The sequence below is a fragment of the Acinetobacter sp. CY81 genome, assembly GCF_059515925.1.
Genome location: NZ_JCAKNC010000002.1, coordinates 1 through 230,686 on the forward strand (window position 1 = coordinate 1; position 230,686 = coordinate 230,686).

Annotated in this window: 201 protein-coding genes, 9 tRNA genes and 5 pseudogenes; 132 read left to right on the plus strand and 83 right to left on the minus strand. The window is 37.8% G+C overall.

Annotated elements, in window-relative coordinates; translation table 11 throughout:
• From AC5YDM_RS02390 to AC5YDM_RS02400, 3 genes and pseudogenes are all read left to right on the plus strand, one after another.
• Positions 1-1,002, plus strand: a pseudogene (locus AC5YDM_RS02390) (DUF2345 domain-containing protein); the annotation flags it as partial.
• 257 nt (positions 1,003-1,259) lie between these two features.
• On the plus strand, positions 1,260-2,183 hold the full coding sequence (locus AC5YDM_RS02395) for a LysM peptidoglycan-binding domain-containing protein (RefSeq protein ID WP_496150903.1): 924 nt from the start codon (positions 1,260-1,262) through the stop codon (positions 2,181-2,183).
• A 6-nt stretch (positions 2,184-2,189) separates the two neighbouring features.
• Entirely contained in the window at positions 2,190-3,125 is a 936-nt protein-coding gene (locus tag AC5YDM_RS02400) for a hypothetical protein (RefSeq protein ID WP_496150555.1), read from the plus strand.
• Between the two features lie 124 nt (positions 3,126-3,249).
• On the opposite strand, the gene AC5YDM_RS02405 is transcribed toward AC5YDM_RS02400, so the two are convergent.
• Both AC5YDM_RS02405 and AC5YDM_RS02410 read right to left on the minus strand, forming a co-directional pair.
• Entirely contained in the window at positions 3,250-4,173 is a 924-nt protein-coding gene (locus tag AC5YDM_RS02405; protein WP_496150556.1) for a tRNA dihydrouridine synthase, read from the minus strand.
• 96 nt (positions 4,174-4,269) lie between these two features.
• Positions 4,270-5,082, minus strand: coding sequence for a cytochrome C assembly family protein (locus tag AC5YDM_RS02410; RefSeq protein WP_496150557.1), 813 nt, complete (start codon positions 5,080-5,082; stop codon positions 4,270-4,272).
• Between the two features lie 143 nt (positions 5,083-5,225).
• Here AC5YDM_RS02410 and ffh point away from each other — a divergent pair, with 143 nt between their 5' ends.
• Positions 5,226-6,632 carry a signal recognition particle protein gene (gene ffh, locus AC5YDM_RS02415; protein ID WP_496150558.1) on the plus strand — a complete coding sequence of 469 codons (1,407 nt, stop codon included), beginning with the start codon at positions 5,226-5,228 and terminating at the stop codon, positions 6,630-6,632.
• Positions 6,633-6,740: 108 nt separating this feature from the next.
• Positions 6,741-7,304 carry an RBBP9/YdeN family alpha/beta hydrolase gene (locus AC5YDM_RS02420; protein WP_496150559.1) on the plus strand — a complete coding sequence of 188 codons (564 nt, stop codon included), beginning with the start codon at positions 6,741-6,743 and terminating at the stop codon, positions 7,302-7,304.
• Between the two features lie 125 nt (positions 7,305-7,429).
• Here the strand turns inward: AC5YDM_RS02420 and AC5YDM_RS02425 are convergent, their stop codons facing one another.
• The 3 genes from AC5YDM_RS02425 to AC5YDM_RS02435 form a co-directional block, all read right to left on the minus strand.
• The gene (locus AC5YDM_RS02425) at positions 7,430-8,128 is read right to left on the minus strand and encodes a toxin-antitoxin system YwqK family antitoxin (RefSeq protein WP_496150560.1); all 699 of its coding nucleotides are present in this window, start codon (positions 8,126-8,128) and stop codon (positions 7,430-7,432) included.
• Positions 8,129-8,408: 280 nt separating this feature from the next.
• A complete protein-coding gene (locus AC5YDM_RS02430; protein ID WP_496150561.1) occupies positions 8,409-9,140 on the minus strand; it encodes a type III pantothenate kinase in 732 nt (243 codons plus the stop codon).
• 36 nt (positions 9,141-9,176) lie between these two features.
• On the minus strand, positions 9,177-9,929 hold the full coding sequence (locus AC5YDM_RS02435) for a biotin--[acetyl-CoA-carboxylase] ligase (RefSeq protein WP_496150562.1): 753 nt from the start codon (positions 9,927-9,929) through the stop codon (positions 9,177-9,179).
• A gap of 27 nt (positions 9,930-9,956) precedes the next feature.
• Here AC5YDM_RS02435 and AC5YDM_RS02440 point away from each other — a divergent pair, with 27 nt between their 5' ends.
• The 7 genes from AC5YDM_RS02440 to AC5YDM_RS02470 all read left to right on the plus strand — a co-directional run bounded on the left by AC5YDM_RS02440 (position 9,957) and on the right by AC5YDM_RS02470 (position 21,233).
• Positions 9,957-10,757: a sulfite exporter TauE/SafE family protein gene (locus AC5YDM_RS02440; RefSeq protein ID WP_496150563.1), complete on the plus strand. Its 801-nt coding sequence runs from the start codon at positions 9,957-9,959 to the stop codon at positions 10,755-10,757.
• Positions 10,758-10,918: 161 nt separating this feature from the next.
• Positions 10,919-11,614 (plus strand): GntR family transcriptional regulator, encoded by a 696-nt coding sequence (locus tag AC5YDM_RS02445; protein ID WP_496150564.1) that lies wholly within the window; start codon positions 10,919-10,921, stop codon positions 11,612-11,614.
• A gap of 10 nt (positions 11,615-11,624) precedes the next feature.
• Entirely contained in the window at positions 11,625-15,089 is a 3,465-nt protein-coding gene (gene smc, locus AC5YDM_RS02450) for a chromosome segregation protein SMC (protein WP_496150565.1), read from the plus strand.
• A gap of 1 nt (position 15,090) precedes the next feature.
• Entirely contained in the window at positions 15,091-16,182 is a 1,092-nt protein-coding gene (locus AC5YDM_RS02455; protein ID WP_496150566.1) for a cell division protein ZipA C-terminal FtsZ-binding domain-containing protein, read from the plus strand.
• Between the two features lie 93 nt (positions 16,183-16,275).
• The gene (gene ligA / locus AC5YDM_RS02460; RefSeq protein ID WP_496150567.1) at positions 16,276-18,315 is read left to right on the plus strand and encodes an NAD-dependent DNA ligase LigA; all 2,040 of its coding nucleotides are present in this window, start codon (positions 16,276-16,278) and stop codon (positions 18,313-18,315) included.
• Positions 18,316-18,519: 204 nt separating this feature from the next.
• The gene (locus AC5YDM_RS02465; RefSeq protein ID WP_496150568.1) at positions 18,520-18,993 is read left to right on the plus strand and encodes a YybH family protein; all 474 of its coding nucleotides are present in this window, start codon (positions 18,520-18,522) and stop codon (positions 18,991-18,993) included.
• Between the two features lie 260 nt (positions 18,994-19,253).
• Entirely contained in the window at positions 19,254-21,233 is a 1,980-nt protein-coding gene (locus AC5YDM_RS02470; protein ID WP_496150569.1) for a glycine betaine transporter, read from the plus strand.
• 101 nt (positions 21,234-21,334) lie between these two features.
• On the opposite strand, the gene AC5YDM_RS02475 is transcribed toward AC5YDM_RS02470, so the two are convergent.
• Complete coding sequence (locus tag AC5YDM_RS02475) at positions 21,335-22,399, minus strand: SDR family oxidoreductase (protein WP_496150570.1); 1,065 nt, start codon at positions 22,397-22,399, stop codon at positions 21,335-21,337.
• Positions 22,400-22,689: 290 nt separating this feature from the next.
• Between AC5YDM_RS02475 and rlmF the strand changes: the two genes are divergently transcribed.
• The 8 genes from rlmF (at position 22,690) to bioD (ending at position 29,991) form a co-directional block, all read left to right on the plus strand.
• Entirely contained in the window at positions 22,690-23,658 is a 969-nt protein-coding gene (gene rlmF, locus AC5YDM_RS02480) for a 23S rRNA (adenine(1618)-N(6))-methyltransferase RlmF (protein WP_496150571.1), read from the plus strand.
• 402 nt (positions 23,659-24,060) lie between these two features.
• Positions 24,061-24,525 (plus strand): heteropolymeric bacterioferritin subunit Ftn, encoded by a 465-nt coding sequence (gene ftn, locus AC5YDM_RS02485; protein WP_496150572.1) that lies wholly within the window; start codon positions 24,061-24,063, stop codon positions 24,523-24,525.
• A 228-nt stretch (positions 24,526-24,753) separates the two neighbouring features.
• A complete protein-coding gene (locus AC5YDM_RS02490) occupies positions 24,754-25,077 on the plus strand; it encodes a DUF6176 family protein (RefSeq protein WP_496150573.1) in 324 nt (107 codons plus the stop codon).
• Positions 25,078-25,243: 166 nt separating this feature from the next.
• On the plus strand, positions 25,244-25,957 hold the full coding sequence (locus AC5YDM_RS02495; protein ID WP_496150574.1) for an alpha/beta hydrolase family protein: 714 nt from the start codon (positions 25,244-25,246) through the stop codon (positions 25,955-25,957).
• A 93-nt stretch (positions 25,958-26,050) separates the two neighbouring features.
• On the plus strand, positions 26,051-27,355 hold the full coding sequence (gene bioA, locus AC5YDM_RS02500; RefSeq protein WP_496150575.1) for an adenosylmethionine--8-amino-7-oxononanoate transaminase: 1,305 nt from the start codon (positions 26,051-26,053) through the stop codon (positions 27,353-27,355).
• Positions 27,352-28,509, plus strand: coding sequence for an 8-amino-7-oxononanoate synthase (locus tag AC5YDM_RS02505; protein ID WP_496150576.1), 1,158 nt, complete (start codon positions 27,352-27,354; stop codon positions 28,507-28,509). The genes bioA and AC5YDM_RS02505 overlap by 4 nt, the downstream gene beginning before the upstream one ends.
• A gap of 7 nt (positions 28,510-28,516) precedes the next feature.
• Positions 28,517-29,353, plus strand: a complete 837-nt coding sequence (gene bioC, locus AC5YDM_RS02510) for a malonyl-ACP O-methyltransferase BioC (protein ID WP_496150577.1) — start codon at positions 28,517-28,519, stop codon at positions 29,351-29,353.
• Positions 29,350-29,991 carry a dethiobiotin synthase gene (bioD, locus tag AC5YDM_RS02515; protein ID WP_496150578.1) on the plus strand — a complete coding sequence of 214 codons (642 nt, stop codon included), beginning with the start codon at positions 29,350-29,352 and terminating at the stop codon, positions 29,989-29,991. Before bioC ends, bioD begins: the two co-directional genes overlap by 4 nt.
• A 415-nt stretch (positions 29,992-30,406) precedes the next feature.
• On the opposite strand, the pseudogene rluB reads toward bioD, so the two are convergent.
• The 3 genes and pseudogenes from rluB to AC5YDM_RS02530 all read right to left on the minus strand — a co-directional run.
• Positions 30,407-31,270 (minus strand): annotated as a pseudogene (rluB, locus tag AC5YDM_RS02520) (23S rRNA pseudouridine(2605) synthase RluB); the annotation flags it as partial.
• A gap of 41 nt (positions 31,271-31,311) precedes the next feature.
• Entirely contained in the window at positions 31,312-31,902 is a 591-nt protein-coding gene (scpB, locus tag AC5YDM_RS02525; protein ID WP_496150579.1) for an SMC-Scp complex subunit ScpB, read from the minus strand.
• Entirely contained in the window at positions 31,899-32,690 is a 792-nt protein-coding gene (locus tag AC5YDM_RS02530; RefSeq protein ID WP_496150580.1) for a segregation and condensation protein A, read from the minus strand. Before AC5YDM_RS02530 ends, scpB begins: the two co-directional genes overlap by 4 nt.
• Positions 32,691-33,004: 314 nt before the next feature.
• Here AC5YDM_RS02530 and AC5YDM_RS02535 point away from each other — a divergent pair, with 314 nt between their 5' ends.
• From AC5YDM_RS02535 to AC5YDM_RS02545, 3 genes are all read left to right on the plus strand, one after another.
• Complete coding sequence (locus AC5YDM_RS02535) at positions 33,005-33,775, plus strand: GNAT family N-acetyltransferase (RefSeq protein WP_496150581.1); 771 nt, start codon at positions 33,005-33,007, stop codon at positions 33,773-33,775.
• Positions 33,776-33,874: 99 nt separating this feature from the next.
• The gene (locus AC5YDM_RS02540; RefSeq protein ID WP_496150582.1) at positions 33,875-34,318 is read left to right on the plus strand and encodes a hypothetical protein; all 444 of its coding nucleotides are present in this window, start codon (positions 33,875-33,877) and stop codon (positions 34,316-34,318) included.
• A gap of 3 nt (positions 34,319-34,321) precedes the next feature.
• A complete protein-coding gene (locus AC5YDM_RS02545; protein ID WP_496150583.1) occupies positions 34,322-34,456 on the plus strand; it encodes a hypothetical protein in 135 nt (44 codons plus the stop codon).
• 6 nt (positions 34,457-34,462) lie between these two features.
• Here the strand turns inward: AC5YDM_RS02545 and AC5YDM_RS02550 are convergent, their stop codons facing one another.
• Together AC5YDM_RS02550 and AC5YDM_RS02555 are read right to left on the minus strand one after the other, a co-directional pair.
• Complete coding sequence (locus AC5YDM_RS02550) at positions 34,463-35,080, minus strand: L-threonylcarbamoyladenylate synthase (RefSeq protein ID WP_496150584.1); 618 nt, start codon at positions 35,078-35,080, stop codon at positions 34,463-34,465.
• Between the two features lie 285 nt (positions 35,081-35,365).
• A complete protein-coding gene (locus AC5YDM_RS02555; protein WP_496150585.1) occupies positions 35,366-36,028 on the minus strand; it encodes an elongation factor P hydroxylase in 663 nt (220 codons plus the stop codon).
• A gap of 97 nt (positions 36,029-36,125) precedes the next feature.
• On the opposite strand from AC5YDM_RS02555, the gene AC5YDM_RS02560 reads away from it, so the two are divergent.
• The 10 genes and pseudogenes from AC5YDM_RS02560 to AC5YDM_RS02605 all read left to right on the plus strand — a co-directional run bounded on the left by AC5YDM_RS02560 (position 36,126) and on the right by AC5YDM_RS02605 (position 48,881).
• Positions 36,126-36,683, plus strand: a complete 558-nt coding sequence (locus AC5YDM_RS02560; RefSeq protein ID WP_496150586.1) for a YceD family protein — start codon at positions 36,126-36,128, stop codon at positions 36,681-36,683.
• Positions 36,684-36,760: 77 nt separating this feature from the next.
• Positions 36,761-36,946 carry a 50S ribosomal protein L32 gene (rpmF, locus tag AC5YDM_RS02565; RefSeq protein ID WP_035269206.1) on the plus strand — a complete coding sequence of 62 codons (186 nt, stop codon included), beginning with the start codon at positions 36,761-36,763 and terminating at the stop codon, positions 36,944-36,946.
• Positions 36,947-37,122: 176 nt separating this feature from the next.
• On the plus strand, positions 37,123-37,713 hold the full coding sequence (locus tag AC5YDM_RS02570; protein ID WP_496150587.1) for a hypothetical protein: 591 nt from the start codon (positions 37,123-37,125) through the stop codon (positions 37,711-37,713).
• Positions 37,714-37,876: 163 nt separating this feature from the next.
• Positions 37,877-38,863 (plus strand): ACP S-malonyltransferase, encoded by a 987-nt coding sequence (gene fabD, locus AC5YDM_RS02575; protein ID WP_496150588.1) that lies wholly within the window; start codon positions 37,877-37,879, stop codon positions 38,861-38,863.
• Positions 38,860-39,594, plus strand: a complete 735-nt coding sequence (fabG, locus tag AC5YDM_RS02580; RefSeq protein ID WP_496150589.1) for a 3-oxoacyl-ACP reductase FabG — start codon at positions 38,860-38,862, stop codon at positions 39,592-39,594. Before fabD ends, fabG begins: the two co-directional genes overlap by 4 nt.
• Positions 39,595-39,678: 84 nt before the next feature.
• The gene (gene acpP, locus AC5YDM_RS02585) at positions 39,679-39,915 is read left to right on the plus strand and encodes an acyl carrier protein (RefSeq protein ID WP_166322567.1); all 237 of its coding nucleotides are present in this window, start codon (positions 39,679-39,681) and stop codon (positions 39,913-39,915) included.
• A gap of 240 nt (positions 39,916-40,155) precedes the next feature.
• Positions 40,156-40,629: a peptidoglycan-binding protein LysM gene (gene lysM, locus AC5YDM_RS02590; protein WP_496150590.1), complete on the plus strand. Its 474-nt coding sequence runs from the start codon at positions 40,156-40,158 to the stop codon at positions 40,627-40,629.
• A 657-nt stretch (positions 40,630-41,286) separates the two neighbouring features.
• A pseudogene (locus AC5YDM_RS02595) lies at positions 41,287-42,462 on the plus strand (Ig-like domain-containing protein); the annotation flags it as partial.
• 1,542 nt (positions 42,463-44,004) lie between these two features.
• Positions 44,005-47,238 (plus strand): BapA/Bap/LapF family large adhesin, encoded by a 3,234-nt coding sequence (locus tag AC5YDM_RS02600; RefSeq protein WP_496150904.1) that lies wholly within the window; start codon positions 44,005-44,007, stop codon positions 47,236-47,238.
• A gap of 116 nt (positions 47,239-47,354) precedes the next feature.
• The gene (locus AC5YDM_RS02605) at positions 47,355-48,881 is read left to right on the plus strand and encodes a glycosyltransferase (protein ID WP_496150591.1); all 1,527 of its coding nucleotides are present in this window, start codon (positions 47,355-47,357) and stop codon (positions 48,879-48,881) included.
• A 1,120-nt stretch (positions 48,882-50,001) separates the two neighbouring features.
• Here AC5YDM_RS02605 and AC5YDM_RS02610 read toward each other — a convergent pair.
• Genes AC5YDM_RS02610 through AC5YDM_RS02625 form a run of 4 tightly spaced genes read right to left on the minus strand, consistent with a single transcriptional unit; the run spans position 50,002 to position 53,193 of the window.
• The gene (locus AC5YDM_RS02610; protein WP_496150592.1) at positions 50,002-50,676 is read right to left on the minus strand and encodes a hypothetical protein; all 675 of its coding nucleotides are present in this window, start codon (positions 50,674-50,676) and stop codon (positions 50,002-50,004) included.
• Entirely contained in the window at positions 50,676-51,758 is a 1,083-nt protein-coding gene (locus AC5YDM_RS02615; RefSeq protein WP_496150593.1) for a type VI immunity family protein, read from the minus strand. The genes AC5YDM_RS02610 and AC5YDM_RS02615 overlap by 1 nt, the downstream gene beginning before the upstream one ends.
• Positions 51,759-51,771: 13 nt before the next feature.
• The gene (locus tag AC5YDM_RS02620; protein ID WP_496150594.1) at positions 51,772-52,731 is read right to left on the minus strand and encodes a hypothetical protein; all 960 of its coding nucleotides are present in this window, start codon (positions 52,729-52,731) and stop codon (positions 51,772-51,774) included.
• A gap of 12 nt (positions 52,732-52,743) precedes the next feature.
• Positions 52,744-53,193 carry a hypothetical protein gene (locus tag AC5YDM_RS02625; RefSeq protein WP_496150595.1) on the minus strand — a complete coding sequence of 150 codons (450 nt, stop codon included), beginning with the start codon at positions 53,191-53,193 and terminating at the stop codon, positions 52,744-52,746.
• Between the two features lie 90 nt (positions 53,194-53,283).
• On the opposite strand from AC5YDM_RS02625, the gene AC5YDM_RS02630 reads away from it, so the two are divergent.
• A complete protein-coding gene (locus AC5YDM_RS02630) occupies positions 53,284-53,982 on the plus strand; it encodes a hypothetical protein (protein ID WP_496150596.1) in 699 nt (232 codons plus the stop codon).
• Between the two features lie 335 nt (positions 53,983-54,317).
• Here the strand turns inward: AC5YDM_RS02630 and eruA are convergent, their stop codons facing one another.
• The gene (gene eruA, locus AC5YDM_RS02635) at positions 54,318-58,259 is read right to left on the minus strand and encodes an NACHT domain-containing antiphage protein EruA (RefSeq protein ID WP_496150597.1); all 3,942 of its coding nucleotides are present in this window, start codon (positions 58,257-58,259) and stop codon (positions 54,318-54,320) included.
• A 113-nt stretch (positions 58,260-58,372) separates the two neighbouring features.
• On the opposite strand from eruA, the gene AC5YDM_RS02640 reads away from it, so the two are divergent.
• Positions 58,373-59,308 carry a hypothetical protein gene (locus AC5YDM_RS02640; RefSeq protein ID WP_496150598.1) on the plus strand — a complete coding sequence of 312 codons (936 nt, stop codon included), beginning with the start codon at positions 58,373-58,375 and terminating at the stop codon, positions 59,306-59,308.
• Positions 59,309-59,559: 251 nt separating this feature from the next.
• Here the strand turns inward: AC5YDM_RS02640 and AC5YDM_RS02645 are convergent, their stop codons facing one another.
• The 6 genes from AC5YDM_RS02645 to AC5YDM_RS02670 form a co-directional block, all read right to left on the minus strand.
• Positions 59,560-60,189 (minus strand): LysE family translocator, encoded by a 630-nt coding sequence (locus AC5YDM_RS02645; RefSeq protein ID WP_496150599.1) that lies wholly within the window; start codon positions 60,187-60,189, stop codon positions 59,560-59,562.
• Positions 60,190-60,192: 3 nt separating this feature from the next.
• The gene (locus AC5YDM_RS02650) at positions 60,193-61,266 is read right to left on the minus strand and encodes an aminotransferase class I/II-fold pyridoxal phosphate-dependent enzyme (RefSeq protein WP_496150600.1); all 1,074 of its coding nucleotides are present in this window, start codon (positions 61,264-61,266) and stop codon (positions 60,193-60,195) included.
• 14 nt (positions 61,267-61,280) lie between these two features.
• Positions 61,281-61,937 carry a 2OG-Fe dioxygenase family protein gene (locus tag AC5YDM_RS02655; protein ID WP_496150601.1) on the minus strand — a complete coding sequence of 219 codons (657 nt, stop codon included), beginning with the start codon at positions 61,935-61,937 and terminating at the stop codon, positions 61,281-61,283.
• 93 nt (positions 61,938-62,030) lie between these two features.
• Positions 62,031-63,728, minus strand: coding sequence for a 2-isopropylmalate synthase (leuA, locus tag AC5YDM_RS02660; protein ID WP_496150602.1), 1,698 nt, complete (start codon positions 63,726-63,728; stop codon positions 62,031-62,033).
• A gap of 101 nt (positions 63,729-63,829) precedes the next feature.
• On the minus strand, positions 63,830-64,594 hold the full coding sequence (locus AC5YDM_RS02665; protein WP_496150603.1) for an AraC family transcriptional regulator: 765 nt from the start codon (positions 64,592-64,594) through the stop codon (positions 63,830-63,832).
• Between the two features lie 137 nt (positions 64,595-64,731).
• Positions 64,732-65,322, minus strand: coding sequence for a 4'-phosphopantetheinyl transferase family protein (locus tag AC5YDM_RS02670; RefSeq protein ID WP_496150604.1), 591 nt, complete (start codon positions 65,320-65,322; stop codon positions 64,732-64,734).
• A 205-nt stretch (positions 65,323-65,527) separates the two neighbouring features.
• Between AC5YDM_RS02670 and AC5YDM_RS02675 the strand changes: the two genes are divergently transcribed.
• Positions 65,528-66,289, plus strand: a complete 762-nt coding sequence (locus tag AC5YDM_RS02675) for an AraC family transcriptional regulator (RefSeq protein ID WP_496150605.1) — start codon at positions 65,528-65,530, stop codon at positions 66,287-66,289.
• A gap of 72 nt (positions 66,290-66,361) precedes the next feature.
• On the opposite strand, the gene AC5YDM_RS02680 is transcribed toward AC5YDM_RS02675, so the two are convergent.
• The 6 genes from AC5YDM_RS02680 to AC5YDM_RS02705 all read right to left on the minus strand — a co-directional run bounded on the left by AC5YDM_RS02680 (position 66,362) and on the right by AC5YDM_RS02705 (position 73,903).
• Entirely contained in the window at positions 66,362-67,222 is an 861-nt protein-coding gene (locus tag AC5YDM_RS02680; protein ID WP_496150606.1) for a DMT family transporter, read from the minus strand.
• Positions 67,223-67,235: 13 nt separating this feature from the next.
• Positions 67,236-67,721, minus strand: coding sequence for an SRPBCC family protein (locus AC5YDM_RS02685; protein WP_496150607.1), 486 nt, complete (start codon positions 67,719-67,721; stop codon positions 67,236-67,238).
• Positions 67,722-67,769: 48 nt separating this feature from the next.
• Positions 67,770-71,687 carry an amino acid adenylation domain-containing protein gene (locus AC5YDM_RS02690; protein WP_496150608.1) on the minus strand — a complete coding sequence of 1,306 codons (3,918 nt, stop codon included), beginning with the start codon at positions 71,685-71,687 and terminating at the stop codon, positions 67,770-67,772.
• Positions 71,688-71,700: 13 nt separating this feature from the next.
• The gene (locus AC5YDM_RS02695) at positions 71,701-72,618 is read right to left on the minus strand and encodes a diiron oxygenase (RefSeq protein WP_496150609.1); all 918 of its coding nucleotides are present in this window, start codon (positions 72,616-72,618) and stop codon (positions 71,701-71,703) included.
• 35 nt (positions 72,619-72,653) lie between these two features.
• Entirely contained in the window at positions 72,654-73,004 is a 351-nt protein-coding gene (locus AC5YDM_RS02700) for a cupin domain-containing protein (protein ID WP_496150610.1), read from the minus strand.
• Positions 73,005-73,651: 647 nt separating this feature from the next.
• Positions 73,652-73,903, minus strand: a complete 252-nt coding sequence (locus AC5YDM_RS02705; protein ID WP_496150611.1) for a helix-turn-helix domain-containing protein — start codon at positions 73,901-73,903, stop codon at positions 73,652-73,654.
• 59 nt (positions 73,904-73,962) lie between these two features.
• Here AC5YDM_RS02705 and AC5YDM_RS02710 point away from each other — a divergent pair, with 59 nt between their 5' ends.
• The 3 genes from AC5YDM_RS02710 to AC5YDM_RS02720 all read left to right on the plus strand — a co-directional run bounded on the left by AC5YDM_RS02710 (position 73,963) and on the right by AC5YDM_RS02720 (position 75,205).
• Entirely contained in the window at positions 73,963-74,190 is a 228-nt protein-coding gene (locus AC5YDM_RS02710; protein WP_496150612.1) for a hypothetical protein, read from the plus strand.
• 21 nt (positions 74,191-74,211) lie between these two features.
• Positions 74,212-74,730: a hypothetical protein gene (locus tag AC5YDM_RS02715; RefSeq protein WP_496150613.1), complete on the plus strand. Its 519-nt coding sequence runs from the start codon at positions 74,212-74,214 to the stop codon at positions 74,728-74,730.
• Positions 74,731-74,824: 94 nt separating this feature from the next.
• A complete protein-coding gene (locus AC5YDM_RS02720) occupies positions 74,825-75,205 on the plus strand; it encodes a hypothetical protein (protein ID WP_496150614.1) in 381 nt (126 codons plus the stop codon).
• 52 nt (positions 75,206-75,257) lie between these two features.
• Here the strand turns inward: AC5YDM_RS02720 and AC5YDM_RS02725 are convergent, their stop codons facing one another.
• The 5 genes from AC5YDM_RS02725 to AC5YDM_RS02745 form a co-directional block, all read right to left on the minus strand.
• A complete protein-coding gene (locus tag AC5YDM_RS02725) occupies positions 75,258-77,285 on the minus strand; it encodes a TniQ family protein (protein WP_496150615.1) in 2,028 nt (675 codons plus the stop codon).
• Positions 77,286-78,236 carry a TniB family NTP-binding protein gene (locus tag AC5YDM_RS02730; protein WP_496150616.1) on the minus strand — a complete coding sequence of 317 codons (951 nt, stop codon included), beginning with the start codon at positions 78,234-78,236 and terminating at the stop codon, positions 77,286-77,288.
• A 1-nt stretch (position 78,237) separates the two neighbouring features.
• Entirely contained in the window at positions 78,238-80,142 is a 1,905-nt protein-coding gene (locus tag AC5YDM_RS02735) for a TnsB C-terminal domain-containing protein (protein WP_496150617.1), read from the minus strand.
• On the minus strand, positions 80,139-80,840 hold the full coding sequence (locus AC5YDM_RS02740) for a TnsA endonuclease N-terminal domain-containing protein (RefSeq protein WP_496150618.1): 702 nt from the start codon (positions 80,838-80,840) through the stop codon (positions 80,139-80,141). The genes AC5YDM_RS02735 and AC5YDM_RS02740 overlap by 4 nt, the downstream gene beginning before the upstream one ends.
• Before the next feature lie 213 nt (positions 80,841-81,053).
• On the minus strand, positions 81,054-81,338 hold the full coding sequence (locus AC5YDM_RS02745; protein ID WP_496150619.1) for a hypothetical protein: 285 nt from the start codon (positions 81,336-81,338) through the stop codon (positions 81,054-81,056).
• 132 nt (positions 81,339-81,470) lie between these two features.
• On the opposite strand from AC5YDM_RS02745, the gene AC5YDM_RS02750 reads away from it, so the two are divergent.
• The gene (locus AC5YDM_RS02750; protein WP_496150620.1) at positions 81,471-82,592 is read left to right on the plus strand and encodes a hypothetical protein; all 1,122 of its coding nucleotides are present in this window, start codon (positions 81,471-81,473) and stop codon (positions 82,590-82,592) included.
• A gap of 125 nt (positions 82,593-82,717) precedes the next feature.
• On the opposite strand, the gene AC5YDM_RS02755 is transcribed toward AC5YDM_RS02750, so the two are convergent.
• The 3 genes from AC5YDM_RS02755 to AC5YDM_RS02765 all read right to left on the minus strand — a co-directional run bounded on the left by AC5YDM_RS02755 (position 82,718) and on the right by AC5YDM_RS02765 (position 87,263).
• The gene (locus AC5YDM_RS02755) at positions 82,718-84,001 is read right to left on the minus strand and encodes a ribonucleotide-diphosphate reductase subunit beta (protein ID WP_496150621.1); all 1,284 of its coding nucleotides are present in this window, start codon (positions 83,999-84,001) and stop codon (positions 82,718-82,720) included.
• 137 nt (positions 84,002-84,138) lie between these two features.
• Complete coding sequence (locus AC5YDM_RS02760) at positions 84,139-84,270, minus strand: hypothetical protein (protein WP_496150622.1); 132 nt, start codon at positions 84,268-84,270, stop codon at positions 84,139-84,141.
• A gap of 122 nt (positions 84,271-84,392) precedes the next feature.
• Positions 84,393-87,263 carry a ribonucleoside-diphosphate reductase subunit alpha gene (locus tag AC5YDM_RS02765; protein ID WP_496150623.1) on the minus strand — a complete coding sequence of 957 codons (2,871 nt, stop codon included), beginning with the start codon at positions 87,261-87,263 and terminating at the stop codon, positions 84,393-84,395.
• Between the two features lie 561 nt (positions 87,264-87,824).
• Here AC5YDM_RS02765 and bfmR point away from each other — a divergent pair.
• Both bfmR and bfmS read left to right on the plus strand, forming a co-directional pair.
• Positions 87,825-88,541, plus strand: coding sequence for a response regulator transcription factor BfmR (gene bfmR, locus AC5YDM_RS02770; protein ID WP_035267251.1), 717 nt, complete (start codon positions 87,825-87,827; stop codon positions 88,539-88,541).
• Positions 88,542-88,623: 82 nt separating this feature from the next.
• Complete coding sequence (bfmS, locus tag AC5YDM_RS02775; RefSeq protein WP_496150624.1) at positions 88,624-90,264, plus strand: sensor histidine kinase BfmS; 1,641 nt, start codon at positions 88,624-88,626, stop codon at positions 90,262-90,264.
• 91 nt (positions 90,265-90,355) lie between these two features.
• Here bfmS and AC5YDM_RS02780 read toward each other — a convergent pair whose 3' ends face one another.
• On the minus strand, positions 90,356-90,712 hold the full coding sequence (locus AC5YDM_RS02780) for a hypothetical protein (RefSeq protein WP_496150625.1): 357 nt from the start codon (positions 90,710-90,712) through the stop codon (positions 90,356-90,358).
• Between the two features lie 702 nt (positions 90,713-91,414).
• Between AC5YDM_RS02780 and ndhC the strand changes: the two genes are divergently transcribed.
• The 16 genes from ndhC to AC5YDM_RS02860 all read left to right on the plus strand — a co-directional run bounded on the left by ndhC (position 91,415) and on the right by AC5YDM_RS02860 (position 109,652).
• Positions 91,415-91,963 carry an NADH-quinone oxidoreductase subunit A gene (gene ndhC / locus AC5YDM_RS02785; protein ID WP_496150626.1) on the plus strand — a complete coding sequence of 183 codons (549 nt, stop codon included), beginning with the start codon at positions 91,415-91,417 and terminating at the stop codon, positions 91,961-91,963.
• A 6-nt stretch (positions 91,964-91,969) separates the two neighbouring features.
• Complete coding sequence (locus AC5YDM_RS02790) at positions 91,970-92,647, plus strand: NuoB/complex I 20 kDa subunit family protein (protein WP_004695382.1); 678 nt, start codon at positions 91,970-91,972, stop codon at positions 92,645-92,647.
• A gap of 86 nt (positions 92,648-92,733) precedes the next feature.
• A complete protein-coding gene (nuoC, locus tag AC5YDM_RS02795; protein ID WP_496150627.1) occupies positions 92,734-94,521 on the plus strand; it encodes an NADH-quinone oxidoreductase subunit C/D in 1,788 nt (595 codons plus the stop codon).
• Positions 94,522-94,535: 14 nt separating this feature from the next.
• A complete protein-coding gene (gene nuoE / locus AC5YDM_RS02800) occupies positions 94,536-95,045 on the plus strand; it encodes an NADH-quinone oxidoreductase subunit NuoE (RefSeq protein ID WP_496150628.1) in 510 nt (169 codons plus the stop codon).
• Positions 95,042-96,373 carry an NADH-quinone oxidoreductase subunit NuoF gene (nuoF, locus tag AC5YDM_RS02805; RefSeq protein WP_496150629.1) on the plus strand — a complete coding sequence of 444 codons (1,332 nt, stop codon included), beginning with the start codon at positions 95,042-95,044 and terminating at the stop codon, positions 96,371-96,373. Before nuoE ends, nuoF begins: the two co-directional genes overlap by 4 nt.
• Before the next feature lie 11 nt (positions 96,374-96,384).
• Positions 96,385-99,069 (plus strand): NADH-quinone oxidoreductase subunit NuoG, encoded by a 2,685-nt coding sequence (gene nuoG / locus AC5YDM_RS02810; RefSeq protein WP_496150630.1) that lies wholly within the window; start codon positions 96,385-96,387, stop codon positions 99,067-99,069.
• Between the two features lie 3 nt (positions 99,070-99,072).
• Entirely contained in the window at positions 99,073-100,089 is a 1,017-nt protein-coding gene (gene nuoH, locus AC5YDM_RS02815; protein WP_496124472.1) for an NADH-quinone oxidoreductase subunit NuoH, read from the plus strand.
• Between the two features lie 18 nt (positions 100,090-100,107).
• Positions 100,108-100,650 (plus strand): NADH-quinone oxidoreductase subunit NuoI, encoded by a 543-nt coding sequence (nuoI, locus tag AC5YDM_RS02820; RefSeq protein ID WP_496124473.1) that lies wholly within the window; start codon positions 100,108-100,110, stop codon positions 100,648-100,650.
• A complete protein-coding gene (gene nuoJ, locus AC5YDM_RS02825) occupies positions 100,650-101,177 on the plus strand; it encodes an NADH-quinone oxidoreductase subunit J (RefSeq protein WP_496150905.1) in 528 nt (175 codons plus the stop codon). The genes nuoI and nuoJ overlap by 1 nt, the downstream gene beginning before the upstream one ends.
• The gene (gene nuoK, locus AC5YDM_RS02830; protein ID WP_496124474.1) at positions 101,170-101,478 is read left to right on the plus strand and encodes an NADH-quinone oxidoreductase subunit NuoK; all 309 of its coding nucleotides are present in this window, start codon (positions 101,170-101,172) and stop codon (positions 101,476-101,478) included. The genes nuoJ and nuoK overlap by 8 nt, the downstream gene beginning before the upstream one ends.
• Positions 101,475-103,370: an NADH-quinone oxidoreductase subunit L gene (gene nuoL / locus AC5YDM_RS02835; RefSeq protein ID WP_496150631.1), complete on the plus strand. Its 1,896-nt coding sequence runs from the start codon at positions 101,475-101,477 to the stop codon at positions 103,368-103,370. Before nuoK ends, nuoL begins: the two co-directional genes overlap by 4 nt.
• Positions 103,371-103,377: 7 nt before the next feature.
• A complete protein-coding gene (gene nuoM / locus AC5YDM_RS02840) occupies positions 103,378-104,985 on the plus strand; it encodes an NADH-quinone oxidoreductase subunit M (protein ID WP_496150906.1) in 1,608 nt (535 codons plus the stop codon).
• A gap of 3 nt (positions 104,986-104,988) precedes the next feature.
• The gene (gene nuoN, locus AC5YDM_RS02845) at positions 104,989-106,545 is read left to right on the plus strand and encodes an NADH-quinone oxidoreductase subunit NuoN (protein WP_496150632.1); all 1,557 of its coding nucleotides are present in this window, start codon (positions 104,989-104,991) and stop codon (positions 106,543-106,545) included.
• 133 nt (positions 106,546-106,678) lie between these two features.
• On the plus strand, positions 106,679-107,314 hold the full coding sequence (gene upp, locus AC5YDM_RS02850; protein ID WP_496150633.1) for a uracil phosphoribosyltransferase: 636 nt from the start codon (positions 106,679-106,681) through the stop codon (positions 107,312-107,314).
• Positions 107,315-107,396: 82 nt separating this feature from the next.
• The gene (locus tag AC5YDM_RS02855; RefSeq protein WP_496150634.1) at positions 107,397-107,693 is read left to right on the plus strand and encodes a cold shock domain-containing protein; all 297 of its coding nucleotides are present in this window, start codon (positions 107,397-107,399) and stop codon (positions 107,691-107,693) included.
• Positions 107,694-108,086: 393 nt separating this feature from the next.
• Positions 108,087-109,652, plus strand: a complete 1,566-nt coding sequence (locus tag AC5YDM_RS02860) for a hypothetical protein (protein WP_496150635.1) — start codon at positions 108,087-108,089, stop codon at positions 109,650-109,652.
• 84 nt (positions 109,653-109,736) lie between these two features.
• Here AC5YDM_RS02860 and gigC read toward each other — a convergent pair whose 3' ends face one another.
• On the minus strand, positions 109,737-110,615 hold the full coding sequence (gene gigC, locus AC5YDM_RS02865) for a LysR family transcriptional regulator GigC (protein WP_496150636.1): 879 nt from the start codon (positions 110,613-110,615) through the stop codon (positions 109,737-109,739).
• Positions 110,616-110,965: 350 nt separating this feature from the next.
• Between gigC and AC5YDM_RS02870 the strand changes: the two genes are divergently transcribed.
• A complete protein-coding gene (locus AC5YDM_RS02870; protein WP_496150637.1) occupies positions 110,966-111,727 on the plus strand; it encodes a ferredoxin--NADP reductase in 762 nt (253 codons plus the stop codon).
• Positions 111,728-111,880: 153 nt separating this feature from the next.
• Here AC5YDM_RS02870 and AC5YDM_RS02875 read toward each other — a convergent pair whose 3' ends face one another.
• On the minus strand, positions 111,881-112,303 hold the full coding sequence (locus AC5YDM_RS02875; protein WP_496150638.1) for a hypothetical protein: 423 nt from the start codon (positions 112,301-112,303) through the stop codon (positions 111,881-111,883).
• Positions 112,304-112,470: 167 nt separating this feature from the next.
• On the opposite strand from AC5YDM_RS02875, the gene AC5YDM_RS02880 reads away from it, so the two are divergent.
• From AC5YDM_RS02880 to AC5YDM_RS02895, 4 genes are all read left to right on the plus strand, one after another.
• On the plus strand, positions 112,471-112,755 hold the full coding sequence (locus AC5YDM_RS02880) for a hypothetical protein (protein ID WP_496150639.1): 285 nt from the start codon (positions 112,471-112,473) through the stop codon (positions 112,753-112,755).
• A 316-nt stretch (positions 112,756-113,071) separates the two neighbouring features.
• The gene (locus AC5YDM_RS02885) at positions 113,072-114,835 is read left to right on the plus strand and encodes a mechanosensitive ion channel (RefSeq protein WP_496150640.1); all 1,764 of its coding nucleotides are present in this window, start codon (positions 113,072-113,074) and stop codon (positions 114,833-114,835) included.
• A 186-nt stretch (positions 114,836-115,021) separates the two neighbouring features.
• Positions 115,022-115,195, plus strand: a complete 174-nt coding sequence (locus tag AC5YDM_RS02890) for a hypothetical protein (RefSeq protein ID WP_496150641.1) — start codon at positions 115,022-115,024, stop codon at positions 115,193-115,195.
• Positions 115,196-115,339: 144 nt separating this feature from the next.
• Positions 115,340-115,489, plus strand: a complete 150-nt coding sequence (locus tag AC5YDM_RS02895) for a hypothetical protein (RefSeq protein ID WP_496150642.1) — start codon at positions 115,340-115,342, stop codon at positions 115,487-115,489.
• Positions 115,490-115,543: 54 nt separating this feature from the next.
• Here the strand turns inward: AC5YDM_RS02895 and AC5YDM_RS02900 are convergent, their stop codons facing one another.
• Positions 115,544-116,743 (minus strand): BaiN/RdsA family NAD(P)/FAD-dependent oxidoreductase, encoded by a 1,200-nt coding sequence (locus tag AC5YDM_RS02900; protein WP_496150643.1) that lies wholly within the window; start codon positions 116,741-116,743, stop codon positions 115,544-115,546.
• Positions 116,744-116,843: 100 nt separating this feature from the next.
• Here AC5YDM_RS02900 and AC5YDM_RS02905 point away from each other — a divergent pair, with 100 nt between their 5' ends.
• Positions 116,844-117,182, plus strand: coding sequence for a DUF4870 family protein (locus tag AC5YDM_RS02905; protein ID WP_496150644.1), 339 nt, complete (start codon positions 116,844-116,846; stop codon positions 117,180-117,182).
• Between the two features lie 103 nt (positions 117,183-117,285).
• On the opposite strand, the gene AC5YDM_RS02910 is transcribed toward AC5YDM_RS02905, so the two are convergent.
• Positions 117,286-118,152, minus strand: a complete 867-nt coding sequence (locus AC5YDM_RS02910; RefSeq protein WP_496150645.1) for a 1-aminocyclopropane-1-carboxylate deaminase/D-cysteine desulfhydrase — start codon at positions 118,150-118,152, stop codon at positions 117,286-117,288.
• Positions 118,153-118,354: 202 nt separating this feature from the next.
• Between AC5YDM_RS02910 and AC5YDM_RS02915 the strand changes: the two genes are divergently transcribed.
• Together AC5YDM_RS02915 and AC5YDM_RS02920 are read left to right on the plus strand one after the other, a co-directional pair.
• A complete protein-coding gene (locus AC5YDM_RS02915) occupies positions 118,355-119,053 on the plus strand; it encodes a D-Ala-D-Ala carboxypeptidase family metallohydrolase (protein ID WP_496150646.1) in 699 nt (232 codons plus the stop codon).
• Positions 119,054-119,178: 125 nt separating this feature from the next.
• The gene (locus tag AC5YDM_RS02920; protein WP_496150647.1) at positions 119,179-119,391 is read left to right on the plus strand and encodes an NF038215 family lipoprotein; all 213 of its coding nucleotides are present in this window, start codon (positions 119,179-119,181) and stop codon (positions 119,389-119,391) included.
• A gap of 281 nt (positions 119,392-119,672) precedes the next feature.
• On the opposite strand, the gene AC5YDM_RS02925 is transcribed toward AC5YDM_RS02920, so the two are convergent.
• A complete protein-coding gene (locus AC5YDM_RS02925) occupies positions 119,673-120,128 on the minus strand; it encodes a DIP1984 family protein (protein WP_496150648.1) in 456 nt (151 codons plus the stop codon).
• A gap of 205 nt (positions 120,129-120,333) precedes the next feature.
• Here AC5YDM_RS02925 and AC5YDM_RS02930 point away from each other — a divergent pair, with 205 nt between their 5' ends.
• Together AC5YDM_RS02930 and AC5YDM_RS02935 are read left to right on the plus strand one after the other, a co-directional pair.
• A complete protein-coding gene (locus tag AC5YDM_RS02930; RefSeq protein ID WP_496150649.1) occupies positions 120,334-120,957 on the plus strand; it encodes a LysE family translocator in 624 nt (207 codons plus the stop codon).
• Between the two features lie 293 nt (positions 120,958-121,250).
• The gene (locus tag AC5YDM_RS02935; protein ID WP_496150650.1) at positions 121,251-122,345 is read left to right on the plus strand and encodes a DUF6670 family protein; all 1,095 of its coding nucleotides are present in this window, start codon (positions 121,251-121,253) and stop codon (positions 122,343-122,345) included.
• 1,028 nt (positions 122,346-123,373) lie between these two features.
• On the opposite strand, the gene AC5YDM_RS02940 is transcribed toward AC5YDM_RS02935, so the two are convergent.
• Positions 123,374-123,853 (minus strand): hypothetical protein, encoded by a 480-nt coding sequence (locus AC5YDM_RS02940; RefSeq protein ID WP_496150651.1) that lies wholly within the window; start codon positions 123,851-123,853, stop codon positions 123,374-123,376.
• Positions 123,854-123,942: 89 nt separating this feature from the next.
• Positions 123,943-126,009, minus strand: a complete 2,067-nt coding sequence (gene metG / locus AC5YDM_RS02945) for a methionine--tRNA ligase (RefSeq protein WP_496150652.1) — start codon at positions 126,007-126,009, stop codon at positions 123,943-123,945.
• 179 nt (positions 126,010-126,188) lie between these two features.
• Here metG and AC5YDM_RS02950 point away from each other — a divergent pair, with 179 nt between their 5' ends.
• The gene (locus AC5YDM_RS02950; RefSeq protein ID WP_496150653.1) at positions 126,189-127,028 is read left to right on the plus strand and encodes a hypothetical protein; all 840 of its coding nucleotides are present in this window, start codon (positions 126,189-126,191) and stop codon (positions 127,026-127,028) included.
• Positions 127,029-127,058: 30 nt separating this feature from the next.
• On the opposite strand, the gene AC5YDM_RS02955 is transcribed toward AC5YDM_RS02950, so the two are convergent.
• Positions 127,059-127,301, minus strand: a complete 243-nt coding sequence (locus AC5YDM_RS02955) for a DUF6500 family protein (RefSeq protein WP_496150654.1) — start codon at positions 127,299-127,301, stop codon at positions 127,059-127,061.
• A gap of 195 nt (positions 127,302-127,496) precedes the next feature.
• Between AC5YDM_RS02955 and AC5YDM_RS02960 the strand changes: the two genes are divergently transcribed.
• Positions 127,497-128,042 (plus strand): hypothetical protein, encoded by a 546-nt coding sequence (locus tag AC5YDM_RS02960; protein WP_496150655.1) that lies wholly within the window; start codon positions 127,497-127,499, stop codon positions 128,040-128,042.
• 152 nt (positions 128,043-128,194) lie between these two features.
• Here AC5YDM_RS02960 and AC5YDM_RS02965 read toward each other — a convergent pair whose 3' ends face one another.
• Complete coding sequence (locus AC5YDM_RS02965) at positions 128,195-128,494, minus strand: hypothetical protein (protein ID WP_496150656.1); 300 nt, start codon at positions 128,492-128,494, stop codon at positions 128,195-128,197.
• Between the two features lie 299 nt (positions 128,495-128,793).
• On the opposite strand from AC5YDM_RS02965, the gene apbC reads away from it, so the two are divergent.
• From apbC to AC5YDM_RS03005, 8 genes and pseudogenes are all read left to right on the plus strand, one after another.
• On the plus strand, positions 128,794-130,116 hold the full coding sequence (gene apbC, locus AC5YDM_RS02970; RefSeq protein ID WP_496150657.1) for an iron-sulfur cluster carrier protein ApbC: 1,323 nt from the start codon (positions 128,794-128,796) through the stop codon (positions 130,114-130,116).
• 213 nt (positions 130,117-130,329) lie between these two features.
• Complete coding sequence (locus AC5YDM_RS02975; RefSeq protein ID WP_496150658.1) at positions 130,330-130,497, plus strand: hypothetical protein; 168 nt, start codon at positions 130,330-130,332, stop codon at positions 130,495-130,497.
• 328 nt (positions 130,498-130,825) lie between these two features.
• Positions 130,826-131,419, plus strand: coding sequence for a LysE family translocator (locus AC5YDM_RS02980; protein ID WP_496150659.1), 594 nt, complete (start codon positions 130,826-130,828; stop codon positions 131,417-131,419).
• A gap of 178 nt (positions 131,420-131,597) precedes the next feature.
• A complete protein-coding gene (dcd, locus tag AC5YDM_RS02985; protein WP_496150660.1) occupies positions 131,598-132,167 on the plus strand; it encodes a dCTP deaminase in 570 nt (189 codons plus the stop codon).
• Between the two features lie 374 nt (positions 132,168-132,541).
• A pseudogene (locus AC5YDM_RS02990) lies at positions 132,542-133,897 on the plus strand (hypothetical protein); the annotation flags it as partial.
• A 130-nt stretch (positions 133,898-134,027) separates the two neighbouring features.
• A complete protein-coding gene (locus AC5YDM_RS02995; RefSeq protein ID WP_496150661.1) occupies positions 134,028-134,717 on the plus strand; it encodes a hypothetical protein in 690 nt (229 codons plus the stop codon).
• A 27-nt stretch (positions 134,718-134,744) separates the two neighbouring features.
• Complete coding sequence (locus tag AC5YDM_RS03000) at positions 134,745-137,207, plus strand: DUF6160 family protein (RefSeq protein ID WP_496150662.1); 2,463 nt, start codon at positions 134,745-134,747, stop codon at positions 137,205-137,207.
• Between the two features lie 18 nt (positions 137,208-137,225).
• Positions 137,226-138,170 carry a DUF6160 family protein gene (locus AC5YDM_RS03005; RefSeq protein WP_496150663.1) on the plus strand — a complete coding sequence of 315 codons (945 nt, stop codon included), beginning with the start codon at positions 137,226-137,228 and terminating at the stop codon, positions 138,168-138,170.
• Positions 138,171-138,266: 96 nt separating this feature from the next.
• Here AC5YDM_RS03005 and AC5YDM_RS03010 read toward each other — a convergent pair whose 3' ends face one another.
• The 4 genes from AC5YDM_RS03010 to AC5YDM_RS03025 all read right to left on the minus strand — a co-directional run bounded on the left by AC5YDM_RS03010 (position 138,267) and on the right by AC5YDM_RS03025 (position 144,990).
• Complete coding sequence (locus tag AC5YDM_RS03010; protein WP_496150664.1) at positions 138,267-139,985, minus strand: proline--tRNA ligase; 1,719 nt, start codon at positions 139,983-139,985, stop codon at positions 138,267-138,269.
• Positions 139,986-140,079: 94 nt separating this feature from the next.
• Positions 140,080-143,184: an efflux RND transporter permease subunit gene (locus AC5YDM_RS03015; RefSeq protein WP_496150665.1), complete on the minus strand. Its 3,105-nt coding sequence runs from the start codon at positions 143,182-143,184 to the stop codon at positions 140,080-140,082.
• 15 nt (positions 143,185-143,199) lie between these two features.
• Positions 143,200-144,321, minus strand: a complete 1,122-nt coding sequence (locus AC5YDM_RS03020; RefSeq protein ID WP_496150666.1) for an efflux RND transporter periplasmic adaptor subunit — start codon at positions 144,319-144,321, stop codon at positions 143,200-143,202.
• Between the two features lie 33 nt (positions 144,322-144,354).
• Entirely contained in the window at positions 144,355-144,990 is a 636-nt protein-coding gene (locus tag AC5YDM_RS03025) for a hypothetical protein (protein ID WP_496150667.1), read from the minus strand.
• 272 nt (positions 144,991-145,262) lie between these two features.
• On the opposite strand from AC5YDM_RS03025, the gene pilG reads away from it, so the two are divergent.
• From pilG to AC5YDM_RS03055, 6 genes are all read left to right on the plus strand, one after another.
• A complete protein-coding gene (pilG, locus tag AC5YDM_RS03030; RefSeq protein WP_496124512.1) occupies positions 145,263-145,646 on the plus strand; it encodes a twitching motility response regulator PilG in 384 nt (127 codons plus the stop codon).
• 29 nt (positions 145,647-145,675) lie between these two features.
• Positions 145,676-146,044: a response regulator gene (locus AC5YDM_RS03035; protein WP_496124513.1), complete on the plus strand. Its 369-nt coding sequence runs from the start codon at positions 145,676-145,678 to the stop codon at positions 146,042-146,044.
• Between the two features lie 3 nt (positions 146,045-146,047).
• Positions 146,048-146,584: a chemotaxis protein CheW gene (locus AC5YDM_RS03040; RefSeq protein WP_496150668.1), complete on the plus strand. Its 537-nt coding sequence runs from the start codon at positions 146,048-146,050 to the stop codon at positions 146,582-146,584.
• A 43-nt stretch (positions 146,585-146,627) separates the two neighbouring features.
• Entirely contained in the window at positions 146,628-148,697 is a 2,070-nt protein-coding gene (locus tag AC5YDM_RS03045; RefSeq protein ID WP_496150669.1) for a methyl-accepting chemotaxis protein, read from the plus strand.
• A gap of 149 nt (positions 148,698-148,846) precedes the next feature.
• A complete protein-coding gene (locus tag AC5YDM_RS03050; RefSeq protein WP_496150670.1) occupies positions 148,847-153,367 on the plus strand; it encodes a hybrid sensor histidine kinase/response regulator in 4,521 nt (1,506 codons plus the stop codon).
• Positions 153,367-153,819: a hypothetical protein gene (locus AC5YDM_RS03055; protein ID WP_496150671.1), complete on the plus strand. Its 453-nt coding sequence runs from the start codon at positions 153,367-153,369 to the stop codon at positions 153,817-153,819. The genes AC5YDM_RS03050 and AC5YDM_RS03055 overlap by 1 nt, the downstream gene beginning before the upstream one ends.
• 70 nt (positions 153,820-153,889) lie before the next feature.
• On the opposite strand, the gene dapE is transcribed toward AC5YDM_RS03055, so the two are convergent.
• The 3 genes from dapE to AC5YDM_RS03070 form a co-directional block, all read right to left on the minus strand.
• A complete protein-coding gene (gene dapE, locus AC5YDM_RS03060) occupies positions 153,890-155,023 on the minus strand; it encodes a succinyl-diaminopimelate desuccinylase (RefSeq protein WP_496150672.1) in 1,134 nt (377 codons plus the stop codon).
• Between the two features lie 194 nt (positions 155,024-155,217).
• Entirely contained in the window at positions 155,218-155,367 is a 150-nt protein-coding gene (locus AC5YDM_RS03065; protein ID WP_496150673.1) for an entericidin A/B family lipoprotein, read from the minus strand.
• Between the two features lie 118 nt (positions 155,368-155,485).
• On the minus strand, positions 155,486-156,400 hold the full coding sequence (locus AC5YDM_RS03070; protein ID WP_496150674.1) for a DUF1853 family protein: 915 nt from the start codon (positions 156,398-156,400) through the stop codon (positions 155,486-155,488).
• A gap of 103 nt (positions 156,401-156,503) precedes the next feature.
• Here AC5YDM_RS03070 and AC5YDM_RS03075 point away from each other — a divergent pair, with 103 nt between their 5' ends.
• The 11 genes from AC5YDM_RS03075 (at position 156,504) to AC5YDM_RS03125 (ending at position 159,319) form a co-directional block, all read left to right on the plus strand.
• On the plus strand, positions 156,504-156,899 hold the full coding sequence (locus AC5YDM_RS03075; protein WP_496150675.1) for a YbaN family protein: 396 nt from the start codon (positions 156,504-156,506) through the stop codon (positions 156,897-156,899).
• A gap of 223 nt (positions 156,900-157,122) precedes the next feature.
• Entirely contained in the window at positions 157,123-157,623 is a 501-nt protein-coding gene (gene elsL, locus AC5YDM_RS03080; protein WP_496150676.1) for a cell wall-recycling L,D-carboxypeptidase ElsL, read from the plus strand.
• Positions 157,624-157,851: 228 nt separating this feature from the next.
• Positions 157,852-157,927 (plus strand) — tRNA-Val (locus AC5YDM_RS03085).
• A 25-nt stretch (positions 157,928-157,952) separates the two neighbouring features.
• Positions 157,953-158,029 (plus strand) — tRNA-Asp (locus AC5YDM_RS03090).
• 51 nt (positions 158,030-158,080) lie between these two features.
• Positions 158,081-158,157: transfer RNA gene (locus AC5YDM_RS03095), tRNA-Asp, on the plus strand.
• A 21-nt stretch (positions 158,158-158,178) separates the two neighbouring features.
• Positions 158,179-158,254, plus strand: a tRNA-Val gene (locus AC5YDM_RS03100).
• 12 nt (positions 158,255-158,266) lie between these two features.
• Positions 158,267-158,343 (plus strand) — tRNA-Asp (locus AC5YDM_RS03105).
• A gap of 31 nt (positions 158,344-158,374) precedes the next feature.
• Positions 158,375-158,450: transfer RNA gene (locus AC5YDM_RS03110), tRNA-Val, on the plus strand.
• Between the two features lie 51 nt (positions 158,451-158,501).
• Positions 158,502-158,578: transfer RNA gene (locus tag AC5YDM_RS03115), tRNA-Asp, on the plus strand.
• Between the two features lie 87 nt (positions 158,579-158,665).
• A tRNA-Val gene (locus tag AC5YDM_RS03120) sits at positions 158,666-158,741 on the plus strand.
• Positions 158,742-158,851: 110 nt separating this feature from the next.
• Complete coding sequence (locus tag AC5YDM_RS03125) at positions 158,852-159,319, plus strand: DUF2750 domain-containing protein (protein ID WP_496150677.1); 468 nt, start codon at positions 158,852-158,854, stop codon at positions 159,317-159,319.
• A gap of 71 nt (positions 159,320-159,390) precedes the next feature.
• Here the strand turns inward: AC5YDM_RS03125 and AC5YDM_RS03130 are convergent, their stop codons facing one another.
• The 4 genes from AC5YDM_RS03130 to yccS form a co-directional block, all read right to left on the minus strand.
• Entirely contained in the window at positions 159,391-160,170 is a 780-nt protein-coding gene (locus AC5YDM_RS03130) for a YdcF family protein (protein ID WP_496150678.1), read from the minus strand.
• Positions 160,171-160,337: 167 nt separating this feature from the next.
• Positions 160,338-162,905: a PepSY domain-containing protein gene (locus AC5YDM_RS03135; RefSeq protein WP_496150679.1), complete on the minus strand. Its 2,568-nt coding sequence runs from the start codon at positions 162,903-162,905 to the stop codon at positions 160,338-160,340.
• A 183-nt stretch (positions 162,906-163,088) separates the two neighbouring features.
• Complete coding sequence (locus AC5YDM_RS03140; RefSeq protein WP_496150680.1) at positions 163,089-163,649, minus strand: YcxB family protein; 561 nt, start codon at positions 163,647-163,649, stop codon at positions 163,089-163,091.
• Positions 163,650-163,749: 100 nt separating this feature from the next.
• Positions 163,750-165,909: a YccS family putative transporter gene (gene yccS, locus AC5YDM_RS03145; protein ID WP_496150907.1), complete on the minus strand. Its 2,160-nt coding sequence runs from the start codon at positions 165,907-165,909 to the stop codon at positions 163,750-163,752.
• A gap of 163 nt (positions 165,910-166,072) precedes the next feature.
• Here yccS and AC5YDM_RS03150 point away from each other — a divergent pair, with 163 nt between their 5' ends.
• Entirely contained in the window at positions 166,073-167,284 is a 1,212-nt protein-coding gene (locus AC5YDM_RS03150) for a multidrug effflux MFS transporter (protein WP_496150681.1), read from the plus strand.
• A gap of 234 nt (positions 167,285-167,518) precedes the next feature.
• Here AC5YDM_RS03150 and AC5YDM_RS03155 read toward each other — a convergent pair whose 3' ends face one another.
• Positions 167,519-168,223, minus strand: a complete 705-nt coding sequence (locus AC5YDM_RS03155) for a nitroreductase (RefSeq protein WP_496150682.1) — start codon at positions 168,221-168,223, stop codon at positions 167,519-167,521.
• Positions 168,224-168,596: 373 nt separating this feature from the next.
• Between AC5YDM_RS03155 and AC5YDM_RS03160 the strand changes: the two genes are divergently transcribed.
• The 5 genes from AC5YDM_RS03160 to AC5YDM_RS03180 all read left to right on the plus strand — a co-directional run bounded on the left by AC5YDM_RS03160 (position 168,597) and on the right by AC5YDM_RS03180 (position 173,974).
• The gene (locus tag AC5YDM_RS03160; RefSeq protein ID WP_496150908.1) at positions 168,597-169,844 is read left to right on the plus strand and encodes a DcaP family trimeric outer membrane transporter; all 1,248 of its coding nucleotides are present in this window, start codon (positions 168,597-168,599) and stop codon (positions 169,842-169,844) included.
• A 539-nt stretch (positions 169,845-170,383) separates the two neighbouring features.
• Positions 170,384-171,625: a sodium/glutamate symporter gene (gltS, locus tag AC5YDM_RS03165; RefSeq protein WP_496150909.1), complete on the plus strand. Its 1,242-nt coding sequence runs from the start codon at positions 170,384-170,386 to the stop codon at positions 171,623-171,625.
• 238 nt (positions 171,626-171,863) lie between these two features.
• Positions 171,864-172,841 (plus strand): patatin-like phospholipase family protein, encoded by a 978-nt coding sequence (locus tag AC5YDM_RS03170; RefSeq protein ID WP_496150683.1) that lies wholly within the window; start codon positions 171,864-171,866, stop codon positions 172,839-172,841.
• A 213-nt stretch (positions 172,842-173,054) separates the two neighbouring features.
• Positions 173,055-173,237, plus strand: coding sequence for a hypothetical protein (locus AC5YDM_RS03175; RefSeq protein WP_496150684.1), 183 nt, complete (start codon positions 173,055-173,057; stop codon positions 173,235-173,237).
• A 221-nt stretch (positions 173,238-173,458) separates the two neighbouring features.
• The gene (locus tag AC5YDM_RS03180) at positions 173,459-173,974 is read left to right on the plus strand and encodes an acyl-CoA thioesterase (RefSeq protein ID WP_496150685.1); all 516 of its coding nucleotides are present in this window, start codon (positions 173,459-173,461) and stop codon (positions 173,972-173,974) included.
• 197 nt (positions 173,975-174,171) lie between these two features.
• On the opposite strand, the gene AC5YDM_RS03185 is transcribed toward AC5YDM_RS03180, so the two are convergent.
• Together AC5YDM_RS03185 and AC5YDM_RS03190 are read right to left on the minus strand one after the other, a co-directional pair.
• The gene (locus AC5YDM_RS03185) at positions 174,172-174,516 is read right to left on the minus strand and encodes a hypothetical protein (RefSeq protein WP_496150686.1); all 345 of its coding nucleotides are present in this window, start codon (positions 174,514-174,516) and stop codon (positions 174,172-174,174) included.
• 479 nt (positions 174,517-174,995) lie between these two features.
• On the minus strand, positions 174,996-175,232 hold the full coding sequence (locus AC5YDM_RS03190) for a hypothetical protein (RefSeq protein ID WP_496150687.1): 237 nt from the start codon (positions 175,230-175,232) through the stop codon (positions 174,996-174,998).
• A 618-nt stretch (positions 175,233-175,850) separates the two neighbouring features.
• Between AC5YDM_RS03190 and AC5YDM_RS03195 the strand changes: the two genes are divergently transcribed.
• The 8 genes from AC5YDM_RS03195 (at position 175,851) to sbmA (ending at position 184,811) form a co-directional block, all read left to right on the plus strand.
• A complete protein-coding gene (locus AC5YDM_RS03195) occupies positions 175,851-176,858 on the plus strand; it encodes a CobW family GTP-binding protein (RefSeq protein ID WP_496150688.1) in 1,008 nt (335 codons plus the stop codon).
• A 54-nt stretch (positions 176,859-176,912) separates the two neighbouring features.
• Positions 176,913-177,443 (plus strand): YaeQ family protein, encoded by a 531-nt coding sequence (locus AC5YDM_RS03200; RefSeq protein WP_496150689.1) that lies wholly within the window; start codon positions 176,913-176,915, stop codon positions 177,441-177,443.
• Between the two features lie 164 nt (positions 177,444-177,607).
• Entirely contained in the window at positions 177,608-177,946 is a 339-nt protein-coding gene (locus AC5YDM_RS03205) for an FKBP-type peptidyl-prolyl cis-trans isomerase (protein WP_496150690.1), read from the plus strand.
• 556 nt (positions 177,947-178,502) lie between these two features.
• Positions 178,503-180,440: a poly-beta-1,6-N-acetyl-D-glucosamine N-deacetylase PgaB gene (pgaB, locus tag AC5YDM_RS03210; RefSeq protein ID WP_496150910.1), complete on the plus strand. Its 1,938-nt coding sequence runs from the start codon at positions 178,503-178,505 to the stop codon at positions 180,438-180,440.
• Positions 180,441-180,454: 14 nt separating this feature from the next.
• Positions 180,455-181,720 carry a poly-beta-1,6-N-acetyl-D-glucosamine synthase gene (gene pgaC, locus AC5YDM_RS03215; protein WP_496150691.1) on the plus strand — a complete coding sequence of 422 codons (1,266 nt, stop codon included), beginning with the start codon at positions 180,455-180,457 and terminating at the stop codon, positions 181,718-181,720.
• A 15-nt stretch (positions 181,721-181,735) separates the two neighbouring features.
• On the plus strand, positions 181,736-182,149 hold the full coding sequence (pgaD, locus tag AC5YDM_RS03220; RefSeq protein ID WP_496150692.1) for a poly-beta-1,6-N-acetyl-D-glucosamine biosynthesis protein PgaD: 414 nt from the start codon (positions 181,736-181,738) through the stop codon (positions 182,147-182,149).
• Between the two features lie 70 nt (positions 182,150-182,219).
• The gene (locus AC5YDM_RS03225) at positions 182,220-183,344 is read left to right on the plus strand and encodes an acyltransferase family protein (protein ID WP_496150693.1); all 1,125 of its coding nucleotides are present in this window, start codon (positions 182,220-182,222) and stop codon (positions 183,342-183,344) included.
• Between the two features lie 267 nt (positions 183,345-183,611).
• Positions 183,612-184,811: a peptide antibiotic transporter SbmA gene (gene sbmA / locus AC5YDM_RS03230; RefSeq protein WP_496150694.1), complete on the plus strand. Its 1,200-nt coding sequence runs from the start codon at positions 183,612-183,614 to the stop codon at positions 184,809-184,811.
• Between the two features lie 57 nt (positions 184,812-184,868).
• Here sbmA and AC5YDM_RS03235 read toward each other — a convergent pair whose 3' ends face one another.
• On the minus strand, positions 184,869-185,384 hold the full coding sequence (locus AC5YDM_RS03235) for a chromate transporter (protein WP_496150695.1): 516 nt from the start codon (positions 185,382-185,384) through the stop codon (positions 184,869-184,871).
• Complete coding sequence (locus AC5YDM_RS03240) at positions 185,381-185,953, minus strand: chromate transporter (RefSeq protein WP_496150696.1); 573 nt, start codon at positions 185,951-185,953, stop codon at positions 185,381-185,383. Before AC5YDM_RS03240 ends, AC5YDM_RS03235 begins: the two co-directional genes overlap by 4 nt.
• Before the next feature lie 158 nt (positions 185,954-186,111).
• On the opposite strand from AC5YDM_RS03240, the gene AC5YDM_RS03245 reads away from it, so the two are divergent.
• Positions 186,112-186,996, plus strand: a complete 885-nt coding sequence (locus AC5YDM_RS03245) for a LysR family transcriptional regulator (RefSeq protein WP_496150697.1) — start codon at positions 186,112-186,114, stop codon at positions 186,994-186,996.
• Between the two features lie 414 nt (positions 186,997-187,410).
• On the opposite strand, the gene AC5YDM_RS03250 is transcribed toward AC5YDM_RS03245, so the two are convergent.
• Positions 187,411-187,926, minus strand: coding sequence for a hypothetical protein (locus AC5YDM_RS03250; RefSeq protein ID WP_496150698.1), 516 nt, complete (start codon positions 187,924-187,926; stop codon positions 187,411-187,413).
• Between the two features lie 86 nt (positions 187,927-188,012).
• Positions 188,013-188,957 carry an aromatic amino acid DMT transporter YddG gene (yddG, locus tag AC5YDM_RS03255; RefSeq protein WP_496150911.1) on the minus strand — a complete coding sequence of 315 codons (945 nt, stop codon included), beginning with the start codon at positions 188,955-188,957 and terminating at the stop codon, positions 188,013-188,015.
• A gap of 358 nt (positions 188,958-189,315) precedes the next feature.
• On the opposite strand from yddG, the gene AC5YDM_RS03260 reads away from it, so the two are divergent.
• Both AC5YDM_RS03260 and AC5YDM_RS03265 read left to right on the plus strand, forming a co-directional pair.
• Positions 189,316-189,759, plus strand: coding sequence for a hypothetical protein (locus AC5YDM_RS03260; RefSeq protein ID WP_496150912.1), 444 nt, complete (start codon positions 189,316-189,318; stop codon positions 189,757-189,759).
• 57 nt (positions 189,760-189,816) lie between these two features.
• Positions 189,817-190,215 (plus strand): lysozyme inhibitor LprI family protein, encoded by a 399-nt coding sequence (locus tag AC5YDM_RS03265; protein ID WP_496150699.1) that lies wholly within the window; start codon positions 189,817-189,819, stop codon positions 190,213-190,215.
• Between the two features lie 136 nt (positions 190,216-190,351).
• Here the strand turns inward: AC5YDM_RS03265 and AC5YDM_RS03270 are convergent, their stop codons facing one another.
• Positions 190,352-191,254, minus strand: coding sequence for an NADP-dependent oxidoreductase (locus AC5YDM_RS03270; protein WP_496150700.1), 903 nt, complete (start codon positions 191,252-191,254; stop codon positions 190,352-190,354).
• A 228-nt stretch (positions 191,255-191,482) separates the two neighbouring features.
• Between AC5YDM_RS03270 and AC5YDM_RS03275 the strand changes: the two genes are divergently transcribed.
• Together AC5YDM_RS03275 and AC5YDM_RS03280 are read left to right on the plus strand one after the other, a co-directional pair.
• The gene (locus AC5YDM_RS03275) at positions 191,483-192,004 is read left to right on the plus strand and encodes a hypothetical protein (protein WP_496150701.1); all 522 of its coding nucleotides are present in this window, start codon (positions 191,483-191,485) and stop codon (positions 192,002-192,004) included.
• 187 nt (positions 192,005-192,191) lie between these two features.
• On the plus strand, positions 192,192-192,899 hold the full coding sequence (locus AC5YDM_RS03280) for a DUF4145 domain-containing protein (protein WP_496150702.1): 708 nt from the start codon (positions 192,192-192,194) through the stop codon (positions 192,897-192,899).
• 50 nt (positions 192,900-192,949) lie between these two features.
• On the opposite strand, the gene gatB is transcribed toward AC5YDM_RS03280, so the two are convergent.
• From gatB to gatC, 3 genes are read right to left on the minus strand one after another with little or no spacing between them, the layout of a single operon-like run.
• On the minus strand, positions 192,950-194,425 hold the full coding sequence (gatB, locus tag AC5YDM_RS03285) for an Asp-tRNA(Asn)/Glu-tRNA(Gln) amidotransferase subunit GatB (RefSeq protein ID WP_496150703.1): 1,476 nt from the start codon (positions 194,423-194,425) through the stop codon (positions 192,950-192,952).
• Entirely contained in the window at positions 194,425-195,903 is a 1,479-nt protein-coding gene (gatA, locus tag AC5YDM_RS03290; protein WP_496150704.1) for an Asp-tRNA(Asn)/Glu-tRNA(Gln) amidotransferase subunit GatA, read from the minus strand. The genes gatB and gatA overlap by 1 nt, the downstream gene beginning before the upstream one ends.
• Before the next feature lie 46 nt (positions 195,904-195,949).
• Positions 195,950-196,264, minus strand: coding sequence for an Asp-tRNA(Asn)/Glu-tRNA(Gln) amidotransferase subunit GatC (gene gatC, locus AC5YDM_RS03295; RefSeq protein WP_496150705.1), 315 nt, complete (start codon positions 196,262-196,264; stop codon positions 195,950-195,952).
• Between the two features lie 133 nt (positions 196,265-196,397).
• On the opposite strand from gatC, the gene AC5YDM_RS03300 reads away from it, so the two are divergent.
• From AC5YDM_RS03300 to AC5YDM_RS03325, 6 genes are all read left to right on the plus strand, one after another.
• Positions 196,398-197,444, plus strand: coding sequence for a rod shape-determining protein (locus tag AC5YDM_RS03300; RefSeq protein ID WP_496150706.1), 1,047 nt, complete (start codon positions 196,398-196,400; stop codon positions 197,442-197,444).
• Positions 197,445-197,459: 15 nt separating this feature from the next.
• Positions 197,460-198,317, plus strand: coding sequence for a rod shape-determining protein MreC (gene mreC, locus AC5YDM_RS03305; protein WP_496150707.1), 858 nt, complete (start codon positions 197,460-197,462; stop codon positions 198,315-198,317).
• Positions 198,304-198,798, plus strand: coding sequence for a rod shape-determining protein MreD (gene mreD, locus AC5YDM_RS03310; protein ID WP_496150708.1), 495 nt, complete (start codon positions 198,304-198,306; stop codon positions 198,796-198,798). The genes mreC and mreD overlap by 14 nt, the downstream gene beginning before the upstream one ends.
• Positions 198,786-199,364, plus strand: a complete 579-nt coding sequence (locus tag AC5YDM_RS03315) for a Maf family nucleotide pyrophosphatase (protein WP_496150709.1) — start codon at positions 198,786-198,788, stop codon at positions 199,362-199,364. The genes mreD and AC5YDM_RS03315 overlap by 13 nt, the downstream gene beginning before the upstream one ends.
• A 137-nt stretch (positions 199,365-199,501) precedes the next feature.
• Positions 199,502-200,956, plus strand: a complete 1,455-nt coding sequence (gene rng, locus AC5YDM_RS03320) for a ribonuclease G (RefSeq protein WP_496150710.1) — start codon at positions 199,502-199,504, stop codon at positions 200,954-200,956.
• Between the two features lie 138 nt (positions 200,957-201,094).
• Positions 201,095-201,262, plus strand: a complete 168-nt coding sequence (locus AC5YDM_RS03325; RefSeq protein WP_496150711.1) for a PA1571 family protein — start codon at positions 201,095-201,097, stop codon at positions 201,260-201,262.
• 73 nt (positions 201,263-201,335) lie between these two features.
• On the opposite strand, the gene AC5YDM_RS03330 is transcribed toward AC5YDM_RS03325, so the two are convergent.
• Both AC5YDM_RS03330 and AC5YDM_RS03335 read right to left on the minus strand, forming a co-directional pair.
• Positions 201,336-202,727: a WS/DGAT/MGAT family O-acyltransferase gene (locus AC5YDM_RS03330; protein WP_496150712.1), complete on the minus strand. Its 1,392-nt coding sequence runs from the start codon at positions 202,725-202,727 to the stop codon at positions 201,336-201,338.
• A gap of 149 nt (positions 202,728-202,876) precedes the next feature.
• Positions 202,877-203,611, minus strand: coding sequence for a phosphoadenylyl-sulfate reductase (locus tag AC5YDM_RS03335; RefSeq protein ID WP_496150713.1), 735 nt, complete (start codon positions 203,609-203,611; stop codon positions 202,877-202,879).
• A gap of 202 nt (positions 203,612-203,813) precedes the next feature.
• Between AC5YDM_RS03335 and thrH the strand changes: the two genes are divergently transcribed.
• Positions 203,814-204,431 carry a bifunctional phosphoserine phosphatase/homoserine phosphotransferase ThrH gene (gene thrH / locus AC5YDM_RS03340; protein WP_496150714.1) on the plus strand — a complete coding sequence of 206 codons (618 nt, stop codon included), beginning with the start codon at positions 203,814-203,816 and terminating at the stop codon, positions 204,429-204,431.
• 80 nt (positions 204,432-204,511) lie between these two features.
• Here the strand turns inward: thrH and AC5YDM_RS03345 are convergent, their stop codons facing one another.
• The 6 genes from AC5YDM_RS03345 to AC5YDM_RS03370 form a co-directional block, all read right to left on the minus strand.
• Positions 204,512-205,885, minus strand: a complete 1,374-nt coding sequence (locus tag AC5YDM_RS03345; protein WP_496150715.1) for an outer membrane protein transport protein — start codon at positions 205,883-205,885, stop codon at positions 204,512-204,514.
• Positions 205,886-206,567: 682 nt separating this feature from the next.
• Entirely contained in the window at positions 206,568-207,746 is a 1,179-nt protein-coding gene (locus AC5YDM_RS03350; protein ID WP_496150716.1) for an OmpP1/FadL family transporter, read from the minus strand.
• Between the two features lie 287 nt (positions 207,747-208,033).
• Complete coding sequence (locus AC5YDM_RS03355) at positions 208,034-209,251, minus strand: OmpP1/FadL family transporter (protein WP_496150717.1); 1,218 nt, start codon at positions 209,249-209,251, stop codon at positions 208,034-208,036.
• Positions 209,252-209,624: 373 nt separating this feature from the next.
• Complete coding sequence (locus AC5YDM_RS03360; protein WP_496150718.1) at positions 209,625-210,773, minus strand: OmpP1/FadL family transporter; 1,149 nt, start codon at positions 210,771-210,773, stop codon at positions 209,625-209,627.
• Between the two features lie 236 nt (positions 210,774-211,009).
• Positions 211,010-211,082 (minus strand) — tRNA-Arg (locus AC5YDM_RS03365).
• Between the two features lie 110 nt (positions 211,083-211,192).
• Entirely contained in the window at positions 211,193-212,545 is a 1,353-nt protein-coding gene (locus tag AC5YDM_RS03370) for an amino acid permease (RefSeq protein WP_496150719.1), read from the minus strand.
• A gap of 301 nt (positions 212,546-212,846) precedes the next feature.
• Between AC5YDM_RS03370 and prpF the strand changes: the two genes are divergently transcribed.
• From prpF to AC5YDM_RS03385, 3 genes are all read left to right on the plus strand, one after another.
• Positions 212,847-214,034 (plus strand): 2-methylaconitate cis-trans isomerase PrpF, encoded by a 1,188-nt coding sequence (gene prpF, locus AC5YDM_RS03375; protein WP_496150720.1) that lies wholly within the window; start codon positions 212,847-212,849, stop codon positions 214,032-214,034.
• 331 nt (positions 214,035-214,365) lie between these two features.
• The gene (locus AC5YDM_RS03380) at positions 214,366-215,313 is read left to right on the plus strand and encodes a sensor domain-containing diguanylate cyclase (RefSeq protein WP_496150721.1); all 948 of its coding nucleotides are present in this window, start codon (positions 214,366-214,368) and stop codon (positions 215,311-215,313) included.
• A gap of 253 nt (positions 215,314-215,566) precedes the next feature.
• Positions 215,567-216,478, plus strand: coding sequence for a polyprenyl synthetase family protein (locus AC5YDM_RS03385; RefSeq protein WP_496150722.1), 912 nt, complete (start codon positions 215,567-215,569; stop codon positions 216,476-216,478).
• A gap of 129 nt (positions 216,479-216,607) precedes the next feature.
• Here AC5YDM_RS03385 and putP read toward each other — a convergent pair whose 3' ends face one another.
• From putP to AC5YDM_RS03410, 5 genes are all read right to left on the minus strand, one after another.
• Entirely contained in the window at positions 216,608-218,101 is a 1,494-nt protein-coding gene (gene putP / locus AC5YDM_RS03390) for a sodium/proline symporter PutP (RefSeq protein ID WP_496150723.1), read from the minus strand.
• Positions 218,102-218,290: 189 nt separating this feature from the next.
• On the minus strand, positions 218,291-219,142 hold the full coding sequence (locus tag AC5YDM_RS03395) for an SPFH domain-containing protein (protein ID WP_496150724.1): 852 nt from the start codon (positions 219,140-219,142) through the stop codon (positions 218,291-218,293).
• Positions 219,143-219,173: 31 nt separating this feature from the next.
• Positions 219,174-219,644, minus strand: a complete 471-nt coding sequence (locus tag AC5YDM_RS03400) for an NfeD family protein (RefSeq protein WP_496150725.1) — start codon at positions 219,642-219,644, stop codon at positions 219,174-219,176.
• 169 nt (positions 219,645-219,813) lie between these two features.
• Entirely contained in the window at positions 219,814-220,740 is a 927-nt protein-coding gene (locus AC5YDM_RS03405; RefSeq protein WP_496150726.1) for a patatin-like phospholipase family protein, read from the minus strand.
• Between the two features lie 352 nt (positions 220,741-221,092).
• Positions 221,093-221,722 carry a lysophospholipid acyltransferase family protein gene (locus tag AC5YDM_RS03410; protein WP_496150727.1) on the minus strand — a complete coding sequence of 210 codons (630 nt, stop codon included), beginning with the start codon at positions 221,720-221,722 and terminating at the stop codon, positions 221,093-221,095.
• A gap of 147 nt (positions 221,723-221,869) precedes the next feature.
• Between AC5YDM_RS03410 and AC5YDM_RS03415 the strand changes: the two genes are divergently transcribed.
• Positions 221,870-223,192, plus strand: coding sequence for an MFS transporter (locus AC5YDM_RS03415; protein ID WP_496150728.1), 1,323 nt, complete (start codon positions 221,870-221,872; stop codon positions 223,190-223,192).
• Between the two features lie 245 nt (positions 223,193-223,437).
• Positions 223,438-224,199, plus strand: coding sequence for an HAD family hydrolase (locus AC5YDM_RS03420; RefSeq protein WP_496150729.1), 762 nt, complete (start codon positions 223,438-223,440; stop codon positions 224,197-224,199).
• A gap of 218 nt (positions 224,200-224,417) precedes the next feature.
• Here the strand turns inward: AC5YDM_RS03420 and AC5YDM_RS03425 are convergent, their stop codons facing one another.
• Both AC5YDM_RS03425 and AC5YDM_RS03430 read right to left on the minus strand, forming a co-directional pair.
• A complete protein-coding gene (locus AC5YDM_RS03425) occupies positions 224,418-225,605 on the minus strand; it encodes an ammonium transporter (protein WP_496150730.1) in 1,188 nt (395 codons plus the stop codon).
• A gap of 491 nt (positions 225,606-226,096) precedes the next feature.
• Complete coding sequence (locus AC5YDM_RS03430; protein WP_496150731.1) at positions 226,097-226,627, minus strand: hypothetical protein; 531 nt, start codon at positions 226,625-226,627, stop codon at positions 226,097-226,099.
• A 317-nt stretch (positions 226,628-226,944) separates the two neighbouring features.
• Here AC5YDM_RS03430 and AC5YDM_RS03435 point away from each other — a divergent pair, with 317 nt between their 5' ends.
• From AC5YDM_RS03435 to AC5YDM_RS03460, 6 genes and pseudogenes are all read left to right on the plus strand, one after another.
• Positions 226,945-227,850 carry an AEC family transporter gene (locus AC5YDM_RS03435; RefSeq protein WP_496150913.1) on the plus strand — a complete coding sequence of 302 codons (906 nt, stop codon included), beginning with the start codon at positions 226,945-226,947 and terminating at the stop codon, positions 227,848-227,850.
• A 119-nt stretch (positions 227,851-227,969) separates the two neighbouring features.
• Complete coding sequence (locus AC5YDM_RS03440; protein ID WP_496150732.1) at positions 227,970-228,482, plus strand: hypothetical protein; 513 nt, start codon at positions 227,970-227,972, stop codon at positions 228,480-228,482.
• 267 nt (positions 228,483-228,749) lie between these two features.
• A pseudogene (tatA, locus tag AC5YDM_RS03445) lies at positions 228,750-228,890 on the plus strand (twin-arginine translocase TatA/TatE family subunit); the annotation flags it as partial.
• A gap of 57 nt (positions 228,891-228,947) precedes the next feature.
• Complete coding sequence (gene tatB, locus AC5YDM_RS03450; RefSeq protein ID WP_496150733.1) at positions 228,948-229,382, plus strand: Sec-independent protein translocase protein TatB; 435 nt, start codon at positions 228,948-228,950, stop codon at positions 229,380-229,382.
• The gene (tatC, locus tag AC5YDM_RS03455) at positions 229,375-230,142 is read left to right on the plus strand and encodes a twin-arginine translocase subunit TatC (RefSeq protein ID WP_496150734.1); all 768 of its coding nucleotides are present in this window, start codon (positions 229,375-229,377) and stop codon (positions 230,140-230,142) included. Before tatB ends, tatC begins: the two co-directional genes overlap by 8 nt.
• Before the next feature lie 138 nt (positions 230,143-230,280).
• Positions 230,281-230,619, plus strand: coding sequence for a hypothetical protein (locus tag AC5YDM_RS03460; RefSeq protein WP_496150735.1), 339 nt, complete (start codon positions 230,281-230,283; stop codon positions 230,617-230,619).
• Positions 230,620-230,686 lie beyond the last annotated feature (67 nt).

Genomic DNA, 230,686 nt, shown 5'->3' on the forward strand with positions numbered 1-230,686 from the left:
GCTTCCTACCCCGCATCGATGAAATTGTGGTGATCGACTTCTTCGACGGCAACATCGACCGCCCATTCGTGGTGGGACGCATCCACGAAGCACAACGCAGTCCAACCAAATTCGATATCAAAGGACAGTTGCCAGACACCAAAAAGCTGGCAGGCATCCGCTCCAAAGAGGTGCAAGGCGAAGGCTATGGACAACTACGCTTTGATGACACCACAGGACAGATCAGCACCCAACTGCAAAACAGCCATGGGGCCAGTCAGCTTAACCTCGGTAACCTAAGTCATCCGAAAGAAACAGAACAAAGTAATGGACGAGGCGAAGGCTTTGAGCTGAGAACCGATCAGTGGGGCGGAATCCGAGCAGGGCAAGGCCTACTCCTTTCAACCTACAAACAAGACCAAGCGAATGGTACACACCTTGATGCCAACGAGGCGAAGTCACAACTCGAAGGCAGTCTGAACAACGCCAAAGCTTTAAGTGAAGTGGCAAAGAATCAGCAGACCGATCCGCTTGAGGTGCTTGAAGAGCTGCAAAACTTTATGGAGCAAATTGAAAAAGGCAGTAAACAAAAGTCAGATGCATTTAAGCAAGCATTGATGATTTTAGCTGCACCAAATTCAATTGCACTTGCAACAAATGAAGACATCCATATATCTGCAGATGGTCAGATCAGTCATAGTGCAGGGGATAGCATTAACATCTCTACGCAAAAATCTTTGATTGGGCATGCATCTAAAAAGATTAGTTTATTTGCAGCACAAGAAGGCGCACGACTTTATGCGGGTAAAGGTAAGATTGAGATTCAGGCTCAAGGCGATGCACTTGATTTGATCGCACGTAGAGGTGTTCAGATCATTTCTACAGAAGATATTATTGAGTTTAAGAGTCCAAAAGAAATTATTTTGACCGCAGGTGGATCGCAACTAAAAATCAATGGCTCGGGCATATTCTCAACTACAGGTGCCAAATTTGAGGTTAAGGCGGGACAGCATAATTTTATAGGTGGTGGAAATATAAATACAAGATTGCCAGCATTACCTCAAATTATGGAAGAACAAAAAAATAAGGGTTACTTATTATTTGATAATTTAACTCAAAAAGTTTTACCTAATAGGTCGTATAGATTAATTAAAGAGAATGGTGAAGAGATACTTGGGGTTTCAAACAATGATGGTTTCGTTGCTGAATACGGAAATGCAATATTAGAAATATTACCAGAAGTTGAAGAAGCCTATTTAGACACTTCAGTTTCCCAATCTATGGTTGCATATGATTGGATTGAAGAAGATGGTCAAAAGTATATAGCTTCCACAGATTTTGATGTTCCATCGAATCGAGTAGGTAGTACAGCATTTCTTGCACTAGCTATAAAAAAAGATTCTACACTTCAAAAAAGAATAAATGATTATGCAAAGATTAATTATCATCCAGATGCCTATCCAAATGTACCGAAGGGTGCAAAATTAATTCTGCATACTGAGTTATTAAGTAACACTGGAAAGAGTGGTTCAATTCAGTATTCTGAATGGTTTAGCCCAACAAAAGTTGGGGATCGAGGGTTGAGACAATGTGTGCAATCAATAGTACAACAAGGAATTTTGCCTACTAAGTATTATTATATTTTCACTCATGCAAATCCTTCATTATTGACATATCTCGATAGTGCAAATCTAGATACCCCAGCTAGTATTATAAGAAAATTAAAAAAGGATGGTTGTCGTTTTGATAAGCCAATTGTAATTATGGCTTGCCAAGCAGGGAATGGGACAAACAGTATTGCAGAAAGATTGTCTAAGCAAAAGGGAGTGGGCACAGTATATGCAATGACAGCATTAGGATGGTTTACAACAGCAGCACCTTATCGCTTTTTAGGACCTTATGGCAGGTTTTTAAGAAGAAGCCCTCGAGATAGTAAATTAGAAAGGCAATTTCAAGGTGAATTCCGTATTTTCAACAGTGGAAGTATTAAGCCCGCACAAGATAAAGGTACGGGTGCAAGTGGTAATCAGCCTAATAGAGGAAATGCAGGAGCTAATCCGTCTATTCATACTGTGAAAAGAGGCGAAAATTTATCGCAAATTGCTAAAAAATATAGTGTTAGTGTAAGTAGTTTGTGTAAGGAAAATGGTATAACTGACCCGAATAAGATAAATGTTGGTAAACGTTTGAGGATTCCTGGATAGATTTTTATGAAAACTATAATTGGTATCTTAATAATAGCTTTGATTTCATTTGGTTGTACGCAGTCACAGAACGCTATATTGGATAAAAAAGAAAACAAGGTGAAAGAAATGAATTGGCTGATGAATGATCATTGGACTCCAGGACAAACTGAAACTGCAGCTGGATTCTATCAAATTACACAGTATGACGAATCTCCTGAAAAACAAATAAAGATTATTGAGGAAAGAGCTGCAAAGAATGATTTAAATGCTCGATATGCAATTTTAGCGGGAAAAGAAATGAATGAGTTGAATGAGCCTCTTTCATTTGATAAAAAATTTGAGATTTATAAGGCTTATAGTCAACTTGCTCAATCGGGTCAAATTAATGCAAAAGTTAAACTACTCAATTTGTATAATGATGATGAGTTTAAAGATGGGAAACAAAATTACGAAATATTGATGAAAATTACTGAATTAGATGGTCAGCGTTTAAGAGAGATGATAAATAATTTTTTTAATCAAACAATATCGGCAGGTCGTCAAGGGGAAATTAAGGATTATATTGCATTTATTCTTAATGAGCAGGCTTATGAAACAGAAGAGAATACTTTTAGTTTTGATTTCTATTTTAAAGATCTAAGAACTGTAAAGGTTCTAAGAAATTCAAAATATAAAGAAGAGTTTACCCATCAAATTGAAAATGTTTTTAATCAAAATCATGATGGTAATTTAATATTATTTATCATGCAATTTTATACATTTGATTTTAAACATAATGATTTGAATAAAGTTTGTCAGTATTCTAATCTGTTGAAAAATACTGAATATCAGAATGAGCTTGTTTATAAAGAAATTATAAAGGTATTACATGAAAATAATATTTCGTGTCAATCGAAAAATAATGAAATTGAGTTTGATAAAATGAAATTAAATGATTGGTATAGAGGTTGGAGTTTATGAATATATTAACATTATGTGTTTTTGTAATAGATGAATAAAAATATAGATTTTTTCTGAAATGGATGTTGTATTAAAAGAGTGACTTTTAATGTTGTAAAATATATTTGGAGTATTAGGTGATAATTTATTTTACGCTGAATAATATATCATCTAATGATTTTATTTTTTTTACGATATCCCAAAGTTCTTTCGCCTCAGGATAATGCTTCGACATCATCCCCAACCATTGTTTATAACGACCGACCATATTCATTTCTTTTTTATATGAACCATTTAAGAACCGAATTTGAAGTGCAAGTAAATCATTCCAACTTAATAACGGCTGCTCCGTATTTTGACGAATACATTGTGTAATATCAGGTGTTGTGACAGCACCACGACCAATCATCAAGTCTTCACAGCCTGATTCAATCTGGCATTGTTTCGCATCTGCATTGTTCCAGATTTCACCATTGGCGATCACATTGATCTTTAAAGCTTCACGAATTGGTTTGAGTTGATCCCAGTATGCAGGCGGTGTGTAGCCTTCAGCTTTGGTACGGGCATGAACAGTGAGCCAAGATGCACCTGCATCTTCAATAGCATGCGCATTTTCTAAAGTATAGTTACGATCCATATAACCTAAGCGCATTTTTGCTGAAACAGGTATATGACTTGGAACGGCATCACGAACCGCTTTAACGAGTTCATGCACGACTTCAGGTTCATCTAATAAAACAGAACCACCCCGATGACGATTCACTGTTTTAGCAGGGCAACCAAAATTCATATCAATAGCTGGTGCACCTAATTGAACAGCTTTGATTGCATTGGCTGCAAGCATTTCAGGATCATTACCTAAAAATTGCACATGTACAGGTGTGCCAGCAGCAGTTTTACCGCCATTTAAAAGTTCAGGACAATATGAATGATAGACATGATCAGGCAAGACAGAATTGGTCACTCGAATAAACTCAGTCACGCACCAGTCAAAACTGCCTACGGATGTAAGTACATCACGCATAATTGGATCAGTTAAGCCTTCCATCGGTGCAAGGATGAGTTTCAAAGCAATCCGCCTGTTGAATCAAAAAACAGGGTTATACGCATTTTACTTTTGGATGTCTAGTTTTATTGATTTATATGATCTTTGGTGCGCTAAATTTTAGCGTCCTAAAATCATTTCCAAAACGAACTTAGTACCAATAAAACCAATTGCTAATAAAACGAAACCTACAATGGTAAAACGAATCGCTTTTTGCCCACGCCAACCAAAGCGATAATGCCCAAAAAGTAGAGCACCGTAGACAATCCAAGAGACTATACTAAAAGCAGTCTTATGCGCTAAATGCTGTGCAAAGAAATCATCAATGGTAAAGAAACCAAAGAGCAGAGCAACTGAAAGTAATCCAAAACCTGTGATCAACATATCAAAAAGCAATGATTCCATAGCTTGATATGAAGGCAGTAAACTGACCCAAACACGATTCTTTTTTTTATTTTTAAGTTCGCGATTTTGTAGCCAAAGTAGTACGGCATGGATGGTTGCCATCAGTAAGACTGCATATGCCGACAACGATAAAATAATATGAATGTCTAAGCCTAAAGTATTCTGAGCAATCACAAATTCTTTCGGTTGACTTAAAGTAAAACCTAAGATGAGTCCGAGTGCTGCAACAGGTATGCCTATCAGATTCAGCGCGATTACAGGGCGGTAGGAACTATAAAGTAGACTGAGTAGTAGCATCAGGGCAGAGGTAAATGACATTAGGTTAAAAACGTCATAATTTATGCCCATTGGCGTGGTCATATCGTGATATAACACTGTGGCATGCAGAATAAGACCTAAAGCTGAAACAATGCCAATAAACCAATGGTTTGGAGCACGTTTTGACATTAAGTGTAAAAACAAATACCAAAAAGACGTGGTATAAGCAATTAATGCTAAAATTGTGTAAACCAAAGGGAGGCTAATCATGTCAAACCTTTTTCTGGATGCTGAATATTCATGTTATGAGATATAAATTCCATGCGAACTACAGTATCCTATAGCATCTTATGCATAAATTTTCTATTTTAAGAAAGATTTTTTTGCAACAACCATTTTAAGCGGATTTTGCAATGTTTGATACCTTAACAGAACGACTCACGCAGAGTTTAAGAAATGTTACTGGCTCAGGGCAACTGACCGAAGACAATATTAAAGATACGTTACGTGAAGTACGTATGGCCCTACTTGAGGCGGATGTTGCCTTACCTGTGACTCGTGAGTTTATCGCGAAAGTTAAGGAAGAGGCATTGGGTCAAGAAGTCATGACCCAACTATCACCGGGTCAAGCTTTCGTTAAAATCGTCCATGACGAATTAACAAAAATGATGGGTGATGCGAATGAAACCCTTGATTTAGCAGCTAAACCACCCGTTGTAATCTTACTTGCAGGCTTACAAGGTGCAGGTAAAACGACAACTGCAGCGAAACTTGCACGTTTCTTACAAGAACGTCAAAAGAAAAAAGTAGCCATGGTTTCTGCCGACGTTTACCGTCCAGCAGCGATCAAACAGCTTCAAACTGTGGCTGGTGAAGTTGGTGCGATATTCTTTGAATCAAGTGCTGATGAAAAGCCAATCACGATTGCCAATCGTGCGATTGAGCAAGCGAAGATTCAATTTGCTGATGTCTTGATTGTCGATACTGCAGGTCGTTTACATATCGATGACGATATGATGGACGAAATTAAAGAGCTTCATGCTGCAATTAAGCCGACTGAAACTTTGTTTGTTGTTGATGCAATGACTGGTCAGGATGCTGCCAATACTGCAAAAGCCTTTAATGATGCATTGCCGTTAACAGGTGTGATCTTAACCAAGACAGATGGTGATGCACGTGGTGGTGCTGCACTTTCTGTTCGTGCGATCACAGGCAAGCCAATCAAATTCTTAGGTATGGGTGAAAAACTTGATGCCTTAGAACCTTTCCATCCTGAGCGTGTTGCACAACGTATCTTGGGTATGGGTGATGTACTTTCTTTAGTCGAAGAGCTTGAACGCAAAGTCGATAAAGAAAAAGCCGAAAAAATGGCGAAAAAATTGCAAAAAGGCGGAAGCTTCAACTTTGAAGACATGCTGATGCAATTTGAACAGATGAATAATATGGGCGGTATGATGGGCTTCTTGGATAAGTTGCCTGGCATGAGCAATTCAGGTATTCAAGATGCGATTGCGCAAGCGAACCCTGAAAAGCAAGTGAAGAAAATGGAAGCGATTATCCAATCGATGACCATTAAAGAGCGTCGTAATCCAGACCTTATGAATCCAAGCCGTAAGAAGCGTATTGCTGCGGGTTGTGGTATGGATGTTGTTGAAGTGAATAAACTGATTAAACAACATGCTCAAATGGCTAAAATGATGAAGAAGTTTGCCAATCCGACAGGTATGGCGAAAATGATGAAATCATTGACCGGCATGCAGAAGAAATTCGGTGGCGGTGGTGGCATGGGTCCTCTATTTGGTGAATCACCGAAAAAGTAATGTGACACTTGTGACAAGAAAAAAGGCGCGTAATGCGCCTTTTTTCATGCTTAAGATTTGGTTATTATTTAGTTTTTAAAATTAAACTCTTTATTAGAACTAAAAATAATGAAAAAAGTCTTTATCATTCATGGTTTCCAAGCCTCGGGGAAAAGTCACTGGTTTCCTTGGTTAAAACAACAACTTGAAGATATTCGAGTTGAGTGTCATGTATTGAATATGACGGATTCGATGCATCCAGATTATTTGATCTGGAAGCAGAATTTAACTCAACAGCTTCAATATTTGGATTCAGATACCATTGTGATCGCCCATAGTTTAGGCTGTATCAGTGTGCTTGATTATTTGTCATCTGTACTTGAACATCAGAAAATTAAAGCTTTTATTGGCGTATCAGGCTTTAAAGAGAAGCTTAAATCGTTGCCAGAGTTAAATCACTTTATTGAGCAAACGCACTTAAGTGATGGCATTTTGCGTTTGAATATCCAACAGCGTTATGTGATTTTTTCAAATAATGATCTGTATGTACCTGCTCCTTTAACGATTTGTTTAGGGCAGCGAATCAATGCACAAATGTTAGAAATTAAAGGCGCAGGGCATTTTCTAGAAGAAGATCGTTATCGAGAGTTCCCGCAATTGTGGGAGTTGCTTCAGAGCATCTTGTCTGCTTAATTGAGCTAGACCCTTTTTCAATCGCATAGCATGTCTAAGCAATTGTTGAGAAATAAAAAGCCACCTTAGACGGTGGCTTTTTAATGTATTCACTTCAAGTGTGAATCATATATTGATGACAAAATTTATTCGCGATCAGCATTTAACTCATTGTAAATAGATTCTACAATTTCGCTTTGTTGAGCTTCATCTTCAACCAATTGACCTTCTTTATTCCAGACTTTGTTGTCTGTTACTTGAATCGAGGCATCATCAGAAACACTGAAATCAGCGGCTTTAGCACCCGTGGAGTACCATAGTTTTTGTTTTACAGTTTCGCCTTCAACGATTTCACTTTCGAGACCAAGTTTGCCATTTTTATAATAGGATTGTGATTTTCCGACTTCTTCGCCTTGTTCTAAAGTCCCTTGAAATGAAACATTACCATTTTCAAAATACAGTGTTACAGGGCCACTCACGTACTTATTTTCAAAGCTAAACAGTCCCATTGGATCTTGAATCCAAATTGGAGAAGACTGAGGTTTTTGTGTTTTTTGGAAAAAGTCTTGAACTAAGAAACGTCCTTCTTTATCACGACCCAGTAAGGTACGGTAATAACCATCTTCAATCGGTTTAAGAGAATAGGTTTGATCAACCGTTGATGCACAACCGCAATCTTGCTCATTCGGTGTTTTACTGAAATACGAAATAATCGGTTGTTTGGTATTGAGTTGTTGTTGAATGTTCTGAGGAATATGAGTCGATTGAGACTGCATACTGGTACAACCTGTAAGGATTGCTGTCAGTCCAAGCATTGTGCCGCAGAGTAGGTGCGTTAATTTCATTGTATTAATCCGTCTTAGTGTCGTTGTTATCAATCATTGAAGTTATAGATGATTTAAAATATTAGTGTGCAAACGATAATTTTTTATAACGTGATGATGTTGCACTGAATTTAATTAGAAGTATTTAAGTATAAGTGAATTGTTTAAACTGAATGTTGAATCCTGTTTAAAAATCACAAAAAATCAACATTCATTTTTTAATATGAGTATAAGCAATGTATAGCTGAAAAGGGATGAAATCGTTTTATTTTGAAGGATGAAAAAACGACTTCAAATCGACTCATTTATCCAGTTGAGATAAATAAAGTTGAAGCCCTTTAAGTAATAAATCATGCTCAATGATCGGTTGATACTCTTCCAGATAACGTGCGAATAGGGGCGCATCTCCACCTGTGAGAATCAGTTGTCGAGGAGATTGCTTCATTACGTTTTGAATGGTGCTGAGTAGTCCTAAGAATATGCCGTGATGCACTGCATCAATGGTATTACGACCAGGACAGAGTTCATTGAAAGCGATATCTGGAATTTTAATCCCTTTGGTATTTTGAATCAGTGAATTACGCTGTAGATGCAAGTTCGGTAAAATATATCCGCCCAAATGCTGTAATCCTTCAGTCAGGTCAATGGTGAGTGCAGTACCACAGCTCACAACACATAAATTTTGCTCTGCATTTGCCACAGCCAAAACCTGTAACCACCGATCAATTCCGAGCTGTCCTATATCATCATAGCCACATTTTAAGCCTGCATATTCGGCATGGACTTTGGCAAAACGCACAGGAATATCGAGCATTTTTAAAATCTTGATAATCCGGTCGTTGTTCTTTTTATCTTGAACAGATGAAATACCGACTTTACTTAAGTTTTGATTTTTAAAATGCTGAATCAAGCCCAGCATCAAGTCCGCAGGGGATTGCAAATGCAATTCAGCAGCATGCTCGATGACTTGATTGTTTTCAGTAATCCAATATTTAAGACGGGTATTTCCAACATCGAGCCACAGTTGTTTCATGACATTTTCCACAATATTTTAAGCATTTATTTGGTTTTAATTTTTTGCGCGTAAACGACCTTGATAGAATCCTTGTAATCCTTGCTCTGTCAATATATTAATCCGACCATCGTCAGAAATGCCTTTAAATGTGCCTGAAACGGTCTCGTGGATCTGTTCAAATTCGACAGGCTGACCCATAAACGCAGCATAGTTGTTAAAACGACCCGAGAGGTTGTAACTGCCATGATCAAACCATTGACCTGCTTGCTGAATAGCGAGATACAGCTCAGCAATAATTTGAATACGATTAGGATGTTCTAAGCCCAATTGAAACAATGACGTTGCTTGTTGATCAATTCCTTCTTGCGATACAGGTAGCAGATTTACCCCAACACCGACAATCGCTTGATTTGCGTTAATCGGTTCAACTAAGATTCCGCCCCATTTTCCTTGTGCACTGAACAAGTCATTCGGCCATTTAATCTGTAGGTTATTCAATCTCTTTAATGCAGGAATTTGAAGAATATTCAAACCAATTTCAAGAGAGAGGCGTCCATCTAAGGGTATGCGTGTTTCCAGCAATGTGCTTAAATAAATATTACCAATCGGTGATACCCACTGTCTTTGGTGCTGACCTCGTCCCTGCGTTTGCTGTTCACTACAAACTAAAATACCCTGTACATCTTGTTTGGCCAATGCACGCACTTCGTCATTGGTCGATGTTGTGGTCTGTTTGAGTAAAAGTACCTCAGGAAGTTGTTGAGCGTTACTGAGAAGTTGTCGAAGATGACGAGTCTCTAAATCCATGTTGAATCTGAGAAGAGTAAAAGATTTATGGAGTTAATCATATATTTAGCTATTGGTGCAATTGCTGGATTCACCGCAGGTTTGTTTGGAGTGGGTGGTGGCCTGATCATTGTACCGATTTTATTTGTGGTGTTTAGCCAGATGGGCTATGACCCGAATGTGATTATGCACATGGCATTGGGGACATCTTTAGCAACGATTATGGTGACTTCAATCAGTTCAGTCATGGCACATCATAAAAAGGGTGCCGTGTTGTGGGGCGTCTTTAAAAACCTAGCGCCTGGGCTGGTCTTAGGCTCATTTTTTGGTGCAGCAATTGCAGGCATGATGTCTGGCGGTAATCTGCAATTGGTGATTGGTGTATTTGCCATTTGGGTGGCTTATCGCATGTTTAGTACTGCAAAAGCTGTGGTTGATGAATCAAAGCATTTACCACCACCATTTGCACAAACACTTGCAGGTGGTGGGATTGGCATTGCATCTGCAATCTTTGGCATTGGCGGCGGAAGCTTAACCGTACCTTACTTGAATAAAAATGGTGTAATGATGCAAAAAGCCGTCGCAACATCTGCTGCTTGTGGCTTGCCCATTGCTGTTGCAGGCGCATTAGGCTTTATGTTCTTTGGTGCGAAAGCACATGGCAATATCGAAAATGCCATTGGTTATGTACATATTTATGCTTTTATTGGCATCAGTGTGATGAGCTTTATTACAGCGAAAATTGGTGCAAAAGTTGCGCATGCATTATCGCCAGCCATGTTGAAAAAATGCTTTGCCGTATTACTCAGCTCAGTCGGAATTTATTTTATTTATCAAGGGCTTTTCTAAACAAGGCGGCATCTTAAAATGTGTTAAATCTTATTCCAATTGACTTTAAATTCCTAAAATTGTCCGACAAGGACATAGTCAACCCATAGCTTATTCATATAAAAACGATATGTCAGCTCAGCTATGGGTCGACTAAATATATAAAAATAAGTAGGAATTTTATGCAATTGGAAGAAAAGGACAGCCTTTCGGAGCAAATTGCCAAACATATTAGTGAACAAATTATTAGTGGCGAATTGGTCGAAGGTGAGCGAATACAAGAACTACGTATTGCGAAAGAGCTCGATGTCAGTCGTGGTTCAGTACGTGAAGCATTGCTTTTACTTGAAAGAACGCATTTGATTGAGATTTATCCACGTCGTGGCGCGATTGTCTCTGAAATGTCTGCACAACAAGTCCGCGCTTTATTTGATACCTGTGCGCTAATGTTGGGGCAAATTGTTCAACGTATGAGTGAGACATGGCGGACTCATGAAGCTGAAGCGATACAGCAGTTATTGACCCATTTGATTGAGCAAGTGAAACAAAGCAATACTGAAAAATTTTATGATGGGGTATTTCAGTTTTTAGCTCAACAAGATGCGATGGTCACCAATCCTTATCTGATGAAATTTTTTAAAGAATTGTTACCTTCTTTACGCCGTAGTTATTTTTTAACGTTGAATACCTCTAGACGTGAACTTCAAGATGCTTTAGAACTGATTAAGTTAGTGATTGATGCAATTTTGATCAGAAAATCACAACAAGCCACTTTATTTATGGAAGATTTTTGCCGACACTTGCGCAACCTAGTGTTAGAGTCATTAACACGGATGAAACAAATCGAATTAGCTTGGGCGCGGAGATCGCGCAGATAATCAGGACACTATGCGTTTAAGCAGCTTAAAACTATCAGGCTTTAAATCTTTTGCCGACAGTAGCACATTACAATTTAAAGACAATCGTACTGCGGTTGTGGGGCCAAATGGATGTGGTAAATCCAATGTGATCGATGCGATACGTTGGGTTATGGGGGAGTCTAGCGCGCGCCAATTGCGTGGTGGAAGCATGCAAGATGTCATTTTTACAGGTACGGCAAAACGTAAACCTGTAGGTATGGCAAGTGTAGAACTACGCTTCGAAAATACCTATGGCAAGTTAGGTGGGGCTTATAATGCCTACACTGAGCTTGCAGTACGTCGCCAAGTGAATCGCGATGGCAAGTCTGAGTATTTTTTGAATGGTACTAAATGTCGCCGTCGTGATATTACCGATATTTTTCTGGGCACAGGTTTAGGACCTCGTTCATACGCGATTATTGAACAGGGTATGATCAACCGTTTGGTCGATGCTAAACCAGATGAAATGCGCGTATATATCGAAGAGGCTGCAGGGGTTTCTCGATATCAAGCACGCCGTCGTGAGACGATGCAACATTTGGAACATACGACACAAAATTTGAGTCGTTTAGATGATATTGCTTCAGAATTAAAATCACAGTTAAAAACCCTAAAGCGCCAAGCTGAAACTGCAATTCAATACAAAGCTTTAGAAACTGAAATTCGTACTTTAAAAATCGAAATTTTATCTTTTCAATGCCAACAAAGTCAGCGAATTCAACAAGAATACAGTACGCAAATGACCGATTTGGGCGAGCAATTCAAATTGGTTCGTTCAGAGCTCACCACGGTTGAACATGACTTGGCTTCGACCAGTGAATTGTTTCAACGCCTCATTCAGCAATCGACACCTTTACAAAATGAATGGCAACACGCTGAGAAAAAACTGGCTGAGTTGAAGATGAACTTGGAGCAAAAACAAAGTTTGTTTCAACAAAATACTGAAACTCTAGCGCAACTCGAACAACAGAAAATACAAACCAAAGAACGAATACAGTTAATTGAGTTGCAACTTGAAGGTTTGTATAACCAACAAGAATTGCAAACTGAAAATTTGCAAAGCAGTGAAAGTGATGGGCAGCAGTCGCATCAACAGTTTGCCGATCTCAAAGCGCAACATGTTAAAGCACAGCAAAGCTTTACTCAAATTAAAGAGCAGGTCGAAAAACAGCAACAACAAAAAGCACAAATGTTAGCGCAGAGCGAACAACTGGCTAAAAATATTTTGCGAATAGAACAGCAAAAAGAAACGTTGATATCTCAGTCGATTCAGATTCAACAGCAGTTCCAAGATCAAGATTTAGAGCAATTAAATTTAGATAAAGCCAAATATCAGATGCAATCTGAACAATCTGAACAGTTGATTGCTGAGCAAAAGGACAAACTTGAAGTTATTCAAGCTCAGATCCAAACCCAAAAATCTCAAATTTCAGCTTTAAAGTCTGAAATACAAGTTTTATTGTCTGAACAAAAAAACTTAAATCAGTTGGTGGTCAAAGTCTCAAAACAAAGTGATCAAAATGTCACTCAATTGATGCAAGTACTGAAATTAAAAGATGCTGCAAAACCCTATGCTCATTTGATTGAAAAGTTTTTGGCAAAGTGGCTCTCTGCACAAGTACTAGATCAAGATGGTGCATTTCAAGAAAATATTGCGCGTCAGATCAAAGCTCAACAGATCAATCCAAGTCATGAAAAAAATATTCAACTCGGTGATTTGAGTTGTTTAGCCGATTGGATTGAATCACCTGTACATAGTCTGTGGAATCAAGTGGCGATTTGTGAAGATCTTCAATCAGCTTTAGCACATCAATCAAAGCTAAAGTTAGGTCAGTCTATTCTCAGTTTAGATGGTTACCATGTAGGTACAGATTGGGTCATCGGTTTGTTCTTTGATGAAGCCAGTCAATCTGCCCAAGGTGCACTGAGTCATCGCATACGCTTAGATGAAATTGATCAAGCTTTAGCGGAACTTGAGCCAAAGTTGCTAAAGGCTGAAGCTGAATTACCTCAACTCACGACGCAAGCTTCGGAATTACAAACTGAATTACAACAGTTGCAAAGCAATTTGAAAATTCAGCAGGCAGAAACGCAGAAGTTAGATGTGTTGATTGCCAAACAGCAAACCGCAGTTCAGGCATTCGATGTTCAAAAGCAACAATTACAATCGCAATTGACTCAGTTGGATACACAGCTTGAAGAAGATGCGATGCAAAAAGATGATTTAGAAATTGATTTGCATGCACTCAATCTTAAGCTTGAACAAAATTTACCTGCATATAAGACACAGCAGTTCCAATTGGAAGAGTTAACGGATCAAGTTGAAGCATTACAACAACAGATTCAGCTGAAACAACAAGACTTGGAAGCATCTCGCCGTTTAGCCGTTCAAAATCAACAACAGATTGAATTGTTAGAGAAAGATGTATCTTTCTTAAAATCACAGTATCAACAGATCTTAAGTCAAATTGAACAGGCAAAAAAGTTTGTCGATCCGATACAGCTTGAGTTACCAAGCTTACAAAGTCAGTTTGATGAACAGCTTCAGATCACTGAAAAATTGCAAAAAACATGGTCAGAGTGGCAAGTTGAACTGAATAATGTTCAATCTAAACAACAGAATTTGACTGAGTTACGTCATCAACATCAACAGAGTGATGAGACGTTTCGAAGTCAGTTGGAAGAAAAAAGACTGGCATGGCAAGTCGCAAAATCTGACTTACAGCACTATTCTGAACAGTTGAAAGAGCTGAATAGTGATGTACTTGAAAATCTGAGTATTGATCTGAGTGCACATCAGATTAAACTGGAAAAATCACTGCAAAGCTTTGAGAAAATTGGTGCGGTGAATTTGGCTGCTTCGGAAGAGTATGAAGAAGTTTCTAAACGCTTTGAAGAGTTAAGTCATCAAATTGAAGACTTGGAAAAGACCGTCGAACAGTTGAAAGATGCAATGAAAAGCATTGATCAGGAAACCAAAAAACTGTTTATGACCACTTTTGATCAGGTCAATAAAGAGTTGGCTGAGCTCTTTCCAAAAGTGTTTAATGGTGGTGAGGCAAGTTTAAGTTTAGAAGATGATTGGCAGTCAGGGGTTAAACTGATGGCTCGACCACCAGGTAAACGAAACAGTTCATTGGCACTGTTGTCGGGTGGTGAAAAGGCGTTAACAGCCTTGGCTTTGGTGTTTGCTATTTTTAGATTAAATCCTGCGCCATTCTGTGTACTTGATGAAGTTGATGCACCTCTTGATGATGCAAATGTAGGAAGATTCTGTAATTTGGTAAAAGAGCTTTCTGATCAGGTGCAATTCATTTACATTACCCATAATAAAGTTGCGATGACTATGGCAACTGATTTATTAGGTGTGACGATGCCTGAACCAGGTACATCGAAGCTCGTCACTGTGAATTTGGAAGATGCGAAAGAATACGGTTTAGTTGCGGAGTCATAATATGGAAATCAGTACAATTATTGGAATTGTGGTTGCGATCATCATTTGTGTTGTTGGTTTGCGAATGATGTTGCGTTCACCAAATGAAGCTGCACCGTCTTTGGAAACTGAATTACATATTAATGAAGACAGCAACACACCTGTTATTCCACGTCATGTACGCAATCAACTTCAGACAGAAAATGCTGAAGCTCAAACAGCTGAACGTATTGAGCCGAGTATTCATACAACTGAAAAAACTGAGTCAGCAGATGATAAGCAAGCTGTCGAATCATCAAGTGATCAAGTGACTGAGTCAGTAGTTAAAGAAAATTTAGCTCTGAATAATCAAGAAAAAATAGATTCTTCTGATTTGAATGCCGAAGTGCGTGTTGAAGATCAGAGTGAAGATCGTATTGCAGTTCAAAAAGAAGCAGATCAGGCGAAGGTTGATCAAGAGTTACAGATTCAACCCACAACACAAGATAAAGCAACGCTTGTTGCTGAAACTCAAGTTCTATCTGGAAAAGATGAAAGTGATGTCACTAAAATCTTGAAAGAACCTGAATTTTCTTTAAACCCGAATGTGCAAACGGCTGAAATTAAAGACTATGAAGAGGAAAGTAGTATTTTGGATGTGCATTTGCACGAACAACAGCGCTTTGATGACGAAAGTGAATTGGCGCGCGCGGAACACATTATTAGTTTGAATGTTTATCCAAATCCACGTAAGGCTCTATCAGGCGATAAAACACTGAAAGTCTTGCTGAAATATGGTCTACGTTTTGGTGAAATGAACTGTTTCCACCGCTATGAAGATCCTGAAAAAGTCAGTCCTTTAATGTTCTCTGTCCTTCGTATCACTGAAGAAGGGCCGGCTGGTTTTGATTTAGAAGCGTTGTCTGTTGAACAAGTCAAAGGTTTGGCTTTCTTCTTGGCTTTACCGCATCAAAATGTTCAAAAGGGTTATGACAGTATGGTCAGTATCGCAGGCTTAATTGCTCGTGAAACGGACGGTACGGTATACGATGAAAATAATCTTGAATTTACACCTCAGCTTAAAGAACATTGGCGTCATAAGGCGATAGATTATCGTCCTGGACAAGAAGTTTAAGCGAATTCATTTCAAACGAATTCTTGAAAATTGTTATACTGATGTTAGACAAATTTAGGCGGAATTTTCCGCCTTTTTATATGGTGAAATTTCATGGATCAAACTGCTGTATTGGCGCAAATGCGTCAACTCATTCAACTGCTTGCACAACATAATCATGCTTATTATGTAATGGATCAGCCAACGATTGAAGACAGCGAATATGATCAGTTGTTTCATCAACTTAAAGCCTTAGAACAACAATATCCTGCATTAACTCAGGCGGATACACCAACCAATAAAGTCGGTGGAAAGGCATTATCTAAGTTTGAAAATATCACCCATGCCGTACCGATGTTGTCTTTAGGGAATGTTTTTAATCAAGACGAATTATTTGCATTTTCACGCCGTATTGAAGAGCGTTTGCCCAATCAAAAAATTCAATATGACGTTGAACTCAAATTTGACGGTTTAGCCATTTCACTGTGGTATGAACATGGTGTGTTGGTTCGCGGTGTGACTCGTGGCGATGGTGAGTCAGGTGAAGTAATCACTGAAAATGTCAAAACGATTCGTAACTTACCGAAAGTACTCAATTCGGTTAAAACACCTGTTCCAGCACTGCTGGAAGTCCGTGGTGAAGTGTTGATGCCGAAAGCTGGCTTTGAAAAATTAAATGCAGAAAATGAATCGAAAGGTGAAAAAACCTTTGCCAATCCACGCAATGCTGCTGCAGGGAGTTTACGTCAATTGGATCCAAGCATTGCTGCATCACGTCCACTGGCATTTTATGCTTATGGAATAGCACAGTGCGAACCGCATCATGGGCAAACGACGATGTCGGCAAGTTTAGAATGGTTGACGCAGTTCGGTTTTGCTGTGGGCGAACAGCATTTTGTCTGTGATTCTATTCAAGAAGTACAAATTGCCTATGAAAAAATTAATTCTGAACGAGCAAATCTTAGTGTTGAAATTGATGGCATGGTCATCAAAGTTGATGATCTAAAACAGCAAAAGCAATTGGGTTTTCTCAGTCGTGAACCACGTTGGGCAACCGCTTATAAATTTCCTGCAGTTGCTGCTCTAACCACGGTAGATAATATTGATTGGCAAGTGGGACGAACGGGAACATTAACCCCTGTAGCACGTTTGAACCCAGTATCGGTTGGTGGTGTGACGGTTTCAAATGTGACTTTACATAATATTGGGGAAATTCATCGTTTAGATGTACGCATTGGCGATACAGTGAGTGTTTATCGTAGCGGTGATGTGATTCCTAAGGTTGAAAAAGTTTGGCCTGAATTCCGTCCTGTTAATGCGGTTGAAGTTCATTTGCCATCGAACTGTCCTGTTTGTGAATCACCTGTGGTGATGCCTGAAGGTGAAGCATTAGCGCGCTGTTCAGGTGGTTTGTATTGTGCAGCACAACGTATCGAAGCGATTCGTCACTTTGTTTCGCGTAAAGCGATGGATATTGAAGGTTTGGGTGACCGTTGGGCGGAGTCTTTGCTGCATTTAGATTTACTCAAAGATGTCGCAGATATTTATCACTTACATGCGCATCGTGAAAAATTACTTACCATTGAAAAAATGGGTGAGAAATCGGTTCAGAACTTAATAGATTCGATTGAAAACAGTAAGAAAACTACTTTTGCCAGTTTTATCTTTGCTTTAGGTATTCGTGGCGTAGGGGAAACCACAGCACGTATGCTTGCAAATACTTTCCAAACTTTAGATGCACTGAAATCTGCAGATTTAGAAGCGTTAAAGAAAACGCCTGATGTCGGTGATATTACTGCTGAATGGATTATCGACTTTTTCCAAGCTGAACATAATGTGGAAGTGGTCAACCGTTTGATCGAAGCTGGGATTCATTGGGATGCGCCTATTGCTCCGACAAGACAGCCCTTAAATGGTGAGAGTTGGGTTGTTACTGGAACGCTAAGCTCAATGGGGCGTGATGAAGCAACTCAAATGTTGCAAGCTTTAGGTGCACGTGTGAGTGGCAGTGTATCAAGCAAAACCAAATGTGTTGTTGCAGGTGAAAAAGCAGGTTCAAAACTTGAAAAAGCAGAGAAGTTGGGTGTGCCTGTTTTAGATGAGCAAGCCTTTTTAGCTTTAATGGCTGAATATGGTCAAAGTTTAGAAGCATAATCTTTACGTTAAAACTAAACTGAGTCTCAAGCCTTTTCTATTGGGTTTGGACTCAGTTTTTTTATGGACAAAATGATCTTGTTTAAAAATGAATTTTCTATCTTTCTAAAAACGTAACGCAGAGTTGCTGTATGCTCTGATTCCAATTGGGTTTTTATTGCGTAATATTTTTTGAGAACATTTTAAATATTAAAGGCAATACCAATGACAAAAAAGACGTCTATTCAACGTGAACATTTAACAGCGGATGCTATCGAAAAAAAATTATTAGCATCTGAATCTACCCAAAGTATTTTGACCCCTGAGCAAGTTGTACTTCGATACGGTGAGTTATTGAATCAAAAAAAGATTGACGAAATCATAGATCTTTATCATCAAGAAGCTGAAATCATCCCAGACCAATTGCAGAGCCTTTCGGGGAAAGAAGCTATTATCGAATTTTATAAAAATACATTTAATACCATCGAACTTCATGGTGAGTTAAAGATTCAGTCCATTGATCTCGATCATAATTTAGCGATTGTTCGCTGTGAAGAACCGGCTGAAATTAAAGATTTAGATTCAGGATTAATGATAAAGTCTTATTTTCGTGAAATATTTTTGCTGAAGAGAATAGAGCAACAATGGCGTATTTATCGTTATATGTTTTCTCAAAATCCTGCCCAAGCTATGGCTTAATACTTAAATATTTAATTAAAGCCCACATGAGTGGGCTTTTAACCATGTACGTTTTGAAATTCTTAGAATCATGACCTAATCAATCACTTTCATGTCATTGATCAGTTACATTAAGGTAACTGCTTTATTTTTAATCATAAATTATTATATGTCCTCAGTTCGAATGTTTGTCTTCAGAACCTGTCCTTGATTCGCCTCGTGCGAATGCTTTTAAGACCATTGTGGTCAATCACCTAAATTAAAAATTAAATGGGGGATGTATGCCTTCCAAAAATACATCTTGGTATTCAAATGTGAATCCAAATGTTTTTTTAAGTACAGTCATTATTATTGCGTTATTTCTCACTTTAGTGGTTTTAGCACCCAACGCTTTTGATCTTCTCACCAAGCAATTGAATCAATGGATTACAGATTCTTTTAGCTGGTTCTATGTTCTATCTGTCGCTATTTTCCTGATTTTACTCATTTACATTGCATTTTCAGATATGGGTAAAATCAAACTCGGTCCTGATCACAGCCAACCGACCTATAGCAATGGTTCATGGTTCGCCATGCTGTTTACTGCGGGTATGGGTATTGGCTTAATGTTCTTTGGTGTCGCTGAACCTGTGATGCATTATGTCTCTCCACCCGTTGGTGAAGGTGAGACGATTTCTGCTGCACAGCAAGCCATGCGGGTCACCTTTTTCCATTGGGGCTTTCATGCATGGGCGATCTATACCATTGTTGGTTTGGCTTTAGCATACTTCGCATATCGACATAATTTACCTTTAAAAATTCGATCAGCACTTTATCCAATGATTGGTAAGCGTATTTATGGTCCAATCGGGGATGCTGTAGATACCTTCGCCACCATAGGTACCGTATTTGGTGTGGCGACGACACTCGGTTTTGGTGTGACTCAGATTAACTCTGGATTGAATTATCTGTTTGGCATTGAGCAATCTTCGACCACGCAAATTTTTCTGGTCATCATCGTAAGTGCAATGGCATCTCTGTCCGTATTTTTTGGATTAGATAAGGGGATTAAGCGCTTATCAGAATTGAATCTGATTTTAGCGCTTGCCTTATTACTCTTTGTTTTCTTTGCCAGTTCAAGTATTTATTTATTACAGACAACGATTCAAAATGCGGGTCAATACGTTTCTAATTTATTTAGTATGACGTTTAATCTCTATGCCTATCAACCGAATGGTTGGATTGGTGGTTGGACAATTATGTACTGGGCATGGTGGATTTCATGGTCACCATTTGTAGGGATGTTTATTGCTCGGGTCTCAGAAGGACGGAGTATCCGTGAGTTTATTGTGGGAGTATTACTTATTCCGTCAGGATTTACCCTGATTTGGATGGGTTTTATGGGCAATGCTGCGTTATATAGTATTTTGCATGAAGCAAACCATGGACTCGTGACTGCGGTTCAAACGGACTCCTCTGTAGCACTGTTTGAGTTTTTACAAACGCTTCCATTCTCTTCTGTCATGAGTTTAGTCGCAACATTATTGATCATGTTGTTCTTTGTCACCTCAGCGGACTCAGGTGCTTTAGTCACAGATTATCTCACTGCAAAATCTGATCAATCTCCAACTTGGCAACGTCTATTCTGGACATTCTTGATGGCGTTTCTTGCGATCGTTTTGCTTTTGGTTGGTGGCTTAAGTGCCTTGCAATCTGCAACGATGATGAGTGCCTTGCCTTTTACATTGATCATGCTGTTTATCAGTTGGGGCTTGCTCAAAGCCTTAAAACTAGATGTCACCAAAATGTATGCACTTCAAGATGCGAGAATCACACCGCGAGCGATTCAAACACCTCGCAGTTGGCAACAGCGTTTAGGCTTGATTATGCATTATCCGCATAGTGAAGCTGAAGTGCATCATTATATTGATACTGATGTTAAGGCTGCTTTTGAAAGTGTGCAGGTTGAATTTAAGCGGCGTTATTTAAAAGTGATGATCGAACAAATTGAAAATGGTTTGGCATTGAAAGTGGATCATCACAATGAAGTGAATTTTATCTATCAAGTGGTGGCTCGTGAGACTTTACCCCCAAGCTTCATGCCTGAATCGAGTGAAGAAAATATTCGATATTTTCAAGCAGAAGTGTTCTTGCGAGAGGGTGGTCAGGCCTATGACGTGATGGACTGGACTCGTGAAGATTTACTTCAAGACATCATTGATCAATATGAACGTCATTTACACTTTTTGAGTTTGGTGCGTATGCCTGAACCTTCTAAATAAGATGGAATATCCTTTTATCTTGTCTACTTCAAATGTGTTGAATATCGTATTAAAAAAGGACGCTGAGGCGTCCTTTTTATGTATTTACATACTTAGAATGTTTAACCGCGTTTTTTCACAATTCCGTCTTCAATGAGTTGTTGGAAATGCTCAACCAAACTGTTTTCAACTTCACGATATTCAATGCCTAATTCATCTTTACTCTTTTGAGCATTGAAGTAAATTGGGTAACCAACATTCAGCTCGACATATTTACGTGAATGCCCAAGAAAAGGTCCAACTGCTTTGACTAAAAACTTTGGTGTTTCCATACGTGGAAATGGATATTTTGAACCAAAATATTGAGCTAGGGTTTGCCCCATTTCCAACAAAGTCAAAGATTTGGCACTAATGATATAACGACCTTTTGCATCTGCTTTAAATGCAGCAGTTAAATGTGCTTCAGCGACATCACGGACATCGACCAAGGCACTCCAGAGTTTAGGCACACCAAAACGAGTCACACCACTGCCGAATTGTTGTAGTACTTCAACACTACCAGATTTTGTCATTGGAGTAAGAGATGGACCAATGACCAATGCGGGGTTTACGCAGACCAAATCCCAACGAGATTGCGCTTTTTGCATTTGCCATGCTTTACGTTCAGCAGCCACTTTAGAGTAATAATAGGGTTGGTGATCGGGGCTACTTGTCGTATTCCAATGACTTTCGTCAAAGGCACTGTTTCCAGTTTTGAGAATATCAATCGCATCGCCATAAGTTGAGGCAATACTTGAAGTGACTACAACACGTTTTACAGATTCAGTGCGATTTACACTGTTCAGAACATTAATCGTGCCTTTAACAGCTGGATCAACTAAGTCTGCAATTGGGTCTTTAAAATTGGTGACCAAAAAAGGGGAAGCCATGTGAATCACGACTTCGCAGCCTTGCATGGCTTCGTCAAATGAGCCTTCATCAAGTAGATTAGCTTTGAAAAATTTTAGATTGGCATTCAGTTCTTGTGCAATTTTTTCAAGATGAGCAAAACTTGCAGTTTTATTTAAATCACGAACAGTAGCGTGAACAGCGTACCCTTGCTCAAGAAGTTTTTGAATCACCCAACTGGCAATATAGCCTGTTGCACCAGTGACTAGAACGGGTGTTGTTATTGTCTTGCTATCCATATTGTTTCAACTTTGATTGATCAATTTTGCTTTTATCATATTGAGAATCTAAAGATTTGTCTTTGATTAATTTGATCAGGTTTTAATTATTGATTTAGATCATGTGATGCTTTACGCGCTTTGCTTTCATCTAGGGCATTCTGCTGATCTATATGTAACTTGATGGGATAGCCAGATAAGACATTTGATCGTCATCTTGAATTGAATTGACGTACAATGTCAGTTCCCACGCAGGAATCAAACCTGTGTCATCAAATTATTCTCGTCCTTAGTAGATTATTGGCAAAAAAATGGCGCAAGCAAAGAAATCACTCCCTAAACAGAAATCGGAATTACATGCAAGAAACCTACATCGCAGTCGTTACGACTTTCCCCAGCTGATTGCGAGTTGTCCAGAACTTTCGCCTTATGTATCACTGAATCAATATGATGATCTTTCCGTTGATTTTTCCCATCCTGACGCTGTAAAAATGCTGAATAAAGCATTGCTCAAACACTTTTATCAGGTTCAGTATTGGGACATTCCTAAAGATTTCCTTTGCCCGCCGATCCCTGGGAGAGCGGACTATATCCATTATTTGGCTGATCTACTCAGTGCGAGTAATGGTGGTCAAATCCCAGCAGGACATGCAGTTCAGGTGCTCGATATTGGTGTTGGTGCAAATTGTATCTATCCTATTATTGGTCACCGCAGCTATGGTTGGAAATTTGTAGGAACAGATATTCATCCTGCATCGGTCGCTAGTGCTCAGTTGATTACACAAGCAAATCGTAATTTGACCAAAGGGATTCATATTCGTCAGCAAAAAACACCGAAAAATATCTTTAAAGGTATTATTAAGCCCACAGATCGTTTTGATCTCACCTTGTGCAATCCGCCGTTTCATGCGTCTCAAGAGGAAGCGAATGCAACAGCAACGAAGAAATTACGTAATCTTGGAAAGCAGGAGAAAGGGGCTAAGTTGGTCTTGAACTTCGGTGGTCAAAAAAATGAATTGTGGTGTGATGGTGGAGAAGAACGTTTCGTTTGCCAAATGGTCGCAGAAAGTGTGGTTTTTGCTCAGCAATGTTTTTGGTTTACTACGCTCGTATCGAAGAAGACCACTTTACCCGTATTGTTAAAAGCGTTAAAAAATATGGGGGCATTGCAAGTCAAAACTATCGATATGGCTCAGGGGCAGAAAGAGAGCCGTTTTGTGGCCTGGACTTTCCTTGATTCAAAGCAACAGCAAGACTGGATGAGCGCTCGCTGGAAATAGTTTTGAGTTAATGATGTTTTAAGGTGAAAGTTGAGGTGGCTTTAGCGGAGTTTTAGACATTATTCTGCTTAGCGAAGCAAAAGTTTATGAGAGTATTGCTGTGCTTTGATGCATTAAGTTAATCTGAATTGAGTGGCTTAGGGACGATCAACAGATACGGCAATGATTTTGAATTTGGTTACAAAAAACCAATACGACATAAAAGTGGTTTTGTTGGGGGTGCTTCAGTCTTGTGCTGAATGCAAGATGTTCTTTTATATATGTTAATTCGCTTAATAGGCATTGTAAATGCGTATGTTTCTCATTTTTATTTTATATAAATCATAAACTTAGAAATATTTTACTTTGCAAATTAGAGATATATTTAGCATAATCATCCTCAATAGAAATGGAGTTATTGAAATGCGTGGCAATCCAGAAGTAGTAGATTATCTGAATATGTTGATCGGTGGTGAGCTGGCTGCACGTGATCAATACCTAATCCATTCACGTATGTATGAAGATTGGGGACTGAGCAAAATTTTCGAACGTATCGATCATGAGATGCAAGAAGAAGCTCAGCATGCTGATGCGATCATTCGCCGTGTACTTTTCCTTGAAGGGACACCAAATATGAATCGTGAAGATATTGATGTTGGTGAAGACGTTGTTAGTTGTTTAAAAGCAGATTTAAAACTTGAGTATGAAGTTCGTGAAAAACTTGCTCAAGGGGTCAAGTTGTGTGAAGAGAAAGGTGATTACATTACTCGTGACATGCTACGTCAACAAATGTCAGATACTGAAGAAGACCATACTTATTGGTTAGAAAAACAATTACGTTTAATTGAATTGATTGGTTTACAAAACTATATTCAATCACAAATGTAATTTTTGCTGAGCATTTAGCAAAGCTTAAATCATGTTTTGATATGAGAGCTCAACGAAAGTTGGGCTTTTTTAATGTTGATACTTTTTATTTCAGACTATTTTATTTTAATTTTTCAACATGATAGGACTACGTGAACGATATTTAGGGATAATCACAAATTTTGACTATTAATCTCAAAGTGTTCGCTATATTTTAAGTTTTCATTCAGCACACAAAAAGAGAATAAAATGGATGTGGGTGCAGTACTCATTGAGCTAAAACAAGATCGTTTGAAACAAATAAATGATTGGCAAAAAGAATTAGAAAATAGAAAAATAGAAGCGATTGAAACACTTAAAGCAGAAGGTGTCTTGATTGAATCTTGGTTTTATTTAAATTTAGAGGCTAAGGATTATCTTATTGCTTATATGCGCGCCCACGATATTGCAAAGGCACAACAGATTGGTCGTAGCAGCACCTTCGAGATCGATCAGGTTCATAAACAGTTTAAGACAAATTGGTTCAAGGTTTATCCAGCTGAACTATTACTCGACTTAGAAAATAAGGAATAAGAATAAGTATTTAATCTGTGAAAATTTTTAAAGGAACTAATTTTATTGGAAAGGATTTTTCTTCGCCACTATCATTTAATATCCTGTATTTTGTCGTTATTTCACAATGTAGTTATGAATGAGACTTTATATAGTATTCCTAGCATAGGACGCAGAGATTGAAAGGATGCAGAAAATATTACTCATCACAGGTTGGGCTGTAGGGACACAGCCACTAAAAGCATTTAAAGATGCACTGACTCAAAAAGGTTTTGAGGTTGAATTGGTCAACATTTTTAATGGCTTTGATACCCATGATTTTATTAAACATGTCAAGTTAGCTGAACAATTTGATGTGATTATGGGATGGTCTTTAGGCGGACAACTTGCCGCAAAACTTGTGCAACACATTTATGAACAAACCGGACAATTGAAAGCCTTGATCACTTTGGCCAGTAATCCTTGTTTCATCGCCAATGAAACATGGGAGATTGGGATGGAAAATTCAACCTTTTTAAGCTTTAAAGACTCATTTGAGAAAGACCCACTGACCACTTTGAAGCGTTTTTGCTATCTCGTTACCCAAGGACGAAGTAATGCAAAACAAGATTGGCAAAAGTTGCAAAGTTCGGTGAATGACGAGGAACTTGCACTGAAAAGTAGCGGTTTAGATATGTTGGAGCGGTTCAATACTGTTGATATTATTCAACAGTATCCCGGAAATCAATTTCATGTCTTTGCTGAAGGTGATGGGTTAGTTAGTTACAAAATTATCGATAATTTTCGAAAATTAGGCGCAAAGTTTTTAAAAGTTGATTCTATAAATGGTTCGCATGGATTTCCAGTTTTCCAAAGTGATAGCTTAAGTGACAAAATCACTCAATATTTAAAACGACTCTAGAAAAGTTAATTAAGATTGTCTGATCAGGCAATACCTTAATCTTTATTCTCAAGTTATGATCAAAAAAGAATAGGGAAATGAGTCAAATTAGGAATGACGGATAGTTTCGATCAAGCACATCTTTGGCATCCATATACATCGATGCTTAATCCCTTGCCGACGTTTAAAGTGAAGCAGGCATATGGAGCCACGATTGAATTAGAAGATGGTCGCCAATTGATTGATGGGATGTCTTCGTGGTGGTGTGCAATTCATGGGTATAACCATGCGGATTTAAATCAGGCTGCAATTGATCAACTGCAAAAGATGTCGCACATCATGTTTGGAGGACTCACCCATGATCCTGCGATTGAATTAGGTAAATTATTATTAGAAATTACACCTCATAATCTCGATAAAATTTTCTATGCAGATTCTGGTTCGGTAGCAGTAGAAGTTGCCCTTAAAATGGCAGTTCAATATTGGACTGCCCAAGGTTTATCAAAAAAAACCAATTTTTTAACACCGCGCTCGGGTTATCACGGTGATACGTGGAATGCCATGTCGGTCTGTGATCCTGTAACTGGAATGCATCAAGTTTTCGGTTCAAGTTTACCGAATCGTATTTTTGTCGATGCACCATCTATTGGTTTTGATCAAACGTGGCATTCTTCAGAAATAGAATCTTTAGAAAAGGCGATTCAACAGCACCATGAAAGCATTGCCGCTTTCATCATTGAGCCGATTGTTCAAGGTGCGGGGGGGATGCGTTTTTATCACACTGAGTATCTCAAACAAGCAAAACGACTGTGCGAACAATATAATATCTTGATGATTTTTGATGAAATTGCGACAGGTTTTGGTCGTACAGGGAAAATGTTCGCATGGGAACATGCACAAGTTGAGCCTGATATTATGTGTATGGGTAAAGCCTTAACCGGCGGCTATATGACCTTGTCTGCGACCTTAACCACTCAACATGTTGCTGAAACCATTAGTCATGGTGAGGCAGGAGTGTTTATGCATGGACCGACCTTCATGGCAAATCCACTGGCTTGTGCTGTGGCTTTAAAAAGTACGCAATTGCTGTTGTCGCAAGATTGGCAAGCCAATATTCAGCGTATCGAAAGCCATTTAAAAACAAAGCTGAATGTTTTGAACAATATCGAGTACGTCCACGATGTACGTGTATTGGGTGCGATCGGTGTGGTGGAATTAACATTCGATGTGGATATGCGCTCATTACAACAACAGTTTGTAGAACGAGGGGTGTGGGTTCGACCTTTTGGAAAACTGGTTTACGTGATGCCTCCTTATATCATTACTGAGCAGGAACTTGAGTTTCTACTTACGAAGCTGGTAGAGGTCGTTCAATGTATGCAGGCTGATGCTCATCCGATGCAGGAAGTGATGTCATGAATGTATTAGAGCATTATGCATCGCAACTGGATGACTTGAGAAAACAAGGAAATCTTCGCCAATTCACTGCAAATATTCAAATGGGGCGTGATATTCAAATTAATGATCGAAGTATGCTGAATCTCTCATCGAATGATTATTTGGGGTTAGCGGTTGATGAGCGACTTCGAGAAGAATTCTTTGATCTGACTCCTATTTCAGAGCAACGAATGAGTTCATCTTCTTCACGCTTATTAACAGGGAATTTCCCTGAATATGAACAACTGGAGCAGGCTTTAAGTCAGTTATTTGGACATCGTGCGGCATTGTTATTTAACAGTGGTTATCACATGAATATTGGGATTCTGCCTGCATTATGTGACAGTAAAACATTGATCTTGGCGGATAAGTTGGTTCATGCAAGCTTGATTGATGGGATGCGACTTTCAACGGCTCAGTATGTGCGTTATCGCCATAATGATCTCAATCATTTGGATGCACTATTAAAAAAATATCAAGCAGATCAAACTTTTGAACGCATCATAATCGTGACTGAATCTATTTTTAGTATGGATGGTGACGAAGCGGATTTGGCAGCGTTGGTGGCATTAAAAAAACAATATTCAAATGTGATGCTTTATGTGGATGAGGCACATGCGATTGGTGTTCGAGGGAAGCAGGGTTTAGGTATTGTTGAGCAAGCAGCTGTAATTCAAGATGTTGATTTTATTGTTGGAACATTTGGTAAAGCGTTAGCATCGGTGGGTGCTTATTTGATTTGTGATCCGATCATTCGAGATTTCTTGATCAATAAAATGCGTCCATTAATTTTTAGTACCGCACAGCCTCCAATGTGTATGGCATGGACAAATTTTATCTTACAGAAAGTGGTGAAGATGAATGATCAGCGAGAATATTTAAAAGCTTTAAGTCATTCATTGAATACCCAAATTCTTGCAAAAAATTATGATTGTCCATCGAGTAGTCAGATTGTACCTGTGATTGTCGGAGACTCGATTCAAACAGTAGCATTGGCGCACGAGATGCAAAAGGCAGGTTTTTATATCATGCCAGTGCGCCCACCGACAGTTCCACAAGGTGCATCTCGATTAAGGATTTGCTTGAATACGCGAATTGATCAGCATGATCTTGATAGACTTGTTTCATTGCTCTGAGGTTTGAATGGAATTACTTCATCTTGATCCTTTACAGATCGCCAAACGTTTTTCACAAGCTCGGCAGAGCTATGATGAGCATGCCATCATTCAAAAAAAGATCGCGATAAGATTGATGCAATTGATGACAGAGTACAATTGCTTTGATCGTGAACCCGTCGATCATAAACGTATTTTTGAAATTGGTTGTGGGTCTGGGAATTTAACCAAACTCTATACAGACCATTATTCATTTCAGCAAATTTATCTCAATGATTTATATCCTGAAGTAAAACAACACTTTGAAAATATTGGTTTAGAAAAAAACGAGTTAGAGCAAAATGGCTTTAAAACACAGCAGTTACTAACGTGGTGTATTGGTGATGCTGAGAAAATAAGTTTTCCAAAAGAACTCAATCTGATTGTTTCAAGTTCAGCGATACAGTGGATGCAAGATCTAAATGGGCTTTTGAATAAAGTGAATCAAGCTTTAGTAAAACAAGGTTTATTTTGCTTTTCAACTTTTGGAACGCATAATTTAAAAGAAGTAAAAGCCTTAACCCAACAGGGATTAAGCTATCTCGACATGAATGAGATTCAACAGAAACTTGAAGATCAAGGTTTTGAAATTCTACATATTTCAGAGCACGTTGATACCTTAAGTTTTAAGCATCCAAAGCATGTTTTACAGCATTTAAAAGCAACTGGTGTAACTGCCACAGCGAGTAAATTTCGTTGGACGAAGCAATCTTTAGAAGATTTTTACCAAGGTTATCGTCAATTTATCACGACCGATGAACATGAAAATCTAGTTTACCCATTGAGCTATCACCCAATTTATGTGATTGCGCGGAGCGTAGTATGAGTGGTCAAATTTACTTTGTGAGCGGAATTGATACGGGTATTGGTAAAACCTATACCACAGGTTATCTAGCAAAGTTATGGTTTGAGCAAGGTCAAAATGTGATTACGCAAAAGCTCATACAAACTGGAAATGACGATGTTTCAGAGGATATTGAGAAGCATCGTGAAATCATGGGAAGAGGGTGGTTTGCTGAAGATGAATCAAAACTAACCATGCCCGAGATTTTTAGTTATCCTGCTTCACCACATTTAGCGACACAGATTGATGGTCGTGACATTGATTTTGAAAAAATTGAAAATGCGACTCAGCAACTTGCAGATAAATTTGATGTGGTCTTATTGGAAGGGGCTGGTGGTTTGATGGTACCACTTACGACTGAATTGTTGACGATCGACTATTTGGTTAAAAAGAACTATCCGATTATTTTGGTTTCTTCAGGTCGATTGGGCAGTATTAATCATACTTTGTTGAGTTTAGAAGTAATTCAGCAACGTGGTTTGAATTTATTTGCTATGGCTTATAATTTAAAAGATGAATCTCCAGATCCAAAAATTTCACAAGATACTGCTGGTTATCTAAAACGATATTTAAATTTACATTTTCCTCAAACGCAGTGGATTGATATTCCTGCGCTATGAATTTTATTGAAGAATGAACATATAAAAAGCCACTCTATGGAGTGGCTTTTTTATTACGTCTTTTCATGTTCTAACATAAGTTTAGTGATTAGAACTTTTTAAAACCTTTATTCACTGTAAATGGTTTACGCTGTGCAAAGCGACTTTCTTCACGTTGCTGAGTTTCAGCATTGTTACCATTGACTTCTTTACGCTCAAAACGATTACCACTGTTGTAGTTCGTACTTTCATGGCGACGAGGTGCACCTGTTGGGCGATCTTGACGGAAATTACGATTGTCACTACGACCTTGTTCACCTGATTGACGGTTGTCACGGCGTTGATCAAAATTCGGCTGACGAGAATCGCGACGGTTATCCGTGTTCATCGGGCGTGAGTCACGACGTTGGTCAGGACGAGATTCGCGGTTAAACTCAGGTTGAGCTTCACCTTCGTCACGACGTTGTTGACGTAAGTATCCACCACGACGTGCGGCAAGTGGTTTGTCCTGCATACGTTCGTTACGACGTTTCGCCATACCGAATAAGCCAGTACCTTGACGTGGTTTAAGCTCAACAGCTTTAGTCAAGTTGTCGATATCATTTTTATCTAATTCAACCCAACGACCTGTACGAAGTTCACGTGGTAAAATCACTGTACCGTAACGCGTACGCAATAAACGACTTACTTTTAGACCTTGTGATTCAAAGATACGACGTACTTCACGGTTACGACCTTCTTTTACAACCACTTGGTACCAACGGTTGATCCCTTCACCACCAATTTCAGAGAAAGATTCAAACTTTGCAGGGCCGTCATCTAAAACCACGCCTGTCGTCATATTCTTTTTCAATGCAGGGGTTACTTCACCCATGACACGAACAGCATATTCACGCTCAATTTCGCTAGAAGGGTGCATCAAGCGGTTTGCAAGTTCACCGTCGTTTGTAAATAACAATAGACCTGTTGAGTTAATGTCTAGACGCCCCACCATTACCCAACGATCACCTGGAATTGAAGGTAATTGATCAAATACCGTTGGACGGTTTTCAGGGTCATTACGTGAACAGATTTCGCCTTCTGGTTTGTAGTAAATCAGAACGCGACGACGAATTTCATCTTCAATTTGGAACGCTACTTTACGACCATCGATGCGAAGCTCATCGGTAGGTTCAATACGTTCACCAACTTGAGCAATTTGACCGTTGACACTAACACGACCAGCAGCAATGACTTCTTCCATATAACGGCGAGAGCCTAAGCCAACACGTGCTAATACCTTTTGCAATTTTTCACTCATAACAGCATAACCTTAGAAATAATCATCAACAGTTCACCTATTTAAGACTTGGGTGCATTTGCATCCAAAGTCAAAAAAGCTTCCTTGGCATCCTGTAGGGGAGGCAATTGATCCAAAGAATTTAGACCAAAAGCATTCAAAAATTGTGGCGTTGTAACTAACAACGCGGGTCTTCCTGGAAGTTCACGGAACCCAGATTCTTTAATCCAGTTCCATTCGAATAACGTTCTCAGTAATTGACTGTTATTCGTCACTCCACGTATTTGCTCAATATCAGCGCGGGTCACGGGCTGATGGTAAGCGACCACTGCTAATGTTTCTAACAGTGATGGTGATAATTTGGTTGGGCGCTCAGGCCATGTTTGTGCAATTGTACTACGGTACTTGGCACGTACTTGAAAACGAAAACCTTGAGCAGTTTCAATCAGCTCAATCGAACGACCGTGTTGCAATACGACAAGCTGTTGTAAATAAGCTCGAAGTTGTTGCTTTGAATATTGGTTTTGAAAGGCTTCTTTTAAACGAGCTATAGATACAGGTGCATCACTCGCAAAAATAATGGCTTCCATTTGCATCAGAACTTCGTGATGCAACTCTTCGGTATTAAATATCGTGCTTTGATCGATGGTCATGCATGTGATCCCTGAATGGTTAATGGGGTCTCAATGCCTGAACTGACAATCTGCACCTTCTGCTGACGGGTCAATTCTAAAATGGCCATAAACGTCACCACCATACCCATACGACCTTGGCTTGGTTTAAGCAATTTTTCAAAACTTAGTACTTCACCGCTTTGAACCATATATTCAATATAGGCAATTCGTTCCTCGAGTAAAACTGGCTCTTGAACAATCTGGTGAACCACAGGCTCAGGACGGTTAAAGATACAAAATAAAGCATCACGGAGCATGTGAACTTCGTAACCTTCATTGACGGTTTCTATATGACCAATAGAAACATTGGCTAAATAGGTATCACGATGCAAAATTGGCATCTGACCCAAACGTTCAGCCGCTTGTTTTACTCTTAAATATGTTTCTAAACGATCGATCAGCTCTTGTTTTGGATCTTTTTCAATATGAATTGCTTTGGGTTTTGGCAGTAATAAGCGAGACTTTAAGTCCGCTAAAAGTGCTGCCATCACCATATAGTCCGCGGTCAGTTCAATATTTAACGATTTCATACTGTCAATATATGATAAATATTGGCTGGCGATCGGAGCGATATCGAGCTGAAGGAGATCAAAACCATTTTTTTGAATCAGGTAAATCAGAAAATCGAGTGGTCCTTCGAAATGTTCTAAAAGAATTTCGAATGCTGCAGGCGGAATGTATAAATCTTCAGGAATATCTTCTTGCCACTCATCCATGACACGGATGTGTGAAGAGGGCTCCATCGAATTATGGATTGCTTGAGTCATTACAGTTATTAGCCACGCGAATTTTCAAAAGCATGTCGAGCGATTCAGGAGATCACTTATCGAAATCAGTAAAAAGACAGTGATTCGAATTGCATAAAAAAGAATACAGCTATTCTAAATGAAAAAGCCCGATGAATAAATTGAAAATCGCGGTTTTTACGATAAAAAGTATTAAATAAAGTACTGGAGCTTTAAAGCAGATCAAACTTGGAGTTTAAAAACTGTGTTTAAATTAATATTTTATTGAAGATACTGGATAATTGTTTATAAAAAATGCAAAATTGTGACTTTGTTCATACTTATAAAGAATAACAATGTTTGAATATCTAAAAACAGAATTAAACGAATATCACCAAGTTGTTGGGGCACCTGTTGAAACAGATGAAATTGATAAATTTCATGCAGAACAACTGAACGGACGTTGGTGCAAGGTCATTCCAGTCAATACGATTGCAGAGGAAGATGAAGATAGCGCCTTTAGAAATATTTGGCGAACTTTAGATCGTGATACAGAATTGGAGAACGCGAAAGCCATTTGGACCTATATGCGCTATGACGGTTTTAGCTCTCAGGATGATCTTAAGGCAAGTTTAAAAACTGAGTTTGGTCTGAAACAGGCACAGCATTATTTGGTGCAAGTGGGGCATCAGTATTGGGGTTGGATGGGTTTGATCAATATTGATGAGCTGAATCGTAAAGCTGAAATTGGCAATATCTTTTTTTCTGATCAGTTAAGACATACTACGGCAGCAACTGAAGCGATTTATTTATTATTGAATCAATGTTTTGATTACGGTTTCCGTAAAGTCGAATGGCGCTGCGATGAGTCTAATGAGGCATCTGTAAATGCTGCGGTGCGTTTTGGTTTCTTATATGAAGGAACGCTGAGACAAGATCGAATTGTGAAAGGGCGCAATCGTAATACCGCATGTTTTTCAATTTTGGATGAAGAATGGCAAAAGCTTAAATTGGCTTTTGAAGATTGGTTGAAACAAGATAATTTCAATCTAGAGCGTGAGCAGAAAATACGATTGGAAGATTTTATGAAGTTATATCCAATCACAGGTCGTAAAGATAAGAAGTAATATTGAAATAATTAAGGCCATCTTTATGATGGCTTTTTTATTGAGTTGAATTAAATTAAACTGTAAAAGTTAAGTGATTAAAAAATATAAAGATTAATTGTGAATTATAAGATTGTTGCATTGGTTGCATTGGTTGCATTGGTTGCAATTCTTGTTGCCATTTATGTCGGATTTCCAAAGTATAAACAGAATCAGCGTGAAAATAATGTCCGAGAGTTTCTTAAAGGTCCATTTGTTGGAGCTGTTAAAGAGGAAGCGTCAGGGGCAGCTCATCTAAGAGGATTTCAAATGGATATTCTGAATCATTATCGAGACTTCAGAATTTATGAAACTTTTCCTTTTTCGAAATCAGAAGCGCCAAATTTAATTCAAAATGTTGATTTAATTTTAAGACAACAAATGTGCAAAACAATCAATCAAATTTCAAATTCAGATATGCCTCAAAACGATATTGAAGCTCTTTTTACGGTCTTCAAAGAGGATAAAGTTACGTTTCATCTGATCGTAAAAGATAAATATGGCGTGGAAATGTTTAAGACATGACAGATGGTTGATGATTGTAAAAATCTAGGAGAACCATCATCAGACTTACCAGCAAATATATGGAAATCAAAAGAGTCGTTGATTGCTCCAGCTGCTGGGGCATCTCATGTGGAAGCGGCAGCAGCTGTTGCACATTAATTCTATTTATTCAAAAGCACTCACATCACCGACACCACGACGAACAATCACAGGTTGATCACCAGATAAGTCGACAATACTGGTCGTGGTTAAAGTCCCAAGTCCACTATCAATAAACACATCAATACGCTTTTCTAATTGCTGTTCGATGTCATAAGGATCATCTAAAGGTTCATTGTGATCAGGTAAAATTAAAGTACTGGTGAGTAGTGGTTCACCGAGTTCTATGAGTAGCATCTGACAGACTGTACTACTTGGTACACGTAAACCAATAGTTTTTTTCTTGGGGTGCATTAGCCGTTTCGGTACTTCACTGGTTGCAGGCAAAATATAAGTGGTAACAGCAGGGGTGTTGTGTTTAAGCAGTCGATACATTGCATTGTCGACTTTGGCATAGGTAGCAATATCTGAAAGATCAGCACAGATAATCGCGTATTGATGTTTTTCACCTAAACCACGAATTTGAGCGATACGTGCCATCGCACTTTTATTTCCGATCTGACAGCCTATCGCATAGGCAGCATCAGTTGGATAGACCACGACATCACCTGCACGAATGCGTTCAACAGCTTGGCTAATTAGTCGTGGTTGAGGATTGTCAGGATGGACTCTTAAATGCAACATAATGATTCTCCTGATGTGATTATTATATGAAGTGTCTTAAAATATTTTCGCATCTTAAAGTTTATAATTTTCTAACACCTTAGTCAGTGTCATAAATCAGTGCAGCATGAGGCTGAATCATCGTAATGATGTTGAGTTGGCAAAGCTACACGATTTCATTATTACCTGAGTCGGGTGTGGGTTCAATTGATCCATGTGAATATTTGGTTAAATAAATTATCTTTAATCAGTATCTTCATGTACTGATGAAGCCAATTTAAAGAATTTAAAAAGTCTTGGTTCAAATTAGTCCAGCATTTCACGCTTAAACTCATCGATCTGTAGCGGTTGACCTGCTCGACAGCAGATACAAATACAATGAATAAAACGTTCAGCGTCGCGGGGAAGTTTGGCTTCACCATTAAAATATTTTTGTAACTGTTCAAAAACGTTGTCTTTGAATGTCGATCCATTTCCACCATCACCAGTTAAATTATCCAGTGATACACGGAACTTACGACCAAAGGCTTGGGCAAATAACCATTCAATAGCTTGCGGTTTAATTTCAACCTGCTCAAATAAGGCTTGTTGCTCAGCCGTACGTCCATCTGGCGCATACCAATAGCCTAAATCGGCAAGTTTTCGACGTTCATCACCTGCAATTGTCCAATGGCTAATTTCATGCAAAGCACTATTAAAAAAACCATGAGCGAATTGAATGCGAGCGGAAGTGTCTGATGTTGCAGGAAAATATTCAGGTTCAAAATCACCTTTGATCAAAGTGACATTTAAGTGGGAAAACCAATGATTAAAGTGTAAGATAAGCCACTCTACCTGTAGCGCTTCTGTTTGCAGATTTACCCAAGGGGCGAGTTGCACGCGGTCTAAGTAATCGGCTAAATCTGAAGGCGTAGGATAGTTTAACTGTAATGAAGTGGTGACTTCAGGTTGCGGCTGCAACTGATGCATGACTTGTATTACCCAAATGATCTGTCTGAATAAGTACAAAATTGTATCTTAATCTTTGACAGAGTACTTATGAATTTGTAGAATTGCCGCCTTAATTATGTCAGCAAATACCTTTCCGGCACAGATTGAGCCGTTTAAATGGGCTGAACAAGGTTTTACATGGTCAGGTACCCTGCCATTGTCACGCCTTGCTCGAATTTCCCGTGAAGCTGTTGGATCAATTGATGATCAATTGATTAACGTAGACTGTAAGCTATCAATGGATGCGTATCATCGTATTGTATGGCTAGATGGTAGCGTCGAAGCAAAAGTTCCAATGGAATGCCAACGTTGTTTGGATACTGTTGAAATCCCTCTTGCATTAGATTTTCATCTGGCTTTGGTCGATAATGAGTCACTGATAGAGCGCTTGGATGAGGATGCTGATTTCATCGTTTTAGGTGAAAGTGAAGCAACGACGAAAGGTTCATATGATGCACCTGCCACCGCTGATTTACTCGCACTGATAGAAGATGAGTTGTTATTGTTGATGCCTTTGTCACCTAAGCATGAGTCTTGTGTGCATAAGCATCAACCTGCCGTTGAAGAGATAGTTGAAGAGAAGCGGGATAATCCGTTTGAAGCTTTGGCTGCTCTAAAGGGTAAACTTAACTAATTTTTGTGTTATACTGTGAAGTATAAGACAACTGAATTTGTTCTGATCCATTTTTTCGATCTTTGTAAGGAGCCATCATGGCCGTTCAGCAAAACCGTAAAAGTCGCTCTCGCCGTGACATGCGCCGTTCACATGACGCTTTAACCGAGAATGCATTAACTGTAGACCAAACTACAGGTGAAACTCATCGTCGTCACCACGTGACTAAAGATGGCGTTTACCGTGGTCGTCAATTATTCGCTAAAGCAGCTGATGCTGAATAAGTGATAATGTATTAAGCGTCAAGCTTAGTAGAAAAAATGGGAGCGAAAGCTCCCTTTTTTTATGTCTGTTTTTATATTTTGGTTAAAATTACAACATTTGATTTAAAATGTTTATAAGTAAAAATATATAGAAAGAATGATGTTTAGATAAAATCGAAGAAATAAGAAGATTAAAAATGATGACAATAAAATTGAAGTATAAAATTGTGATGATATGGATTTTGGGTGGATTAATGTCCATATTCAGTCAAACATATGCAAATCAGTCTATGCAAAATACTTCGACGCCAGTCTCTGTAGGAGTGGTTAGTATTCCTTTGGGTGAAAATTTAACAGAGAAGCAGTTCAAGGTGATCTCAAGACCTTTTGTAAAGCTTGGGAAGAAGCCTCAAGTTTATGAAAATGATTTCTGTGTAGGAATGATTGAGGATGAAGAGCAGGCGAAGGGGTATGGTGTATTGAACTTTCGTCAGTACAAAGCTCAATACGCTATAGATTTGGTCATTTTTGATGGTGCAATGAAAAAACAGAACGTCATGGTGGGAAATAAGCGTTTTAACTTGCTGAGTTACATTGCTGATGTCAAAAAAATGGACGCAGACCTGAGTGAAAATGATGATAATGGTGTAGTGCAAGATCGTGTCACGTCTAAAAAATATCCGTATACACGAAGCTTGATTTTAAGAAATAAAAACCAAGATGATTTAAATATATTTTATTTTGATGGTATAAAACTTATTGCAATACAGTATGTTGTGCAATGTTAAGAGCTGGGGTTTATCTTGCTTTTGTTTAAGGGGTTTAGGGCGTAAACGGATAATAGTGCTTCTAAATAATAACCAAGAAAAACGGTATTTTTTGCGATGGTGGCACCGAATCAAGCTTGTTAAGATACAATCAACTCAAATTTAGACTACAAGATGTATTGATATGTCCATGATAGACAGCTCAAAATTTGTAAAAGCAACGAAAACTGCCTTTGTATTTCCAGGTCAAGGTTCACAAAAAGTGGGAATGTTGGCAGAACTTGCTGAACAGTTTAGTGGTGTGAAAGAAACATTTGCTGAAGCCTCTGAAGCGATTGGTTTTGATTTATGGCACATTGCACAAAGTGGTGAAGGGTTAAACCAAACAGAATTTACACAACCTGTCTTGCTGACGGCGAGTATTGCATTATGGCGTGTATGGTTGGAGCTTGGTGGTGTAGCACCTAAATATTTAGCTGGACATTCACTGGGTGAATACAGTGCATTGGTTGCAGCTGGAAGCTTGAGCTTAGGTGATGCGGTTAAACTTGTGAACTTACGTGGTAAGTTGATGCAAGATGCTGTGCCACAGGGTGCAGGTGCAATGGCTGCAATCCTAGGTTTGGATGATGCAAAAGTTGTTGAACTTTGCCAGCAAGTGACTGCACAAGAAAATGGTTCTGTTGAAGCAGCAAACTACAATGCTCAAGGGCAGGTCGTGATTGCAGGTGCAACTGCCGCTGTAGAAGCTGTAATGAGTTTGGCGAAAGAAAATGGTGGTAAAGCGATTGCACTGCCTGTATCTGTACCATCTCATTGTTCAATGATGAAGCCTGCGGCTGAAAAATTTGCAGAAGCATTAGCGCAAACTGATATTCAATTACCTAAAATTCCTGTGATCCAAAATGTCAGTGCACAAGCTGCAACTGATGTGGATACACTTCGTCAAGCATTGACCGCTCAATTGTATGAGTCAGTGCAATGGACGAAAACGATGCAATTATTGCAAGACCAAGGCATTAGCTATATCGCTGAATGTGGTCCGGGTAATGTATTGGCAAACTTGGCTAAACGCCTACCAAATATCGAGAAAGCATTTCCACTTGATACCCAATCACGTATGGAAGACGCATTAAATGCCATTTTAGTGGCTGAAGGGAAAATTGCATGACACAAGAACGTAAAGTTGCTTTGGTAACTGGTGCAAGCCGTGGTATTGGTGCATCAATCGCTCAGCAGTTAATTCAAGACGGATTTTTTGTTGTAGGTACAGCGACATCTGAAGCTGGTGCAGAAAAACTATCTGCACAATTTGCTGAGAATGGCGCAGGTAAAGTTTTAGATGTACGTGATGGTGCTGCTATTGATGCTTTAGTGTCTGATATTGAGCAAAATTACGGCCCTGTTTTGGTTCTTGTAAATAATGCAGGAATCACGAAAGACAATCTGTTGCTTCGTATGTCGGAAGATGATTGGGATGACATTTTAAATATCCATTTAAAAGCGGTATTCCGTTTGTCTAAACGTGTCCTTAAGGGCATGACAAAAGCACGTTATGGTCGAATTATTAATATCAGTTCCGTTGTTGCGCATTTTGCTAACCCAGGTCAAGCAAACTATTCTGCTGCAAAAGCGGGTATCGAGGCATTTAGCCGTAGTCTTGCTAAAGAGATGGGTAGCCGTCAAATTACGGTAAATAGCATCGCACCGGGCTTTATTGCGACTGAAATGACAGAGCAATTGAGTGAAGAAATTCGTAAGAAAATGAGTGACCAAGTGGGTTTAAATCGCTTTGGTGAGCCTCAGGACATTGCTGATGCAGTAAGTTTCTTAGCTTCAGACAAAGCAAGTTACATTACTGGTACTGTTTTACACGTGAATGGTGGTTTATACATGGCTTAATGCGATGTATAAACTTTTAAAAAATTCAATATTCAATTAAACTATAGGCATTAAAAGCCGCCACAAGCAATGAGGAGAATTCCTGTGAGCGATATCGAACAACGTATCAAACAAGCAGTAGCTGAACAACTTGGTCTTAAGGCTGAAGAGATTAAAAACGAAGCGTCTTTCATGGATGACTTAGGTGCTGACTCTTTAGACTTAGTTGAGCTTGTTATGTCTTTCGAAAACGATTTCGACATTACAATCCCAGACGAAGACTCTAACGAGATTACGACTGTTCAATCAGCAATTGACTATGTTTCTAAGAAACTTGCTTAATTGTTGAAATTTCAGCATCGCTGAAATAAAAGCCACCTTTATGGGTGGCTTTTTATTGTTTATATAAAAGACAAATAGTTGTGCGAAATCAAAAAATTATAATTACATATCGTTACGTTTAATTCACCAAAGCCACACTTAAATGGTCTAAATTTTAGGTATAAAAAATAGAGCTAAATTTAATCATAAAATTTACGATTTTTTAGAACAATACAATTTAGAATTAAACGGAGAATACACATGGGTCTTTTTGATTTTGTTAAAGGCATTGGTAAAAAAAATACAGCACCAGCAGAACCACAAGCTGCTCCAGCAACACCATCTGAACCATCTGCACAAGAAATCGCAAATAAATTACTAGGTCATATCAAAGCACTAGGTTTACCTGTGACAGGTTTATCTGTGGGTTATAATGGTGACTCTGATTTGGCAACAGTCAAAGGGCAAGTAGCAACTCAAGCGGATCGTGAAAAGATCATCCTCGCTGTGGGTAATATTGATCATGTTGCAAAAGTGGATGACCAATTAACCGTTGCTTCACCAGAGCCAGAAAGCAAATTCTACACAGTGAAATCAGGTGATAACCTTTCTAAAATTTCGAAAGAATTTTATGGTGATGCGAATCAGTACAATAAAATTTTTGAAGCAAACCGTCCATTGTTGAAAAATGCAGATGACATTTTCCCAGGACAGGTTTTACGTATTCCTGCTTAATCACTATTAATTGAAAAAAAACCGAGTTTATTAACTCGGTTTTTTTATATCTCATGGTCGCTTATTATTCGAATTATGTGGTGAATATAATTTTATGTGTTCTGGTAATGTAATATTAAGCCAATCATTGCATATTAATTCTTCTCTTTTTTATTTTTAAACTATTTCAATTTCTTCGTTATTTCTAAGTTGTAAATTTACTAAATAAATATATTAAAAATAATTATTATTTAATATTTCTTAAGCCTATGAAAATTAATAAAAATTAAAATGTTTGTTTCATTTGGTAAATATATTGTAATTTTAACTTACATTGTGTGAATAGTGTAGTATTTGTAACTTATGGAAATTAGTTGTTATTTTTTTGTAAAAAGATAATTGAGGGTTAAAATAAAAAAAATATATGACATGGTTATTTAAAAATAAGAAAAATACATATGTATATTTATTAAATAATAAAAATGAGAGTAAAGTCTCACTTATATGTGTTAATTAAAACAATAACTTATAATAATTGCGATTAAAAATTCTAATTTCTAACATCTGTATTAATGATATTTAAATAATGCTGAATTTTTACGATATTTACATATAAAAAACTTCTGCTACAAAAGAATGGCAACTTTGACATTAAACAATAAATGACGAGGAAATATTATGCCAACGGTCAATATAATTTCTAAGGGGTCGGGTACCCTTATAGAAAATACAACTTCAAACACTCTTATTTTAAAGGAAAACTCTGTAGTAGTAGTTAATATTTCAATTGAAGAGATGGCAAATTTTAAAAGGGAGGGGGATACCGCAGTAATTACATTGAAAAATGGTGAAAAAATAATTATTGAAAGCTATTTTGATGATCCTGTGAATTCACATCAAATTATTTTTGATGACGGTTCTCAATTATATTGGGCGGAATTTACGGATGCTACAAATAATATTGCAGCGACTATTAAGTACCATCCAATTGAGTCAGTCGAAGTGCTATTTGCTTTAGGTGGTTCATCTGTGAGTGGAAGTATTTTACCCTGGGCATTGGGAGTTGCAGGCATAGGTGGTATAGGTGCTGCAATTTCAAGTGATGATTCTGATTCAAACTTAGGATCAACGTCTGAGTCTAATTCCGACTCGACATCGGAATCAAACTCAGACTCTACCTCTGAATCAAATTCTGACTCGACATCAGAATCAAATTCCACTTCCGAATCTAACTCTGACTCGACATCAGAATCAAATTCCACTTCCGAATCTAACTCTGACTCGACATCAGAATCAAACTCTACTTCCGAATCTAACTCCGACTCGACATCAGAATCAAACTCTAGTTCTGATTCTACTTCTGACTCGACATCAGAATCAAATTCTACTTCTGACTCGACATCCGAAAATATTACACCTAATGCGCCAAGTGAGCTTGTCGTATCAGCTGCAGGTGACTCAGTTACAGGTAAAGCAGATCCAAATTCAACTGTAGAAATTAAAGATGCTAGAGGTACGGTGATTGCAACAGGTACAGCAGATGCTTCAGGTAATTTTACAATTCCACTGCTTCCTGCCTTAACCAATGGTGAAACGATAACAGCAGTTGCAACAGACCCTGCAGGGAACACATCTGCAGGTACAACAGCAACAGCACCAGATGTTACGAGTCCAGATGTACCCACACAAGTTGTAATATCTGCTTTAGGCGATCTAATTACGGGTAAGGCTGAACCAAATTCTGTTGTCAAAATTTTTGATGAGCAGGGTGGTTTGATAGCTGAAGGAGTGGCAAGCTCAGAAGGTGATTTTGTAATTCCACTTGTACCTGCTTTAACAAATGGCGAAAAGGTATTTGTTACAGCAACTGATTCTAAAAATAATGAATCACTTTCAGCTGATGTTGTTGCGCCTGTTTTAGGCGGATCTGAATCGGATTCAACATCGACATCTGACTCTGGTTCTGATTCAACATCGACATCTGATTCTGATTCTGATTCAACATCGACGTCTACCTCTGATTCAGTATCGGATTCAACGTCTACCTCTGATTCAGTATCGGATTCAACGTCTACATCTGAATCTGTTTCTGATTCAACCTCTACATCTGAATCTGTTTCTGATTCAACGTCTACATCTGACTCTGTTTCTGATTCAACATCGTCGTCTGACTCTGTTTCTGATTCAACATCTACCTCTGACTCTGTGTCTGACTCAACATCGACGTCTGATTCATTATCGGATTCAACGTCTACATCTGAATCAGAATCAACTTCTGCATCTGAATCTGAGTCAGCTTCTACATCTGAGTCTGCATCAGAATCAGCTTCTGTATCGGATTCAACGTCTATATCTGACTCTGTGTCTGACTCAACGTCTACCTCTGATTCTGTTTCTGATTCAACATCGACATCTGATTCAGTATCGGATTCAACGTCTACCTCTGATTCTGTTTCTGACTCAACGTCTACATCTGATTCAGTATCAGATTCAACCTCTACATCTGATTCAGTATCGGATTCAACGTCTACATCTGATTCTGTTTCTGACTCAACCTCTACATCTGATTCTGTTTCTGATTCAACGTCTACATCTGATTCTGTTTCTGATTCAACGTCTACATCTGATTCTGTTTCTGACTCAACGTCTACCTCTGATTCAGTATCGGATTCAACGTCTACCTCTGATTCTGTTTCTGACTCAACATCGACATCTGATTCAGTATCAGATTCAACATCGACATCTGATTCTGTTTCTGACTCAACGTCTACATCTGATTCAGTATCGGATTCAACGTCTACCTCTGATTCTGTTTCTGACTCAACGTCTACATCTGATTCAGTATCGGATTCAACGTCTACATCTGATTCAGTATCGGATTCAACGTCTACCTCTGATTCTGTTTCTGATTCAACGTCTACATCTGATTCTGTTTCTGACTCAACGTCTACATCTGATTCAGTATCGGATTCAACGTCCACATCTGCCTCTGTGTCTGACTCAACATCGACGTCTGACTCTGTTTCTGATTCAACGTCTACATCTGACTCTGCTTCTGATTCAACGTCTACATCTGATTCTGTTTCTGACTCAACGTCTACATCTGATTCAGTATCGGATTCAACGTCTACCTCTGACTCTGTGTCTGACTCAACATCGACATCTGATTCTGTTTCTGATTCAACGTCTACCTCTGACTCTGTGTCTGATTCAACATCTACATCTGATTCAGTATCGGATTCAACGTCTGCATCTGAATCTGAATCGACTTCTGCATCGGAATCAGCTTCTACATCTGAATCTGAATCGGCTTCTACATCGGAATCTGAATCAACTTCTGCATCTGAGTCGGCTTCTGCATCTGAGTCTGTTTCTGAGTCTGAATCGATTTCTGAATTGGAGCTAGAGATTCCAACAGCCAATGATGATTTTGAGGCAGTTACGGGCATTATTGTTGAGGGTTCAACGACTAATGATGCAACGCCTACTTTAAGTGGTGCAAATGCATTAGCTAATGCAGTAGTGACGATTTACAACGGAGATGTTGTTCTTGGAACTACAACAGCAGATGGCAATGGGGTTTGGTCTTGGACGCCAACAGAGTCATTAGTGGATGCTTCTTATGTACTTACAGTCACTCAAACAGATCCAATATCTGGTATTGAGGGGCCACAGTCACAACCACTTTCATTTGAAATTGATACAGTTATTCCTGTCATCGAATCAGTTGTAGTTAGTGAAGATAATTCTTCAGTAACTGTAACGGCAGAACCAAATGCAATCGTGACGCTCACTGATGATGAGGGTAATGTTTTAGCTACGAGTTCTACAGATGAAAACGGGATGTTTACATATACACCTGATACACCATTTAACAGTGGTGCTGTGATCAATGTAGAAGTTACTGATAATGCAGGTAATGCTGTTATAGAACAGGTGCGGGCAGGTATCGAAGAGGTAGTTGCAGCAGCAGATAACGACGTTCAGCTTGTATTGGATATCACGCCGACTGTGACAGTAAATCAGACGCCAACGGACTTGAATTCAACGGGTTTCACTGTGGGTTCATTAGGTTTAGGACCAGTTTTAAATGCAAGTGTGCTTGAAAGTGTATTTGGTTCTTCTGTTCAGTTGAGCGTAGATTCAGGCACGACTCGTGATGTAGATTTCTATGCGGATGCTGGTGGTATAGCTGCTGGAACAATGAATCTTTACATGTATAAGCTGAATGCATCTACCAATGAGTGGGAGCTACAAGAGAACATTGAAAATTGGTACGTCGTTGTTCTGGGTGGTGTTTCAGATAATGTTCAGCGCACTTTGGCTGAAGGTGAGTGGTTATTCGTTTTAGGAAATGGAGAGGGGTTATCACTTGCTACAGGATATACACTCCGTTTTGATGGTGATGTGGTCAATGACTACAATAATGCACTCACAGTAGAGGGCACAATTGCAGGAAATGTAATTGAAGATCTTGATAATCAAAATGGTCAAGATGATTTGCCAGTTGGTACTACTGTTACCTCAATAACCAATGCGGATGGTATTGTTACAAACCTCATTGCAGGAGAACCTAATACTCTTGTGGGTAAATACGGCACACTTACAGTATATAGTGATGGTAGTTTCTCGTATGTTGTGAACAGTACATTCCGTGACTATGGTGAAGTTGATCGCTTTATTTATGAAGTCACAGCGCCTAGTGGTAAAACAACAACTGCAAACTTAAACATTGAGTTAGCAAGTGTAGCTTCTACTGATGAAGTCATTATTGATAACACTGTTGTTCTTGCGGTTCAGCCTACAGAGACAACTTTAATTGAAGATCAAATTACCATTGGTGATGCAACTGCAGTCAATATCTTGAGCTTAGGAATTGCTGGAGATGTTCTATCTGCTGGTGTTGTGGGTACTGAGGGTGTGATGGACTTCACTGTCGCAGAAGGTACAACGCGTGAGTTAACCTTCCAAGGTAGTGGTGGTGGATTATCATTGGCTGTGACCTATGAATTTACCTTGTATCGTCAAGATGAACAGACGAAACAATTTGTTCAAGTTCATAAAGATCCAGACTTCCTATTTGTACCGATTCTTGCAAGTGGAACGAGTGATCCATTGAAGTTGACCTTTGGTGAAGGTGTTTATGTGGCGATTATCAATGCGACTGGTGGTATCGATGTAGCAGGTGGAGCAACTGTTGAAGTTATTGAAGATAAGACTTATGACTACAACACACCATTAACCTTAACTGGTACGACTACGGGTGATGCAACGACAGAAGCGACCGATGCCGTAGTTGAAGTGAATGATATTGCGGTGGTTGATGGACAGCCTGCAACAATCATTGGTGAATTTGGTACTTTGGTAATTAATTATGACGGTACCTATACTTATAGTGTAAACAAACCTGCAGATACTACAGGTTGGGTACCGCCATACGGAGAAGTTGATCGCTTTGAGGTGGTTCGTCAAACAGCCGAAGGTAACTCTGTTATTGATATCTTGAATATCAAAATTGAGACCAACGAAGCGGTTGATGACCAAGATCAAGTAACAATTGATCTCTTAAACTCAACACCATTTAGTGCATCTGCTGATGTAGGTACTATTGATATTTCAGCAAGCCGGACCATCAGCTTTGATGTTGAAGGGAATAATTACCTTAACTCATTAACCTTAGAGGGTGTGGTAACACGTACATTGATCACTAATAGTCCAACAATGAACGTTTCTATTACTAAGGATGGTGGAGCTACGCCAATTTATAACGGTCCAGTGACGTTAACTTGGACGACTCTAGGTACTAGTAGTAATTATTCATTGAATATGACTTTACCTGATGGCCAGGTATTCGATGCAGGTGCCTATGTTGTAAATATCACTACAGCGAGTGGTTTTGGGAATGTTGTTGATGTGGATTCAGCAACCTTAACAGGAAGCTTAATCAATGATATATCTAATGTTACATCACCTGTCATTGAGGGGAATGTGCTTACAAATGATTCGGTCATTGGTCAGATCGACATCTTGAAAATCGGTCATAAAGAAGTTTATGTGAACGATGCGAACAAGGGTGCAGACTCAATCACTGTTGAGGGTGAGCATGGCGTGTTAACGCTCTTCCGTGACGGTAAGTACAGTTACCAACCAAATGGACTCACAGGTGGTGTGGATACATTTACATATAACACTGTGACCAAAGTAGGTACTGAGCAAACAGCGACACTTGAAATCAATGTTGGTCTGAACATCACAGGAACGGGTACTGCAGACGAAGTGAATACGAGTGCTTCGATTGATTTACTCACCTTGGGTGCAGGCGCTGATACTGCAATATTTGATGTGTTGAACCAAGCTCAACATATTGGTCAAGCAGATATTTGGACGGATTACAGTCGAGTTCAGGGTGATGTGATTGATATCTCAGCATTGTTGGCAGGTCAAACTGTCAATTCAGGCAATATCGGTACATTTGTGACATTGGCACAAGATGGTACGGATACTGTGGTATCGATTGATTTGGATGGTACAGGTACGCAATATAACCCAACAGAATTGGTGACGTTGCAAAATACCGATAGTACGACGTTGTTGTTAGAAGAGTTGTTGAAATACAACAACCCAATTTAACAATGCAGTGAAATAGAGGCTCCTTGGAGCCTCTATTTTTCGTTTTAGTACTTGGCGTATTTTTCATTTAGTTAAATGTATGAATTTGCGACACATTAATAAGGTTGGAAAGGCAAATGGAATTTAAAAACTTTTATTTCTGCAATTTAGATTTTGGTAAACAATTGACTGGTGTGGAGCGTGCAGCGTTAAAACGAGCAAGATTATTTAAAAACTATTTTGGAATATCTCCAATTTTCTTGACAACACGCTTTAATGAATCCATTCATGAAAATGTACAACGCTTAAAAGATAATGGATGGATGCCAAAATCATGTGAGGTATACAATATTTATGAATATCTTCGGGGTGCTTATGTAGATAAAAGACGTTTAAAAAATCAATATGTACTTGATGCATCTATTTATAATGTTATTGATATTGATGCGAATCCAGCGCATCAAAAATGGACTTCAAAGGTCAATGAAAGTTATTATAAATATGTGGTCTGGGTAGATAAAAACAAAGATAAACTGCTTTTTATTAACAACTTATATAATGCAAAAATTATTAAACGAGAAAAGTTTGATAAAAATGGAAACTTACTTGCGATTCAAGAGTTAAATGAAGCAGGCAAGGTTGAGAGTGAAGATTTAATTCATTTAGATGGTCATATTGTTTTACGACGTTACTTTGGTGAGCAGAATAAACTGACTAAAATCGTAATTTTCTCACCCTTGGGGATGGTAGAAGAAGTTCTGCAAAATGAAGAGCAACTGGCAGATTATTGGTTAAGACAATTTGTAGATTTTAATGATTCTGCTTGCTTTGTAATTGACCGGAATCCTGCATGGAATACAGCACTGAAAAATTATCATGTTGAAAATGGACATAAAACCATTTCAATTTTCCATAGTAGCCATTTGGTTGAAATGGAAGATAATATTATGACAGGTCGCTTAAACTCTAATTTTAAAGCGATTTTGGAAGGGAAATACAAAGTTGATCATGTTGTTACGCTAACGGAGCATCAAAAAGAAGACATCCTCAAAAGATTTACTCAGAAAAATAATATCGTGACCATACCGCATAGCATTGATGAATTACCTGAGAAAACACCATTTGAACGACGTAATCCGAAAAAGTTGGTTGCACTTTGTCGTTTAGCACCTGAAAAGCAAGTGGTTGATATGGTGATGATGATGGGGGAGTTATTAAAAACCCATCCAGAAACAGAGCTTTGTATTTATGGTGATGGTTCTGAGAAAAATAAAATTATAGAAAAAATTAAAGAGTTGGATATTGGAAGTAATGTTCATTTGATGGGCTACAACGAAAATATTGCTGATGCTTATGCCGATGCAGCATTCTCTTTATTGACCAGTAAGTGTGAAGGTTTTTCATTGGCAATATTGGAAAGTTTAAGTTTTGGTGTGCCTGCGGCTTCTTATAATATTCCCTATGGGCCATCAACCATGATTCAACATGGTCAAAATGGAGTATTGGTTAATCATGCTGACTATAAGGCAATGGCACATGAGTTAAGTCAAATTCTTTCTCAGCCTGATCGATTAAAGCAAATGTCGGAAAATGCTTATGCATCGATTGAGCGGTTTAAAGAAGAAAATGTGGCTGAAATTTGGCGTGAGTTAATTGTGAGTTAATAAAAAGGCGCTTAATGCGCCTTTTTGCTTTTGTATAGTTTGAAAAAGTCATAGAAGAACAAAAATCTTTTTAGGGTGTATTCCCAGAATAGAAATGCAAAAAACAGACCGATCGGAGCAAAAAGAAAGAAATTATTAGATAGCCGACCAAGAAATGCCAAAGGAATGGTGACTATAAGAATTAAATACATTAAAGGGATGTGGTATTTTAACTGCCATATTCGACCATGCTGAACTTCATAATCGAGAACGAATTGATCTCTATTAGTAATTAAGGGTGTAGAGTCATCTGTGGTTAGATATTGTTCTAATGTTCGATTCCATTTCTTTTTAAGAATAAAGTAGTCTATGAGACAGTAGATTAGAAATCCATAGGTGATCATTTTATCGAAAAGGTAAAGTGGATAAAGACAAATCAGGAATGAAATACAAATATTAAATATGACACCTTTCAAATAGACAGTGTGACTTTGGGTTGTAGCTATAATCAGTGTTGATGGAAGCGAGATTAAAATTAAAATAGCGAGAATATAAAATTTTTCTAAGACAAGATAATAAAGACTAAATAGAAAACTCATGATTAAAATGAGACCCCAAGATCTATAAATGAGTGAGTTTTGTTTTGCTGTTGTATTTATTATTACTTCCATAATTATGCTCAAAGAAAAACCCTCCGAAGAGGGTTTTATCATCGTCATGCGACACATAAGTTGTCATTTTGTTAATCGGAAAATCAATAAGTTAATGATCATCGTGACAATCAATGTCACTATACCGCGACACAACCTGTGTCATTTTGTAATAAAAACGACACAACCAGTGTCATTTTGATAAATGTAGAGTTTTGATAGATGCTTTTTAGATAATCGATATACTTAAATTCAGAAGTAAGGTAAGGGTGTAAAGCGTCTTAGGTAGTCTACAAAATAAATAACTATTTAAGCCAAAGTAGATGTTTAGTTATTCTGAAATTAAGATAGATTTCATAAAATAGTGGCTATTCAAAAACGACTTATATAGAGGTCACAACAAGCCCTCAATTAACTTCAAAGAATTTTTTGCTCTTCTTAATTAATCTTTAATACGGTTTTAAATTTGTAAAATATTGATTTTAATACAGTTAGTCCGAGAGCTTATCTGTCAAAAATGGAAAATTATAATTTTTAGGATACTGCTCAGATCGGTATACATTTACTTCACTTTCAGGGAAAGTTAGTTGCAGCATTTTGGCCAAATTAGTTAATTCTGGATTATTTTTTTTCGCTATGATGAATTCTGCTCCTTCTCCGTTGTCTAAACCAATGACATCAAAATCTTGTTTCAAAATTTCATTTAGAACATTTTCATAATAGGCTTGATAAACTCCTTCTAGTTCTAAAGAAGTATCTTCATTTGCTTCGAGTTTTTCAATTTTTGCATACATTTTATTTAATGTCGGTTCTAGCAATATTTTTTGCCCCTGAATAACTTCAAGCTCATTTATCGAATTCTCTATTCGTGACCACCAATCCTTATAGTCTGATCTAGCAATATATTTCCTTGCACCATCATAATCAGATTGCCAAGTCATAAACCACCCAAAAGCATTACTCTCAGAATCCAATGGAGGGAAGTCTAAAGGTTTTAATTCAGGAAAAGTTTTAATAAATTGTTCCCTCATTTCTTGAGGAGTTGGTAATGCCTCCTTATCTGATATTGAGAGGGCATTATTTTCTACCAAATTATTAGTTTTGTTATTTGCTGAACAAGCTGATAATAAAGCTAATGATAAGAAAGCTAAAAGTAACTTAGACATTATTTATTTTCTCTATCCAAAATGTGCTCAGGTATAGGATATTTTTCTAATAATTTAGCTTCATCTTCCCGATCCCAACGCTCAAGCCACCAATCACACTGTTCAGGCTGAAAAAATACAGGTTCCCAATCAGCCAATGAATCAGCATATTGAGTAAGTGGTAACATTTTTTCTCGAATAGGTTTAAGTATATTATTTAATGCTTGATAGCCTTGTGGGCGTGGTAAGCCTATTCTTGCTAATTGTGGTGCTTCATCTGCTTTAAAAAATACCCCACCATTAATCGGCTCTAAGCGTAATGGAGTATTCGGGTCTTGTTTCTGAATCGTTTGGACTTCATTTAGTTTTTCAAGCCACGGTTGACCGAGATATACCAACCAAGCGGTTGAACGTACACCTTTTTCTAAAGACGGTTCATCATTGGTCACAGCACTCGTTTGCGTCATATCTTTTTCAATATCTAAACCTAAAAAGCGGTAATTAGCTGCCGTTTCAAAAGTCTGCCATGGTACAGCTTGAGTAAAATCTAAGGGTTGTCCGACTCGATAACCGCAATACGCTTGCTCTATTTTAATCTCTCGAATAATCGATTTAAAAAATTCAATACACTGTAATCGCTTATCACTGTTATCGGTAAAATCTAAAGGAAAAATAAAATTTATCCATGAGTACCATTCGTTATTTGCAAAATCAGGATTAAATGAAGCCTTAATTCCATACCTAGGAGCAAAACTCATTTTCGGTTGATCAGAAAAATAATAAATTACTGAGGTTTTTTCTTTTCGAATATCTTCCAATAAATTTTCAGGAAAACCATCCTTACGAAATTTACGTTCACGTTGGTTTTTTACGGATGCTTCTTGTTGAAACTCGGCGCCTGTCAAAGCAATATAATCTTGTATTTTTCTGACAAATTTTTCCTTAACTTCCAGTTGATCACCATTATAAAACCAAAAAGACATCATTAAGTTTAAACGGACAGGCTCTGTTTTTGACTCAATATCAATATAAGGCAATGTGTAATCTTGCGTTTTTTCAATCTGATCTAACCATACTTCAGCTTGTTGAAATAATTCACCCATCACCTATTCCTTCTTATTTCCAAAGATTTTCTGCATTGGTCACAACAATGTCCCACAACTCACGCATTTGATTAATCTTACTCGTCTTTTTCCCTTGTGGCGTGCTGCTTGGTTTTTGCGTATTTTGAGGTAATGGCTTTTCCTTACACCCACAATCACTTTTTTTCGGATCAGCAGACACTCGAATCATGGCAAGCTTTGTACTACTACCTAAAAATCTTGTGTAGTTAGTCATTTGTTTTTGATCAGGAGGATCATTACTGTCTAAAAATTTAATTTCCACCCAGTGTAAAATATTATCAATGGTTGGTGCTTTCATAATATCTTTAACTACAACTACATCTGCCCCTATTCGATGATCTCCCCCAGGCGTTTCCATAAACTTGTGTCGAGGTGGATTTGCTCCAGTTACCATTACTGGTTGTTTGGTTCTTATGTCATATATTACTTCTGCTTTAATTGGACATTTATGCTCCATGACAATGTCTACCAGTGCAAAAATCACTTGTACTGCTTTTTGTCTAAGATGACGTAAGCCTCCCCATAAACTAATGACCTTATCAGCAACAGATTCTTTTTTAGGAGCTTTTCCTGTGGCTCCACCAATTTGATTACTGAAACAACAAACCTTGCAAATCACAGATTTAAATAGAATTGGCTTTTTAGTGTAAATGTCATACCATGCTCCAACTCTTGATGCTTGTGAAGGTGCAGTAGGTTTAGTAGATCCATTCGGTTGAGGTACCGTGGATCCTTGTTGCTCTTTTTTAATATCTGTAGCAACTTCTGTAGCAAATGAAAAAATAAAATCAATTATGCTTTGTGCAATACTTGCACCAATGTCAGCTAAAAATGGTGCTAAATGCTTTTTAACTAAATCTGTTGTAACTTTTGCAGCCCGATTTAATAATTTTTTTAATATACTCAATAGAGCTCTGAGTACAAAAGCAATAATAATGCCAACGTATTGCAATCTAATTCCCCTTTATTCTTCTATTTCTAAATCAATATCATCAGATTGCTCTTCAGAATCTTCTGTATAGAATAATTCTTCATAACTTTTTTTGAGCAGAGGAGAATCCCCAGAACTTTTTTGCTCATCATTGGGTAAATCAGCAATAAATAAATCCACTTTTTCTCGCTGATTAGTTTCAATTGGCTGGGTTTTCCCAAATTGATCTGTAACTCCAGATACTTCAGTCCCATTTTCAGCTATAAGCCGATAATTGTAATTAACCATTGGTTGTTTTGTATCATTTAAAAAGGTAATCGCGGCAGAGTACGGTTGTTCAATAATTTTAGGTAATGAAGGTAATATTACATTTGATTTAGTCCCACCAAGAAATTTATGCTGTCCAGCTTTCGCCTCAAACTTTGCTGGCGTGATGAATGTAATTCCATTCTTATTAATAATGACTTGAGAACCGCCTGCCATAGGTTTACCTATTTTTCTTTAATTATTTAAAAATTAAGCTATGTTTTGGCTTAATATAAACGTTAACCAATTAACTTTTTTAGTCAAAGTATGACTTTCATCATAGCCATTCAACTGAATGATAGCATCATTGTTACGGCAGATAATAAAGAAGTTGTAATTAAAAAGGGTGAAAACACAACACATCAAGAAAATTCCATTTCAAAAATGCATTCATGGAAAAAAGGCATTATTACAGGTACGGGTGAAAGTAATCTTATCCATATCACTGTTGCCTTGTTTAAAGAATTTGATTGTTTAGAAATCAATGAATTGACTAAATATTTAGAGATTTCTAGGCATATTCGAGAAATTGAATTAGGTACTGAATATTTTCAGGTTCAGATAACTAAACTAATCTGCTCTAGTTTTATTGAACATGGAGCTCAGCTTTATAAATTCGAAAGTATGGATGGAAAACAGAGTTATCGTATGGTTCTTGTAGAACCAATGGACATTACAGTATGGATGTTTAATCCTAACATTGAGGCAATTTCTGAGGATCTACAAACTCTTTATGCTGATCTAAAAGATTATGCATCTTTTACGAATCAAACTGACTGGATGAATTACTACATTAACCGTATTGCACCCATCTATCAAAAGCAGAGCCAAGTTGATCCAATGATGAGCCAAAGCTTTGATTTATTTTTTCAGACAAAAGATGAGTATTTCTATGGACATATCCCGAATACACAAAATATAACCTTAGAATTCAAAGAAATTTCAACAAAGTTGCTGTTTCAGTAATCATAGATCTCTTATGTAAAGTTGAAATGTTTGAAAACTGTCTTAGTTTTTAAAATTAAGAAATAATGGGATCAAATTAATGAAAAGTACTTTTTGCTAGATATAAAAAAACCGCCATTATAGGCGGTTTTCTCAATGACATTTTATGCGTCGTAAATGACAACTTATGTGTCGCGCGACAAAACGTCACACGACACATCCTCTGTCATTCTTGAACACCAAAATTCAATAACTTAGAAATCTTAGCGACACATAATGACAATGATCAGCGACACAACCTATGTCAATTTTTCGATAAAACGACACAACCTATGACAATTTTTGAAAATGTGTTTTCAACGTCTTGTTCTATTGCAATCAATAACTACTATCTTAATTTTACCTTCCTGAGCTGATCGACTATTTGCAATTAACATTTCTTGGAGTTCCTCAGGAGTGTGAGGAATAGGTTTTCCTCTACCCAGCGCTTTAAGCTTTTTATTATCAGTTCTCTTGTCAAACCAAAGTACTAAATAAATACCTCTATCTTCGGCTCTCCAATCAGTGGTATATAATTTATCAAGTTGTTGATCAGCTCCAGTCCAAAGGTCGCGATGCCACTGACCTTTTATTTCAATTGGTAGACGAAGTTTACCTACAGAGCAAGTGATATCAACTTCTTTATCATCTGCAACATGCGCTTCAGGTTCATATGTGATTGTATTATCACCTTGACGAAGTAAACCTATTAAATGGTCACGACATCGTTCCTCCTCAAAAGGTTTACCTTGATCATTGAAAAAACCACGCCAAGATTCAGCATCATCACTCTTGATTTTTGCCTGAACAATATTCAATTCATCTAATACAAATGTTTGTAAATCAATAATTGTTTGAGGATGTTGATCAGCCGTAATTGCTTTAATTGATTGAAGAGTAGGAACAGAGTATAAGCTGTCAGCTCGCATTTGCTTCTGTTCAAAGAGCATTGCTTTGATTAAATCTGTGTAGTCATCCGTAGATGAATCTTTAAGTTTCTGAAGTGCATCACAAGCTTGATCACTATGGTTTTTGGTTAATTGTTGAATAATGCTGATAATAAATTCAGAAGCATCCCATGGATTTCTATCACCGCTCGAACCACCAATAGGATGACCTACATTAGGATAGAGCTTTCGAAAAGTTGAAATAATCCAAAAAAATAGTTTGATATTTAATATAGGCTGTGATTTATTCTTTCTATATTTTCCTTCAAGACGATCTCTAAGCTTCCATATTAAGTTTGGATCAATAGGTTGGGGTTCCAATCTTTTTACTGTTTTGTCGAAATCAACGATAAGGTTAATTGCAATCCAATTTAGTTTTTGTTCATCATCCGTTATTATTTTCTGTGTTTGAGCTAATTCACGTATAGCATCATATTGTCCTGTTTGAATTAAACAATCGAGAAGTTCAGTTTCTATATTTACTGGCATATCTGGATAGTTTTTTAGCCATTTTTGGGCTAGATCAATTGCGATAGCATTATTCTCACTCATCCTCATTAAACGGGATAACCCATCTATATGCTCAGATCTAGCTTGAAACTGTGGCTCATAAAATTCTTTTAATGCTTCTAAAAAAATTTGTCTTTGCTGAACTTCATTTTCAATAATTTCAAAAATACTTGGTATCCCTGCATGTGTATCATGACGAATATGTAGTAATGAGTAATATCCCGCCAATAATCTTTCATTAGGAAGATCAGCTAAGCCTTTTTCTTTTCTAATACGTTCTGCTATAGCAACAATTAAAATATGGCTAGCTTCATAAAACTTTCCTTGAGGTAAAATATTTGCAATATCTTGTGCAGTAACTTTTGGAGGAGTTTGCATTAGAAAAGCCTCGAAACCTTCCATACATACTTCTGATATATCAGCTCCTATCCAATCAGAAATACGCTGATGGGCTGGTGTTTCTTTACTGATATCTGAAAAATGTTGTAGGTATACTTTTGCAGGTTTGATTGTCACACCGTACTCACCTTGGCGTAATCGTTCAATATTTTGAAGATAGAATGCTCTTTGCTCTGATCGAGATACTAATTTTTTTTCTTCTATTTGTTTTTTCCGCTTAAGATCTTGAATCTCCCAATCAGCTAGCTGTCTGATTGCAATTTGGTTAAGCCAATTCTTAGCATTTTGATCCTTATTAGTGAACGGTAAAGCTGCTTCTCGCACATCTTGTCCAATTTCACCATCATGGTAAGCTAATTGAACAAGCTCTTTCCATCGAAGATCGTTTTGATTCTCTACATATAATCTCTCAAGTAATTGGATTACGTCTTCGGGCGTAACTGAAAGACCATGCGAACATCTGTGTAGTAAAAGATCCTTTAGTCTAATATTATTTTCACTTGGTCTTTTGAGTAAAACAAGATATTGAATAGTATGTCTTAAATCGTGATTGTTCCTAAAGTACTTTGCAAGTTTATTAATATATTCATCATGATATCCAAATGTATTGTGGAACGGTTCAAGCCAATTCAAAAGTTTTTCTGCTGAAATATCATAATTTTCTAAAAAACGTAAAATCAAGTGACATGCAAAATTTTTAGCTTCATTCTTAATTTCTGAATCACTAGAAATAGCCATCCTTTCGATTCGAGAGACAAAAAAGTTTAGGATATTTTCAATTTGTTCTTTAGGTAAATTTTCTTGTAAGAACCATAATGGCCCAAGGATATGATCACTCATTTCCAAGTGGGATATCGCTAGACTAGCTATTAACTCATCATTAGCTTTATCGTAACCAGTGTCTTCTAATAGTTCTATTGCGAGTCTGATAGATGATTCGTCTGCTAACGTAGAAAGATGAAGATAAATGTTACCCCAATCGATAACTTGCTCCTGAATAGCCAAAGCTTCACCAGCAGATTTACGAATTGCAAATTCTATATTGGGATCATTAACAAGTTGTTTAAGTATTTCAATAAAATCTTTTGGCAGTTGATTTCCTTTAATAACATCAACTAAAAAAACTCTAAAGCTAAAGGGTATATCAGGTTGACTTAGAATCTTTTGGATTAGCGATAGTAATGTTGGTGTTGCAAATGCTCGGATGTAGTAGGTGTCTTTATTGTGAAAGTTATAAAATCGAGGGTTGTTTTCAGCTAAAAGATAAATACTGTCTAGTAAAATTTTGGCTTGATCCGTTGTTAAGCTATCTACATCGCCATACTCAAGAATACCAATAGGATCCTTTTTAATGATAGCTGAAGCTAGAGCAGGATCATTCATTAACCATGAATGTAAACCGCGTAAGTTAGTGGGTACAAACTCATAACTATGAAATAAGGATAGAAGACGCTTACGCTTTCGATCAGTATTTGCTTGTTTTAATAACCATTTCGCACCTAAGAATTCTCCAATTCGGCGGTGAAGGTAGCTGAAACGCTCTATTCCATTAGATCGAAAAAGACGAGAGCCTAGTATAAATTCAATTTTCTCAGTATCAGGGAGTAATTTAATCTCGCTTATAGATAATTCACCATCAATTATATTTGCAACTGCTTTGCGAGAAATTGCTTCATTACCAGTTAAAATAAGACTCGCAAATGCTGCTCCTGCGGCATCAAGTGCAATTGTACTTGGTAGTTGTCCCTCGGCTTTAAATTCTGAATGTTCAATTATTAACAGCTTAATAGCTTGTTCAAATAATTGAGTAATAGATTCAGGTAGGTTTTCTTTTTTTGCAACAGCCGCAATGAAGCTAAGTGTCTGAGGATTACCTAATAAATCATTGAGCCCTCGATCTATAAAATGATCAATGATTTCCTTCGCTCTTTCTTTACTAAAATTAGATTCTAGGAATTCAATCATATCCTTTTGAGTAAAAGGCTCTAAATGAAGCTCTAAGGGGACCTCCGAGTATTGTTCTTGTATGGTTCTTAAACCAGTTGCACTTCTCCAATCTGCTACACGACAGGCTAGAATAAATTTTGGATATCCTAAAACCTCAAGTTTCTGTAATACTCTATCTACACTGTCCCCATCATTTTTAGAACTTACTTCATCAAGTGCATCAATAACTAATACATTATTGTTGCCGAGAAGAAGTCTTGGATTTGCTCGATTTAGTAGTTGACTAGCAGTACAGTAAGCATAATTTTCTAAATCTCCTAGCCATTCTAAAAGGCTAGATTTTCCCATTCCTGCTTCACCTACAATAACTAATGGGTTCGTTATTCCAGGTATTTCATGTTGACTGACTTTTTTTTTAGTATCATCAGTTTGATACCACAGAGTTCTAGGGATCATGATCTAACTTAATTGATATTGTGGTATGAGTTAGTAACTTACTCATAATATTAGCATGCTTTTTTATTGATTAAAATTTTGATTTGAAAGGGAAAATATAAAATGGGTGGTAAGTGAATTTTACTCTTTTTTTATTTCGAACAATTAAGGTAATTGTCGATAATAGTGGGTTTATCGCCAAATTTATTATAGGCATTGGTATATGTCTTATCCTCTTATATTTTTGGCATATTGACTACTTTCCTACAGATTTATCATTAGGAGATGGTCTTTTATTTTTCTTAATTACAATAAAGTTTCTATTAGTCTATGCATTTTTTTTGGGTTCACATTATGCACTTGGCAGCGTTGTTATATTTGTTATTCGATGTCTAACAAATTTTTTCAAAGTCTTATTTTCTCTACGAGAAAGTTTATCTAAAGGATTAATTGATCTAATTTTTATCAAGATAAGTTTTCATAAAATTTTGAATTATCTAGGTAAAAATTTTATTAGGCTTTTATTTCTAACTTTTGGCTTGGTCTTTGTTTTTATTTTTTATAGTGGGAAATCAGTAAGCCTATTGATTATGGTCTTTTTAAGCATTCTTTTAAAAATATTTATTGATAAATTTATAGAGGATTTTAAGACTACAAACGTGAAATTAACAGACGATGAGAATAAAGATAAAAATATAAGACTTTCAATGATACTGCTTTATATTCTACTTGTTCCTAGTTCTGTATATGTTTTTTATACTGAAAAATCAAAAAATATTTTTATCAATATGGCACTAGGTTCTGTACGAGAAGATGAAAAAAATAGCTTAATTTTCATAAAGTCAGAGTTTAAAGAGTTCTTCCCAGAGTCGAAAGATGCTGAAAAAAAGGGTGGATATATTGAGATAAAAGGAGGAGAAATATTATTAAAAGGGATTGGTAAAAATGCTTTAATTCAATACTCAGCAAAAACTAAAGATAAAAACGGAAATGAAGTTAAAATCAAAATTAAAGTAGAAGTCCCGAATGAAGCACTTTTAATTATAAGAAGATCCCAACAAAAGGACTAGATGGGATTGATGAATATTGAAAATCTGTGATTCAGAAAGTATTAGTAAAGTGAATTTTGTGAAATTACTGAAGTTTATGACCATGTTAACCTATATAAAAATCAGATTTTTGTTAAGCATTTTGAGCGAGAATGATGTAGTTTATGTGCAAAATGTACTTTCAAATTTTGAGTTGAAAAAACTGATTAATGATAATTGATTAATTTTTTCAACCCTTTAAAAATGAGTGTGATTCCTACATTGAAATTTAGCTATAAAAGGTTTTTGAAAAAAGTAATTGTTTCTATTAATGGATTTATAATTGAGAATAATAAAAGTAACGCCATTAATTTATTAAAAAAACTTACTTTTTTCTTATCATGTATAAGAAGTTGAAGTTTGTCACCGATATAGGCCCAGATACCAACACTAGGAATACTGATTAAACCATATAGGAGTCCAATCAATAAAAAAATAAGAATAGTGCTCGATGAGGATGTGTATGTTGTAACAGCCCCCATTGTCATAATCCAAGCTTTAGGGTTTACCCATTGAAATAAGCTGGCTTGAATAAAAGTAAGAGGTTTATGATTTTTTAAATCATTATCAACATTGACGCTATCAGAAATATAAATTTGATAAGTGAGGTAGAGTAAATAGAATATTCCGATAATTTTAACAAATTCATAAAATACTTTAGATGAGGTAAGAATTGATCCTATACCTAGACCAACAAGCGTTACCATTAAACCGAAGCCAAAGCCAATCCCTAAAATATGAGGAATAGTTCGTTTGAATCCGAATGATATACCAGAAGAAATTAACATTATATTATTCGGTCCAGGAGTAACTGAAGTTACAAATGAATAAATAATGAAAGATATTAAAGCTGAAAATGTCATAAATTATACTTCTGTTTCCAATTTTGAGAATAAATTTTCCAATCTTAGAAATCCTTCATTTAGAATATTTTTATCTCGGCCATAAGTAAGTCTTATTCCGTTTACATGACCGAATACTTCCGCAGGCATTACAAGCATTTTTTGTTCGTCTAATAATCTTTGGCAAAATTCAGCAGAGCTAATGGTTGTGTTTAGCTTTAACCATGCAAAAGGGGTATTATCAGGTTCAACTAGGCTTATAAATTTATGATTTTTATTAACAAAATTTTTTAAAAGTGGGTAAGCATCTGAAATTATCTTATTATATCTATTAATATGTATTTCACGGTTTTTCAAAGCCTCGATTGCGATTTTCTCACATAATAGTGAGTTACATACGCTAGTGTATCTTTTGTAGTTAACAATTTCGTCAATAATTTCATTTGGTCCAGCTATCCATCCTGTTCTTAATGCAGGCATACCAAATATTTTTGATAAGCTACTTACAGAAAATGAATTTTCATAGTAAGTTCGGATAGAGTCTTTGAAATCAATTATATATTCTTCATCATTTACTATGTAAATATTATTTTTTTTTGCAAGATTAATAATAGAACTTAATTCATCTAATGTGATTTTACTTCCAATAGGATTTGAAGGAGAATTTAAAATAATTAACTTAGTATCTTTATTAATTATTTTTTTTAATTCATCTAAAGGAAATTTATCTCCAGGAATCCAATTCAATAATGAAACTTTTGCTCCTATGCTTTTTGGTACCTCCCATGATTGTTGCCAACCAGGAGTAACTGTTATGACATGATCATTAGGTGTTAGCAGAGTTCTGTATAATAGATAAAGAGCTTCTTGACCACCATGAGTGACAGCAATATTTTGTACAGTTGTATTGTTATAGTTTTGCGATAGGAGCTCTCTCAATTCTAAGTTACCTTGATCTATACTGTAATCAAGTATCCAATTATTATTTATATTAATATCATTTACAGTTTGAAATTGAATGCCACTCTCAGCTAAATCAAAATCATATTTACCATGAGCTGTTTTAAAGAGCCATTCTTGGATCGTATAAGTTTCCATTTTAGTTTTCCTAATCAAATTTTATTTAAAGTTATAACTAGTACATCTCTATATCCATCATGTGGTATGAGATGTGTAATTGGTGTTGTGTAATGCTCAACATTTGAATCATTGAGAATTAGGTAATGATACGGTTGAAGTATATTTTTATAGATAATTTCACTTGATTTTGGTTTTCTTAACAAAGTTGTTCCACCAGCAATGTTATATTGGGCGACAGCTATTATTATTACAAAATCATAGCCATCTTGATGAAAGCCTTCAGGTGCTGGACATCCAATATTATTTTCATCAACAGTAATTCTGATTTGATGACAACCAATACTATAATCTTGGTTAAGTAGATTTAGGTTTAAGTTTAGGATAAGGTTTTCAATATCTTGGCGAATTTCAGGTTTTATTAGTGGAAATAATCTTTGAATATCACCTTGATAAGAATTTATTTTACTAGACTGAAAAAAATCAGATTTTTCAATCCAAGTGATTTGATTATTGTCGATAATTCCTTGTAGAAATGCTCTATATCTATAATTGTCATTATTCTTCATATAAGCATCTTTTTTTAATGAATAATAACTTTTTTTAATTTTTTCAGTTACTAATTTTTCATTAAAATTAGATTCTTTAAAGAAAGTCATTGCTAAAATTGATTCTTTTGTAGAGTTTAACATTTCTAGTTACTTTAAATTTTGTGGAAATTTAGTTTAATTATTTGTTAATATAGATAATAAAGGAAATTATTTTTAATTTCCTTTATTTTAAAACTATGCTGTTTCTTTTAAATTTTTAGAGTGATTTATATAGTGTTGTGAATATGCATTTAATAGGGATTGTATAGATGACGATGCGATATCTGTATCTATTGAAACCCCCCATTGTTTATCACCATTTTGATTTATACAACATATATAACTTATAGAACGACTATTGCTATTTTTACCTAGCGTGTGTTCAGTATATTCAGCTATTTTTATGTCACTTTTCCATTTTTTGTTAAGTGCACTTATTGTTGCTGATAATAAACCATTACCAGTTCCTATTAAGTTAAAAATTTCATTTTTAATATTAATTGATATGTTTATTTCAAAATCTTTATCTTTTTTATTAGATTCAAAGTTAATCAACTTAAAGTCATTTTTTTCATTAGAAAAGCTATATTTATTTATAAAGAGTTCCCAAATTTCTGAATGCGATAATTCTTTTTTATTAGTATCAGTAACTTTTTGAACTACTTTACTAAATGCAATTTGTAAGTTATTAGGTAAATTGATTCCATGGTTTTGTTGAAGAATCCAAGCCGCACCACTTTTACCAGATTGGCTATTAACTCTAATTACAGCTTCATAACTGCAGCCTAGGTCTGCAGGATCGATTGGTAAATAAGGAACTTCCCAAAAAGTGTGGTTTTGATGTTCTCTGGCTTTAAACCCTTTTTTGATAGCATCTTGATGGCTGCCTGAAAAGGCTGTGTATACTAATTCCCCTACATATGGATGTCTTGGGTGAATTGGTAATTCATTACATTCTTTGACTATTTCAGCAACATTATTTATATCTGAAAAATCAAGATTTGGGCTTATTCCTTGTGTATACATATTCAAAGCAATATTAACTAAATCGACATTTCCAGTTCGTTCTCCATTTCCGAACAAACATCCTTCAACTCTGTCTGCGCCTGCCATTAATGCAAGTTCTGCTGTTGCAACACCAGTTCCTCTATCATTGTGTGGATGGATACTGATACAAACAGTTTCACGTTTAGAAAAGTTTTTACAAAAAAATTCTATTTGGTCTGCAAAAATATTGGGTGTACTTACTTCAACTGTAGTTGGAAGGTTTATGATCATTGGATTTTTTTCTGATGGTTCCCAAATATTTGTTACAGCCTCACAAATCTCTAATGCAAAATCAATTTCTGTAAAACAGAATGTTTCTGGCGAATATTGGAATGTCCATTTTGTTTTAGGATATTTTAAACAAAGTGATTTAATAAGTTTAGTTGATTCTACTGCTAAACTTATTACTTCTTCTTTTGATTTTTGAAAAACAATACGTCGAAAAACTTCTGCTGTAGCATTATATACATGAACAATGGCTTGTTTAGCACCATCTAATGCCTCGAAAGTCTTCTCTATTAGATCAGCCCTTGCTTGAGTCATTACTTGTATTGTTACATCATCTGGAATTTTATCATTTTCGATTAAAAATCTTACGAAATTAAAATCCGTATCTGAAGCAGCAGGAAAGGCCACTTCAATTTCTTTAAAGCCACAAGCAACTAACATCTCAAAAAATTTAAGTTTTCGATTATGATCCATAGGATTCGCTAAAGCTTGATTCCCATCCCTTAAATCTGTTGAACACCAAATTGGTGCCTGGATAATTTTGTTACTTGGCCATGTTCTTTCTTTAAAATCAAAAAACTCGAAAGGCTTATACTTATCTTTAGGATTATTTAACATCATGACTAACTTTACTCAGGATATAAGTTATCAATCATGATGTTTGTTTTTTACTTGGCTTTCTTTAGATGAACAGACAAAAAGTGTAGATAAAAAGACATTTATATGGCTTTTCTTTTTAAATATTCTGTCGGGCTAACCCCCATTTCTCTTTTAAACATATAGGAAAAGGAACTTGGACTTTCATACCCTAACTCCAATGCAATATTTAAAATAGGCTTTTTTAATTCTAGCTCTGTTAATGCTTGCAACAACTTAGCTTGCTTATACCAAGTACTAAAAGTCATATTGGTTTCTTTTAAAAATAATCTGGAAACTTTTTTGGAGCTTATATGAAAATTTCTAGAAATTTCATCTAAATCAGTTCCTTTAGAAAAGTCACTTTTTAAAAAAAACACAATTTCTTTCAATAATACGGACTTTGGCTCTGGTAATTGAAATGGTAATTCTTCAAGAATTCTTAACTCATCTAATATTAATTCAAGTAGCCTTTCATTACGGGTATGAGGGATGATCTCATTTTTTATATTGACAGCTTCATTTATTAATTCTGATAATAGGTTGGGAATCGCGACTACAGCACATTCTGTTATAAAATCAGCGCGAGCATAAGGTTGTACAAAAATTCCTCTTGCTTTTACTTGACCATGTATACTTATAGCATGCACTTTATTTTCAGGTATCCAAATACCTTTTGAGGGAGGAATAACCCAAATTCCTTCAGCAGTTTTAACATGAATAACTCCGCTAAGTGTATGTAATAGTTGAATTCGATCATGCTGATGAAAATCTTCGAAATATCCATGATCATAATCTTTTGCATAAGCAAAAATAGGATATTTCAATTGGCCATGAGTGTAATCCACAAATTCTATACCTTCAAAGCAAATGTGTTTAAATTATAAAGTGATCAAATCATTTCATTTTGTGTTTTGTGTAACATCAAATAAATAGTAAAAATGCTGTTTAAAATACTGTATATTTTCTTATGTATAGCCTGACCTTAGTATAGTAAAGTAATGATGTGATTCTGTAGAAATATGTAACTACCTGTATAAATTTTACCTTTATTATGTTTTGAGTTTAAGTTGCAATTTAATGATAAACTAATTTTTTGTTCATTTACATTTATATCTATTACTTTTACTACATCAAAACCAAAATATTGTTTTACTTCAGGGAAAATAGCTTTAAAAAGACTTTCTTTAGCAGAAAAAAATAATGCAAAAGATTGAATTTTATTTAATTTATTCTTTTTTGCTAAAGCCTCTTCATCCACATCCATAATGGTTCTAATTAAATCAAAAGTTATATTATTTTTAAGCAATTCTATATCAATCCCAATTCTCTTCAAATTGTTGTTTAAGCTCACTGCACAAATAACAGTTTGTTCAGTATGGCTAATAGAGCCTTTAATATTTTCGGGCCAAATAGGCATTCTATTTGGCCCAATATCTACTTTTACATCATTAAATCCTAATGTATTTATAGTATGTTTTGCTAATAATCTACCGGCTAGAAATTCAGCTTTACGTGTGATTACTGCATTTGAAATTTTTTGATATAAATCGAGTCCTAATTGTTCAATAGCCAATGTGTCCGAATATAAATTTAAATCAAATTCACATATGAAACATTTGATAGGTAATTGGCAAAAGGCTAAATGATGTAAATTTTTAATGAATGAGATATTGTCAGTATTTTCACAATAAATTTTCTCTAACTTATATAGCATATATATCATTAATCCAAATTAATGTATTGATTATTAAAATAATTTTATTGGTGCGGAACTTGAAATGTATTACCAGTCTGAACAATTTCAACAAATGATTATCTCAATTAAGTATATATATAAAGATGGAGTTGTAGAACCTTTACATCATCATCAGGTACATCAGTTTTTACATCTTATAAGAGGTGTCCTAAGAGTTTATGCACAAAATAGATGTTGGGTAATTGTACCATCCAGAGGTTTATTAATCCCTGCAGGTATTCAACATAGTTTAATGGCGGTTGGGAATGTTGATCTAAGGGCCTTATATATACAACCTCAAGACGAATTTTTTTTTGAAGATCATATTGGTATTTTTCAAGTTAGTCCTTTATTTAGTGAGTTAATTAGTACTGCTACAGAATTTAAAGACCTCATGATTAACAAGGGGACTAGGGAGGATCGCATTAGTCAACTTATTTTAGATGAATTATGCTTAATGAAGTCTGTAGATTTTAATGTTCTAATGCCCATCTCGAACGAATTAAAAGCTTTTTGTGAAAAAGTTGCTAATCATTATGCTCGTCCATGGGAAATTGCTGATGTTGCCTTTTCTTTAGGTGTTTCTGAAAAGACAATTTCTCGCAAGTTTCGCAATGAAACAGGAATGGGTTTTGGAGAATGGCTGAGGTGCTTTAGATTGCTAAAAAGTATGGAGCTCATGGCTAGTGGGTATTCTGTTACTGATGCCGCTTTAGCGGTTGGTTATGAAAGTCAAAGCTCTTTTAGTATGACATTTAGAAAACGTATTGGGCTTTCTCCAAAATTTTTTGTTAGTTATAGCTAATAAATTTTTAATTAGTTTATAAAAGAGAATAGCTGTTAAATCAATTCTCATTAACATTTATTTTGTGATATTTTATTTACTTTTATTAAATTTACTCCGAAACTGAATAATTGCGATACCGCCTACAGTAATGAATGCACCAATCCAATTACTAATCGAAACGTGTTCTCCTAAAATCACGATACTTCCAAGCATTGCAAAAAAAGGCATCAATAAACTGTATGGTGAAATCTTATCAACACTAAATTTTGTTAATAATTTATACCAAAGAATGAATGCAACTACGCCACCCAATACTGCAGTATAGAGAAGTGCGCCCCATGCTTCTAATGATGCATTTTGCACTGATGCTAACTGCCCTTGTTCAGTCATAAATGAAATTGCAAGTAGTGAAGGGAATGCAATCAATGATACGCCGGCATTTAATCCTATTGGGTCGAATGGACCTAACTTACGTACAAAGATATTCCCAACAGCGAACATAAATGCAGATGCTGCAATCAAGAATAGACCACCAATACTAGAATTTTCTTGAGGCAAGCCGATGATGAGGGCAACACCAATCAAACTAACAGTCATACCTATAAGCCCTTGTTTGCTCATTCTCTCATTAAGGACGATTGCACCAAGCATAAGCGTAAATATAGCATTTGTTTGATAAACAATCATGCCAGCTGTAACACTGACAAACTTAAAGCCTATATAGAGTAAAACAAAATGTGCAACGCCTTGTGCTAAACCAATTGGCAGAGCTTTCTTAAAATTACCTTTTAAGCGATTGAGGAACGGTATGAGCAAAATGAACATTATCAAGAAGCGTAACGAGACCATAAAGATAGGTGGAAACTCACCTATCCCAAATTTCAACATTACTGCTTGAATGCCCCAAATAAAGGGGACACCTAAGGCAGCTAGATACCAGAAGGTACTCATCGGTTATCCTTTATTAATTGGTAGAGTTTTCATACTCGATGCATATGTTTTTGATGTTCTCAAGTGCATCTTCTGCAAAATCGGTTAAAAATTTTTCTAGCTCTTCCTGTAGTCCGAGCTTTGGCTCTCCGGCCATTTCCCATACAACTTTACTTTCATTACTCGAGATTACTTCAACTCTCAAAAACTCCCACAAGTTTCGAATGTTTAATGATGTATTGATGATGTTGAAATGCATTTTCATTTCTTTTTCATCACGATATGAGAGCTGATCCACGACAAAATCACCAGAATCAAACGATTTAACACGTACTTGGCCAATACCTTCTCCAATCATCTGACATTTACCAAGGCCATCAGTGAAGCGGTCAAAAGCAGAAAAATTACCGACCACAGCCCAAACTTCTGCAGCAGGGGCCATAATTGTACGTTCCATATGCAAAGTTTTTGTAAATGGAACTGAAGGGTAAAAATAACGCTGCGAATTGTTGTTTTCCATTGTTCACTCCAAAAAGTGGGCTATTAAACCCACTTGTTAGTAAAGGTGTTAAGCCGCTTTTTGTTTTTCGACAATTTGTTTGGCATTGTTGAGTGCACCAGCGGCAAACCCAGCCAAGAATGCTTCAAAATCAGCCTGTGGAGTTTCTTTATTCCATGGTGCTGCAGCAATATCCCAAATGGCTTGACTGGTATTTTCATCAATTTGAACCACGCGCATTGATGACCATAGGTTGCCGATATCCATGCTTGTATAGATTAAGGTCCAGTCCATAAGCATTTTTTCGTCATCACGGTTGTTCAGCTGCTCAAGTACAACATTCCCATCAGCAAAAAACTTATGGCGAACTGAGCGAACTCCATCGCCTGACATTTCAATGCGATTTAATCCATCAACAAATTTATCAAAGCCTGTGAAGTCACCTACAATTTTCCAAACATCTTTAGGAGCAGCTTTTATAGTCACGGCCGTACTAACTGTTTTTGTTGTAGGAAGTTGGATTAATGTTCCGCGTTGTTCTGAATAACTCATGTAATTCTCCATAGAATTGTGTTGTTGTGAAACTTGGGTTTTTTTATCTTCAGGTATTTCAATAAAGCCACTTGAAATGAGGTAGCCTAGATTCGCATCTAGTAACTGGTGATTTTTTTCTGGGTAATCCATTCCCGAAAGTCTTAAGCGGTTTTGTGTTTTTTCGAATTCGATTTTTGAAATGTCGCCAATATCTTCGTTTGTCTCATCCAAATAGAACGACACAACTTGGTATAACGCATTTGATTCATCAAGATTCAGTAACATCTCGCGCCAGTCTTTATCATTAATGAATTCAATAGATACACCGTGATGATTCAATCTTCCGACATATTCTTTCCATGTAAGGGGCATCGGATTATGGAAGTGCAATACTGGTGTGTGTTTTGTATGGTCTAAAGAAGATTCAACTAACCCTTTGGCAATAAAATCAACAGGGCATAGGTCAAATTGAAGATCCCAATCAGGGGCGATGCCTAGCTGGGCAGAACCTTTTAGTAATAACAAAATTCGGTTTTGATCGGGGAAGCAATGGCCTGTATTTGAGTGGCCTGTAATATTCCCTGGGCGAATAAGCGTAACAGGCAGCCCACGTTGATAGGCTTGCCAAACCAATTGTTCTGAAGCCCACTTCGTTAAGTTGTATCCGTTGTTAACGAAAGCTGGCAATTCATCAGCAGGGCCATCTTCAACAATGTATCCATCTTCAGTTAAATTACTTGCGGCACTCAGTGTTGAAATAAATACCAACTGTTTTTGCTGATCGGTTGAAGCAAGTTTGATTAAATCAACTGTCGATCTAACGTTGGAGTTATACAAATAGTCGTAGTCATAGATATGATTAACTTGAGCGCCGTTGTGGTAAATCACATCAATGTTCTTCGCAAGCAACTCGTAATCACTTTCGCTTAAGCCCAAATTGGGCTCGGCAAGATCTCCGCAAACCGTCTTGATTCGTGGATTGCCTTTTAGGTCATTTACACCATATTTTTGGAAGTTATCTTTAAGCTTTTGCAAAGCTGCTTCAGGTGATGATGCTCGAACATGACAATAAATAGTCGCTTCAGTAAGCTGAATTAATTGCTCAAGGATGTGCATACCTAAAAATCCGGTTGCACCTGTTAAAAGAACCGAACGTGGATTAAATGCATGAGTGTTTTCAATCTCTAAAGGTTGAATCTCTTGATCAAGAACAATATCTGAATAAATACGATCCGAAATCTGTGCGCCTTTCGTCAATTCATTCGAAGTAAGTAACTTACTCAAAGCTTCGATCGTTGGGTTTTCCATGAATCGCGCTAATGTAAAACTGCCTTTAAAGCTTTTTTTAACAGTTAGGAGCATTTTGGAAACGAGTAAAGAATGCCCACCCAAATCAAAAAATGAAGATTTAAGAGTAACTTCTGTCAAATCTAGATCTAAGGCTGTGGCCCAAATATGGCGCAATTCAGTTTGAAGATCAGTCCATTCCTCTTCAACTTCAACTGTAAAGCTTGTTTTAATCTCAGCTAAGGCCTTCCGATCAATTTTGCCATTAATAGTGAAGGGGAATTCTTTAACTTCGACTATGACCGAAGGCAACATATAATTTGGAAGAATGTTGACTAATTTGTCTCGTAGTTCCTCTGTAGTGACACCATTAGACGGGTCTTTAACAAAGGCTTTAATTTGTTTTTTACTGTCTGCGATAACAACACATCCAGCATAAAAACCTGTTGTTAAGATAGCATTTTCAATTTCACCAATTTCTACGCGAAATCCGCGTATTTTCAATTGATTGTCCTGACGTCCAACGAAATTCAACTCACCATTATCATCCCAATAGCAAATGTCACCAGTCCGGTACATTGTTTTAAATAAACTAAACCCTTTTAATTTTACAAAGCGCTCTTGTGTTTGGAATTCATCATTTACATAACCAGGACCAACACCTTTACCAGCAATATACAACTCGCCATGCTCAAGAGTTTGGCATGCTTTCCCATGCTCATTAATCAAATAAATTTGAGTATTCTCAATGGGCTTACCAATTATTTTATTATTGCTGTTTAAACTGAATTTTTTGAATGTTGCCAGTACAGTGCATTCTGTAGGACCATAAATATTAATCAGGTTGGTATGTTGGGACCAATAATTAATAGCAGTGTTATCGCAAACATCACCACCAGTAATAATGTATTTCATTGATGGCCATTCATATTGAGGTAATGCAGAAAGCATAGCTGGAGGTATAAAACAGTGAGATACACTTTCTTTGCGAATTAGCTCGTTTAGTTGATCGAAATCATGGCGCTGTTCATTTGATGGAACAATCAGCTTTGCGCCAGCAATAAGCGTTGGAAAGATATCTAATAAGGATGCATCAAATGAAACTGTTGTAAATTGAAGGCATCTAGATGTTGGACTAACTTGAGCTTCGTTAACGTACCAATTACAGAAGTGTGCAATATTATTGTGAGTTAACTTTACCCCTTTAGGCATTCCGGTAGAACCTGATGTAAAAATCATGACAGCATTTGTGTCAGATAGTTCAGGCGTTTCTATTGCTAGAATATTGCTTGACTGAATTTCAAGAATATCTACACAAACCGTTTTTACAGCTGTTTCAAATTGCAATGAACCAATAAGTAAATCAGGTAATGCACCGGATAGAATATTGTGAATACGTTCTTCTGGGTATTCTGGATCAATGGGTACATAGCAAGCATTTAGCTTAAGTGTTGCCAGGATCGCAGCATAAAGTTCAATTGATTTTGGCAATGCAAGTGCAATGATTGGTTGCTGAAGTTTTGCTTCAAGTTGAGCTTTAATATTCGTTGCATATTGCGTTACTTTTACTTCCAATTCAGCATAAGTAATCGCTTGATTACTGTACTTAATGGCTGTATTCGCTGGGTACAACGCTGCTGTCTGCTCAAAAGCTTTATACAGATTCTTGGTATACAAACGATCTGATGTGCTCTCATTTGAATGATGCCAATAACTCAATGCACCTAGATCAATTTCGTCCATGGTGGCCAATTCAAAGCCTGAAGAGAATGGTTTATCAATGATTTCATTTGATAAATGAACAAGCGTATCCGAGACAACACCCTCTAAAGCGACTAGCAACTTTTGGTAAACATCAGCACCATTCAAATAATCATGATTAGGAATTTTTGAACTGGCTATCAAGACAGTATTTTTCTCAGAAAATTGTAAAGCAGAAACGGTATATGCCTTTTCATCCTCTGAATAAGTGATACTTAGAAAAATTGAATCAGCTGCGTCAGAGCCCGCATACTTTGGATCATAACGTTTAAGTTGATAGTCAAATTTGGTCGGACTTGTTGCAATATTATCGAGAACTACATCATGACCTAATTCATAAATGTGTGACTCAATTTCACTCGAAAAAGGGCAGCTTTGATCTAATTTTATAGTTAGTAATTTCATTTGTTATACCACCTTAAAAATATTGTCCCAGAAGATTTCGAGTAGGAGCGTGATCAGCGATGCGTGATGAAACAAGGAATCTTCGAATGTTCACGATCATTGGGTGCTGGCCTGTGATTGGATAGCCATCTACCGTACTTTCAATGAGCTTCTTTTTTACAATTGGTGGAAGTGACAATTCATTAATTAGTGCTGTATCGAATTCTTTCTGAATGTCATTTGTTAAGTACTCTTCAAGAAAAGTAGGAATTACTGAACCAATAGCTAAACGTGATTCTTCACTAATAGATGACCAATAAATTTTGCAGATTTCAGTCCAAAACTTTGCATGACGTCCTTCGTCAGCTAAGTGATCAGACATAATGCCTTTAATGGATCGTTTGATCGTTGCATCCCTTGAGAATGCAGCAACATCATTCGTTACTGTGTTTTCGGAAATGGCTACAGCGATCAGCTCCATACCCGATTTATGAAAAGTATCATCAAGGAGTGCAATTGCTCGTGGGATAGCTCGGCTCAACTCAATTTCATTGAATTCTCTGAATGGATCTATTCCAGTTTGCTGTTGTAATTGATTCTGAAAATCCATTGCTACAAATGCATGATAATCTTCATCTATCACTACAGACATCGCATCATGTTTAACCGAAAACGGAAAATCGAAAGGGAAGCGGCCCTTAGCAATATCTGAAGCTGTTTTATTAACAATTTCAGTTTCAAAAATAATGATGTCTTTTATGTATTTATAAAGGCTTTGAAGCAAGATCGTATCTTGAACATTTTTTCCTAATTTTTCAATAATTGGATCAAAGCAAAGGGGCTGGCGTTCTTTTGGGTAGTAACAAAGCTCATCATCTTCAATGATACGTCTTGGACGAGTACGGATAGTAGCTTTCTGTTCCCAAGAGTTGGCGTGGGTCTGATAGTTCATTATTGTATTTTCTCTATTAAATTATAGTCTTCAAATTAGTAGTAATGAATTTCAAGTAAAATGCAGCCATTTTCACTGCTAAAGGGACCGTGATTTGTTCCTGCAGGTCTTAAAAAATATTCACCTGCAGTATATTTTTTTTTCATTTCAAACGTATCTTTGTCTAAAAGAACTTGGTCACCAGATACAAGATAAACTTCTTCATGATAATCATGAATAAACACCGTTTTTGTTGTTGCACCAGACTTGAATCGCACAAAACGTGTTCTCAAACCAGTCTTATTTTCGGTATTTAAAGTATCTTTTATAACTATCTGTTCGATTCCTATGTCAAAACTAGGTGACGCATCCCAGTTTTGATTTGGAATTTTTAAATTGTTTTCCATAAATTAATAATTCCTTTAAGAGGTCAATTTACTTTAGATCTTGTAAGAAAATTAACTTCTTCTTAAGAGACAAAGTTATTTCCCAAATGGTCAAATTCATCACTTTTAGTGATTTTTAATCTTTTTATGGCTGTAACTTAGTGGATTACTAATTCAGGTAATAGACTAGGTGGTTTTAATGATTTGATGTCTTACTCGAAATTTTTACCCAAACTATGGAATTGAATTCGAGTGATAGAATCATTGAAGGTTGGAGAAGTTGAAGGGCTCTTAATGTGGAATTATTAAGTGAAAAGCAATGAGAAGTGAATCCGTACGTGATAAAGATAGTTCTAGTAGGACGTATTTTTTACTTGAAGGAATTTTTTTTAATTTCTTAACATATGCGTGTAAAAGATAAGCATTGATCAGATTCTATAAACATGAATATAGATATGGTTGATAATAATGATAAGTAATATTAGGAGAACTCTAACAATGCTAGTGGCGCCGAACATATCGTTCTTTTTAGTAGAAAAGGAAATTAGAAATATCAAATTTAAGGGCACTAGTATATTTGGTTAGATATTGACAAAAGTCTATGTAAATCAATTCATCCTAAAAATTTTTACTAGAAATAACATGGTATTTGTGCAACATAAAGTAACTTATTTATTAAAATTTCTAAGGTCAGTTATGACTTTATTCATATCTAAATTTAAAGCCTCACAATACTGAATAAATTCGAAAATATCTAACTTTCTATCTCCTGTTTCGACTTTTCCTACAAATGAGTGAATCACCCCTAAGCGTTCTGCTAGAGCACGTTGAGAGAGTCCAAGTTCCTTCCGCTGTTTAACAAAATATTGGCGTAACCAAATGTATTCAGGAGAATGAATAGATGAAGTAAATGTTTTCATTGCACCTATAATAGGTGCGTGTTAATATGCACCTGTTTTAGGTGCAATGGTGTTTTCTTTTGGCTAGCCAAAAAAAATTAAAAGCTAAAAAATTTCAAGAGAATATTGATGAGATAAATCAAGAAGATTGGGAATTTGTTGAAAAGTTTTATCAGGAATTTCCAGCATTAAGAGCTCAATTTGATTTTTTTACAGATAGTTTATTTAAAGATTCCAATTTTAGAGAAACTTTAAAAACTATAAAAGAACTCATTTTAATCGTAGATCATATAAATAATGGTAATTAAAATTTAACGTGAGTTAATATTATGATTTTTATTAAAATATCTAAATTCTTTATGCAATTAATTATTATTTTAGCATCTATTCAGTTAGTTATAGCATCCCCATTTAAACTAGTTGATAAAAACGCTCGCTGCTATTTAATCATCAAAAATATTCCAAATCAGCCTGAAAAATGTGAACTTCAATTTACTAATTTAAATGATGATATAACCTCTGCCACTGTTATATATAAAAGGCAAATTTTTAGAATGTCCAGCCAAAGAATCTGTGACGGAGAAGCAATTGATACATGCTATGTAGAAAATGAACTTTTAGAGTTTGGCCGATCTGGAAAAACGGATCAAACTGAGTATTTAAAATTAAAAGAGGCAGTTGGACACACCTATTTCAGAAATGAATTGCAGAAGAAAACATTAATAAAAGAATTATTCAAACCCATTCATGACAAATGGGCTACATGTATGAAAAGCAAAACTCATGATATTTGTATTCAAAGCAAATATTCCATTGAAAAATTACCTTTACTTAGAAATGAGTTTTAAGAACCCTAAAATTAATCAGGTCTAAAACACTATGAATATTTATAAAATTTCAATATTTTTACCTATTTCAGTTTTTTGTGTAGCATGTGAATCCATGCCTCAGAATATGCAAGCATTAGGTACAAATATCAATAAAGGAATTAAAAGTATTAATGAAGTACTTTCCACACCTAGTAGCAATACTACAGCAACAGCTGTACAAACAAACTCGTCACAAAAAGTTGGTATGTTGACTAATGCTCAATGTCAAAATGCTCAAGGGAAAACCAAAGCTCAAGTTGAAAGTATGGCAAAAGAAAAATTTACGGATGCTCGAGCTTATTCACTTACATCGTTTGCTGTGACTTATAACTTCGAAATAAGTGATAAAGCTAGTCGTTATGGGATGGATTCTCGCTCAAGAGCTATTTGCTCGCTTACATTTGAAGGTAATCAGCCATCTTCCAGAGTTTTACATTGGAGTGTGGTTGGATAATGAGAAGAAACCATTTGGATAGAATTCAAATGGTCTCGAATGAGCCTTCTCCTTACTTAAAATGTGCTCCGTGCCCAGCCAAAATAAGTTTGTATACATCTTTTTGCAGATAAACTTTTAAATTTTTAAATGCACCGTGATCAAAAGTAATCGAATAGATTAATCCTTGTTTTTCTAAATTCGTTATAAAAGAGTGGTGGACCCCCATAATTTTACATGCTTCTGCACCCATAAAAAATTTACGTTTAAATTTTTTAATTTCATCAATTTCTGATTTTTTGATTAATTTCCAATAAATCAAATCTTTGATTTTCGTATAACCTGTATTTACCCAATATGTGTTAAACCAATTTGGCGAACATTTGATCTCAATTAATGCGTTACTTAAACCTATGTATTCATCATCATTGAGTCCTTCCAGTAAAGTACGTACAGATTCTAAACTTACTAGTGTTCTAGACTTATTGTACATGTCTTTCTTTAAAACACCTTTTTTTAGCAGATTGTTAACTTTCTGATGGTGAATTTTCAGCATATTTCCTGCTTCTTGAAGTGAAATATAATCTTTATTAGGCGATAAGGTTTTATCAATATTTTGATAATTTAGGGGTTTGGCTCCAGTTTTAGTAGGGTACTTATTGATCTCATTTATTGTACTAGTTGTTAGTTCACGGACAGAATCTCGTAAATATATATTGTTGCGTTCTTGATCAATATGAGGTCCACTAATGGGTTTAATTCCAATACTTGCCAATTTTTCTGATAAGTTAGTTACATTTACCCTAAGTTCTTTTGCTAACGTACCAACAAGTACATATTTTTTAATAAATTGATCTAACTCTTCGGTGCATACGACAGTATACGATTGATTATTTAAGGTTTTGTGTATACTTTGCTTCAAAAATGGGGTTTTTAGGAGATGTCTGATATTTTCAGGATGCACCTGTAAACGCGCTGCAACATCATTAATTTTCAATAAATGTTGCTGATTAAGTATATCACGTTGAATTTTAATGCATTCTAATTCTGGCTCAAGTTTTAGCTGAACTATTAGTAATTCGATTTGATCATTTCTGAGGCTTTCTATTATTTTGTTATCTAGATGTTCAATATGATAACTATAAATCAATCCAGCTTTTAACCAGCCATAAATTGTTGAAGTATTTAAATTATATCTGATGGCTGTTTCATCAATAGATAAAAATTCATATGAAAATTTTTCGGGGAGTTTATCTAAATTAAGACTTTCTCGATAAATACTTCTAGAAAATGCATTTAAGAGATCGTTTTGTCCTCTGAATACCCGGCTCTGCTCGTATGGATTTCCTTTACTTAAATTAAGATTAATTTGCTTCGCAACTTCTTCTATACATGAATGCCGATCATTAAGATATAAATATGACATTTCAACAGCTTTGCTAATTGCTACACCTTCTTGGTGCAACATATTCAAATCAATATAAGCAGAAAAAAATGAATAAAAATTATCGACTTCATATTGTTCCGCAGTTTCTATAAAGTGATTTAACCAATCAATATATTTGGATTCGGATACTCGAAAAACTGGTGTATGCCTAAGATCAAATGAGCAATTGGGGCAAATGCATAAATTTTTCCGGTTAAAGTCTAAAGTCTTTTTACAAGAGCAACAGAGTGTGTAGATGTAAGTATAATGTATATGGCATACGTAATAGGGGATTAATAACCATTTTTTCCGCCAATAAACTTTTTCACTAAGGCATAAAGGACAGTACTTAAAAACATCTTTATTGAATATATCATCAGGCCAAAATTTTTTACTTTCTAGACGTCTTGCAGACCTATGTGTAGAGTTTTTTCGAGGATAGCAGAGTGATTCCAGGTGGGGATCTAACCCAAATATTGACAGAAAATTTTTAAATTTGTGTCTTTGATTAATTATTGAAATCAGCGATTCTACGTAAGGAACCTTTATTTTTGCTCGACATAGTGCTAGTGGGCTCTCGTAATGATTTAACTCTGTTAAGCGTATGATGAAACTGCCAGCCGATTCATCATCATAAGTCATTGGGATGACCGGTAATGGTTGTAAATGATCCATTTAATTTTCTCTCCTGATTTTTGAAGCAAGTTCAGCAAGCGACAAATTAAATGGGTTTCTGTTGCTCAAAGTTGTAAATGAAGTGATCCCTGTATTCCAAGCTTCCTCAAAATGTTGTGAATTGACAATAAACTGGTCATTTTCAAGAGCAAATCTGATACTTTCTTTTACTAATTTCATAACATATGAATGATTACCTTGGGTTGCAACATATATTTGCAATTTCAGCAGAGGATCGTTCAGTTTAAGTTGAAATGAGACTCCAGTTTTTTGATTGATTTGTTCGTCTAAAGTTTTTAAAAATGAACCTAAATTATCATTTTGATTTATTTTTCCCATCCAAAGTGGGCTGATTTTATATATCACTGGAAACCTTCTCGCTAACTGAGTATCAATTTGAAGTAATGAAAGAAAGTCAGGTAATCCAACAAGGCAAAAACAAATACCTGTTTGGTCTACAAGCGTTTTAATCCAGTTACAAACAGTCGTATTAATTTTTTTTGAAGTTTTTAGCATATCGAAAAGATGATGAAATTCATCGAGAAAGATCAGTTTTGTTTCGCTTGTTTTGAGATGTTGACATAGACGAATTGTCATTTGCGCAGTAGTACCAGAGAATGGATTCGGATCATTTAGTGCAGCTAACATAATTCCTGCAATAGATTTCACTGTCACTGGTGACGGAACAGCAATATAAAATACAGGAATAACCTGTTTTATATAGTCTTTTTCAATTTTTGTTGAAGGAGGGAACTTATTCATGATTGCTTTACAAATAGTTGTTTTACCTAAACCACCTTCTGCTAAAAGTAAGCAACCGTAGGATTCTTCAAACTGAAACGTTTGTTCCATACATCTCAAAATTCCTTCGTAGCAATAATTGAAATCATTTGTTGTGATTTTGATGGTCTTGAGTTGGCTAATAATGTTAATAATTTCAGATTGATTCATGTTAAAACTCCATCACATTGAGAATAACGTCAATCTCGGGGTCTTCGTTAGATGGATGAATGAATTCATTATTTTGATGTGATTGCTTTTTACCGTGAGTTTCAGGCGAAGGCACTGAATTTATTAAACAATCCATAGGTGGAGTATTTCCATCATCAATTAATTGTTTAAGCTTTTTAGGTATGTCGAGCTTAATTTGTTTTAGACGTTTCTTCTTATTGTCTTGGATATCACTCTGAATTTTTTTATGTAATTCAAATAAAGCATATAAGTTGGCATATTTTCCTAAACGATTAATATCCTGTTGTTTGATCGTATCTCGTATTTTACGAGCTTCACGATGTGCATAAAGTGTTAATCCTTTTGTATATTCTGGTTCTGTTGAGTCTGCTTTAATCATTTCTTTACTAATGGGGTGCTCTACATAAACATGACTTAAATCCAATTCATCGACGAATACTTTAACTTTTGTTGAAGCTGTGATTTCAATAGTGGCTAAACTATGCGCATAGTAAAATAAATACATATATTGAATTTGACCACCATTTAGACTCTTCATGTGTGGTCTACGGCATAAAATATCTACTTCGTCCTGACCAACACACATGGGCGGTGCAAGAAGAGCAGCATCATTCCATGCACATATGGGAGCTCGATCAGTGGTAGAGTGAATAGATTGGTGGTAAACGCTAGTAATCCAATAGCTTACATATTCATTCAGTTGTTCAATCGTAATTGAAGCTTTACGAACTGAATCATAATCTCCACGTTTTTCAGGGGATGAAAAAGTTGTACCTGAAATTTTTTGTATGATTCCTTCAGTAATTGTCCTGAAAAATCGCTCGATATGTGCTTTATCATCCCCAGTTCTATTTTGTGCGGGTTGAATCGTGATTTTGAAATGTTCGCAAAGGCTAGCTAAACTATTGTTTTTGAATTCAACGCCATTGTCTGGAATAATCAGCGTTGGGATACCCCCAGGCATATTTTTATTTGGATTTGATAGAATTTTTTTCAAAGTAGCTAGCGTAGTTGCACTACATGCTGGCATCATGCTGATATGAAAGCCAATGATAGCTCTTGAAAATACATCAATTCCACAGCATAAGAATGGTCGACCGAGCACAGTACCATCTTCTGCGGTGATAATGATATCTAAATAGTGAGTATCAAATTCCACAATTTGTAATATGAAATAAGTTGGTACTTTTACTCCAGCACTTTTTAAAAGTTTATTTGCATATCTGCTTCCGCGTTTTGCTTTAATTATTAGATATGGATCAATGTCTTTGAGACGACGTTGAATTGTCCTTGACGATGGAGGCGTATCTAATATACCAAGTTCAAGCATTAATCCCACGACATAAGCCTCGACGTCTTTGCAATTAGTTTTTAATTCAGAATCGAGGTATATCTCCTTAATCGCTTTGAGTATTAACTGTTCTACAGTTGGAGAAAACCTTAACGTTTCATTGCCTTTTTTAATATTTCTTATTCTTAACCAGTCTGAGGTATTTTCTAAATATTTGCTGATCCAACGCATAACTGTTCTTGAGGATGGTGGATTTTGATCATCTATTTCTTGTTTTACATCGTGAATGATCTTGGATACTGCTGATGATGAAAATGGATGAACAAGGGTGATGGCTCTCATAACATAAAGTTGCTTACGACGTACATCTCCAGTTACTTTAGGATCTAGCAGAATTTTATTCGGCACATATGTAAATGTGATATTTTTATTTTGGTAATATTGAATAAATTGATCGAGAGTCATCATCATAATTTTTCCACCACGTACTGCCGAAAAGCGGATATTTCCATTGCTGACATTGGTGATTTCAAACTCAGACCCGTGAAAAGTAAATCTGAAACCTATCTCTGGAATTAAAAGTGGAGAATTCATACGTCATCTCCGAATTTAGTGTTGTCGAAAGAAATGAGCGAATGAAACTCAATATATTCATAAAGATTTAAGTCTAAATTATGTAAATTAAACAATTTTTTGATTGATTCTTTGTCGATTCTTGGATGTTGGTTTTGGAAGTGATCTTGAAGTATTGATAATGCTAAGTTTATTTCAAAAGCCGTCCATTTTTTGTAATGGCCTCTTTGATATTGATAGAGCAGATTGTTCACTTCAGATTGCGAATATAAATTATTTAAATCGATGACCTTAAATTCAATTTCTAGATTGTCTAATATACGCTCAAGTCTTTTAAAACGATCTAATTGTTTAGATTTTACAAATTGTTGGTATGGCTTTACTTCATGTACATGGAGCGAGTGATCTAATTTTTTGATTAAAAAATCTGGATAGATAAATTCATTAAAACTTAATTGTATTTTTAATGCTTGGGTCCGATAGACTTCAATATTTGGATCTTTTTCTAGAGCAACTGCATATGCAAGCTCTAGTCTACTTTCGAGCGGAATCATTCCACCATTTTTATAACTAGGAAAAAGCGATGTTCGTTTGCCCACACTGCCTTGAGATACTACCCTTCGGCCGTGTAATGTATTTGCAAGATTGGGTGCAGCATTAAATGCATCTTCGATTTGCTGCTGAATACTTTTTTGTGAATTGAAAGAGTTAACTTTCATAGGAGTATCTCCTTGAAATTATTAAGTTTCTAAATATTTAAAATTTAGATACAAAAAGTCTTTCCACTTCGAATAAATTCAAAGTAAAAAACTTGATTTTTTACTTAATACAGAAGATACTTTTATTAGGAAAACTTAGTACCTTCGGTATTAAAACTAACGACTTATGTTTGGCGACATAGGTCGTTTTTTATGATCGATAGATATTCATTTTTACACTCCTATTTTATTTTCTGTCGTTGATAAAGCTGCGATCCAATAAGCAACATCTTTTGTATATGCAAATTTTCCCCGTCTTCCTTCAATAGAAAAAATATGAATTGAAACCTTTCCTCTACAGATTGCTTGACGGAATGCATCCGTATTTGCAAAACCCAAACATCTAGCTAAGTCTTGACCATGGATGATGTGTCCATATTGCATTTCTAGCTTATGAATGAGTTCCACTTCAAATAGTGATTTTTTCCTTTCTAAAGGGGGATCTATTGCATTGCTCATATATGTTCTGTCACAGTTAGATACAGCAAAACCGATACTAATAAATATAGTTAATATATAGCCATAAATTGATTATATATTCAACAATTTTGTGACTATATTTTTTTCATAAAGTATTGAAATACGGTGAATATGGGTAGAATGGGAAGACCAAAAAAAAGTAAATTTGATATTTTCAGAGTGCAATCATGGTATTACGCTGTCCATATTGCTTCAGGAAAGAAATCTGCCTATGCTTTGGAAAATGAATTTTCTACGAATTTACTTACAAAAAATGATTCAGTTGCTAGATCATGTATATGGAATAAATATCGTGATGGAAAGGTTCGACCGCAGGCTAAGTTGGTAGATCAAGTAGAAGAGCGATTTATTGGAACTGAAAGATGGTTAGACCTAATTTTGTGGCAGTTTTTAGATGATCGAACAGATTTTTTTAAATTACAGAAATGGATTAGTACACTAGATAAGCAAATTTTTGATATTTTTTTGAAAACTGATGATGCTAAGACTAAAGTATGTAGAATTAAGAAGTTAACTGTAAAAAACATTCAGAAGTTAAAAAAACATTCATTAATTGATGTTTTGACTTTTACACTAATTTTATATTTTTATGCTGTTGATAATAGAAATGAAAATGAAGTAGAGTTATTACTAGATTTTTATTATTTATCAAGAAAAGAACTAGCAAAGAATAATGTCTTTAAATTTTTAATTTTAGATTTTTTAACGGAATTGGAATTACATTTAATAAAAGAATATTCTCTAAAACTGAATAAACCATTACCTATCATTATATTTCAAGATGATCCTTGGTTTAATAGTGAATTTAATTTAATAGAAAAAAGAAAAATAAAGATTAACAAACATACTTATGAGTTAATTTCTGATGCGACATTAGTTGCAGAAACTCAGGTACGTTGCTTTGAAAAATATTATGCTGGAAGTTCAGGTATTACAATAAGGTTGAACAATTTTATACCAATAGGTTTATCTATTTTACCAATGCTGGATGAAAGTCTGCTTCTGTCTTTTGCAAAAAAGTTTTTTGAATATATAGGTAACAGTGATCAGATTGTAATGGAAAAGGAAGTAGTTATTTTAAATGCAATGAAATTTGGTGATATTCAAGATTTCAATGAGTTAATTGAAGTAATTGGCGTAGCTTTTTTACAAGAGGTTTATTATTTTAATTCTATAAAATTTAATGATAATGAAAAAAAATTCTGGGAAAAATTTCTTGGCTTATGTAGTTGAGCTGAGTGATGCAGAAAAAATAGAGCCATTTGGCTCTATTTTTATGGAATGACATCAGATGTGTCGCCGAATGTCATTGGATGTGTCGTAAATGTCACTGGTTGTGTCGTCTAACGCAAAAGCTATTACCAGCTTAACGCACCACCAGTTTGGTAGTCTGTTACGCGAGTTTCGAAGAAGTTCTTCTCTTTACGCAAGTCCATCATCTCAGACATCCACTGGAATGGGTTATTCACACCAGCGAATTGTTCAGGCAAGCCCAACTGAGCCAAACGACGGTTTGCGATGAACTTCAAGTATTCTTCCATCATCGCTGCATTCATACCCAATACACCACGTGGCATAGTGTCACGTGCATATTCGATCTCAAGCATCGTACCTTCAAGAATCATCTGAACGATTTCTTCTTGGAACTCAGTTGTCCATAGACCTGGGTTCTCAATCTTGATTTGGTTAATCATATCGATACCGAAGTTTAAGTGCATTGATTCATCACGTAAGATGTATTGGAATTGCTCAGCAACACCGTTCATCTTGTTACGACGCCCCATAGACAAGATTTGAGAGAAACCACAGTAGAAGAAGATCCCTTCAAGAACACAGTAGAATGCGATCAAGTTGCGAAGCAAAATTTGGTCGTTTTCAGGTGTACCTGTTTTGAATGTAGGATCACACAACGATTGAGTGTACTTCAAGCCCCAAGCTGCTTTACGTGCAACTGATGGAACTTCACGGTACATGTTAAAGACTTCGCCTTCATCCATACCTAAAGATTCGATACAGTATTGGTAAGCATGCGTATGAATCGCTTCTTCAAATGCTTGACGTAAAATGTATTGACGGCATTCAGGGTTAGTAATGTGACGGTAAATCGCCAATACTAAGTTGTTTGCAACTAATGAATCGGCAGTCGAGAAGAAGCCTAAAGAACGCATTACGATGGTACGTTCATCTTCGGTTAAGCCATTTTCAGACTTCCAAAGCGCGATATCGTGGTTCATGTTGACTTCTTGAGGCATCCAGTGGTTTGCACAACCGTCTAGATACTTCTGCCAAGCCCATTCGTATTTGAATGGTACAAGTTGGTTTAAGTCAGCACGACAGTTAATCATAGCTTTGTCGTCAACTTGTACACGTTGCGCGCCCATTTCAAGCTCTTCTAAGCCTGGAGCAACATCCAAAGTTTCTAAGGCAGCAGATGCTCTTGCCAATGAATCGGTTGAATGTTTTGCGGCGCTTTGATTGGTTCGAGCGGGTTGTGTAGCTGCCACACTCGACGGTTCGTTGCGTGCATCAGATACCAGCGGTGTATTAACCGTTTTTTGCGGTTCGATGGGCGCAGACTTGAGTTCAGGTGCAGCCGGTTTTTGCGAATCATCTTCGAAATCGTCCCAACTTAGGATAGACATATCAATTCTCTCTACGTTGCTTATATCTTTTTCATCAGACATCTCAACGGGAGATGTCCTACTATACGCTTAATTTGTGTAAGCAAAATTAAGTTTTGCCGATCATTGCCACATTTTTAAAATAAGGGCAGTCCACACTACTTATTTTGCTTACGCTGTTGTTTGCGAATGGTGATCCACGCAATCGCCAGTGGAATGTAAAAGCAAACTAGAAAGGAAATCACCAGAACAACGAGTCCTAACATGTAGTTATGGGTCATATGTGACATGGTGGTTTCCTTGTTTAAAATTTAATCTCCCTAAATCCCTCTTTATAAAAGAGGGACTTCCACATCTTAGGTTAGAGTTGTGATCCCCCTCCTTTTAGGAGGGGTTAGGGGAGGTGGTTAGATTACTGACAAGCCTCACAATCAGGATTGTCAATTGAACACGCCATTGGCACAGGTGCAGCTTGCACAAAATCATCTTCAGCAGGTACTTCAGCTTTCACTTCAGGTGCTGCTACAGCGGCAACAGGTGCAGCAACAGTTGTTGCTTTAACCGCATTCAAAGCACCAGTATTAATCGTTGATTTCTCAGCAGACGTTGCACCCAATGCACGGAGGTAATAAGTCGTCTTAAGACCACGTAACCACGCCATTTTGTACGTCATATCCAATTTCTTACCATTCGCACCAGAGATGTAAAGGTTAAGAGACTGAGCTTGATCGATCCATTTTTGACGACGAGATGCAGCATCCACAATCCAACGTGGCTCAACTTCGAACGCAGTTGCAAAGATTGCTTTTAATTCTTCAGGAATACGCGCAATTTTTTGCACAGAACCTTCAAAATGTTTCAGGTCGTTGACCATTACAGAATCCCAAAGACCACGATCTTTTAACGCACGTACTAAGTACGGGTTGATCACTGTGAATTCACCAGAAAGGTTAGATTTCACATACAGGTTTTGGAATGTAGGCTCGATCGACTGAGAAACACCACAAATATTCGAAATGGTTGCAGTTGGAGCAATCGCCATCACGTTTGAGTTACGCATACCGTCTTTTTGAACTTTGCTACGTAAAGTATCCCAATCCAAACGAGTTGTACGGTCAACTTCGAACATACGATCTGGACGAGATTTCGCAACGATATCTAAAGAGTCGATTGGTAGAATGCCTTGATCCCACAATGAACCTTTAAATGTCTCGTAAGCACCACGTTCAATTGCTAGGTCGCTAGACGTAGAGATTGCGTAGTAAGAAATCACTTCCATTGATTCGTCAGCGAAATCAACAGCAGCATCAGAACCATAAGCAATTTGCATTTCGTATAGCGCATCTTGGAAGCCCATGATACCCATACCAACAGGACGATGCTTCATGTTAGAAGTACGTGCTTGTTCAACTGCGTAGTAGTTGATGTCAATCACGTTATCAAGCATACGAACCGCAGTTTTTACTGTGCGAGCAAGTTTTTCACGATCTAACACACCACCTTGAACGTGTTGTACAAGGTTGATCGAACCTAAGTTACATACCGCGATTTCGTCTTGGTTTGTATTTAACGTGATCTCTGTACACAAGTTAGAAGAGTGAACTACACCCACATGTTGCTGTGGTGAACGTAAGTTACACACGTCTTTGAATGTGATCCAAGGGTGACCTGTTTCGAACAACATAGACAGCATTTTGCGCCACAAATCTTTTGCACGAATTTTCTTGTGCAACATATTTGTTTCTTTCGCGATGCCTTCATAGTAAGCATAGCGTTCTGCAAATGCTAAACCAGTCAAATCATGTAGATCAGGTGTCTCAGATGGCGTGAACAATGTCCATTCAGCATCTTCAAATACACGTTGCATGAACAAATCTGGAACCCAGTTTGCTGTGTTCATGTCATGTGTACGGCGACGATCATCACCTGTGTTCTTACGAAGCTCTAGGAATTCTTCGATGTCTAAATGCCAAGTTTCAAGGTATGCACATACTGCACCTTTACGCTTACCACCTTGGTTTACCGCAACAGCAGTATCATTGGCAACTTTAAGGAACGGAACAACACCTTGAGATTTGCCGTTTGTGCCTTTGATATAAGAGTTCAATGCACGAACAGGTGTCCAGTCATTGCCTAAACCGCCTGCCCATTTAGAAAGAAGGGCATTGTCACGCATAGAACCGTAGATGTTATAAAGGTCATCTGCGATAGTTGTTAGGTAACAGCTTGATAACTGAGGACGTAAAGTACCTGAGTTAAACAATGTCGGTGTAGATGCCATGTAATCGAAGCTAGACAATAAGTTGTAGAATTCGATCGCACGATCTTCACGATTGTCTTCGTTGAGCGCTAAGCCCATGCATACACGCATGAAGAATAATTGTGGTAATTCGAAACGTACGTCATCTGAATGGATGAAGTAACGGTCAAATAATGTTTGTAGACCTAAGTATGTGAATTGGTTTGAGCGTTCAGGTTTGATCGCAGCAGCCAATTTCTCAAGGTCAAAGTTAAGCAGTTCAGGAGAAAGAAGATCAAGCTCAACACCTTTTTTCAAGAATGTTTCGAGCGCATCATTTTCTAAAGTATCTGTTGCAAGACCTAAGAACTCAAGACCAGTCGCAACTAAGTTGTCACGAAGTAAACGTGCAGTCACATAAGTATAGTTTGGTTCTTGTTCAATACGGGTACGCGTTGCCATCATCATTGTGGTTGAGATGTCAGTTGCTTTTACGCCGTTGTATAAGTTCTTCACAGTTTCATCAACGATTGCTTGAACGTCGATGCCTTCTAGGCCTTCGCTTGCTTTTGCAATTGTTGCTTGTAAACGGCTTAAATCAAGAGGTTCTAGCTGACCGTTCGTACCTGTGATTTGAAGAGAAGGGTGGTGATGAGCACCCATTTGCTTACGTGCTTCTGAACGTTGTTCACGGTAAATGACATATGCACGAGCAACTTTTTGTTCGCCAGTACGCATAAGTGCTAATTCAACTTGATCTTGAATTTCTTCAATGTGAATTGTGCCACCAGACGGTAAACGACGGTTAAACGTGTTCATCACCATCTCAGTCAACTGAGTGATGCGATCGTGGATTCGACTTGAATCAGCGCTTGGTTGACCTTCAACGGCCAAGAAAGCTTTACCAATTGCTACAGCGATTTTATCTGCATCAAAAGTGGCAACATCACCAGTGCGTTTAATCACTTGAAGTTGACCGGGGGTTGTATTAGCGCTCATTGTCAGCGTAGCTCCATTGTCATCATTATTATGTTTATAGACCATTTGAATCGGACAAAATGATGAAAATTCATCGTCACGACATTTGAGGGATAAACACAAGACTTAGTGGTTTAATTTAATTTAAGACACAAGATACGGTAATTTTTCGTGTAGATCAATATTGACATTTTGATAATTTTTTTTACCGATGGGGTGCACAATTTCCGTATTGTTTTCCCTATGAAAATGACTTTTATAGTTCGATTAATTTCATAGGGGGCTAGCATAGCAGAGCTTTTTTGCTGTGCTTATAGATAAGGTTGTGGATAAGTTTAAAAGCTGAAAAAAGAGATAAATGGGGTGAATAAAGGAGTGAATGAAACATTTTGTATAAAAATTACTCAAAATTATTTCTCAAAATAATTTAAATAAAGGATAAGGTTTGAATTTGGGATAAAAACACCTAAAATTCAAGGATTAATAAAAAATAACAAATTGCTACCGTCGTGTATCAGTTTGGTGAATGGCATCTTGTTTACAATGTAAACGTGTGTATATTGCAAACATAGTGTGTTGAATCTACAAACTTTGTAGCATAAACCCAATCAAATATAGGGGCGGTATATGAGCCAAGAAGAAAAGTTACCTAAAATTTTAATCGTTGAAGATGACGAGCGTCTTGCGCGTTTAACGCAAGAATACTTAATCCGTAATGGTTTAGAAGTTGGGGTAGAGCCAGATGGTAATCGTGCCATTCGTCGTATCATTGCTGAACAACCAGATATGGTTGTATTGGATGTGATGCTTCCAGGTGCAGATGGTTTAACCGTTTGTCGTGAAGTTCGTCCACATTACCATCAACCAATTTTGATGTTGACTGCACGTACAGAAGACATGGACCAAGTACTTGGTTTGGAAATGGGTGCAGATGACTATGTTGCGAAGCCTGTTCAGCCGCGTGTACTTTTAGCGCGAATTCGCGCATTACTTCGTCGCACAGATAAAACTCCTGAAGATGAAGTTGCACAGCGTATCGAATTTGATGATCTTGTGATTGATAACGGTGGTCGTTCAGTGACTCTGAATGGTGAGTTAGTTGATTTCACAAGTGCAGAATATGACCTCTTGTGGTTATTGGCATCGAATGCAGGTCGTATTTTATCTCGTGAAGATATTTTTGAGCGTTTACGTGGTATTGAATACGACGGTCAAGACCGTTCAATCGATGTGCGTATTTCACGTATTCGTCCAAAAATTGGCGATGATCCTGAAAATCCAAAACGTATTAAAACAGTACGTAGTAAAGGTTACTTATTTGTTAAAGAAACCAATGGGATGTAATCATCCCTTGGTTTAAACCAGAAGGCTTGAATATACGTTCAAGCCATTCGGCTTATCCGCCAATTGTCTAGGTTATTCATACGTGTCTAAACACAGTATCTTTCTGCGGATCTACGCAGGTCTCGTGATCTTGGTTGTTCTTGTTGCGATATTTAGTTATTTGCTGGTGCAAATCATAAATTATCAACGTGCGCAGGAATATCGAGAGTCTTTGACAGATGGCATTGCGTATGTCATCAGTGAGGGCGTTGCTCGGCAGCAGACAACACAACAAAAGAATGATTGGATTTCTGATGCATCGCATTTATTGGAACTTCCCATTTTTTTATTGGATTCAAATAAGGTTGAATTGTCGCGTACTGAGTTGAAGCGGATTCAGGAACATAAGGCTGTGGTGCGTTATGATGCTGAAAAAGGCATTGCTTATTTGGTGATGGGGATTCCCAATGACCCTAAGCAGTACCTGTATATCAAGATAGATAGTATTGGCGAAAAACAAATGAAGGCAATACCTGTCTTTATTTGGGATTACTTGGTTTATTACCCAGGTCAAGAACAAGAATACTTAAAGAAAATCCAATCACATTTTTATTACGATATCGAAATTAAAAATATTTCGACTTTGAATTTAGATTCTGAACAAATTGGTCGTTTACGTTCAGATCAGAGTGTCATTCTTTATCAAGACAGTGCAACTGCTAAGGGCACAACCATTTCTGTGATTTCACCTATGCCAAACTCTCCGGGTGAGGTATTAAGGATTGGACCGATTCCAATGTTTAATTGGATGCCATTTCAGTTGGCGGCGGGTATCACTTTGCTAAGTATGTTTATCCTGTGTTTAGGGGTATATGGGCTGATCGTACCCATGCAGCGTAAGTTGCGTCAGGTGAATGATGCTTTAAATGTGATGCAGAAAGGCGATATGTCGACTCGTGTACCTGTTGAGGGGCGTGACGAGATGGCGAGTCTCGCTTCGAGCTATAACAGTATGTCTGATCATATTCAGCGGTTGATCGAGGCGCAGCGAGAATTGATGCGAGCGGTATCGCATGAATTGCGTACGCCAGTGGCACGTATCCGTTTTGGTATGGAAATGCTGGCAGATGAAGATGAACATGAATATCGTCTGCAACAAGTCGAAATGATCGATAAGGATATCGAAGCACTCAATACACTAATTGATGAAATCATGACTTATGCCAAGCTTGAACAAGGCATGCCTTCTTTAGAAATTGAAAAGATTGTCTTGTTTGAAGTGTTGGATCAGGTGGTGATCGAAACCGAGGCTTTAAAAACCAATAAGAATATTCAACTTGCAGCACCACCTTTAACTTTAGAAGTAGATGCGGAACGACGTTATTTACATCGTGTGGTGCAAAATCTAGTCGGTAATGCAGTGCGCTATTGTGATGATCAGGTTTTGGTCAGTGGTGGTATAACAGCACAAGGCATGGCCTATGTTTGTGTGGAAGATGATGGTCCTGGTATTCCTGAAGCGGAGCGTGAACGTGTATTTGAAGCATTTGCGCGTTTAGATGATAGTCGTACGCGTGCATCGGGTGGGTACGGTTTGGGGCTTTCTATTGTGAGTCGTATTGCATATTGGTTTGGTGGAACGATCAAAGTGGATCAAAGTCCAACTTTAGGTGGTGCGCGTTTCGTTATGGAGTGGCCAGCACAGCGATTTAAAAAGAGTAAAAACTCAAGTAGCAACGCATAATAAAATTGAGTGTATAGCTCATTAAAAAAGCACCTTAAGGTGCTTTTTTAATTTTGATTATTCGGTATTTAAAACAACTGCTGATTTGAAATTATTGATAGTTATTTGCATCAGGTTCAATGATCTTCTTACCATCTCTCAGTGCAGTTAGGGCTTCTGAATTGAAATCAATGAGTAGACTGTTATCAGAAGCATTGATTTTATAATGGCTGATGATCTTCTGATCGCCTGTCAAAGTTTCAACAGTATATTCATCTGCAATATTTAAAATGGCATCTAAATTTGTGGTTGTAGAAGGAAGATCCTCACGGAACACTTGGTAGATGTCACGCAAATCGAAAATCGCATTATTCGCGTCAGGATGTTTTTTAATATATGACTCAATGTGACGAATAATAAGCTGAGCGTATAAAAAATAATTAGGTTTGTGTGTGAATTCTAAGGACATTCTTGTTTTCCTTTTAGATGGAATTTGATTGGTTAAATTCTTTATTTTTAAACAGTATCTTAAATTAGAGTCATTAAGTGATCTTGTGTAGTATCTCCTAATAACTCAATCTTTTCTATTTTGAAGCACTGTTTGGAAACAATTATGTTTTCAATATAAATAGCATAAACAATGGATAAGGTGCAGTAAGATTTGCAAAAAAGTCACACGAAATTTAATTTAAAGAATTCTCTGAATTTGAAATGAATAAAAATAGTGGTGATCTGATTTTGGGTAGATCTTTTGGGTAAGGGTATTTTTTCTTTTTGCTTAAAGAGTGATCATTAAGATTGAACAGTATCTGTCTTATATAGATCAGGATAGTTGGGTCTTATGAGGGTGTTATTTTGAAACAAATGATGCAATTTGAATCAGTGAAAGCACCTTGAGGCAATAAATAGTCAGCTTTTCATTAAAATATAGAAATAATAATAAAAATCCAGTTTACTATTCAATAAAACGATTGATGTTGAATATAAGGTGATCAAAACAATTTTTTTTGAAGATTGATTAAAATATCATCCCAAAGACTAAGACGCTTACGCTAGCAACAGACGACTGCAATCAGGTACAATTGGCGGGATTAATTTTGTGTTTGGTGTATTTAAAGGCCAATACATACATTCTTTGTTAATAAATAGGCCTGCCAGGAGTTATCCCCGCATGAGTGCCATTACTCCATACGAATGGGCAATTATTGCCTTCGTGATCGGCGTTACATTTTTATGCGTCTTTATGCTGACTGTTCCATTACTCCTTGGTGGTAAATCATGGGGTCGTGCGAAACAAGAGCAATTTGAGTCAGGTGTTGTAGGTGCAGGTGGTGCACGTATTCGCTTGTCTGCAAAGTTCTATTTAGTTGCAATTTTCTTTGTAGTTTTTGACTTAGAAGCACTTTACTTATATGCATGGGCTGTTTCAGTTCGTGAAGTAGGTTGGGTTGGTTTTGCAGCTGCAGCCGTATTTATTTTAGTTTTACTCGTTGGTTTGATTTACGAACTTTCTACAGGTGCACTGAATTGGGCGCCGTCAGATAAGCGTAAAGCAGCAGGGATTAAACCTAAAATGGGTTCGCCAGATATGGACATCGCGGAAATTACACGCTTTAACTCAATTGAAGAGTTGGTAATCGATCCTACGGGTCAAATTCCAGCACAATCATCTGGTCGTGTGAAGTCTAAGACACCGACTGCATCATCTGATAAGGAGTAATACGGGATGAAATATACATTAACCCGTGCGAATCCGGATGCTGATCAATATCCACTTCAAGAGCGTCAAATCGTTACAGATCCGCTAGAAGAAGAAGTGAATAAAAATGTGTTTATGACTCGTTTAGAGGACGTAGCACATACAGCAGTAAACTGGGGTCGTAAGAACTCAGTTTGGCCGTTTAACTTTGGTACATCATGCTGTTACGTAGAGTATGCAACGACCTTAACAGGTGTGCATGACTTGTCACGTTTCGGCGCAGAAGTTATTCGTGCTTCACCGCGTCAGGCGGATTTGATGATCGTTGCAGGTACTTGCTTCGTAAAAATGGCTCCAGTAATTCAACGTTTGTATGAACAAATGCTTGAACCTAAATGGGTTATTTCTATGGGTGCATGTGCAAACTCAGGTGGTATGTACGACATTTATTCAGTTGTACAAGGTGTGGATAAAATCATTCCTGTTGATGTGTATATCCCAGGTTGCCCGCCACGTCCTGAAGCTTTGATTCAAGCATTAATGTTGTTGCAAGACCAAATTCAATTAGAGCGCCGTCCACTTTCTGCGGTTATTGGTGATGATCTTAAGCCTGTGTATAAGCCAAAGATGATGCCAGAACGTGATCGTAAGAATGCTGAACGTATAGCAGTGAAAAACTTACGCTCTATGGATGAAATTAAATAATTTAAGCGATGAAATATTGATGCACCCGAATGGGTGTAATTGTCGTTTAGGTTGACTGAATTTGTATTAAATAGGAAGCCAAGCTAATGGCTGAAACTGACATTGCTATGCCAGAGTCAACTCCAGTTGATTCACGCCCAGCATTTGCGATTGTAGAAGATCTCAAAACCAAATTTGGTGAGAACTTCTATGTGCAAACGACTTTTGAAGATTTTCCAACGGTCTGGGTTGAGCGCGCACGTGTACAAGAAGTTTTAATGTTCTTGCGTACAGTGTCACGTCCTTACGTGATGTTGTTCGACTTGTCTGCGGTAGATGAGCGTTTACGTACGCACCGTGACGGTTTACCTGCGTCTGACTTCACTGTGTTCTATCACTTGTTGTCACTTGAACGTAACACCGATATTCGTATTAAAGTTGCTTTAAACGAGAATGATGTAAATCTTCCGACAGCAACCAATATTTGGCCAAATGCCAATTGGTACGAGCGTGAAGCGTACGATATGTTTGGAATCAATTTCGAAGGGCATCCGATGCTCCGTCGTATTTTGTTACCAACGTATTGGGAAGGTCACCCACTTCGTAAAGAATACTCTGCACGTGCGACTGAATATACACCGTATATGCAGAACCAAGCGAAGCAAGATTATGAACAAGAGCATCTCCGTTTTGTACCTGAAGATTGGGGTATGAAGCGTGGTAATGATGACGAAGACTTCATGTTCTTGAACTTGGGTCCTAACCATCCATCTGCACATGGTGCGTTCCGTGTAATCTTGCAGTTGGACGGTGAAGAAGTAAAAGACTGTGTGCCTGATATTGGTTATCACCACCGTGGTGTGGAAAAGATGGCTGAACGTCAAACTTGGCATTCATTCATTCCATACACAGACCGTGTTGACTACTTAGGTGGTTGTGCGCAAAACATGCCTTACGTGCTTGGCGTAGAGCAAATGGCAGGGATTACTGTTCCTGATCGTGCGCAATGTATCCGTGTGATGATGTCTGAGTTATTCCGTATCAATAACCACTTATTGTTTATTGGTACTGCGATTCAGGATGCTGGTGGTATGACGCCAGTCTTCTACATGTTTGCTGACCGTCAAAAAATCTATGATGCGATTGAAGCGATCACCGGTTACCGTATGCACCCTGCATGGTTCCGTATCGGTGGTACAGCACATGACCTTCCAAACAACTGGCAACACCTGATCCGTGAAATTTTGGATTGGATGCCGAAGCGTTTGAAGGAATACCATACTGCAGCACTTAAAAACTCAGTATTTGTAGGTCGTACACGTAATGTTGCGCAATACGATGCAAAATCTGCATTGGCTTGGGGTGTAACAGGTACGGGTCTGCGAGCAACAGGTATTGACTTTGACGTACGTAAATATCGTCCATACAGTGGCTACGAAAACTACGACTTCGATGTGCCAGTTGAATATGAAGGCGATGCTTATGCGCGTGTAATGGTTCACTATCGTGAAATCGAAGAATCATTAAAAATCGTGAAGCAGTGTTTAGACAATATGCCGTCTGGTGCATATAAAGCTGACCATCCATTGGCAGTTCCACCACCGAAAGACAAGACTTTACAAGACATTGAAACTTTGATTACGCACTTCTTGAGCGTATCTTGGGGTCCTGTAATGCCTGCGGGTGAAGCTTCTGTCATGGCAGAAGTGGTGAAAGGTGCGTCGAACTACTACATCACGTCTGACAAGTCGACGATGAGTTATCGTACACGTATCCGTACACCAACTTTCACGCATTTACAGCAAATGCCTTCTGTGATTAACGGCAGCTTAATGTCTGACTTAATCATTTATTTAGCGACAATTGACGTCGTAATGGCTGACGTGGATCGCTAAGGGGTAAACGCATTATGATGATTTTGACTGATAAAAAGCCACGTGTGAACGTTGAAGGGATTTTAACTGCGGAAGAAATCCACGATATTGAACATCACATTGAGCATTATCCGTACCCACGCGCAGCGTGTTTGGATGCATTGAAATGTGTTCAACGTCGTAACGGTTGGGTAGATGATGCGCAGATGAATGCAATTGCTCAATTGCTCAGCATGAGTCTTGCAGACCTTGAAGGTGTGGCAACATTCTACAACCGTATTTATCGCCAGCCGGTAGGTCGCAACGTAATTTTACTGTGTGATTCGATCGCTTGCTTCTTGATGGGTGCTGAAACTTTAGCAGAAGCATTCCAACGTGAATTGGGGATTCAATTTGGTCAAACGACTGCAGATGGTCGTTTTACAATTTTGCCGATTTGCTGTTTGGGGAACTGTGACAAAGGTCCAACCCTGATGATTAACGAAGATACTCACGGACTTGTGGAAGTTTCTTCTGTGAAACAGCTCTTGGAGAAGTATGTATGAATACTGAACCAAAACCGATTTATGGCGACGGTAACCCAGAAACTCACCCGCTTACATGGCGTTTGAGCAAGCAAGCGAATGTTCGTAGTGCAGATGATTACGAAGCACTTGAAGGTTATGCAGGCCTGAAAAAAGCAATCACAATGCCACCGAAAGATGTGCTTGAAGTGATTAAAGCTGCGACAGTAAAAGGTCGTGGTGGTGCAGGTTTCCCGGCAGGGATTAAATGGTCGCTCATGGCGCCAAATGATAACTCAGGGCCGCGTTACTTAATTTGTAATGCCGATGAGATGGAACCGGGTACATTCAAAGACCGTTTGTTGATGGAAGATCTTCCACATCAATTGATCGAAGGGATGTTGATTGCTGCTTATACATTAGAAGCAACACATGGTTATATCTTTATCCGTGGTGAGTACATCGAAGCTGCTCAATATTTGAATGAAGCTTTAGATCAAATCCGTGCCAAAGGTTACTTGGGTGAAAACATCCTGGGTACAGGCTGGAATTTTGAGTTGTACGTGCATACGGGTGCCGGTCGTTATATCTGTGGTGAAGAAACTGCATTGATCAACTCGCTTGAAGGTCGCCGTGCAAATCCACGTACGAAGCCACCATTCCCGCAAGTTGCAGGTGCTTGGGGTCGTCCTACGATTGTGAACAACGTAGAGACCTACAACAACTTACCAGCAATCATGCTTCGTGGTCCTGAATGGTACATCGGTTTATCTGAAGGTAAGTCGAAAGATCCAGGTACGAAGATCTATGGCGCATCAGGTAAAGTGAAATTCCCAGGTCTTTGGGAGCTTCCATTTGGTACAACTGCGCGTGAAGTAATTGAAGATCACGCGGGTGGTATGCGTGATGGTTTAACACTTAAAGCATGGTTACCAGGTGGTGCATCTACAGACTTCTTGGCTGCTGAGCATATTGATCTTCCTATGGATGCAGAAAGCATCATGAAAGCAGGTTCACGTTTAGGTACGTGTTTGCTGATGGTGGTTGATGAAACTCAATGTATGGTTTCAGCAACGCGTAACCTTGAAGAATTCTTTGCACGTGAGTCTTGTGGTTTCTGTACTCCATGTCGTGATGGTTTACCTTGGGCTGTTAAAGCATTGAAAGCTTTAGAAAATGGCGAAGGTAAGCAGGAAGATATCGATCACTTACAAGAGTTAACTCGTAAGCTTTGGATTGGTAAAACTTTCTGTGCTCACGCACCGGGTGCGATGGAACCTTTAATGGGCGCACTTAAACATTTCCGTGGTGAATTTGAAGCAAAAGTCGTGAATGCGGCTGCTCAAACTCGCAACGTTGAACAAGCTTAAGGAATTCGACTATGGCTACAATTCATGTCGATGGTAAATCGTATGAAGTCGACGGCTCAGAAAACTTGCTACAAGCTTGTTTGAGTCTAGGCATTGACATCCCATACTTTTGTTGGCATCCATCCTTAGGTTCTGTTGGTTCTTGCCGTCAGTGTGCTGTTACTCAATATGCGAACCCAGAAGATACTCGCGGTCGCTTAGTAATGTCATGTATGACGCCTGCGTCTGACAATACCTATATTTCGATTGAAGACAAAGAAGCGAAAGATTTTCGTGCGTCTATCGTAGAATTCTTAATGACGAATCACCCACATGACTGTCCAGTGTGTGAAGAAGGTGGTCATTGTCATTTACAAGATATGACGGTGATGACTCAGCATGATCGTCGTCGCTACCGTTTCACAAAACGTACGCATTACAACCAAGAGTTAGGCTCATTCATTTCACACGAAATGAACCGTTGTATCGCATGTTATCGTTGTGTGCGTTACTACAAAGACTACGCAGGTGGTACAGACTTCGGTGTGTATGCCAATGCATCACGTGTTTACTTTGGTCGTCCAGAATCAGGTACTTTAGAATCTGAATTCTCAGGTAACTTGACTGAAGTATGTCCAACAGGTGTATTCACGGACAAAACGCATTCAGAGCGTTATAACCGTAAATGGGACATGCAGTATGCGCCAAGCGTATGCCAAGGTTGTTCTTCAGGTTGTAACATCTCTCCGGGTGAGCGTTATGGCGAATTACGTCGTGTAGAAAACCGTTTCAACGGTGAAGTAAACCAATACTTCCTATGTGATAAAGGTCGTTTCGGTACAGGTTATGTGAACCGTGCAGATCGTCCGCGTCAGCCGCAGTTCCGTTCAGGTAAGAGTGTTGAAACAGTTTCTGTAGATCAAGCATTAGATACAGTGATTGCAAATATCCAAGGCAAAAAAGTATTGGGTATTGGTTCTCCACGTGCATCGCTTGAATCAAACTTCGCATTACGTGAATTAGTGGGTCAAGCAAACTTCTCTACAGGTCTTTCTCAAAAAGAACAAAACCTAGTAGAGCTTGCAGCTTCGATTATGCAAACTGAGGGTGTTTACAACCCAGGCATGCGTGAAATCGAAAGCTATGATGCTGTGTTGATTTTGGGTGAAGACCTAACGCAAACAGCGCCACGTATGGCTTTATCTGTTCGTCAAGCATCGAAAAACAAAGCCAAAGAAATGGCTGCTGAACGTCGTACGCAAGAATGGTTGGCTGAACCTGTGCAACGTATTGCTCAAGATGCTAAATCTCCGATTTACATTTTAGCTGCAACGCAAACACGTTTAGCGGATGCTGCTACAGGTGAAGTTGTTGCTTCTCCAAACGACATCGCACGTTTAGGTTTTGCAATCGCTGCTGGTGTGAAAGGTGAAGCAATCCTTGGTTTGGATGATGATGCGAAAGCATTTGCTCAAACTATTGCGGATACTTTGAAAGCTGCTAAAAAGCCATTGATTATCTCTGGTACAAGCTTACAAGATCCAGCGATCATGGAAGCTGCGGCACAAGTTGCTCAAAACCTTGGCGCTAACGCAGGTTTAACATTGACTGTTCCTGAAGTGAACTCAATGGGTATGGCAATCCTTGGCGGTCAAAGCTTAGAGCAAGCATTTGCTCAAGACTATGACACGATTGTGATTGTTGAAAATGACCTTTACCGTCGTTTACCAGCGAAACAAATTAATGCTGCTTTGGCTAAAGCTAAAGACATCATCGTACTTGATCATGCTGAAACTGAAACAGTGAAAAAAGCGAACATCGTTCTTTCTGCTGCTTCATTTGCGGAAGGTGATGGTACGGTTGTATCTCAAGAAGGTCGTGCTCAACGTTTCTACCAAGTGTATGACGCAAGCTACTACAAACCTGAATATGCAATTAAAGAATCATGGCGTTGGATTCATGCCATTGAAACTGGCGTGAAAGGTCAAGCGATTTCTTGGACCGTTCTTGATGACGTGATTGAATCAGTTGCGAAAAACGTACCTGCTTTAGAAGCGATTCAAGATGTAGCACCAAATGCAGGCTTCCGTGTACACGGTCTTAAAGTTGCACGTGAGCCACGTCGTTACTCTGGTCGTACATCACTTCGCGCGCCATTGTCTATTCATGAGCCTAAACAGCCGACGGATCAAGATTCAGCATTAACATTCTCTATGGAAGGTTATGTCGGTAATCAAACACCTTCACCACTGGTACCATTTGCATGGTCAGCGGGTTGGAACTCACCACAAGCTTGGAACAAGTTCCAAGATAAAGTGGGCGGTTCATTGAAAGGTGGTGATTCAGGTATCCGTTTGTTTGATCGTTTAACTAAACGTCCTGCACGTACATTTGTTGCGCCAGCACCAGTACTTGTAAATGCTGAAAGCTTCCGTTTAGTGCCAATGCATCATATTTTCGGATCTGGTGAATTCACAGTGAAAACACCTGCGATGGAATCACGTATTCCAGAAGCAGTATTCGCAGTGGGTGAGCAAGATGCAACTCGTTTGAACCTTCAAGACGGTCAAAAAATCACTGTGAAAGCAGGTGAGACTTCAATCGTACTTCCAGTTCAAGTGATCGAATATTTACCAACAGGTTATATTGGCTACCCAATTGGTCTTGCACCAACGGTTTCTCTTGCTGAGCCTGTATCAGTAGCGGTAGGAGCATAATTCATGGAACAAGAATTAATCCGTCAAACGCCGCTTTGGGCTGAGAACTGGCCAATTGCCTACTCTGTAGTTCAAGCGATTGTGATCTTACTGGTTGTTGTATTGATCGCTGCGTTGATGTCGTTCATTGAACGTCGTTTGCTGGGCTTATGGCAGGACCGTTACGGTCCTAACCGTGTAGGTCCAGGTGGTATGTTCCAGATCGTTGCCGACATGTTGAAAATCATGTTCAAAGAGGACTGGACACCGAAATTTGCTGACAAATTGACATTCCGTTTAGCACCAGCAGTTGCGATGGCAACTGCGGTGTTATCGTTCATGGTTATTCCTGTTTCACCTTACTTAGGTGTTGCAGACATGAGCATCGGTCTATTGTTCTTTATGGCAATGGCAGGTATTGCTGTCTATGCAGTTTTATTTGGTGGTTGGTCTTCTAACAACAAATATGCATTGCTCGGTGGTTTACGTTCTGCGGCTCAAACGATTTCTTATGAAGTCTTCTTGGGTATTTCACTGATGGGTGTAGTTGCAATTGCAGGCTCATTCAACATGCGTGAAATCGTAGAAGCACAAAAAGATGTTTGGTTTGTTATTCCTCAATTCTTAGGTTTCTTAATCTTTGTGGTTGCGGGTGTTGCGGTAACGCATCGTCATCCATTTGACCAACCAGAAGCAGAACAAGAATTGGCTGAAGGTTACCATGTTGAATATGGTGGTATGAAGTGGGGTATGTTCTTCGTTGCGGAATACGTAAACGTAGTATTGATCTCAGCTTTAATCGTGACTTTATTCTTCGGTGGTTGGTTAGCGCCTTTCAACTTAGACATTCCGTTCCTTCCGCCAGCTTTCTGGTTCATTATTAAAACAGCATTCTTTGTGATGATGTTTGTATTGGCACGTGGTTCGCTTATGCGCCCTCGTTATGACCAAGTGATGAACTTCGGTTGGAAGATTTGTTTGCCTTTAGCGTTAGTCAACTTGTTGGTGACTGGTGCTGTGATTCTGATGAATCAGGCCTAGGACAGCAGGGAGTACAAAATGTATAAAATTCTAGCTGGATTTGGGACGATCGTTCGTTCGTTGTTCATGGTGTTTAGCCATGCAACACGCAAACGTGACACCATTTTATATCCAGAAGTAAAAGCTGAAGACATCGTACCACCACGTTTCCGTGGTCGTATCGTGTTAACACGTGATCCAGATGGCGAAGAGCGCTGTGTTGCGTGTAACCTTTGTGCTGTTGCATGTCCTGTTGGCTGTATCTCACTTCAAAAAGCTGAAAAAGAAGATGGTCGTTGGTATCCGGAGTTTTTCCGTATCAACTTCTCTCGTTGTATTTTCTGCGGTATGTGTGAAGAAGCGTGTCCTACGACTGCAATTCAAATGACACCTGATTTCGAATTGGGCGAATACGTTCGTCAAGACTTGGTATATGAGAAAGAAAACTTACTCATTTCAGGTCCAGGTAAATACCCTGACTACAACTTTTACCGTGTAACGGGTATGGCTGTGACAGGTAAAGATAAAGGTCAAGCACAACGCGAAAGCGCACCTGTTGATGTACGGAGTCTATTACCATGATGTGGCCATTTTATTTGATGGCACTTGTGGCCATCGTTTCTACGATTCGTGTTGTAACCAACGCGAATCCTGTACATGCTTTATTAAGCTTGATCGTTTCTCTACTTGCTGTTGCAGGTATGTTCATGATTGTGGGCGCGCCATTTGCTGGTGCGCTTGAGATCATCGTCTATGCAGGCGCGATCATGGTTTTATTCGTATTCGTTGTGATGATGTTGAACTTAGGTCAACACACGGTTGAGCAAGAACGTAAATGGATGACTTCATCTGCTTGGGCATATCCAGCATTGATGAGTTTCATTATGGGCTTAACGCTTATTTGGACATTTACTTCTGATTTCAACACCGTGACTGCACCGCTAATGGGTACAGAAATGGTTGGACCGAAAGAAGTTGGTATTGCACTGTTTACGAAGTACTTATTATTGGTTGAAATTGCTGCGATGTTATTGCTAGCTGCTTTAGTAGCTGCATTCCATCTTGGTAAGCGTGAGCCAGGTGTAGAAGAGGAAAAGAATAATGGGTAATATCCCTTTAGAACATGGTTTGATCGTTGCGACCATTCTTTTTGCACTTGGTTTTTACGGTGTGATGGTTCGTCGTAACCTTTTATTTGTGTTAATGAGTCTAGAAGTGATGATGAATGCAGCAGCGCTTGCATTCGTTATGGCTGGCAGTGCTTGGGTACAACCAGATGGACAGATCATGTTCATTCTAATTCTAACGCTTGCTGCGGCTGAGGCTTGTATCGGACTTGCAATCGTCCTTCAGTTCTATCATCGCTTCCATCATTTGGATGTGGATGCTGCTAGTGAGATGCGCGGATGAGTTTATTAGCATTAACGATATTATTCCCGCTCATTGGTTTTATCCTTTTAGCGGCAGGGCGTAACAAACTTCCTGAATCTGTTGCAGCCATCATTGGTGTTGGTTCTGTCGGTCTGTCTGCTTTATTTGCTTTAATCGCAGGTATGCAGTTCATTAACAGTGGCGAACAGTCACAAGTGACGCATCTTTGGACATGGTTTAATGTTGCCGGTTTTGCACCTGGCATTAGCTTGCACCTAGATGGTTTATCACTTTTGATGCTCGGTATGGTAACAGGGGTTGGTTTCCTGATTCATATCTTTGCTTCATGGTATATGCGTGGTGAAGAAGACTTCGCGCGTTTCTTCTCTTACTTCAACTTGTTCGTTGCGAGCATGTTGCTTCTCGTACTTGGCGATAACTTAGCGTTATTGTTCTTGGGTTGGGAAGGTGTAGGTCTGTGTTCTTACTTGCTGATTGGTTACTACTACCAAAACCCATCAAATGGTGTTGCAGCAATTAAGGCATTTACCGTAACACGTATTGGTGACGTATTCTTATTGATCGCTTTATTCCTCATTTTCCAACAGTTTGGAACATTGAATATTGCTGAGATCGTAGCAAATGCGCCAACAGTCATGACGCAAAGTTCATCACTTACGATTTGGACTGCTTTAATGTTGTTCTTGGGTGCTGCAGGTAAATCTGCTCAAATCCCATTGCAAACATGGTTGGCAGATGCGATGGCAGGTCCTACACCTGTATCTGCATTGATCCACGCAGCAACAATGGTTACAGCGGGTGTTTACCTGTGTTGCCGTATGTTCTCTGTGATGGAAATGGCACCAGAAGTGATGATCTTTATCTCAATCACGGGTGCAGTGACATTGCTTGTTGCTGGTTTCGCAGCATTGGTTCAGACAGACATCAAACGTATTCTTGCTTACTCTACAATGAGTCAGTTGGGTTATATGTTTATGGCGGTTGGTGCAGAAGCTTACCAAGCGGGTCTATTCCACATGTTGACTCACGCATTCTTTAAAGCGTTATTGTTCCTTTCTTCTGGTGCAGTGATTCTTGCGTTCCATCACGAACAAAACATTTTCAAAATGGGTGGCTTGTTCTACAAGAACAAATTCCTATTTGCTTGTTTCGCCATTGGTGGCGGTGCATTGGCAGCGATTCCATTCTTAACGATTGGTTTCTTCTCAAAAGATGCGATTCTTGCAGCGGTATGGACACAACAGCATTTAGCTGGTGAGTCAATCTTCAATATCCTTTACTGGGTGGGTGTGGCAGGTGCGTTCTTAACATCGATTTATACATTCCGTTTAATCTGGATCGTATTCTTTGGTAAAGAAAATACGCCTTATCACGAAATCAAAGGCGCAACGTATTGGGCTCCTTTAGCGATTCTTGCTGTACTTTCTACAGGTATTGCAATCGTCCTTAAAGCACCGGTAATGAGTATTTTGAATGCAGCTCAAATTCCTGCATTTATCATTCCTGAAGCTTTAGAAGCAGGTGCACATGGTGCTGAATATGTAGCAATTGCTGTTGCATTGACTGGTCTAGTGGTTGGTGTGGTGTTATTTGCATTTGCATATAAAGCAGTTCAATCATTTGCAAACACTTGCTTAGGTGCTGGACTGGTGAATATCTGCCGTAATGCACTTGGCTTTGATGCGTTGTATGACATCGTATTTGTTAAGCCTTATTTACTTATCGCGAAGATTTTAGGTCGTGATCCAATTGATGGTTTGTGGTTAATGCTTCCTGCTATTGTTAAAGGTGGTCATAGCTTCACAAGCTCACGTCAAACAGGTTCATTGCGTGAATACGCATCAAGTATGGCACTGGGTATCGTTGTCATTTTAATGATCTTGGTCGTGACTCAGGTCGTGGGGAAATAAGATGGAAATCACAAACAACTGGTTTTTACCCGCGCTGATCTTAGTACCGTTCATTGCTGGTTTTGTATGTTGGTTAGTCGATAAGTTCGACGAACATTTGCCGCGCTATATTGCGATGGCAGGTATGCTTGTTACTTTAGTGATCTGTATTGCACTTTGGCAGTCAGGTACGTATAGCTATGAAGTTGGTGGCGCTGCTCCAACTTGGTCTGCTGAATTCATGGTGCCATGGATTCAAACGCTGGGGATTAATATCCATTTAGCGGTAGACGGTTTATCTCTTCTCATGGTGGGTTTAACTGCACTCCTTGGTGTGTTGGCAGTTGGCTGTTCATGGGGTGAGATTCAAAAGAATGTTGGTTTCTTCCACTTAAACCTTTTGTGGTCTTTGGGTGGTGTGATCGGTGTATTCTTAGCGATTGATATGTTCCTCTTCTTCTTCTTCTGGGAAATGATGTTGGTGCCAATCTACTTCTTGATCGCACTTTGGGGTCATAAAGGAGCAGATGGTAAATCACGCGTTTATGCTGCAACTAAATTCTTCATCTACACACAAGTTGCTGGTTTGATCATGCTTGTTGGTATTCTAGGTCTAGTGATCTATGGATACATGATGACGCAAACGATTAGCTTTGGTTATGGTCACTTGATGGCTGTTGCAAACGCACTTGATACACAAGCGCCAGCGATTGCTTATGCATTCATGATCTGTTTATTCATCGGTTTTGCGGTAAAACTTCCTGTTTTCCCATTACACGGTTGGTTACCAGATGCACATGCTCAAGCGCCTACAGCAGGTTCTGTAGACTTAGCGGGTATCTTGATTAAAACTGCGGCATACGGTTTATTGCGTTTCGTGATTCCGTTCTTCCCAGCTGCGTCTGCACAGTTTGCAGATATCGCGATTATTCTTGGTTTGATCGGTATCTTCTACGGTGCATGGTGTGCATTCCAACAAACAGACATGAAACGTCTGCTTGCTTACACCTCTATTTCACACATGGGCTTTGTACTCCTTGCGATCTACGCAGGTAACGTTCTTACGTTCCAAGGCTTAATGATCATGATGTTGGCACATGGTTTGTCATCTGCTGCATTGTTTATCATGTGTGGTCAAGTATATGAGCGTTTGCATACACGTGATCTACGTTTGATGGGTGGTATTCGTGGTCAATTCCAGTATTTACCATTCTTCCTTATGTTCTTCGTTGCAGCGCTCGTAGGTATTCCAGGTTTAGGTAACTTTATCGGTGAATTCTTAATCTTGATGGGTGCATTTGCCAAGTTCCCAACGTTCACAATCATTGCTGCGATCAGTTTAGTATTTGCTGGTTTGTATGGTTTGATCCTGATTCACAAAGCATTGTTTGGTACGCCAAATGAAGAGCAAAAACAGCACTATACAAGCCCATTGAAAGATTTGAATGCGCGTGAATTGGTGATTCTGTCGATCTGTGCTTTAGGTCTATTGTGGCTTGGTCTTTACCCACAAACCTTCCTTGATATTTCGAACTCAAGTATGGCGTGGTTAGCGAATAGCTATATTCCAGTACAAGAAGCAGTTGAAGTTGTTCAACAAACAACAACTCAATTTGAAAATGTGGAGATCCAATAAGTCATGAACTTCACACTCTCTTTTTCTGAGCTAATGCCATTGGCTCCAGTGATGATTGTTGCTTTGACAGCAATCGTCGTGATGATCCTTACAGCGATCAAACGTAATCATAATTTGATTGCGACTGTTTCTGTGATTGGTCTGAATTTATCACTTGCAAGCATTTTATTAACAATGTTTGGTGGTGAGGTTGTTCCTAGAAACGTAATGGGTCTGTTTATTGTTGATCCATTCTCGTTGCTTTATCAGCTTGTTATTTTGGTAGCAGCATTGGCTTGCTGTACTTTATCGCATGCTTATATTGACTCGTATAAAGACAATCGCGAAGAGCTTTATATCTTAATGTTGATCTCGATTTCGGGTGCAATGTTAATGGTATCAAGTTCTCACTTTGCATCATTCTTCATCAGCTTAGAGTTGATGTCGATTCCTGTGTATGGTTTGTTGGCTTATACACATCAACGTGCGAAGTCTTTAGAAGCGGGCATTAAGTACCTTGTACTTTCTGCAACAGCTTCGGCGATGTTGTTGATGGGTATGGCTTACGTTTACGCAATGTTGGGTTCATTGTCATTTGCTGGTCAAGTCGATGATATGTTCTGGACGTTAACACAAACTCAAGATCCACAATTGATGATGGCGCTTCAAGCGTATCTTCCACAATTGGGTGAAAAATTCACTTCTGTATTTGGAATTTTAGGTCTTGGTTTAATCGTTGCTGCGGTTGCATTTAAATTGTCTCTTGCGCCATTCCATAAATGGACACCAGACGTTTATGCAGGTGCAGCTGCACCAATCGCAACATTCTTAGCAACTGTTGCTAAAGTAGCGATGATTGGTTTATTTGTTCGTTACTTGTTGTCTTCTGGCGTGATCGGCATTGAAGCAATCAAGACGATTATCATTGTGATTGCAGTGATGTCGATTCTTGTAGGTAACTTACTTGCAGTTAAACAAGTGAACCTTAAACGTATCTTGGCATACTCTTCAATTGCGCATTTCGGTTACTTAATGTTAGGTCTGATCAGTGCATCATTCCTTAGCTTAACCTCTGTAAACGTATATGTAGTGACTTATGTATTAACAACGATCGGTGCTTTTGGTGCTGTCGCGTTAATGTCTAGTCCTTATAACAATGCCAACGAAGCTGAAACACTTGCTGATTACCGTGGTTTGTTCTGGCGCCGTCCAATTCTAACTGCAACTTTAACAGTGATGATGTTGTCTCTAGCGGGTATCCCGTTAACTGCAGGCTTCATTGGTAAGTTCATGTTAGTCATGACAGTTGTGTCTGAAGCACATTGGTTCTTTGCTGCGATGATCGTAGTCGGTTCAGGTATTGGTTTGTACTACTACCTCCGTGTGATGATCGTGATGTACATGACTCCACCTGATAGTCCACGTATTGATGCTGATAAGCATTGGGGGCAAAAAGTAGGTGGAATCATGGTGTTGCTTGCGGCACTAGCAGTATTGGTGATCGGTGTTTATCCAGATCCAATCATTGCTTTGGCGAACCAAGCACAGCTTGTTGCACCATTGCACATTGTTCTTCAATAAAATCGTGTAATAATCTAAAAAATCTATAGTGGTTAACAAAAAAAGCCCTCATTGATTGAGGGCTTTTCTTATTTCTTATATAAAAAACATTTATAATAGTGGAAATTTACTTTTATGTTTTAGGTGTTCTCCCGTGCCCATTCAAGAAATCCGTCATCCGCTCATTCGTCATAAATTAGGTTTATTGCGCCGTGCAGATATCAGCACGAAGAACTTCCGTGAACTTGCACAAGAAGTAACGATGCTTCTCACGTATGAAGCGACGAAAGATTTACTTGTTGTTGATCATGAAATTGATGGTTGGAACGGTAAAGTTACTGTTGATCGTATTGCTGGTAAAAAAATTACTGTTGTGCCAATTTTACGTGCTGGTATTGGCATGTTGGATGGTTTCTTAAATCTGATTCCAAGTGCGAAAGTATCTGTACTGGGTCTTGAGCGTGATGAAGAAACATTAGAAGCACGTACATACTACAAAAAGTTAGTACCAGACGTTCAAAACCGTTTAGCGATGATTATTGATCCGATGCTTGCAACGGGTTCATCACTTGTAGCTGCAATTGATGTATTGAAAGCAAGTGGTTGTAAGGATATTCGTGTCATGGTGTTGGTTGCTGCACCTGAAGGGATCAAACGTGTAGAAGAAGCTCATCCAGATGTGATTATCTTCACTGCATCAGTTGACCAAGGCTTAAACGAAAATGGTTATATCGTTCCAGGCTTGGGTGATGCTGGGGATAAAATTTTCGGTTCTGTGCAAAAAGACTGAAATTAAAAAACAGTAAAAAGGGGCTTTGAGCCTCTTTTTTTATATACTAAGATGAATGTGTTTATAGAGTAGAGTTAAGTTCATGAAATTAGAATTTAAATTTGGAAAGGTAATTAAATTCAATCCTGAGAAAGGATTTGGATTTATTTCGATGGCAGGCGAAGATATATTTTTCCATATTTCAGACTTTCCAGATGCACTTGAAACTGAACCGAAAAAGAATGAAAAAGTTAAATTTGTACTTGAAGAAAATGGTGACAAATTTAAAGCTGCACGTATTGAGCGTGTAGATCCAAATCCAGCGAAGACCAAGCAGAAAAAAATCTTGGCGCATAATGAGTCGATTGCCACAGGATTGTTGTCGAATTTCAGAAAGTAATATGAGATCGGATGTGATAGCGCAATTTAAATCGAATTTATAATTGAACTGCTAAACATCAAGACCGACGTAGAAAGAGGCGAATAGCCTCTTTTTTTATTGAGAAATTAGGGTTGTAGCTTTGCATGTTATTTAAATATTTTAAAAACAATAATTTAAGTTGAATTTTAAAGTTAATTTAGCGTTAATTTGCAATATGACTAAGCACGTAAAATATTTGTATTAGACAGATCAAATTTCTTTGGATAAAGCTAATCACTATATACATAAAGGCTAAAAATTGAGTAATATAGCGGGGAGACTATAGGTCTCCTTTTTTGTTAGTTTTCATACAAATAATGTTAAAAAAATATATAACAAATTTTTGATTGTTAGGGCTTTTGGGGACGGTCTATGTTTTATAAGGGTACACTTAAATCGTATGATGCTGCCGAGCAGGTAGGTATCATTCATTTGTCGGATAAAGATATCGACCTTCATTTTTCATTAGATGACTTCCCTAACTCAACACTAGAGCCTCAAATTGGTGAACGTGTAAAATGTTTAATCGAAGAAAAAGATTTCAAACATATTGCTAAGTTTATTGTGCGTTTAGATCATAAAAATGCAAGAACTGAAAAACCTCGAAATAATATTTTCTATAGTGAAGACGAAGATTTAGACGTCTTAAAAAAAGCACAGCAAGAAAAAGATCAAGTTTTAGCTGAAAATGAGACTTTGGAACAAACCAATCCTGCAATTCCCCAAGAGTTTTTAGAAAATAAGCAAAAATTAGAACAAGATAAAAAACTGAATAATGAAAAAAAGGTGCTAAATGAAAAGCCTTTAAATAAAGCGAAGTCTCAAGATATCACGAAGAGCGTTGATTTAGTTGCCAAAGCTAAACGTCCTAATAGTTCATCAAATCATTCAACAGATCTTACCAACTCGACGACTCCTGTAGAGGTTCATGAAACTATTCAGGAGAATGCTGAAGCTGTTGTTGAAAGGCATGAGCAAGAGCTTACCACTGAATCTAAGCCATCTATCGCTCAAGCTGAATCTTTAACAATAGAAGATTCAAAACCCATTGAGAGTGGTCAATTCTCAAATTCTAATGAGTTAATGGATAAGCAAAATAACAGCACGTTAGTTGTTGCGGATCATTTCAATCATGCTGAACAAGTTTCAGATGAGTTTTCGGAACAAAAAGATGATATCGATAATTCAGTTAATGAAGTCGAGTCTGTTGATCAATCTAAAAACACTGGAAACTCCACAGTATTGCTGCTGAAGCCTGAGGACGAAATTAAGATTCCTCAAACTGCGCCATTGTCTTCATTTACTCAGCCAGTAGATGTAGATATCAAAGGCACATTAGATTTATCACATCCGACGGAAATTAAGCCGATACAGCATGAAAACTCATTCATTACACCATCGAATGAGTCGATTCATTTAGGCCATGCCAAAACGATCGTTCCATTATCGAGTGATCCTTTTGAACAGCTACAACATGAATTAGGCTCTAGACATACCACGTCGATTCCTGAACATAGTCGTTTAAATAGCGATAATAAAAACTATGCTGAAAGTCAGCAAAGTTTAAACAATGCTAGTGTAAGTGAGTCTAAGACTGAGTATTCACAGCAGCAAAATGATGAAAATACCCTACAAAAGGTAAAGACTCAGCTTGCTTATAAAACACATAAGGTTAAGCCGAATAAAAAAGCAGAATTAAATTTTAATCCTTGGATTTTAATGGCTGTTATTTCAGTCATTATCTTGGCGGCATTTGGTTACTTTGGTTTTCAAAAGTATGAGTTGCATAAACAAGAGCAAGAAGCCAAAGCACGTTACTACTTACTAGAACAGCAAAAGGCGATTGAAGATCAGCGTAAAAAGATGGCAAAACTGTCTGATAAACCGATTATTCCAGAGCATCGTCGTAAAGAGCTTTTAGGTGAAACTGCCCAATAATTTTAATGCTTCTTATATTTAGAATTTAAAGTATAAAAAAGCCCCGAGTCTCGGGGCTTTTTTATTATTGATCAATAAAGAAAACTATTCATCACAGAATTTCATAAAAGCTTTTAAGCCTGGACCTTGATACTTTTGGCGGTGTACCAACATGAACAATGGGCGAGTCAATTGCCAGAATGGTGTATCTAAGATAACCAATTGTTCTTTTTCAATTAAAGGCTGAATAGCCAGTTTAGAAATACAAGATAAGCCTAAGCCACCCGCCACAATTTTCAAAATAGCTTCATTGTGTCCAAGTGTTAGACGGATATTTGCATTGGGTAAATCTTTTAAAATTGCATTATCAAAGACTTCACGTGTACCAGAACCTTCCTCACGTAAGATCCATTCTGCATCAATGAAGTCTTTGATGGTGATCGGATGATCAAGTTGTGCCAAAGGATGATTAGGTGAGCAACACACAGCTAACTCATCATCGCGCCAATGGATAGATTGTAGCTGAGGTAAATGACATGACCCTTCAATCAGCGCTAAATCCAATTGGAATTGATTCACAGCTTCGATCATTTGACGCGTATTGCCGACCTGCAACTGCAAATGTGCTTGCGGTTGTTCTTGAAGGAAATTAGCCATTAAATCAGGCATGAGGTAATCACTAATCGTCAGTGTCGCGCCAATGCGTAAATCAATACTTTGTAATTCACCTTTTGCAGCTTGTTCAAAGGCTTCACAACGACCTAAAATTTCCAGTGCTTGTGGAAGTAAGAAACGACCAAGATCGTTGAGTTGTAATCGTTTTCCCAAACGGTCAAACAGCGGAGCACCTAAGCCATCTTCAAGATCAGCCAAAGCCATACTTGCAGCACTTTGAGTAAGTCGAACTGCATCACTTGCTTTGGTTACGGTACCTTCTTGAGCAACGGCTACAAAAACAGCCAGTTGGCGTAATGTCATGCGCATGGGTGAAGCCTTAATTTGAATATATAAATAAGAGTCGGTGAAGAAAATATTTCATATCAGGATCAAAGTGAATGGCTAAGGTATGATTCATTTTGAATGAAAAGATCATACTTATTTCGATGGGTTAAACCAAAGTGGCGTGTTCACAGTGATGGTGATAAGACATTGCTAGTATAAAGCAATAGTGAACATAAAGTTGGGCTTAAAATAGAAGCATTGACTTGTTCAAATCTATAGACTTTGATCAGCATTTCTCTGAGTAATACCACGAATCGTATGACGACATGAAATTTCAATCACCCCTAGTGTCATGCTAACATGAGCATAGTCTGTAGTGCCACGTTGAAATTATGTCAATTGAAAAATTTAGTCTAGAAAAGGTTTTATCTGTTCACCGTTGGACCGATACATTGTTTAGTTTCACAATGACACGCCCCTCACATTTTAAATTCACTGCAGGGCAGTTCGCTCGAATTGGACTGAAAGTGGGTGATGATTTGGTTGTACGTGCTTATTCTGTGGTGTCATCACCATTCGATGAAACCTTAGAATTTTTCTCAATTGTTGTTCCAGATGGTGCTTTTACTTCAAATTTACAACACCTACAAGTGGGTGATGAATTGTATTTGGAAAAGATTCCATACGGTTTTTTGACGTTGACACGCTATCAACTACCTTTGCCTCAAGATCTATGGTTATTAGCAACAGGGACAGGTTTGGCACCTTTTATTTCAATGCTGCAAGATTTTGATACATGGACCAAATATCAAAACATAAACTTGGTGTATAGCGTACGTACAGCCTCTGAGTTGGCTTATGTAGAGCGTATTCAAGAGATTGCTGAAAGTTTTGGTGAAGGGCATACAGGCTTTAAATTCATACCGATTATTACTCGAGATCCAAATGCAGCATTGCATGATCGTTTACCTGTACTGATTGAAAATGGTGAATTAGAAACATATGCAGGCTTAAACTTTAATTTCGAAACATCTCATATTATGCTGTGTGGCAACCCACAAATGGTTGAAGATACCAAAGAGGCTTTAAAAGCTCGTGGCTTGATCATGAATCGTCGTGGTGAAGGGAATATTGCAGTAGAAAATTATTGGTAATCTTTGAATTGGCTTTAATTTGCAGCGGTGCTTATTGCATTAATATTGGTCTGCAAAGACAAATGAAATGTGGAAATTTATCAGAGTTTATTGTTAAAAAACCTCCGAACGGAGGTTTTTTATGTATGTGGAATCAAGGCGAATGCTACAGTTTTAATGGACAAACATATCCATAAATTGACGTATTTCTTGAATGGCTGTCTCTACATCACTGGTGAGCCAAGTGGGTTCAAATAACCCTGCATAATGCTCTAAACGATCATGTGGCACGACCAAACGGATTGGACAGTCTTCTTCCAATAATCGCCATGGAATAATAGGCACTTCATTATCTAGAAATGCAACGATATTGCGAATATCAATAATCATCGCATTTACGCATTCAGGAAATGGCATCACAGAAAATTCTTCAGTTTTACGACGGAAGTATTCGAGATCACCCCATTTCAAAATGTAGCTTGGCTTATTGAATTCAATAATTCCAATCAAATGCTCATCACGTGTTTTATGTAAATAACATTGATGAGTGACATCTGTGTCTAAGTCTAGAGAGACACTTTGCCTGCGATAGGTCATATATTAACAACAGCGAAAAGTAAGGGAGCATATTATAGCCTATTTTTAGTTTTATCTCAGGACTATTCTGTGCGTACGAATTCATACTGTTTATTCACACAATGCAACACAAATGCTTGATAGTATAAAAATTCATCGACAAAGATCGGTTTAAAAGGGGAATCAACATGGCTCATGATTTTAACAAAGAACCTCATAAGATGAATGAAATCGAAAAAGCTGAAAAAAGAAGAATTCCTGTATTTATTTTAATTATCGTTGGGATTTTCTTGGCGGCACTCATTTTTTACATGCTGGCAGATCGAGAACCGCAGCCTGGTCAAGCGCCAGTAGATACGACAGTTCCTGCTGTACAGCAAACTCAAGACAATACTGCCACAGCGACAGATTCTTCGGTGGTTAATACAACCAATGCTGTTGCTAAAGACACCGCAACAGCGACTGATCAATAGGATGAACTAGAGATCATGACTATAAAAGCCTTAGAGAACATCTAGGGCTTTTTTATGTTCAAAAAAAATCATTTTACATAAGAAACATTATGAAATGATTTTGACTGATGTGTTATCAAATTGTCGCTATTTTGCAGCCCTATATTGCTTGAAAAATACACAATAACTAAGGTGTTTATATCGTTGATTGTATTGCTCATATTCGTAATACAACGATTGGATCTTAAGACAAAAATAGAAATTTAAGTCAATGCTTCAAAAACCATAACTTTCCAAAACTATGAATGACTAGAACGAACAGAAGAGGGTTGAAGATATGAATGATTTTATAAACGGTTCATCGAGAGGTGGATTTAATGGCATGTATTATTGGGAACAATTTCACCCGATTCTAGCTGCAGTCGCCATCTTAATTGTAGGTTGGATTATCGCACTCGTCATTGCAGCGGGTATTAAAAAAGTATTATCTAAACTGAATACCAATCAAAAATTATCTACTGCGACAGGACATCGTTCGAATATTGAAAATATTCTATCGAGAGTCGTATTTTGGGTGGTGATGATCATTGCCGTGATTGGCGCATTGAATGTGCTGAATCTAAATAGTGTCAGTGGTCCATTTAGTAATATGGTTCAACAGTTCTTGTTGTTCATCCCTCAATTATTGGCTGCTGTGGCAGTTGGTTTTATTGGTTGGATCGTGGCAAATTTGGTCAAAGTCGGTTTAACCAAACTTTTGAATAAAACCCAACTCGATGAAAAGCTCAGTCAAGATGTTGGGGTAAACTCCTTTAGTCAAAACATCAGTGAAATTGTTTATTGGTTAATTCTACTTTTATTTTTACCGATCGTTCTTTCAATTCTAGGTTTGAATGGTTTGCTGTATCCGATTCAAAACATGGTCAACGAAGCTGTGGTGTTTCTGCCAAATATCTTCATGGCTGGGATTATCATTTTTGTGGGCTACATCTTGGCGAAAATTGTTCGTGGCATTACAGAAGGTTTATTGGGTAGCCTGAATGTTCAACAACACGCTGAGAAAATTGGGCTGTTTAAAAATTCAAATCTTCCCAAAGTACTCGGTTCATTTGTCTTCGCGATCATTATCATCACTTCGCTCATCATCGCATTTGAAGCATTGGGTGTAGAAGCAATTTCTCAACCAGCGACAGCTATGCTGTATGAGATCATGAATGCGATTCCACACATTATTGCTGCAGGCTTAATTTTAATCCTATCCTACGTCGTTGCACGTTTTGTTGCTAATTTAGTGGTTGAAGTCGTATCAGGGACAGGGGTGGATGAAATTCCAGCCAAGCTAGATGTACAGCGTTTCTTGGGTACAACCAAAGTGTCATGCGTGGTGGGTTATCTGATCGTGTTCTTCACCATGTTGTTTGCAGTGTCAGAAGCTGCAAACCGTTTGGGCTTTGAACAAGTCAGTGGCTTAATTGCAATGTTCATCTATTTCGGTGCCAATATTTTGTTGGGTGCTGTGATCTTGGTCATTGGTTTCTGGTTGGCGAATATTGTCGCCAATGTGGTGCAACGGGGTGAAAATAATAGTGCACGATGGTTAGGTAATCTGGTTCGTGTATTGATTATGGGCTTAGTTGTTGCGATGGGCTTACGTGCCATGGGTATTGCTGACTCGATTGTGAATCTAGCATTTGGCTTAACACTCGGTGCTGTTGCTGTGGCATTTGCACTTGCATTTGGTTTGGGTGGTCGTCAGCCGGCAGAGCGCTTATTGAGTGATTTAATCGACAAAGCAAAAAATGATGCGGATAAACCAAATCCGTTGCATGAAATTCAACCTGAGACCAAAGCATCATCGCGTTCAGAGACTGGATCAGCAACACATTCGACAGCTTCAAGTTCAGGAACGACACCATTAGCGGTTGCGCCATTGGAAGAACAAATGGATGCGACGACAGTGGCTGAAGAGTATCAAAAGTCAGATATTCCACCGACTCAAGTCGATGTTGATCCGAACAATAAGCCCTTGAATAACCCTTTTGGCTCAACAGGTGAACCAGAGTCAGATGTGGATATTCAACCGAAAGATGACCCGAAATAACCTTTAATTTAACAACTTGTTCAGCCACGCTGTATGGTGGCTGAACTTAGGTTAGAGGAGTTGTTTGTTGCTTTGAATTTGAAACCTACAAAGCACGTTCATAGATAAAAGTTGAATATTTCCCCTCATTCGCCCTATATTGATATGGGTTAAACACCCCATAAAATTGAATAAGAGAGAACAATAATGAAGAAACAACCCAATAAATTTCTTGCCCCGATTGTGATTGCAGGGGTGACCATTGGATTTTTAGCCAGTGCGTACAAATTTGTCTTTGCGAAACCTGAACCTGTTAAAAAAGAAGTGACAGAATCTAAACGTGATCAACAAAATGATCAGGATGTTACACCATCTCCATAAATAATTATTTTAGAATTGGCATATTTTATGCCATTTAAATAATGAATAAATTTCTTAATATATAAAGGCTTATTTATATTATTGTCATATTTATTCACTAATATTTCATAGATCAGGAAGATCAAAAAAATGGGGAAATTACTGATGCTTAAATTAATTGAAAACTTAAAAAGAATATCTACAATTCAAAACTTAGATGCGATGCCGGAAGAAGTCATCAAGTTGAATCATACGATTGAGCGTTTAAACAGTGCGAAAAATATTCATTTATTTCGCACTGATTATTTAGAGTGATGATTGAACAGAGTCTAGCTAGATAGATTCAGTCATACTTTTAGATTAAAAGTATTATACAAACTGCGATGCGGCATGTGCAGACGCCCATGCCCATTGGAAGTTATAGCCACCTAAATGACCTGAAACATCCAAGATTTCACCGACAAAGAACAAGCCTTTTTGCTTCTTACTTTCCATGGTTTTTGATGAAACTTCTGTGGTATCGACACCACCTAAAGTTACTTCAGCCGTACGATAGCCTTCAGTTCCAGAGGGTTTTACATCAAAGCCGTTCAAACGCGACGCAATCAATTCTAATTTTTCATCGCTAATATTACCAATTGCGGTATCGGCTTGGTCTAACCAAATTAAGTTTTGTAATTCGAGTACCACACTTTTAGGTAAAAGCTCTGTTAATAAGGTACGTAACAATACTTTAGGTTGGCTTTTCTTTTTATTGATCAAGAAGTCTTTTAAATCGATGCTCGGTAAAAAATCAATTTTGAAACTTTGTCCTACATCCCAATAATTAGACAGTTGTAATGAACTTGGTCCACTCAAACCACGGTGTGTAAATAATAATGCTTCGGTAAAACTATTGAGGTCATTGGACAGCGTTGCTTCTACAGCATTACCACTTAAACGTGTCGTAACCTCTTTAAATCCGTCAGAGAACGTGAAGGGAACGAGACCTGCTCGGGTAGGAAAAATATGATGACCATATTGTTTCGCGATCTCATAACCGATGGCTGAGCCACCTAACGTTGGAATCGATAAACCACCAGAGGCAATCACCACTGATTCTGCCTGAAAATGACCAATATTGGTTGCGACTTGGAAGCCTTGAGGGTCAAGCGCTGTAACCGCTTTGACTTCACAACTGGTTTTAATATCTACTAAGCCAGCTTTTTCACATTCGGCTAAAAGCATGGCTAAAATTTCTTTTGCGCCATTTAAAGTAAACAACTGACCATGTTTACGTTCTTCGTATTCGATACCGTATTCACAGACCATGCCGATAAAATCCCAATTGGTATAACGGCTGAGTGCCGAAATGACAAAATGAGGATTATGAGTCACGTAGTTTTCAGGCTCGACGTAGAGGTTGGTAAAATTACATTTACCACCGCCAGACATCAGAATTTTTTTACCGACTTTATTGGCTTTTTCCATGACCAACACTTTACGACCACGTTGCGCTGCCATATATGCCGTCATTAAACCTGATGCACCTGCACCAATCACAATGACATCATATTGATTGAAAGACATACTGACTCGCCGTGGGAATTAAGGACGCAGGATTATACTCTTTTTCCACTGCTTGTTTTATACTTTGGTCATAATCAACAATGAATAAGTGTCAATAATAATGCAAAATATTCATCAACCCGATCAACAACAAAATTTAAAGCAATTTAATCTGATTAGTTATGGTCTCTATTTCGCAAGTTATGTACTGGGTATTACTTGGCTAGCCGCAATCATCATGAACTATGTGAAACGTGATGAAGTGCGTGGCACATGGTTAGAGAGTCATGTGGAATGGCAGATTAAAACCTTTTGGTTGAGTTTGGCAGGTTATGTGATCGGTTTTATTACTACGTTTATTTTAATCGGCTTCGTTATTCTTTTGATCACATTCATTTGGAATATGTATCGCTTAATTGTGGGTTTAATTGCACTGACTGAAAACCGTCCTGTGGGATAATTATCAATCGGTTCTTTGATCATTTATCAAGCATCGGTATGTATTTAGTAAGTGCATGTTAAAACTGTGCATAACGGCAGAAGTTGTAGATTTTGTTAGAGCTCTAACTAACATTTTTGCCTTGTAAACCCCCAGTATGAATCAATAAAATGCGTTGATTCGCTTTAAACTTGGCTTGTTTAATCCATTGAAACACGCCATAAAGCATCTTGGCAGTGTAAACCTGTTCCAGTGGAATCTGATACTGTTGCTCAAACCATGTCATGAATTCAAGCAATAAAGGCGTGGTTTTAGCATATCCACCACAACAAAACTCATCGGTAATATACCAATTGGACTTCTGTGTTTTTTGGCGGACTTCTTCTGTTAAAAAATCACCTTTCAAGGCAGAGAAGCCAATTACTTTCTGATGGGAATGACTGGCTTCGATTAAGCCCGTCATGGTTCCACCTGTTCCAACAGCACAACAAATCACATCAAAATGAAGTTGATCTTGTTCAGTCAGAATTTCTTTACAACCTTGAATCGCCAATTGATTCGTTCCACCTTCAGGAATGACATAGTGAGATGGAAAGTGTTGGGACAGCGTTTTTAGGAACTCAGGTTGATCTTTCTCACGATAGGCGGTTCGGCTGATAAAGTGTAGTTGCATACCAAGTGCTTGTGCTGTAGCCAAAGTTGGGTTTAAGGGGTGATCTTTCAGTTCTTCACCGCGAATGATGCCAACACTGTTAAAGCCAAACTGATGTGCTGCAAAAGCTGTTGCTGCGATATGATTAGAGTAAGCACCACCAAAGGTCAGTACACTTTTAAAGCCATGTTGTTGAGCTTCTTGAAAATTATATTTGAGCTTAAAAAACTTATTACCCGAAATCTGCGGATGAATCTGATCTAGACGTTTGATAGTGAGAGGCACACCTAAATATTCAATGTGTTGCTCATTTACTGTTTGGGCGATTTCATCAAACATTTTATTCTCTAAAGGCAGGTCGATAAGACGAGATAAGATTTGATCATGAAAAGTATTGGACTGATCATTTCAATTTTAACGTGTAATGTCTCGGAATAATACGAGCTCAAAATCAATATGGTTTTTCTTTAAAGCGTTATAAAAACTGTGTCGGCACTTCAAATTTGTTAGTATTACTCAAAATAACTGATCTAAAAATAATATGCTTTTTCGTCCTTTTACACTTTTTTTCAGCGCTTTTATCTGCTGTTTATTCATCTCAGGTTGTTCTGAACAGCATCCACAAAATCAAGCTGAGTCTGCTGAGGAGTTAAAGCGAGCCAAAGATAAGCAGCAGCACGCTCAGTATCAGCAACAGTTTGAACAATGGAAACTTACTCAAGATCCGCAACTCATTGCTGAATATGAAAAGTTCTTTCAATCTAAAGTAAAACAAGTCCCGACTTTATATGAGCTGACACTCAATTCGCATCCTTTAAAAGCCGAATGTCAGCAGCATCGATTTAGTTTGCCACCTAAAAAATTATGGTCGAATTTAATTACGCCATTACAGTTGATTGAACATTTACAAGGCGATGGATATTTTGCCCATTATAAAATCGTGTCGGTGTATCGAAGTCGAGAAGCGAATAGTTGTGTGCATGGTGCGAAAGCCAGTAAGCATTTGAGTAATTTTGCAGTCGATTTTCAAACTTTGGATGAGCATCGAAAGCCTTATGCTAATCATGATGAAATCGATCAAAAGCTTTGTCAGTTTTGGCATCAGCAAGGCAAAAAACATCGCCTTGGTTTGGGCTTATATAGTAAACAACGCTTCCATATTGATACTCAAGGCTATCGTACATGGGGAATTGGTTTTAAGTCGGTCTCTTCACCTTGTTTGAAAGCTAGAAAGAGTTGATCGAGACATAGGCGAATGTAAGGGAGTGAACGAAGCAGGAGGGATCAAAGAGGGTAACTATAAAAGTGTTTATTTTTTATTCGAGCATGTTAATCTGAATACATAAAGCACATCAGGAGAGTGCCATGATCAATAAAAATAAAATCCTATTTTTGATGCTTAGTTTGTCATTATTTGGCTGTGATGCTATGCAACAAGCCGATGATCGCAACATTGAGGCGCGCACGATGATTATCGGTGGCGTTCCTGTACATGATAAAGATTATAAATTAGCAAATACTCATCTATCACTGAACAATCAATCATTGAACGAAGTTCAGGTTAATTCAACACCTTGAGTTTCTAAGAGAGCCCACTTTTTAATTTTCATATATCGTAGAACTGAGAAAAATAGAAACTCATTAAAGAATAGGGTGGGCATATTGTCAGTACGTGGTCGTGAAAAGTACCTTGTAAAAGATAACAGATGCAGGGTGCGACGTCAGCGTTGTAAACTTTTGAAGTAGACGTTTTACTTCTGCAATCGTTTGTTGAATTAAAGCCTTACAAACGAATAAAAGGCTGTGTACTCGCCCAATATGCCCGAACTGGTGAGAAAAATATCTCTAAATCTAGGAATCTATACTAATTCAACTTGCCAATTGGATGCTTGAATTTCCAAGTTGTTCTTTCGAAGTTGCTGACTGATTGCATCAGCTTGCTTTTGTAAGTCTGCAACTGAAATGGTTTTGACCCAACGAATTTCACTTGAACTATAACGACCATTTTCACGTCGGGAACTATCAATCGCTTGTTGTAAGACACGATGTTGTTGAGTCAACATATCTCGTTGATTGAGAACAGCCAGTAGGGGATTTCCTTCAATAGATTTTGCTTGAGCGTTGGTCAAATGAATACGCTGAATCAGTTGATGCAGTTCTTGATTGACTGAAAATGCTTCCTGAATCAATGCATTGGCATCTTCGCTGGCTTGGTCACCTTCTTGAATTAACACATTATTATTAATGCGCTGCTGTAGGGAAGCCAGTTTGGTTTGAAGGTCACTTCGTAGCAGTAAAGCTTCGGCTAATTTCATATTTGTTCTAATCTAAAAGTTTTAATCAAAAAGTTCTAATCAAAAAAATGATGTCATTCATGGATCATGCATTGAATTCCAAGGTGATTCAATGGATTTGCAGTGAATTATTCGGTGAAATTGTAAAAATGAATTGAAATATAGCAAGATATTCAATTTTTAAATCGGTAGAATTGCCAGAATCAAATTGGGTTATGGTGTCGCGGTGGAATCATTTTGGATTTTAGGATCAATTGCATTTGCACTGATGTTAGGTGCGATGAGTCCTGGGCCGACCTCTATTTATGTGGCTAAAAATTCAATTGCGATTTCGCGTAAGCATGGTTTATATACCGCATTCGGTACAGGGACTGGTGCTGCGATCTTTGGACTGCTTGCTGTATTGGGCTTACAAGCTTTATTACTTGCTGTGCCATCGGCTTATTTGGCATTGAAAATCTGTGGTGGTTTATACTTATTGTGGCTTGCTTATAAAATTATTAAACATGCCAAAGAGCCGATTGAAGCGGATCAATCTGTATCATCGCAAATGTCGTTGCGTCGGGCATTCACCACAGGCTTAATCACGCAGTTGGCAAATCCCAAAATTGCGATTGTCTTAGCCAGTATATTTACGGCTTTGTTACCGAAAGAAATTCCGACTTATTATTACTTTGTATTGCCATTGCTCTGTTTCTTTATTGATGCTGGCTGGTGTTCATTGGTTGCTGTAGCATTGTCTGCTGAAAAACCACGCCGTGTGTATTTAAAGTTTAAAGCAGTATTTGATCGTGCTGCGGGTGTGGTCATGACTGTGCTTGGCTTAAAGCTGATCTTTGGTATGAAATAGGTGTAATGAAATAAACACTTTTAAAATCAGTAACATCAAACAAGTATTTTCAAATTTGAATAAAATGAAATAAGACGAGCCGGCTTCAAATCATTGATACTGGCTTTTATAATATAAGAATAAGCATTCCAATTTTATAAAATTTAGATGAATTTAAAACTCTGAACCTGCGGAAAATTGTCCTACAAAAACTTGGGTATGACCCTTAATCACATTTTCAAGTCCTGATCAGCCATAAACTTCACATCTACATATAAGTAGTCTGTAATGATCTCACTCTCCCTGAGCAATACATGCATTCACTTTTAAGTAGTACGCCACGAAATTACACCATACAACAGAAAGTAAAATATCGTCTTGGTCAAGTGGGTACCAAGCTCCTTGGTGCGGTTTCACCCGATGCGCAAGCTGAACTTCCACGTGATTATAATTTCGATGCGCATGTATTCCATTCACAATTTGCGAGTACGCATTACGGCATCATGATTCCTGATTTGCCTGAGCCGTACCGTTATTTGTCATATGCTTCTGTGATTGGAGATGTGGGCGCCAAAATCACCAAAGTGTCGCCTAAACTCACCAGTTTAGCGCCTGAAAATACCGCAACTTTAGTACATGGTACAGCGCTGTCGGAAACAAAAGATGCCTATAAAATTTATGATATTGAGCATCAATTAAAGTTCCAGCAATCGCCATTTCGTATCGAATTTGCTGAAGATTCTTCTTTGTATGAGGAAGATGGCAATTATCACCTTGTCTCCAATATGGCAGACTTAAAAGCTGATCTGACTCTTACGCCAACGGATGCACTGACATGGTTCGCGCATAGTTCGTTGTATCAACATTTTAGTGTGTTGATGAAGTATTCGGGTACGCTGACGCAGCACGGTAAAACCATTGAAATATCGGGTTTGTGTACGCTTGAGCATTGGAAAGCCATTTCTGTTTCGATGCTGCCTAAACAGCTTTTAACGCATAATTTGACCTTGCCATTATCGTCTTTTAGTTATCAGGTGATTAACTTGAATGCTGAAGAGCAGTTGGTTTTGGCATTTATTAGTTTTGCGGGTGAGCCGGCATATACTGCGGTGTCGTACCGCCATGTGGATGGTACTTCGATTCAGTATGATCAGGCTCATTTTGAAGTGATTGCTTTAAAGACTGATCCTTTGATGACACCTGATGGTCATGCCATGGAAGTTCCACAGTCGTTTCGTTGGGTAGCACATCATGAGGGTGAAAAAGTTTTAGATCTGATTGCTGTGGTGGATACGCCGTATTGTTATGGTTTGGCAGCGGGTTATGTCACCAGTTATCAATGGACAGGGGAGTTTAAAGGTCGAAAAGCTGAGGGAAGAGGGTATTTGGAGTTTATTGATCGGAGGTGAAATATAACCCTACTTAATATACAAAAATAACGGATTTTTTCTAGTAATTGATATGATTCTTAAAATTGATTATGAATGATAGTGAAATCAAATTATTGGTTTCCGTGAATTGGTCAAGAATAAATTGAGAGTTGAGTTTCCAATCAATTATTGAGCGTTCTAAGATTTCACTTAAGGGAGGTATAAGTTATCAAATTATTTTACGATAAATAGCAGTTTAAAATACAAAAATATGGTGTTTTTCACTTAAACTGGCATTCTCCTCATTTGAGCCGAATGGTCTTTTTTACGCATAGAATTTATGATTAATTTTAATCTTTTGTATATGAAAAATAATCATAATAATTTATCGGGGAATTATTAAAATGGGAGTTTTAATTCTAATTACTTTCTGTATCATTATTTATCTTGTCGTTTGTTTTCTTTTTTATAAACTTATTTTTAAAGTATATCGCCACGTTATCTATCATCTAAAAATTCTTATCAATGAACATCAGATCAATTTAAAAGCTTCACTAATGATGCGAAATGTCCTTTCCTTTATTGTAATTTCGATTTTTATTTTTGATGTTGGTAATGTACAAGGAGACGTAGGTTTCGGTTTTTTTCTATTACCTCTTATATTATTTTTAGCTCCTTTTTTTTGTATTGTATTAATTTTATTATATAATTTAATTTTTCATATATTGTTGTATTGTTTGATAATTAAATTTAGTAGCATAAAATTTTATAAGATATATTTTCTATTATCAGTAATTTCAATTTTATTTTTTCAATTCATTTGGTGGAAATGGTTTTATAGTGAAATTTCTTTATCAAGAAGAGTCACTGTATGGAATATCGTGACAATTTTTTTTCCGCTAATACCAATGTTAGGATTGTTACTTAAACACTCTGGCAAACTTATTAAATAATTTTAAAAGCCCTTGCAATGTAAGGCTTTTTTTTGATCTTAAATTATAAATCTTAAGACACTTTATCACCTGGTTTAGCACCAGATTCAGGGGAAATCACAAAAAATTCGCCTATCATTCTTTTAATGAATTTGATATCAGATTCAAAGCTTTTTTCCATTCAATCCAAGTACAAACTAAACAAACAGGAAGTATAAGTACAAATTCAACATATAAAAAAAACTTTAATCCTGCACCTGCTGCTAAATCTAAAATTAAGATTATTGGCGACCACATTAAGCCTAGCATCAAGCCGTATAAAGTTGCACGATAGAAACTAGCTGAACCAATTCTAACTGCATAAAAATGTTCGAATAATAACTTACTAACAAGCGCAGGGAGTAATCCTATAAAATATCCCAAAGGTAAGATAAATACGAATGCTAAAAGCATGGGAAAAATAATATGTGGAGTGATTAATCCATGTAAAAAGCGATTTGGGTCATCAAGAAATATAAGTAAATGAAATGAGAGCGTAAAAAGTAAAGTTCCAAGCAGTGAACCAATTGCGGTGAATGCTGAATTATCATGGATAAAATTTTTTAAAAGCTTCATATAGTTTTTATTGATTGAATTTTTAAGTGTTATAGCATAAAAAAGCCCCTACATCAGTAGAGGCTTTTTTGATCTAAGATTTTTAAACCTTAAGACACTTTATCACCCGGTTTAGCACCAGATTCAGGTGAAATCACCCAAACACCTTCGCCATTACCCGCAGCTAAAACCATACCATTTGAGATCCCAAAACGCATTTTACGTGGAGCAAGGTTCGCTACCATTACTACCAATTTGCCTTTAAGGTCTTCAGGCTGATAGAACTCACGAATACCGCTAAACACGTTGCGTGGCTCAGCTTCACCGACATTTAAAGTGAGTTGAAGAAGTTTGTCAGAACCTTCAACCGTAGCAGCCTCTAATACTTCCGCGACACGAAGGTCAACTTTCATAAAGTCTTCGATACCGATAGTGCTTGTGTTAAGAGCGGCTTCGCCGACTTTAGGTTCAGGTTTCTTTTCTACCTTTTTCTCTTTCTTCTTCTCAACTTTTACAGGTTCAGCAGCAGCTAAAGAATCTTTAGAAGCATCCACCATCGCAGCAACAGCTTTAGGGTCAACACGTTGCATTAACGGTTGGAACAATGCAATTTCATGACCAATAAGAATCGTTTCACGAGAAGCGAAATCGAAAGATGCTAACTGCAAGAAGTCTTGAACTTGCCCTGCAAGTGTAGGCAATACAGGTGCAAGGTAAATTGCCAATTGACGGAACAAGTTAATACCAACTGAACATACGTCATGAACTTGTTGATCTTCACCTTCAATCTTAGCAAGTGCCCAAGGCTTCTTCTCATCAATATATTGATTCGCTTTATCGGCTAAGGACATGATCTCACGAATCGCAGCAGAGAACTCACGAGCTTCGTATTGAGCAGCGATAGAAGCACCTGCATCAATAAAGCTTTGAACCAATTCAGGCTCTGCACAAGTTGCACTTAACTTGTTGTCAAACTTGGTGTTAATGAATTTTGCACAACGGCTGGCGATGTTCACGACTTTACCAACCAAATCAGAATTCACTTTTTGAACGAAATCATCAAGATTCAAATCAGAATCTTCAACTTTATCAGATAATTTAGAAGCGAAGTAATAACGTAAATATTCAGGATTTAAATGTTCTAAATACGTTTCAGCTTTAATGAACGTACCACGAGATTTAGACATTTTCTGACCATTTACAGTCAAGAAACCATTTACGAATAAACCAGATGGTGTACGGTAGTTTGCACCTTCAAGCATTGCAGGCCAGAACAGCGCATGGAAGTAAACAATGTCTTTACCAATGAAGTGATACACCTCATTTTGAGAATCTTTTTTCCAGAAATCATCAAAGCTCAATTCAGGACGTTTGGTTTTGATGTAATTTTCAAAACTCGACATATAGCCAATTGGCGCATCGACCCAAACGTAGAAGTATTTGTTTGGCGCATCTGGAATTTCAAAACCGAAATACGGGGCATCACGTGAGATGTCCCAATCATTTAAACCTGCTTCAAACCATTCATCTAATTTGTTGGCAATCGAAACAGGCAGGCGACCTTCGTCACGAGTCCACTTTTGTAAGTATTCACCAAAATTTGGCAATTTAAAGAAGTAGTGATCTGAAGATTTCTCTACAGGTGCAGCACCGCTTAAGGTTGATTTTGGATTCAACAATTCAGTGGCATTGTAAGTAGCACCACAGACTTCACATGAGTCGCCGTATTGATCTTCAGCTTTACATTTCGGGCATGTGCCTTTAATGAAACGATCCGACAAAAACATGCTTTTTTCAGGATCAAATAACTGAGTAACAGGACGAACAGCAATGTTTCCAGCTTCACGGTTTTTGATATAAATTTCTTGAGAGCGCGCTTTGTTGGTATCGCTGTTGGTTGAGTCATAATGGTCAAAATGCACACCGAAACCATCAAAATCACGCATATGTTCTTTTTGAACATTGGCAATTTGAGCTTCAGGTGTAATGCCATTTGCTTCAGCACGTAGCATGATCGCTGTACCGTGAGCATCATCCGCGCAGACATAAGTCACATCATGACCCATTGCACGCATGGCACGAACCCAAATATCTGCTTGGATATAACCGAGTAAGTGACCCATATGGATTGGACCATTGGCGTAAGGAAGGGCGTTAGTGACTAAGATATTACGCACGGATATAACTCTCTCATTCGTATTTTAAGCAAGGTGAATGATTTTACATGACTTGCATGTCAGATGCACAACGGAATAAGTGAATTCTGTTTAAAAGTAGATTTTTATATATTCAAATTGCAATTACAGCGATAATGACGCCTTAATATGATGTGAAAGTATTCTGAAGGGTTTTAAGCATGATCGACAGCCATAATGATCGTTATAACGATTTTGAAGATGATGACTTTGAAGATGATCAGTTTGATCGTGAGATTACACGCATTCCTCAGCGTACACCCAATAAAGTGCTTGGCAAAAGCATTTTAGAACAAGCCAATCAATACTGGCAGGAAATCGGTGAAGCAGAACATACTCTACTGATCCAAAGTTTAAGAGCCTTAGCGACTCAAGAATCTTATTTTGATGTCCTTGCAGATCAATTAGATCAACCTGTTGATGCTAAGATTGCCAATGATGCTTTGAACCTGATGCACTTTTGGACGCTCATTCAAAAGAACGAAGCCAATCCTGAACAGTTTAAATTATTGGATTTGATCAACACTGAATATTTCCAAACTGAGCTTTTACAAGCCTTTGATGAGCTTGAAGTTGGTGATTTAAAAGCACAGCGCCGTGAGATTCTACAAGAAGCATTTAAACTGTATCAACTTGAATGCTACGCAGGTTGTATCCCTGTGATTTATGCGCAGTTGGAAGGTTTATTGACTGATGTGTTGATTGCGCAAGGTTACTTAAAACAAAGCCAAACCAAGTTTGTCGATGTTTATAAAATCGTACCGGGTTTAAAAGGGCATGAGATTAAAAGCTTGTGGCATAAAGCCAAGATTGCGACTGAACTAAATCGTTATTTTGCTGAGCTCGCACCGTATAAAATGGACAGCAGTTCGACGGTGACCATGTCTCGTCATAATATGTTGCATGGAACAGATGTTGCTCATTTTAATCAAGAACGCAGTTTTATTTTGTTTATTTGGTTATTTGCAGCGATTAGCTTTATGAGTACGATTCGGGCTTAACACCATTGTGATTCATTAAAATAAAGCGGTTTATTTTTCTTCTAAAATAAGCTGCTTTATTTTTATTGCTTTCTCAAAATGATCCAATCGATGTGTTTTGATCCACCACGTTGCAACTTGCATTAAACTTTCCGGATCATCATTTTTGTTGGCAAAAAATGCATAAAAAGACAAGCCAACCTTTTCACCTTTCTGTCTGATTTTATCTTCACAAATTTGAATTATCTTTTGTTTTAACTTCGCAGCAAGTTGAGTTGTTTGGGTATGTGACATGGTTTTATTTCTAATGTTTATCTAGGTTCTTAAAATTAACTTTAACATTTGTAAGCAAAAAATACTGCGCAACAGCATGTAGTCAGTTTGTTGCAAAATGATGCTAAAACCATGCAAGTGAATGAAACCCTGTATAAATAATTGTTAGACAATTTACATGTTAATCCAATTATCAATCCAATCAGAGGTGCCAACATGAGCAACAATAAAAATGTAGAGCAGTTAAAAGACAAAGCAGCTGATTTAGGTACAGACATTAAACATCAGGTCAAAGAGGCACAGTTGAGCGGTGAAAAGACGTTGGATGATCTGAAGCATTCTGCTAAGGAAGTCAAACTTGAAGCTGAAAAGAAATTAGATGATCTCAAGCAAGATGTACGAGATGCGAAGAATGATGCAAATCAAGACACCTCTAAAACCGAGACAGGTAGTGCCACTGAGCAAGCCAAAGACAAATTTACGGACGTCAAAAAAAATGCTCAAGAAAAATTTGAGCATTTAAAAACTGAAGCAAGCCATAAATTGGATGAAGCAAAAGTAAAAGCCAGTGAGCTGAAACATGATGCAAGCCTAAAGTTTGATGAACTCAAAGTTCAGGCAACTGAAAAATTTGATGAATTAAAGAAAAAAGCCAATGAAACCTTGTCTAAATTTAAAAAGGACGATCAGGCTCAGACGGATAATCAGTCTGCACAAGGAAGCACTTCAGATAATGCAACAAATGACGATAAAAAAGTTTAAGTCATTTTAAATGAATTTAATTGTGGCGTGTGTTGTGTTGAGTGTTGATTAATGGATCACCTTCAACAGCAATGACCTAGAAAATTATGTAAAAAAAGAGTGCCAAAAGGCACTCTTTTTTTATTATCAAATTATTGATAGACCAATATTTTTTATTGTAGATAGGACTTCATTTCGATTTTTCTAATTTGTTCTTTAACCACAGTCACCGTATAGACATTGTCACCAATGTTATAGTCATATTGCATCGCATACACTGTATTCGAGCCATCTTGCCAAGGTGTGCTTCGCATGGCTGAAGGAGATTGACCTGTACGGCTCATCAACTGCGCTAAACTATCGCCCAGTGCTACGGTTTGATTGCTTGTTGTCTTAAAGCTAGACGTTTCGACTTTAGCAAAGGTCGAAAAAGAAAATAGTCCAGCAACCAACAAAATCAGTATTGATTTCATGCTAATTCCTGAAAAAAAAGTGTTTGGAATTTCATTATATGCATATATTGTGAAATAAAACACACTTTGTCTGTGCGGTAATATTTAAAATCGGGGTTTATGCCATTCATTAGGGTGCGAAAAACAAACAATTAAATGAGTCTTTTATTCATTATTTTTATTTCAAAAATAAATTAAATCTGACTTTATTACTCGGAATTCAATTTTCTACAGGATTTGAACGATAACGAGGCTTAAACTTAGGGACATTTGCAGTTACACTAAGGTATTCAGCTGTATGTCCTGTTCGGAGCAAATATATGTCGTGGCTTTCTTCACTTAAATCGGTTTTTTCACCTGCTCAGGAGGTGAAGGAAGAAGAAATCCAAGCGATTTTGCAGCGATACATCCTTCCAAATTCAAACAATCCTTTAAAAGATCGCATCAGCCAAGTCAATATTGAAGGTCGTGTGCTCCAAATCACGATCAATACATTCAAGTCAGAAGCAGAGCATTTACAAAAAATTCATGATGATCTTGCAGATGCACTTGAGCCATGTGGTATTCAAGAGTTGAATATGCATGTGATCCAACAAAAACATGAACAGGGTGAGTCTGGTGGTTGTGGGCACAATCATGCAGCAGGTGAAAGCTGTTCAACCAAGCCGTCAACTGCATCATCAAATACAGCAAAACCGAATTTACCGCCTGTGATTGATGCCTCTGCTCAAACTCAGCCTAAAGTTGACACACCATCAACCGTTGAAATGTCACCTAAAGCTGAACCACAGAATGATGACGTAGATCCAAATAACCCACCGATTCAAAAAGCGGCTCCACAGCAACGTGATGTTCCAAAACATCCACGTATTCAAAATGTCGTATTGATCTCATCTGGTAAAGGTGGGGTAGGTAAATCGACAACAACAGTGAACATTGCACTTGCACTACAGCAAATGGGATTAAAGGTCGGCGTACTTGATGCAGACATTTATGGTCCAAGTATTCCGACTATGTTAGGCAATGCAGGCCGTACGCCAATGATCGAATCTGAGCATTTTGTACCCTTAGATGCTTATGGCATGGCTGTGCTTTCTATTGGACATTTAACGGGTGATCATAATACGCCAGTTGCATGGCGTGGACCGAAAGCAACAGGTGCTTTGATGCAGTTGTTTAACCAAACTTTATGGCCAGATTTAGATGTACTGTTAATTGATATGCCACCTGGTACAGGGGATATTCAATTGACCTTGGCACAACGAATTCCTGTGACAGGTGCTGTGATTGTTACAACACCTCAAAATGTCGCATTGATGGATGCGACCAAAGGCATCGCACTGTTCAATAAAGTCGGTATTCCAGTCATGGGTGTGATTGAAAATATGTCGACTCACATTTGTTCAAACTGTGGGCATGAAGAACAAATTTTCGGCACAGGTGGTGGTGATCAATTGGCGGAGCAATATGATATTCCGCTATTGGGTCGTTTGCCTTTAAATTCGAGTATTCGTGAAAATGCGGATATTGGTAAGCCTTCAGTGATTGCAGGAGACAGCGCAGCGCAGGCTTATTTTGAAATCGCTGAAAAAATTGCAAACCAACTACCTAAAGCTGAAAAGAAAGAAAATCGTATTTTTTAAGTGCTTGAAGACTTAGATTTGTAGATTTTTTTTTCAAAAAAATGACTCTTTTAATGATGGAAGCCTGACCGTTGTCGGGCTTTTCTGATTTTGAGTCTCCGAAATCTTATAAATATTGATGATTATAAAATATGCAAAATTGTGATTATTTACTCTAATTTTAATCACTAGAATAAAACCTCTCCCAAAAGATCATTTAAAGGTTTATTCGATATGCGTACTTTAAAAGCAATCATTGTTGCATTGAGTTTTACTTCAATCACGGCTTCAGCTGCGATTATTAATAATGTTGAATTTCCTGAAGCTTTTGTTCAAGTGAAAGAAAAGACAGTTCAAGCCGAAGCTAATGAAGTCACTGCATCTGCGAACACTTCAAAATAAGCTACCAAATACATGACTCTAATACACAATTAATCATTCAATATTTATATTTAAAAGAGAGCTTTAGCTCTCTTTTTTAACTCTTTTAAACTGTTAAGAAAATGAAGTTATCTATGAAGTGGTGACTGTATTTACGCATTAAAATGTGAGTAAATATTAATAAAAGCCATAAAATGACTATGCAGTAAAAATATGATAAAAGCTCAACTTATTGAAAATATTTAATTTAAATTGGGGCTGTCTCAAAGTTATTTCTATTTACAATTATTTTTTTGCAACTATAAAAAAACAGGATTAATCTGCAATCGCTCAAGAGTGAGTTTATTGTATGATTTCATGGCTTTTTATTGGTTTAGTGGTAACGATCCTTTTCACACCAGGACCAACAAACACACTTCTTGCATCTTCTGGGATTCAAGTTGGTGTCAGGAAATCATTTCGTCTCATTCCTGCTGAAGCCATTGGCTATCTGATCTCGATTACATTTTGGGGCTTTCTCATTGGAAAAGTCTCAACACACATGCCCTTATTACCGACCATTCTTAAACTCTTCAGTGCAGGTTATATTTTATATCTTTCGATTAAGTTATGGCGTACCGCAGGGGCGGATGAAAATTTTATTCATCCATGTATTCGCGCACGTGAATTATTCTTAGCGACGTTGTTAAATCCAAAAGCATTGCTATTCGCATCGGCAATTTTTCCTACCGTCGCTTGGACGGATGTACATGTGTATGTGCCACACATGCTGGTTTTTCTGATTTTGATTGTACCCATTGCGTTTAGTTGGACGGTAATCGGATCATTTTTAGCCTCCAATAAAATCAGCTGGCTTAATCAGAAAAATATGCAAAAAACAGCATCATTGATTCTCATGAGTTTCTCTATTCCCCTGAGTTATTCAGCACTGATGAGCCTTTAGAATATTCAATGACTCTCCAATGATTCTCTAACGATTATTCAATGATATTGTTAAGTGCATTGCTCTAAGCTGTTATGAAAAGCAAAGGATGCTGATCAGTGCTTTGTTATTTCCATTACGGCTGAATTCAGTTAAAGTACCACGCAGTAATTGAAATCAGTTTTTTGGGAAATATTAAATGGCTATTAAGTCTGATCGTTGGATTCGCGAAATGAGCGAAAATCACGGCATGATTGAACCGTATGCAGAAAACCAAGTTCGCTTAGATGAGAATGGTCAAAAACTCATTTCTTATGGCGTATCAAGCTATGGTTATGATGTACGTTGTGCACGTGAATTTAAAGTATTTACCAATGTTCATTCAGTTATTGTTGATCCAAAAAACTTTGATGACAAAAGCTTTATCGATATTGAAGCGGATGTGTGCATTATCCCACCCAACTCATTTGCTCTAGCGCGTACTGTTGAATACTTCCGTATTCCACGTAATGTGTTGACGGTATGTTTGGGTAAATCAACCTATGCACGTTGCGGTATTATCGTTAACGTGACGCCACTTGAGCCTGAGTGGGAAGGTCATGTCACTTTAGAATTCTCAAATACGACCAACTTGCCTGCACGTATTTACGCGGGTGAAGGTGTAGCACAAATGTTATTCTTCGAATCTGATGAAGTGTGTGAAACATCGTATAAAGACCGTGGTGGTAAATACCAAGGTCAAACTGGCGTAACCCTTCCAAAAACATAAAATGAGTTGCTTCTTCTGAACTCTTTAAAAGCAAACGATCTCGTTTGCTTTTTTTATTTGCAGCAATTTATAAAGTTTTGACTCAAACGCATTAACAAAAAACAATCTAGATTAAATCTTTTTGAATCTCTTCTGCCTTATAAGTTTTTATTATTCCTCAATAAATTAATCAATAATCACTTATCGGAAAAAGTGTGTTTTGTGACGCATTATTTTGCATAAAGTATTCAAGTTCGATAATATGAAGTGTGATGCGTTAAGTTAATCAAATATTTTGAGAAATAAGGATTTTTCTTAAAAATTCAAAAAATTAGCAATTTAAAATCCAAAAATAAAAATATGGTGCGGAGCATCGTATAAAAAGGAAGGTCAAGATGACTACACTCAATTATACGTTTCATTTCAATAAGACAATTTTATTGTCTTTGATGACTTTGTGCATCTCACCAATGAGCTTCGCACTTCAACCACTTTCAGATGAAACTTTAAGCTCGACTACTGGTGAGGGGATTGCACTCGTACCACAAGATGCTTATTTCGTATTTCAAGGTGAGAATTCAACTGCTAACGACCTCACTGATCGATCTAAAGACACCGGTTATATTCATGTAATTCCTGTTGGACCCTTAACCAATGCAGCACTTGATACCAATAAAGACAATGTTGTGGATGCGAAAGATCATTCGGTAGGGAAAGCTGATTTATTTGTTTATGGTTTAGCATTATCAAAATCTGATGGGAACCACAATTCACGTTTAGCAAATTCTGATGCTGCTGCTCGTATCGGCTCATGGGGAACAGCAACCAACCCTTGGATTTTAAAAGTTGAAACTGAAAATCAAGTTCCTAATTTTGATCCTAACAATAAGTGTGTAGCAAGTGATCCAAAATGTCAGGTGCCATATTTGACATTAGAAGCGCCTTTGTTTAATACGGCTATTCCGACAAATGTGGCGGATGGTGCAGATGCATATAAACTCAAAATGGGCTTATGGGCAGATGCTTTTGTATTGGATCCGAGTAAAAGAGAAGGGGATGCATCACTCTATAAATTAGGTGCAACCAACCAAACGGTTGAAGGGCGTGCAAATAGATTACGTCTACAAGCCATTTGGAATGATTTCACGATTAATGGTAGTCGCTTACAAGTATTTCAAACATTAAATGGTGCGACAAACGCCAATGGTATGAGTGCTTTTTATAATAATACGTTGGGTATCGCAGGTTTGGTACGCTTAAATAGTGGTGATGCCGCAAACTTAAGAACAACCAATTTAAACGATAAAGTATTACGTCTGAGTACGAGAGAAACCACAAATACGAATTTATTAGATAGCCCAGCAGTGAATGGAACTTCGGCTCCTATTTTTGATGCAAATGAAGGACTATTTATTCATAACCTGAATGCAAACTTGGTATTAGGTTCATTGTACCAACCATTGATCTTGGGTTCTGATGGTGCAAACTTTAGTTTAGAGCTTACACGTATTCCAAATAAAGAAGACATCTACCGCAAAATTTATACCGATTATGACAATCCGAATTCAACTGTATATCAGGGCTCAACCTGTAATGTCTATAAATGTGGTAACAATGGGCTGACTGGATATCAAGGGAATAATGCAACTCACAGTAGCATTACCATTGGTTCAACGGTTTATGATGCATCTAAAAATACGTTGACTGCATATAAAGGTGCGGATGCTGTTGGTGTTTCATTTGGTGCAATGCGCCCAGTCGCACAAAGCTCAGGTGTGACAGCGCCTCCAGCTAATTTTAAAAATATGGGTTCAGCCGTGATTGATGGTGTTTTGATCCAACATCTTAAAATCACCACCAAAGGACTATAAGGAGAACACTATGAAATTCTTATCAACTCTTCTTATAGCAACGATGGTCTGTACTCAAAGTTTTGCGTTAGAAGTATTGAGTGACAATGCATTGCAAGAAGTAGAAGGGCAGGCTGGTGCTGATTTGTCTCTGAAACTTTCATTGAATCAAAAAATGGTTGATGGAAAATATGTCTTTGATAATGGTGCTGGAGCAGTTTGTGAAAAAGTTGAATATTGCCGATTAGCTGTCGCTGTAAATAATCGTTATGTAGATGCAAATGGTCAGGCGAGTAGTACTGGTGGTCAGAAATTATGGCTGGTGATGAAAGGGATTCAAGGAACCATTAATATTCAAAAAATTGGTCTCGATGGTATGGATTTAACGTATAAGTCAGATAATGGGGCAGATAAGATTAAAGCTGCAATGCAGTTGAGCTTTGATCCTAAATCACCGATTCAAATCCGAAACTTTGGTTTTGATGCCTTAGCTTTTGGTAAAGATACCTTCGTTTCTTCTGCAACCAGTGATGGTGATAGTGCAAATCCCGCAGATCATGGTTATTTACAAGTCTCTCGTTATGACTCGTCAAATGCACCAAAATCAGCATACGATCATGGTCGTGAAAAAGGTTTTATGGGTGTGCGTATGAATGGAAATTTAGCGCTACAAGGTAAGATTATGATGTTTGGTTGTGATGCTAGTCATCCACGTTGTTAATTGCCAGTCAGCCAACAGGGAATAGTGATGAATAATAAAATCGTGATTAAAAATAATAAGCAAAATCACAGAAAGATTTTAATGCTAAACACTTTAGCGACCAGCATGTTGCTTGTTTCAGGTCAGTTATATGCACTTGAAGTGATGCAAGATGATGCTTTAAGAGCTGTTGATGGTCAGGATGGTGTACAAATTTCAACGACTTTAGCAGAAGCGAATATTGATCAACTATATTGGGCGGATGATGCTGGTCGAGGTAGTTTGAATGCCAACGGTACGACACTCAGGGCAACTGCGGATCAAGTTAAAATACGTCAAAGTAATGCCTCGTCTGCACCTTTGGGTGCGGATATCAAAATCAATGCAGGTAGTAATGGGAATAAGGTTGGTCTTGATTTAGCAGTCAGTGCTTCACCTGCTTTAATTACAGTGGATTCTTTCCGTATTTGTGAAGGTGCAACGTCTGCTAGTTGTACGCCTGCCATTGGTAATCTTGCGATTCAAACAGGTTCTAATATTGACCTTAAGTTAAGAACTGTTGATGGGCTATTTAGTAAAGAAAATCTCAGTGAAATGTCAATGGGCCTTAAGAATGCCAACATTTATTTGGGGCAAACGGATGTGAATTCTAAGCTGAATCAAATGATTCTTAAAAACTTCAACTTTAACTTTGAGGGTAAAGGTTCGATTTTTGTTGATTCAGCTGAAGGTTTGAGAATGCAGACCAACACACGCAATGGTGCTGTAGATCACTATGCAAGTTTGACCAGCACCCCTAATGAAAATTTAGGTTATGTCGACTTAAATCGTGTTGCTGATCCAGCCTCATCGAATGCAGGATTTAAAAATACAGGGACGTATGCGTCCAATGGGGTAACCACAAGTTCAGGTTTGAACTTAGAAATTATGCTGAATAAGGAAGCCAATAGTCAAAATCCTTATGCAATTGATGCTGCCACGAATAGCCCACAAGGAGCAAAAGGGTTAATTCGTGTAGGTGCGAGTGGCCGAATGGTGAACTCATCACTCGAGTTTCGTGGCCTAAAAGGTCAAAATAATGATGTCTTAGGTAACGCCGTTCGTACCGATGGTAGTCAAGGTGGTAACAATATCGGCAATTCTGGTATTGGCTTTCGCATGAAAGCAGAGTTCACCAATGACAATGACTCAATGCTGGCTGGAGATGCATCAAAAGCGACTAAGCTAGAAATTGGTGGAGCAGGATTAAATGCTTACGGATTTGAATTTAGTAATTTAACAGGTTTATTACCTGGGACTCGTGCGTCTTTTGACAGTGGCAATGTCTATATCAATTTGGTGGATACCAAGTTTCTATCGATTCCTGTAAATGATGTATTTCAAACCAGCCGCTTTGGTAATGGTAATTTTCTAACAAATGCTGACGATTATAGACAGTATGTGCACAATGCGATAAGTACAACCAATCCATATAGTGTAGCGGTTGCAATACGTGGAGCAGAATTCCAATCCTTAGCACGTCGTGGACGTTTCACCACAAGTGCTGGTGTCGATGATGTCAATTTATTTTCAAATAATGGTTTAAACAATGAATGGGGATTGGCACTTCCGTTCTATAACTTAAATGCAAATTTGGCGCTTTACGGTACAAAAGTCAAAGCAGATCAGGCGTTTTATTACACTTTGTCAGGTTCTAATGTAGTGAAAAACCTAGTGAGTAATGCGGGCGAAACTGCACGATTAGGTTTGTCGATTGCAATGAGCACGCAAGGCGTAAGTCAAGGTAAAGGCGATAAAACAACATCAATTCTTTTAATTGATGGCGGGAAAGTCGGTCAAACCAATACCACAACTGATTACTATATGGGGTTGCGAAATATCGATACGTTACTCAAAGGCGCTGGTCATTTGGGTGTTGAAAATGGCAGTCTGAACATCAGTTTAAAAGATATGTTGATCGTGATGTCCGCAGAAGTGGCTGCAGGATATTTACCGGGTACGACGTATAGAACATGTAAGTTAAGTAGCTCAGCAACAGGGTGCGCAACGCAAAGCGCATCTTCGATGAATAATTTTTCACTTCCAGATGATGTGCTCTTCGGCTTAAAGCTACGCTTAGGCGGAGATATTGATTTTTCATTACTTCCTAACAGCTCAATTGCTGATGGCAGTCGTTTATCTGTTGTGGGGGAGCTTGATTTGAAAGGCAATAACAATACTGTTCAGATTAGCGACCCACAAAATGGTTCAACACTCGGTTTAGATAGAATTACAGGTAAAGTTGCATTTAATAACGCAATTGTAGTGACGAAGGAACAGGCGAGTGGAAATGCAAAAGTCGGTTTTCATGCGAATTTACTGCTGAATCCACAACAAACCACTTCCGGTGTTTTTAGAGCAAGAGATATTAATTTCTATCCGCCTAGTACAGGTCCGGGTGCGCGTTTAGGCGAGCTCGCTATTACAGGTGGTCGTATCTCAAGTGAATTTAATATCGTGCCACGAAATTAAGAGATAGGGATATTGGTAATGAATAAAAATAAAATATATGTCCTAACTATGTTACTCATGCCACTGAATCAAGTGATGGCATTAGAACCCTTAGATGATCAAACCTTATCTACCACTACAGGACAAGATGGCATTAATGTTGGTATTACACTTCCTAAAGTCGATATTGGACAGGTTGCATTGTTTGATAAGGATGGCATCGGATCTAAGATTTTAAATCAAGATTATAATCAGGCTGCATCGCTGACGATGGCGGGCACTTCAAGTGCTCCGATGTCGATTAACTTTGTAGGAGCAAATAACTCTCCGACGATCAAGGCGGTGGTGGATACCGATGCTGGAAATGGTCAGGCATTTGCTAATATTGGTTTAGGCTTTGGAAGTCAGATCACAGGGCTTAAAATGAGTCCTTTTGCTGTCTACTTATCCAATACTAACGCTACAACGGGTTTGGGAAAATCTAAGGATGTATTTACGGCTACTGGTGCATTAAATACAGGTGTTTCTAAATTTGTAGAAATTGGAAGTGCATCAAATCATTTTGAAATTAATTTTGTGCAAGGCAACTCACCCAGTGTAAATATTCAACTGGGTAATGTGCCACAAAGCCAAATGATTAAATTCAGTGGAGCAATTCAATCAATTTGTGGTACTGGTACAGGCTGCCCAATTGCAGTGATCTCTGGTGATACTTCTGCAAAGTTCGATTTCCAAGTGAAAGGAAATACAGCTGCTGGAATTAGCCTTAATGGCTTTTATGCAGGTGTAGAGCCTACAGGTTTTGTCTTTGGTAATACAGGTGCTTCATCTAAAATGGATGTCACACTCAACAATGTCATGCTGGGTAATGATGCAGCAATTTCACCCGCAATATTTAATGGCTTACCTAATGGTTCAATGGGAAGCTTTGGTGCGGTTGGTGCTAGTGTAAAAGACCTGAAAGTCAGTATTCGTGGTCTTTAACATTACTTTTAGGATATTGAGAAATAAAATATAGAAATATAAAAAATCCCGCACTTGGCGGGATTTTTTTATATCTAAAATCTAGTGAGTAGATGCTTATTCTGCAATCTTCGCTAAAACTTCTTCTTTAGAGATGTTGATAGATTCAGCATCGGTACGACCTTTATATTCAAATGTACCTGCATCTAAGCCTTTCTCACCGATCACAATACGATGAGGAATACCATTGATTTCTAGATCAGAGAATTTAACACCTGGACGCTCATCACGATCATCCAGAAGCACGTCATAACCCGCTGCTTGTAGTTCAGCATATAAAGACTCTGCTGCTTCTAAAGTACGAGGTGATTTATGTGCATTCATTGGAACGATTGCCACTTGGAATGGAGCAATTGCAGCAGGCCAAATGATCCCTTTATCATCGTAATTTTGTTCAATCGCTGATGCGACGACACGCGTTACACCAATGCCGTAGCAACCCATCGTCACAGTAAATGGTTTGCCATCTTTACCTAAAACTTTACAACCTAAAGCTTCAGAGTATTTTTGACCCAATTGGAAAATATGACCCACTTCGATACCGCGTTTGATTTGAAGTGTACCCTGACCATCTGGAGATGGATCGCCTTCAACTACATTACGAAGGTCATATACTTCTGTGAATTGAGCATCACGTTCCCAGTTAACACCAGTTGCGTGTTTGTCAGCTTCGTTAGCGCCTGCAACAAAATCAGAAAGTACAGAAGCTGCGCGATCAACAATCACGGTTAAGCCTTTTTCTACAAGTCCTTGAGGACCAATAAAACCAGCAGTCAAACCGTATTCTGCCATTTGTTCTTCAGTAGCAAAAGTCAATGGTGATGCTATTTTGGCATGCTTTTCAGCTTTGATTTCGTTTAGCTCATGGTCGCCACGAAGGAATAATGCAACGACAGGTGCTCTTTGACCTTCTTCTTGAGCAACACCTTGAACAAGTAATGCTTTTACGGAATCTTTTGCTTCTGTGTTTAGGAATGCAGAAACATCAGCAATCGTTTTTTGATTTGGTGTTTCAACAGTTTTTAATTCTTGAGTCGGTGCGGCACGTTCACCGACTAAAATAGCTTCCGCCATTTCAATGTTTGCAGCGTAATCAGACTCAGTAGAGAAGGCGATATCATCTTCACCACTTGAAGCCAATACGTGGAATTCATGCGAACCTGAACCACCGATTGAACCTGTATCCGCTTGTACTGGGCGGAAATCCAAACCAAGACGCGTAAAGATACGACAGTATGCTTCATACATCACATCGTAAGTTTCTTGCAAAGAGTCTTGATCCACATGGAAAGAATACGCATCTTTCATGATGAATTCGCGTGAACGCATTACACCAAAACGTGGACGTACTTCGTCACGAAACTTAGTTTGAACTTGATAGAAGTTTGCAGGTAATTGCTTGTAACTTTTTAATTCGTTACGCGCCATATCTGTAATCACTTCTTCGTGCGTAGGACCAAGTACGAAAGGATTGTTATGACGATCCTTAAAACGTAATAGTTCAGCACCATATTCAACGTAACGACCAGACTCTTCCCAAAGAGAAGCGGGTTGAGTTACAGGCATCAACACTTGTAATGAACCTGCACGATCCATTTCTTCACGGACGATCGCTTCAACTTTATTTAACACACGTACACCCATCGGCAACCAAGTGTACAAACCTGAAGCCAATTTACGGATCATACCCGCACGAAGCATAAGCTGATGTGAAATAACTTCAGCATCACTTGGGGTTTCTCTTAACGTAGCAAATAAAAAGCGACTCGCGCGCATGGAAACTGTCCTAATAATTAGCGTTAAAGCATAAGATTATATGATAAAAAATGAGGTGAACATTCAAAATGACACCTCATTACAACTCACAATATTATGACACGATTTTTCGCATTTGACGCATCATAAAGTTTTTAAAGTCATCCAAGTAAGTAAAGATTACAGGCACCACCACTAAAGTGAGTAGGGTCGAGGTGATGACACCCCCAATGACCGCATGTGCCATTGGGGCACTTTGCTCGCCACCTTCCCCTAAACCCAGTGCCAAGGGCACCATACCCATGACCATTGCACTGGTGGTCATCAGAATTGGGCGTAGACGTGTTGTTCCTGCTGCAAGGATCGCATCATAACGATTTTCACCACGATCCATGGCTTTCTTAATAAAGTCGATCAAGAGAATGGCATTTTTGGTGACCAGTCCCATGAGCATAATAATCCCGATGATCGAGAATAAGTTCATGGTGGAATTAAATACGAACAAGGCAAGAAAAACTCCGACCAGTGATAGGGGAAGTGATGCCATGATCGCAGCAGGGTGAATGAAGCTATTAAATTGTGAGCCTAAAACAATATAAATAAATACAATGGATAGGGTAATAGCAGTCATTGCATAACCTGCTGATTCGGCCATGTCGGCATTAGAGCCTTGCGTATCAAAGCTATATCCAGCAGGCATCTCAAATTTATCTTGAATTGCACTTATATCACGACCGATATCACCAGCTGGACGCCCTGAGGTATTCGCTTCAACCAAAACTTCACGTGCCAAATCACGACGGTTAATTTGTGAAGCCCCATAACTTTCTTCAAGTGTTGACACTGTTGAAAGTGGAATCAAAATCGGTTGATTATTTTCATCCATCTTCTGTGAGGTGAGATATAGATTTTGAATATCACTTGGAAGCGTTCTTTTGTCCTCAGATAGGCGTAAATTCACATCGTAATTTTCACCTTTGTCATCTTTCCATGTGGTTGCATCATCACCTGCAAGGAGTGGACGGATTACATTGGCAATTTGACTCACAGATAAGCCAAGGTCATTGGCAAGTAAACGATTGACATGAACTTCAAGTGTTGGCTTAGGTTCTTTGAGCGAACTTTCAAGATCCACAACACCATCAACTTTTTGCATTTCAGCCATGAAGCGATCTGAAATCTTTTGTAATTCGTCTAAGTCAGGACCTTTGATGGAAATCATCACAGGCTTTTGACCACCTGAAACTGTTTCATCGGCTGAAGCAACAGAAGTGACAGTAATACCGGCCACGCTTTTTAAGCGATTCCGAAGTTGATTATTCAGTTCAGATAATGTTTCTGTACGTTCTTGACGCGGTGTGACTGATACACGAATACTCACGTGATTTTTTCCGCGGTCTGTAACTCCATTGATGACCCCATAAGTTGAACGTACTTGAGGGTGCTGACGAATAATTTGATCGACTTGCTTTAACTTAGCTTGAGAATATTCAAGTGAAGCATCTACTGGCGTTTCAAATTTAACTCGAATTTCCCCTTTATCGGGGACAGGAACAAATTCAGTACCGATGAGTTTGGATAATCCTAAAGCGGCAAATAATGATGCAAAGGCAATCACCAATGTCATTAAACGGAAGCGTAGTGCCAATTTCAGCAGTTTTTCATAAACATGGGTGAGTTGATCGAGCTTGCCTGAAATCCAAAGGAAGAAACGTTTGATACGTCCAGGTTTTTTATTTGGATCTTTCTTTTCAGCCCAATGCGCTGAAAGCATGGGATCAAGTGTAAAGCTGACAAACATAGAAATCAGCACAGCGGTACTGACAGTTACACCAAATTGGTAGAAGAAACGCCCAATAATACCGCCCATAAAGGCAACAGGTAGAAATACCGCCACAATGGTTAAGGTTGTAGCAAGGACGGCTAAACCAATTTCCTTAGTACCATCAAGTGCTGCAGTTACATGATCTTTACCCATGTCTGCATGACGGACAATATTTTCTCGAACGACAATGGCGTCATCAATTAACAAGCCAATACTGAGTGATAAAGCCAGTAAGGTCATCATATTGATGGTAAAACCAAACATCCAAATGAAAGTCAGCGTACCGAGTAAGGCAATTGGTAGGGTTAAGCCTGTAATTGCGGTTGAACGGAATGAGCCTAAGAACAAGAGTACAATCAGAACTGCTAAAATGCCACCTTCGACAATAGTGCGAGCGACATCTTTAATACTAGCCCGAATACCTTTTGATGTATCGACAACAACTTTTAAGGTCGTGCCTTTAGGTAGTTGCTGTTCAATTTTATCAAGTGTTTTATAACTGGCATCGACAACATCAATCACATTGGAATCTGAGCTTCGCAAGATATCCATGGCGATGGCAGTTTTACCATTCAAGAAGGCGCTGGATTCCAATTCAGCTTGACTGTCTTGAATGTTGGCAACTTGTCTGAGATAAATTGGCGAACCATTTTTGCTTGCAACAATCAGCTCACCGAAAGATTGAGGTTGTATAACTCTAGATTTAATCTCAACAACAAGTTCCGAATTGCCTTGTTTTAGTGTTCCTCCGGGAACTTCAATATTTTCACCTTTTAAGGTGTTAATGACTTGGTCAATCCCGATTCCAAAACTTTGTAATTTATAGGGATCAACTTCAATTCTAATTTGTCGTTGCGCATCACCAAGTAAATTAACGGTGCCTACGCCAGCAACAGTTCTCAGCTGTGGCACAATCCTTTGATCTAAATAAGAGCTGAGCTCACGTAGAGACATCTGATCAGATTCAAAAACCACAGACATAACCGCACTTGCTGTTGGGTCATAACGCTCAACGATAGGATCTTCAATTTCATCTCGAAACTGAGCAGTGACAGGTGCAATTTTATCTCTTACATCTTGTGCTGCAACGGTCGAAGGGACATCCAAATTAAATTCAGCAATAATCGTGGATAGACCTTCGCTGGATTGTGAAATAACTTGCTTGAGCCCTGAAATAGTATTGATCTGATCTTCCATCTTCTTCGTAATGTCAGACTCAACGGTTTCAGGTGAAGCACCAGGGTAGTTGGTGTAGATCACGACAAAAGGGAAGTCGACGTCTGGAAACTCTTCGACACCCATGCGTTGCCAAGATGCAAGCCCAAGCACCATCAAACAGAACATCATCATAATGGTGAAAACAGGATATTTGACACTGATCCGAGTGAGCCACATAGTAATGCTCCTGTTTTATTTAGATGAGATCAGCACAGATTTATCGATATCATCGGCACTAAATTTAACTTTGCTGATGAGGTCTGTTGCTTGTAATCCTTGAACAATCGCAAGGTTTTGATTGGGGAGTTGCTCTAATATTTTGATAGGTACTTGTTTTAATTTTTGTTGTCGAATCGTCCAGACGAATGGTTTATTCTGCAAATCTTGAATGGTATCTAGCGGTATTTTCTGACCTTGAATATTGCTATTCCCTAATATTGAACCATCTACAAAAGCACCGATACTTAAAGAGTGAATCGCTTGATTCGGCTGTGCAAAGAATTCAATTTGGCGACTGGCTTGATCTGCAATCGGGCTGATCCGCGTTAGAGTTGCGGTCAGTTTTTGAGGGTTGCCTTGCAAGCTATATTCAATGCTATTTCCGACTTTTAGAGCACTTTGTTGTTCAGCCGAAACTTTGGCTTGGATCTCAAGTTTAGAGGTATCTACAATTTCAAGCAGTGTTTGACCAACAGAAACGGTTTGACCGGGTTCAACAGCGCGTTTTGTAATAATGCCAGATATTGGGCTTTTAAGTATGCCATCTTGATTGGCTTTGACTGATATTTCTACATTGGCTTGTTGTGCTTTAACCGTTTCAAGTTGGGCTTTGTAGTCTACTTGGCTTTGTTCGTATTCAACTTTGGAAATGAAACCTTGATCATATAAGCGCTTTTTACGTTGCACCATATTCAATGCCTGCTGAGCTTGAGCTTGGGCAGATGCAAGATTCGCTTTAGATTGTGCCAAACGAGATGCATTGTCTTGATTGTTAAGCTCAACTAAAGTTTGACCTCGACTGACTTGCTGACCGACCTGAACATTTACAGCTGTGGCTGTTGCCATGAATTGGGATTGAATAGAACTTTGATTGACGGCTTTAATCGTGCCTGAAAATGTGGTGCGTTGAGTTGAAGTGCCTTGTTTAACTGGAATAACATCCTGCTGAATAAGCTCAATTTTGCTTTGATTTTCAGAGGGTGCAACCGGCTCTTCTTTTGGCTTTTGGCAAGCAGTCAGGACTAAACTTAAACACAACACTGAGATTTTAAGTACTGGGCGTGTCTGTAGATCTTTATGCAGTGTGTAATTCATGTTTTAGTCCTTTACTCATGTATAAAGCCTTTTTTATTCAAGGGTTTCTAACCGATTTATTATTGTGGCGTATTGAGTCTGCGTATTTCGATAGTCAGATTGTAAAGATTCAATATTCTTTTTGATATTGGTAATGTTTTGCATGTTGTAATTCAAACGATCTTTTAAGTCATTCGGGATCGCTTGTCCCTTACGAAAATGTTCCATTTCTTGACGTTTAAACATAATACGATCTTTTTGAATTTGCTTGAGTTGACGCTGTTGCAGTGCAATTTGCTTGTTGTAGTTTTTGAGCAACTCATCGCGTTTCATCGCAGCAGTTTTGCTTGTTCCATAGGCTCTTTTTAATTTCATATCTTGTTCGCGTTGACGTGCTTGTTGCGCGCGAATATGAGATTGGCTTTGGTCCAATTCTGAATTGAAACTTTTATTGCGTTTAATGACCTGCATATTCGCATCTAGCGCTTCATAACCATTACGAATATGTGCAGGCGTGACTGTACTGCTGATATTGGCAGTACCATTTTTGTCATAATACCGATACCATACCGCTTTGTTTGCAAAACATTCAGACGCTATAAAAATAGACAAAACTGAAGAAAGCACATAAACTTGCTTCGAAGGAGAAAGGAATGCAGATGTAGCAAAATAATTCAAAAATTTGGACATTTATTCCCCACAAAAAGAAAAAGAGTTTTTTATTTTAGCTTTTAACTTAATTATTTTAGGGTGTTAGTTTAAATTTATAAATATATAACTCGAAAATATTACATAATTTATATGAACGGGTTAACTCTTTTATTTTCCTTTATGACACATTAACGCTACTGAAAGAAAAGCACATTGAAAAAGATAGTAAAAATATGTTAAAAAACGACGATTATTGTAAAAATAAATTAGTTCAGCTCTGCTTAATTCAGCTCACTGGGAAGGGTCATTAGATGGACGAAAAACTTCAAAATCTTAAAGTCATGGTAATTGATGATTCAAAAACCATTCGTCGTACAGCTGAAACTTTGTTACAACGCGAGGGGTTTAATGTTGTAACAGCTGTCGATGGCTTTGAAGCGCTTTCAAAAATTGCAGAAGCAAATCCTGATATCGTTTTCGTGGATATCATGATGCCACGTTTAGATGGCTATCAAACTTGTGCATTGATTAAAAACTCGCAAAATTATCAAAACATTCCGGTCATTATGTTGTCGAGTAAAGACGGATTGTTCGACCAAGCGAAAGGCCGTGTTGTAGGTTCTGATGAATACTTAACGAAGCCTTTTAGTAAGGACGAATTATTAAATGCTATACGTAATCATGTAACTGCATAAAAGACGACATTGCTTTATTGGGGAAAAAAATGGCGCGTATTCTTGTTGTTGATGATTCACCAACTGAAATGTTTCGATTTAAAGAAATATTAAATAAAAATGGATTTGATGTGATTGAAGCATCAAATGGGGCAGATGGCGTAACGCTTGCTCAAGCTGAATTACCAGACTTAGTCCTTATGGATATTGTTATGCCTGGTGTAAACGGTTTTCAGGCGACACGTCAAATTGCTCGAGGTGTTACGACTAAACACATACCTATCGTGATTGTCAGTACTAAAGATCAAGATACAGACCGTGTTTGGGGTAAGAGGCAAGGTGCGTGTGACTACCTAACTAAGCCAATCGATGAAAGTCAATTGATTAGTGTGATAAAACGATATCTCACTGTGGGATAAAATATGGCAGCAAATGGATTTATCGAATTGCTTCGGTTGTCCAAGCGTGGCAATAAAAACTACGCAGGCAATGATAAAGAAGTAAACCGATGGTCAGGCATTGCATTTGAAATGTTGGGGCAATATTTTGTTGCCCCATTAGGTGAAGTATCTGAAGTGATTTACCCTCCCGAATGTACGCCGGTTCCAATGGCGAAAGGGTGGGTGAAAGGTTTAGCAAACATTCGTGGTCGTTTGCTATCTGTTTCCGATTTGGCAAATTATATTTCAGATCAAAAAACTCAGTTCGTACCGACTCAAAAAGTTTTATGCATTAGCTATAATGATCATTATGTTGGTTTGATTGTTGATCAAGTTTTGGGGATACAACATTTTAATAAAAAAAGCTTTTTTTCAGAAAATAAACAAATAGATGAAAAGCTTAAGCCGTACTGTCAGGGGTATTTCCAGCAGCATAATCATGCTTGGAATATTTTTATGTTCAGTCGGTTGTTAAATGACCCACAATACATGAACGCATCAGAAAAATTTATAAACTAGTTTTGACGTAGGCTTAATCAGTCACGTAATGGGGAGAAGCTGGATGGGCTTTAAACTGAACAAGAAAAATGCAAGTGAGAATACTCACCAGAGTAATTCAGTATTTGTGACTAAACTGAAAGCAAAAGTCGATCAATTTTCTAAATTGTTTGGCGATACAGAACAAACGAGATCTTATCTACAATTAGGTCTAATCAGTTTGTTGGTTTCAGTTTTGATCTTACTGTATCTATTCTACAGTGTACCTCGTAATAACGATTTAACACGTAGTATGGGTGAGTTGCGTTTATTATCGCAAACAATGTCTCGCCAAGCATCGGAAGCTATGTCTTCAGGTACAAAAGAGTCCATTCAAGCTTTAACGAATTCACAAAAAGAATTTGCTACAAACCTTGAAACTGTTCAAAGCATTCATTCAAGTAATGATGATTTAGCGAAAGTTGAACAGATTTGGGGTGGTGTGAATAAAGATATTAATCTGATCACATCTCAACAAAAAATCATTAATCAGTTATATGACACCAACCTTGCAATCAAAGAAACGATTCCAGGGATGCAGGCTGAATATAACTTAATGGTCGATCAAATGGCGCGTAATAATGTGCCAAGTAGCCAAGTAATTATCGGTAAAAACCAAGTCTTTATTGCGGAACGTATTTTACGTTCAATCGGTTCTGTATTGAGTGGGACTGATAGCGCAAGTGGTTCTGCAGATGACTTTAACTCAGATATTGAAACTTTTGGTTCGTATGTGAATGCACAGTTAAATGGTAATCCTGAACTGGGTGTTGCACGAGTAGAGAATGAAGAAGCTCGTGAGTCGTTAAAAAGTATTAAAAGTGACTACGACACGATTATTAAATCGGGTTCAGCATCTGTACTATCTAACTCAGAACAAATTGTCAAAGTTCGTCAAGCTGTTGCAAATATTTCAGCTCAATCTGATCCTCTTCTAGATGGTTTAGATAAGCTTAAAGTTAATTCAGGTTTAAAAACGATTTTACCTGGTTTCTTATTGTTGATCGCTTTGATTGCGTTCTTATACAGCGTATTTAAATTACTTGTTCTACGTAGCCAGTCGGATCAAATCCGTGTAATGCGTTTACAAGACGAATATGACCGTAACCAGAATGCAATTTTACGTTTACTGGATGAGATTGCCGATTTGGCAGACGGTGACTTGAGTTCGTACGCAACAGTATCTGAAGACTTTACAGGTGCAATTGCCGACTCGATTAACTTTGCGATCGACCAATTACGTGATCTTGTATCGCGTATTAATGAAACGTCGCAAGAAGTTGCACAATATACCCAGGATACACAACAGATTACGCATCAGTTAGCTGAAGCATCTGAGCATCAGGCGCAAGAAATTGCAGGTGCATCTACAGCGATTAACGAAATTGCACAGTCTATTGATCTGGTCTCTGCGAATGCGGAAGAGTCTGCTGAAGTAGCACAACGTTCTGTACAAATTGCATCGAATGGTGCTGATGTTGTAAACCGCTCGATTCAAGGTATGGACACGATTCGTGAACAGATTCAAGAAACATCGAAGCGTATTAAGCGTCTAGGTGAATCTTCTCAAGAGATTGGTAACATCGTATCGTTGATTAACGATATTGCCGATCAAACGAACATCTTGGCATTGAATGCTGCAATTCAAGCATCGATGGCAGGTGAAGCAGGTCGTGGTTTCGCCGTGGTTGCGGATGAAGTACAGCGTCTTGCGGAACGTTCTGCGTCTGCAACGAAACAGATTGAAACGTTGGTAAAAACGATTCAAACCGATACTAACGAAGCCGTTATCTCAATGGAACAAACGACGTCGGAAGTTGTACGTGGTGCGAACCTTGCGAAGAATGCGGGCGTGGCCTTGGATGAAATTCAAACGGTATCGAATACGCTTGAAAAACTCATTGCCAACATTTCTGAAACATCGAAACTACAGTCGGCATCTGCGGGTCATATTGCAAATACGATGAACGTTGTTCAAGAGATTACTTCTCAAACAACAACAGCGACTTTCGATACAGCTCGTTCAGTGTCTGAGTTGGCGAATATGGCTGACTCACTACGTGAATCGGTAACGAACTTCAAGTTACCAGATTAATCGTTAGCTACTCTTTGGGGAGTAGCCCTCATCATAAGATGGGGGCTACAGAGTTAAAGATAATTTTTGATTCGATGTTTTTAGCATTGGATATATAAGTTAATAGGTTCTAGTCTCTGGATTAGAGACTAAGCATAGAAGCCTGAGCTATGAAAGAAATATTAAAACATTTAGTCGATTCGACTGTTTTGCCTGAAGATGAATATCTTGATCAGGATGCTGAAATTTTAGAAATTTTTGTCGATGAATTGGAAGAAATTTTTGAAACTTTACAGCCTTTACTGAACGAATGGGTGCAGAAACCAAGTCAGGATGAAGTATTGGTTACGATTCGACGTAACTTCCATACTTTAAAAGGTTCTGGCCGAATGGTGGGTGCTAAATATTCGGGCGAATTGGCATGGACAGTTGAAGATACTTTAAATCGTGTTATTGCAAAAAATGTAGAGTTATCGTCTAACGTACTTCAGTATGTGATGACGGTATTTAACCTTTACCAGTACAAGCTATACCCAGATTTTAAAAACAGACGTGAACATAGTTTAGATTTACGTCCATTGGTTTTACTTGGTCAACAATTACAACAAAACTTGAGCCTTGAACCTGCATTAGAAGAACTATTAGGTTTAGCGATCAGTTTAAATCATGAAGATTCAGTCACTGGCTTGGAAATCGGTACAGATGTAGAGGATTCTCAATCGTCTGATTTGATTCCAGGTGAAGAATCATTTGAATTTAACTTTGATGCCAAAACAACTCAAAGTGATCTAGAAACACAAGAAACTGTCATCGCAGAAATGCCGCTTGTTGAGCATGCGCCACTCTCTGAAACCATGTCGATCTTCATTGAAGAATCTGAGGAGCATGTGAAGACGATAGAATCATTCTTGAAGTTAGATCATCACTCTGCTGATCAATATAATCAGTTGATTCGTGCACTACATACCTTGCGTGGTAGTTCTTCAATGGCACAAGTTAATGACATTTTTGAATCCAGCAGTAAAGTGGAAGAAGTATTCAAATCATTGGTGAAAAGTGATACTGAAACTTCAAAAAATGAGACAGTACTGCTGACTACTTATGTTGAATATGTTCAAGATTATTTATATTTGATTCGTATCAATACCAATGAAACTGAACGATTTGTCCAAGTTCAGCAGAAATTTGATCAAGCCTGGGATTTATATGACTTCCAAGCAAGTCATGTAGAGCAGTTGGCATCAGGTCCTGATATGTTGACTCAATTGATGAGTCTCAATATTGATATTTTACTTGATACTGAACTTGATTTTGATCAGCGTGCACAAAATGAATACCCAGCGTATTTTGAAGAATTAAGTCAACAAGCACAGCAGATTATTGAACATACGGATAATCGTGCTGCACTTGGAATTCATCAATATAGCTTGGCTTTGAAGTCGAGCTACGACTCTGTATTGCGTAATCAAAACCTACTCAATACCAACTATATTTTTGAATTGTTTGGTCGTGCACATCAAGAATTTATTCACTTATTCGATACTTTAGCTTCAGGTCAACGCGTTGGTTTAAGTGATGATGCAAAACAGACGATTGATGAATTAAGTACTTATCTACAACAAGATATTGATTACGTTGAAGCTCTTAAGCCTGCTTTAGATGTGTCTGCAAATACATCGTCTCAATTTAATATTCTTGACCTATCTTTTGTTGCAACTCAATTGGTTGCGGATAAGCAAGATATTGATTCTGAAGAAGCCATCCGTGCATTTGATAATGATGTATTGGATATCTTTATCGAAGAAGCAGATGAAATTTTGGTTTCGATTGATGAAGATCTGAATACATGGTCTGAAAATCTAAATGATACGACTGCTCTAAATAATTTAATGCGTCATTTGCACACACTGAAAGGTGGCGCAAATATGGTTCAAGCTGAATATATTGGTTTGATCGCACATGAGTTGGAAACGATTTATGAGCGCATCATTAATAATCAGCTTGAAACTACAGAACCGTTGGTTGCTGCAATTCGTTTGGTTCAGGATGATATTTCAGATCGAATGCAAATTATTCGTGAAGAACGTACAGATTATCCAGCGAATTATACGATTGCTTTACTTCAAAATATCGTACAACCACAGCCTGGTTATGTGGGCATGCCTTCTTCAGTGGAAGTGCCAGCGCATACCTTACATCCAGAAGTATTATCGAAAGATACATCAACTGTTGTTGAAGAAAAGCAAGCAATTGAACCTGTTGTTGATTTAGAAACAGATTTACTTGAATTCACATCTGAGCCTCAAGCTAGCATCATTTCGCCATCATTGTCGGCTGATGTACCAGATGATTCTGTTGAAGGTATTGCTCAAGAGATCTTTGCTGAGGAAGCTGAAGAGCTGATTCAAGAAGCTAAAGTGCTTCTACCTCAATGGGCTGAGCAACGTAGTAATCGTAGTTTGTTACTTCAATTACAACGTATTGCGCACAGCTTAAAAGGTGGCGCAAAAATGGTTCAAATGGAGCAAGTCGCAGACATTGCCTATGAACTTGAAACGGCTTTTGAACAATTTGCACTGCATAACTTTAATTCAAATGCTTACGATTCCCTATTGGAATCTGCATTTAATTGGATTAAAGGCGCTGTTCTTGAAGAGAACTTCCAATACTTCACTTCGCTGAAAACCAGCCTTGAAAACATTCAATACACGGATGTTTCAGCTCAGCTACCTGAGAAGCTCACTCGTGCAGATTCATTGACTGATCAATATACGGTTGAGATTGTACAAGGTGATGGTACTGAGCCACCTTCTATGATGGGTGAGTTAGGTGCAGATGCTAATGCTGAACAAAACGATGAGATGATTCGTATTTCAGCTGATTTGATCGAGAAAATGATCGATCTATCGGGTGAAAATGCGATTAACCGTTCGCGTATTGAGATGGATTTGAGTCATCTTGGTAATACGCTGACCGATATGGAACTTGCGATTCAGCGTTTAGCAGATCAGCTACGCCGAATGGATGGTGAGCTTGAATCACAAATTATTGCCAAACACGGTGATTTAGACGGTCGCTATGAAGACTTTGATCCGTTGGAAATGGATCAATATTCTTCTATTAACCAGTTATCTAAGTCACTTGCAGAATCAGCATCGGATTTGGTTGACTTTAAATCAACCTTGGTTGAGAAGATTAAAGATACTGAAGGTATCTTATTGCAACAATCACGTATTCAAGCTGAAATTTCTGAAGGTTTGATGCGTGCTCGTCTCGTACCATTCTCGCGTTTATTACCTCGTTTGCAACGTTTGGTGCGCCAAGTTTCTACAACGTTGAATAAACCAACAGAACTTTTAGTGAATAACACTGAAGGTGAGTTGGACCGTACCATTCTAGAGAAGTTGGTTTCACCGCTTGAGCATATGTTACGTAATGCGCTAGATCATGGTATTGAAACGACGACAGAACGTTTAAATATTAAGAAACCTACACAAGGTAAGATTGAGCTTGATATTAGTCGCCAAGGTACAGATATTGTCATCGAATTTAAAGACGATGGTCGTGGTATCGATGCAGCTAAAATCAGAGCCAAAGCGATTGATCTAGGTTTGATTAAAAAGGATCAAACACTTACTGATGAAGATGTGATCCAATACATTTTCCACCCAGGTTTCTCTACAGCTGAAAAAGTGACGCAGATCTCTGGTCGTGGTGTTGGGCTGGATGTCGTGCAAAGTGGCATTAAGTCACTTGGTGGTCAAGTTTCGGTTGCATCTAAAATTGGTCAAGGTTCGGTGTTTACCATCCGTGTTCCAACCACAGTAGCAGTAAGTGATGCACTAATGGTGAAAGTGGGCGATCAGCAATTTGCTGTTCCGTTGGCTCAAATTGACCGTATTGTTCGTATTTCACCTGCTGCTTTGGAAGACTTCTTCGGTGGTAACAAAGATCACTTTGAAATTGACAATCAAAGCTACAAATTACGTTACTTGGCAGAATTTGTAGCACATCAAGCTGTTCCTAAGCTCGCTGGTGTAGCACATTCACTGCCTGTTCTATTGATCAAAGGCAATATGGGTAACACCATTGCATTACTTGTCGATCAATTGATTGGTTCACGTTCTCAAATTGTCATGAAGCCGATTGGTGAGCAATTCTCGTCAGTAGCGGCTGTTTCGGGTGCGACGATTCTTGGTGATGGTCAAGTATGTCTGATCCTTGATGGTCAGAGCATTGCACGTCAAGTCTTGGCAAGTAACCGTGAAGAAATTAAAGTTGAACAACGTGTTCATGCACGTCGTAATGATCACCGTCAATTGGTGATGATTGTCGATGACTCAGTAACGGTTCGTAAGGTAACGACGCGCTTACTTGAACGTCATGGCTATGATGTAATTACGGCTAAAGATGGTGTGGATGCGATTGAGCAGTTGGAAAATGTGAAACCTGACTTGATGTTACTCGATATTGAAATGCCTCGAATGGATGGTTTTGAGGTGACGAACTTGGTTCGCCATCACGAAATCCATCGTGAGTTACCAATTATCATGATTACATCACGAACAGGTGAGAAGCATCGTGAGCGCGCATTTAGTTTGGGTGTAAACAACTACATGGGTAAACCTTTCCAAGAAGCCAATCTATTAGAAAATATTACAGCTGCTTTGCAAGCCGGTAGAGAAGCATAATGACTGAAAATTTAACGATAAATGCAAATGATCATGCGAAGACTCAAGAGTTACAGCATTTAATTACGGTATCTACAGGGTTTATTGATGCCTATATTATTCAGTGTTTTGCAAAAGCACCGATGCTACTGCCTCAAAATGTGGTTTTGTCTGCACTGGACAGCCAAACGCATGTGAATCACGTTGAATGGCATGATAAACAGTTACCTGTATTTCATGTCAATAACCCAGATCGTAAGGCGGGTGTAGCGCTGGTGATTGAAGGTGAAGAGATTGATCAGCGTTTCGCTTTGATGTGTGAAGAAATGCCGACATCTATTCGTATTCGTATTTCTGAAGTGGTTGATGATGATTTGATTATTGAGGATCAAAGCATTATGCAATATGTTCGTATTGGTTCTGAATTATTTCACGTACCTGATTTGGCATACATTCAGTCGAAATTTGCATAAGTCAAAACCAGTCGTTTTTAAACGCAATAAAAAAGGGATGATTAAGCATCCCTTTTTTATTTAGTGCGATTTAAGCTAATAGCTCAACTAAAATTTGCTCATAAATTTCAGCCAATGGTTCTAATTCATCAATATTGACGTGTTCATTAATTTGATGGATGGTTGCATTTAAAACGCCTAATTCAAGCACTTGCGCGCCCGTTGGGGCGATAAAACGTCCATCAGATGTACCACCAGAAGTCGATAATTCAGTTTCAGTGCCTGTAACGTTCAAGATCGCAGTACGTGCAGCATTGACCAACTCACCTACAGGCGTTAAGAAAGGTAAGCCTGATAGTGTCCATTCAATATCATATTCAACACCATGACGATCTAAAATTTCTAAAGTACGTGCTTTGAGTTGTTCAGCTGTAACTTCTGTTGAATAACGAAAATTGAATAAGGTATTTAGTGTGCCGGGAACAACATTGGTTGCACCAGTTCCTGAGTTAATGTTTGAAATTTGGAAAGTTGTGGCAGGGAAATATTCATTGCCATTGTCCCAAACAGTTTCACATAGCTCGGCAATCGCATTTGCCGCAGTATGAATAGGATTAATTGCTAGGTGAGGGTAGGCAACATGACCTTGCTTGCCTTTTACAGTCAAATTGGCATTGAGTGAGCCACGACGACCATTTTTAACGATATCACCCAGTGTATCGGTACTTGATGGTTCGCCAACCAAGCACCAAGTTAATTTTTCATTACGAGCTTCTAAGGTTTCAACAACTTTAACTGTGCCATTGATGGATGGACCTTCTTCATCTGAGGTGATTAAGAAGGCAATCGAACCTTTATGGTTTGGATTTTTTTCTACAAATCGCTCAGAGGCAACCACCATTGCTGCCAAGGCAGTCTTCATGTCTGCACTACCACGACCATAGAGTTTACCATCACGAATTTCAGGTTTAAATGGGTCTGATTCCCACGCATCTAATTTACCTGTTGGTACAACATCAGTATGACCTGCAAAGCAAAATACAGGTGTTTCAGTCCCACGACGTGCCCAAAGATTATCAACATCTTCAAAACGCATATTTTCGATGTTAAAACCAATTTTAGTCAGGCGATCAGCCATAATGGTTTGGCAAGTATGATCTTCAGGTGTAACAGACGGTTGACGTAAGAGTTGTAAGCTTAAATCTAAGGTGGCAGATTGCGTCATTGGAGAGATTTCAAGTCAATATTTTTAGTTATCATAATCGATGCACTATCTAAATGATAATGTATATTTTTGAAGCTGTTTATTTGCTAGATAAATAAAAAACCTTATCAAAGATAAGGTTTTTGAAAAACTGTAGAATCGTTTTAAGCCACTATGAATGAATACGGAGATTCATTGATAGCTTTGATTCAATATTAGTTTCTACGGATTTCTTCTGAAGTTTTTTCAGCAGTGTTTGTTACAGCATCGCCTGCTTTAGAAACGTCTTTTCCCACGCCCTTAAAAGTATTACAACCAGTTAAAGCGAACGCAACCAATAAAGAAGCAGCTAATATTTTTGTCATCATCATCTCCAGTTTGTAAATTATTCTGATGTATGAACAGCATAGAAATGTATGCTTTAAAAAAGTATGAGCTTTTTATTACTCGAATGTTATTGTGTGTATTTTAATCACCAACCAGTTACATGATTTTTACAGTGCTATGTATATACTCTGCTTGACGAAACATAAAGTCTTCTAAAGTTTGATAATGTCGGTATAACCCATCGTACCACCACACTGCATTTGGAGAGCTTTGAAACTCTTGAGCACAAATCCATTCTTGACGTTCTACACGATAAAAATCAGCTTGAATATCATAACCCCAATGTCCTATTCGTCGTGATGGATTCACCCAGTCGGGTATTGAATGAGATGTGGAGGGAGGTATTGAAGCTTCAATTAAAATAGAGTGGAGCGGTTTATTACGATGTTTAGGCTGTCTAGGTAAATATAACTGTCCTTTGAGTGCAGCAAATTTTCGATCAATTTTATAATTTTGATCATTCACTTCAACATGATCAAATTGAAACTGTTTTTGAGAGAAATGATTGAGCTTTCTGAGTAAAGTATCGCTTCGATTTAAACCGTACCAATCTTTAAGTAATAAGCTGGGTTCAGATAAATAAAATTTAAGCGCTACTTCCCAATGTTCGATTTGCTGTGTGGTACGGTTTAGGATTAAAAAATCCAGTTCACCTACGGTATGACGACCATTAATGATTTGAATGCTATGACCGATGATTTGAAAATCGTGATATGCATTGTCCTGCAACCAAAACCACATGAGATATTCGAATCTTAATCCTAAACGAGTGCTTTTGAGCTGTGCGACAAATTCAATCAGTTCATTGGGGTTTTGGTCTAGTTGTCTTAAGCGAACTTGATATTGAGCAAACTGTTGATGCCAAAAAAGATCATTATGTATTTCAAAATTATGTTTCAACACTAAATCATCTGGGATTTCTCGCAAAATACTTGGGCTAGCAACGACAAATGCCAGTTGTCTGACTAAAGGGTGTTTGAAAGATAACCAAGGTTCAAAAAGATTCGTCATAACAGACTCTAAGACCATAAGAATAGGCGAGAACAGCAATTTACAAACAGATTCTGCCATAAAAACATATATACTGATGAGATTCATTTGAATGAGTTGTGGTATGAAAATATTGTTTTGGCGCAGCCTAGTGATTGTATTTGTGGTACTAGGTTTTATAGGGGCGGTTTTGCCCGGCATGCCAACAACAGTATTTTTGATCCTAGCAGCTTGGGCTGCATCTAAAGGATGGCCGCAGATGGATGCTTGGTTGCTCAATCATCCTAAATATGGACACACACTCAGAAATTGGCGTGAACATGGCACGGTGCCTCGCAAGGCTAAATGGTTTGCGAGCATTATGATGTTATGTAGTGCAATCTTAATGTTGCTGACTACAGCACCTTTAATGGTAAAAATATTTACCGATGTGACGATGTTGATCGTTGCAATCTGGTTGTGGTCGCGTCCTGAAAAGCCAAAACAAAATGAAAATATACAGATCGAAAAAAATGAATAAATGGCGTGCGTGCTTAAAATCATTTAAAAAAACCAATTAAGATGTATAAAATAATTTAATGATTTAAGCTTAATTCGTAGGTCATTCATTTTCTGTTCAATCGTTTTGCTTAGATTTTTGATTAATATTTTTCAAATGTGATTACTATCAATTTGCTATTCACTTTAATAAGTTTGATCAATAAGAATGAACTTCGAAACTGGCTTTAAAGAGTAGATTTTATATGTATACATTGGACCAAGCCGATATTGTGATTGATTTAGAGTCGCAAACATTGTCATTGCCTAAGAAAAATAAGTTCTATGTCATTTCAAGTGGCTTAAATGGCATTGGTGAGCAAGAAAATTCAGGTAAAACCCCGCGAGGCTGGCATCGTATTGAAAATAAATATGGACATGAACTGCCGATCAATGCCGTTTTCAAGGCAAGACAGTGGACAGGGGAGATCTATAATGAAGAATTGGGAGTGTCAAACCCTGAACGTGATTGGATTTTGTCGCGTATTCTTTGGTTGAGGGGACTAGAAGAAGGTTTTAACCTTGGTAATGGATGTGATACTTATCATCGTTATATTTATATTCATGGGACACCTGATTCAGAACCGATGGGGATACCCAAATCACATGGTTGTATTCGCATGAATAGCAAAGAAGTCAAAGAAGTTTTTGATTTAATCGATGAGGGTGCATTGGTTTTTTTATCAGAAAGTAAAATCAATGCTTAAACATTAAGCGCTCTATATTGATTGATCTGAAATTTCATTTTAAAACTGAAAAAATATTTTAAAAAATAAGCTCATAAATAGATCAATAATAACCAAAAAACAGCTTTTTTGAGTGAAATGATCTATTTTTTAATCACTCAAACTGAAAAACACAGAAACCTGTGCAAAAGCGTTTGACAGGCTGTGAGGATTCTCTATAATGCACCACACAAACGATGAAGTCGTAAAGGGCGCTTAGCTCAGTTGGTAGAGCGTCTGCCTTACAAGCAGAATGTCGGCGGTTCGATCCCGTCAGCGCCCACCAAGCCTTTACGTTAAATGTTTTAAGTGCAGCGGTAGTTCAGTTGGTTAGAATATCGGCCTGTCACGCCGAGGGTCGCGGGTTCGAGTCCCGTCCGCTGCGCCACTTAATTCAGATAACACGTTGTTTGTACTTTAATAGCAATATTATGTAAGTGCAGCGGTAGTTCAGTTGGTTAGAATATCGGCCTGTCACGCCGAGGGTCGCGGGTTCGAGTCCCGTCCGCTGCGCCATTTACGTAATAGACCTTTTAAGGGCGCTTAGCTCAGTTGGTAGAGCGTCTGCCTTACAAGCAGAATGTCGGCGGTTCGATCCCGTCAGCGCCCACCAGATTTTTGTGATGCAGCGGTAGTTCAGTTGGTTAGAATATCGGCCTGTCACGCCGAGGGTCGCGGGTTCGAGTCCCGTCCGCTGCGCCATCCTAAAGTCGAAAATAGTTGTACCCTTTAAGGGCGCTTAGCTCAGTTGGTAGAGCGTCTGCCTTACAAGCAGAATGTCGGCGGTTCGATCCCGTCAGCGCCCACCATATCTTTAGATGTAAATCTTCGGATATAAAACTTATTTATAAGTTTGCCGTGCAGCGGTAGTTCAGTTGGTTAGAATATCGGCCTGTCACGCCGAGGGTCGCGGGTTCGAGTCCCGTCCGCTGCGCCATTTTCATTCCCTGAAATGAAAATTGGTATCATCCAGCAAGATTTCTTTCTTGCATCATAAAAATAGTTTCTCTATTTTTATTCTTCAGGGCGCTTAGCTCAGTTGGTAGAGCGTCTGCCTTACAAGCAGAATGTCGGCGGTTCGATCCCGTCAGCGCCCACCATATTTCTTAATCTAGAAATTCTATATAAATCTCATATTTATCTAAAAAGTATTCCTATTTCACGTTTTTTGTATAAAATGTTGGGATAACTATTTTATATAAAAACAATTATGAGAAATCCATACCAACGAAAATCGAATACTTCCATTTCAAATACGATTCTTCCGCCTAAAGAACAATATACTCAATTCATTGAATCCATCGTGTCTCAAGCTAAAGTTTATGGTTTATATAATGACGGTTGGGCATTATGTTCTACACCATCAGGTCAACAAACTTTAGCCGTTTGGCAAAATAAAAATCTTGCTCAATTGCTGATTCGTGATAAATGGGCTGATTATGCTATTGAAGAAGTGCCATTGAATCAATTTGTAGAAAATATGGTGCCTTATATTCGTCAGCAGAATACGCATCTTTCGATCAATTTAATGCCTGAAGGGCAAAATGTGTTGGTATCAGGACGTCAGTTTTTAGTTGATTTAAAAGCTTATCTTTATGAGCTGTATATTAAAGAACCTAAACGCTTTGAAGACCAGCCATTACCATTGCCGCGTAAAATTCGTTTACATGCAAAATAAATAATTTAACATCGAATGGTTTAGCCATTCGATGTTAAAAGCTCAATTTCAGAAAAATTTAAAAATACCTCTTAATATTCTCCTAAAATCCAACCACTGATATAAGCAAAGTATTCTCTTAACCATGCGTTATAGCGTGTTTCCAGCGGTGTATTTGCGCTATAGCTATAAATGTTTTGATAACCTTGTTTACGTGCAATGGCTTGAGCACGAGGTGTGTGGAAATCACTGGTAGTGATTGCAATTGGATCATTTAAGTTAATTTGATGATTAATCAGTATCGGTTGACTATTTTTAAGATTGAGTTCGGTACTGGTACTTTGATCTTCAAGTATGATGTTATTGGAATTTATTTGATAATCTTGTTGCAGATACTGTGACATCACTTGAGCTTCAGTCTGTTTTTGAGCTAAACCTAATCCTCCTGTCACAATCATGATCGCATTCGGCGTATGTTGATGGATTTCCGCAGCACGATCTAAACGTGCTTGTAGTGTAGGTGAGGGTTTACCCTGAATTAAGCCACTACCTAATACAATGATGGCTTTAACAGGCTGAATTTGTGCTTCATTATTTTTATTCATCTGAATGTAGGAGAAAAATAAGATCAATGAAAAAAGCCAAATGCTAAAAATAACCCAACAACTTTGCCATATCCTTTTTAAGCGTTTAGAACCTTGTAATATCTTTTGAATGGATTGCCAAAAAATGGCGTGAATGCAAAAGATCAGGCCAATCAAGATGGGAAGAATAATCCCGAGATGAATTTTACCTTGAGCTAAAAGATACAAACCATCGATCAGTAATATCAAACCAAGAACTGCAAGTATTATTCTAAAGAAAATTTGCATGATTGAGTCGTATGACAGTATGAATTACAGGCATCATACTTAAAATCGAGTTATTCCCAAAGCCTTGTCTATCTTTAATGGCATTCCAAATATATCTCACACAATGAAGAAAGCCGAGCATGAATGCTCGGCTTTAATGTATGCAGATTCAAAGACTGATCTAAGTATTAATAAACATCACGACGATATCGACCAGCTTCTCGTAGTTCATCTATACATGCTTCTCCGAGAATATCGGTTAATGCTAAATCAACATCAGTTGCCATGCCTTCGATGCTACCACAGACATAGATCACGGCATCTTTTTCAATCCAAGTCTTAAGTTCTTCGGCGTGTTCACGTAGTTTATGATGAACATAAACTTTTTCAGCTTGATCACGTGAGAAGGCAAGGTCGATACGTTTTAGCATGGCTGTATTGATCCAGGCTTGAATTGTATCTTTATAGAAAAAGTCATGCGCTTGCTCTCGCTCTCCAAAGATCAACCAGTTATCCGTGTAGTCTTGGCGAATACGTGCTGAGATTAAGCTCATTAAACCTGCGATACCTGTACCATTACCAATACAGATGATTGGGCGATTATCCGCAATCAGGTGGAATGATTCATTGGTACGAATACGAAGTTGAATTTTATCACGTAGGGTTGTGTGCTGAGTCAGCCAACCTGAACCTAAACCCAGTTGACCTTGATCATCAAGCTGTTGACGGACAACTAAACGGAGAACTTGTTGCTCTGGAATACTGGCAATTGAGTATTCACGTGTAGGTAAATCATCAAGTTGTTCCAATAAATGATCTAGATTCGCAAAAGGCTCAACATCAACATCTAGGTTTTTAAAGCGAAGTGCATCATTGATCTTAATTTGTAATGATTCGACCAAGGCATTTGGATTGACTTGATACTTTTCAATAAAGCTTTCAAGTCGTTCAGTGCTGTTGCCAGGTCGAACTTCTGCAATATCACCTGCTTGCCATGTTGCCTCATGTTGAGCTGTTAACTCAATGTTAAAAGCAGGCTGACCTTGGCTGTTGGGGTTAAGTAAAGTACGTTGATTGAGTTTCCATTCATCAAATACTTTATCAATCGACATCGCCGCTAAATCAAGTTTAGAGGCATGAGCAAGTGACTCATTCCAACGTTGAATATCATCATTATCGGCATTATTGACTTCAATAGTGCTAAACAATGCTTTTGCGTTGTTTTGCTTTAACCAATCGGCAATTTTGTGACCAAAACTACAGTAGCTGTCTGGATAGTCTTTAGAACCCAGCGCAAGTACAGCGTAGCTTAGATGACTTAAATCTAAGCTCGTGTTGAGCCATTTCTTTTCAAAAGATGAGGCTAAATCAGGTGCTTCCCCGGTGCCATAGGTACTTGCTACAAACAAAATCTGTTTTGCATCTTTTAAGTCTGCTTCGGTCAACTGTTGAACTGATTTTACCGTTACAGGTTGATGTGCTTCTTGCAAACTGGTTGCTGTACGCCATGCCAACTGTTCAGACACACCTGTTTGTGATGCATAAGCAATGAGCCATGGTGTAGCATTTGGGTCAATGGTTAATGCAGCACCTGACTGTTTTGCAGCTAAAGTCAGTTTTTTCTGTTTACGACGCTTAAGGTAGAGCATCCAGCCTGTCACAAAGAATAAAGGCATAGCTAAAGATGCAAGCATTGCGACAAATTGATAAATAGGGCCAAAGAAACTACCACGATGCACAGGCAACATGCTGCTCATGATTTTTTCATTTAGCTTTTTATCTTCATAAAGCTCAACGTCTTTAAATTGATTGTTCTGATAATCGTAGGTTGCTTTGTTGCGAGCACGTTCATGCTGAATGTCTTTATCAACAAAGCTTAGCTCAAGTTTTCCATCATCTTTTTTAGGTAAAGTTAGCGTGAGTGTTGAATACTCATATTTCAATTGAGTTGGGAAGGAGATCCATGCTTGATTTAAAGCACGGTGGGTTTGGATTGCATCCATTGATTTCGGACGAGATTCACGTTCTCCACGATCACCAGTTGCTCGTTCACGTTGAGGTTGAGCTTGTTGAGTCGCTTGTGGACGTTCAACCCCCATGACTTTAAACATTCCATCTCGCCACCAACCATATGACCAATACAGCCCAGTCATGGCAAAAATGAGATAGAAAATAATCACCCATGTACCTACAACCGCATGTAAATCCCAAATAAAGTTACGACCTTTAAGTTGAGGTTTTACTGCGAACCATTGTTTCCACGTATGGCGTTTGGGCCAACGCAGATATAGACCACTCAGAACAAAGAAAATCAGCATCAGCGCACAAGCACCTGTGATTTGTTTGCCTACAGGACCAACGGTTAAGTTGCGGTGTAATTGCTGAATAAAAGCGAAAAATTCACGACCCTTAATTTCAGGAAGCATCTCAGCAGTGTAGGGGTTAATCATCATGTTAAGACCACGACGTTGACCTTCTTTCACCAGATTAATGACAGAGGATTCATCCGCAGCGGATGCAACAGTGATGCTATTAATCTTTAGGTCAGGACTATGCGTATGAAAGTGCTGATAAATTTCAGCAGGGGAAAGTTTTGCTGAATCATGAACTTGAACGGTATAGCTGTCCTGATTGATCCATTTTAGAATTTGTTGTTCGTATGAATAAATCGCACCTGTCACACCCATTAAGGAGAGGATGAGACCTGCTGTGATACCTAGAAACCAATGGATCTGAAAAAAGCTTTTTTTTAGCATGAGCTTATAGTTAGGATGAAATGTGGAGGATTTGAGAATTATATATGAAGACTATGTGCAAAATGTGGAATTTTGAATAATATTTATTCTCATTATCATTCAGTAAAGATCTTTTATAATAAAAAAACCTCCTATGAAAGGAGGTTTAATATTGGAATCTATGAAATCTTTAGATCGATAGCATTATAAAGATTTAGGTGCACCAACAGTTTGATTCAAATGTTTGCGTACAGTTTCAAAAGAGAAGTTTTTGCTATTCATGCGCTTAGGTAAAATATAAGCACCTTGCTGACCTTTTAACTTGAAGTTCACCAAGATAAAATCAGGAGTGTTATACCATTCATAAATGTCACTCCAACCCACTGTACCAACGCCTTCTTGTAAGCCCATTTTTTGGCGCATCACGATACCGTGTGGTTGTACACCTAATTTGATCCCTTTAATTTGTTCAACTGGGAACTCATTCATTTTACGTTTTACATACCACTCCAGTCCGAATTTACGAACTAAAAAGTAGATAGCAACACAGGCAAGTGCAACCCAGCAAATTACGTTTGAATAATGTTTAATTAAAACCAAACCAAGAATTGAAAGCACCACAACTGCTGCCATGATCGCCCAAGCTTTGGTTCCAATTTTATTGGTACTGCGCCAAATAGCGAGTTGAGCATTGCGTTGTTCAGCTTCAGAAACTTCATAAGGAACAGGTTGTAGGGTGTAGGCGTAAACGTTTTTCGCAGTCATAGTGTCATTAACAAAAAGTGTAAATCTAAACGGAGTTTAGCATTAAATTAATACAATCAGTGAGTATATTGTACTAATTTCCAATGCAAAAAGAATCCGATTATATAGATGCCAATTCAGTCGATTGATCATCGCGTTCATGACTTAAATTTTGTTTTAAGCCACTAAGTTGCTGCAAAATGCTGAAAATCAATTGAAGTTGCTGCAACACAATCAACTCTTTTGATGCCAGTTCTTCAGTCTGATTCATACGTTTACGAATCAGTTGCTGCATATTGATAATGCTCAGTTCTGGGCGTTGATCGTGCAGTAGGGCACCTTGAATATCATCCAAAGCCTGATCTAATAATTTTAATGTGTCTTGATCGTGAATTTGATCACGGTGTGCTCCTAAAGCCGCGATATAACTTAAAAATGTATGACTTAAACACAAGAACTCAAATGCCATGGTTTTTTGTGTCGGATCAAAATCAGGTTCTGTGGCTAGAGTTGAAACCAGTGATGCGACATCTGCATCACGGTTATGCGCTGCACGACGAACAATTCTATAATTTAAGCTGTTGTTACGCCCATGTTGATATTGTTTGACAATTTCAGATAGGTATTGGCATTGGGCTTCAATGGAGCGTGAAATGGTGTGGGGTAGACGACGAAATTTCCAATCTGGGAAAATATAGGTCACACCTAACCATGCTAGACCACAGCCGATAATGGTATCAATCATACGTGGTAAGGCCGCTTCAAAGCCCAGACCATCAAGGTTAAAGTTGATGAGTGCCAGAATCGTGATAAAAGCCGTGGCTTGAGCATATTGTTTACTGCGCAAATCAAAAAATAACACGCCACTGAGCACGAGTAGCAACAGTTGACCTTCGATGGAAGGAACAAAATAGAGAATGACGAAACCTAGAACAATACCTGCCATAGTACCTAAGATACGTAATCTCAAACGACGTTTGGTCGCGTTAAAGTTGGGCTGACTGACAAAAAGAGCGGTCAGTAAAACCCAATAGCCATATTCAATATCCGTAATCTGAACAAAGATATAACCGACCAGTAGTACTGTCGATAAACGAATCGCATGACGGAACAATACTGATTCAGGGGTTAAATTTTGACGGATACGTGCAACGATATCTTCCCAACCTTTGAGATCATCATCTTTCAATTGGTTTTCAATGTGCTTGTTTTTATCAAGTTTAATGCTACGAACGGTTTCTACATTTCGAAGTTGTGCATCAATCGCTTTTAAATTTTGAAACAGAGAATACAGTGCATTGATCCAAATCAAGTCGTATTGCTGATCTTGTTTGAGTTTTTCAATTGAGAATTTTAAGTTGCTAAAGGAGTGTTCAAAGCGACTGTTGTGTACATAGATGCTTCGATTGGCAATACTATCACTCAGGTCTTTACAGGATTTTGCTTGTAAGCTGAGAATGCGTTGAAATCGAAAGAGAATGTCGCTGTGCTCAAAGATTTTCGCCAAAATTTGATAATCAATATGCGCTGAATCGGCACGTTCATGAATGTCTTGTGCAACAAAATAGTATTGCAGACTTCGGCGGGTATCACTTTGTCCACGGTCACCTTTAAGACGCGTTAATAAGGTGGTACGCATGCCGTTAAAGATTTCAATCAACTTACCATTTTCGAGCGACAAACTAATCATACTTTTTTGATAGCTCTCTGCGGTCATATCAACATCAAATAGATTTGATTTTGCAAATAAGAAGTCACCTAAAGACGAATAGCTCTTGGCAAGTTGGTCTTGCACTTCTCGTGCAGGAAAAATCAAAAAGCTAATCGTTGCGATGATGCCATACCAAATTGCGCCGATCACCAGTAGCAAAGGTTGCATATACCAATCATCAAATAAATCGACACCGAGCATGGTGTAAACAGAGATGACCAAACAACCATAGGAAATGGTTGAATAGCGACGACCTAATGAGCCAAGCAGAATGAGACCGATACATGCGCCAATTAAGCCAATGGCAAAAACAATCGGGTAGGGAAATAACAGTTGAACAGCTGAAGCACTAATAAAAAAACCAATATAGGTATAAATCAAGTTCATGATTCTGACCGAGAAGCGGTCATCAATATCACTTAAACCCGCTGCAACAACACCTAGGGTCAAAGGGATGGTCATTAACTGCTGACCCATTAAATAGGGAATAAAAGCTGTCCCTGAAAATGCAATAATCATTCGCAGGTTATACATCATGGAAGTGTTATAGGTTGCTTTTTTCAGCTGCATCAACCAAGTATTCAAACCCCAGTCCTTTTTTTATCAGTGCATTCAATTTATTAATCACATTATAGTATGAATAATTTGTGAATATTCACTTATAACAGACGTTAAAATTCTTTAGATCAGTATACACTCATCACAGCATTGTCTAAAAAAATGAAAATCCAAAATGACAGAAAATAAGCAACAAAAACAATATTCGATGCACTGGATTGTGCTATTGGCGCTTTTTACATCGTTGGGACCATTGTCCATTGATATGTATTTGCCTGCCTTGCCTGAAATGGCGGATTATTTTGATGTGACGACACAACAAATATCGAATACTTTGCCAGCTTATTTCTTTGGTCTTGCTGTAGGGCAGTTGTTTTACGGCCCTTTAAGTGATCGTATTGGTCGTAAAAAGCCACTTTACTTTGGTATGGCGCTGTACGCATTTGCAAGCTTGCTTTGCGTATTAGCACCTGATGATTGGTCTTTGATTGCTGCTCGCGTTTTACAGGCTTTGGGCGGTTGTGTAGGTGTAGTCATGGCACGCGCTGCAATTCGAGATAAATTGGATTTACAAGCATCTGCTCAAGCATTTGCAAATATGATGATTGTGATGGGATTAGCGCCTATTTTAGCACCCTTATTAGGTGCGTGGATTTTATACTTTTTCACATGGCAAGCTGTCTTTATTGCACTGTCTTTGATCGGTCTATTTTGCTTAATCTGCGTACACTTCTTTTTTGATGAAACCTTGCCGATTGAGCGTCGTTTGAAGTTGAACTTTAAACAAGTCATCTTGCTTTATAGTGCTATTTTTCAAGATAAAACGTTTAGGCTTCCTATGTGGGCCGGTTGTCTAACTGGGGGCGCTTTGTTTTGCTATATCAGTTCAGCACCCGCTGTATTTATGGATCAGTTTAAGATTGATCGACAGTTGTTTGCTTATTTGTTTGGTTTTAATGCTTTGGGGATTATCGTTTTATCTTCTTTGAATAAGCGTTTAGCCAATACATTAAGTATTTACCGTCGCTTGCAGATCGGTGGGTCAATACAAGTGATTGGATCTTCAATGCTATTTATAGTGAGTTGGCTTGCAGATCCATCATTATTGATTGTCATGATAGGTTTATTTATGACAGTGGCAGGAATTGGTTTTACAGGACCAAATTCGATGGCATTAGCAATGTCTAAACAGGGAGCACGTGCAGGTACAGCAAGTGCAATCATGGGAAGTGTACAGTTTTCACTGGGTTTATTGGGAGGTGTCATTTTAAATTTTCTCACTGCGACACCATTGATGAATATGGGATTGCTGATGTTGATTTTCACGTGTGGTGGACTGATTGCGATTTTGAAACTATGCAAAATAGCGAAGATACAAAGTGTTTAGCATCAACATATTCAGTTTCTAAAGTTCATGTTGTGATTTAAGATTTTGATTAGATAAAGCAATGGTTTTTAATGATCATTGAATAACTATTACATATTTATAAAGCTTAAATTGACATCATTTACTCGAAAACATGATCAAGTCTTTTATTGAACTGAATTCATCCTAAGAAGATTGAGGACGAATTCACGAGCTAATTCATTTTTGAAAGATCAATCTTATTACTCGAAGAAACTAATCTAAAAAAACAGTGAAACTTTCAACGGATTCACGTGGTGTGACAAAGGTATTCACAATATGATCTGGGTCTGCATAACCTAGAGCCATACCACACACCAATTCTTCATTATCAGGTGCACCTAGAACATTGAGTACAATGCCATGGAAATGATTCCAAGCCGCTTGAGGGCAATTATCCAATCCACGCGCTTTAGCTGCAATCATCACATTTTGAATCATCATGGAAATATCCATTTTTGAACCAATTCCCATCGCTTTATCTACAGTGAAGAAGATACCCACGGGAGCATCAAAAAGCTGGTAATTACGTAGATGCTGTGCCGCCATTTTTTCTTTTTCACCTTTTTGAATGTTGAGTAGACCATAAAGTCCCCAACCATTTTCACGACGTCGATCAATATAAGGTGAAATCCATGTTTCAGGATAATATGCAAAAGTTTCTGTATGCTGAGTTGCCAGTTGAGGATCTTGATATAGCGCAATTTGTGCAGCACATACTTTTTGAATGAGTTCAGCTCGCTTCGTGCTAGTTACCACATAGACTTTCCAAGGTTGGGTATTGGTACCAGATGGCGCTCTTGAAGCAACCTCTAAAATATCTTTTAAAGTTTTGTTCGACACAGCTTTATTGAGGAAAGCGCGGATGGATTGACGCTTTTTGATAGCATCATCAACGTATTGGACTTGCTCGTTACTCATTTTAAAACTTCCTTATAAGTTTGTTATTGTTCAATAATTTGAGGTATAGACTATGGTCTAATACGGCTAAATTTTGCGCATAAAACTTGATTAAACATACAGATATATCAAGTTATTTGAAATGATAATCATAAAATATGCTTGAGTTTATGACCTGATTTGACAAAATTGATTTGAAAATTGTGAAGAACTTGTTAGATTAAGTCATGTGTTGATACACATTATGTTACTTATAATTTTTACTTTTATTACTTATCGGTTTAATGCAGAGTAGTGCGTTGGTTTGATAGATTATTTATTACCTGGGATAAACATTTTAATTGTTGTTTGTGATCAAGAATAATCAAATGCACGGATGCACATTAAAACATTTTTGGAGATCCAAATGAGTCGCACTTTTTTTAAACAAGGTTTAGCAATTGCAGTAACAACTGTAATGATGGGTTCTGTACATGCAGCGACAGAAAAAGAAGAAATCCAACAATTACGCCAAGAAATTGAAGCGTTAAAAGCATTAGTGAATCAACAGCAACAAGTTCAACAAAGCCAACAAGTGAGATTAGCGGAAGTTGCTTCTCAACCTGCAGTAACAGCGGCTAAAGCGAAAACAAAAGCAGGTGCAGAAGTCACTGTTTATGGTTTTGCTCGTGGGGATGCTAACTATATCATTGAAGGTGCTGATAATGACTTTAACTCAGTACATACAAGTACAGGTGAAGCATCAGATAAATTACGTGCAACGGCAAAAACGACACGTATTGGTTTAGACTTTAAAACCAATATTGAAGGCGCTGATGTGGGGGGTAAAGTTGAGGCTGACTTTGCTGGTAGTACAAGTGATGCTAATGGAGCATTTCGTATTCGTCATGCTTATTTAACGTTGAACAATTGGTTATTTGGTCAAACTACGTCTAACTTCTTATCAAACCATGCACCTGAAATGATTGATTTTGGTACTAACGTAGGTGGTGGTACAACTCGTATTCCTCAAGTTCGTTATTCACACAAACTTGCCCCTCAAACTCAACTATTTGTATCTGCTGAAGAAGGTAACTCTTCTGGTGCGAACTTAAAATACAGTTTGCCAAATTTAACAGCAAAAGTGACCCAAGGTTTTGCTGAAGGAAAAGGTCAGGCTTCAGCTCGTGCGTTAGTTGAACATTACAAAGCTGATTCTACAGACGATGCAATTGGTTTTGGTGTGGCGGTTGGTGCAAATTACCAAGTTTCAGACCCGCTTAAAGTTTCTGCAGATGTAACTTATATCAAAGGTAACAGTAACTACTTATATGGTTCGAACTCTGCATATACACTTGATGGAACGAATGATATTGAGCAAAACGAAGCAATTGGTGTACAAGTGGGTGGAACTTATAAAATTTCACCAAAATTACGCACAACTTTAGCCTATGGCGCTGTATTTGCAGATGATGGCACAGAGTACGCTTCATTAAATACATCAGCAAATGAGAAAGTTCAACAAGCTTGGGCAAACTTGATTTATACACCTGTTAAACCAATTGATTTGGGTGTTGAATATATCAATGGTAAGCGTGAAACATTTGCAGGACAATCATTTAAAGACAATCGTGTGGGTCTAATGGCTAAATACAACTTCTAATTGATTAAATACATAGAAATTAAGACCGAGGTTTATGCCTCGGTTTTTTATTATTTAGATATGAGTTTTTATTATTTAAAAGAGTAGGTATAAGACTAAAGTCGATAAAAAATATGGCTAATCAATAAACGAAAGTAAAGACATTTATAAAAAAAAGTGCATAATCACCGCCTAGTATTCGAAATGCTCGCCTCTCGTATTTCAAAACTTTGATTCTAAAGTTTAAGGTTAAGGGATGTTCAGAGGAATCAATGTATCCAATTTGGATCATTATTAGGCAGGCTTGCGATTTTATGTTTAAACTTGTTTGTTTTAATGTCTGTATGTTTTTTATTAACATAATTGAATCTAAGTTATATCCGCAATTAAGATAAGGTCAACGATGGTATCTATAATCGTTTTGATCATGGAATAGGTTTGACTTTTAGGTATTCTCAAGTTAAATCTTTTGGAAATTGGATATCGTTTGAATCATCTTGCTAATTAAAAAAATAAGCATGACATTAAAAATTTCACGTTGTATTTGATGAGTATTAATGATGGAAATAACTTTTAACGCTTTTTACACGCTCATTGCAGCGGTAATCGTCTTATTACTTGGTCGTTTCCTAGTAAATAATATCAATTTTCTAAAAAAATATAATATTCCTGAGCCTGTTGCTGGTGGTTTGGTCGCAGCTGTTGCTTCTTTAATTGTGCATAATCTGTGGGGATATAGCATCACCACTAGTTCAGTATTACAAACAAGTTTCATGTTGATCTTCTTTGCTTCGATTGGTCTTAGCGCTAACTTCGCAAAGCTTAAAGAAGGGGGTATGGGATTAGTCATTTTCTTAGTTTGTGTTGCATCTTTTATCATTGTGCAAAATGCTGTTGGTATCAGTTTAGCGACTTTACTTGGAATTGACCCTTTAATTGGTTTAATTGCAGGTTCAATTACGTTAACTGGTGGTCATGGTACAGCGGGTGCTTGGGGTGAAATTCTTGAAGTTGAGCACGGCATTCAAGGTGCGCTAGCATTAGGTATGGCGAGTGCGACATTCGGCTTAATCATCGGTGGTATTATTGGTGGTCCATTAGCTAAACTTTTAATCAATAAATACAAAATCGCCACCCCAGGAACTGTTGGACAAACTGATTTAAATAATGATCCTTCGACGTCTTTAAATGAGCAAACCGAATTTGTAGCCTTTGAAAATCGCAATCAAGTCCGTCTTATTACAGCTGATAATGCGATTACGACTTTAGGTTTATTTGCAGCATGTTTAGCATTTGCTGAGTTCATGACAGGTTTTAGTAAAGGGACTTGGTTTGAATTACCAACTTTTGTATGGGCATTGGCTGGTGGTGTGATTTTACGTAACATTCTTGAGAGCGTTCTTAAGGTTACGATTTTCGATCGTGCTATTGATGTATTTGGTAATGCCTCATTATCTTTATATTTAGCGATGGCATTATTATCTTTAAAGCTATGGCAATTAGCTGATCTTGCTGGTCCATTAGTTGTAATCTTAGGTGCACAGACTTTAACTATGGCGCTTTATGCTGCATTTGTTACTTTCCGCGTAATGGGTAGAAATTACGATGCTTCAGTGCTTGCTGCCGGTCATTGTGGTTTTGGTATGGGAGCTACTCCTACTGCTGTTGCAAATATGCAAGCCATCACCAATATGTATGGTCCATCGCATAAGGCATTCTTGATTGTTCCTCTATGTGGAGCATTTTTCGTAGATATTATTAATGCTACAGTGATTCAAATGATCCTTAAATTCTTTAGCTAATTTGATTGATTTTTTTGATTTTAATGAGCCCTATTTCGATAGGGCTTTTTTGATCTTAAGGATTAAATTTTAATGATTTAACGCTGTCTTTGAGACTAAAACAAGAAAGCATAAAATGAGACTCAAATCTCCATATTTAAGACATCAATGTCGAATTGTTATAAATAATTCATACAGAATTTATGCTAATGTTATGCTTTGATAGGTTAGATTTTCTATTGCTTATATTCGTGCGTGTATGAAGTTTTTAAAAATAATGGCATTTTTCACAAGTTTTGCTTTAGTTGCATGCCAGCAAAACAATGTAAAACCCAGTCAAGTATCGACTCAACTACTTCAGAAAAATGTAAGCACAGAAGCAAGATCTGAGTTGGACTACAACGTTTTTAAAAACAAAAAAAATAAAAAACCAATCATTGCTTTAGTTTTGGGAAGTGGTGGTGCGCGTGGTTATGCTCATATTGGTGTAATTGAGGTTTTGGAGAAAAATGGAATTCATCCAGATTTTATCGTTGGTACAAGTGCAGGCAGTATTGCAGGTTCAATCTATGCCAGTGGTAAAACAGCGCAACAGCTCAAAGACATTGCTTTAAATATGCAAGTGAATGATGTACGAGAGTTTAATATCGGACTTCAAGGATTCTTTGATGGATCGAAAGTCGAAAATTACGTGAATGAACAAGTGGATCAAAAGCGGTTGGAAGATATGAAAATTCCCATGTATGTCGTTGCGACAGAACTGAAACATGGTAATAAAGTAATTTTCAATAAAGGAAGTACTGGACAGGCTGTACGTGCTTCTATTTCAATCCCGAGTATGTTTGTTCCAGTGAATATATCAGGTCGCGATTATGTTGATGGTGGATTGGTCAGTCCTGTGCCTGTTAATGTGGCGCGAGATTTGGGTGCAGATATTATTATTGCTGTAGATATATTAGCTCAGCCGATTCATACTGAAACAAGTAATGTTTGGGGAATGTTTAACCAAAATATTAACATTATGCAGAATCGTTTGGCTGCGGAAGAACTTAAAAATGCAGATATTGTGATTCAGCCTGATTTGCGTGAAAAGATTCATATTTTTGATGTTAAAGGGCGTGAAATGACCATGCAGGCTGGAGCAGTGGCTACGCAGCAAAAGTTAAATCGTATCGAGGTTTTAGTGAACTCAAAAAAAGCAGAAAAAGCGCAACAATATTCAGTACAAGCCGAATAATTTACAAAGTATTGTTTATTTTATTTGTTTTCTAAAACAAGATGATCTCAAAATAAGAGTTATGCTTATAGGGTATAACTCAATAAGTATAATATCTTAATAAATCATCGTTTTAAATTTACTTATTGGTCAATTTTAATATAATAAACATGATCCAAAATAATAATTTATGTTTGGTAATTTAAGATAAAATATAATTAATTGAGGAAATTCATGTCTTTATTTTTAGTTGGGCAAAAGGTTCAGTTATCGAATAAGCCAGATATGGTTTTTGTTATTGTTGAAATTAATCCTGATCAAACCTATCAAATTCAATATGATTGTTCGCTTCAAGAAGCCCTTCATTTTAATAATATTTCTGCTGAAATGATGCGACTTGTTGAAAGTGAAGCGTGAATTAAACAAACTCGGGAAGATATGATTTTTTGAATATTGATTTAATCATGCAGATTATTTAATTTTCAGTGCTGTTTTTTTAATGATCGATATTTTGAAAAAGATTAATTTTACAAATCAACGATTTTCAACAATTTTAAACGTTGAATTAAACAAAGTTTGTGCAAAATAAAGATATAATATAAATATATCTTTTCACGTCATTTATTGGTTCAAAATATATGTCTTCACTCGATCAAACGATGCCTCTAACAGATGATCAATCCGAATTAACAATGTCTGTTTTGATGACTCCAGATATGGCCAACTTTTCTGGAAACGTGCATGGTGGAACCATTTTAAAGCTGCTTGATCAAGTGGCATATGCATGTGCAAGCCGTTATTCAGGTTCTTATGTGGTGACTTTGTCGGTAGATAAGGTGAATTTTAAAGAACCTATTCATGTCGGTGAGTTAGTGACATTTCTTGCGAGCGTGAACCATGTCGGTCGTACATCTATGGAAATTGGTATTCGAGTTGAAGCACAGAATATTCAAAAGCGTACCGTTCGACATACCAATAGCTGCTATTTCACGATGGTTGCAGTGGATGAACAAGGCAAACCGAAACAGATTCCAGGTTTAAATTTAGATAATGATTGGAAGCGTTGCCGTTTTGAAGCAGCAGAACATCGTAAAATTGCACGTTTGAGTGAAAATCACCATCCGTCATGCAGCATTTATAAAAAATCAGTTTAAAGTTGATTAGAAATTCACAATAAAAAAAGATCTCGTAAGAGATCTTTTTTTATTGTTCGATGTTAAAGCTGAATTCACTTTAATTTTGAAAAGTTTTAAACCTTTATATTTAAAATTTAAAGGATTTAAATTACTTAAGCTTTATTCGTAGCAGGCAATATTTTGAACTTTATTGATTGTATTCGATGACTACTGTTTTATTGAACTTTAGCCAAGGTATGACCATCAATAATCATGAACCAATTACCTTGTGCATCTTGCTTAGGAGGTTGAGTCACTTTAAATTCAGTGCTCAGTGGTCCAATGCCTGCGTCAAAGTTATCCCCATCAAATGATTTAATCGGTGCAGAAACTGAAGAGCTTTTACCCGGCTGTTCATTACTATATTCAACTCGCCCTTCAGGGGTGATGGTGATATTCACTCGGCTATCAGCGCTTGTCCACGTGCCAGCATAGGCAATTTTTTCAGCAGGTAGGGGTTTTGCACAAGCCACAAGTGCAATAGCAAGTATAGCACCTAGGGCTAAATTTCTAAGTTTCATTATTATTTTCTCTACAACATGAAAGAATAAATTAAAGATAAAAAAGTGTGATGCAGTTCGCTTTATATTTTATTCTCATTAGAAAGTCGAGCTAAGTTTCTAAAACATTACAAACAGACTATTCAATGTTTCAAAGCTGAAATATTCGCTAAAATTGAGGATACTTAATTATTAAGAATCATATTCAAAGTAGGCTATTAATAGAAATTATGGGTTGAGTAGCTGTCACAATTTTGAGTATTACTTATAAATAAAGGTTTTAAAATGAAAAAAGAAAAGAGGTAGAGCGATGGAGACTCTACCTCTTTGTTAGATAAGATCTGAATAGATCTCATCTTTTATATTCATCCTTGAATAGGCTTAATGAAGGCATATTTTTAAAGATTAAACTTAAAAGATCAGCCTGAAAAAAAGCTCAATATTACCTATGATTTTTAATTGTAGTTGATTTACATGTTGAACAAATAATCAACTCTAGCTTATTGAGCAGGTTGAGCTGTAGATGGTGTAACTGTAGATTCTTCAACAGCAATATCAGTAGAAGGCTGAGCAGAAGATGGGCTAGCAGCAGGTGCTTCAGAGTTCACTGGATTTTCTTGAGAAGAAGCGATTACAGTGCTTTCTTTATCTTTAGCATCATCTTTTACTGTTGCTGCAAAAGTAGAAAATGCAGTGAAAGCTAATGTAGTTGCAAGTAATGTTTTAACTAATTTCATGGTGGCATCCTTATTCATTTAATCATAATGCGATGAACTCATCAGTGCCTAAACTGGCATAGATTGGTTCAAGCTGAGGTGTTGAAAAAAATATGAATGTATTCGCTGTAGCAATCAGCCAATACAATCGAAGTAACGAAAATCATGCTAAGCCCATAATCCAATCTGGGCAATCAAATCAACAAAGCGTAACAGAGCGAGTTACAACAGCCTTACAAAGCCACCAATTTTGTTTTTCTTTTGTTTAAAAGGGCACTAACGATCTGTTTAAAATGTATGAAAATATGAATTATTGATTATTATTTGTACATTATTTTTACTTATAATGAACACATTTAAGAATTTTAACGTAATTTTTTGATTGGGGTTATGAATAGATACATATAAATTAATTCATTTTCTAGATATTAAAAATATATCTGAGTGTCTCTATGAGGTAGATTTTATTATTTAATATCTTTATATCAATGAATTAAAAAATTTAAGCTGTGCTGGCTTGATATTTTTAGCGCATGGCTTGTATTTCATCAGACAACGATAAACAATGATGGAAGAGTTTAATTCCCATTTATTTTTAAACTTCCTTTATTCATCACAAAACGATTCGTCGAGATTATTTTGAAACTGATTCATCAAACTCAAGTTAAAACGCATATCATTTCTGGCTTTTTAGGGGCTGGTAAAACCACGCTTTTGCAACGATTGCTTGCACAGAAGCCTGAAGGTGAAACTTGGGCAGTTTTAATGAATGAGTTTGGTCAAATTGGAGTGGATCAGCAGTTATTGCCTCAGTCTGAAGGGTATCAAGTAAAAGAGTTACTTGGTGGTTGTTTATGTTGTACCAGTCAATTACCAATGCAAATTGCACTATCACGCCTGATTCAAGAATCAAAACCTGATCGATTATTTATAGAACCAACAGGTTTGGGGCATCCTGCTCAGCTTTTAGAACAATTAACTGAACCACATTGGCAAAGTTTGATTGATATGCGAGCTTTGGTTACGGTGGTAGATGGATCTCGTTTACATGATACTGAGTGGAAAAAGCAGCATCTTTATCAAGATCAATTAAAAGCAGCACAGATTGTCGTGGTTTCTCATGTTGCCCAGATGAACGATGAAGATGAAAAAGCACTTTCAGAATTACAAAGTGAGTATCTGGCTTATGTCCAAAAGTGGCTAAAAGCAGATATGGGTAATTTGGACATGCACAATATTGATCTTAAATTTAATGGGGTTCAGCGCCAAATTCAGCCATTGATTCAAATTCAACGTAATGCACCTAAAGACGGGGTGTTAGCGGAGATTAAACAGCTTCCTTATCACTATGTTGAAAGTGCACAGGGTTACACGGTGGCGGGTTGGAAGTTCTCAAAGCGTTGGCAATTTGATTTTTATGATCTTTTAGATGTGCTGTGTGATCAAACAGACTGGATTAGACTCAAAGGGATTTTTAATACCAATCAGGGATGGATGACTTTTAATTTTAATCCAGAACAATTGAACTATAAGTCTGGTGAGGAAAATATTGATAATCGTATTGAAATCATTGTTCAACATGAACGAGATTGGTTTGAGCTGGAAACAGCCATTTTAGCTTGTCGAATTGATTCTGCTGAAAAATAAAAGTAATTTAAGGCAAAATCTTATATGCTTAGCGCCAAATTTGAGGACTCTGGTATGGCGCTTAAAGCTACAATTTATAAGGCAGATTTGAATATTGCCAATATGGATGTTCACCAATATGGTGATTATCAACTGACGATGGCATTACATCCTTCTGAAACGATTGAACGCTTAATGGTACGCCTATTGGCTTATGCACGTTTCGCTGACGAGCGTTTAGAGTTTACCAAAGATTTGTTTGAAACTGATGAGCCGGCACTTTGGCAAAAAGACCTGACAGGTCAATTGGAAAAGTGGATTGAAGTTGGTAGCCCAGATGAAGATAAAGTTAAAAAAGCCAGTGCACGTTGTAAAGAAGTGGCAGTCGTAACTTATGGTTCAAGCGTAGATGAATGGTACAAACGGAATAGCAAACTCAAGACCTTGAAAAATGTTCAAGTTTGGCAGTTGAGTGAAAAATCCACGTCTCAAATCCAAGACTTATGTCAGCGGACTATGCAGCTACAACTCAATGTCATGGATGGTGAATGGACATTGATTGGTGATAATGCACAAGCTGAAATTGAGTGGACTCAGTTGCAATAAAACTGAATACGCTCAATCAAAAAAGGATGCTGAAATTGGCATCCTTTTTTTAATTTAAAATATAATTTTTATAAGATCAGATTGTATTTCTGCAATTTCAACATTGATACAAGCCAAAACGTTTATAATGCACGTATTGAAAAATGTGATATTAGGATTTGAACATGACTGCTGAATTAGAAATTATTGACTTGGTTTTAGGTGAAGGCAAAGAAGCGGTAAAAGGTGCTTTGATTACAACGCATTACACAGGTTGGTTAGAAGATGGCACTAAATTCGACTCTTCACTTGATCGTGGTAACTACTTTGAAACAGTGATTGGTACGGGCCGTGTGATTAAAGGCTGGGATCAAGGCATTATCGGTATGAAAGTGGGAGGAAAACGTAAATTAATCGTTCCTTCTCATTTGGCTTATGGTGAACGCAAAATGGGTAACATCATTCCTGCGAATTCTAATTTGATTTTTGAAATTGAATTATATGACGTGAAAACACGTGATTAATATTTGATTGATCTTTCATTTTAAAGACTGATCTATTTAGAAAAGCTCTCAATTTTGAGGGCTTTTTTAATATTGGTTTAATTCTCAAAGCACTTATTCATCAATATGAAGAATGAGAGGAAAGGGGGGTGAGGCGAGCTTGTGTTGAGTAAGTGTTCTAGAATTTTAGAAACTTTGTGATCTGACTAGCATTCAGACTGTAAACTGTAAAATAATAAAGAAAATGTTCGATTAATGAAGGGTTTAGATTCAATAAAGCTACATTTATTCACAGAAAAAACACTTGAATAGTGTTTAAATGCCCAACTTAATTCGGTCATAGTTTTATTTGAATTTATCTCTTACTCCTTTCTGTTTTATCAAAGCCATTTTAGCTTTTGATTTTATTCATTTTTATTCAGATAATTCCATTATCATTGTATACAATTGAACGGTCAATTCAGCTTTTGCAATCTGTGTAAATGGCAATAGGGTTAATGTTATGACATCTCGTATTTTTTCTCTGACAGCCATGATTGCAATATCGTGTTTGGGTGCTTTCGCTACGCCATCTGTAATGGCGAAAGAAAAGAATCCATCCGACCGTCAGAGTGATCAATTAAGACAACTGACCGTTTTGTCTTATCATGAAGTGACTCAAAATAAAAATAGCCTGATCCCAAATTATGCTGTTACAGCAACCCAGTTCAAATCACATTTAGATTGGCTCACTAAAAATGGCTATCAATTTGTGAGTGTAGATCAAGTCTTAGAAGCCAAATCTGGACTTAAAAAACTTGCTCCAAAATCTGTATTACTCACTTTTGATGATGGTTATGCTTCTTTTTACGAGACTGTTTTTCCTATTTTAGATCAGCGTCAAATTCCAGCGCTTTTATCGATAGTGGGCGCGTGGTTAGAACCAACGACTCAGCAAAAGGTGAAGTTTGGTGATGAGTCGGTTTCTCGGAATCAAATGTTGAGTTGGACGCAACTACAACAGATGCAGAAAAGTGGTTTGGTTGAAATTGGCAGCCATAGCTATGATTTGCATCATGGGATTTTAGGTAATCCACAGGGCAATACTCAGCCTGCAGCAACAACAAGACTCTATGATCGCGCAACGCGTACTTATGAATCAGACCGTGATTATGCGCAACGTATTCAACGTGATTTAGTCAAAAATAATCAACTATTCAAACAGCATGGACTGAAAGCACCACGTGCAATGGTTTGGCCATATGGTCGATATAATCAAAAAACTGTGCAATTGGCACAACAAGCGGGTATGCCTTTAAGTTTAACCTTGGATGATTTAGGTGGACATCAGCATCAGCTTAAAGGGCAATTGAATCGAATTTTGATTCAAAACGATACAACGCCAGCTGATTTAGAAAAAGAAATTCATGCACGCCAACAACAGTGGACGGACAATCATCGTCCTCAAAAAGTGATGCATGTGGATTTGGATTATATTTACGATCCTGATCCAAAACAGCAAGAACGTAATTTGGGTATGTTGTTAGATCGTATTGAAGAAATGAATGTGAATACGGTGTATTTACAGGCTTTCTCTGACCCAGATGGCAATGGTTCTGCTGATTTGGTGTATTTCCCAAACCGCTATATACCAATGCGTGAAGATTTATTTAACCGCGTAAGTTGGCAGATTCAAACACGTACTCAAGTGAGTCGTGTCTATGCATGGATGCCTGTTTATGCATGGGAACTGCCCAAAACCAATCCAGTTTCCAAAAATATTGTGAAAACCCAACAAGTGGCGAAAGGTAAACACTTAAATATGGGCTATCACCGTTTGAGTCCATATTCAAAACCTGCTCAAAAAATTATTAAAGGCATTTATCAAGACTTGGCGAAGTCTTCTTCATTTAATGGGGTGATTTTCCATGATGATGCGACCATGTCAGATTATGAAGATGCTAGTCCTGATGCACTTAAAGCCTATAAAAAAGCAGGTTTACCTGTAGAGTTATCCAGTATCCGTGCAGATGAGAAGAAACTGCAAAAGTGGACAGCTTTAAAAACGCAAACCATTGATGATTTTTCGATGGAATTGGCACAAGAAATTCGTTATTACCAGCCTTTCTTAATGACGGCACGAAATATGTATGCTCAAGTCGCATTGTCTGCTTATGCTGAAAATTGGTATGCACAGTCTTTAGAACGTTCGCTTGATCATTATGATTTTACTGCGATTATGGCAATGCCTTATATGGAACAGGTTGAGGATAAAGATCAATTCTTTAAAGACTTAGTCAACCGTGTGTCAAAATATTCAAATGGATTGAAAAAAACCGTATTTGAAATTCAGGCGGTGGATTGGAGAAACAACAATAAAGTTTCTTCTGAAGAAATGGCGGAGAGCTTTAAGTCACTCTATCAACAAGGTGCATTGCATGTTGGGTATTACCCAGACAATCCATTTGATCATCATCCTAATCCACAAATACTGAAAGCTGTATTTGACACCAAACCTTCTGGTTTGATTCCCTAAGGCAATTTAGATACATGCACACTTTTCAAAATCTTTGGCAGTCGATACTCAATTTCATCTTCTATTATCCATTGTTTATGTCTTATCTCTGGATGATAGGGGCTTTGATTTTTTGTATTCGTGAGCGAAAAGAACCTGCCTTTGATTTACCACCTTTATTAAACGAATATCCTTTGGTTGCCGTATTGGTGCCTTGTTTTAATGAAGGGGATAATGCCGAAGAAACCATCGGTCAAGCCTTACAATTGGAATACCCGAATTTTGAAGTCATTGCGATTAATGATGGAAGCTCAGATCATACAGGTGATGTATTAGACCGTATGAGTGTACGATGTGCAAACTTAAGAGTTGTACATTTGGCTGAAAACCAAGGTAAGGCTATGGCACTTCAAGCGGGAAGCTTAGTGACCGAAGCTGAATATCTATTGGGAATCGATGGTGATGCCTTACTGGATCCGCATGCAGCTCAATGGATGATTCGTCATTTTCAAAATAATCCAACGGTCGCTGCTGTGACAGGTAATCCACGGATTCGTAATCGTTCGACCTTATTGGGTCGTGTACAAGTTGGTGAATTTTCATCCATTATTGGCATGATCAAGCGAGCGCAGAGGACATTTGGACGATTATTTACGGTGTCAGGGGCAATCACTGCGTTTCGTAAAAGTGCAGTGCATGAAGTGGGTTATTGGTCACCTAATATGCTGACCGAGGACATCGATATTTCATGGAAATTGCAACGTGCAGGTTGGGATATTGAGTTTGAGCCGAATGCGATTGTTTGGGTACTGATGCCTGAAACGATTTCGGGATTATGGAATCAACGTCTGCGTTGGGCAATGGGCGGGGCGCAAGTCCTGACCAAAAATATAGATGTACTGTTTAAACCCAAATTGAATTTCTTATGGCCATTATTGTTGGAAATGAGCCTGACTTTGATTTGGTCTTATTTGATGTTGTTTATGGTGATACTTTGGATTCTAAGTTGGTTATTACCAGCGGTTGGATTTCCAGATGTCAGCTCACCATTTTTGCCATATGGCACAGGGATTTTTATCGGGGCGACGTGTTTATTCCAGTTTGCAATTAGCATGTGGATGGACAGTCGATATGAAAAAGGGCTAGCAAAAAACTATTTTTGGATGATTTGGTATCCATTCCTATTTTGGGTGATTACTGTATCAGCAACAATTGTAGCCATGCCTAAAGTGTTGTTACGTAACGATCGCAAGCGTGCACGTTGGGTTAGTCCCGACCGCGGTGTTCGTGAAGACAGCTAGTGGAAGAAAAGTATTGTGAATATTCAGTCCATTATTATTGATATACGCCATCAGTTGCCTTGGCAACAACGATGCTTGACTGCCATGACGACCGTGTTGCTTTGGGCAGGATGGTTAGTGTTATGGCAACCCTTGATGATTTCACTGGGAGTGTTTGACCAGAATAATCATCAACTTGTTAATCAAATCATGCATGTGTTTTGGAGTGTAATTGAAAATGGTTTTGTTGCCATTTTGGCATGTGCATTGATGCTGTGGTTGTGGAGTAACTTTATTCCAGCGAAGTCGATCAAATACGTGCAAGCCAAAGGCATTAAGGATTATGCAGCGCACTTTGAGCTTTCTGCAGAACAGATTCATCGTTCTCGTCAGCAGAAAATTGTGACGGTACATCATGATGAGTCTGGGAAGATTATTCGGATTGAATGATTTGAATTAACTTCTTTGAATGTAAATATTCAAACTCTTCTTTTAACGATAAATAGGAAAATATAGCTTTATGGTAAAACTCAATTCGGCTGAAAGCATTCGAGGATTGGCATGCTTGGCTGTAGTATTTTCCCATTTAAGTTTAAGTTTTTTTCCTTTTTTGCATCACTTTAATCCTGCAGAAGTTTCAACATCTATATGGCAATCCTTTATTCATAACTCTCCCTTTGCATTTTGGTACTCAGGTACAGCAGCAGTATTTTTATTTTTTGTACTGAGCGGATTTGTACTGTCTTATGCCATTTTAAGAAAGCCTGAACAGGCTGAGTTCAAAATTAAAAGTATGTTGATTAAGCGCTATCCACGCTTGGCTATACCTGCTGTTATATCCTGTTTGGTGGTTTGGGGTGTATTTCAAACCATTCACATAGATAGCAGTCAAATGAATGGTTGGTTTCAGGCTTATGTCACGCAGGACGTGAGTTTAAAGCTCGCCCTTTATGAAGGGACAATTGGATCTTTTTTCTTTGCTGAAAGCTCTGTCAATTGGGTGCTGTGGACGATGCACATCGAGTTGATTGGATCTTTAGTATTGTTCTTACTGCTTTATATTTATCAGTTCAGTCGGGTGGCATTTTTCATTGGATCAATTTTATTGCCATTGATTGCGTTATACCTAAAGGGAGAGGGATTCTTTTTAGGCATTAGTAGTTTTGTAATTGGTATTTATTATTACTTATATGGTAAGCAACTCAGCCTTACTTTATCCATTGCATTGTTACTGAGTGGGCTGTATTTGGCAGGTGCACATAGCAGTAGCGCTTCTTATCAATGGATTTATGCAGTTTTAGGTGAGCGTACTTATGATTACTGTAATTTTTTTGCGGGTATGTTGATTGTCTACAGCATTCTGATGAGCCCAAAGCTTTCTCAATTTTTAGATAAAAAAGTTTTGGTTTGGCTCGGTAAGCTTTCATTCTCCATCTATCTACTCCACCTGATTACGCTCTATGTTGTGGGCGTACCGATTTTTAATTATTTATTAAGTATCGGACTGCAATATACAATTTCAGCGATAATTGCTTCTGTTATTTTTATCCTGATAACACTCTGGATTTCAGCCTATTATAGTCAATGGGTCGATCAGTTGGCGATAAAAACCAGCCAAAAAATTTCTGATCTAATTTTGAAGTAAAGTTTTTAAAGTCATCCGATTCTAAATTAATCTGATATTCATATCCTTGGATTTCAGTCATAGTGGGTGGATCTGTTGAGGCAATTTGAGTTTTCATAAAAAGTCATGATCTATTATGACTTCAGTGATTCTACTGGCTCAGCTGTTTAAGTGAATAAAACCAAACATAAATAACAAATTTTTTCTAAAAATCGAAGACGATTCAAATTTTTAGGATTAGTATGCAAAAAATAGTATTCATAACAAAATTAGGGATAACAAAAGTCGATGCTTAAGTCTTTTTTTCCACATCCGAAATGGTTTTTTTCCTCTTTGGTACTGTGGTGTATTGTCAATATAGGGCTTTGGAATTTTGCAGGCGGAAAAAATTGGGGAACTTATTTGGGTTTCCCCAATGGATATGCAGATGCAGAGCTAGTGGTAGGAATCAGTCGTTTTTGGTCGCCATCTTTCCTCTGGTTTTATCTTTGGTTCTTTGTAGCAACATCGCTGTTCGCTTTGTTGTGGAAATGGAAATCTAATAACCCTTGGCAAGGTTGGTCAGTTTTGGGTTCTGCTTTCATACTCTTTAGTATCTGGTTGAGCGTTCAAGTGAGCGTTGCTGTCAATGCATGGTACGTACCATTTTGGGATGCAATTCAAAAAATCCTCAGTACTGGCGGCGGTGATGTGAATATGCTTTATCGCGAAGCTACGACATTTATATCCCTAGCAGGTATTTCAGTCATGAGTGGGGTAATTATCGCATTCTTTACAAGTCATTATATCTTTAGGTGGCGTACCGCTATGAATGAATACTATGTAAGCCGTTGGGATAAATTGAGGCATATCGAAGGTGCTTCGCAACGTGTACAGGAAGACACTATGCGTTTTGCTACGATTGTAGAAGATCTAGGTGTGGAATTAGTTCGTGCGATACTAATGTTAATAGCCTTTCTGCCATTACTCTTTGTTTTGTCGAGTAAAGTACCTGTACTTCCGATCATTGGTGAGTTGCAATATTCATTGGTATGGGCATCTATAGGGTGGGCATTATTTGGAACTTTCTTGTTGATGGTGGTGGGTATTAAGTTACCTGGTCTTGAATTTAATAACCAAAAAGTAGAAGCGGCTTATCGTAAAGAGTTGGTCTATGGGGAAGACCATGCTGATCGGGCTGATCCAATTACTTTGAAAATGCTGTTTAAAAATATTCGTACGAATTATTTTAAATTGTATTTCCACTATGCCTATTTCAACTTATTTGCACGTTGGTACGGTCAGTTAGATATTTTGTTTAGCTTATTTGTTTTATTTCCTTCAATTGCAGCGGGCTTTTTGACACTCGGTTTAATTAACCAAATCATGGGTGTATTTAATAAAGTGAGTGAGTCTTTCCAATATCTAGTCAGTTCTTGGAAGACTATTATCGAGTTGCTTTCAATTCGTAAGCGTCTAAAAGCATTTGAATCAATATTGGATGATTGATTTTCATATCTTAAGAATTTTTAAAATGCGTATAAAATTACGCATTTTTTATTTCATCTATAAAAATATAGCACCTGTACATGCGCCAAAAGCCATCACCCAAAGAGGATGAATTTTCTTAAATAAACTTAGAAGGGTAGCGACTACAACGATAGCGATCAATAAATTATTGTGAGCGGAAGCACTGGCAATAATAAAAGCACTGACCAAGACCAGTCCTACAGTAATGGGTTTGAGAGATTGCTCAAATCTTGTTCTTAGAGGGTGGTCTTTGAGTTTGTTCCAAGATTTTAGTGCAAATATGGCAAGGATTGAAGATGGTCCAAACTTCGCCAATGACGTGACCAATAGTCCAGCAGGACCAGCAACATGCCAACCGATTAAGGATACGATCATCATATTGGGTCCGGGAGCAGCTTGAGCCATAGCGAACATCGCACTGAACTGGGTTGCTGTTAGCCAATGATGCACTTCAACCACTTGATGTTGCATTTCAGGCAATATCGCATTGCCACCTCCGAAAGCCAATATTGACAGTTGCGTAAAAACAATAGCAAGTAAGATTAAAATCATTTCAAAGCTCCCTTATTCATGCTTAAGACCGCAAAGTTCAAAACAAAGAGGATGAGTAGCGTAAGCACTAATGGAATTTTCACCACCAGCATGAATACAAAGGTGAGTGCGATGGTGATTATAGTGAGATAACTTTTAAGTATGGGTTTAAGTAACTTAAAACCCATTGCAAAAAGTAAGCCTGCCGCTGCAGCAGCCAATCCTTCAATCATGTGTTTGACTGTAGGAATGTTCTGAAATTGCGAATACAGCTCATAGATCAAAACTACGATAATCGTTGGGGCGAAAATTAATCCTAAAACAGAGCTAATCGCACCTTTTAATCCTTGAAATTGGTATCCGATTGCTACAGCCATATTAATGATGTTACCCCCAGGTAAGATCTGACAGATGCCTAATAGATTGGTAAATTGAGAGTCATCTAACCATTTTTGATCTTCAACAATCATCTGATGTGCAAGGGGCAGTACGCCACCAAATCCCATTAAACCGAGTTTCATAAATCCTGTGAATAATTCCTTGCTATTGGGGTGTATAGGCTCTGCTAAAGCAAGTACTTCAGTTGTCATGACTCAATCCATTTTTTCTGATGATCAAATTATGAGCTTGATGAGATATAAATAAAAATGCTATTTATGACTTTAGCTATACCCAAAAAGTATGTGTAAATGGATATAAAAAGTGCTTCAAACGATTCAATTATTTTTATTTTAAAAAGAGCAGCATTATGGTTATTGATATTCATCGTTTAAAAGCTTTTGTTGCTGTGGTTGAGGAAAGTAATATTTCTCGGGCTGCAGTTCGATTAAATATGCAACAGCCACCATTGACCCGCTTAATTAAAAGTTTAGAGGTGGAGTTAAACACACAACTGCTGAGTCGTTTACCACGTGGTGTTGAAGTGACAGATGCAGGCAAAGTCCTATATCAAGAAGCAGTGACCATTTTGGCTCATGCTCAATCTATCCCTCAGCGAGTTCAAAATATTGCTCAGGGTTTAGAGGGGCAGGTGAATATTGGTTTTACCAACTCAGCAGGGTTACATCCATTTTTACCTCAGTTATTAAGGCGATTTCGAGAGTCGTTTTCAAATGTCTCAATTCATCTGGAAGAAGAGGGAAGTAGCGCGCTCATAGACAGTATTTTAAATGATAAAAATGAGATTGTTTTTCTGAGGAAGCCCGCACCCATTGGATTAGGGTTGATCAGTCAGCATGTTTTGGACGAGCCTTTAATTATAGCATTACCGAATAATCATCCCTTGTCTAAACCACAATATGCGATTCAACTCTTGGATTTAGAACCTTATGATTTTGTATTGTATAGGCGTTTAGCAGGGCAGGATTTGTTTGATAATATATTGGCAAACTGTTATCAGGCAGGATTTAGTCCAAACATTGTACAAGAAGCGCCACGTTTAACGTCTAGTCTGAATCTCATTGCGGCAGGAATAGGTTTGTCGATTGTACCTGAGTCAATTCGGGACTTTTGGAATAATCAAATTGTCTATAAATCACTTAAATCTGAAACCCCGTGCATCGCGCCAATTTATGCAATTTATAAAAAGAATAGTCGAAATGTTCGATTGCGAAATTTACTAGGCTTGCTTTAAGTGTATTTTGAATGAAATTTAGATGACTGCAGCCGAATTTAATCAAAAATACGAGTTAAAAATATAAAAATTCCTTTAATCACTAATCCAATTAGCCTTAATAGTCCCATCAGAATCATTTCAAAGAAAATTTGATAACAAAGATAATGAATGCATTTGAACAGTATGATTATGCAGTGATAAAGCATATAGAGTGGAAAGATAAGAACCTTAATACTGTGTTGGGTCAGTGGATTAAGTCTAATGACCCATAACTCTTCAGGAATAATTTCGTGCGAGCGTGAGAAAAAAACATCATAAATGGCATAGAGCCACCAAATAATGAACCAAATCGTTGTTGCTAATAGTGCCATTTCCATTAATTAATTACCTTAATTTTTATTTAAAGAGAGAGTTTATATTTTTAAATGCTGATTAAACCCCATCAAGTAGATGACCAATCATTCTGAATGGAAGTGTGATCAAGAACCAAATCAATCGGATCACGATCTCAAAGAAGAAAAGGATTACAATATGGAAGAATAAATAGCCTAAGCATTCAAATACAAATAGAATGCATCGAAAGACTAAAACAAAACTATAAAGAAAACAGCAGATAAAATAATGCAATTTTCCATCGCGATTGAATCCTAAACGATACTGCAATAACTGATCAAAAGTAATCAGCTCAGGTTGCTCAAACATATCTTCAGCAATTGTTTCAGCTATCCCCATTTTTCTAGATTTTGGAGATTCAATTGTTTCAACGACGGTAGCCATATTTGATTGTTGGATGGGGGTATCAATTGACAGGGAATGGTATTGTTCAACAGTATCAGTACGCCGTTGAGTATTGATATGTTGAGTATTAAACGTTGGTAGCTCAGCTATATTGGGAATTTCATCAGCATCAGACAAAAAGACTTTAATGATCACCACGATGATGATCATTCAATGATCATGCAAGCATGGATGCTCAGTATGCGTTGAGCATCCATGCGTTAAATATATTTCAGTCATTTTCATTTTATAGTGATTTAAAAATGTTTAGATCGAAACAGTTTGAAGTGAATGAGTTTGCTTTTGATTTCAGTCCAACTGGTCGAAATCCAACAGACAAATGAACCTAAAGTCACCATAGTCGCACCAAGCCAAAAAGACTGTGAAAGTGTTGAGTCTAAAATCCACATTGAAATCAACGATGAAAATATCGGACTGAAATACGATAGGGTGACCAACAGCGTGATATTGCCTTGATTAATCCCAATATTCCAAGCCGCATAACCTAGACCTGTTACCACCGAAACCAATGCCATATAGATGATGGTGCTCTGATCTAATTTAGGCATATTTACCAATTGTTCAGGATGTAAAATCAGCATTTTCAGCCAAAGTACAACCGTTACAGCGATAAAGAACAACGCAATAGGGTTGTGTCCACCACTGTATTTTTTAGTAATGACACAATACAGCGCCCATAGACTCGCACCGATAAATGCCAATAAATAACTGATCGGATTGCTTTGAATATTCGCCACAATGGTTGCCCAATCCAGCTCACCATTACCTGTTTGGATATACACCACGCCACTCAGACTAATTAGGAGCCCAACAATCACCAAAGGCGTGAATTTGAGTTCCTTAAAGATAATCAACAGCGCAATAGTCATACTCGGCCAGAGGTAATTAACCAAGCTGACTTCAATCGCTTGTTGTGCTGTTTGCGCTAAAGCAATGGAATAGGAAAAGCAGATTTCGTAAATGACAAATAATAAGGTTGCACTAATCAGATAGACACGCGGAATTTGCTTTAAATTGGGGATTCGAAAAATAGCCAAAAGTAATAGCGCGCTAAAGCTATACATAAACAGCACAGCCAAATCAGGTCCAATGCTAAAGCTGATTTGTTTCAGTAAACCGACGATGGATGACCACTGTAAAATGGCAGTTAAACCGATCAGCGTGGCAAGGTTTTTGGTCATGAGCGCTTGAGTATCTTGAGCAATGGATTGCGACATTGAATGTGGCAAATTGAGTGCAATGATTATATGCTGAAATCCGATTCACATACGCGAATCAACGACGTTTTATTGAAGATTTTACTTTGGATTTCATGTATCAAAAGTTTAGATTTTCTGTGAAATATGAATGTGTATTTACAGAGTTCTAACAGCACAGATATTCCTTTGTGTTAAAACGGAAAGATTCAAGTTTCACAATTATTTTGGGATCATCATCATGAAAGCTCAACTCAATATAAAAAGTCATCAAGATCGTAATAACAAGAAATTCACAACGTATTTTACTCAACCACGTGCTTTACTCATTGGCTTAGCATTGATGGGAGCGACGCAAATGTCTGTGGCGGGTCCAACAGTCGATCAGCTCAGTGATTGTTTAATGAAATCCACGACAGCAACCGATAAAACCGCTGTTTTACAATGGACATTTGTAGCTTTGTCTTCACATCCTGATTTAAAAGCGTTTAGCAATGTTTCCGCTACACAAAAAGAGCAGCTCGATAAAAACTTAGCAGGTGTGTTGCAACGCATTATTGTTGAGCAATGTTCAGCCCAAACCAAAGCGGTGATTCAAGCTGAGGGCATACAAGCTGTAGGCAATAGTTTTCAAGAACTTGGGCGCAGTTCAGGGGAGGAAATTTTGAAGAATCCTGAAGTGAAAGAACAGCTAAAAGGCGTGGTCCGTTATATTGATTTAAACAAATTGGTGGTGACTTTTTTAACACCTGATATTTGGAATAAATTGGGCTTAACCCGTGAGTAGTTCACTCATTCATTGAGTATGCTGATTCAAAGATGGTCTTGTAGAAAGGGAATGTGAATGATGTTGAATAAACTGTTAGTCGTTGGGCTGATCTGTGTAAGTGGTATGACTTTAAGTCATGCGGATAGTCCGAAGTTATCGAAGCAGTACACAACCTGTATGGATAAATCAGGTGGTGTAACAACCAAAATGCATGCCTGTATTTCCACTGAAATTAAACTACAAGATGTTCGTTTAAACAAAGCCTATAAATCACTTACGACTTCTTTAGATTCGACCCGTAAGAAACAGTTGCAACAAGTTCAACGGACATGGATCAAGTACCGAGACCAAAACTGTGATTTCTATGCCGATCCTGATGGTGGTTCAATAGCTAGAGTAAATGGTGGAATCTGTTTAATGGAAACGACAGCTTTAAGAGCTACAGAACTAGAAAATTTTTCAGCAGAGTATTAATACACTTATAAACGCTCAATACTGCATTTAATCATCTAACTAAAAAAGAGAATGCCTATTAATGTGCATTCTCTTTTTTATTTAAAGCAAATGAAGTCTGTTTCATTAATGACTTTTAACTAACTTCATTTGACGTTTAGTTAAAAATTAAAACGCTTTTGCCTTTGGTGTGACCATCAAGGATGTCGCTATAGGCTTGTTGAGCTTGCTCAAATGGATATTCACGGCTGACTGCCCATGTGTAACGTCCATCAGCCACGCCATCGACCACGTGTTGTAAGTTAACAATATTTCGTTTGACCCAAACAGGTTTGATGCGTGCAGAGGAAAGCTTACGTCCTGCGATTGAACCCATAAAGCCGTCTGCTTTCACTGTTGCAAGGGAGGCTTGAGTGGCATCTTCATTGCCAATCATGTCGATAGAGGCATCAAACTTTTCAGGGTGAACTTGGTTTAATCGTTCAACCAATCCTTCGCCGTAGATTACAGGGATCGCCCCAAGTATTTGAATATAGTCTTGATTTGAGCTGGATGCCGTTGCAACAACCGTCATGCCTTTATTGACAGCAAGTTGAATCAGTACTGAACCGACGCCACCTGATCCACCATGTACTAATAATGATGAAGCAGGACCCATTTCATCGAGTATGGTCATGGCTGTTTGTGCAACACCTGCGAGTGTTCCTGCGACTTTCCATTCGATATTTTTGGGTTTTTTAATCAGGTTTTCGAGTGGTACATCAATGACTGTGGCATGGGTAAATGATCCGCCTGAACCAAGCACTTCATCGCCTACTGACCATGTATTTTGTGAGCCGTCTACTTCTGCAATGATGCCTGCGTATTCTGTTCCGAAAGTTTGTGGGAGGTTGGCATGTTTGAACTCACCTGTCATGCGTCGTGCATCGATGGGGTTAATCCCAGAGGCTTTGACCTGAATTCGTGCCATGCCTGAAGCAAGCGGTGGAAAGGTATGTTGTTCGAGTTTAAGTACGTCTGATGGTCCATATGCATGTGCAAGTAGTACTGTCGTGTTCATTTAGTTTTGCCTATTTCTTAATCTATAGATTGATTATAGGCAGGCGATGTTTATAGATTACAGACCGAAATTTGCATTAGATTTTTCTAAAAATAGAATAGTGCTGTTTAAAAGGTGACTCTATGTCTTTAGTTGGATGATTTTAATTAAGGGTTAGAAAAAACATTTGATCTGGTGATTTCTTTAAAAAATGATAAATTTATTTTTGGAGCTTAATAGAGCAAAAATATGACTATGGAATATTCTTTTACACGTGCCGATATGCTGGGTCATTATTCATTACCTAACACGCTTGGGATGTTAAGAGCAGAATTTCAAATTGATACGACGCTCATTGTTATGGATTACTTGCAAGAAAACGAACATCTGTTAGATACATATCTATTAAAAATGAGTAAGCGGCTTCAGCAAGATTATGATGAAAAATCATTGATATTACAAAAAGCTAAGCAAACCATTAGGTGCACTTTTTCGGACATAGATGAAGTGATTGAGCTCTATGAAGGGTATAGCGGTCTGACATTTGATACAGACTTATTTTCACTACTTAGCTTGCATTATCAGTGGAATACAATAGATATGCATGTTGATTATCACTGTGTCACTTCTTGGAATAGCTTTAATAGCTGTTCATTTTCTGATGGGTTTTTAGAAGTTTTTTTAGATAAAGAATATAATTTGATTTTGAAAATTCCAGAGCATTTTTATTTGAACTTTAGAAAAATGGATGGAAAAATTTTTACGTTATAGTGCTTTATAAATTCTTCAATGGTTGGTAGAGGGTTATATCACTGAGTAAAGTCTACTTTTAAAGGTGATATTTAAAGTTTTTTTAATACACCTATGTCTAAGCTTCTCCTATTGATTAGATAAATTTTTAAAATATCCTGGTATGTGTGTAAACTTAACAGATAAAAAATAGAGCTAATTATACTTCATGAAAATACCTGAATTACCTACAACGATTTTTGATCAAAAAAGATTTAAATGCCCTCATTGTGGTGCTTTTGCTCATATGAAATGGGAGAATTTATTTTTCATGGTTTATGATGAACAAGGTAATGAGCATAATATTCAAACAAGAGTTCATCAGGCACATTGCGCATCATGTGATAAAGAAAATATTTGGTATAACAATCGGGAAGTTTCGGGATGGATAGGGCTCCAAGGTATCCCACGACCTAGTAATGATTCTGAGTGTTTAAGATTATTTCCAATAAATGAGATTTTTAATCAAGATATACCTGAGTATTCATCTGATATGCCAGATAATGTAAAGGAATTATATAAAGAAGCAGCGTTGATTTTCGAATTATCACCTCGTTCAGCTGCAGCATTAATCCGTTTAGCATTAGAAAAATTATGTGAGTATTTAGGTGTAAAAAAGAAAAATATTAAAGAGTCGATCGAAGAGTTGGTTATAAAAAATATTATTCCTTTAACTGTTGCAAAAGCTGCTGATAATATCAGATTGATTGGAAATGCAAATGTACATCCGGGGATTATTTGTGATGAAATTCTAGAAGATATTAACCCAGCTATTTTTACTTATATAAATTTAATAGTCGATTACGCAATTACAAAGCCAAAGAAAATTGAAGAAATTAATTCTTTATTTCCTGAGCAAAAAAGAGCTTCATTGTAGGTTTGAAAAAACCCGCTTTAAAGCGGGTTTTCTTTTAAAGAAAGATCAGATCAACCAATCAATTTCTTCATTAATTCATTTACTTGTGCAGGGTTCGCTTTACCTTTCGCTGCTTTCATCACTTGACCAACAAGACCGTTAAAGGCTTTCTCTTTACCAGATTTAAACTCTTCAACCATCTTCTCGTTGGCAGCAAGCACGTCTTTAATAATCGCTTCAATCGCGCCTGTATCAGTTTCCTGTTTCAAGCCTTTTTCCGCAATGACTTCATCCGCAGTTTTGCCTTCATCCCACATAAAGCCGAAGACTTGTTTCGCGATCTTACCGTTAATTGTGTTGTCCACAATACGTGCAATCATGCCACCCAATTTTTCAGCAGTTACAGGAGAATCAGCCAAATCTAAGCCTGCTTTGTTTAAAGCACCTGAGAATTCACCCATCACCCAGTTCGCCGCAATCTTACCTTGTGCAGCACCGCCAGCAGCAGCCACAACAGCTTCATAGAAGTCTGCCATTTCACGAGTCAGCGTAAGAACGTGAGCATCATACTCAGTTACGCCAAAGTCAGCCACAAAGCGCTCACGACGTGCAGCAGGCAACTCAGGTAAGTCAGCACGAGCCGCTTCAATTTGAGTATCAGAGATGATCACTGGCAACAAGTCAGGATCAGGGAAGTAGCGGTAATCGTTCGCTTCTTCTTTAGAACGCATTGAACGCGTTTCCATCTTCACAGGATCGAACAAACGCGTTTCTTGGTCGATGGTGCCATCCCATTCGAGGATTTCCATTTGACGTTCAATTTCAACATTGATCGCTTGTTCAATGAAACGGAATGAGTTGAGGTTTTTAAGCTCACAACGCGTACCAAATTCATTGCCCGGACGACGTAAAGACACGTTACAGTCACAACGGAAAGAACCTTCCGCCATGTTACCGTCAGAAATACCTAACCAGCGCACAAGCGTGTGAATCGCTTTAATGTAAGCAACCGCTTCTTCAACTGAACGCATATCTGGTTCTGATACGATTTCAAGTAACGGTGTACCCGCACGGTTCAAGTCAATGCCTGACATACCTTCAAATTGGTCATGGATTGATTTACCAGCATCTTCCTCAAGGTGAGCACGAGTCACGCCAATGCGTTTTACCGTACCATCTTCAAGTTGAATGTCGATATGACCCAAGCCCACAATCGGGTTGTCCATTTGGCTGATTTGGTAGCCTTTAGGCGAATCAGGGTAGAAGTAGTTTTTACGAGCAAATACAGAAGCTTGGTCGATATAAGCATCGATACCTAAACCAAAGCGAATCGCAAGATCAACCACTTCTTTATTCAATACTGGCAATACACCCGGCATTGCTAAATCTACAAGACTTGCTTGAGTATTTGGATCATTACCAAACACTGTTGACGAACCAGAGAAAATTTTAGAATTGGTCGCAAGCTGTGTGTGAATCTCGATACCAATAACGACTTCCCAGCCATCAATTAACAATGACTTAGGCTTAGTAGCATTCTTAGACATTATGCATTCTCCTCAGCAATTGCAGCGCGTTTTGTATGCCAATCCGTTGCTTGTTGATACTGATGTACCACAGACAACAATTGCGATTCTGACCAGTAGTTACCAATCAACTGTAAGCCAACAGGTAAGTTGTCTTTGTCAAAACCAACAGGCGCGTTAATTGCAGGAAGACCTGCCAAGTTCACCGCGATGGTGTAAATATCACCCAAATACATTTCTACTGGAGAAAGGTTTGCACCAATCTTATAAGCCGTCGTCGGTGCAGAAGGCGCAGCAATCACGTCTACAGATTCAAATGCTTTTAAGAAGTCTTGTTGAATGAGACGACGTACTTTTTGTGCTTTCACATAATAAGCATCGTAGTAACCCGCAGACAATGCATAAGTACCAATCAGGATACGTTGCTGAACTTCTTTACCAAAACCTTCTGAACGCGAACGTTTGTACAAGTCCATGAGGTCTACTGGATTTTCACAGCGGTAGCCGTAACGTACGCCGTCAAAACGTTGTAAGTTAGAAGATGCTTCCGCAGGTGCAATCAGGTAATAGGTTGGAACATAGGCATCAGTCATGGTGAGATCAATCTCAACCAATGTCGCACCCATCTCTTCCAATTTTTTCAATGATTCTTCAACACGTGCTTTTACATCAGCATCTAAGCCAGCTACGTTAAAGTATTGCTTAGGAATACCAATGCGTAAGCCTTTTACCGATGTGCCATTTAAGTTAGCAACATAATCATCAACGTCTTTGTTTACAGACGTTGAGTCTTTTACATCATGACCCGCAATCACGTTCATGAGGTAAGCGCAGTCTTCAGCCGAGCGAGCCATTGGTCCACCTTGATCCAGTGATGATGCATACGCAATCATACCGAAACGTGATACACGACCATATGTTGGTTTTAAACCCGTTAAACCGCAGAAAGATGCAGGTTGACGAATCGAGCCCCCTGTATCTGTACCTGTTGCAATTGGAGCAAGATCAGCAGCAACTGCAGCAGCAGAACCACCTGAAGAACCACCCGGAACATGATCAAGTGCCCAAGGGTTTTTGGTCGCACCAAAGTAAGAAGACTCAGAGGTTGAACCCATGGCAAATTCATCCATGTTCACTTTACCTAAAGTGATCAAGCCTGCTTCAATCCCTTTAGCAACTACAGTTGCATCGTAAGGAGAGATAAAGTTATCTAAGATTTTAGAACCAGCAGTGGTTTTAATGCCCTTGGTACAAAAAATATCTTTGTGTGCCAAAGGAATACCCGTCATCAAACCAGCCATACCTGATTTTAATAGACCATCTGCCGCATCTGCTTGGCTTAATGCAAGTTCAGGTGTCACAGTCACATAAGATTGAACTTGAGCGTCAATTTTTGCGATACGGTTTAAATAGTGTTGAGTCAACTCGCGTGATGAAAACTGAGCGGATTTTAGACCTTCAGCCATTTCGCGAATAGATAAGCGATGTAAATCAGTCATGAGTACAATTCTTTACGTTCAAATTTAAATACGATTTAGGGCGAAATTATTCGATCACACGAGGAACAAGGTATAGACCATCCTGAGTTGCAGGCGCTACAGCTTGATAATCCTCACGGTGATTTTGTTCTGAAACCACGTCTTCACGTAAGGGTTGTGGATTGTCAAATGGACTCTTTAAAGGTTCAACACCATCGGTATTAATACCTTTCAAGGTTTCCATCATTCCTAAAATTTTATTTAAACTTTGAGCATATTCAGCAGATTGCGTCTCGTTCAGTGACAAGCGCGCTAAATGAGCAATGCTTGAAACGGTTTGTGCATTTAAATCTGCAGAATGCTGAGCATCTGAAGCTGACATGATGTCTCACCTAATCAGTATTAAAAAATATTCAAATATCGTGTGTTATAATAAGCGATTGACTTGTTCAAATCATCACATTTAGTTAAAGTTGCCATCTTACGACCATATAACGTTTAATTGAGAACGAACCGTGATTCTAAAACGACTAATTGGCTTGTTTTCGCCAGATCTTGCCATTGATTTGGGTACAGCTAATACACTAATTTATGCGCCAGGACGGGGCATTATATTAAACGAACCGACGGTTGTGGCGATTCGCCATAGTGGTTCACAAAAAATTGTTGCCGCAGTCGGCCTTGATGCAAAACAAATGCTGGGTCGTACACCTGCAAATATTTCTGCAATTCGTCCAATGAAAGACGGTGTAATTGCAGACTTCGAAGTAACCGAAACCATGTTAAACCAATTTATTGGTAAAGTGCATGAAAAACGTTTATTCCCACCTGCACCTCGTGTTGTGGTTTGCGTACCGTGCAAATCGACATTGGTAGAGCGTCGTGCAATCCGTGAAGCGGTATTCAATGCAGGCGCACGTGATGTGCGTTTAATTGAAGAGCCGATGGCTGCTGCGATTGGGGCGGGCATGCCAGTGGAACAAGCTTGTGGTTCAATGGTTGTCGATGTGGGTGGTGGTACGACCGAGATTGCAATTATTTCACTTCAAGGTTGTGTATATGCTGATTCACTGCGTATCGGTGGTGATGTATTTGATGAGCAAATTATTCATTACGTACGTAAAGCACACGGTTGTATGATTGGTGAAACCACGGCTGAATTGATTAAAAAAGAAGTGGGTATGGCATTGCCTGATGAAGGTGCTAAACCACTTGAGATCGAAGTTCGTGGTCGTAATCTTGCAGAAGGTGTGCCTCGAGCGATTACCGTTACCTCTGATGAAATTACCCAAGCGATTTCTGATCCCTTACAAAGCATCGTTTCTGCTGTGAAATCGGCGCTTGAACAAACACCTCCTGAATTATCTTCTGATATTGCAGAGCGCGGTATCGTATTGACTGGTGGTGGTGCATTGTTGCGTAACTTGGACAAACTATTGTCTCAAGAAACGGGCTTGCCAGTTGTGGTTGCAGAAGATCCACTTTCTTGTGTAACACGTGGTGGTGGTAAAGTATTGGAATTCTTTGATAATCCAAATCACGATATGCTATTCGTAGGCTAAGAAAGGATCTAGGCGGTGCAACCGAATCTTTTTTCAAGACAACCGCCATCTTTTCGTTCCTTCATCATTGCGGTTGTTACCTGTTTCGTGGTGCTGATTTTCAATTGGCGCATGCCACATGTGGTACAACCCGCAAGAGATGTCTTGTATGCTGCATATAATCCAATCTATGCGATCGCAAGTTATCCTGTTTTATCGAAAGAATGGCTAAATCAACAAACCAAGTCTGAAGCTCAATTGCGCCGTGAAAATACTGCGATGCAAGCTGAACTACTGCAGGCTCAAGTTCGTCTACAAAAACTGTCTGAACTTTCTGCTGAAAACACCCGATTGCGTGGACTACTTGATACCCCTCTAATTATTGATGGGCGTATGGAAATATCTGAAGTCATCGGTACGGATGCTGACCCTTTACGTCATATTATTATTGTTAACCGTGGTTCTGAAAATCAACTTAGAGTTGGGCAAACGGTACTCGATGATAAAGGTATTATGGGGCAGATTATCAATGTCTATCCGCATAGTAGTCGAGTGATGTTGCTCTCTGATAAAGAACATTCACTTTCCGTGCGTTTAGAAAGTTCGGGAATGCGTGCCATCGTGACCGGTACGGGTGATTTAGAACGCTTAAAAATGGAATATGTGCCGACCAGTGCCAATATAAAAGTCGGAGATAAAGTGTTTAGTTCAGGCTTAGGGCAACATTTCCCAGCAGGTTATTTGGTGGGTACAGTTTCTAAAGTGAAGCGTGAAAACACTGGTGAATTTGCACAGATTGATGTAAAACCAGCGGCTCAACTTTCAGGTGGTCATCATGTGGTGGTGATGTTCTCAGACTCATTAGCAATGGAGCAACCTCATGCTCAACGCTAAAAAAATCACTGCTGATAAACATAAAGATCCACTCATTGCGATTATTGTTTCCGTGATTATTTGTTCAGTTCTGGTGGTTTATCCACTGAACTATACGTTGGCTGGATGGCGACCATTGATCATGCTGATGGTGACATTATTTTGGATTTTGTGTCAGCCGTCATGGTGCGGGGTCTGGTTTGCTTTTGGTATTGGTCTATTTACCGATTTATTACTTGATGCACCATTAGGTCTGAATGCATTGAGTTATGTATTGATCACCTTTATTGTCAGATATTTTATTCGTGAAAGACGCGTAATGACCTTTGCCAATACATGGATCATCGTCAGTATGTCTGTGGTTGCACATTTAGTGTTTATCCTGCTTGCTCAAGTGATTTCAGATGTACAAAGCTCGATTACTCGTCATTGGTTGCCTTTAATGAGTAGTATTGGCTTATGGCCAGTACTGTATTATTGTTTAAAAAGATGGCGCGCATAATTTTGGCGTCGAGTTCGCCTCGACGCAAAGAACTGCTTGAACAAGTTGGGCTGAAATTTGAAATATTCAGTCCAGATATAGATGAGTTTGTACATGTTGGTGAAAGCGCAGATCATTATGTACAACGCCTAGCAGAACAAAAAGCACAAGCCATTTTAGCTCAATTTCCCGATGCGATAGTCATTGCGGCAGACACCAGTTTAGTGTTAGATCATAAGATTATTGGAAAGCCTGAATCGAAACAGCATGCATTTGAAATTTGGACAGCATTATCCGATCGTCAGCATGATGTCCTCAGTGGTGTATGTGTGCTGTCATCTGAATGCGATCCGAATACTATTCAAAGTATGGTTGTTCGAACCAAAGTATATTTCCAAAAGCTCAGTCAGCTAGATATGGAACAATACTGGGCGACTGGTGAACCGATTGGAAAAGCGGGAGCCTATGCCATTCAAGGTTATGCAGCACAGTTTATTCCACGCATACAAGGGAGTTATAGCAATGTTGTTGGCTTACCTTTATATGAAACATTGCAGTTACTAAAGAATATTGATCAAAGAAAATAGATTGAAGAAAATCGGTTAGTAGATTTATTAGAGAATATTTAGAGCTCGTGTTTAAGCACACAGCCACCCAGATGAAGCAAGATTAAGGCACTAAATTAATCTCGCGAACAAATTTTTATAATGTTTTGAGTATTTTTATGTCTGACGAATTGTTGATTAACGTCACCCCGACGGAAACACGGGTGGCTTTAATTGAAAATGGTACGGTGAATGAACTATTTGTTGAGCGTGCTGCAAAACGTGGTTTAGTGGGTAATATTTACAAGGCTAAAGTTGTTCGTGTCTTGCCGGGTATGCAAGCTGCTTTTGTAGATATTGGTTTATCACGTACGGCTTTCTTGCATATCAATGACATGGTATGGCCACGTAATCAGCCAACTCCTAATGTTTTTGAATTACTGCAGCCGGGTCAAATCCTGACTGTTCAAGTGATGAAAGACATGCTTGGAACCAAGGGAGCGCGACTGAGTACAGATCTCTCTATTCCTTCAAGATACTTGGTGATGATGCCTTATGGTCATCATACTGGCGTTTCACAGCGTATTGAATCAGAAGAAGAGCGTGATCGCTTACGCTCGATCATTGAACGGATTCAAGCGGAACATAAGCTACCAGGTTCAGTGATTGTCCGCACTGCTGCGGAAGGTATTGCTGAGGAAGCGATTGCGCAAGATATGGCGTATTTGGCTAAGCTTTGGGAGTTTATTCAGCGTAAGCAAAAAAGCATCGTTGTACCTTCACTTGTTTTTGAAGAATTACCTTTACCTCAGCGGATCATTCGTGATTTGGCAAATGAAGATACAGTTAAAATCCAAGTCGATTCTCGTGAAGTTTTCCAAAAGCTACAAGAGTTTGTCGATGAGTTTGTTCCAACGATGCATGATCGTTTGAAACATTATCCTGGCGAATGCCCAATTTTTGATTTGTATAATGTCGAAAATGATATTCAAAAGGCTTTACAGACACGTGTAGCGTTGAAGTCTGGTGGTTATCTGATGATTGATCAGACTGAAGCTATGACCACGATAGATGTGAATACTGGATCGTATGTTGGTGGTCGTTCTTTAGAAGACACCGTCTTTAAAACCAATATGGAAGCGACTCAAGTGATTGTGCGTCAATTAAGACTGCGTAATTTGGGCGGCATTATCATTATTGATTTTATCGACATGCAAGAGGCACAGCACCGTGATGAGGTCCTCAAACAGTTTGAAGAAGTTTTAGAAAAAGATCATGCCAAAACTAAAATCACTCAGGTTTCTGAATTAGGTTTGGTTGAAATGACGCGTAAGCGTACACGTGAATCTTTAGAACATTTGCTCTGTGAATCATGTCCAACCTGTCAAGGTCGTGGATATGTCAAAACTGCCGAGACAATATGTTACGAGATATTTCGTGAGATATTGCGATATTCGCGCGATTTTAAGTCACAGATTGGCTTTACTGTCGTCGCCCATCCTCAAGTGGTAGATCGTCTTTTAACGGTAGAGGCAACAGCTGTCTCGGATTTAGAGCATTTTGTTAAACGTGTCATAAAGTTTCAAGTCGAAAATTTATACACGCAAGAGCAATACGATATCATTCTGAATTAAATTTGTAACAGAATTTCATTAAACAGTTGTTACATCTGAAATTTTACATTCAAGTCTGACTTCACAATACTAGTGCCTATGGATGCAAGTAGCCAAAGGTTAGGAAAAACCTTAGCAAATGTGAGGTGAATGATGAGTATGGCTGAACAAATTTTAAATCGTGGTATGAAACATGTGTTAGAGACACAAAAGAAAAATGCATGTGTGATGGTGAATGACCAAGGTCAAGAAGTTCAAATTACCAAAGCGATGGTTGTGGTCGCATGTCAACAATTGTTAAATCAATGTCGAAATATTAAAAATTAAGGGGCTTATCAAAAGCCCCTTGGTTTATTTCTGAATTTTAAAATTTATATCTTTAAGCTATGTATTCACACAGTTATGCATTGGCACTCATTTTAGCTTCGATTTCAATTACATCTTTCTCAGCAATAATCTGTTCAAAAATTTGAATTTCATCTTCCAAATGAGTCAATAGATTTTGCATTTTGGGTAATGCATTACGACAACCCGTTAAACCCACTTCAAGTTTACCTAAGTAACTGGTCATCGTGATATTCAATGCTTGCCCATCTAAAATGATGGATGCAGGGTAGAGTGCATCTAATTTTGCACCATTCCAGTACAAAGGTTCTGTTGGGCCTGGGACATTAGAAATTACAATATTGAAGGCTTGGCGCTTAGGCATCACGCCTGAAAGGATATTTAGACCTGCTGCACCATAAACAAAAGCACTGTAATTTAAAATTTGATTCGATGTCATTCTACGGAAGCGTGTTTTGGCATTTTTTACGCTACGAATAATAATGTCTAAGCGATCTAGCGGTTGGTCTTTATGTGTTCCCAGATTGGCTAAGATCATTGTGATTCGATTACTGAGATCAGAGTTGTCATCGCGTACAGAAGCAGGGACCATTGCAATTAAAGGCTTTTTTGGTAGAGCATTTTGGGACAGTAAATACTCTCTAAGCGCTCCTGAGCAAATCGCGAGAATAATATCGTTAATGGTTACACCGAGTGATTTAGCAATATTACGTAAGCGATCAAGTTCAAACGATTGTGCCGCAAAGCGACGAGATGCACTGACTCGTTGATTTAATAGACTACCCGGCGCTTGGAAACTAGACACGTAATCAGGATTTCGCATTTCCTTAAACACAGTTTGATAGAGTTCTTGTGTTACTTTGGGTGCAATGGCAATCTGTTCTTTTAATGTGCTAATCACCGTTTTTAAAGCAGGTACAGGCGGAGCTTTAAGACGTTTGGCACGCTTACCTTCAATACACCAAGGAGGAACAATCGATTTCTCATTTGGATCTTTCGACAGAGATTTTTCGATCAAACGCATACCTGCTACACCATCGACCATTGCATGATGTATTTTGAAGAACATGGCAAAACGATTGCCTTCAATCCCTTCAATAATATGACATGTCCAAAGTGGTTTTGCGCGATCAATTAAGGCGCTATGTTCTTGAGAGATGTAGACCAATAACTCCCGAATACGTCCCGGATGTGGTAAAGCAATATGTCGGAAATGATGATCAATATCAAACTCTTCATCTTCATCCCAGAACAATCCATTTAAACGATTATTAAAAGGAGGGATCGGGATCGATTTTGATTCACGAATGTCGGTAACCAAATCTTGAATAAAAGTGCTTGAAGCGTCTTTAGGAATTTGAAACAAAAACAAACCCCCAACATGCATAGGCTGTTGGCGTTTTTCTAAGCTTAAAAAAATAAAATCTAGGGGGTGCAAAGGTCGCATAGTTTTAGATTGCCTCACTGCAATATATCTAAATCGCTTTTTAGAATTATAGGTCCATTCAATTTGAGTATAGTTCTTTTTATGTATGAATTGCCAAGAAAATAATGAATATCGGGTATAAAAAGCCACTTATAAAAGTGGCTTTGTTTCTATTTCTTTAAGTTTCCAGCATGGAGTCCGCATTCTTTGTGTGTTGCTTCTTCCCACCACCAGCGACCTTCACGTTCGTGCTGATTAGGTAAGACGGCACGCGTACATGGTTCACAGCCAATTGAGGTGAAACCACGTTCATGTAATGGATTATATGGAATTTCCATTAAGCGAATATAGTTCCAAACGTCACTGCTGCTCCAATTGGCCAGTGGATTATATTTGAGCAAATTTTTACCTTCGCCTGAGAATCCAACATCATGTTGAATCACTGGAATCTCAGTGCGTGTCCCTGGGCTTTGATCTTTACGTTGCCCCGTAATCCAACCATCTAAAGTTGCTAGTTTTTTGCGAAGCGGTTGAACTTTACGAATACCACAACATTCTTTGTGGTCATCTTGATAAAAGCTGAATAACCCCTTTTCATTGACAAGGTTTTGAACCGCTTCAGATTCAGGAAAGCAAAATTCAATTTTAATATTGTAGTGCTTACGAACTGTGTCTAGAAATTGATACGTTTCTGGATGAAGACGACCTGTGTCTAAACTAAATACACGATAAGGCTTTCCTGAGTTGTGTGCCATATCAATGAGAACCACATCTTCAGCACCTGAAAATGAAATGGCAATTTCACCCTCTTGGCTAAGAGCTAGTTCTAAAATTTCGTTGGGAGATTTATTGGCATATTCAGATGCAAGCGCATCTACAAGGTCAATCGTTGGAATTGTGGTCATGGGTGTCCTGGCTATAGGCTTGGAAACATCTAAACCTATATTAATTTATTTCATGTAGATTTTAAGGTAAATCTTAAATTCAACTTATCACTAAAAAATAAAAGCTTATGAAAAAAATAGATTTAAAAAAGAACAATGCATTTCAAAAATCTTCGGTTATGATAAGTCAAAATTTTATCAACGTGTTAAAGAGGGATGGTTCATGGAAGTTGTATGTCTAGATCTAGAAGGCGTTTTGGTTCCTGAAATTTGGATTAACTTTGCAAAGAAAACAGGGATTAAGGAGCTAGAAGCAACGACTCGTGATATTCCAGATTATGACGTCTTGATGACTCAACGTCTGAACATTCTGCAAGAGCATGGTTTGGGCTTAAATGATATTCAAGCTGTGATTGCAGACATGGGACCTTTCCCAGGGGCAAAAGAGTTTGTAGAGTGGGTAAGTACTCATTTTCAATTGATCATTTTATCTGACACCTTCTATGAGTTTGCACATCCTTTAATGAAGCAATTGGGTTGGCCGACAATTTTCTGTCATAAGTTAGAGACAGATGAAAATGGCATGATTTCAGCGTATAAACTGCGTCAACCTGATCAAAAACGTAAAGCGGTGCAAGCTTTGCATGGTTTGAATTTCCGTGTCATCGCAGCAGGGGATTCATATAACGACACCACGATGCTCGGTGAAGCAGACGCAGGTTTCTTGTTTGATGCGCCTGAAAATGTGATTGCGGAGTTCCCACAGTTCCCACCAATTCATGGTTATGCGGCACTCAAAGAAGCTATTCGCAATGCTTCGGTACGTGATATTCCGGCTTAATTTAATATTTAAGCGATAAAAAAGGGCATCCGAAGATGCCCTTTTTTTCGTTTAACCCATTTTGACCCCATCAAAATGAATTAGAAACGGTAACCAATTTTCAAGCTATAACCGATAGCATTGTTGTCATCAAAATCTGCTACATATTCTGATGTACCAAAGTCAGAAGCAACTTGTGCTTTAGCATCACCTAACCAGAAGTATTTAACACCAGCTTGGATGAATGATTGTGGAGTAGGAGAGAATTGACCACCTAAGCCAACACTCCAATAGCCCTCAGTTGGACCAAGAGTAGAAACAGGATTACCCGCACCTGAGTCCCAACCAACCATTACAGTACCAGCCCATTGGTCATTGAATTTACGACCAACACCGACGTTTGCTGAAATTTGATCATCTTCATATGCAACTAATGCAAACTTGTTTTGAACAAGATCTGCAGCAGCTAAACGGTCTGCAACTTGACCAAATTTATGCGGTTTGATTGAGAAATTAGACCAATCTACCCAACGTAATTGAGCAAAAGCGACCGTATTTGCCATGATCCCAGTTTGGAAATCTAAATTAACAGACTGAGGCGTTGTGATTTTAGTTGAGCCTTCAGTGAATTCCTTGTTATCGAACACAGTCGTTGTAAAAATTTTGATGCCACCAATGTTTTCATCAACATTTGTTTTGTGATCAATTTCAGAACGGTAAGTGATAGACGCTTTTAATGCGATTTCTGGAATTTGATATGAAAAACCTGCTAACCAACCTACTGCAGAATCTTCACTAATTTTTGCATCATAAGGTGAAACTTTACCATCAGCATTTGTAGGGCGTCCACATAAAACTTCACCAGCACACAGACCAGAACCGAATGGGCCGTATGCACTACCACGCAAGCTCACCTGACCTTTAACTGTTTGATAAACACCGCCAGCATAAACATTGATGTTTTTGTTTGGTTGAAAACCAAAGATTAAAGATAAGTTTTGCGTATCCACATCAACGTTCGTACCTTCAGTTCCATCATGGAATGCACCTGAATTACGGATAGAAGCATGTGCAGTTGAAGGGTTAGGTGATGCGTTACTTGGACCGCCAGTATGCGTTTTATCTTTTGTTGAGTATTCAGCTTTAGCACCAAATGGCTGGTCGTAAATTAAACCGAACGAAAGGTTGTCGGTCATTTGTACTTTTAGAGCAGCATTATAAAACTGATAGCTTTCAGCCATATCCGAAATGTCAGTTCCGCCAATTTGACCACGAGACTGATTCGCTGGCGTCCAACCTTCTCTGACTTTACCAGTAACTTCAGCATCTAGTACAGAAATGCCTGCTTCAAAGTAATTATCTGGTTGTAGAAAAGCTTGAATCGATTGACCAGAACGATCAAGAGCAGCAGCAAATGCTCCAGAAATTGGCAAGCTTGATAATAAAATTGCAGTACTTAATATTTTTAATTTCATCTTAATGATAGTCCATTCTTTGTTACTAATAACTAGAATCTTTCTGTTATGTAAAAGGTGATATGTATTACATTTTTTTTCATACCACAAACATAAAACTAACAGAACAAAAAAAAGAGTAAAGACTCTAAAAGACAGTTTTTTTAAAAAAAAAGCTATCGACACAACTAGTAATATCGTTATTTTTATTTTTTTTAAAATAATTTGTTGAAATATATAAATTAATTTAAAATTCTTAATAGCATTTGAGAATATAATATTTTTAACTCGACTGTTCTTTTTTTGATCAAAATTTAAAAAGTAAATGATTTATAAAATAATTTTAACGATGATTTGATTCAAAATTCTTATTTATTTAGGGCTATATTCTAAAAAAATACATCGATTTTTACACTTATAAAAATTGATAATGCTTATAAGAAATTTCTTGTTGAATAAATTCTGTTTAAAATAATTAAATAAAGTATGGCTATTAAGGAAATTTAAAACATTTTTTCTTGATTAAAAATAGGAGTTTGGAGTTTCGTTCCATTACCAAGTAAACCATATATAGATATTTAATTTACTTGTTTTTTACTATGAATTTATGGGGTCAATCTAACAATTAAATTTGTATTCTTGTAAGTATGTTTCATGAAAATATAAAAAAGGATACTTAAGCATCCTTTTTTATATTTGAAACTTAGAACCGGTAACCAATTTTTAAGCCATAACCCATAGCCGTGCTATCTTCAAATTCAGCCTTTGGCGCGCCACCTGTTTGTGCTGTTGCATCTCCAAGCCAGAAGTATTTCACACCGGCTTGAATAAATGTATGCTCAGTTGGACTATATTGACCGCCCAAGCCTACACTCCAAAAACCTTCAGTCGGACCCAATGTTGTGACTGGGTTACCTGCACCTGAATCATAGCCAACGGTTGTTGTGCCTGACCATTTTGAATTGAATTTATGTCCAATGCCCACAGTCGCAGAATATTGATCTTTTGAATAATCGATTAAATTTTGATTAATAAGCGTGTGGGATAACAGCGATGGACTCACGACAAAGTTGTCCCAGTGCACCCACCGCATATTGGCGAACGCCAAAGTATTGCTAGCAATACCGGTTTGTAAATCTACATTGACAGATTGAGGGGTGATTGCATTGACAGGACTGTTGACTTCACGTAGATCGATTGGTAAAGCATTGCCTACATATCCTGCCGGGATATAAAGATTTGAGCTTTCTTCTGCAAATGCTTTGTGTTTAATTTCAGAGCGATATGTCACAGCAGCTTTTAAGGCAATCTCAGGAATTTGATAGGCAAAACCTGCCATCCAACCATAGGCTTCTTCTTGATCAACATCAATATGATAGCCACTGAGCGTTGCACCATTGGATTTACTGTAGGCTTTTCCTTTTAAGGAAATATCAGCTTCAACCGTTTGCCATACTGGACCTGCATAAATATTCCAATGTTCTGTCGGCTGATAACCAATTAAAGCGCTTAAGTTATGAGTACGGACTTTAACTTGAGTACCTTCATTTGCCGTAGCAAAGTTGGATCCATCTGCTTGATAACTTGCATCTGCTCCAAAAGGTTGATCATAAAGGAGACCTAAAGAAATCTTATCGGTGGCTTGAACTTTAATGGCTGCTGAAGGAAAGTAATAATCATCTCCCATATCGCCCACAGCGTTAGCATCGTAATCTTGACCTTTGACGGTTGGATCTAAAACCGAAATACCGGCTTCAGCATAATTTCCACTCTGTAAAAAAGCAGAAATTGACTGACCAGAACGATCTAAGCCTGCTGCAAATACAAGACTGGTTGGAAGAGTGGAGAGTAGAATAGTAGTGCTAATAAGAGATAATTTCATGAATATTCGATCCCTGAAAGCCAAAATGGCAAAAAAAAGTGTGTGAAAAATAACACAATAAAAAAAAGAGTAAATACTCAGTTTTTTGTTGGGAACTATAATGTAACTATAATTTGTTTGCTTTATAGGCTATATGTTTTCTATGTTAATGATTTAAAAATGAATTATAAGAATGAAGAGTTTATCAATTTTAAAGGATTGTTTGTTTTATAATTATACAAATAATTTACAATTGTATAGAAAATAAAAAAGACTGCATATGCAGTCTTTTTCTTTTATGGCTTATTTTAGAATTTATAACCAATTTTTAAACCATAAGCCCAAGCATCATTATCTTCAAACTCAGCTACATATGCATCTGTACCGAATTGTGCACCAGACTGAGCTTTAGCATCACCTAACATGAAGTATTTTACTCCGCCAGCAATAAAGGTTGCTGGTGTTGGGCTGTATTGGAGACCAAGACCAACGTTCCAATAACCTTCTGTTGGACCAAGCGTTGTAACTGGATCACCCGCACCTGAGTCCCAACCTAAAGACACATTGCCTGCCCATAGGTCATTAAACTTACGACCAACCCCCACTGTTGCAGAAATTTGATCATCTTCATAAGCAACTAAATCGAAACCAGCAGGCTGCTTTGTAACAGCTGTGACAGTTGATGATTGGCTTAATTGACCAAATTTTTGAGGGCGGATGGAAAAATCTTTCCAATTCACCCAGCGTAAGTTAGCAAATGCAACTGTATCAGCCATAATACCAGTCTGTAAATCTAAGTTTACAGATTGTGGAGTTGTTATAGTAGTTTTTGCATCAGTATAAGCTGTAAGCGGCGGGACAGTTTCAGTTATGTTGACTTTATGATCTATTTCTGAACGATAAGTTAAAGATGCTTTAAGAGCGATATCTGGAATTTGATATGCAAAGCCTGCTAGCCAGCCATAACCATCCGTTTCTTTAATTTTAGCATCATATGCAGGTAGATTTGAAGCTGGTAAAGCTCCCGCTATTGGATGTACTCCACCAAAGACGCTATAAGCCGATCCGCGCAATGCAACATTACCTTTTACAGTTTGGTAGACAGCACCACCGTATAGATTCCAATTTTCTGAAGGTTGAAATCCTACCAATAAAGATAAGTTTTGAGTGTCCACCTCAACTTTTGTGTTACCTTGATGCTGATTTGTAAATGCTGCAGTTTTAGTATATTCAGCATCAGCACCAAAAGGTTGGTCATAGAGTAAACCTACTGAAATTTGATCAGTTGCTTGAATTTTGAGTGCAGCAGTGGGGAAGTAATAATCTCCTGCCATGTCATCTGTTTTTTCACCAGTTCTGGTTGTACCAGAAACGTCTGGATCTAAAATAGAAATCCCTGCTTCAAAATAGTTATCTGGTTGCAAAAATGCAGAAATAGATTGTCCTGAACGGTCTAATGCAGCTGCAAAAGCTCCAGCCGTAGGTAACGATAATAAGATGGCAGTTGTTAATGTTTTTAATTTCATTTGAATCTTTCCCTAACATTCTAACGAATTGAACTTTTAGTTTTTGCTTTGATTTGCGTTCAGTATGGTTACAAAACTGAAATCTAAAGTTACTTGTGAGAACAAAATAGCACATAAAAAAAAAGAGTAAATACTCTAGAAAAATAGAGTATTTACTCTTTTTGAGTTTAATCAAAATTTAATAATTATGATATTTTTAAGAAATATTCGTAAATTAATGATATTTAATGAAATAATGTTAAGATTTTCTTAACTTGTAATTATTTAAATTACTTTTTATATTGAGTGATTTATATTCAATTGGTATTTTTTGAACTTAATAGTTCAAAAAAAGAGCGCATATGCGCTCTTTTTCAATGATTTAGTTATGTATTTAGAATTTATAACCGATTTTTAGACCATATGCTAAGGCATCATTGTCTTCAAACTTACCAACAGGAACTTTAGCAGTTTGAGCATCAGCATCACCGAGCATGAAATATTTAACTCCACCAGCAATGAATGTTGCAGGAGTTGGACTAAACTGAGCACCTAGACCTACGTTCCAATAGCCTTCTGTTGGTCCTAGTGCAGTTACTGGGTTACCAGCACCAGAGTCCCAACCGACTGAGAAATTACCAGCCCATTGATCATTAAATTTTCGACCAACACCTACGTTTGCAGACCACTGATCTTTAGAGTATTCAATAATATTTGCACCTTGGCCACCATTTAGAAGGCTTAATTGTGGGTGCAATCTGGTAAATGTTCTAAACTTTGAAACATCAATATCTAAGGAACTCCACTCTACCCAGCGTACATTTGCAAAAGCAACAGTATTTGCCATGATTCCAGTTTGAAAATCTAGGTTTACAGATTGTGGTGTCGTAAGTTTAGTATCTTTAGATGCACCTGGTATTGAAGCAACTGCTGCTCCACCTTCAACTGTTTCAAGTTCATGATCAATTTCAGAACGATAAGTTAAGGATGCTTTGAGAGCAATATCAGGGATTTGGAATGCAGCTCCAGCAATCCAACCAGTCCCACTATCTTTTTTGAAGGTTGCGGTATATTGCAAACTTGTTAAAGCAAGATCCCCCTTAACTTCTTGGTAAGCACCACCACCGTAGATGTTGATATTTTCATTTGGTTGGAAACCAACAAGTACGGTTAAATTCTGTGAGTTAACTTCAACATTTGTACCTGCTAGCGGTGCACCGGTAGCTTCAACTCGCCCATCGCTATACGAAGCATCAGCACCAAAGGGTTGATCATAGAGTAGACCAAAAGAAAACTTTTCAGTAGGTTGAAGCTTTAACGCTGCAGTAGGAAAGTAGTAGTCATCCCCCATATCACTAATATTTCCAAAACGACTTTTGCCCGACACAGATGGATCTAAAACTGAAATCCCCGCCTCAAAATAGTTGTTAGGTTGTAGGAATGCACTGATTGACTGTCCCGAACGATCCATTGCAGCGGCATAGACACCAGAAACAGGTAATAGAGCGAGTAATACAGAAGAACTGATGGCTTTTAATTTCATTTTATCTATCCTTAGATAATTTAAAAATATTATGATTTTTGAGCTATTTTTTTACTTAGCTTTGAAGTGGAAAATAAGCATATTTTATTTATTGGTTATTTTTCACTCTTAATTTCAACATAGCATAAAGATCGAGAGATGCAACAAATAAATATGACAAAACTGACGAAATAAATGAGAAAAAAGGTCAATGATTGAATAGTTATGTGAAGTAGTTTTATTTTTTTTTTGAGGTCTGCGCTTTGCGGGACTCGAACCCACGCCGGTCACTTAGGAGGCAACTGCTCTATCCAGTTAAGCTAAAAGCGCATTGAGTGTGAATATTTATATGAACTTTATTTTAATGCAATCATTTAAAAAAGTTTACGATATATTGTTGATAAAAAGGGCATTAAATTTTAATGCCCTAGATCTACTGATTATTTACTGCTATTTAAACTTTTATACAGAATCATCATAATCACGATCCACACAGGAATCATAATCACAGACTCTTTAAAGCCTTGAGTCCACATGATAAAAAGTACGACTGCAATGAATGCTAGAACAATGAAGTTACCTAAAGGTGTCCAAAGAGCAGGGAATTTAGTGATTTCACCTGTCTTTTTCATTGCTTGTTTAAATTTCAAATGTGTCAGAGTAATCATTGCCCAGTTCAAGACGAGTGCGCCAACTACGATGTAAATCAAATGTCCTAAAGCATCTTCTGGAACAAAGTAGTTCAGTAATACACATCCGAAGATGAGTAATGCAGAGAACAATACCGCTGGAATAGGTACGCCGGCTTTATTGGTTTTTTCAAAAATTTTCGGCGCATTGCCTTGTTTTGCTAAACCAAACAACATACGGCTATTTGCATACATACCACTGTTATAAACAGAAAGTGCTGCAGTCAAAATAATAAAGTTGAGTAGGTGAGCTGCCCAGTTGATACCAAGCTGACTAAAGATCATTACGAATGGACTCTTATCTAAGCCACCTAGATCAAGCTGGTTCCATGGCACTAAAGATAAAAGAATCGTCAAAGAACCGACATAGAAAATAAGGATTCGGAAAACCACTTGATTAATGGCTTTGGGAATCGTTTTCTCTGGATTTTCAGCTTCTGCAGCCGCCATGCCGATGAGTTCAATACCACCAAATGCAAACATGAGGAAAGCAAGCATGAAGAACAAGCCTTCAAAACCATTTGGGAAGAAACCCCCATGCGCCCATAAGTTGCTAAATGATGCTGTAGAGTCTTCACCTGCAGTGAAAAGCAAGAATAGACCAAACACAATCATTGCAACGACTGCAGTCACCTTGATGATTGATAGCCAAAATTCTGATTCACCGTAGAATTTCACATTACCTAAGTTGACTAAGGTAATAATAATAAAGAAGGTCAGTACAGATGCCCAAGCAGGGATATGAGGCCACCAGTAGTTAATATACTTCGCGACGGCAGTGAGCTCTGTCATTGCTACGAGAATATAAAGGATCCAATAATTCCAACCTGCCAAGAAGCCAGGGAATTTACCCCAATAGCGATTTGCAAAGTGGCTAAAAGAACCTGCAACAGGTTCATGAACAATCATTTCCCCGAGTTGACGCATGATGAGAAATGCGATGAGACCACCAATTGCATATCCTAAGATAATTGATGGGCCTGCAGACTGTATGACTTGCGCAGATCCTAAAAATAAACCAGTACCAATTGCGCCACCCATGGCAATCAATTGAATATGACGATTTTTGAGGCCGCGCTGAAGTTGAGAAGAATTGTTATCCAATTTATTCAGCTCGCCGAGTGATTTTAAATCATTGTAATAGATTGATTTCTTTTAGCCTAGTAAATCTGATGTACTGCTGAACTCATAAATTTTTAATATTTGGATAAATATAAAAATTAAATATAAAACAATCATTTAATTTTATGATGATGTTATTTTAAAAATAGATAATGAAGTCATTTATTTTGTATTACAAGATTTTTATACTTAAGTCCTGTAGTGTGATGCACAGTTTTTCAGCAGTATATAAAGACTTAAGATCAAATAAATATGGTTTAAAATAACCGAAGGATTAAAAATAATGAGCTTCCCAGCACAAATTAGAATCCCTGCAACCTATATGCGTGGTGGTACGAGTAAAGGTGTTTTCTTCAAAGTGAGCGATTTGCCTGAGCGAGCTCAAACAGCAGGTTCAGCGAGAGATCAGCTTTTACTTCGTGTGATTGGTAGCCCTGATCCTTATGGTAAGCAAATTGATGGTATGGGAGCAGCAACATCAAGTACCAGTAAAACAGTGCTTTTAGAAAAAAGCCAAGTTCCTGAGCATGATGTGGACTATTTATTTGGACAGGTTTCGATAGATAAAGCCTTTGTAGATTGGAGTGGAAACTGCGGTAATTTGACTGCTGCTGTAGGTTCATTTGCAATCTCAAATGGATTAGTCGATGCAAGTCGTATTCCTGAAAATGGTTTATGTACGGTTCGTATTTGGCAAAAAAATATTCAAAAAACCATCATTGCTCATGTCCCGATCACCAATGGCGAAGTACAGGAAACGGGTGACTTTGAGTTAGATGGAGTTACTTTCCCTGCGGCAGAAGTTCAAATTGAATTTCTAGATCCTGCAGATGATGGAGAGGACGGTGGTGCAATGTTCCCAACAGGAAATGTCGTCGATCAATTAGATGTTCCTGATATTGGCAATTTTAAAGCGACATTCATCAATGCTGGAATTCCAACTATTTTCTTAAATGCATCAGATATTGGCTATACAGGTGCTGAATTACAAGATGATATCAATGCTGATCCTGTGGCTTTGGCAAAGTTTGAAAAAATTCGTGCCTATGGTGCAGTCAAAATGGGATTGATTAGTGACATTTCTGAAGCAGAGCAACGTCAACATACCCCTAAAATTGCATTTGTTGCTCCTCCAAAGACCTATGTTTCTTCAAGTGGTAAAGCTGTAAATAATTCAGATGTGGATTTATTGGTCAGAGCATTGTCTATGGGGAAACTCCATCATGCGATGATGGGTACTGCTGCTGTTGCGATTGGGACTGCAGCAGCCATTCCAGGAACTTTAGTGAATATCGCTGCTGGTGGTGGTGAACGCGAAGCAGTCCGATTTGGTCATCCATCAGGAACTTTACGCGTAGGTGCTCAAGCAACATTCGAGAATGAACAATGGCAAGTCAAGAAAGCCATCATGAGTCGTAGTGCACGCGTCCTAATGGAAGGTTGGGTGAGAGTACCGGCTGATAGTTTCTAAAAGAAACTTTGAATGACTAAGACTAAATTTATGAGCCAATAAATCTAGTCTTTTTTATCATTAAGTAAAGATTAATGATTCAAAGCTATAGGTTTTATGCAAGGGACGAAGATTAAGTATTTTATGATAATTTTACCTTTTTAATTTAAAGTTTTTTTGTTGCGTTTAAATTACAAAAAGCTCGTTTTTTCACCAGCAATCAACATGATATATTTTATATAAACAGCATATAATAATAGTGATTGTGCAATATTCTTTTAAAGAAAGATTGATTCTTTGAAGAGTAGATACCAAGTTCATTAATTAATAATTATTAAGAATGAGGTGAAAGATGACTTCTACAGAACATTATGAAACAAGTAATTCTATTTTTCTCGATACTCTAAAAACGATGGGTAAATTAGAGTTGGTCTCTTTCATCTCAAAATTACCTGTACCGATTGCTATATTTGATGATGAATCAACAGTACTTGGCTTAAATCAACTATTCGCTGATATTTATGAAAGCGATGCGCTGTATATGTTTGGCAAAAAACTAAATGAATTTTCTACGGTTGTTTATGCTCTTTATAACGATGCAGTTGTTAAATTTAATAAAGAGCTGTATTTAGAGCAGATTGAAAATGAATTTTATTCTAAAGGTCATTTCTATATCTTAAATTTTAGAGCATTGAGAACTGCCGATAGAGCGATTGAATCAATTATCGTGGTATGTACAGATGTAACGCGGTTAAAAAGACGTGAACGTGTACTGATTCAGAATAATAAAAAGTTGCATGATTATTTATATATTGATCAGACCACAGGGCTAAAAAATAAAATTGCGCTTGAGGAATATCTTGCGGAACACTTTATTGATGGCAATCGAGAGAAATTTTCTTTTGTTAAAATTGATATTGAAGACTTCAAAAAATTCAATCAGTTGAATAGTTATAGCATAGGTGATGAAATTTTAAATCATTTGGGTGAGTTATTCTCTGAGGAAATTGATCAGGACAATGCGCAATTGTATCGTTTGAATTCAGCAAGTTTCATTATCGTTCTTGAGCAATCAACCCCTTGGAAAGTATTGACTGTTGCAGAGCGTTTAAGGCAGAAAATTAGTAAAGAGCAAATACGCTTCGATGAGATTACTGATGAAATCCTTGGGGTTACCATCGGAATCTATCATCCGCGGGTCAATGATAACTTTGCAGAGATTGATATTATGCAACAGTTAGAGATCGCGGTGAATCAAGCCAAGGAACAAGGTAAAAACTCAATCTTTGTCTTGGAATGATGGAGCTTCAAGACATGTTCAACGAAAATAAATTTTTTCCGTACTCAACAGATTTTTAAATCAATATTAATTAAAATCTGTTGAGTTTGATCTGATTGATTTTTATTTATCTCAATCGATATTCATTTAATTGAGATGAATCATGATTGGAGAGTGACAACAGGGTGAGTAGATGCCCGTTTCAATGTAGAATATGCCCATTGATTGACATGAAGTCTATATAGACTGCACCACTTGAAAGTTCGAGGCAACAGTGACATCTATACCTAACGTGAATACTGAAATTTTAAAGCAAGCTCAACAGCAGATTCAGCAAGACTTAGTCACCGCATTAGATGCTTTTTCAATGCCAGAACCGCTTAAAAGTGCGGTTCATCATGCAGTGATGTTAGGTGGGAAAAGAGTACGTCCAGCTTTGTGTTATGCGACTTCTCAATTAAAACCCAATAATCCAAATTTCGCGGGGGTTCGTCGTGCTGCGGTTGCTGTTGAACTGATTCATTGTTATTCACTGGCACATGATGATTTGCCATGTATGGACAATGATTTACTGCGTCGTGGTCAACCGACTTGTCATGTCAGTTATGGTGAAGATACGGCTTTACTCGCAGGTGATATCTTACAATCTATGGCTTTTGAAGTATTGGGCAGTCGCTTGTTTGATACGCAACACAGTGTTGACGCTCAAATTGTATTGAAGCAAATGCAGATTCTAGCAACCTCGAGTTCAAAAATGGTTTGCGGACAGGTTTTGGATATTCAGTCTGAAGGGAAATCTGTTGATCAAGAAACACTTGAGAATATTCATCGGAATAAGACAGGGGCTTTGATCCAAGCTGCGATCATGATGTCTGCTGTGACTTTCTTCGAAGGGGTAGATCCTGCCATTCCCCAATTGCGTAAATTTGGTCAAGCGATTGGTTTAGCATTTCAAGTTCAAGACGATATTTTAGATGTTATTTCTGATACTGAAACTTTAGGTAAAACAGCAGGCAAAGATGAGCAAGTTGAAAAATCGACTTATCCTGCTTTAATGGGTTTAGATGAAGCTAAAAAGTATGCCCAAGAATTACATGATCAAGCCTTCGCAGCCTTAGCGTATTTTGCTGGAGAAGCTCAAGAGCTTGAACAAATTTCACAGTTCTTATTGTCACGTAAAAATTAATCTTATTATCAGGTAACAAACGAAGTTTTTTTTAATTGCTGATAATAAAAAAGACGATCATTTGATCCTCTTTTTTATTTGCCTATTTGATTTGAATCAGTATCTTATTCAATAAAATTTAGACTCGAATTATTTAGTTGCTTCTTTATAAATACGATCAGCTTCGTCAAAACGTGCTGTGATTTGAGTAGAAGGGGCTTTACCCATCAAGCTCACCACAATGATTGTCACCAATGAGCAGATAAATCCAGGAATGATTTCGTAAACACCTCTATCACCCCAAACATTTTTCCAAAGGATCACCATCACAGCACCCACGATCATGCCGTATAAAGCGCCGTTAAATGTCATGCGTTTCCAGAATAATGAAAGAATGATCAGTGGCCCAAATGCAGCACCAAAACCAGCCCATGCATACGCCACTAAACCAAGAACTTTAGACTCTGGGTTTGAAGCAAGAGCAATCGCAAGAAGAGCGATGAGCAATACCATTAAACGACCAATCCAAACCAACTCATTTTGTGATGCAGATTTGCGGATAAATGATTTATAGAAGTCTTCTGTTAGGGTGCTTGAACAGACTAAAAGTTGGCAACTGAGCGTACTCATCACGGCTGCTAAAATTGCAGCAAGAACAATACCTGCAATCCATGGATTGAATAGGATTTTAGTCAATTCCATGAAGACAGTTTCAGGGTTTGCGTTAACCACTGCAGCGAATTGTGGGTTCTGCTCAAAGAATGCAATACCGAAGAAACCAGCAGCGACAGCACCGCCTAAACACAAAATCATCCAAGTCATACCAATACGGCGTGCATTTGGAATAGATTTAACTGAATCTGCAGCCATGAAGCGTACAAGAATATGTGGCTGACCAAAATAGCCTAAACCCCATGCAAGTAAGGATAGAATAGCGACCGTACTGAGATCACCTATCACGTTCATGGCTTGAGGACGTGCAGCTTCTAAAGCAAGTGTGACTTGAGTCATATCAGAGAAACTGAAAATCGTCACGATTGGCGTAAGTAATAAGGCAAAAATCATCAGTCCAGCTTGGATGGTATCCGTCCAAGACACGGCCAAGAAACCACCGATAAATACATAACTGATGGTTGCAAGTGCACTGATCCAAAGGGCAGTGCTATATGACATATCGAACATGCTTTCAAAGAGTCGAGCACCAGCCACCATGCCTGAAGCACAGTAAATCGCGAAGAAAATTAAAATTACGAATGCAGATACAATGCGCAAGACTTTCTTTTGATCATCAAAGCGATTTGAAAAATAGTCTGGGAGCGTTAATGCATTATTTTGAACTTCAGTATGAACACGGAGACGTCCAGCGACCAATAGCCAGTTGAGCCAAGCACCAATGATCAAGCCGATCGCAATCCACATTTCAGAAAGACCAGACAAATAAATTGCACCTGGTAAGCCCATGAGCAACCATCCGCTCATGTCTGAAGCACCAGCAGAAAGTGCGGTTACGAAACTGCCTAAACGGCGCCCGCCTAAAATATAGTCTGAAAAATTCGTGGTTGCACGATAAGCGATAAGACCGATCACAACCATGGCGACGATATAAAATAGAAATGTTATTAGAGTGGGATCTAGGGCGCTCATACGATATCCATATTAGGGTAGATTATAGATTTAAAGTACAAATCTAAAACGAAGGCGAAATTTAAACATAAAATGAAGAAAAATGCTGATTATTTCAGAGACTTGATCAGTACAAATGCCAATCTAAGAAATAAAAAAGGCAGCGTATTCGCTACCTTTTCATTTTGCTAAATTTTACGACATTTGAGATTAGTTATTACGTCCCATTACACCACGAATGGTATTCATGATGTCTGCAGGCAATACCACAGTTTTGGCATTATTTGATTTAGCCATATCCTGCATTGCTTTGACATATTGCTCACCCAAAAGGTAAGCAACAGGGATTTCTTTATCACCTACGGCATTTGTGACCATGTTAATGGCTTTCTCAGAAGCTTCAGCTAGTACCACTTGAGCTTCTGCATCACGACGAGATGCTTCTAAACGACCTTCGGCTTCTAAAATAGCCGCTTGTTTTTCACCATCTGCACGTGTCACGGTTGCACGACGTTGACGTTCAGCTGCTGCTTGCGCTTCCATTGCAGATTGCATGGTTCCTGATGGTTGAATATCTTGAATTTCAACGGTTTTAAGCGTAATACCCCAATCAGAAATGTCATCTGAAATCGCAGCTTTAAGTTTCGCTTTGATATGATCACGAGATGATAATGCATCATCCAAATCCATTTCACCGACGATTGAACGTAGAGATGTTTGTACTAAGTTTTGGATTGCCCACGTATAGTTTTCAATCCCGTAGACTGCTTTTACTGGTGCAGTAATATTGATATAGGCAACAGCATTCATGACCAATACCGCATTGTCACGGGTAATCACTTCTTGAGAAGGAATATCTAAAACAATATCTTTGGTGGTGACTTTATATGAAACTTCATCGACGTAAGGGATAACAAAGTTTAAACCTGGGTTAAGCGTGGTACGGTATTTACCTAAACGTTGCACAATCCAGTTATAACCTTGCGGTACGATACGCACGCCTTTGAAAATGGTAATTCCGACAAATGCCAAAATAGCTAAAACAATAATTGAACCAGACATTGCTGTTCCTCGTTGATCTTGATTTTAATGTTTATAAAGGTGATGCGGCATTGTTGTGGGGTTGAACCACAAGCTGATTGCCTAAGATATCCGTGACTCGAACGCGATCACCAATATTCACAGGCGCAGTTGTTCGGCAATCCCATTCATCTGAACCGAGTAAAGGCATTTGGAAACGCACTTTGACCATGTCGTGTTCCAAATTGAGAATCACCATGCCTGTTTGTCCAATGGTCGCTTCACGAGATAAACCTGCTTTGGTGCGATCAATCGAAAGCGGTTTAATATATTTAAACCAAAATACGGTGCACGCGATTGAAAGAACGATCCAACTGACCATTTGGGCGGTGAAACTCATACTTGGAAACAGCCAAAACAATAAACTGACCACGATTGCTGCGATGCCAAACCAAAGTGCGGCAAAAGCTGGTAATAGCAATTCGGACAAAATGAGTAAAATACCCAATACAAACCAATGCCATGGTTCGAAAATAAAATTCATAAATCAACCCTTATGTTTATCGTTGATATAGATGATTCATATCTTGAACAATGTAACAGAGTTAACCAATGCTGAATATAAAAAAAGCAAATTCGGTCATATACCCAATTTGCTTTTCAGTTTTTAATTAAAATTCTAAATGCAAAAAAACATTTAGAAAATTGCAATGCTAGATTCGTGGACGTGGAGCAGGTTTAAAAGCCGCAGGTGATTTCTTGAAGTTAGCAATTGCCGCATCAATGGATTTGATTTTCAATTGTGCAGATTTTTCACCTTGAAGAATGGCTTCATTACTTGCTTTTAAATCTAGAGTACCTAAATGCCCCACTTGAGGTTGAATCACGATATTGGCTTTATTTAATTCACTATTGATACTTTGTTGACCCATAATGTTAATAGTTTGATCGAGTAGCCCAAACATGCTGAGTGGCTTGTCTCCAACCGGACGTGCGGAAATATCGATTGCAATCACGATGTCAGCACCCATATCTTTAGCGGTTTGCACTGGAATAGGACTGACTAATCCGCCATCGACATATTTTGTTCCACCAATAGTTGCTGGAACAAAAACATTAGGAATACTACAAGATGCCCGAACCGCTTGACCTGCATTACCTTTAATAAAGTCTGCACGCTTACCATTGTCTAAACGTGTTGCAACAGCTGCAAAACGTATAGGAAATTGTTCAATAGGTTTATTGGCAATTTGTCGGTTGACATAGTCTTGAAGTTTTTGACCCAGTACCACACCTTGACGATTTAAGGTTAAATCACGGATATCTGATTCTTTTAAACTAAATGCGATTTGTTGTAACTGAAATGGAGTTTTACCACTAGCATAGATACTGCCAACGAAACTTCCTGCACTGGTTCCTGTCACAATCTTCGGTTTAATGCCGTGTGATTCAAGTACTTTAATCACCCCAATGTGGGCAAAACCTTTGGCACCGCCACCCCCTAATGCGAGTGCAATCACAGGTTCACGTGCTTGAACTGACGTAGTTTGAGTAGGTGTTTTGGTATTTTTGTCACAACCACTCAACGCCAATGTAACAAGGCTAAGTAGTGTGGCATGTTTTAAAATTGAGTTTTTCATGAATTGGCTTTTGCTAAATGAAGTTTCAAGAACACACTTTCATCACCAAGCCTTTTATTGCAGTCTCATCTCAATAGAATTTTAAGTTTTCTATTTTAAGATTCATACGACTAAAAGGAAGGAGAGTTTGGCATGTAAGGTGATCTAAAGTTGTGTTAAATTTTGCTGAATATATGAACAGATTGTGCCGTGATTTTCTAGCGCCATTTAGACATCGTTACAAAAATGTTCAATCCACGCTTAATCATGTTTTGTTCTACTTTTTATTTTCTGATGCCCCGATATATGCTTCAGCGCTTTAATTGGCAATCTAATGCTATCATTCGAAGATTTAATGATAATCGAATGAGTCTTAATGGTCTTTATTAAGTAATGCTTTTAATGGTTTAGCTAAACGTTGCATATTTTTAGGAGAAAACTGACCTTGATACGTTGCCAATATTTTCTCTAAATCTGCATCGTAATCGCCTGTAGGTTTTAAGATACCAATACAACGAATGACTTTGTGATCATAGTCAAATGCAAACATCACGATAGGGATGTGAGCACCAAGGGCAATGTGATAAAAACCACTACGAATGTGATCGGCATTTTTACGTGTACCTTCAGGTGCCATAGCCACCCAAATTTTATCTTCTTGGTGAATTTTATTGATAATTTGTTGGGTTAATCCATGGGGAGAGTCGCGTTGAACTGGAATAACCCCCATCCATTTGAACAAACCTTTCAGTGGTGTTTTAAATAGGGTGTCTTTACCAAATATAGTCACTTTAATACCCAAACCGAGCATGGCTAAAAAGGCATATAAGCCATCATAATTAGAAGTGTGTGGGGAAATAATGGCAACTGCTTTGGGGAAATTGGGGAATTCACCTTCAAAGCACCAACCTTGCGAAAGATAAAGACGTCTAAATATTTGGCGACTCAATTTAGAGCCGCGATGTGGTGCTTGATCAGGCAATTGCGGAAATTTATTGTTCATTATTCGGATGTTCTTCGCAAGTAAAGCTATTTTCTCAATATTAATACTTTGCTACATTGGCAAAATAAAATATATCCATTTTTGTATCATGATTGGCAACTGTATGGAAGCCTTCTTGCTTAGGTCAAAATTATAATGATGCTCAAAATGCCTCAGGTTTATTTACTCCTTTTTTCATTGTATTGGGCACAAGGTTTACCTGTTGGGTTCATGACCCATGCGTTGCCTGTGATCTTAAGGGCACAAGGTGTTTCGCTTACTCATATTGGTGGTTTTGGCTTACTGATGGCGCCGTGGGCGATTAAAGTATTGTGGGCGCCGTGGGTGGATAAGTTTGGTTCGTCAGGCTTTGGACATTATCGTTCTTGGATTATTCCCACTCAAATTTTAACCATTAGCATTTTAATTCTGCTGTCCTTTATTCCGATTGAATCGTTAAATCATCCAACTTATTTATTAGCATTTTTTATTACCTTATTACTGATGAATACTGTGGGCGCAACTCAAGATATTGCGACCGATGGTTTGGCAGTGAGTATTTTAAAAGGTGAGCAACAACATATTGGAAATATGTTTCAAGTCATTGGTTCTCGACTTGGTTTTATCGTAGGGGGAGGCGCGATCCTGTGGGCACTGGATTGGCTCAACTGGCAAAGTACCTTTTTAATTCTTGCGGCGATTGTTTTACTCAATACACTTCCTATTCTGTTTTATCGCGAACCTCAACATCAGCGAAAGAGTATTAGTTTGTCTCCTGATGTGAACAGCGTTCATTTAGAAGAAGTGGCAATTGATTCAAATCGTAGCCAAAACAATACGACACAATCAACTCAAACGGCTATTTTCAAAAACATAAAAAACTACCTGAGTTATTTTCTGAGTACCAAAGTGATGTTGGCATGGTTTGCCGTGTTGTGTTGCATCAAGATCACTGATGGATTGTCTGGCCCGATCATTAAACCGTTATTGGTGGATTTAGGTTTAAGCCTTTCACAAATTGGCATCTATATTACGATTCTTGGGGCATTTGCAGCATTATTAGGAGCAGGCGTCGCAAGTTTATGCCTACGTGTAATGAGTCGTGAAAAAGCATTTATTTTATTTTCAGTTTTAAAGCTAGTAAGTTTGGCAGGTTTTGCATGGTTAGCAACTTTACATACCCAAAAGGCACAGATTCAACCGTGGATGATTTATCTCATCAATGCTTTGGAAGATATGTTTTCATCGATGTTGTTGGTGATTATTCTGACTTTAGTGATGCAATATAGTCGAAAAGAACATGCGGGAACGGATTTCACCTTTCAAGTCTCACTGATGGCGATGGTGGCAGGTGCGTTATATACCCTAAGTGGTGTGGCGGGAGATTGGTTAGGTTATCAGCACTATTTAATGACGATTACTCTGATCGGCATATTGATGCTGATTCCGATTTTCTACTGGTCAAAACTCGTGAAGGCTGAATCCCATTGAGCTGAACGATTAAGTAAACTAAAACCTTTATGTAAAAATTGGCATTACACAGCATAAATTCGAATTTGTGAGCCAAGACATGACTGCTAAGCTTTAATCCAAATCAACAGGACAATGATTAGAGAAATTGGTTAATTAAATTGATTAGTGAAATAGCACATATTTAAATGCAAAGCATCTACATAAAAAGGATTTAAACGGTGAGTCTTGAAATTGAATGTAGAAAATATGGAATGTAGAAAATAATGAGTATACAAGCGGTTCTGTTCGACCTAGACAATACACTGACTCACCGTGATTTAAGCGTGCAAGCCTATAGTCAATTTTTACTCAATGAGTTTCGATCAGATTTGATCAGTTCTGATTTAATAGAATTTAACCAAACCATTGAAATTATTCGCCGTATTGATAATGGCGGTTATCCCAAAAAAGAATATTTAACGCACCCAAGTATTGCAGCTTCGGTTGCATATGCCTTGATTGACGCATTACCTTGGCATAATCCACCTCAACTGGAAAAGCTGACTGAGTTTTGGTTTGAACAATTTGGCTTATCTGCGGTCGCAATGCAGGGCGCTGAAGCATTATTACATCAGTTAAAACATCAGAATTACAAGTTGGCGGTGATCTCCAATGGCGGTAATGCAACGCGACTTAAGATATTAGAAGGTTTGGGTTTTCTTGATTATTTCGATGAAGTATTTAGTTCAGAATCGGTAGGGATCTCGAAACCCAAAGCTGAAATTTTTCTTCATAGTTGCCAAAAGATTCAGGTTGATCCTCAGCAGAGTTTGTATATCGGTGATCATCCCATCAATGATTATGCAGGAGCGACTTCAGCTGGACTGCGTGCGCTTTTACTGGAAGGTTTTCATTCTACTGATTTATTAGAGAAAATAGATTTAGTGAAACCTATAGATTCATTGCAACCAAAGCAACACTACGACTCTTCAATACAGCCTAAAACCATTCAGCATTTGCATGAAGTGATGCAGTTTTTGGTTTAGGTTTTAAATGAAAAAATTGATCTTTAGAAAATCAAACTACATGATTGAAATAGGATTAACTTGAGCAATATTGATTGAACTGTATCAATTGAACTGTATCAAATGGAAATCAGTGGTCGTTGTAAAATACGCATTATGTTTAAAAACAATGTTTGAATGTCACAGATAAAAAAATCCTGATCACGATCAGGATTTTTTTATACAGAATTTTTAATGGATTAAAAAATCGCTTCATCAGAGTTGGCTGAAATTTTATGTACAGAAATATCTGCACCTAAATATTCTTGTTCTTGGCTTAAACGAATACCCATAGTCGCTTTGAGTGCGCCATATATGATAAATCCACCGATCAATGCCACGAGAATAGCGAGGCTCGTACCAATCAATTGCGAAATCAGCGAAACTCCACCTAATCCACCGAGCCATTGTTGACCAAATAAACCCACAGCAATACCACCAAAAGCACCACAAATACCGTGAAGAGGCCATACGCCTAATACATCATCCACTTTGAGTTTGTTTTGCGTATAGGTGAAGAATTTCACAAAGATCAATCCCGCGATTGCACCAATCACAAAAGCGCCAAGTGGATGCACGATATCTGACCCTGCACAAATTGCCACTAAACCTGCCAGTGGACCATTGTGTAAGAAACCTGGATCTTCTTTACCAAAGAAATTCGCAGCAATTGTCCCACCCACCATTGCCATGAGAGAATTCATCGCAACCAAACCTGAAATAGCATCAAGACGTTGAGCACTCATCACGTTAAAACCAAACCAACCCACGATCAAAATCCAAGAACCTAAGGCTAAGAATGGAATTGAAGAGGGTGGATGAGCACTGACTCGACCATCTTTTTTGTAGCGTCCATAACGAGGGCCAAGTAAAAGTACAGCAGCCAAAGCAATCCAGCCTCCCATCGCATGTACAACGACTGATCCTGCAAAGTCATGAAAGCTTGCACCAAATGAATTCTCTAACCATTTTTGCAGTCCGAAATTACCGTTCCACACCATACCTTCAAAAAATGGATAGATCAAAGCCACTAAAAATAAGGTCGCAATTGCTTGCGAGCGCATCTTTGCACGTTCAGCGATGCCTCCAGAAATAATGGCAGGAATAGCAGCTGCAAAGGTCAATAAAAAGAAACAGCGCATCAGGTTATAGCCATGTTCTTCGGCAAGTACCGTACTGCTATGAAAGAAATGTTCGCCGTAGGAAATGTAATAACCAATAAAAAAATACGCCACGGCCGAAATTGAAAAGTCAGTCAAGATTTTACTCAATGCATTGACTTGGTTTTTATGGCGTACAGTGCCGAGTTCTAAAAACGCAAAACCTGCGTGCATCGCAAGAACAAGAATTGCACCCAAAAGGAGAAAGAGTAGATCGGTGTTTTGCATAGTGATTTCTTATGGTGCTTAAGCTTTTAATTTTTAGCAGTATAACGACTCATTTTGTAGCGAAAAGACTTTGCTATGTGGGAAATATTGATTAAGAAACCATAAAAATAACCAAGACTCGATATAACGCAGAGCAGTGCACTTTAATGGTGTTTATGCACTAAAACGGTGCGTAAATGAGTTAATGATAAATACTCAAGATTTTGATTTATATAATCTTTTGGTGAATTGAGTTGTTGTGAAATTAATAATACTCGAATGCGACGACTTTAGTTTTTTGTAAATACTTTGAAATTTAGACCAATAACATTCAGAGATATTGGTCGTACTTACGAATGATCGATCTTCAAAACATAGCGAATCTAAGTTTGCTAAAAACGCACACAAATCGTTCGTTGTAAAAGACATTCAAATACATCTTATGCGTTCAAATCGGTGCAAAGTCTTAAGGGCGGTTTTAAGCATATAACAGATAAATTAAATATCGAACATTATGCACAAGGCTTTGCTTTAAATTCTTGGCGAACTTTATTAAATTTTGAACCATCCCAGCTAAAAACATTGTGGCATTTAGATGGATTGGTGACGACCATTTCAGGCCAACCATGACGACCTACAGATTTTAAAAATTGAGGTTCACCCGGACTATTAAAAATACGTGTCCATTTGCCATTTTTCTGTGTAGTCAAAAGGTAGAATCCTACGCCTGTAGATGCATAACATTCTGTTCCACCATCACGAACAATTGCATCTAAACGACCATCGCCGTTGATGTCTTTAATCACAGGAATATGCCCCATGCTACATTTTCCACGCCAAGAGCCATTGGTATTTTTAAAGCCAGCAGCAGTGAAAATCTCAGTTTTTTGATCTGTTTTGGCATTTGCAAATGTAGTGCTTGGCATGAGTAGCCCACCAAGCAAAGCACTACAAACCAAGGATTGAATTAAGGTCTTTGCAGGAATACTGAAAGTAGCTTTTTGATTCAAAAAATTGGATGTTTTTAAAAATTGACTATCCATAGCAATCCACGGTAATTGTTATTTTATTGATGTAATTCACATTTTATAAGAAAAAAGATCGAGTTCAAGCCAAATTGACAAGATTTTTGTTATTTAGGATGGTGTGAAGTCATTATTGATCCAAAATTTGCATGATAAAAATGAAAGTGTTAGGTGGTTTTATTTTGACCAAAGGATAAATTTAGATTTCTTTTGCAAAGCATAGCCAATGGAGCGTAAAGTGTGCACAACTCCAAATATTCATTGATTCGCTATTGATCCGCATTTAACTGTGAGTGCTGAGATCTAACGCTGTCAATGTGCAACAGGCTTCAAGTATGCACGGTATTTTACTTTCTTTATTTCCACTCATTGCCCTCATTGTCGTAGGTTATGTGCTAAAACGCACAGCCTATTTAAATGACGGATTTTGGGCTGGAGCAGAGAAGCTTAATTACTATATTTTATTTCCAGCAATGTTATTTGGAAATTTAGCCACAGCACAAATTGATCTATCGATGGTAAATACCATTATGATTATTTTGGCGGTGATGTTTGGTTTGAGCTGTGCAGTCCTTTATTTGTTTAAAAGAATTCTAAACATTCACCCTGCACGATTTGGTGTGTTTACCCAAAGTAATGTGCGATTTAATACCTATATCGGTTTGGCAATTGTTGCATCATTATTCCAAGCAGAAGGAATGACGATTTTTGCGATTTTATTGGCGATTAGTATTCCGATCGTCAATATTATTTCAGTGTTAGCGCTGACCGAACAAGATGGGATGGATGTTAAAACCATTGTGAAGTCTTTGGTCAAAAACCCATTGATTATGGGGTGTGTCGTAGGAATAGCCTTTAATTTTTCAGGGTTGAATTTATGGGATGGTATAAATCATTTTATTAAACAATTGGCGATTTGTAGTCTACCCCTAGGGCTGATGTGTGTGGGTGCGGCACTACAATTTATGGCACTTAAAAAAGATTTACTGCCCCTTATCGTGAATACTTTCTCAAGATTAATCATCATGCCTTTATTAGCATTTTTTGTATGTAAATGGTTTGGTTTTTCAGATTTGGAAACGCAGATTTTTGTCCTTTATTTTGCACTTCCTACCGCATCGGCATCTTATATTCTGACTAAGGTTTTGGGTGGTGATAGTCAGTTGATGGCAGGGGTGATCAGTTTACAAATTATCTGTGCGGCGATTACTTTGCCGATCGTACTGACCTTGGTCATGTGAGCATGCAGAGAGAGTTGGAATACTGAATTTGTTAATCGCGGCTTGCTCTCGATTTTAAACCTGAATTAAATTCAGAATTATGCGAAAATAGCGTTTTGTATATTTGTCCAAGGACTCCCATGACTGATCACTCTCCTGAATCTTTAAGCGATATCGAAATTTTAGACATTTTACAGTCCATGAAAGACGATGAGCTCGATGTTGAAGCAAAAGAGATGATTCGAAATGGTGGTAAAGCTGGACGTCAAGAAGCTCACAAACAAGCTTTAGTTGCATTGAATGCATCATTTGAAACTAAGTTTGTAGAAGCAGTGACTTTGGCTTTAGGTTTAAACGAAGGTCAGGCGAAGAAAATTCGTTATAAGAAAGACCGTGTACGTATCTTAAAAGTACGTGGTATCGATTATCTTGACATTGATGGTGCTGAAACTGCACAAGTATTGTCACAAATTTCGCAAGCGATTCAACGTGAAGATGCGATTGTGACTAAAGATTTGCATAACATTTTCCCATTCTGGAAAGAAGGCTGGCCAATGGTTCAGTTCGATAATGCTTATACTATTTTGGTTGAAGATATTTCGATTCACTATCAAGCGACGCTTGATAAATTATTATCACTTTATGGTCGTTAAGAGCTCATGATCAATTCAAAATGAATTGATCAACTGATTCTAGAAACCGATTTAGGCATACTGCTTAAATCGGTTTTTTTATGGCGTGGGTTTCATGAATGGAGTTTTATGAGTTGAACTTTATGACTTATGTTTTCATGACTGAGTTTTAAAGACTGAGTTTTAAGGATTGATATAAGGAGGGTTTAGATTGTTGAACAATATTGAAGAGTGTATTGAATTTATCTGATACTATTTAGAAATACTTAAGAATAAGGAATAACAACAATGATGGGTTTATCAATTGGTCATATCGTTCTTTTTGCCATTATCATCTTGGTGATTTTTGGTACGGCTAAACTTAAAAACTTTGGTAAAGATGTGGGCGGTGCAGTCAAAGATTTTAAAGATGCTGTCAGTGACGATAAAAAAGATAAAAATATTCAATAACTTCGTTTCTTTTCATTCTTATATATTGCCTAAGCCATGTTCGACGTTGGATTTGGAGAGTTATTCTTCCTCGGTGTGATTGTCATTATCGTACTCGGACCAGATCGGTTGCCTGAAGCGATTCGTTTTAGCTTAAAAACATTCAGAAAATTTAGCCAAATCAAATCAGATATTAAACAAAAAATCGATCTTGAATTAGAGCTACATCAACTGCGTGATGAATTGAAAGGAGAGATTCAAAACGTCAAACAGTTGGAGTCTCAAATGCAAGGTTATTTAGCAAATCTTGAACAAAATATTGAGCAGAATCTGGAACTCAATATTCAGCAAGATCTTGATCAAAATACAAAAAAATATTATCCAATTCAGTCGTTCTCAGTACCTACACCTTTTAAAACTCAGTTTGTATTGAGTCATTTAATGCATTGGTCCTGCTTAAATTTAGATTCTGTTGGAGTCCGATATGTCTGAGCTTGATATGTCAGAATCTACGAATTCATCTGCACAACAAAAACTAGGACAATTTGGACTGTACTTTGCCGAATTACGGCGTAATTTGATTCATGTTCTCATTGCTTTTGCAGTGATTTTTATTGCTTTAGTGCCTTTTGCCAATACGATTTACAATCTCATCGCAACACCCTTACAAGCCAAGTTGCCTGCAAATGCGCATATGATTGCAACAGATATCACCAGTACATTTGTTGCACCGATTAAATTGGTGTTCTTTGTGACCATGATGCTGTTGTTTCCTTTTATTTTTTATAAAATTTATGTATTCCTTAAAAATGCTCTGTATGTCAAAGAAAAGAAAATCTTCTTTTTCTTCTTTCCCACCAGTATCTTCTTATTCTATTTAGGTATCGCTTTAGGTTATTTCATAATTTTGCCTGCTGTACTCGGATTCTTTATGGGCATATCTCCCGAAAGCGTGACACCGATGACAGACATTCAACAGTATTTGCTGTTTTGCATTAAGTTCTTCTTTATTTTGGGACTCATTTTTCAAGTACCTTTGTTGATTATGGTGATGATCTATTTCGGTCTGGTAAAGATAGAAACGGTGAAGAAAAATAGACCCTATATTTTCATTTTTTGCTTTTTCATTGCAATGTTTGTGACACCTCCCGATATTCTTTCAATGGCGATCGGCGGGATGATGATCTATCTGCTTTTTGAGTTAGGGCTGTTTTTTGCTCATTTTTTGAAGCAACCTACTTATGAGAAATAGTGTGATATAAGTCACAAAATAATAGGTTATTGTCAGACACTGTTTATTTTAATTAAAGAGTTGATTCTGTATATTTGGTAATACTTAACAAATGTTAGGTATGACAATAAACAATTCTTAATAATAGAGGGTGATCTCATGAGTTTAGTTGAACTTAAGCAAGAAGAAATCGAAGAAGTTTCAGGTGCTGGAACGTTTTTAGGTGATTCAATCATTAATGGTGTGAATTTATTTAACCAAACTTTAAACTCTAAACTTATTTCGTCTGTGGGCGTTGTGTTTAGTGCAGTAGGTCTAGGACTTGTTCATCAAGTTGCTGATACTACAGGTTTAGTTGGTTCTAAAGCTTTAATCGGTTTAGGTCGTGCATTGGGTGGTGATGTTGCTGAAACACCAAACCACTATGAAAAAGAAAAAGGCGAAGGTCAGTATAAGCTTCTTCCAACGCTAAATGGCGTTAGAGCTTGGCTTTCTTAAGTTTTAAGTAAAATGTCAAAGGGCAGATTAGTTTTCATGACTAATCTGCTTTTTAGTCGTCAAAATA

Excerpts from the sequence above, each read along its gene's own strand:
- AC5YDM_RS02395 (WP_496150903.1), top strand. The coding sequence starts at position 1,260 with ATGGTTGCATATGATTGGATTGAAGAAGATGGTCAAAAGTATATAGCT.
- AC5YDM_RS02400 (WP_496150555.1), top strand. The coding sequence starts at position 2,190 with ATGAAAACTATAATTGGTATCTTAATAATAGCTTTGATTTCATTTGGT.
- AC5YDM_RS02410 (WP_496150557.1), bottom strand. The coding sequence starts at position 5,082 with ATGATTAGCCTCCCTTTGGTTTACACAATTTTAGCATTAATTGCTTAT.
- ffh (WP_496150558.1), top strand. The coding sequence starts at position 5,226 with ATGTTTGATACCTTAACAGAACGACTCACGCAGAGTTTAAGAAATGTT.
- AC5YDM_RS02420 (WP_496150559.1), top strand. The coding sequence starts at position 6,741 with ATGAAAAAAGTCTTTATCATTCATGGTTTCCAAGCCTCGGGGAAAAGT.
- AC5YDM_RS02425 (WP_496150560.1), bottom strand. The coding sequence starts at position 8,128 with ATGAAATTAACGCACCTACTCTGCGGCACAATGCTTGGACTGACAGCA.
- AC5YDM_RS02430 (WP_496150561.1), bottom strand. The coding sequence starts at position 9,140 with ATGAAACAACTGTGGCTCGATGTTGGAAATACCCGTCTTAAATATTGG.
- AC5YDM_RS02435 (WP_496150562.1), bottom strand. The coding sequence starts at position 9,929 with ATGGATTTAGAGACTCGTCATCTTCGACAACTTCTCAGTAACGCTCAA.
- AC5YDM_RS02440 (WP_496150563.1), top strand. The coding sequence starts at position 9,957 with ATGGAGTTAATCATATATTTAGCTATTGGTGCAATTGCTGGATTCACC.
- AC5YDM_RS02445 (WP_496150564.1), top strand. The coding sequence starts at position 10,919 with ATGCAATTGGAAGAAAAGGACAGCCTTTCGGAGCAAATTGCCAAACAT.
- smc (WP_496150565.1), top strand. The coding sequence starts at position 11,625 with ATGCGTTTAAGCAGCTTAAAACTATCAGGCTTTAAATCTTTTGCCGAC.
- AC5YDM_RS02455 (WP_496150566.1), top strand. The coding sequence starts at position 15,091 with ATGGAAATCAGTACAATTATTGGAATTGTGGTTGCGATCATCATTTGT.
- ligA (WP_496150567.1), top strand. The coding sequence starts at position 16,276 with ATGGATCAAACTGCTGTATTGGCGCAAATGCGTCAACTCATTCAACTG.
- AC5YDM_RS02465 (WP_496150568.1), top strand. The coding sequence starts at position 18,520 with ATGACAAAAAAGACGTCTATTCAACGTGAACATTTAACAGCGGATGCT.
- AC5YDM_RS02470 (WP_496150569.1), top strand. The coding sequence starts at position 19,254 with ATGCCTTCCAAAAATACATCTTGGTATTCAAATGTGAATCCAAATGTT.
- AC5YDM_RS02475 (WP_496150570.1), bottom strand. The coding sequence starts at position 22,399 with ATGGATAGCAAGACAATAACAACACCCGTTCTAGTCACTGGTGCAACA.
- rlmF (WP_496150571.1), top strand. The coding sequence starts at position 22,690 with ATGGCGCAAGCAAAGAAATCACTCCCTAAACAGAAATCGGAATTACAT.
- ftn (WP_496150572.1), top strand. The coding sequence starts at position 24,061 with ATGCGTGGCAATCCAGAAGTAGTAGATTATCTGAATATGTTGATCGGT.
- AC5YDM_RS02490 (WP_496150573.1), top strand. The coding sequence starts at position 24,754 with ATGGATGTGGGTGCAGTACTCATTGAGCTAAAACAAGATCGTTTGAAA.
- AC5YDM_RS02495 (WP_496150574.1), top strand. The coding sequence starts at position 25,244 with ATGCAGAAAATATTACTCATCACAGGTTGGGCTGTAGGGACACAGCCA.
- bioA (WP_496150575.1), top strand. The coding sequence starts at position 26,051 with ATGACGGATAGTTTCGATCAAGCACATCTTTGGCATCCATATACATCG.
- AC5YDM_RS02505 (WP_496150576.1), top strand. The coding sequence starts at position 27,352 with ATGAATGTATTAGAGCATTATGCATCGCAACTGGATGACTTGAGAAAA.
- bioC (WP_496150577.1), top strand. The coding sequence starts at position 28,517 with ATGGAATTACTTCATCTTGATCCTTTACAGATCGCCAAACGTTTTTCA.
- bioD (WP_496150578.1), top strand. The coding sequence starts at position 29,350 with ATGAGTGGTCAAATTTACTTTGTGAGCGGAATTGATACGGGTATTGGT.
- scpB (WP_496150579.1), bottom strand. The coding sequence starts at position 31,902 with ATGACCATCGATCAAAGCACGATATTTAATACCGAAGAGTTGCATCAC.
- AC5YDM_RS02530 (WP_496150580.1), bottom strand. The coding sequence starts at position 32,690 with ATGACTCAAGCAATCCATAATTCGATGGAGCCCTCTTCACACATCCGT.
- AC5YDM_RS02535 (WP_496150581.1), top strand. The coding sequence starts at position 33,005 with ATGTTTGAATATCTAAAAACAGAATTAAACGAATATCACCAAGTTGTT.
- AC5YDM_RS02545 (WP_496150583.1), top strand. The coding sequence starts at position 34,322 with ATGGTTGATGATTGTAAAAATCTAGGAGAACCATCATCAGACTTACCA.
- AC5YDM_RS02550 (WP_496150584.1), bottom strand. The coding sequence starts at position 35,080 with ATGTTGCATTTAAGAGTCCATCCTGACAATCCTCAACCACGACTAATT.
- AC5YDM_RS02555 (WP_496150585.1), bottom strand. The coding sequence starts at position 36,028 with ATGCATCAGTTGCAGCCGCAACCTGAAGTCACCACTTCATTACAGTTA.
- AC5YDM_RS02560 (WP_496150586.1), top strand. The coding sequence starts at position 36,126 with ATGTCAGCAAATACCTTTCCGGCACAGATTGAGCCGTTTAAATGGGCT.
- rpmF (WP_035269206.1), top strand. The coding sequence starts at position 36,761 with ATGGCCGTTCAGCAAAACCGTAAAAGTCGCTCTCGCCGTGACATGCGC.
- AC5YDM_RS02570 (WP_496150587.1), top strand. The coding sequence starts at position 37,123 with ATGATGACAATAAAATTGAAGTATAAAATTGTGATGATATGGATTTTG.
- fabD (WP_496150588.1), top strand. The coding sequence starts at position 37,877 with ATGTCCATGATAGACAGCTCAAAATTTGTAAAAGCAACGAAAACTGCC.
- fabG (WP_496150589.1), top strand. The coding sequence starts at position 38,860 with ATGACACAAGAACGTAAAGTTGCTTTGGTAACTGGTGCAAGCCGTGGT.
- lysM (WP_496150590.1), top strand. The coding sequence starts at position 40,156 with ATGGGTCTTTTTGATTTTGTTAAAGGCATTGGTAAAAAAAATACAGCA.
- AC5YDM_RS02605 (WP_496150591.1), top strand. The coding sequence starts at position 47,355 with ATGGAATTTAAAAACTTTTATTTCTGCAATTTAGATTTTGGTAAACAA.
- AC5YDM_RS02610 (WP_496150592.1), bottom strand. The coding sequence starts at position 50,676 with ATGTCTAAGTTACTTTTAGCTTTCTTATCATTAGCTTTATTATCAGCT.
- AC5YDM_RS02615 (WP_496150593.1), bottom strand. The coding sequence starts at position 51,758 with ATGGGTGAATTATTTCAACAAGCTGAAGTATGGTTAGATCAGATTGAA.
- AC5YDM_RS02625 (WP_496150595.1), bottom strand. The coding sequence starts at position 53,193 with ATGGCAGGCGGTTCTCAAGTCATTATTAATAAGAATGGAATTACATTC.
- AC5YDM_RS02630 (WP_496150596.1), top strand. The coding sequence starts at position 53,284 with ATGACTTTCATCATAGCCATTCAACTGAATGATAGCATCATTGTTACG.
- eruA (WP_496150597.1), bottom strand. The coding sequence starts at position 58,259 with ATGATCCCTAGAACTCTGTGGTATCAAACTGATGATACTAAAAAAAAA.
- AC5YDM_RS02645 (WP_496150599.1), bottom strand. The coding sequence starts at position 60,189 with ATGACATTTTCAGCTTTAATATCTTTCATTATTTATTCATTTGTAACT.
- AC5YDM_RS02650 (WP_496150600.1), bottom strand. The coding sequence starts at position 61,266 with ATGGAAACTTATACGATCCAAGAATGGCTCTTTAAAACAGCTCATGGT.
- AC5YDM_RS02655 (WP_496150601.1), bottom strand. The coding sequence starts at position 61,937 with ATGTTAAACTCTACAAAAGAATCAATTTTAGCAATGACTTTCTTTAAA.
- leuA (WP_496150602.1), bottom strand. The coding sequence starts at position 63,728 with ATGTTAAATAATCCTAAAGATAAGTATAAGCCTTTCGAGTTTTTTGAT.
- AC5YDM_RS02675 (WP_496150605.1), top strand. The coding sequence starts at position 65,528 with ATGTATTACCAGTCTGAACAATTTCAACAAATGATTATCTCAATTAAG.
- AC5YDM_RS02680 (WP_496150606.1), bottom strand. The coding sequence starts at position 67,222 with ATGAGTACCTTCTGGTATCTAGCTGCCTTAGGTGTCCCCTTTATTTGG.
- AC5YDM_RS02685 (WP_496150607.1), bottom strand. The coding sequence starts at position 67,721 with ATGGAAAACAACAATTCGCAGCGTTATTTTTACCCTTCAGTTCCATTT.
- AC5YDM_RS02690 (WP_496150608.1), bottom strand. The coding sequence starts at position 71,687 with ATGAAATTACTAACTATAAAATTAGATCAAAGCTGCCCTTTTTCGAGT.
- AC5YDM_RS02695 (WP_496150609.1), bottom strand. The coding sequence starts at position 72,618 with ATGAACTATCAGACCCACGCCAACTCTTGGGAACAGAAAGCTACTATC.
- AC5YDM_RS02700 (WP_496150610.1), bottom strand. The coding sequence starts at position 73,004 with ATGGAAAACAATTTAAAAATTCCAAATCAAAACTGGGATGCGTCACCT.
- AC5YDM_RS02705 (WP_496150611.1), bottom strand. The coding sequence starts at position 73,903 with ATGAAAACATTTACTTCATCTATTCATTCTCCTGAATACATTTGGTTA.
- AC5YDM_RS02715 (WP_496150613.1), top strand. The coding sequence starts at position 74,212 with ATGATTTTTATTAAAATATCTAAATTCTTTATGCAATTAATTATTATT.
- AC5YDM_RS02720 (WP_496150614.1), top strand. The coding sequence starts at position 74,825 with ATGCCTCAGAATATGCAAGCATTAGGTACAAATATCAATAAAGGAATT.
- AC5YDM_RS02725 (WP_496150615.1), bottom strand. The coding sequence starts at position 77,285 with ATGGATCATTTACAACCATTACCGGTCATCCCAATGACTTATGATGAT.
- AC5YDM_RS02730 (WP_496150616.1), bottom strand. The coding sequence starts at position 78,236 with ATGAATCAATCTGAAATTATTAACATTATTAGCCAACTCAAGACCATC.
- AC5YDM_RS02735 (WP_496150617.1), bottom strand. The coding sequence starts at position 80,142 with ATGAATTCTCCACTTTTAATTCCAGAGATAGGTTTCAGATTTACTTTT.
- AC5YDM_RS02740 (WP_496150618.1), bottom strand. The coding sequence starts at position 80,840 with ATGAAAGTTAACTCTTTCAATTCACAAAAAAGTATTCAGCAGCAAATC.
- AC5YDM_RS02745 (WP_496150619.1), bottom strand. The coding sequence starts at position 81,338 with ATGAGCAATGCAATAGATCCCCCTTTAGAAAGGAAAAAATCACTATTT.
- AC5YDM_RS02750 (WP_496150620.1), top strand. The coding sequence starts at position 81,471 with ATGGGTAGAATGGGAAGACCAAAAAAAAGTAAATTTGATATTTTCAGA.
- AC5YDM_RS02755 (WP_496150621.1), bottom strand. The coding sequence starts at position 84,001 with ATGTCTATCCTAAGTTGGGACGATTTCGAAGATGATTCGCAAAAACCG.
- AC5YDM_RS02760 (WP_496150622.1), bottom strand. The coding sequence starts at position 84,270 with ATGTCACATATGACCCATAACTACATGTTAGGACTCGTTGTTCTGGTG.
- AC5YDM_RS02765 (WP_496150623.1), bottom strand. The coding sequence starts at position 87,263 with ATGGTCTATAAACATAATAATGATGACAATGGAGCTACGCTGACAATG.
- bfmR (WP_035267251.1), top strand. The coding sequence starts at position 87,825 with ATGAGCCAAGAAGAAAAGTTACCTAAAATTTTAATCGTTGAAGATGAC.
- AC5YDM_RS02780 (WP_496150625.1), bottom strand. The coding sequence starts at position 90,712 with ATGTCCTTAGAATTCACACACAAACCTAATTATTTTTTATACGCTCAG.
- ndhC (WP_496150626.1), top strand. The coding sequence starts at position 91,415 with ATGAGTGCCATTACTCCATACGAATGGGCAATTATTGCCTTCGTGATC.
- AC5YDM_RS02790 (WP_004695382.1), top strand. The coding sequence starts at position 91,970 with ATGAAATATACATTAACCCGTGCGAATCCGGATGCTGATCAATATCCA.
- nuoC (WP_496150627.1), top strand. The coding sequence starts at position 92,734 with ATGGCTGAAACTGACATTGCTATGCCAGAGTCAACTCCAGTTGATTCA.
- nuoE (WP_496150628.1), top strand. The coding sequence starts at position 94,536 with ATGATGATTTTGACTGATAAAAAGCCACGTGTGAACGTTGAAGGGATT.
- nuoF (WP_496150629.1), top strand. The coding sequence starts at position 95,042 with ATGAATACTGAACCAAAACCGATTTATGGCGACGGTAACCCAGAAACT.
- nuoG (WP_496150630.1), top strand. The coding sequence starts at position 96,385 with ATGGCTACAATTCATGTCGATGGTAAATCGTATGAAGTCGACGGCTCA.
- nuoH (WP_496124472.1), top strand. The coding sequence starts at position 99,073 with ATGGAACAAGAATTAATCCGTCAAACGCCGCTTTGGGCTGAGAACTGG.
- nuoI (WP_496124473.1), top strand. The coding sequence starts at position 100,108 with ATGTATAAAATTCTAGCTGGATTTGGGACGATCGTTCGTTCGTTGTTC.
- nuoJ (WP_496150905.1), top strand. The coding sequence starts at position 100,650 with ATGTGGCCATTTTATTTGATGGCACTTGTGGCCATCGTTTCTACGATT.
- nuoK (WP_496124474.1), top strand. The coding sequence starts at position 101,170 with ATGGGTAATATCCCTTTAGAACATGGTTTGATCGTTGCGACCATTCTT.
- nuoL (WP_496150631.1), top strand. The coding sequence starts at position 101,475 with ATGAGTTTATTAGCATTAACGATATTATTCCCGCTCATTGGTTTTATC.
- nuoN (WP_496150632.1), top strand. The coding sequence starts at position 104,989 with ATGAACTTCACACTCTCTTTTTCTGAGCTAATGCCATTGGCTCCAGTG.
- AC5YDM_RS02855 (WP_496150634.1), top strand. The coding sequence starts at position 107,397 with ATGAAATTAGAATTTAAATTTGGAAAGGTAATTAAATTCAATCCTGAG.
- AC5YDM_RS02860 (WP_496150635.1), top strand. The coding sequence starts at position 108,087 with ATGTTTTATAAGGGTACACTTAAATCGTATGATGCTGCCGAGCAGGTA.
- gigC (WP_496150636.1), bottom strand. The coding sequence starts at position 110,615 with ATGCGCATGACATTACGCCAACTGGCTGTTTTTGTAGCCGTTGCTCAA.
- AC5YDM_RS02870 (WP_496150637.1), top strand. The coding sequence starts at position 110,966 with ATGTCAATTGAAAAATTTAGTCTAGAAAAGGTTTTATCTGTTCACCGT.
- AC5YDM_RS02875 (WP_496150638.1), bottom strand. The coding sequence starts at position 112,303 with ATGACCTATCGCAGGCAAAGTGTCTCTCTAGACTTAGACACAGATGTC.
- AC5YDM_RS02880 (WP_496150639.1), top strand. The coding sequence starts at position 112,471 with ATGGCTCATGATTTTAACAAAGAACCTCATAAGATGAATGAAATCGAA.
- AC5YDM_RS02885 (WP_496150640.1), top strand. The coding sequence starts at position 113,072 with ATGAATGATTTTATAAACGGTTCATCGAGAGGTGGATTTAATGGCATG.
- AC5YDM_RS02890 (WP_496150641.1), top strand. The coding sequence starts at position 115,022 with ATGAAGAAACAACCCAATAAATTTCTTGCCCCGATTGTGATTGCAGGG.
- AC5YDM_RS02895 (WP_496150642.1), top strand. The coding sequence starts at position 115,340 with ATGCTTAAATTAATTGAAAACTTAAAAAGAATATCTACAATTCAAAAC.
- AC5YDM_RS02900 (WP_496150643.1), bottom strand. The coding sequence starts at position 116,743 with ATGTCTTTCAATCAATATGATGTCATTGTGATTGGTGCAGGTGCATCA.
- AC5YDM_RS02905 (WP_496150644.1), top strand. The coding sequence starts at position 116,844 with ATGCAAAATATTCATCAACCCGATCAACAACAAAATTTAAAGCAATTT.
- AC5YDM_RS02910 (WP_496150645.1), bottom strand. The coding sequence starts at position 118,152 with ATGTTTGATGAAATCGCCCAAACAGTAAATGAGCAACACATTGAATAT.
- AC5YDM_RS02915 (WP_496150646.1), top strand. The coding sequence starts at position 118,355 with ATGCTTTTTCGTCCTTTTACACTTTTTTTCAGCGCTTTTATCTGCTGT.
- AC5YDM_RS02920 (WP_496150647.1), top strand. The coding sequence starts at position 119,179 with ATGATCAATAAAAATAAAATCCTATTTTTGATGCTTAGTTTGTCATTA.
- AC5YDM_RS02925 (WP_496150648.1), bottom strand. The coding sequence starts at position 120,128 with ATGAAATTAGCCGAAGCTTTACTGCTACGAAGTGACCTTCAAACCAAA.
- AC5YDM_RS02935 (WP_496150650.1), top strand. The coding sequence starts at position 121,251 with ATGCATTCACTTTTAAGTAGTACGCCACGAAATTACACCATACAACAG.
- AC5YDM_RS02940 (WP_496150651.1), bottom strand. The coding sequence starts at position 123,853 with ATGAAGCTTTTAAAAAATTTTATCCATGATAATTCAGCATTCACCGCA.
- AC5YDM_RS02950 (WP_496150653.1), top strand. The coding sequence starts at position 126,189 with ATGATCGACAGCCATAATGATCGTTATAACGATTTTGAAGATGATGAC.
- AC5YDM_RS02955 (WP_496150654.1), bottom strand. The coding sequence starts at position 127,301 with ATGTCACATACCCAAACAACTCAACTTGCTGCGAAGTTAAAACAAAAG.
- AC5YDM_RS02960 (WP_496150655.1), top strand. The coding sequence starts at position 127,497 with ATGAGCAACAATAAAAATGTAGAGCAGTTAAAAGACAAAGCAGCTGAT.
- AC5YDM_RS02965 (WP_496150656.1), bottom strand. The coding sequence starts at position 128,494 with ATGAAATCAATACTGATTTTGTTGGTTGCTGGACTATTTTCTTTTTCG.
- apbC (WP_496150657.1), top strand. The coding sequence starts at position 128,794 with ATGTCGTGGCTTTCTTCACTTAAATCGGTTTTTTCACCTGCTCAGGAG.
- AC5YDM_RS02975 (WP_496150658.1), top strand. The coding sequence starts at position 130,330 with ATGCGTACTTTAAAAGCAATCATTGTTGCATTGAGTTTTACTTCAATC.
- AC5YDM_RS02980 (WP_496150659.1), top strand. The coding sequence starts at position 130,826 with ATGATTTCATGGCTTTTTATTGGTTTAGTGGTAACGATCCTTTTCACA.
- dcd (WP_496150660.1), top strand. The coding sequence starts at position 131,598 with ATGGCTATTAAGTCTGATCGTTGGATTCGCGAAATGAGCGAAAATCAC.
- AC5YDM_RS02995 (WP_496150661.1), top strand. The coding sequence starts at position 134,028 with ATGAAATTCTTATCAACTCTTCTTATAGCAACGATGGTCTGTACTCAA.
- AC5YDM_RS03000 (WP_496150662.1), top strand. The coding sequence starts at position 134,745 with ATGAATAATAAAATCGTGATTAAAAATAATAAGCAAAATCACAGAAAG.
- AC5YDM_RS03005 (WP_496150663.1), top strand. The coding sequence starts at position 137,226 with ATGAATAAAAATAAAATATATGTCCTAACTATGTTACTCATGCCACTG.
- AC5YDM_RS03010 (WP_496150664.1), bottom strand. The coding sequence starts at position 139,985 with ATGCGCGCGAGTCGCTTTTTATTTGCTACGTTAAGAGAAACCCCAAGT.
- AC5YDM_RS03015 (WP_496150665.1), bottom strand. The coding sequence starts at position 143,184 with ATGTGGCTCACTCGGATCAGTGTCAAATATCCTGTTTTCACCATTATG.
- AC5YDM_RS03020 (WP_496150666.1), bottom strand. The coding sequence starts at position 144,321 with ATGAATTACACACTGCATAAAGATCTACAGACACGCCCAGTACTTAAA.
- AC5YDM_RS03025 (WP_496150667.1), bottom strand. The coding sequence starts at position 144,990 with ATGTCCAAATTTTTGAATTATTTTGCTACATCTGCATTCCTTTCTCCT.
- pilG (WP_496124512.1), top strand. The coding sequence starts at position 145,263 with ATGGACGAAAAACTTCAAAATCTTAAAGTCATGGTAATTGATGATTCA.
- AC5YDM_RS03035 (WP_496124513.1), top strand. The coding sequence starts at position 145,676 with ATGGCGCGTATTCTTGTTGTTGATGATTCACCAACTGAAATGTTTCGA.
- AC5YDM_RS03040 (WP_496150668.1), top strand. The coding sequence starts at position 146,048 with ATGGCAGCAAATGGATTTATCGAATTGCTTCGGTTGTCCAAGCGTGGC.
- AC5YDM_RS03045 (WP_496150669.1), top strand. The coding sequence starts at position 146,628 with ATGGGCTTTAAACTGAACAAGAAAAATGCAAGTGAGAATACTCACCAG.
- AC5YDM_RS03050 (WP_496150670.1), top strand. The coding sequence starts at position 148,847 with ATGAAAGAAATATTAAAACATTTAGTCGATTCGACTGTTTTGCCTGAA.
- AC5YDM_RS03055 (WP_496150671.1), top strand. The coding sequence starts at position 153,367 with ATGACTGAAAATTTAACGATAAATGCAAATGATCATGCGAAGACTCAA.
- dapE (WP_496150672.1), bottom strand. The coding sequence starts at position 155,023 with ATGACGCAATCTGCCACCTTAGATTTAAGCTTACAACTCTTACGTCAA.
- AC5YDM_RS03065 (WP_496150673.1), bottom strand. The coding sequence starts at position 155,367 with ATGACAAAAATATTAGCTGCTTCTTTATTGGTTGCGTTCGCTTTAACT.
- AC5YDM_RS03070 (WP_496150674.1), bottom strand. The coding sequence starts at position 156,400 with ATGACGAATCTTTTTGAACCTTGGTTATCTTTCAAACACCCTTTAGTC.
- AC5YDM_RS03075 (WP_496150675.1), top strand. The coding sequence starts at position 156,504 with ATGAAAATATTGTTTTGGCGCAGCCTAGTGATTGTATTTGTGGTACTA.
- elsL (WP_496150676.1), top strand. The coding sequence starts at position 157,123 with ATGTATACATTGGACCAAGCCGATATTGTGATTGATTTAGAGTCGCAA.
- AC5YDM_RS03125 (WP_496150677.1), top strand. The coding sequence starts at position 158,852 with ATGAGAAATCCATACCAACGAAAATCGAATACTTCCATTTCAAATACG.
- AC5YDM_RS03130 (WP_496150678.1), bottom strand. The coding sequence starts at position 160,170 with ATGCAAATTTTCTTTAGAATAATACTTGCAGTTCTTGGTTTGATATTA.
- AC5YDM_RS03135 (WP_496150679.1), bottom strand. The coding sequence starts at position 162,905 with ATGCTAAAAAAAAGCTTTTTTCAGATCCATTGGTTTCTAGGTATCACA.
- AC5YDM_RS03140 (WP_496150680.1), bottom strand. The coding sequence starts at position 163,649 with ATGACTGCGAAAAACGTTTACGCCTACACCCTACAACCTGTTCCTTAT.
- yccS (WP_496150907.1), bottom strand. The coding sequence starts at position 165,909 with ATGCAGCTGAAAAAAGCAACCTATAACACTTCCATGATGTATAACCTG.
- AC5YDM_RS03150 (WP_496150681.1), top strand. The coding sequence starts at position 166,073 with ATGACAGAAAATAAGCAACAAAAACAATATTCGATGCACTGGATTGTG.
- AC5YDM_RS03155 (WP_496150682.1), bottom strand. The coding sequence starts at position 168,223 with ATGAGTAACGAGCAAGTCCAATACGTTGATGATGCTATCAAAAAGCGT.
- gltS (WP_496150909.1), top strand. The coding sequence starts at position 170,384 with ATGGAAATAACTTTTAACGCTTTTTACACGCTCATTGCAGCGGTAATC.
- AC5YDM_RS03170 (WP_496150683.1), top strand. The coding sequence starts at position 171,864 with ATGAAGTTTTTAAAAATAATGGCATTTTTCACAAGTTTTGCTTTAGTT.
- AC5YDM_RS03175 (WP_496150684.1), top strand. The coding sequence starts at position 173,055 with ATGTCTTTATTTTTAGTTGGGCAAAAGGTTCAGTTATCGAATAAGCCA.
- AC5YDM_RS03180 (WP_496150685.1), top strand. The coding sequence starts at position 173,459 with ATGTCTTCACTCGATCAAACGATGCCTCTAACAGATGATCAATCCGAA.
- AC5YDM_RS03185 (WP_496150686.1), bottom strand. The coding sequence starts at position 174,516 with ATGAAACTTAGAAATTTAGCCCTAGGTGCTATACTTGCTATTGCACTT.
- AC5YDM_RS03190 (WP_496150687.1), bottom strand. The coding sequence starts at position 175,232 with ATGAAATTAGTTAAAACATTACTTGCAACTACATTAGCTTTCACTGCA.
- AC5YDM_RS03200 (WP_496150689.1), top strand. The coding sequence starts at position 176,913 with ATGGCGCTTAAAGCTACAATTTATAAGGCAGATTTGAATATTGCCAAT.
- AC5YDM_RS03205 (WP_496150690.1), top strand. The coding sequence starts at position 177,608 with ATGACTGCTGAATTAGAAATTATTGACTTGGTTTTAGGTGAAGGCAAA.
- pgaB (WP_496150910.1), top strand. The coding sequence starts at position 178,503 with ATGGCGAAAGAAAAGAATCCATCCGACCGTCAGAGTGATCAATTAAGA.
- pgaC (WP_496150691.1), top strand. The coding sequence starts at position 180,455 with ATGCACACTTTTCAAAATCTTTGGCAGTCGATACTCAATTTCATCTTC.
- AC5YDM_RS03225 (WP_496150693.1), top strand. The coding sequence starts at position 182,220 with ATGGTAAAACTCAATTCGGCTGAAAGCATTCGAGGATTGGCATGCTTG.
- sbmA (WP_496150694.1), top strand. The coding sequence starts at position 183,612 with ATGCTTAAGTCTTTTTTTCCACATCCGAAATGGTTTTTTTCCTCTTTG.
- AC5YDM_RS03235 (WP_496150695.1), bottom strand. The coding sequence starts at position 185,384 with ATGATTTTAATCTTACTTGCTATTGTTTTTACGCAACTGTCAATATTG.
- AC5YDM_RS03240 (WP_496150696.1), bottom strand. The coding sequence starts at position 185,953 with ATGACAACTGAAGTACTTGCTTTAGCAGAGCCTATACACCCCAATAGC.
- AC5YDM_RS03245 (WP_496150697.1), top strand. The coding sequence starts at position 186,112 with ATGGTTATTGATATTCATCGTTTAAAAGCTTTTGTTGCTGTGGTTGAG.
- AC5YDM_RS03250 (WP_496150698.1), bottom strand. The coding sequence starts at position 187,926 with ATGATCATCATCGTGGTGATCATTAAAGTCTTTTTGTCTGATGCTGAT.
- yddG (WP_496150911.1), bottom strand. The coding sequence starts at position 188,957 with ATGACCAAAAACCTTGCCACGCTGATCGGTTTAACTGCCATTTTACAG.
- AC5YDM_RS03260 (WP_496150912.1), top strand. The coding sequence starts at position 189,316 with ATGGGAGCGACGCAAATGTCTGTGGCGGGTCCAACAGTCGATCAGCTC.
- AC5YDM_RS03265 (WP_496150699.1), top strand. The coding sequence starts at position 189,817 with ATGATGTTGAATAAACTGTTAGTCGTTGGGCTGATCTGTGTAAGTGGT.
- AC5YDM_RS03270 (WP_496150700.1), bottom strand. The coding sequence starts at position 191,254 with ATGAACACGACAGTACTACTTGCACATGCATATGGACCATCAGACGTA.
- AC5YDM_RS03275 (WP_496150701.1), top strand. The coding sequence starts at position 191,483 with ATGACTATGGAATATTCTTTTACACGTGCCGATATGCTGGGTCATTAT.
- AC5YDM_RS03280 (WP_496150702.1), top strand. The coding sequence starts at position 192,192 with ATGAAAATACCTGAATTACCTACAACGATTTTTGATCAAAAAAGATTT.
- gatB (WP_496150703.1), bottom strand. The coding sequence starts at position 194,425 with ATGTCTAAGAATGCTACTAAGCCTAAGTCATTGTTAATTGATGGCTGG.
- gatA (WP_496150704.1), bottom strand. The coding sequence starts at position 195,903 with ATGACTGATTTACATCGCTTATCTATTCGCGAAATGGCTGAAGGTCTA.
- gatC (WP_496150705.1), bottom strand. The coding sequence starts at position 196,264 with ATGTCAGCTTCAGATGCTCAGCATTCTGCAGATTTAAATGCACAAACC.
- mreD (WP_496150708.1), top strand. The coding sequence starts at position 198,304 with ATGCTCAACGCTAAAAAAATCACTGCTGATAAACATAAAGATCCACTC.
- AC5YDM_RS03315 (WP_496150709.1), top strand. The coding sequence starts at position 198,786 with ATGGCGCGCATAATTTTGGCGTCGAGTTCGCCTCGACGCAAAGAACTG.
- rng (WP_496150710.1), top strand. The coding sequence starts at position 199,502 with ATGTCTGACGAATTGTTGATTAACGTCACCCCGACGGAAACACGGGTG.
- AC5YDM_RS03325 (WP_496150711.1), top strand. The coding sequence starts at position 201,095 with ATGGCTGAACAAATTTTAAATCGTGGTATGAAACATGTGTTAGAGACA.
- AC5YDM_RS03330 (WP_496150712.1), bottom strand. The coding sequence starts at position 202,727 with ATGCGACCTTTGCACCCCCTAGATTTTATTTTTTTAAGCTTAGAAAAA.
- AC5YDM_RS03335 (WP_496150713.1), bottom strand. The coding sequence starts at position 203,611 with ATGACCACAATTCCAACGATTGACCTTGTAGATGCGCTTGCATCTGAA.
- thrH (WP_496150714.1), top strand. The coding sequence starts at position 203,814 with ATGGAAGTTGTATGTCTAGATCTAGAAGGCGTTTTGGTTCCTGAAATT.
- AC5YDM_RS03345 (WP_496150715.1), bottom strand. The coding sequence starts at position 205,885 with ATGAAATTAAAAATATTAAGTACTGCAATTTTATTATCAAGCTTGCCA.
- AC5YDM_RS03350 (WP_496150716.1), bottom strand. The coding sequence starts at position 207,746 with ATGAAATTATCTCTTATTAGCACTACTATTCTACTCTCCACTCTTCCA.
- AC5YDM_RS03355 (WP_496150717.1), bottom strand. The coding sequence starts at position 209,251 with ATGAAATTAAAAACATTAACAACTGCCATCTTATTATCGTTACCTACG.
- AC5YDM_RS03360 (WP_496150718.1), bottom strand. The coding sequence starts at position 210,773 with ATGAAATTAAAAGCCATCAGTTCTTCTGTATTACTCGCTCTATTACCT.
- prpF (WP_496150720.1), top strand. The coding sequence starts at position 212,847 with ATGAGCTTCCCAGCACAAATTAGAATCCCTGCAACCTATATGCGTGGT.
- AC5YDM_RS03380 (WP_496150721.1), top strand. The coding sequence starts at position 214,366 with ATGACTTCTACAGAACATTATGAAACAAGTAATTCTATTTTTCTCGAT.
- putP (WP_496150723.1), bottom strand. The coding sequence starts at position 218,101 with ATGAGCGCCCTAGATCCCACTCTAATAACATTTCTATTTTATATCGTC.
- AC5YDM_RS03395 (WP_496150724.1), bottom strand. The coding sequence starts at position 219,142 with ATGTCTGGTTCAATTATTGTTTTAGCTATTTTGGCATTTGTCGGAATT.
- AC5YDM_RS03400 (WP_496150725.1), bottom strand. The coding sequence starts at position 219,644 with ATGAATTTTATTTTCGAACCATGGCATTGGTTTGTATTGGGTATTTTA.
- AC5YDM_RS03405 (WP_496150726.1), bottom strand. The coding sequence starts at position 220,740 with ATGAAAAACTCAATTTTAAAACATGCCACACTACTTAGCCTTGTTACA.
- AC5YDM_RS03410 (WP_496150727.1), bottom strand. The coding sequence starts at position 221,722 with ATGAACAATAAATTTCCGCAATTGCCTGATCAAGCACCACATCGCGGC.
- AC5YDM_RS03415 (WP_496150728.1), top strand. The coding sequence starts at position 221,870 with ATGCCTCAGGTTTATTTACTCCTTTTTTCATTGTATTGGGCACAAGGT.
- AC5YDM_RS03420 (WP_496150729.1), top strand. The coding sequence starts at position 223,438 with ATGAGTATACAAGCGGTTCTGTTCGACCTAGACAATACACTGACTCAC.
- AC5YDM_RS03425 (WP_496150730.1), bottom strand. The coding sequence starts at position 225,605 with ATGCAAAACACCGATCTACTCTTTCTCCTTTTGGGTGCAATTCTTGTT.
- AC5YDM_RS03430 (WP_496150731.1), bottom strand. The coding sequence starts at position 226,627 with ATGGATAGTCAATTTTTAAAAACATCCAATTTTTTGAATCAAAAAGCT.
- AC5YDM_RS03435 (WP_496150913.1), top strand. The coding sequence starts at position 226,945 with ATGCACGGTATTTTACTTTCTTTATTTCCACTCATTGCCCTCATTGTC.
- AC5YDM_RS03440 (WP_496150732.1), top strand. The coding sequence starts at position 227,970 with ATGACTGATCACTCTCCTGAATCTTTAAGCGATATCGAAATTTTAGAC.
- tatB (WP_496150733.1), top strand. The coding sequence starts at position 228,948 with ATGTTCGACGTTGGATTTGGAGAGTTATTCTTCCTCGGTGTGATTGTC.
- tatC (WP_496150734.1), top strand. The coding sequence starts at position 229,375 with ATGTCTGAGCTTGATATGTCAGAATCTACGAATTCATCTGCACAACAA.
- AC5YDM_RS03460 (WP_496150735.1), top strand. The coding sequence starts at position 230,281 with ATGAGTTTAGTTGAACTTAAGCAAGAAGAAATCGAAGAAGTTTCAGGT.